The organism is Kitasatospora sp. SolWspMP-SS2h (assembly GCF_003259315.1).
Taxonomy (GTDB): Bacteria; Actinomycetota; Actinomycetes; order Streptomycetales; family Streptomycetaceae; genus Kitasatospora; species Kitasatospora fiedleri.
Map to the genome: position 1 here is coordinate 171,153 of NZ_QLLT01000002.1, position 230,686 is coordinate 401,838.

Genomic DNA, 230,686 nt, shown 5'->3' on the forward strand with positions numbered 1-230,686 from the left:
GACACCCTGCGCCGCTTCCGGGCCGCCGAGGGCAGCGACCGCTGGCTGGACCGGCTGCGGATCGTCGGCATCGACCTGCGCGACCCGCGCCAGGTGCTCGGCCTGTGCGAGCAACTGCGCGCGGAGGGTCGCCCGTTGGACATCCTGGTGAACAACGCCGCGCAGACCCTGCGCCGCCCGCCCGAGTCGTACGCCCTGCTGGCGGCCGGCGAGACCGCGGGGACCCGTCGGATCGGCGAGGCCGGTGCGACCGGCGCGGTCCCGGGCCGGATCGGGTACGCGCCCGGGTTCCGCCCGATGCCCGCGCTCACCGCCGCCTGGCCCGCCGCCGAACTCGCCGCCGACGAGACCTCGTTGGCGGCGAGCCGGGTCGACGCCGGGGCGGTGGACGAGGCCGGGCTGCTGCCCGACACCGCGCCGCGCAACTCCTGGTCGGCCACCCTCGGCGGGCTCGACCCGGCGGAGGTGCTGGAGACCCAGCTGGTCAACGCGCTCGCCCCGGCGCTGCTCTGCGACCGGCTGCTCCCGCTGCTGGAAGCCTCCCCGCACCCGTCCCGCTACATCGTCAACGTGACGGCGGTGGAGGGCCGGTTCGCGGTCCGCAACAAGACGGCCGGCCACCCGCACACCAACATGGCCAAGGCCGCCCTCAACATGCTCACCCGCACCAGCGCCGCCGAACTCGCCGAGCGCGGCGTCCACATGTGCGCCGTCGACACCGGCTGGATCACCGACGAGAACCCGGCGCCCAAGAAGTCCCGCCTGGCCGGTGCGGGCTTCCGCACCCCGCTGGACGTCGTGGACGGCGCGGCCCGGGTGTACGACCCGATCGTGCGCGGCGAGGCGGGGGAGCCGTTCGTGGGCGTCTTCCTGAAGGATTACCGGGTGGCGGAGTGGTGAGCGCGGCCCCTAGGATCACCGCGACGGGGCCGTAGCACAGCGGTCGATGCGCCGGTCTCCAGAACCGGAGGACGTCGGTTCGAATCCGACCGGCCCCGTCACCCGGACCCGCTACCTGCTGGGCAAGGGCGTCGCGCGCCGCGTCCGGCATCGCCTGAACGCGCTCAGCGCGGCCGTCCCGCCGTCCGTCCCGGCCGTGGGCGTGGCCGCAGTGCGCAGCGTGCACCGCACCGCGGCCGCGCCCGCCGAGCGGTGACTCAGCGGGCGGCCATCCGCAGCGCGCCGTCCATCCGGATGGTCTCGCCGTTCAGGTAGTCGTGCTCGGCGATCATCGCGACCAGGCGGGCGTACTCCTCGGGGCGGGCCAGCCGCTGCGGGAAGGTGACGGTGGCGGCGAGGCCGGAGCGCACCTCCTCGGAGAAGCCCGCCATCATCGGGGTGTCGACGATGCCGGGGGCGATGGTGACCACCCGGATGCCGTACTGGGCCAGGTCGCGGGCCGCGGTGATGGTCATCCCGGCCACGCCCGCCTTGGACGCGGCGTAGGCGATCTGCCCGACCTGGCCCTCGAAGGCGGCGATCGACGCGGTGTTGACCACCAGCCCGCGCTGCCCGGCCCCGTCCGGCTCCTGGGCGGACATCGCCTCCGCGGCCAGCCGCATCACGTTGAAGGTGCCGACCAGGTTGACGTTCAGCACGCCGCGGAACAGGTCCAGGTCGTGCGGGCCGCGGCGGCCGACCACCCGCGCGGACGGGGCGATGCCCGCGCAGCTGACAGCCAGCCGCAGCGGGCGGCCGTCGGCGGCGATCCGCGCCAGCGCGTCGCGCACCGGCTGCTCCTCGGTGACGTCCGCGCCGAGCAGGGTGACGCCCGCGGGCTGCGCGGGGGCGGACTCCACCGCCTTGGGCAGGTCGAGGCCGTAGACGGTGGCGCCGAGCGAGGCCAGGTGGGCGGCGGTGGCCGCGCCGAGGCCGGAGGCGGCGCCGGTGACCAGGGCGGCGGTGCCGGAGAGCTGCATGGTGGAACGTCCTTTCGGGGCAGGGTTTTCGGCGTCGGCCGGGGGAGGGCGGACGTCGGCGGGCGGGTGGGCGTCGGCGGGCGCCGGTCCGGCGTCAGCGGGTGGCGAGGTGGCGGCTGATCACCAGGCGCTGGATCTGGTTGGTGCCCTCGAAGATCTGCATGATCTTCGCCTCGCGCATGTACCGCTCGACCGGGAAGTCCCGGGTGTAGCCGTAGCCGCCGAACACCTGCACCGCGTCCGTGGTGACCTTCATCGCGGCGTCGGTGGCGACCAGCTTGGCCACGCTGGCCTGCCGGCTGAACGGGCGGCCCAGGTCGCGGCGGCGGGCCGCGTCCAGGTAGGTGGCGCGGGCGGAGTCGACGGCGGCGGCCATGTCGGCGAGCAGGAAGCCCAGGCCCTGGTGGTCGACGATCCGGCGGCCGAAGGTGGTGCGCTCGTTGGCGTACGCGACGGCGTGGTCCAGTGCGGCCTGGGCCAGGCCGGTGGCGCAGGCCGCGATGCCGAGCCGGCCCGAGTCGAGGGCGGAGAACGCGATCGGCAGGCCCTGGCCCTCCGCGCCGATCAGCCGGTCGCGCTCCAGCAGCGCGCCGTCCCAGTACGCGGCGGTGGTCGGCACCGCGTTCAGGCCCATCTTCTCCTCCGGCGGGCCGAAGGTCAGGCCCTCGACCTGTCCGGGTGCCAGGAAGCAGGACACCCCGTGCGGGCCGGGCGCGGTGCGGGCGAACAGGGCGTAGAAGTCGGCCTTGCCGCCGTGGGTGATCCACGCCTTGGTGCCGGTGATCCGGTACCCCTTCTCCACCGGCTCGGCCTTGCAGCTCAGCGCCCCCGCGTCCGAGCCGGCGTGCGGCTCGGAGAGGCTGTAGCCGCCGACCAGCTCGCCCGCGAGCATCCGGGGCAGCCAGCGCTCCTGCTGCTCGGGCGTGCCGTACGCGGTCAGCGGGTGGCAGGCCAGGGTGTGCACGCTGGTGGCCACCGCGACGGCCGCCCAGCGGGACGCCAGCTCCTCCAGCACCTGGAGGTACACCTCGTAGGGCTGGCCGCCGCCGCCGAACTCCTCCGGGTAGGGCAGGCCCAGCAGCCCGGCCTGCCCGAGCAGCGCGAACAGGCCCTCCGGGTAGCGCTCCTCCTTCTCGTGGGAGGCGACCTCGGTCGCGAGTTCCCTGTCGGCGAGATCGCGGGTCAGCGCGATCAGGTCCGCGGCTTCCTCGGTGGGCAGCAAGCGATCCACGGCCATGTTCCGGCTCCAAGCGGTACGCAAAGCGGTACGTCAGTACCGCTCAGCGTAGCGCAGGGTGCCCCGTCCCGGGCAGGCCGCCGTCACCGGGAACCGGAGCGGCCCGCGACTGACCGCCAAGGCCCGCCCGCGACGGCCCGCCCGGGTCGGGGCACCCGCGACGGCTGGGCGGAGCAGCCGCCCGGAGCGGCAGGACCGCCCGGCCCCGCCCGGACCGGGTGAGGTGCCGACCCCCGGTGACCGGCTGCCATACTGGCCGGGTGATCGACAGCGCAGCCGCAGCCCGGCCCACCGGACGGGGCGCCGCCCGCCGCAGTGAGCTCTTCGAGGAACTGGTGGCGCTGTTCGTGGCCGAGGGCTTCGCCCGGTTCACCCTGGACGACCTGGCCGCTCGCCTGCACTGCTCCAAGCGCACGCTGTACGGGCTGGCCGGCTCCAAGGAACAACTGGTGCGCGCCGCCGTGGTGCACTTCTTCCGCGAGGCCACCGCCCGGGTCGGCGCGGCCCTGGCTGCCGAGACCGACCCGGCCGCCCGGCTGGCCGCCTACCTGCGCGCCGTCTCCGCCGAACTCGCCCCCGGCTCGGCCCGCTTCTTCGACGACCTGGCCGCCTTCGAACCGGCCGCCGAGGTCTACGGCCGCAACACCCGGGCCGCCGCCCGCCAGATCCAGCAGCTGATCGAGGACGGCGTCGCGGCCGGCGCCTTCCGCGAGACCCACGTGGCCTTCGCCGCGGACGTGATCAGCTCGGTCATGGTGCGCATCCAGCAGCGCCAGGTCGCCGAGGCCACCGGCCTGGCCGACGCCGAGGCGTACGGACACCTGGCCGAACTCCTGCTGCACGGCCTGCTGCGCTGAACCCCGCCCCTCCCCGGGCCCGTCGTCCCTCCCCGGGCCCGTCGTCCCTCCCGGCGGCGTCAGCCCTCCCGGTCGGCGGGGGAGTCGGCCCGCTCCGATGCCGCCGCCGTAGCAGCGTCGCAGAGCGGGCAGCGGCCGTTCTCGCGGACCTTGCCGCACTCCTCGCAGACCAGGTGCAGGAAGCAGGCGGGCTCGCCGCCCGCGGGCTCGGTGGGTTCCATGCCCCCAGTGTGCCGCGCGGGCCGGTCGGCCGGGGGCGGCGGCCCGCGGCCGGGTGCCCCGGTCCGCGTCCGACGCCGAGCCCGAGTCCGCCCGTAGATCAGCCTTTCGGATGGTCCGACCTTTGTCCGCCGCGCGGGTTCTCGCGCTCCGGCGGCGGTGCGTCGGGCCGCCACCGCCCGCCCGCGCGGTCGATCCTTCCGGGAGTCGACGAGGTCGACGAGGTCGACGAGGTCGACGAGGTCGGCGACGAGAGCGGGAGGTGGCTGGACGGTGAGCATCGGTCGGCGCGGTTGGTGGCGGCTCGGCATCGCGGCCGCGTTGTGCATGACCGGGACCGCCACGGCGGCGGTGGCGTCCGGGGTGGCGCCGCAGCAGGGCCGCGCGGCGGTGAGCGCGGACGGACAGCGGGCCCCCGACAGCGAGGACGGCCTCCAGGTGGTGAACGTCTCGGTGGACCGCACCCCGGTGCGCGGCCTCACCGTGGTGCGCGCCCTGGTGGCCAACCTCGGCCCGAACCCGGTCACCGACCGGTTCACCACCACGGTGCGCCTGCCCAAGGGCGTCACGGTGGAGGGCCGGGTCTTCCCGGACGACTGCCGACCGGACGACCGGGGACGGGAGTTGACCTGCCGGTTCCGCAAGGGTCTGGGGCTGCGCCGCAGCGCCACGCTGCTCGTCCCGCTGCGGGTCGCGGACGACGTGCGCTCCGGCGAGCGGCTCTCCGGCGGCGCGGTCTCCCTCCAGGACCCGGACCGTCCGGACCGGCCCGTCCCGAGCCGGGCGTTCACCATCGACGTCCAGTAGCCCCGACCGCCACCGCGCCCGCGCGGCCCCTCCACCCGTCCCCCGACGACCCCCGCCCGCCGATCGGAGCTCCGTGTCCCTGCCCCGCCGCGTAGCACTGCTGTCGCTGCTGCTCGTCGTCCCGCTGCTGCCTGCCGCCCCGGCCTCCGCCGCGCCGCGGATCCAGCAGCGCAGCCTCGCCCCCACCAGCGCCCTGCCCGACACGCCGGTCGCGGCGACGCTCTCGGTCGGCTCGCTCTCCACCTGCGTCACCGTGGACGAACTCGGTGTCGGCGTCCGGGACGCCAACCAGCAGAACCTGGACTTCCCCGGCTCCACCGGCCGGACCCGGATCTGCCCCGGCGGCTACACCCTGACCACCGCCGCCCGCGGCTTCCCGGCCGGGACGTACACCGAGTTCGGCTTCTACCGGATCGGCTCGACGTACTACGACCTGCCCAGCCAGACCCTGACCGTCGCCGCGCCCACCGTCCGCCAGCTCGCCCTGGTGCCCGCCCGGGCCGTCGCCGACACCCCCGTCACCGCCACCCTGGCCCTCAACTCCACCGCCTGCCTGACGGCCGACGAGGTCGGTGTCGGCGTCCGGGACGCGAACCAGCAGAACCTGGACTTCCCCGGCACCGCCACCGACGTGCGGATCTGCCCGCAGGGCTACACGCTGACCACCGCCGCCCGCAGCTTCCCGGCCGGGACGTACACCGAGTTCGGCTTCTACCGGATCGGGGGCGAGTACCACGACCTGCCCGGCCGGACGTTCACCGTCACCGGCTCGGTGGTCCCGCCCCACCCGCCGACGCCGCCGTTCCCCGCCGGGCAGCTGGTGTTCGACGAGGAGTTCAGCAGCCCGCCCGCCCTGGGCACCGTCTGGAACTCCTCCACCACCAGCGCCTACCGCTACGGCAACCACAACCCGGACGACGACAAACTGGACTGGCTCCAGCCCGGCGCGCTGAGCAGCAGGAGCGGGGCGAACACCTTCACCGCCACTCCCGGCACCAACCTGCTGGAGAACGGCGACCGGTCCTGGGACACCGGCCTGCTCACCACCGAGGGCACCCAGCAGGGCTTCCAGGTCCGGCCCGGTGACTACGCGGAGGTCCGGATCCAACTGCCCGGCGGCAACGGCGCCTGGCCGGCGCTGTGGACCTGGAAGGACGGCGGCAACGAGATCGACTCCTTCGAGTACCACCCGGACAACCCCAACCTGCTGGAACTCTCCAACCGGATCAACAGCGCCGGCACCTACTACACCGACGCCGACGCGATCCGCCCCGGCGCCTGGGTCAGCATCGGCGTCCACTACGGGGCCTCCAACAACGACTGGTACGTCAACCACGAGCTGGTCTTCTCCGACCACACCGGCACCGGCCCCAACTGGAGCGCTTACCTCATCTTCAACCTGTCGATCTGCGCGGGCTCCTGGCACCCCGCCCCGTCCGACACCGACCCGATCTCCACCGCCGCCGACTACCTGCGGGTCTGGCGGCCCCGCGCCTGACGACCCGGCAGCCCCGGCGGGGCGGTACCGGCTCTCCGGCCGATGCCGCCCCGCCGTGCTGACGGCCCGGACCGTCGGGGACGGGGTGGGGTCGGTCTCCTCGCGCGGCCAGCGCTCGCGGGCGGCCGGCCGGTCCACCCGCTCGGCGGCGGACCGGCGTTCGGCCTCGGCGGCGGCCAGCGCCCGCAGCGGTCCGCCGCCGCCCGTCCGCCGCCGCCCGTCCGCCGCCGCCCGTCCGCCGCGCGGAGAACCCAGCGGCCGGACGTCCTGGCATCCGTCAGACCGCCCCGCCGGTGGCCAGGCGGTCGGCGATCAGGGTGGTGACGGCCTGCTGGTGCTCGGCCAGGAAGAAGTGCCCGCCCGGGTAGGTGCGCACCTCCACCGGCCCGGTGGTGTGCACGGCCCAGGCCACCGCCTCGTCCGGGGTGACCTGCTCGTCCGACTCGCCGGTGAGCACCGTCACCGGGCACTCCAGCGGCGGACCGGGCCGGTACCGGTAGGTCTCCACCGCCCGGTAGTCGGCGCGCAGCGGCGGCAGGAACAGCTCGACCAGCTCCGGGTCCTCCAGGGCGGCGGTCGCCGTCCCGCCCAGGGCGGCGAGGTGGGAGAGCAGTTCGGCGTCGGAGGCGTCGCGCAGTTCCGGGTCGGCCCGCAGGCAGTGCGGCGCGCGGCGTCCGGAGACCACCAGCAGCCGCGGCCCCCGCCCGGTGGCCGCGGCCAGCCGCCGGGCCGTCTCGTGGGCGAGCATCGCGCCCATGCTGTGCCCGAACAGGGCGGGCGGCTCGGGCAGCCAGGACGGCAGCAGCACCTCGGCGATCCGGTCGGCGAGCTCGTGCAGGTCCTCCAGCGGCTTCTCGTTCCACCGGTCCTGCCGGCCCGGGTACTGCACGGCCGTCACCGCGGCCCGGTCCCGCAGCGCCGCGGACAGCGGGTGCCAGTAGCTGGCCGTCCCGCCGGCGTGCGGGAAGCACACCAGCCGGGGCGCCCCGGCCGGACCGGGGTGGTAGCGGCGCAGCCAGTCGTCCGCGCTCATGCGGTGGGGTTCCCTTCGTCGTGGTCGGCAGGTCGCTCCCATGGTGCACCACCCCGGACCGCGCCCGGGACCGAACGCCTGCGCCCGGCAATGGACTTGGCCGCCCCCGGACCGTCCCTCACGCCACTCCCGGCCCGCCCCCGGCGCCGTCGGACCGGCCGACCGCCGCCACCGGACCCGACACCCCGCCGCGCCCTTCCCGATCATCGTTATGCAGTCTTGACCTTCGAGGCGCGACGGGCCGCCCCGCCCGAGGCGTGACTCCAGGACGTCGACGGAACACTTTCCAACCGGGGGACCACATGACCGAGGGGCTCGACTTCGACGAGTTCGCGGCCGGCCGGGCACGCCGCCTGTTCCACCTGGCGTACCTGATGTGCGGGGACTGGCACCAGGCGCAGGACCTGGTGCAGACCGCGCTGTCCAAGCTCTACCCGGTCTGGGGACGGTTGCAGCGCGGCGACGGCGCGGCCGGCATCGACGCCTACGCCCGCAAGGTGCTGCTGCGCTGCTACCTCTCCCACCGGCGGCTGCGCCGCTCCAGCGAACTCGCGGTCGACGAGTTCCCCGAGGAGCCGTCGATCGGCGCCCGGGAGGGCAGCTCGGCCGCCCTGCGGATCACCCTGGTCGCCGCGCTGCGCCAACTGCCGCCCCGCAACCGGGCCGTCGTGGTGCTCCGCTACCTGGAGGACTACAGCCTGGAGGAGACGGCCGAGGCCATGGGCATCACCGTCAGCGCGGTCAAGAGCCTCAACTCCCGCTCGATGGCCCGCCTGCGCACCATCCTGGGCCCCGACCGCGCCCTGCTGCTCCAGGACTGACCCCCACCGCACCAGCCCCTGACCCGCTCGTCACGGAAGGCATCGGACCTTGGACCCGGACCGCGCTCTCGACCCCGACCCCGACCTCGAACTGGACCTGGAGCTCTCCGCCCTGATGGGGACGAGCGTCCGGGACATCAGCGTGCCCGTCGCGGTGATCGTCGCCGAGAGCGGCCGCCTCGGCCGCCGCCGGAAGGCGGCCCGGCGGCTGCGGACCGCCGGGGCGGCGCTGGCCGTCGCCGCCGTCGCCTTCGCGGGCGCGAACGCCGGACTCCCGCTGCTCGGCACCGCCCCGACCGTCCGGGCCGGCGCCGCCCCGGCCCGGCAGCCGGAACCGGACCCGGGCGTTCCCGCCGCCTCCGCCGGGGAACGCTGGCGGCCGCTCCCGCTGCCGGTCGTCTCCCCAATGCAGAACGGCCCCGACCAGCCGGTCACCGCGGACCGGGCCGTCCTGGCCTTCGACGCGTACGGGGTGCTCCAGAATCTACGGACGGCGCTGCCCGTCCACCGGAACAACCTCAGCCCGGGCACCCCGTTCGAGGCCGATCGCCAAGGCGGCTCCACTGTCCACCTGACCTATACCGACGCCGCCGGAGCGGCTGCCCTCGAACTGGCCCTGCGCCGCACCGAACTGCCCTTCCCCGCCGACGGCGCCACCCCCGCCGACGACCAGCTCCCGTTCCGGTGCGGCCACGACAGCGGCACCTCCGGCAACCACGAGGACACCTGCCTCTCCGGCTACCGTCCCGACGGCAGCTGGGAGCTGGTCGCCGCGAACGACGCGCAGGTCCCCGGCCTGTTCGGCTACCGGGTGGCGATCTGGCGCCCGGACGGCACCGTCCTCGACTTCACCGAGTACGCCGGCACCGTCACCCCCGAGGGCGAACCCGTCCGTTCCGGCCGCACCCGCCCCCCGTTCGCGCTCACCGCCTGGCGCTCCATCGCCGAGAGCCCGCTCTGGACCTACTACATCTCCTGACCGCCCGTCCGTCCCCCCGGCCCGACACGGCCCGTCCCCCCGGCCCGGCACGGCCCGACCCCCGGCCCGGCACGGCCCGACCCCCGGCCCGACTCGGCCCGACCGCCGGTCAGCGCCCCGCCGAACGCGTAGGGTTGGTCGGGTGAGCGAGCAGACGCACAACGTGGTCGGCGGCCGGGCCAGGGTGGAGAGCCTGGTGCAGGCCAACCGCATCGACGCCGTCCACGTCCACCCGGCGAGGGTGCTGGTCCACCACCCCTCCTTCGAACTGCCGCCGGAGAAGGCGTACTTCGTCGACCGGGCGGCGGAGCAGCAGCGGATCGCCGCCACCGCCGCCGGACCGGACGCCGACGGCACCCGCCCCCGGGTCCTCGCCGTCAGCGGCCTCGGCGGCATCGGCAAGACCGCCCTGTGCGTCCGGGCCGGCCACCGGCTCGCCGACCGCCACCCGGACGGCGCCCACTACCTCGACCTGGACGAGTACCGGCGCGACGGCGTCACCGACCTCGCCGCCGTCCTGACCGACCTGTTGCGCTCGCTCGGCGTCGAGCAGGAGTGGCTGCGCCGCGACTTCCGCGGCCTGGTCCGCCAGTTCTGGGACCGCACCCGCGGCAAGCGCCTGCTCCTGGTCGTCGACAACGCCCGCACCGCCGCCGAGGCCGAACCGCTGCTGCCCGCCTCCGCCCGCAGCCTGGTCCTGGTCACCAGCCACGGCCCGCTGTACGACCTCGGCCCCGCCGCCGAGGAACTCGTCCTCGCCCCGCTCGGCGCGGAGCACACCGCCGAACTGCTGCGCGCGTTCCTCGGCGAGCAGCGCTGGGCCGACGCCGACCCCGCCGCCGTCCGGGCGCTCGCCGCCGTCTGCGAGGGACTGCCGAAGGCCGCCGAGGTGGCCGGCGACCTCGCCCGCAAGTACCCGCACCGCGGCCTGGCCGCACTCGCCGAACGGCTCACCGCCGACCTGCACGAGCGAGGGAGCGCCCCCGTGGAAGCCGTCTGGGACGCCGCCTGCGCCGAACTCGGCCCCGAAGCCGCCCGGTTGTACCGCCTCCTGCCCGAGTGCCCCGGCCCGTTCGTGGTCCTGCCGACCGCCGCTGCGCTGCTCGGCCGCGACCTGTTCGACACCGAGGACGCCCTCGCCGAACTCCTCGCCGCCGGACTGCTCGACCACCGCTCCGGCGGCTACCGCCAGCACGCCCTGGTCCGCGGCCACGCCCGCCGCGCCGCCCGCGCCGCCGACCCCGAGGGCACCGAACGCGCCGCCGCCCGCGCCCGCCTGCTGCACTGGCTGCGCCGCCAGACCGCCCGCGCCGACCTGCTGACGGCCGGCCCCCGCGCCACCGTCCAGACCGAACTCCCGCCGCTGCCCGGCGTCCCCGACGCCGACCTCGGCACCGCCAAGGCCGACGCGCTGCGCTGGATCGAGGCCAACCGGCACGCCCTGTACGGCGCGGTCGCCCTCGCCTACGACAGCGGCCACGACGAGGACGCCGTCGCACTCGCCGAATCGCTCTGGACGCACTTCCTCGACCACCCCCGGCACGCCGACGCCGTCGACGCCTTCCGCACCGCCGTCGTCGCCGCCGACCGCGCCGAACACCTGCTCGCCCGGGTCCGCACCCGCGACATGCTGGCCCGACCGCTCTGGGAGCAGGGCGAGTTCGAGGAGGCAGCCGCCGCCGTCGAGCAGGCGTGCGCGCTGGCCGCCCTGCTCGACGACTCCCACCCGCACCGCCGGATGGCCGGCTCCGCGATCGACTTCCGCGGCCAACTCGCCCTCGCCCGGGGCGAATCCGCCGCCGCCCGGGGCGACCGGACGGCCGCGCTCGCCGACTTCGCCGCCGCCCGCGCCGACTTCACCGCAGCCCGGGAGATCCAGCGGGCGATCGGCAACGCGTACGGCGCCGCCCTACAGACCTACCAGCTCGCCAAGACCGCCACCGCCGCCGCCGACCACCCGGCCGCCGCCGAACTCTTCGCCGCGGCCCGCGCCGAGTTCGCCGCCCTGCCGGGCCGCCGCCGGATGGCCGCCCGCACCGCCTTCGGCCTGGCCCGGGCGTTGCGCCTGCTCGGCCGCCCCGCCGAGGCCGGGGCCCCGCTCGCCGAGGCCCTGGCGGACGCCGTCGAGCGCGGCTCCAGCTACGACGAGGCCCGGATCACCACCGAACTCGCCGAACTCGCCGACAGCACCGGCCACCCCGCCGACGCCGCCCGCCACCGCGCCCACGCCGCCGCCCTGCGCGCCGCCCACGGCGGGGCACGGACGGAACCCGGCACGGACTGAGCCGGGACCGGCCCCGGCACTCAGACATCAGGGCTCGACAGGGCTCGGCAAGGCTCAGAGTTCGTCAGGGCTCAGCAGGGCTCGTCAGGGACCGGCAGGGACCGGCAGGGCTCAGAGCTCGGCGTCCAGCTCCTCCGGCCCGGCGGCCCGCAGCTCCAGGCGGACCGTCACCGCGCCCACCGTGCAGTCGAGTTCCACCGGCAGCCCCCCGACGGCGGCCGACCCCCGGTGCGCGACCAGCCAGGCGTACACCGCGGAGACCGCCGCGGCCGGGTCGATCCGGTGGACCCGGCCGTCCGCGCGGTGCGGCGGCACCCGCAGGGCGAACGGGCCGTGCTCGCGGTGCACCAGCAGGCAGCGCTCGCGGGAGAGCAGCGCGGCGGCGACCCGGCAGCCCGGCAGCTCGTCCAGGACGTGCGCGGCCCAGCCGGCGGCCGACCAGCGGCCGGTGCCGGGGCGCCGCCACAGCACCGCCGCGCTGCGCTGCTCGGCGAGGCCCGCCGCGCCGTGCTGGGCGGACCGGTGGTGCACCGGCAGCTCGGTGGCGACCGGGAAGCGCTCCACGCGCACCCGCCGCCCGTCCACCTCGGCCCGCACCGCCAGCGCCGGGGCGGGGGGCCGGGCCGCCACCGGGTCGGGCAGCAGCTCGGGCGCCAGCGGGGTCCGCGGCGGCGTCAGGCCGATCAGCCGGTACAGCTCGGCGCGCAGCAGCGGCAGCGCCAGGTCGGGGCGGCCGAAGGCGTCGGCGGCGAACCGCGCCGGGTCCGGGACGCGGGCCTCGCGCAACAGTTCGGGCAGGCCGGCGGTGTCGGTGAAGCGCGGCGCGACGGCGAGCAGCCGGGCCATCGGCGTGCCGGGGATCAGCTCCGTCCCGCCGTCGTAGCCGTCCAGGACGAGGGTGCGGCCGAGCGCGGCGGCGTACAGCGCGGTCGAGCCGTGGTCGGTGAGCACCGCGTCGGCGGCGACCAGGACGGAGGCCCACTCCTGGTGCGAGGAGGGCAGCAGCAGCCCGGCCTGGAGGGCGGGGCGGAGCTGCTCGGCCAGGTTGTGGCTGCCGCGTTCGCCGATCTCGTTGGGGTGCACCACCAGGGCCACCCGGTAGTCGTCCACGGGCAGGTGGAGCGCCAGTTCCAGCGGGAGGTCGGGGCGGCGGGCCAGCAGGCTCTCCGCGCCGTGGGTGGTCAGCACCGCCAGCAGGGTCCGCTCGCCGACGCCGAGCCGGTCCCGGTAGGTCTCCCGGCGGCCGACCGACTGCCGCATCCGGTCCAGGGTGGGGTCGCCGACCACGACGGCGCGGGCGGCGGCCGACGGGCACAACTCGGTGAGCCGGGCCAGCTGCTCGTGGTGCCCGAGGCCGTGCAGGTCGGCCCACGGCTCGCCGTCGGAGAGCAGGAACGCGGGGTCCAGGCCGGACGGCAGGCCCGGCGAACCCTCGGTGCCGAACGACTTGTTGAACCCGGCGCCGTGCGGCAGCAGCGCCCTGGCCCGGCCGGACAGGCTGGTCAGCGCGCCCTTGGGGCCGGCGGAGAGGATCAGGTCGAAGCGCTCGCGCCGGGCCTGCTCGAAGTCCATCACCCGGGCGCCCGAGCGGTCCAGGGCGGCCAGCGCGTCCAGCCCGAACCGGGAGCCGGGCACCACGGTGAACCAGCGGTCGATCCGCGGGTCGCCCCCGAACACCGGCAGCACGTCCAGCAGCCGGTTCAGCGCCACCGCCGAGCGGAACGCCAGCAGCACGGAGGGCCGCTGGTCCCGGTCGGCGTCAGACATGTGCCGATGCTATCGGCGTTCCCCCGGTCCCGCCCGGCAGGCCGGGCCCTGACCTGCCGTCACCCCGCCGCCACCCACCCCTCCCGGGCGACGCGCACCGGGCGGGCTGAGCGCTCCTGACACCCCGTCCGGCCGACAGCCGACCGCCAGTCAGCCGTCAGCCGTCCGTCAGCCGGCCGTGAGCTGGACGGCCGCCTCCACGCCGGAGGCGATCGCGCCGGCGATCCAGGCGTGGTAGCGCGGCTGGCACGTCCTCGGATGCCCCGCCCAACGCAGCACCCGCCCCCCGTCATTCCGCATGAGAACGAGTCTCCCGACCCCACGTCACATCCCGGCCGCACCCACACCTCGCTTCCCCCACCGGGCCCCGCCTCGGGCACCGGTGATCTTTCCTGTTCCGGAAAGCCGAGATTCTTGACCTTGCGCCGCGCGGGTCGGGAGCATCGGGCTGGACAGGAGCCGCATGTGACAGGGGGGCACGATGCTGCGCTGGTTGTCCGGGGAAGGGTCCTGCAACAACGGAACGTGCCCGACACCGTGGGGCGCCGAGAACGGGAACTACGTGGTGCAGGGGTACGTGATCACTGATCCTGAACGTCTGGCGGAACTCGATCTGCCGGAGGGTGAGACGGCGGTCATGGTCCCGGCATCGGTCCTGGACGAGTACCTGCGCTACCGGGACATCGCCCTGGCGCACGCCATGCCGTTCGGGGAGTACACGGCTGCTTGAGCGACGAACACCCCGATGATCCGGGCAAGGCCCTGCGGGCCCTGCGGATCGCGGCGGACCGGACGGCCGAGACCGTGGCCCGCAGGGCCGCCATGTCCCCGGCCAAGCTCTCGAAGATCGAGAACGGCAGGGTGCTGCCGACGGTGCAGGACGTGGACCTGATCCTGACCGCCCTCGGCGTGTCCGAGGCAGTGAAGGCCGCGTTCCCGGAGGCTGCGCGAGGAGCGGCCACCGAGGCCACGGCCTGGCGTCAGCTGCGCCGGACGGGCCATTGGAAGCACCAGCAGTCCATCAAGGCGGTCGAGACGCGGACGACCGTTCTCCGGCTGTTTCAGGGACAGTCGGTCCCCGGTCTGCTCCAGAGCGCCGAGTGCGTCGACGTGTTCGCCCTGCACCCCGAGCTTCCGGAAGAGGCGAAGGCCAGGACCGTCGCCGCTCGGCTGGAACGCCAGGCGGTCCTGTACGACCCGGGCCGGGCCTTCCACGTCGTGATCTGCGAACACGTCCTGCGCTGGCTGATCTGTCCGGCCCCCGTGATGGTCACCCGGCTCGACCGGCTGGTCTCCCTGTCCCGGTTGCCGAACGTCACCGTCGGGGTCCTGTCGCTCGGCCGACCGATGCCGGACTTCCCGATGACGTGCTTCAGCGCCCACGACGACCGCCTGGTGATCGTCGAGACCTTCCACTCGGAGATCACCACCCGGGACCCGAAGGACGTGCGGCTCTACCTGTCCACCTTCGCCCGGTTCGACGCCGCCGCTCTGCACGGGAGCGAGATGCGCACGCTGGTCGAGGGCATCAGGGACGAGTTCTTGAGGTAACGGGAAAGACCTCGGACCCGGGCTCCCGGCGGCTCTGGCTTGGTCTCCCAGCCAACGGAGCAGAGAGCCGCGGGAAGTCATTCGCGTCGGTCGGAGCGGAGAACGTGTGTCCGGAGCTGGGCCGTGTGCTCGGCGAGGATGAGGAGGAGCAGCGGTCCGTGCTGTTCCTGCGCGCGGACGAGCTCGCGCGGTTGCGGGACGCGCTGGTGAGCGGCGAGTTCGACCACCTGATGTCCGGAGGCCGGGCGGGCCTGCGCAGGCCGGTGGTGGAGCGGCGCTGGGAGTCTCCGTCGAAGCGTTCCTGGCTGCGGTGGCACCGCAGGCTGTGGCGTGCCGTCACCAGCCGCTGAGCGTCCGCCGGGCCTCGGTGCGGACGGGCGACCTCCTGGGCCTCCCGGCGGGAAAAGCAAGAAGGCCCCTGGTGAACAGGGGCCTTCGCTGGTGTCCGAGGGGGGACTTGAACCCCCACGCCCGATAAAGGGCACTAGCACCTCAAGCTAGCGCGTCTGCCATTCCGCCACCCGGACCGGGTGTCGTCCTCGCGGGGTGTTCCCCGCGCTGACATGGACAACAGTAGCAAAGATCGACTGGTAGGCCCAAAACCGGGGGCGGCGGGACGGGCGGGGCTTCGAATGCGGGGCGCGGGGGGCGGTCGGCGGGAGCGTGAGGGGATATGCCCTTGGGGCCGGACGGGTGCTGGGGGAGGATGGCGGGACGGCGCCCGCGGTCCCCGGCCGGGGTCGGGGCGGCGCGGGCCGCAGCCGCGCCGGGGCGGGCAGACACGAGGTGGGAGCGATGAGCGTGGGCAGCGAGCGCGCGGTGACGGCGGAGTCGGAGGTCGCCGAGATTTGCCGGGACCTGATCCGGATCGACACCAGCAACTACGGGGACGGCTCCGGGCCGGGGGAGCGGAAGGCCGCCGAGTACGTGGCCGAGCAGCTCGCCGAGTTCGGGCTGGAGCCGCAGATCTTCGAGTCGGCCAAGGGCCGGGCCTCCACGGTGGTGCGGATCGAGGGCGAGGACCGGTCCCGGCCGGGCCTGCTGATCCACGGGCACACCGACGTCGTCCCGGCCAACGCCGACGACTGGACGGTGCACCCGTTCTCCGGGGAGATCACCGACGGCTGCGTGTGGGGCCGCGGCGCCGTCGACATGAAGGACATGGACGCGATGACGCTCGCGGTGGTCCGCGACCGGCTGCGCACCGGCCGCAAGCCCCCGCGCGACCTGGTGCTGGCGTTCCTGGCCGACGAGGAGGCCGGCGGCACCTACGGCGCCCGCTTCCTGGTGGACCGGCACCCCGAGCTGTTCGAGGGCGTCACCGAGGCGATCGGCGAGGTCGGCGGCTTCTCCTTCACCGTCAACGACCAGGCCCGGCTGTACCTGATCGAGACGGCGGAGAAGGGCATGCACTGGATGCGCCTGACCGTCGAGGGCCGGGCCGGGCACGGCTCGATGGAGAACGACGATAACGCGATCACCGAGCTGTGCGAGGCGGTGGCCCGGCTCGGCCGGCACCAGTTCCCGCTGCGGATCACCAAGACCGTCCGGGCCTTCCTGGACGAGCTCTCGGACGCGCTCGGCGTGCCGCTCGACCCGGAGGACATGGACGAGACGCTCCGGGTGCTCGGCGGCATCGCCAAGATGATCGGCACCACCCTGCGCAATACCGCCCAGCCGACCATGCTCGGCGCCGGCTACAAGGTGAACGTCATCCCCGGCCAGGCCACCGCGCACGTGGACGGCCGCTTCCTGCCCGGCTACGAGGAGGAGTTCCTGGCCGAGCTGGACAGCGTCCTCGGCCCGCGGGTCAAGCGGGAGAGCCTGCACCACGACAAGGCGATCGAGACCAGCTTCGACGGCGCCCTGGTCGAGGCCATGCAGACCGCGCTGCGCGCCGAGGACCCGATCGCCCGGGCCGTCCCGTACTGCCTGTCCGGCGGCACCGACGCCAAGTCCTTCCAGGACCTGGGCATCCGCTGCTTCGGCTTCGCGCCGCTCCAGCTCCCGCCGGAGCTGGACTTCGCCGGGATGTTCCACGGCGTGGACGAGCGGGTGCCGGTGGACGGCCTGAAGTTCGGCGTCCGGGTGCTGGACCGGTTCATCGACCTGGCCTGACGCCTGACGCCTGACGCCTGACGCCTGACGCCCGGCGGTCGGCGGTCGGCGGTCGGCACCCGGCGGTCGGCGGTCGAGGGACGCGGGGACACGGGAACGCGGGACACGGAGACGTGGGGTCGCGGGGCGGGAAGTCGGACTAGTCCGTCCAGCATCAGAGCTGTCGAGCATCCGAAATGGCGATCGTCTGTTCGCTTGATCGCTTCAACGGGTGAATGCGGTTCCGGCCCCGTGTCCCGGCCGTGGAGGCTTCGTTCTTCCGGGTGCAGCCCGGGGGAACGGGCTGGAAACGACCAGGAGGAGCAGTTCAGATGAAGGCCAAGAAGATCGCCGCCGTTGTCGCCGCCACCGGTGGCCTGGTGCTCGCGGGCGCCGGTGTCGCCTCGGCGCACGGCGGCGCGGGCGCGGACGGTGCCGCGGTCGGCTCCCCGGGTGTGCTCTCCGGCAACCTGATCCAGATCCCGGTGCACGTCCCGGTGAACGTCTGCGGCAACACCATCAGCGTGATCGGCCTGCTCAACCCCGCGTTCGGCAACGCCTGCCAGAACGTCTGAGCCGGTCCCGCCGACGACCGGCGGGCCGCCCGACCCCGTGTTTCCCGCCCCCGTGCGACCTCCGTGTCGTGCGGGGGCGGTCCCGTTTCCGGACGGCGGGCCCGCCCCGACCGGGTGAACGGTGCGGTTCCCGGCGAAAGCCGCATCTCACCCGATCGGATGAACTGACTGCAGATGGCTCAACCTTCACCGTTAAGGGTCGTTGGAGTAGTACCGCCGCCGTCTCGGCAGGCAATTCCGACTATCGGACCGATCGGACTTCCGGCGAATCCCGGGGAAATCCCCCGCGACCCGCCCGAGAACCGTCCCGGCCCGTCGAACGAGAAACCAAAAGGGGAGTCAATGCGACAGGTCGCCAGGAAAGGCCTCCTCACGGCCATGGCCACCGGCAGCGTGCTGGCCTCGACCGCGGGCTACGCCCACGCGGCCGCCGACGCGCACGGCGTGGCGGCCAATTCGCCCGGCGTGGCCTCCGGGAACGCGGTGCAGGTGCCCGTGGAGCTCCCCGTGAACGCCTGCGGCAACACGATCGACGTGATCGGCCTGCTGAACCCGGCGTACGGCAACGACTGCTCCAACGTCAGCCACAACCGCAGCGGCGGCGGCACCAGCGGCGGCGGCCACGACAGCGGCGGCGGCCGGCAGGGCGGCGGCAGCACCGCCGGGTCGGGCTCCGCCGCGAGCGGGACGAGCAGCAACTCGCCGGGGGTCGGCTCGGGCAACAACGTGCAGGTGCCGGTCACCGCGCCGGTCAACGCCTGCGGCAACTCGGTCAACGTGGTGGGCCTCGGCAATCCGGCGTTCGGCAACGACTGCTCCCACACGACCGTCGAGCACCAGCACCCGGTCACTCCGCCGCCGGTCACCCCGCCCGGCCACGACTGCCCGCCCGAGCAGCCCGGCGGCGGGCACAGCACCCCGCCGAGCCCGCCGGTCACCGACCGCACCGGCGGCCCCGGCGGCGACCTGCCCTCCACCCCCGCCACGCCGGTGACCGCCCCCTCCACCCCCGCCCCCGCGGTCCAGGCCCGGGCCGCCGCCGTCACCGAGCAGGCGCAGCTGGCCTCCACCGGCGCGTCCGGCCTGGAGATCATCGCCCCGGCTGGCATCGCGCTGCTGCTCGGCGGCGGCGTGCTCTACCGCCGCTCGCGCTCCCTCGCCCGCCGCTGAGGAGGGCCGCCGGAGCGCGCCCGGTAACGCCTGAGCAGCACTGACGCCCGCGCCCGGGCACCCCGCCGCACGGAGCAGGACCGCGGGGTGCCCGGGCGCGGGCGCGCAGTGGCGGGCGCGCAGTGAACGCGAGCGTGAGCGGAGCGTGCAACGAGGCGGGAGACGGGGCGGGGCGGGACTCGGCGCCCGCTACCAGCTGGAACGGACCTGCCGGATGATCCGTCGCTTCAACCGGACCGTGCGGCTGCCGTCGGGGAACAGCCGGAGCCGGTCGAGCTCCCAGTTCCCGTACTCGGCGTGCTCGGTCAGGAGCTGGCGGGCGGCGTTCCTGGTGGTGCCGCGCGGCAGGCGGAGCGACTGGTACTCGTACTCCGGAAGCCGGACCGTTTTGGTAGGGATCAAGGCGTCTCCTCCACTGCTGTGCCGCCTGCAAGCCTACGGCGCATCGCCGACATGTCGACGGTTCGGGCGCGGCCCGCCCGGTCGGACGGTCCGAGCCTCGCCCCGGCCGGAGCTGATCGTCAATCAGTTTTCCGGTACCGGAAGCAATACCCGCGCCGGAGCGCGCCGATGCGCGGCCGGAAGCCGCCGTCGGACGGCGCGCAGGAGGCCGGAAGCACCCGGGGAACTGCGGGAGGGGCGCGGGAGGGACGCAGGAAGAACGCGGGAAACCGCCCGCGCCGGAGGTCGCAGAAGCACGCGGAACGGACATCGGGGGTGAACTTGCCCAGTTTTAGCGGCTGTAGGTGACAACCGCTGTGCGTGTCGTCGCCGGGTGGGGATAGCGTCTGCACCATGTCTGATGCCGCGCAGCTGACCATCACCGAGGTACGGGCCGCCGCAGAGGCGGTCAAGGCCGCCATCGACCGCCACCTGCAGGCCGTCTCCAACTCCACCGAGCCCGGCGATCCGGTCGTCGTCCACGCGTACGAGGAGCTCGCGGCGGCGGCCGTCGCCTACGACCAGATCCTGTACGAGGTCTACGACGAGGTCACCCCCTTCGAGATCCCCGGCGACGACGCCGGGTCCGGTTACCAGGGGCCGGACCACCCCGAGGCGATCAGCGTGCTGATCCGCCGCGACTACCTGATCACCGACCCGAAGCGGCTGCGGGCCCAGGCCGAGCGGGTCGACGAGTCGCTCGAACCGGGTGCGGGCACCGAGGGCGAGGTGACGGCGGCGATCGGCGTGCTGTTCGGCGAGTACGAACCGGACGAGATCGCGGCCCGGGCCGAGGAGTTCGGCCTGGAGGAGGGCGACTCCACGCTGTGGGTGTCGGCCGCCGAGCCGTCCGACCCCGGCGAGTGGCTGCCCGAGCCGTTCGACGGGGCCGACCCGGAGCTGCTGATCTGCCGCTTCGACGTCAGCGAGGTCTACGACGACGAGCTCGACGAGCTCTGAGCCGCCCGTCGGCCGGTCGCCGTCCTGCCCGCCGTGACCCGCCGCGACCCGCCGCCGCCCGGCCCCGGGTGGCGGCGGGCCCGCAGGCCCGGCAGCCGGCATCAAGGCCCGGGAGCGGGGAGGCGGCCGGCCGGAGCCCGTCCGGTCGGCGATCGGCGAACGGTGACGCGTCCGGGAGGCCGGAGCGCGGTCGCAGCGATGGCGCACCTCGCGGTTCCGGCTTCCCGGGACGTCGGCGACCGCCCGGGCGACCGGCGACGACGCGCTGCCGCACCAGTCGTTGCAGAACCTCGCCCCGGTCCGCAACGAGCAGGGCCGCCACGCCGACGCCCGCGACCTGACGGCCGAGACGCGCGCCGTCCGCGAGCGGATCGGCGCCGGGGCCGCCGTCGCGGACACCCGGCTGAGACTCGCCCGGGTGCTGCCACGCCTCGGCGAGCACCAGCAGTCGTTCGAACCCGGCGCGGACCCGCTCGCCGTTGCCCGCCGTTTCGGCGACCTGCCGATGGTCGGCTGGGCGATCGACCGGATGGGCACGGCCCGGATCTCCCGAGGGCGGGCGGCGGAGGTCGGGGAATACCGGGAGAAGGCGGTCCGGGGGCTTCACCGGAATCGGCAGCGTAGGGGCCGAAACGGTGCGCCGACGGCTGGCCGAGCACTTCTCCCGCCCCTTTTCCCCGCCCGCTCCCCGCCCGTCCGGTGCCCGCTCCCCGGCCACCCCGTGCCCGGCCGCCGACCGCCCGGTCCCGGTGCGTTTCGGAATCGTCCTGGGGCGGCCCGCCACTCGTCCGCCGCCCGGCCGCAGAATTCCGGCACGGTGCGGATCACCCGGCGAAATAACGGTTCCACCGGTGGAATTTCGGTTACCGTTCGAGCGGCAACGGAACGGCATTCCGGCGGTTCCGTGCCGGGGGAACGGACCACCCGGAGCACGGTCGCCGGTGCCTCGGTGCCTCCGTGCGTCGTACGGGCGATTGCTGCCGGTCCACGGCGGGCGAAGGACGGAGAGCGCCTCGACGCTGAGGCGCCAGGGGGGATTGCGGCGGCTCTCCCCCCACCAGGGCCTCGGCGAAGTCCTTTGGTGTGCGGTTTGTGCGGTTTGTGCGTGAGGGACGCAGGCGTGGGCGCAGGCGCCGCCGGGGTTCGGCGGTGCCTGCGCGTGCGTTGTTCAGGTGTTGACGGGGCTGCCGAGTTCGGCGGCCAGGGCGTCGAGCTGGGTACGGGTGCCGCTCTCGCGCCATTCGGGGTTGTCGTGTCCGTCGAGGTAGGTGCCCTGGTCGGTCAGGATGAGACGGGTTCCCTCGCCCTCCGGCAGGAACTGCACGGTCACGAGGTTGACGGAGATGCGGGTGCCGTCGGCGTGCATCTGGTTGGTCGACACGATCCGCTCGCCGCTGACGATGTCCTGGAAACGGGCCTCGTAGGTGAACACCGGGCCGCCCTCCTTGCCTCCACTGGTGCGCTCGACGCCGCCCTCGGTGAAGTCGAGGTCCATCAGGGTGCCGGCGGTGCCGTTGAACCACCGGGTCTTGGCGACCGGGTCGGCCCAGGCCGCGAAGACCCGGACGGGTGCCGCGTCGTAGAGGCGCTCGATGACGAAGGTGCCGTGGGTCACGCTGCGCTGGGTCATGTGCTGCTCCGTTCGGTGGGAGTGGTCGATGTGTCGGTGAGGCGGTCGCCCAGTCTGTCCAGACGGCTCTCCCAGGAGGTGCGGCGTGCGGCGATCCACTGTTCGGCCTCCCGAAGGACGGCCGACTCAATGTGGCAGGTCCGCACGCGGCCGACCTTCTCGGAACGTACGAGTCCGCTCGCTTCCAGCACCTGGACGTGCTGGAGGACCGCTGCCAGGGACATGGGCAGGGGGTGGGCCAGTTCGCTCACCGTGGCGGGTCCGCGGATGAGCCGGTCGACCAGCACTCGGCGGGTGGGGTCCGCCAGGGCTTGGAAGACCCGGTCCAGCGAGACTTCATGGTTAAGCATGTGCTTGAGTTTATTGGACTGCGCCCTTTGGTCAAGGACTTGCTTGACTATCAAGCAGTGCGAGTCGCCCTGGCCTGGTCGATCCGCCTGGCGTGGCATCGCCTGCCCTGCCCACGGCGACTTCGAGATCAGGCGAGGCCGAGCAGGGCGAGTACCCGTTGCGGTTCGCGGGCATTGCGGCGCAGGCCGGCGGCGATGGCGGCGCATCCGCGATCCATTCGCCCACCGCCAGCAGGGACGTCGCGCCAGCCGGGACCGCGCACGCAGTCAGGGCCAGGACAGCGGCCAGTGCGTGTCGTACGCCGCGCGGATCGCGCGGGTCCGGGACCCGGGCAAGCCGCTCCAGCAGACCAGGCACCTCCACCGGACCGACACCGGGCTGTAATCGGAGCTGGTCGAAGGCGGACGGGATCGGCCCCGACACATCGGCAAGCACGGTCTTCCCCGCAGGTCACGGGACGTAGAGGACTCCATGATCCTGGGAGTCCGCGCCCACCCTGTTTCCACCCCGACCACCTGACAAACCGTCACCAACCTGACAGCAGTCGACCACGCCGAAGCCCTGCTCCCCCCACCGGAGCCGGTCGAACGGCTGGCCCGGCAGCGGCACGTACGTCGTTCCACGGGTGGGGCGGTGGGGGAGCACCGTGCCCCCCACCGCCCCACCCGTGGTCTCACTGGTCGGTGAGGACCGTCCGCAGCCGCGTGGTGCGGTCCCGCGCGGGCCGCTCGGCGACGGCCTGGGCCAGCGCCGGGCCCGCCGCGTGCACCACCGACAGGTGCCGCTCCGCGCGGCCGAACGCCGAGTACACCCACTGCCTGGTCAGCTGCCCGGACGCCTCCGGCGGCAGCACCACGACCACTGCGGGCCAGCGCCGCCCGACCGCCTGGTGGGCCGTCACCGCCCAGCCGTGCCGCAGCTTCCCGGCCTGCGCCGGGGTCAGCGTGATCCGGCCGCCGTCGGCCAGCTCCACGTGCAGGCCGCTCGCGTCGCCGTCCAGCACCCGTCCGGGCAGGTTGACGCCCAGCGCGGGGGAGTGCACCACCCGGTCGCCCGGGTCGAAGCCGCCGAACCGGCCGGGGCCGGGGTTCAGCCGGGCCTTGGCGGCCGCGTTCAGCGCCCGGGTGCCGGCCGGGCCGCCGTGCCCCGGGGTCAGCAGCACGGTCTGCTCGGACGGGACGGACAGCGCCCGCGGGATCGAGTCGGTGAGCAGCTGGACGGCCCGGTGCACGGCCTCCCCGCCGTCCTGCGCGGTGAGGATCACCACCTCCTTGTCCGGGGCGTCCACCGGCTGCAGCTCGCCGACGCCGACCCCGGACACCAGCTCGCCGATCGGACCGAAGTCCGGCGTGCGGGACGCGACCACCGGGCACGCCCGGGCGGCCAGCAGGTCGCCGAAGAACCGGCCCGGACCGGCCGACCACAGACCGCCCGGGTCCCCGGAGAGCACCAGCCGGGCGCCGTCCGCCAGCGCCTCCAGCAGCGTCGCCGCGGTCTCCACGTCCAGCAGCGGGGCGTCCAGCACCACCAGCACGTCCAGCGCGAGGGTGCCGTCCACCGCGCGCGGCACGTCCGCGCCGTACAGCAGGTCGTTCAGGGTGCCGATCCGCCCGGCGGCGGGGGAGCCCTCGGGCAGCAGCGCCGCCAGCGCGTCCCGCCCCTGGCCGGTCCAGGTCACCGCCCGGACCCGCAGGCCCAGCCCGGCGGCGGCGTGCAGCAGCGCGACCGGCTCGGCCCGGGCCGCCTCCCCGCCGGTGTGCAGCACCAGCCCGGAACCGGCCACGGCCCCGACCAGCTCCTGCGCGGACCGCGGGGCCGCCGCCGCGGCGGCCTCCCAGGCGGCCGGGCCGGGCTGCGCGGGGACGCCGCCCGCAGCGCCGCCCGCGCCCTCGGGCTCTCCCCCTTCGCGCCCCTCCCCGTCCTCTTCCCCGTCCTCGCCGGGCGCGAAGGTGGACAGCAGCCGGACCAGGCCTTCGCCCAGGCTCTCCTCCGCCAGCGCCAGGCGCTCCAGGGCGAGCATGGTGCGGACGGGCGGCTCCTCGTCCTCGTCGTGGCTGCCGGGCGGCAGCGGCAGCTCCTCCTGGAACGGCATCACCCGCCCGTCCTCCAGCGCCGCCTGCAACGCGCCCTCCGGGTCCGGGACGTGCCGGGCGCGCAGGCCCTCGGCGACCTCGCCGATCTCCTGCGCCGAGTGCCCGTGCAGCGCGGCCTGCTCCAACAGCCAGGCCACCAGCGCCCCGGAGCGGCGCGGGTCGTCCGGCCGGGCCCCGGGGCCGAGCAGCGTCTTGGCGAAGCCGTCGGCGTGCTCGGGCCGCACGCCGGGCAGCGAGAGCACCGCCCACGGATCCTCGCGGAGCTGCCCGGCCGCGCCCTCGCCGAACTCGGCCAGCGCCGCCGGGGCCAGCTCGGCGGGCGCGCCACCGACCGCCAGCACCTCACCGACGGCGGCCAGCGCGGCCTTGCGCTGCGCGTCGTCGAGCGGGACGTCGGACCGGGCGGCGGGAGCGCTCGGACGGCGGACCGGGCGCTCGGACGGGGCGTCAGCCGGCCCGCCGGGGACGTCGGACGGCCGCTCGGGCGTCTCGTCAGCGGCGGGCGCGTCAGCGGACGACCCGTCAGTGGACGACCCGTCAGCGGGAGCCGCGCCGCCGGTGGACTCGCCCGTAGCGGACTCATCCGTGGCGGTCCCGCCCGTGGCGGTCTCGTCAGCGGCCGACAGGTCGGTGTCACGCGGACGGGGCGGGGCGACGATGTCGTTCGCGTTGATCGCGCCGATCGCCTTGGCCAGCGCGGCCACCGCGGCGGCGCGCTCCTCGCCGGTGAGCGGCGTGCCGGCCGGCCGCGCGGCGCCGTCGTCCGTGGCGCTGTCGTCCGCGGCGCCGTCGTGCGGGGTGCCGTCGTCCGGGACGCCAGGGCCCGCCGGGGGCTCCGGGGTGCCCGTCGGCTCCGCCGGGCTCTCCGCCTGGCTCTCCGCCCGGCGCTCGGCCGGGCTCTCCTCGGGGGTGGTCATCGCGGGAAGGCTCCTTCGACGGGCGGGGCGGCTACAGCTCCGTCCAGCCCTGGTCCGGGTAGCGGTGCACCGGGGCGGACACGTCGTCCAGCGCAGCGCGGATCTCACCCGGAAGCGTAAGGGCCTCGACCGACAGCGAGGACTGCAGCTGGGCGGCGGTGCGGGCGCCCAGCAAGGTGGCCGAGACGCCCGGGCGGTCGCGGACCCAGGCGAGCGCCACCTTGAGCGGGGTGGAGGCGAGCCCGTCGGCGGCGGTGGCCAGCGCGTCCACGATCCGCCGGGAGGTCTCGCCCAGGTAGGGCTGGACCGGCCCGGTGGGGTGCGGGGAGGCACCGCGCGACTCGGGGGGCACGCCGTGCCGGTACTTGCCGGTCAGCACGCCCCGGCCGAGCGGCGAGCAGGCCAGCAGGCCGACCCCGGCGTCCTGCGCGGCGGGCAGCGCCTCGCGCTCGATGCCGCGCTGGAGCAGCGAGTACTCCAGCTGGACGGAGGCCAGCGGGGTGGAGCCGGGCAGCGCGTGCTGGCGGGCCGCGGACTTGGCGAGCTGCCAGCCGCTGTACTGGCAGACCCCGACGTACCGGGCCCGGCCGGAGGAGACCGCGAGGTCGAGCGCGTGCAGGGTCTCCTCGGTGGGGGTGGCCGGGTCGTGCGCGTGCACCTGCCACAGGTCGACGTGGTCGGTGTTCAGGCGGCGCAGCGAGCCGTCCAGGGCGTTCAGCAGGTGGCCGCGGGAGGTGTCGTGGCGGCGGGTGCCGGGCAGCGCGCCCGCCTTGGTGGCGATCACCAGCTCGGAGCGCGGGACGAGCCCGTCGGTCAGCCGGGACAGCAGGTACTCGGCGCCGCCGTCCGCGTACACGTCGGCGGTGTCGACCAGGGTGCCGCCCGCGTCCACGAACGCCTTCAACTGCTCGGCGGCCTCGTGCTCGTCGGTGTCCCGGCCCCAGGTGAGGGTGCCCAGGCCGAGCCGGGAGACCCGCAGGCCGGTCCGGCCGAGCTGTCGCTGTTCCATCGCGCCCTCCGTCATGCCTGCTGTGCCGACGGTGTCGGCGCAGGTCGGGGGCGGTGCCCCCCACGTGCTGTGAGGGTAGCGGCGAAACCCCCCGGGGCCCGGGACGACCCGCACGGACGACGTGTCCGCGCGCCGCGCCGCCGTCCGTCCGCCGGTGTGGCCCGCACCGCCACTACCGGTCAGTAGCATGGCCTCCGGCAGGACGGCTACGCTCACCGCACCACCCGACTGGAAGGCTTGGGCACATGCGACTCGGGATCAACCTCGGTTACTGGGGACTCGGCCTGGACGCCGACAACATCGCGGTCGCCCAGGAGGCCGACCGCCTCGGCTACTCCGTCTGCTGGGCGGCCGAGGCGTACGGCTCGGACGCCGCGACCGTGCTGTCCTACGTCGCCGCGAAGACCGAGCGGATCGACGTCGGCTCGGCGATCTTCCAGATCCCGGCCCGCACCCCGGCGATGACCGCGATGACCGCCGCCACCCTCGACACCCTCTCCGGCGGCCGGTTCCGGCTCGGCCTCGGCGTCTCCGGCCCGCAGGTCTCCGAGGGCTGGTACGGCGTCAGGTTCGACAAGCCGCTGGCCCGCACCCGCGAGTACGTGGAGATCATCCGCAAGGCGATGTCCCGCGAGCGCCTGGTGCACGACGGCGCCAACTGGACGCTCCCGCTGCCCGGCGGCCCGGGCAAGCCGCTCAAGCTCACCGTCCACCCGGTCCGCGAGCACATCCCGCTCTACATCGCCTCGATGGGCCCGAAGAACCTCGAACTCACCGGCGAGATCGCCGACGGCTGGCTCGGCCTGTTCTTCTCCCCCGAGCACGCCGCCCTCTCCGTCGACGCCCTCGCCGCCGGCCGCGCCAAGGCCGGCCGCACCCTGGACGGCTTCGACCTCTGCCCCACCGTCAACATCGCCGTCGGCGACGACGTCCGCGCCGCCGCCGACACGCTGCGCGACTACACCGCCCTCTACCTGGGCGGCATGGGCAGCAAGGAGAAGAACTTCTACAGCCACCTCGCCCGCCGGATGGGCTTCGAGCAGGCCGCCGACGAGGTCCAGACCCACTACCTGGCCCGCGACAAGGCCGCCGCCGCGGCCGCCGTCCCGCACGACTTCATCGACGCCACCGCCCTCCTCGGCGACACCGCCCGCATCGCCGACCGCATGCAGTCCTACGCCGCCGCCGGCGTCACCACCCTCACCCTCGCCCCGGCCGGCTGGACCCTGGACGAGCGGATCGCCGCCCTCCGCACCGGCGTCGACGCCCTGGAACGCGCCGGGCTCGCCTAGGCCCGGTCGACGGTCGGCGGTCGACGGTCGGCGGTCGGCTCTGTTCAGGGCCGGTGCCGGCCGCCCGTCGCGGCGGGGGCGGAGCCTGTAATTCCGCAGTAACGGCCGCTGCCTACCTTCGGGGAATCCCGCTCCCTCCCTGGAGGATTCCCCCGATGCACCTGCCCCGACAGAACCGGCGCAGAACGGCTCTCTGGGCCACTGCCGCACTGACCGTGACGGCCGGTCTGGTCAGTTCGCCGCTGCCCGCGGCGGTGGCCGCCGCCCCCGCCCCGTCCGCCTCCGCCACCGTCCAGGTGGACCCGGCCCTGACCGGGGCGGTGGCGGGGGGTCAGGACGCCACCTTCTTCGTGGTGCTCAAGGACCGCGCCGACCTGGGCGGGGCGAAGGGCAAGGGCTCGCACGCCGAGAAGGCGAAGGCCGCCTACCAGGAGCTGCGGGACACCGCCGCGCGCAGCCAGGACGCGCTGAAGAAGTACCTCGACCGGGAGAAGGTCGGCCACCAGGACTACTGGATCGCCAACGCCGTCCAGGTCACCGGCGACGCGGGGCTGGTCGCGAAGCTGGCGAAGCGCTCCGACGTGCGGAGGATCGTCAAGGCGCAGGCGTACCGCATAGACGACACCCCGCTCGCGGCCGCCCCCTCCGCCGACGCGGGCGACGGCACGCCGGAGTGGGGCGTGAAGGACATCGGGGCCGACCAGGTGTGGTCGCGGTACGGCGCGCGCGGCGAGGGCGTCGTGATCGCCAACGTCGACTCCGGCGTGCAGTACGACCACCCGGACCTGGTCGCCGACTACCGCGGCAACAACGGCGACGGCACCTTCACCGACGACTACAACTTCTACGACCCGACCGGGACCTGCGCCACCCCCAGCACCCCGTGCGACAACAACGGCCACGGCACCCACACGATGGGCACCATGGTCGCCAAGAACGGCATCGGCGTCGCCCCCGACGCGAAGTGGATCGCGGCGAAGGGCTGCGAGTCCTCGCAGTGCTCGGACGAGTACCTGCTGAAGGCCGGGCAGTGGCTGCTCGCGCCGACCGACCACAACGGGAACAACCCGCGGCCCGACCTGGCGCCGAACATCGTCAACAACTCCTGGGGCGGCGGCGACACCACCTTCTACCAGGACATCGTGGAGGCCTGGAACTCGGCGGGCATCTTCGAGGCGTTCGCGGCCGGCAACGACGGCGACGGCACCACCTGCTCCACCTCGCACGCCCCCGGCTCGCAGGCCCCGTCCTACGGCGTCGGCGCGTACGACGTGAACGGCAGGATCGCGAGCTTCTCCGGCTTCGGCCCGTCCCTGGTGGACGGCTCGGCCAAGCCGAACATCTCCGCCCCGGGCGTCAACGTCCGTTCCACCTGGCCGGGTTCGGCGTACATGGCGGAGTCCGGCACCTCGATGGCCACCCCGCACGTGGCGGGCGCCGTCGCGCTGCTCTGGTCGGCCGCGCCCAGCCTGATCGGCGACATCGACGGCACCCGCGCGCTGCTCGACCAGGGTGCCCGGGACGTCGACGACACCCACTGCGGCGGCACCGCCGGCGCGAACAACGTCTGGGGCGAGGGCAGGCTCGACATCCTCAAGTCCGTCGACCTGGCCCCGCACACCGCCGTGGACATCACCGGCAGGGCCACCGACCGGAAGACCGGTGCCGCGCTGCCCGGCATCACCGTCAAGGTGAGCTCGCAGGCCACCGGCACCCGCACCGTCACCACCGCCCCCGACGGCACCTACCGCCTCGCGCTGGCCCCCGGCAGCTACGACGTCGCCGCCTCCGGGTACGGCTACGCGAACTTCGAGCTCAAGGGTCTGACGGTCACCACCGGGCAGCCGCAGAGCGTCCCGCTGGCGATGACCGCCGTTGCCTCCCACGCCGTCACCGGCACCGTGCTGGACGTCACCGGCAAGCCGCTGGCGGGCGCCGTCGTCGAGCTCACCGGCACCCCGGTGAAGCCGGTGGTTTCCGGCCAGGACGGCTCGTACACCCTGGGCAAGGTCGCCGAGGGCGACTACACGCTGACCGTCAAGCCCGCCCAGCCCGTGCTCTGCAACGGCGTGTGGACCGGCCCGCTGGCCGTCGCCGCCGACGTGGCCGAGACCGTGCGGACCCCGGCCCGCACCGACGGCTCCGGCACCAGCTGCGCCCCGGCCGCGTACGGCTGGGTCAAGGGCAGCAGCAAGGTCGCGCTCAGCGGTGACGAGGACGCCAAGACCGTCGGCCTGCCGTTCCCGGTGACGTACTACGGCGTGCAGTACACCAGCGCCTCCGTCACCACCGACGGCCTGATCGACTTCCTGGAGCCGCGGATCGGCGACTACGCCAACACCGAGCTGCCGACGGCCTACCGGCCCAACGGCGTCGTCGCCCCGTTCTGGGACGACCTGACGCTCGACAAGAAGGCCACCGTCGCCACCGCCACCACCGGCAGGGCGGGCAGGCGCACCTTCGCCGTGGTCTGGGACGACGTCCCGCTGGTCGCCGACCGTTCGAAGCGGGTCAGCTTCGAGGTGCTGTTCGACGAGGCCACCGGTGACATCACCTTCCAGTACGAGTCCGTGCCGGGCAACGGCTCCGGCGCGACCGTCGGCATCGAGAACCAGGCGGGCACCGACGCCCTCCAGTACTCCTTCGACCAGGCCGTCCTGACCGACGGCTCGGCGATCCGCTTCACCCAGGGAGCCAAGTGATGACCACCCACCGCAGAGCCCTCCGGCTCGCCTCCGGCCTGGTCGCCGCGGGCCTGGCCCTGACCGCCGCCCCGCACGCGCTGGCCGCCGACGCCACCGCCGGGACCGACGGCGTGGTCAAGCTGACCGACCGCCAGGCCCAGGACCTCAGCACCCGGCTGAGCGCCGACGCCTACCCGCAGGCCACCGCCACCGACGGCGCCGACACCGTCGGTACCGCCCCCGCCGACTCCACCGGCACCGGCACCGGCGGCACCGGCACCGCCCCCGGCGGCAGCGGCGGCGGCAGCCACCTGGACGACCACGCGCCGGTCACCTTCACCGCCGGCTCCACCCTGGAGGGCGTGCGCGGCCTGGCCGCCACCGTCCCGGCCGGGAAGGACGGCAGCTACTTCACCGTGCACAGCCTCGGCAACGTGCAACTGCACCGGGCCGACGGCTCCACCTCCTGGGCCCGCACCAACGCCTCGCTGTACGCCGACTGGCAGGTCAAGCCGCTGCGGCCGTGGGACACCGAGCCGTACCCGGCGCGCATCCCGCTCGCCTACGACTTCGTCAGCCCGTTCAACGGCGACGCGGCCAGGGGCTACGACACCGCCGACCTGACCGGCGACGGCGTCCCCGACCTGGTGGTCTCCGCCTCCGTCGGCGACCTGCCCTACCGGCCGTTCAGCTCGCCCGGCTCCCCGCTCAGCTCCGGCTCCTTCGTGACCGTGCTGGACGGCTCCACCGGCAGGACCCTCTGGTCGAAGCTGTACGCCTCCAGCACCATCGTCCGCGTCGTCGACGGCACCCTGCTGGTCTCCGACGCCCCCAGCGAGAACAGCAGCGCCCCCGCCACCGCCACCGCCACCCTGACCGGCATCCGGTTCGGCTACGCGGACGGCAAGCTCACCCCGGCCGAGACCTGGACGTACGACACCGGCGAGAGCGGCGAGTCCGCCTGGGGCGACCTGCTCGACCTCGGCGGCGGCAAGGTCGCCGTCTCCTTCGACCGGCGCGGCACCACCGGCGCCGCCGGGCGCGGCACCACCTTCGTGCTGGACACCGCCGACGGCACCCCCGGCTGGCGGGCCGACAGCGACCAGTTCGGCCGCCAGCTGCGCCTGGACGCCTCCCGGGGCCGCCTCGTCGCCATCGAACAGCCGGACTACGTGCAGCAGTTGTCGTACTCCGTGGTCGCCTACGACCTGCGGACCGGCGCCCGCACGGTGCTCGACACCCGGCTCAACGTCGCCGCCACCGCGCTCACCGTCGGCGACCTCGGCGGCGCCAAGGGGGAGGAGTACGCGGTCGCCGAGGACTCCTTCTCGCCCGACCTGTACGTCAACGCCAGCACCCTGCGGGTCCTGGGCGACGGCGGCTCCACCGTCGCCTGGACCAGCACCACCAAGCGCACCGGCGCCGGCGACGGCCCCAGCACCTGGCAGCTCGACGTCGCCGACGGCGCGCTGCTCGCCAGCTCCCAGGACGGGCGCCACACCGACGACGCCGAGAACGTCTCCGGCCTGCGCTACGGCGTGCTCACCTCGTACAAGGGCGACAACGGCAAGGTCCGCTGGCAGGCCGACGGCACCACCGCCTCGCCGCGCCTGCACCAGATCGACGGCGGCGTCGTGCGCACCGTCGACCAGCAGCAGAACATCCGCACCTACAAGCTCGGCAACGGCAAGCAGCAGAGCCTCACCCCGCTGCAGGGCGACCTCGACCACGCCGCCGCCGCCGACCTCGACGGCGACGGCCGGCAGGACGTCATCGCCGGCGGCAGCTCCGACGGCGTCTGGGCCTTCTCCGGCCCCTCGCTGCTCACCGGCACCCCGGAGCAGCTGTGGCGGGCCACCGTCCCCGGCGAGGTGCACGCCGTCGCCACCGGCGACGTCGACGGCGACGGCAGGCCCGAGGTGGTGGTCGCCGCCGACACCGCCACCGTCGTCCTGGACGGCCGCACCGGCAAGGTACTCACCACCATCGACGGCGGCGGCACGTTCGTCCGCTCGGTGACGCTCGCCGACCTGGACGGCGACGGCAAGCAGGAGGTCCTCGTCCCGACCGACGCGCTGCGCGCCTACCGGGGCAACGGCAAGCCGCTGTGGACGTACGACGCCCCGAAGGGCTCCGGCGAGGTCGTCTTCTCCGACGCCGTGGTCTCCGAAGGCCAGGTGTACGTCCAGTACTCGGGCATCGGCGCCATGAACCGGGCCGACTCGGTGCAGAACGGCGTCGCCCTGGACGCCGCCAAGGGCGGGTTGCGCTGGCAGGCCGACCCGAAGGCGCCCGCCGAGGCCGTCGACGGCAAGCTGCACGGCACGCTGCTCGACCACGCGGTCTTCGCCTCGCCGAAGATCCCGTACGCCGACGGCCACGCCGTGGTCTACACCTGGCTCATCTCGGCCGTTCCCGGCGGCATCGACGACGGCGGCACCGACCTGGCCAGCCCGATGTCGGTCACCGAGATCCGCGACGGCCGCACCGGCGAGGTGCTGCACCGGAAGGTCGCCGGCGGCCCCTGGTCGCACGGCGACTTCTTCACCGGCGAGGACGGCGACGGCCTGCTGGAGATGGGTTTCGGCGTACTGCGCCAGTACCTGGGAGGCGGCGACGACCGGTGGACCTCCACCACCGCGCCGCTGCGCACCGCCCAGTTCATCACCGGCCCCGACGGGCGGAAGCTGCTGGTCGGCGGCGTCGAGGGCGGCCTGGCCGCCTACGACCCGGCGATCGTCGGCGACGGGAACGCCTTCCACTCCTCGAACGGCTCCGCCACCCTGCGCGGCGGCCGCGACTACCTCGCCGCCGACCTCGACGGCGACGGCAAGGAGGAGATGGTCTCGCTCAACTCCGACGCCCTCGGCGCCAACCGGGCCGCCGAACTCCTCGGCGGCGGCGTGCTGTCGATCGACAACGGCATCCACCAGATGACGACGTACAAGCTCTCCTGAGGTCCTTCACCGGACCCCCGCGAGACCGTCCGGACGGGTAAAGAGCCGGTACCCCGCAGGCTCCCGCCTGCGGGGTGCTCGGCTCGTTCGTGTACCGTTACCGGCCTCATGGGCGCACGAGAGACCAACCGGACGGACACCGCACCACCCGTGCTGCGCCTCTACCTCTTCAACGGGTTCCGGGCCGAGCGCGACTCCGGGCCGCCGCTCGCCGAACGCTGGCCCCGCCCCGGCGCCCGCGCCCTGGTCAAGCTGCTCGCCGTCACCCCCGGCCACCGCCTGCACCGCGAACAGGCCATGGAGACCTGCTGGCCCGACGCCGACCCGTCCGCCGCCGCCGGCAGCCTGCGCGTCGCCCTGCACGCCGCCCGGCACGCCCTCGAACCCGAACTCGCCCCCCGCGCCTCCTCCTCCTACCTCAGGGCCGACGGCGGGCTGCTGCTGCTCGACCCCGCCGCCGTCTGGATCGACGCCGACCACGCCGAACAGGCCGCCGAGGACGCCCTCGCCGACGGCAGGATCGACCGACTCGCCCACGCGACCGGCCAGTTCACCGGCGAACTGCTCCCCGAGGACCGCTACGCGCACTGGGCGGCAGCCCGCCGCACCCGGATCGAACAGCTCCGCGAACAGCTCCTGCTGCGGCTCGCCGCCGCCCACCTCGACCAGGGCCGCCCCGAGGAGGCCGCAGCCTGCGCCGAACAGGTCCTCGCCACCAGCCCCGCCGAGGAACTCGCCCACCGCCTGCTCATCGACGCCTGCCTGCGCCGAGGACAGCGCCGCCGCGCCCTGCGCCAGTACCACCGGTGCCGCGAAGCCCTCGACACCGAACTCGGCATCCGCCCCGGCCCCGAGACCGAACGCCTGCACCGCGCCGCCCTCGCCGCCACCCCCGCCCCCGCACCCGCCGCCACCGTCCTCCCGGCCCGGCTGCGCAGCGCCGCCCCCGCCCGACTGCACGGCCGCGAAACGGAGTTGGACCGCCTGCTGGCCCCCGCCGGGCCGCCCGTGCGGCTGCTCACCGGCGAAGCGGGTATCGGCAAGACCCGGCTGGCCGTCGAAGCCGCCCGCCGCGCCGCCGCCGACGGCACCGCCGTGCTCTGGGGCAGCGGCCAGGACGCCGAGGACCACACCCCCTACGGCGTCTTCGCCGGCGCGCTCGACGGCTGGCTGGCCGAACACGACCCCGCCGGACGGGCCAGGGTCGGCGCCGAGTACCCCGAACTCGCCGCCGTCCTGCCCGCGCTGGGCCAAGTCCCGGCCGGCGCCGCGCGCAGCCCCGAGGAGGAGCGCGACCGGCTGTTCCGGGCCGGCGCCGCCCTGCTCGGCGACCTCGCCGCCACCCGGCCCGTGCTGGTCGTCCTCGACGACCTGCACGCCGCCGACCCCGGCTCCTACCAGCTCCTCGGCCACCTCGCCCGGCGGGCCCGCGACCGCCGCACCCCGCTGCGCTTCCTCGCCACCTACCGGGAGGAGGAACTCCCCGACGGCGACGCCCGCCGACGTGCCGTCGCCGCGCTGGTCCGCCAACAGCTCGCCGTGAAGCAGGAGTTGGCGCGCCTCGGCGAGGCCGCCGTGCTGGCCGCCGTCCGCGACGCCACCGGCCGGGCGCCCCGGCCCGAGGTGTGGGAACTCTCGCTCGGCAACCCGCTGTTCGCCCTCGAACTCGCCCGCGGCGCGGACCCCGGGGACGGCCCCGCGCAGCCGCCCGACGGCGTCCGCGACCTGGTCGGCGAACGGCTGGTCCGGCTCGACCCGCACGCCCGCCGCCTCGTCGAAGCGCTCTCGGTGGCCGGCGGCGAGGCCGCCCTCGCCGAACTCCTCGACGTCGCCGAACACGGACTGCACCCGCCCGTCACCGGCGCCGCCGCCGCCGACGCCGTCGAACACGCCATCGCCGCCGCCCTCGTCGAGGAACGCCAAATCGTCGTCGCGGGCCGCGCCGAAGCCGGACTCGCCTTCCGCCACCCCCTCGTCCGGCTCACCTGCTACGACGGCCTCTCCGCCGTCCGCCGCCGCCAACTGCACGCCGCCTACGCCCAGGCCGTCCAGCGCCGCCGCCCCGACGCCGTCGACGCCCTCGCCTCCCACTTCACCCGCGCCGACGACCCGCGCGCCGCCGCGTACCTGCGCCGCGCCGCCGAACGCGCCGCCGCGCTCTACGCCAACGACACCGCCGACCGCTACTACCGCGACCTGGTCGCCCGCCTCGACGTCGACGCCGCCCGGGCCCGCCTCGCCCACAGCCAGGTGCTGCACCGGATGGGCGAACCCGGCCGCGCCGCCGAAGTGCTGCGCGCCGCGCTCGCCGAGTTCGCGGCCCGGGGCGACCACGACGACACCGTGCTGGCCGCCGCCCACCTCGCCGAAGCGCTCTTCCGGATCGGCGAGGCCGACCAGGCCACGGCCGTCCTGGACGCCCACCCGCTCCGGCCCGGCACCGGCCCCGTGGCCTGCGCCCAGCACCACTTCGCCCGCTCCGCCATCCACAAGATCCGCGGCCGCTACCAGGACGCCTACCGGGCCGCCTGCTGCGCCCTGGAGCACGCCGAACACGTCCCCGGCCCCACCGGACAACTGCTCCAGGCCCGCGCGTACGCCGGCCAGGCCGTCAGCCTCGGCCTGGCCGGCCGCTTCGGCGAGGCCCGCGAGGCCGGCGACCGCGCCCTCGCCCCCGCCCAGGCGTACGGCGAACCCACCCTGCTCGGCTCGGTGCTCTCCACCCTGCGCGAGAACGCCCGCCGCCACGGCCGCCTGCACGACGCCGTCCGCTTCGGCCGCCAGGCCCTCGACCACGCCCGGCGCTCCGGCGACCCGATGGCCACCGCCTTCGAACAGCTCAACCTCGCCGAACTCCACCTGCTGCTGGAGGAGACCGACACCGCCGCCCAGTACGCCGAAGCGGCCGTCGCCGCCGCCGACTGGGACGACGCCTGGTCCCTGCCCTACGCCCTCGCCGTCCTGGCCCGCGTCCTGCTGCGCACCGGCGACCGGGACCGCGCCGCCGCCCTCCTCGACCGGGCCGGCACCCCCGACGACCAGCAGGCCCACCACGAAGTGCGCCGCGCCCGCGCCCTGTTCGCGCTGCGCGGCGACGACCCCGCCGCCGCCCTCGCCGCCCTCGGCCCCGGCGCCGCCGAGCAGGCCCCCGAACTCGCCGCCCACGCCCACCTCGCCGCCGGCCGCCCCGCCGAAGCCGCCCGGATCGCCGCGGCCGAAGCCGCCCGCGCCCGTACCACCGGCGAACGCCTCGCCGAGACCGAGGCCCTCCTCGCCCAGGCCACCGCCGCCGCCCGCCTCGCCGACCCGGCCACCGCCCGCCCCGCCCTCACCCGGGCCGAACACCTCGCCCGCACCCTCCCGTACCCCTCCGCCCTCACCCGGGTGCTCGGCCTCCGCGCGGAACTCGGCGACTGACCGCGGGCCGCTCCGCGGGCGGCGGGAGAGCCGCGGGCAGCGCGAGGCCCCCGCGCCGGGTGGGCGCGGGGGCCGTCGTGGGGCCGCCCGGTGGCGGCGTCAGGTCATCGGCCGCTCCGGTGGCGGCGGGCGGTGGTGAGCAGGACGCCGGCCGCGAGGGCGAGGGCGGCGGCCATGCCCGCGTACCAGACCAGGGTGCTGCTGCCGGTGTCGGGCAGCGGGCCGGGGCCCGGGCTGGGGCTGGGGCTGGGGGCCGGGCGGGGGACGGTCTTGTGGCGGGTGGTGCAGGCCGGGTCGGTGGAGCCGGCCGGGCAGTTGGAGGCGTCCGGGCCGGTGACGGTGTTGGCGAGTTCGCGGTCGCCGGTGTCGAGGTTGTTCACGGTGACGGAGTAGGTGATCGTGACGGTCTGTCCGGCCGCCACGTCGCCGCTCCAGGCGAGGGCCGGTGCCGCGTAGGAGACCGTGCCGGAGGTGGCCTTCGCGTCGCCGTTGTAGGCGGCGTCGTCGAGGTCGCCGGTCAGGTCGTCGCTGAGCGCGGCGGCCGGGTAGGCGGCGGTGCCGGTGTTGGTGACGGTGACCGTGTAGCCGACCTGGTCGCCGTCCTGGACCGGGTCCTTGGCGTCCGAGGTCTTGGTGATCTTCAGCTCGGCGACGCCGTTGTCGGTGGCGCACTCGGGGGTGCTGCGCAGCGGCGGGCAGGTGGAGCTGTTCGGGCCGACGACGGTGTTGGCCAGGTGGTGGTCGCCGGTGTCGGGGTTGTTCACGGTCACCGAGTAGGTGATCGTGACGCTCTGTCCGGCGGGGACGGTACCGGTCCAGGCGAGGACGGGCTCCCGGTACGCGACGGTGCCGGAGGTGGCGGTGGCATCGCCGTTGTAGGCGGCGTCGTCCAGGGTGCCGCTGAGGTTGTCGGTGGCGAAGGCGTTCGGGTAGTCGGCGGTGCCGTCGTTGGTGACGGCGACGGTGTAGGTGACGGTGTCGCCGGGCTTGACCGGGGTCTTGGCGTCGGAGGACTTGGTGATCGTCAGGTCGGCGATGTCGTCGCTGGTGGAGCAGGCCGGGTCGGTGGAGGCGGCCGGGCAGTTGGAGCCGTCGGGGCCGACGACGGTGTTGGCGAGCTGCTTGTCGCCGGTGTCGGGCTTGTCGACCCGCACCGAGTAGGTGATCGTCACGCTCTGGCCGGGGGCGACGTCGCCGTTCCAGCTCAGCACCGGGGCCGTGTAGGAGACGGTGCCGGAGGTGGCCTTCGCGTCGCCGTTGTAGGCGGCGTCGTCCAGGTCGCGGCTGAGGTCGTCGGTGAGCTGCGCGGCCGGGTAGGCGGCCTTGCCGGGGTTGGTGACGGTCACGGTGTAGGTGACCTTGGCGCCGGGCCGGACGGGGGAGCGGCGGCTGTCGGAGGTCTTGGCGACCTGGAGCGCGGCGATCCGGTCACGGGTGCCGCAGCGCGGCTCCCTCCCGCCGGGCGGGCAGGTGGAGTCGGCCGGGCCGACCACGGTGTTGGCCAGCTCGTAGTCGCCGGTGTCCGGGTTGTTGACCTTGACCGAGTAGGTGATCGTCACGGTCTGGCCCGCCGCCACGTCGCCGTTCCAGCTCAGCACGGGGGCGGCGTAAGTGACCGTGCCGGAGGTGGCCTTCGCGTCGCCGTTGTAGGTCGCGTCGTCCAGGTCCCGGGTCAGGTCGTCGGTCAGCTGCGCGGCCGGGTAGGGGGCGGTGCCGGTGTTCTGCACGGTGACCGTGTAGGTGACGGTGTCACCGGCCTTGACCGGGTTCTTGGCGTCCGAGGTCTTGGCGATGGTCAGCTGGGCGATGTTCCCGGCGGTGGAGCAGGCCGGGTCGGTGGAGCCGGGGCCGCAGTTGGAGTCGGGCGGGCCGACCACTGCGTTGGTGACCTGCTTGTCGCCCTTGGCGGGCTTGTCGACAGTCACCGAGTAGGTGATGGTCACCGAGCCGCCCGCGGGCACGTCGCCGTTCCAGGACAGGACGGGAGCGGCGTAGGAGACGGTGCCCGCGCTGGCCTTGGCGTCGTTGTCGTAGGTGGCGTCGTCCAGGTCCTTGGACAGGTCGTCGGTGATCGAGGCGCCGGGGTAGGGGGCGGTGCCGGGGTTGCTCAGCACGACGGTGTAGGTGATCTTGTCACCGGGTTTGACCGGGTTCTTGGCGTCCGAGGACTTGGCGATCTTCAGCTCGGCGACCGGCACGACGGCGGAGCAGGCCGGGTCGGTGGAGCCGCTCGCGCAGTTGGAGTCGGCGGGGCCGACGACCGCGTTGGCGAGCTGGTGGTCCCCGGTGTCGGGCTGGTTGACGGTGACCGAGTAGGTGATGGTCACGCTCTGGCTCGGTGCCAGGTCGCCGTTCCAGGTGAGGGTCGGCGCCGCGTAGGAGACCGTTCCGGCGCTGGCCTTGGCGTCGTTGTCGTACGCCGCGTCGTCCAGCACCTTGCTCAGGTCGTCGCTGACGCTCACCCCGGTGCGGGGGGCGCCGACCAGGTTGGTGACGGTCACGGTGTAGGTGACCTTCTGGCCGGGCTTGGCGGTGGCGGTGTCGGCGGTCTTGGTGACCTTGAGGCCGCTCACGTCCTCGTGGGTGGTGCAGCCGGCTTCGAGGCCGGTGGTGCAGTTCGAGGAGCCGTTGCCGGTGACGGCGTTGTCGAGTTTCCCGTCACCGGCGTCGGGGTTGTTGACGGTCACCGAGTAGGTGATGGTCGCCGACTTCCCGGCGTCGAGCGTCCCGGACCAGTTCAGCTTCGGCGCCGTGTAGGAGACGGCTCCCGTGCTCGCCTTGGCGTCGCCGTCGTAGGTGGCGTCGTCGAGGACGCGGGTGAGGTCGTCGGCGGCGGTGGCGTCCACCGGCACGCGGCCGGTGTTGTCGACCTGCACGGTGTAGGTGACCTTGTCGCCCGGGTGCACGGTGCTGCCGGAGGCGGGGGAGGCGGTCTTGGTGATCCGGTACTGCGGGACGGCGAACTCCACCGTGGCGCACGGCGGCGGCAGCAGGCCGACGAGGTCGGCGGTGTTGGCCGCGCAGTTCTGGTAGGTGCCGGCGGTGGCGGAGGTGACGTCCACGCTCAGGGTGCAGGAGGTCTGGCCGGCCGTCAGGTCGCCGGACAGCTTGACCGCGATGTTCCCGGCGTCGGCGGTGACCTTGCCGTTGGTGCAGGTGGTGGCGGTGTTCGGGGTGCCCGCCACGCTCAGCCCGGCGGGGAGGTTGTCGGTGAACGACCAGCCGTCCTTCTCCAGCAGGTCCGAGGTGTTGGTGATGGTGAAGGTCAGCGTGGAGGTACCGCCGACCGGCGCCGGGGAGGGGCTGAACGACTTGTCGATCTGCGGGGTGACGTCCAGCACCCGCATGTTGTCGAACGCCGCGTCGTTGCCCTGGCCGGTGTTGGCGCTGTTGCGCAGGATGACGCCGAACTGGCTGCCGGTGAACAGGTACGGCCTGTTCGCCGTCGCCTGCACCACGTCGATCGGCGCCTTGGCGTCCGGGTAGGTGTACTCCTTGGCGCCCGGGTCGGTGCACGGGTTGAGCGGCACGGTGTTCAGCGCGATCTCGGTGCCGCCGGTGGTGAGGAAGAAGTTCTGCTGCGGGTCGGCGTACGCGCCGTCGTAGCAGACCGCGCCGGAGGAGACGGAGGCCGTCAGGTAGTGGTTGGCGCCCGCGACGGGGATGTCCTTGTCGGTCTGCAGCTGGATGTCGGTGGGCGTATAGGTGCCGTCCTCGGTCCACGCCGTCACGCTGTGGTTCTTCCTCGGCGCCGCGTCCCCGCTGTACTCGCCGATCGCGGTGGCGACGTCCGCCAGGGTGTCCCAGAACAGGTCGGTCTTGCACTCCGGCGGCGTCGGCCCCCGCTCGTCGTAGTCCATGACCCAGCCGTTGCAGAACGCCAGCCAGGACGGCGAGGCGGTGTACGTCATCCCCGAGGCGCCGGTGTAGTCGGGCAGCCGGATCGGGGCCTTGCCCGCCATGCCGTTCTCGAAGTCCTCGTCGTAGACCACCACCGGATCGGCTGGCACCCCCGCCACCCGGTGCGCGCCGGACCCGGCCGCCCCGGCCTTCGCCGCGCGCCCGCCGTGGTCCGCCGCCGCGACGGGGGTCACGCCCAGGGTGCTCAGCGCCAGGCCGAGCGTCACCGCCACCGCGGACTCCCACCAGGTCCGTTCCCGGCTCCCGGCTGGTCTCAAGCGGAGCATCCGACACCTCTCTTCATGACTGACGGGCTGTCAGAAGAGAGTTTTGTGGTGATTTTCACCGTTTTCTCAGCTACCGGCCGTGACACGCGGTAACCTGCCCTGAACGGTCGCCCCGCCCCCGGACGGCGTCTGGCTCAGCGGCCGACCCGGCCCGCCTCGATCCGCCGCCCCTCGGTGGTGGTGACCACCACCGGTACCCCGTCCGGTACCTGCCCGCGCAGGGCGTCCAGCAGGGCCTCCACGGGCGGGAGTTCGGCGGGCGTGCGGACGACGACGGAGAGCGTGCGCGCGTGCGCCCGGACGTCGACGACCTGCGCGCCGGGGGTGGCGGAGAGCCAGGCGGTCGCGGCGTCCGTGGTGCGGGCGGTCCACAGGTGGACCAGGACGGTGCCGGTAGTGCTGGCGGCGAGCAGCACCCCGACGGCCGCGAACAGCACCCCGACGGTCGCGTACGCCCGGCGCGGGCCGCCGCCCCCGGTGCCCGTGCCGATCGCGGCGAACACCACCATCCCGGCGAAGACCAGGGCCAGCAGGTTGGAGACGAACAGCACCAGCGCGCCGAGCGCCAGCCACCAGGAGCCCTGCCCGGCGCACACCCCGACCACCACCAGCGGCGGGACCAGCGAGATGGCGATCGCCACGCCGGGCAGCACGGCCGCCACGTCGCGCCGGGCCAGCGCGACGGCCCCGGCGAAGCCGGTGGCGAGGGCCGCGACCAGGTCGAGCAGCCCGGGCGAGGTGCGGCCGGCGATCTGGCCGTCGCTCAGCAGGTCGTAGTCGGCCGGGACGGCCAGCGAGGCCAGCGCCCCGACCGCCACCACCAGCGCGACGCCCGCCAGCACGAACCGTCCGGCGCCGCTGCGGCGGCGCTGCACCGCGCCGAGCGCGATCCCCATGATGGGGGTCGACAGCGGCGCGATGATCATCGCGCCGATCACGGTGGCGGTGGAGTCGGTCAGCACCCCGCACGCGGCGATCACGGCCGAGAGCAGCAGCATCGTCCAGAACGCCGACCGCTTGGAACGGACGTCACCCGACGACAGGTCGAGGTCCTCGCGCAACTCCCGCGCCGTCCGCCGCTGGTGCTCCGGCAGCACCAGCTCCCGCACTGAACCGATCATCAGGGCAGTCTGGACGGCCGACCTCCCCCCGCCCCGCACCGCCGCGCCGGACTCACCCGGGCGGCGGCCCCCCTCAGCCGGTTCCCGGCTCAGCCGGCCGCGGCCTCCAGGAGTTCGGGTTCGGCCGGGGCCGGGGGGTCGGTCCGCCGGGTGACGGCCTTGATGACGGGGGCGGCGAGGGCGGTGGTGATCAGCGCCATCAGCACCATCGTGGAGTAGAGCGGGACGGTGAGCAGCCCGAGGCCCAGGCCGACGTTGAGCAGGACGAGTTCGGTCACGCCCCGGGTGTTCATCAGCGCGCCGATCACGGTGGCGTCGCGCCAGTCCATGCCGGTGGCCCGGGCGGACAGCGCGACCGCGCCGAGCTTGCCGACGCAGGCCACCAGCATGATCAGGCCGGCCTGGAGGACGCCGCCGGGCGAGAGGGTGGTGAGGTCGACGGAGAGGCCGGTGACCACGAAGAAGACCGGCATCAGCAGGCGGCTGACCGACTCGAACGGGACGTGCACGGCGCGCTGGAGCGGGCCCGGTTCGGGGCGGGGCATCGCGGTGCCGAACATGAACGCGCCGAAGATCGCGTCGATGCCGATCCGCGCCGTGCTGTAGGCGGAGAGGAAGACGCCGACGGCGACCAGCGGTGCGGCGTACGGCAGGTGGCGGGAGCGCACCCGGGTCGCGGCGGCGGCCAGCAGCGGGCGGACCAGGCCGAACAGGACGGCGAGGTAGAGCGCCGACCAGCCCATCACGCCGAGGAAGTCGCCGGCGCCGCCGGTGTTGGTGAGGGCGACGACGACGGCCAGCATGCACCAGGCGAGCAGGTCGTCGGCGGCGGCCAGGCCGAGCGAGAGGTTGCCGAGGCGGGTGCCGCGCAGGCCCCGGTCCTCGACGATGCGGGCGAGCACCGGCAGCGCGGTGACGGACATCGCGAGGCCGAAGTAGAGCGCGAAGCCGGTGTCGGAGACGGGCCGGCCGCCGGTGCTGAGGGCCGGGTGCTCCAGGGTGCGGGCCAGCAGGACGCCCAGCAGCAGGGGGACGACCAGCGAGGTCGCCCAGATCGTCCCGGCGGAGGCGAGCCGGCCCCGGACGGAGCGGGCGTCGAACTCCCAGCCGATGGCGAACATGAAGAGCAGCAGGCCGACCTGGGCGACCGTGCTCAGGTAGGGGCGGACCTCGGGCGGGAAGAGGTGGGCGGGCAGGTCGCCGGGGAGCAGCCCGAGCAGGCTGGGGCCGAGGCAGATGCCCGCGGCCATCTCGCCGACCACGGCGGGCTGGCCGAGGCGGCGGCAGAGCAGGGTGAAGACCACGCCGACGGCGAGGGCGAGCGAGAGGCCGCCGAGGGCGGTGACGGGGATCGACTGGGCGGCGGACACGGGGTTCTCCAACCTGCCGTGGGCGTGGGGAGCGGGGCATGGGAGGGGGGAACGCGGGGCGGGGCATGCTGCGGCGGCCCCCGGCGGTGGGCCGGGGGCCGCCGTTCTCGCGGGTGCGGCGGGCGGTGGGTCAGCCGCCGAGCAGCTTGTCGAGCAGCGCCCGGCCCTCGGGCCAGTCGCCGAGGCCCGACTCGGCGTTGATGTGGCCCTTGTGGCCGACGTCGACCAGCTCGGCGCCGAAGAGCTCGGCGTCGGCGGCGGCGTGCTCCGGGGAGCCGTACGGGTCGTCCTGGCTGCTGACCACGAGCGAGCGGAACGGCAGCCGGCCGTGCCGGGCGGAGTCGAAGCCGGTGGCCTGGGTGGGGAAGGCGGGGCCGTCGGCGTCGGGGACGGCGACCAGGAGCGCGGCGGTGATGTCCTCGTCCCGGTGCTCGGCGGCCCACTCGGCGACCAGCGTGCAGCCGAGGCTGTGCGCGACCAGGACCTTCGGGCCCGGGACGGCGCGCAGGGCGGCGTCGAGTTCCGCGACCCAGGTGTCCCGGTCGGGCTCGTCCCAGGAGGTGTGCTCGACCCAGACGGCGCCGTCGGTCCGGTCGCGCCAGAGCGACTGCCAGTGGTCGGGGCCGGAGTTGCCGATCCCGGCGACGAAGACGTGGGTGGGACGGTTCATGATCAGACCTCGTACTCGACGCCGACGCCGTCGAAGCGCAGGCGGTCCTGGACGACGACCCGCTCGCCGTTCTTGTCGTAGCCGGTCAGCAGGCCGGCCTCCATCAGCCGGATCACGATCTGCGAGCTGATCTCCTGCTTGCCGGTGTCGTTGAGCTGCTTGATCAGGCTCTTGTAGCCTACGGTCTCCTTGGTGACCAGCTGGAAGATCTCCCGGTGCACCTCCTCCACCGGGAACTTGATCATGTCGAGGCCGTCCTCGTTGGCGAGGACCTGCTTCTGCTCCAGCCGGAAGGAGTGCGGCTCGACCTTGTAGTAGGGCTTGAGCAGCACCTCCTCGCCGGTCCAGGCGAGCCGGGTGATCCGGTTGAGCTGCTTGGTGAGCGCGCCGATCCACTGCACCCGGGCCGGGTTCAGCTCCTCGTCGGAGAACTCCGAGCTGAGCTCGGTGCGCTGGTGCCGGCCGATGGCGATCATCGTGGCGGCGCGGTCGCGGAAGTCGGCCACCGACCCGGTGGGGTTGGCGGCGCCGCCCTCGACCAGGCGCTCGAACCACTTCTTGCGGCTGAGCCGCTCGTCGTCGGACTCGGTGATCCGGCGCTTGCGCCAGAACTCGGACTCCGGCTCGGTGTAGGAGGCGAAGGTGTAGAACGAGGCCAGGAACTCGTGGTACTGCTCGTAGGTCTCGCGGTAGCTGCGGTTGTACCAGGCGTGGACGGCCTCGGCCTCCTCCGGGTCGCCGGTGATCCGGTCGATCGCGGAGGCGGCGCTGACCGCGGACTGGGTGGCCAGGTGCACGCCCTGGGAGAACAGCGGGTCGGTGAAGCAGGCGGCGTCGCCGACCAGGAAGTAGCGGCCGGCCGAGACGTGCTCGGAGTCGTACGACCAGTCGTGGACGATCCGGGTCTCGTCGATCGGCTCGGCGTCGCCGAGCAGCGCGACCGCGCGGGTGGCCTTGGCCAGCGTCCGGCGGTAGAAGGCGTCCGGGCCGAGCTCCTTGACCTCGGCGGCCTTGGAGCGGTCGACCACGATGCCGACGCTCAGCACGTCGTCCTTGAGCGGGATGACCCAGACCCAGCCGTCCTCGAAGGTGATCGAGTAGGTGGTGCCCTTGAGGCCGCCCTCGAACGGGTCCTTGCGCTGGAAGTAGTTCCAGACCGCGAAGTTCTTGTAGAACTCGTCGTAGCGGCGCACGCCGAGCTGGCGGGCCAGCGGGCTGCCCGCGCCGCCCGCGTCGATCACGAAGTCGTACTCCGCGGTGCGGGTGCCCTCGCCCTCGCGGATGGTCAGGGTGACCCGGTCGGCGGCGGAGACGTCCACCTTGGCGACGGCGGTGCCCTCGTGGACGGCGACGCCGCGCTCGCGGACCTCGTCCAGCAGCAGCTGGTCGAACTCCTCGCGCTTGACCTGGATGGCGTGGTCGAAGATCCACGGGGCGGTGCGGGCGGTGGCGAAGGAGAAGGTCCAGGGGGCCTGGTCCTGGCCCCACAGGAAGGTCGCGGAGGGCTTCTTGACGAACTCCCGCTCGTCGATCTTCTCCTGGAGGCCGAGCCGGTTGAGGATCGACAGGGTGCCCGGCAGGAAGGACTCGCCGACCCGGTAGCGCGGGAAGCGGCCCTTCTCGAACACCTCGACCTCGTGGCCCAGCTTCTGGAGGCTCAGGGCCGCCACACAGCCGCCGGGGCCTGCTCCGATGACGGCGACCTTCGCTCGGTTCATGGTGGGGTGGTGCCTTTCTGTGGGGTGGTTCGGTCGGGGTTCCTGGCCCGGGGCGGTGGCCGCTCAGGGCAGGGGGAGCGCCTTGACGCGGCTCGCCGCGAGGTAGCTGTGCCGGCTCGGCGCGTCCTCGAACAGCACCAGGCCGGCCTGGAACCGGCTCGCGCTGCCGACGGCCACCCCGGGGGCGACCGTGCAGCTCAGGCCGAAGAAGTTGTCGTCGCCGACGGTGACGCTGTTGCCGCAGTGGAAGTTGGGCGCGAGGAAGTTGTTGGCGCCGATGGTCGAGTGGTTGCCGATGCTGGCGTGGTTGTGGACGACCGTGTGCGCGCCGACGACGGCGCCCGCGCCGACGTGGCAGAACGGGCCCACCACCGTGCCGGGCCCGGTCAGCGCGGCCGGGTCGACCACCGAGGTCGGGTGCACGAGGGTCTCGGCGACCAGGGCGTGCGCGTCCACGAAGCAGTCGATCAGCTCGCGCCGCCGCACCGGGTCGGCGGTGGCCAGCAGCACCCGGGTGCCGGGCTCCGGCCGGTACCCGTCGAACGGGACGCGCAGTTCGGCGGGGGCGTGCGCCTCCTCGCCCGGCAGGTCGAGGTAGCGCTCGACCGGCCCGAGGCCCGCGTCCCGCGCGTACCGGGCCAGCTCGACGGCGAACTTCCCGGCGCCGATCGCCAGCAGGCCGCTCACGGCAGGATCCGCTTCTTCTTGAACCGCTCGGAGACGGTGACGGCCTCGACCAGGTTGACCTTGGTCGGGATCTTGAACGGGTCGACCCTGCCGGTGAGGAACGCGACCACGTGCTTGCGCAGTTCGGCCCGGGTCGGCGTGCCCACCGGGATGACGTCCACGCAGACCGACTGGCCGGTGATCGCGTTGGGGCGGCCGTACACCGTGCAGTCGGCGACCATCGGACTGGCCAGCAGCAGCGACTCCAGCTCCAACGGGAGGACCTTCTCGCCGCCGACGTTGATCACCTCCTTGGCCCGGCCCTTGATCTTCAGGTAGCCGTCCGCGTTCTCCTCCACCAGGTCGCCGGTGCGGAACCAGCCGTCCTCGGTGAGCGAGTCGCTCGGGTAGTTGAGGTAGCCCAGGAACTGCGTGCTGCTGCGCAGTTGGAGCTCCCCGTCGACGATCCGGTGCTCGACGCCCGGGTCCTCGATCCGGAAGAAGGTGCTGCGGGAGGACTCGCTGGTGGTGGTGGAGATGCCGGTCTCGCTGGTGCCGAAGGTCTGCAGCAGCCGGGCGGCCGGGAAGGCCGCGCCGACCCGGGCCAGCAGCTCCTCCGGCATCGGCTCGGTGCCGTAGCTGATCATCCGCAGGCTGCTCAGGTCGTACTTCTGGTGGAAGCCGGCGATCAGGATCAGGTTGAGGAAGGTCGGGCTGGTCGGCAGCAGCCGGATGCGGTGCTCCTGGATCAGCGCGCAGATCTCCTCCGGCGTGCGCTGCCGGGGCAGGATCGCGGTGCCGCCCAGGCGCAGCACGCCGAGCAGCGAGTTGATGCCGCCGATGTGGTCGAACAGCAGGAACATCAGGATCGGGGCGGGCCGGCCGGCCGTCCGGGGCCGCTTGCCGAGCTTCTCCAGCACCAGCGCGTCCAGGTCGTGCAGGATCGCCTTCGGCGCCCCGGTGCTGCCGCTGCTGAGCAGCACCAGGCCGGACGCGCCGCGCTCCACCAGGCCGGCGTAGCCCGCGGCCGGGGCGTCGGGCACGCCGGCCACCGGCTCGATCGTGACGCCGTCCGCGCCGACCCGCAGCAGGTGGCGCGGGGAGCAGGACTCGGTGACGGTGGCCAGGGTCGCCTCGGTGAGGGTGACCACCGGGACGGCGACGGCGCGGTGCAGGTGCAGCGCGAGCAGCGCGGCGATCGAGCGGAACGAGAAGTCGCCGTTCAGGATCACGGCCTGGTGCGGCCGCACCCCGGCGGCGTCCAGCTCCTTGAGCCGCAGCCGCACCTCGTCGGCGAGTTCGGCGTAGCCGTACCGCTCGTCGCCGTGCACGACGGCGGGGCGGTCGCCCAACTCGTCGAGCCGGTCCAGGAGTTCGGTCCGGCCGGGACCGCCGGGACCGCCGGGACCGCCGGTGCCGTCGGGGAGGTCGTGCGGGTCGTGGGGTTCGGCTGTTTCGTACGTCACGTCAGTGCACTCCGCCAAGGAATAGTGTCTCGCCGGTGACGAACCGGGACTGCGGTGAGAGGAGGAACTCGACGGGTCCGACGACGTCGTCGGTGTCGCACATCCGCTTGATGGCCTGGCGCTGGACCAGGGCGTCGATCTTCTCGGCCGGCACCGTCCGGGTCAGGACGGTGCGCACCGGCGGCAGCCCGAGCCCGTTGACCCGGATGCCGAACTCGGCCAGCTCCTTGCTCATCACCCGGGTGAGCTGCTCGACGGCCGCCTTGCTGGCGGAGTAGAGCAGCTGGCCCTCCAGCGCCCACGGCACGGCGACCGTGGAGACGTTGAGGATCGCGGGGGACGGCTCGGTGCTCCGGCGGAGGAGTTTGACGGCCTCCCGGGAGCAGCTGAGGACGGCGAAGAAGTTGACGTCGAACAGGTGCCGGGCGGTCTCGTCGGGGGTGAGCATGAAGTGGTTCATGGTCGCCACCCCCGCGTTGTTGACCACCGCGTCGAGCGAGCCGTGGCTGGCCCGCAGCGAGCGGAACAGCGCCTTGACCTGCCGGGGGTCGGTGAGGTCCGCCTCGTGGTGGGTGTACTCCGGATGCTCGATGGTCGACGGCCGGCGGCTGCACCCGACGACCCGGTGGCCGAGGTCGAGGAAGTGCCGGGCGAGGGCCTTGCCGATGCCGGTGCGGGTGCCCGTGATCAGGATGATCATGTCTGCGCTGTCGTCGGCCGCGGGGCCGTCCGCCCTAGGCCCCCTGCCCGGCGAGCTCGCCCTCGCCGCGGGCCAGCGCCAGCTCCTCCTCGATGAAGGCGATCAGGCGGCGGCCGCTGCTGAACGGGCTGACCCGGCGGGAGACGGCCTTCGCCGAGGTGAGCGAGATCTCGACGTCGAACTCGTCCTCCAGCGCCTCCTCGACCAGCACCAGGAAGTTCACCAGGTGCATCGAGTCGAAGACCCCGGCGTCGCCGTACAGGCAGACCTCCCGCAGGTCGTCGGTCGGGATCTTCTCCTCGCGGCGTTCGTTCAACTCGTCGACGACGCCGGCGAGCAGTTCGAGGAGCTGGTCCTCCATGGCGGTTCCTCTCAGGTCGGTCAGGGGTCTGCGCCCGGCGGGCGGCAGGGGTGGGGGAGTGGTTCAGTGCTGGGCGGCGGGCTCGGACGCCGGTTCGTCCGCGGGGCCGGCCGCGGGGCCGTCCGCAGTCGCGTCCTGCGGCGGGAGTTCGGCCCGGGCGAGCCGGCCGCCGAGCACGCTCACCGCGGCGGCGGTGCCCAGGAACAGCACGGCGAGGACGAGCAGCCCGGCGGTCTCCCGGGCGAGCAGCAGGCCGAGCAGGGCGGGGCCGACGATGCCCGCGGCCGAGGTGCCCAGGTTGAACACCGACAGGTACTCGGTGCGCCGCTCCTCGGGCGCGTGCCGGTACGACAGCTCCCAGCCGCCGGCGCCCTGGAGCAGCTCGCCGCAGGTGAGGACGGCGGTCGCGGCCACCAGCAGGCCGATGGTCAGCCAGCGGTCGGTGTGCATGGTGGCGATCAGCAGCAGGCTGAAGGCGGCCAGCGCGAGCCCGGCGTTGCGCAGCGCGCGGGTGCCGTCCCGGGTGCTCTTGACGTTCTTGGCGAACGGCACCTGAAGGACGATCGCCAGGCCGGTGTTGACCGCGAACAGCGCGCTCAGCATGCCGACCGGGGCGTTGGTGGACTGCACGATCCACAGCGGCAGGCCGATGCCCAGCAGCACGGTGTGCAGGAACATCACCCCGTTGGCGGCCGTCAGGCCCAGGTAGCGGCGGTCCCGGCCGACCACGAGCAGCCCGGCGTGCCAGCGGGCCGGGGCCTTCTCGGCGAGCGCCTTCTCGACGGTGGCGGCGGCGGGTTCGGTCCGGAGCAGGCCGAACACGCCCGCCGCGGACAGGCACAGCACGGCGCCGATCAGCAGGACGGCGCGCAGCATCCCGGTGCCGCCGACGGCGAGGAACGGCGCGGCGGCCAGCGCGCCCGCCGACATGCCGACGTTGATGACCGAGCTGATCACGCCCAGGGTGCGGGTCCGGTCGGCCTCCCCGGCGACGCCGTTCACCAGCAGCTGCACCATCGGGAAGACCGGGCCCTGCGAGATCGCGAACAGCGAGGCGAACAGGGTGAAGGTGTACACGTCGTGGGTGAAGGCCAGCGCCGCGAACCAGGTCGCCCGCCACACCTGGAGGACGCGCAGCAGCCGCAGCGGCCCCCAGCGGTTGGCCAGCAGGCTGACCGGCACGGTGGTCAGGAAGCCCACCAGTCCGGCGATGGTCAGCCCGGTGCCGATCTGGGCGGCGCTCAGGCCGGCGCCCTTGAGGAAGTAGACGGTGCCGCCGGCCAGGTAGAGGCCGCTGCTGCTGGCGTACACGACCACGCCGGAGGCGATGATCCGGCCGCCCCGGCTGGGCAGCGTGTAGGTGCTCAGCAGCCTGCGCAGGACGCCGGTCACCGGCCCTCCTCCTGGTCGTTCGGGGTGGCGGACAGCGGCTCGACCTCGGCGCGGACCAGGGCCGCGGCGCGGTCCAGGACCTCCCCGCACTCCTCGGGGGTCTCCCCGGTGGCGATCACGGCGGCCAGCCGCGGCACGATGCCGCGCGGCGGCAGCAGCAGCCGCGTCCCGGGCCCGGCCAGCGGCACGATCCGCTCGACGCCGGGCACGGCCGCGGCGGCGGCGGTGTCCAGCGCGCGGACGGTGCCGTCGTGCGCGGGGTAGAGGAAGCGCACCTCGGCGCAGCGGTCGTACGGCTGGACGAGGTCGGGTTCCGCGCCGAGGGCGAGGTCCAGGGCGGCGGCGGTCAGGTCGACGCCGTTGGCGAGCCGGCCCAGCAGCGGGATGAAGTCGCCGCCGAGGCGGCCGTTCAGCTCGACCAGCCGGGGGCCGGCCGCGGTGAGCCGCACCTCGGCGTGGGTGACGCCGGTGGTGACGCCCAGCGCGCGGTGGGCGGCGGTGACCAGCTCGACCAGCTCCTCGGCCCACGGCTCGTGCCGCCAGGGCGCGGCGAGGTGGCCGACCTCCTCGAAGAACGGGTCGTAGCCGAGGCGCTTGCGCACCACGTTCACCGGGCGGACCCCGCCGTCGCGGACCACCGAGTCCACGCTGACCTCGGGGCCGTCGAGGTACTCCTCCAGGACCAGGCCGTCCAGCGCGTCCAGGCCGGGGTAGGCGGCGTCGGAGGCGTGGTGGTAGAGCGCCCGCAGCCGGTCGGCGTCGGGGGCGACCACCACGCCGACGCTGCCGGCCAGCGAGCGCGGCTTGACCACGACGGGGTAGCCGATCGCCCCGGCGGCGGCCAGCGCCTCCTGCGGGCCGTGCACGTGGGCGTGGCCGACCCCGGCGACGCCCTGCTCGGCCAGCAGCCGGCGGGTGGCGAGCTTGTCGCGGCAGTTGCGGGCCGCCTCGGGCGACATGTGCGGCAGGCCCAGGCGGTGGGCGGCCTCGGCGGTGGCCTCCAGCAGCACCTCGTCCCAGGTGAACACGCCGACCCGACCGGTCCGCCCGGCGGCGGCCGCGCCGATCGCCCGGACCAGTTCCTCGGGGGTGGCGGCCTCCACCTGCCGGTGGCCGGTCAGGTAGCGCTCCTGCCAGTCGGCGCCGGTGGCGGTGACCAGGGCCAGCTCGGCGCGGGCGGCGGCGGCCTCGAAGGCGTACTCGCGGTAGGCCCGGCCGCCGCTGCCGACCAGCACCACCAGGTCGGGCGCGGACGGGTCGACCGGCGCGCACCGGAAGTCGAAGTCGGCGACGGTGTGCTCCACCGCGGCCCGCACCTCGGCGCTGCTCGCGCCGCGGAAGCGGAACCGGGCACCGGAGTGCTCGTAGCCGGGCAGGTCGGCGAGCAACTGGCCGACCACGGGCACGCGTGCGGCGTACGGGCCGGCCGCCGTTCCGGCCCGGCTCCCGGCGGCGGTGACCCGGCAGGGGCGGACGGCCGGGGTGGGCACCAGCAGCCAGCCGCCGCGCTCCCCGGCCGTCGGGCCGCCGGTGCGGGCCGCCTCCGGCAGCGGCGCGTCCAGCTGGACGGCGAAGGCGGCCGCCATCAGGTCGACGCCGTGCACCTCCCGCCACAGGAACGGGATCTCCGCTCCGCCCGGGCGGGCGCCGACCTCCAGCACCTGCAGTTCGGGGGCGTCCGGCGGCCCGGACCGGAACAGCTCCAGGTGGAACACCCAGGCGCCGTCCGACAGGGCGCGCGTCACCCGGTCGGTGAACTGGCCGATCGCGGCCAGCAGTTCGGGGTCGTCCAGCTCCACCGAGCCGAGCGCCGCGCCCTCGGTGAAGCCCAGGCAGGTGTTCAGGTAGGCCGAGGCCCGCCAGGCCCCCAGCCCCGTCCCGGTGGCCACGCCGTCCACGTGCAGCACCTCGTGCGGCAGGTACGGCTGGACCAGCACCGGCACGTCCGGCGGGAAGGCGTAGGCGGCCAGTTCGGCCTCGCCGTCGAGCCGGGTGACGCCCGCGCTCGCCGTCCCGCGCACCGGCTTCACCAGCACCGGCCAGCCGTGCACGGCGGCGAAGGCGCGCACCGCGGCGTGGTCCGGCGCGGGCTCGGTCGCCGGGACGGGCACCCCGGCGGCGGCCAGCCGACGGGCCATCACCAGCTTGTCCCGGAACGGCGCGAGCCCCTCCGAGCGCTCGCCCGGGACGCCCAGCTCCTCGCGCAGCTCGGCCGCCATGTCCAGGTCGACCTCGTGCAGCGCCACCACCCGGGCGGGCGTGCCGAACTCCTCGACCAGCGCGGCCACGGCCTCCCGCACCGCCTTGCCGTCCTCGGTGCTGTCGACGACCCGCACCGCGGCCGCCCCCTCGGGCAGCGCGGGCGCGGCCCGGCGGGTCGTCACGTAGCTGACCCGGTGGGTGCGGTGGTCCAGGTAGGAACCGTAGTCCGCGTAACTGTCACTCCAGCGGTGGAGGACGACGACGTGTTCTGACACTTCCCCTCCCGGGGGAACGGCGGAGCTGGGGCAGGGAAAAGGCGGCGGCGCCGGAAAAGGAGGTGCCGGAGAGCGGGACGGCCGGAGGCGGGGTTCCTGGAATTCGGGTGCCGGGGGCGCACGCCGGAAAGGCGGCGCGGTGGGCGGGAATCCGGTGGAAATCGGGCGCGGTGGGGCGGAGGCGCTATTCGACCGATTCGGCCGGTTCAGCCGGTTCGGCCGGTTCGGCAGGTTTCGCGGCGGCCGAGACCAGGACGTCCTCCAGCGCGAGCAGGATCTCCGTCACCGCCTTGAAGTCCGCCGAGGAGGAATTCTCCCGCAGGGTGCTGGTGAGGGCGTCGCCGTCCTGCACCTGGAGGTAGAGCGGCGCCCCGATGTTGCGCCCGCCGGTGCCGGTCTCCATCGCGGAGTTCACCGGCGTCTGATCCCGCTGGTACTCGCCGAGGTAGTTGAAGAAGTAGCGGAAGAAGCCGCTGACCGACCCGGCGAAGGAGCCGTTGACGGTGCCCGTGTAGCCGTGCTCCGCACCCGCCAGCAGCGCGTCGTCGACGTTGTAGGCGGCGTGCTTGTACGAGCGGATCAGCTCCCAGTGGACGCGGGTGGCGAACGCGCCGAACCCCTCGTCCGGGACGGTCTGCACCAGCAGCGGGATGATCTGGTTCTGGGCGGCCACCAGGCCCTCCCAGCGCGGGTCGCTGCGGTTGTTCGCGTAGACCGCGACCAGCACCCGCTCCTCGCCGGTGTGCCGCGCCAGCGCCGCGCAGAAGGCCGCCAGCAGCACCGAGGGCGCCGAGACGCCCAGGCGCTCGGCGAGCGTGCGCACCGCCTCGCCGGCCGGCACCGAACCGTGCCGGGCCCACCGGCTGGTGACCGCCTCGGGGGCCGCGTCCCGGGCCATCGGCGGGGCGTCGGCGAGCACCTGCCGCCAGTGCCGCAGCGCCGCCCGGCGGCGGTTGCCGCGGGCCTCGGACCACTGCTCGGCGGCCAGCTCGCGGCAGCTGGGGGCCGCGCCGGGCAGCTCCCCGCCCGCCACCAGGACGCCGAACTCCTCGTGCAGCTGGTTGATCGCCCAGGCGTCCACCGCGATGTGGTGGAAGCAGATCGCCAGCGCGGCCGGCACCCCCCGCTCGGTGACCAGCGCGGCCCGCCAGGGCCGGTCCGCCGCCGGGTCGAACGGGACCGCCGCCAGCTCCGCGGACACCTCCGCGGGCACCCCCTCGACCAGGTCGAGACCGGTGGGCGCGGCCGGCCCGACCAGCTGGACGAGACCGCCGTCCGCCGTCTCCGCGTACCGCGTGCGCAGCGACTCGTGGCGCGCCTCCAGGCGCTCCAGGGCCCGTTCGACCGCGTCCGGGCCGGTGCCCGGGGGGAGGGCCCAGGTCTGGGGGAGGTTGCAGGCGGTGGGCGGGATGTTCGCGATGGAACGCCAGAGCGAGAGCTGCCCGAAAGTGGCTGGTCCACTGACAACGGAAGAATTTTGCATGACAACGCACCTTGCAGTGAATAATTCTGCGCATTGGTGGAGCGAAGGAATGGGGCGCTTCGGGGAGAAGATGCCAAGCACGCTTCGTTGCGTGAATCAGCCCGTGTCGGTCGTCAACGGATCGAGCGGCCGGACATCCGATCGGGATCGGCCGCGCCGGTAACCGGCGGACGCCCATTTATAGCAACGTCGGGCAGCGCCGGACAAGACTTTCGGTCACACTCGGTGCACCACTGATCCCCCCCGGCGCTCACCCGTGGAACCCGGGTACACGGAGCACCCTTCCCCCACCTGGCCCTCCGTCGGAGAACCGCACCCCGGCCGGGCCCGCCGGGACGGTTCACCTTATGTGGCGCACCCTGGACCGTTCCGGCACTCCACACTTCCCGGAAACCTCTCATTAACACGCGGGCGGTCCGGCGATCCGTTCCCTCCGCGCGGCCGTGGTCCGGCGATGCCCGGACCGGCGGCACCCTCCCGCCGCCGGGCCGCCGACCAGCGCGAACGAGGTTCCCCGCCCTGCGGGTTCGCCCCCGCGCCACCCGGCGAACCCCGGAACGCCGCCCCCGCGGAGCCGGGCACGTTCCGCCCCACACCGGCCCAGCCCGCGACACCCCGCCCATACGGCAGAAATGCCCCGATCCACGTTTTGCGGAACAACTCCTGAACGCGCGGGTCCGCCTCCGGCGGCCGTCACTCCTATCGGGTGCCCGGCAGGAGGCCGGGACCATTAACGTATTGTCATGGCCGAGGCAAAAAATGGCGCGGACGGGTGGGCGCGCCGCGGCTGCGGATCTGCGCGTCCGGGTGGGGGCCGCACACCGCCGGGAACGCGTTCCAGGCGGAGCGGCCGTCGAACAGCCGTGGCACCACCCGCCGTTCCGGTACCGGCGCGCGGGCCGTCGACACGTCCGTCTCCCGCGCCCGCTCCCACGGTATGGGCCCGGCCGGCCCGCAGGCCGGTCGGCGCAGCCCGCCCGCGGCCCGGAACCTGCCCGGTACCTCTCCCCCCGCGCCCGTGGGCGGACTCCCGCCGGTCCACCCGAGGCCGCCCCCCGTCGCCGTGGGCGGTAGGCGGTAAAGGGTCGGAAAAGAATCTGTTATGACCAAGAGGAAGGTTCCGATACGATCCCCGGGTTCGCTGCCGTGTGATCATCCGCCACGGCCGCGCCCGTCACGCGCACCACCTTCCCAGGGAGAACCTTGAGCATCCGTCGGTCGATTGCCGCTGCCGTCTTCGTCGCGGCCGTCTCCGCGCCCACCGCCCTCGGCGCCGCCCAGGCGATGGCCGAGACCGCACCGACCGGTCAGTCCCAGCCGGACGCTGCTGCCCCGGACATTGCTGCCCCGGACGCCGCCGCCTCGGACGCCGCGCCCACCGCGCCCACCGCGCCCACCGCGCCGGGCGAGTCGGCTGATCCGGTCCAGCCGTCCCGACCGTCCGCACCCGTCGAGAAGGCCGACCCGGAGCTGGACGAGGCCGCACTGCGGGCCCGGCTGGCGGAACTGCTCGCCGAGCCGGGCCACTACGCCTACTACTACCAGTCGGTCAAGAATGCCCAGGCCGGTACCGCCGAGCAGATCCGACACTTTCTCGACGCCGAGCTGATCGTGGCCATCCACGACGACAACGCCATCAGGACCACCCAGATCATGCATGAGGCCGGGGCAGGCACCCCGATCTGGAAGGCGGCCCAGGCGGTGCTCACCGACGGCCGCCCGGAGGCGTTCGAACACTTCCTGCACGTCACCGTCCCGGCGCTGACTGCCTCCGACAACCGGGTCAAGCTCTCGCAGTTCATCGCGGACCCGGTCATCAGCGCCGGACTGCGCGCGCAGGCGCTCGCGGTGCTGGAGGAGGGCGACTCCGGGGCGATCGCCGACTTCCTGGAGCGGGCGCCCGGACTCCGGCACACCGACTACCGGGCCCAGGTCGTCCAGGCGATGTCGGTCGGCGGCCCGGAGGTCCGGAAGGCCGCGAACGCTGTGCTGAGCGCCGACACCCCGGAGGCGCTGCGCGACTTCCTGACCAAGGGGCTCAAGGAGGCCCAGGAGCGCGACGAGGCGGCCGGGCGGCAGGGCGGCCGGCCGCCGGGCAACGGCGACAGCGGCGCCGTCCGGGCCGGGCTGACCACCGGGACCACCGGCACCACCACGACCACCGGCACCGGTACCGGCGGCGGCACGGAGCTGGCCTCCACCGGCCCCGGCACCCCGCTCGGCGCCGTCGCGGCCACCGGCGCGGCGGCGATCGTCCTGGGCGCGGGCACCCTGGTGGCCACCCGCCGCCGTCGCCGGGAGTCCTGACACCCGGGCGACACCGGCCCGCCCCCCGGCGCCGGCGCACCCGCGGTGTCCGGGCGGCGGCCCGCTACAGCCAGCCCGCGCGCTTGAAGAGCCGGTGCAGGCCGACGCAGACGGCCGCCATCAGGGCCAGGGCGGCGGGGTAGCCCCAGGGCTGGCGCAGTTCCGGCATGTGCTCGAAGTTCATCCCGTAGACGCCGGCGATCATGGTCGGTACGGCGGCCAGCGCGGCCCACGCCGAGATCTTCCGCATGTCGTCGTTCTGCTGCACGCTGACCTGCGCCAGGTTGGCGGCCAGGATGTCCGACAGCAGCCGGTCCAGGCCCTCCACCACCTCGTTGACCTTGGCCAGGTGGTCCGCCACGTCCCGGAAGTACGGACGCAACTCGGCGGCGACGAACGGGACCTGCAGCTCGCCCTCGCCCCGGGTCAGCCGCAGCGCGGGCTCCATCAGCGGGACGGTGGCCTTGCGGAAGCCCACCACCTGCCGCTTGAAGCCGTAGATCCGCTCGGCCGCGCCGCGCGAGCGCCCGGGGGAGAAGATCTGCTCCTCCAACTCGTCCAGGTCGGTCTGTAGTTCGGTGGCCACGTCGAGGTACTGGTCGACCACCAGGTCGCAGACCGCGTACAGCACCGAGGCGGGCCCGTGCGCGAGCAGTTCGGGCTGCCCCTCCAGCCGGGAGCGCAGGTCCTTGAGCGGGCTCTCCGGGCCGTGCCGGACGGTCATCACGTACGAGTCGCCCAGGAAGATCATCAGTTCGCCTATCGAGACCGTCTCGTTCCGCTGGTGGTAGGCGGCGGTCTTCAGGACGGTGAACACCGAGTCCCGGTAGATCTCGACCTTCGGGCGCTGGTGCGCCTTCACCGCGTCCTCCACCGCCAGCGGGTGCAGGCCGAACTCCTCGGCGACGTGGTCGAACTCCTCCGTGGTGGGGTCCGCCAGGCCGATCCACACGAAGCCGTCGCCGGCCGTGCGGACCTCCGCCAGGGCGTCCGAGAAGTCCTCGGGGCCCCGGACGCGCTTTCCGTCCCGGTAGGTGCCGCAATCCACGATCATGCCCGCCATTGTGACCGAAGGGGGCCGCCCGCGGGGAGGTCCGGACCCCGTACCCTTTCAGGTATGCCCACCCTGCTGCTCGTCCGCCACGGCCGGTCCACCGCCAACTCCGCCGGGATCCTCGCCGGCTGGACGCCCGGAGTCGACCTGGACGACACCGGACGGGCCCAGGCCGCCGCGCTGCCCGAGCGGCTCGCCGGGCTGCCGATCGCCCGCCTGGTCAGCAGCCCGCTGGAGCGCTGCCGGCAGACCCTGGAGCCGCTGTCGGCCGACCGCCCCGAGCTGGCCGCCCCCGCGCTCGACGAGCGGCTCGGCGAGTGCCACTACGGCGAGTGGACCGGCCGCCCGCTCGCGGAGCTGGCCGGCGAGCCGCTCTGGCGCACCGTCCAGGACCACGCCTCGGCCGCCGCCTTCCCCGGCGGCGAGTCTCTGCGCGCGCTCAGCCACCGCACCGTCGACGCGGTGCGCGAGTGGAACGACAAGATCGCCGTCGAGCACGGGCCGGACGCGCTCTGGGCCGCCGCCACCCACGGCGACGTGATCAAGGCGATCGTCGCCGACGCGCTCGGCCTGCACCTCGACCACTTCCAGCGGATCTCGGTCGAGCCCTGCTCGGTCACCGCGATCCGCTACACCCCGAACCGCCCCTACCTGCTGCGCCTGGGCGAGACCGGCTCGCTCGCCGCGCTGGCCCCGCGCCCGCACGGCCACTCGGCCGGCGACGACGCGGTGGTCGGCGGCGAGACCGGCACGGCCTGAGCCCCGCCGGGCCGCCGACCCCGCCGCACGGCCGGGCCGCCGCCCGCCGCACAACTGCCCGAGCGCACGCGGGAACCGCCCGCCCCGCGTGCCGTCCCCGGCCCGTTTGGCCGTAGGGTGAGATCGAGAAGACCGCAACCCCTTCCGGAGCGAGCAGCGTGTCCCGTCAGGTCCACTTCTTCGACCAGCCCGAGCGGTTCGTGGCCGGCACCGTCGGCCAGCCCGGTGCCCGCGCGTTCTACCTGCAGGCTTCCTCGCGCGGCCGGATCACCAGCGTCCTGCTGGAGAAGGCCCAGGTCGCGGCGCTCGCCGAGCGCATCGAGGAGGTCCTCGACGAGGCGCTGCGGCGCAGCGGCGGCGAGGCCCCGATCCCGGCCGTCGCCCCCGTCGAGCTGCTCGACACCGCCCCGTTGGACCTGCCGCTGGAGCAGGAGTTCCGGGTCGGCACGATGGCCCTGGCCTGGGACGCCCGGGACGACTGCCTGGTGGTCGAGGCGCAGGCGTACGTCGAGGAGTCCGAGGACGAGGACGAGAGCGAGGCCGAGGTCTTCGACGACGAGAACGGCCCCGACCTGCTGCGGGTCCGGCTCAGCGGCGCGATGGCCCGGGTGTTCGCCAAGCGCGCCCTGGACCTGGTCGCGGCCGGCCGCAAGCCCTGCCCGTTCTGCAACCTCCCGCTCGACCCGGAGGGCCACCTGTGCCCGCGCGCGAACGGCTACCGGCGCTGAACGAGGACCGGGAGCCCGCCGAGCGGCCCGAGCCCGCGGAACCGCACGCCGGGCCGGAGGTCGAGGCCCCCGCCACCGACCCGGCCACCAGCGCCGCGCTGGCCGCCGACACCGCCGCCGCGCTCACCCTGCTGCGCGAGGGCGCGCTCGCCGTGCACGGCCGGGTCACCGACGCCTCCAACGCCGTCCTGTACTGCACGGTCACCCTGGACGGCCTGACCGCGCCCTGCGTGTACAAGCCGGTCGCGGGGGAGCGCCCGCTGTGGGACTTCCCCGACGGCACCCTGGCCGGCCGGGAGACCGCCGCGTACGAGGTCTCCGCCGCCACCGGCTGGGGGCTGGTCCCGCCCACCGTGCTGCGCGGGGGCCCGGCCGGGCCCGGCATGGTGCAGCTCTGGATCGAACCCGACCCGGAGGCGGCCGAGCTGCTCGACCTCCAGCCGCTGGACGACCCGCGCGCGGGCTGGCTGCCCATCGTCCGGGCCCAGCTGGACGGCGGCCGCCTGGCCTGGCTGGTGCACCGCGACGACGAACGCCTGCGCCGCCTCGCCGTGCTGGACGCCGTCCTCAACAACGCCGACCGCAAGGGCGGCCACTGGCTGCCCGCCGCCGACGGCCGGATCTACGGCATCGACCACGGCGTCACCTTCCACACCGACCCGAAGCTGCGCACCCTGCTCTGGGGCTGGGCCGAGGAGCCGCTCACCGCCGAGGCGCTCGACGTCCTGGGCCGGCTCGCCGCCGACCTGGACGGGCCGCTGGGGGAGCGGCTGCGCCCGCACCTGACGTCCGGTGAACTCGACGCGCTGAAGGCCCGGACGGCCGCGCTGCGGTCCGCCGGACGCCATCCGCTGCCGTCGGCGGAGTGGCCTTCTATTCCCTGGCCGCCGGTCTGATACCGATCCGAAACCGAGGAAGAACGGATTCAGGCCGATCGCGTCCATAGGTTGGTCTTTCAAATGATCGCGAGGTTAGAGTCGGTCCCATGCATGCCTGGCCCGCCTCCGAGGTTCCCGCCCTGCCCGGTCAGGGGCTTCCCCTGCGCATTTACGACACCGCCACGAGCAGTGTCCGAGAGGTCGTGCCCACCGGCCCGACCGCCCGGCTCTACGTCTGCGGCATCACCCCCTACGACGCGACCCACCTGGGCCACGCAGCCACCTACAACGCCTTCGACCTGGTCCAGCGGGTCTGGAAGGACGCCGGCCACGACGTCCTCTACGTCCAGAACGTCACCGACGTCGACGACCCGCTGCTGGAGCGGGCCGAGGCCACCGGCCAGGACTGGACCGAACTCGCGGAGCGCGAGACCGCGCTGTTCCGCGAGGACATGACCGCGCTGCGGATGCTCCCGCCCGCGCACTACGTCGGCGCCGTCGAGTCCATCCCGTGGATCGTCCCGCTGGTGCAGCGCCTGCTCGCCTCCGGCGCGGCCTACGAGGTCGACGGCGACGTCTACTTCTCGGTCGACTCCGACCCGCGCTTCGGCGAGGTCTCCGGCCTCGGCCGCGAGCAGATGCTCCCGGTCTTCGCCGAGCGCGGCGGGGACCCCGAGCGGCCCGGCAAGAAGGACCCGCTGGACGCCCTGCTCTGGCTCGCCGCCCGCCCGGGCGAACCCGCCTGGGACACCGAACTCGGCCGGGGCCGCCCCGGCTGGCACATCGAGTGCGTGGCCATCGCGCTGCAGTTCCTCGGCATGGACTTCGACATCCAGGGCGGCGGCAGCGACCTCTCCTTCCCGCACCACGAGATGGGCGCCGCCCACGCCCAGGTCGCCCTCGCCGAGCACCCCTACGCCCGCGCGTACGTGCACGCCGGCATGGTCGGCCTGGACGGCCACAAGATGTCCAAGTCCCGCGGCAACCTGGTCTTCGTCTCGGCGCTGCGCCGCGACGGCGTCGACCCGGCCGCGATCCGGCTGGCCCTGCTCGCCCACCACTACCGCAGCGACTGGGAGTGGACGGCGGCCGACCTGGACACCGCCCTCACCCGCCTCGCCACCTGGCGCGCCGCGGTCTCCCGCCCGGACGGCCCCTCCGCGACCGCGCTGCTCGCCGAGGTCCGCGCGGCCCTGGCGAACGACCTGGACACCCCGGCCGCCCTCGCCGCCGTCGACCGCTGGGCCGCCTCGGCCCGGGCCGAGGGCGGCGAGGACACCGGCGCCCCGGGCCTGGTCTCCCGCACCGTCGACGCCCTGCTGGGCGTGGCGCTGTAGCACCCCGCCCGACCCCCGCGCCCCCGTCGGGGACGCGGGGAACCGCGCGGGCGGCCAGGCACTCGCACCGCAGCCGCACAGCACGGCGCGGCACCCGCACAGCACGACCGGCCCCGGGGGAGCACCGCCCTCCCGGGGCCGGTCCGCGCGGCGGGCCCGCCTACTCCTCGTCCTCGTCCTTCGGCCGCTCCGTCGCGTGCCCGGTGATCGGCTTCTCGCCCGTCGGCCCCTGGTTGTCGCGCCGCCGCAGGTAGCGCTCGAACTCCCGGGCGATCGCGTCGCCGGACGCCTCCGGCAGCTCCGCGGTGTCCTGTGCCTCCTCCAACTGCTGGACGTACTCGGCGACTTCGGAGTCCTCCGCGGCGAGCTGGTCGACCCCCAGCTGCCAGGCCCGGGCGTCCTCGGCGAGCTCGCCCGGCGGGATGCGCAGGTCGAGCAGGTCCTCGACCTTGTTGAGCAGGGCGAGGGTGGCCTTGGGGTTGGGCGGCTGGGAGACGTAGTGCGGGACGGCGGCCCAGAAGGTCACGGCCGGGACGCCGGCGTGCGCGCAGGCCTCCTGGAGGACGCCGACGATGCCCGTGGGGCCCTCGTAGCGGCTCTCCTCCAGGTCGAGCGAGCGGGCCAGCGTGGCGTCCGAGGTGACGCCGGAGACCGGCACGGGCCGGGTGTGCGGGGCGTCGCCCAGCAGCGCGCCCAGGACGACGACCAGTTCGACGCCCAGCTCGTGGGCGAAGCCGAGCAGTTCGTTGCAGTACGAGCGCCAGCGCATGCTGGGCTCGATGCCGCGGACGAGCACCAGGTCCCGCGGCTTGGGCTCGGTCACCCGGACCACCGAGAGCCTGGTGGTGGGCCAGGTGATCCGGCGGACCCCGCCGTCGAGCCAGATGGTGGGGCGGTTGACCTGGAAGTCGTAGTAGTCCTCGGCGTCGAGCGCGGCGAACACCTTGCCGCCCCAGGTCTCGTCGAGGTGCCCGAGTGCGGCGGAGGCCGCGTCGCCGGCGTCGTTCCAGCCCTCGAAGGCGCAGATCATCACCGGGTCGATCAACTCGGGAAGGTCTTCCAGCTCGATCACCCGGCGTTTCCCTCCGTCAGTGGCGGGGGCTCTGCCGCCCCCGTGGTCCCTTACTGCCCAGCCTACGGGCATTGAATGCCGCCGTGGGCCGGGTGGCGGGTGCCAAGCGTAGTGGTGTCCGCCGACCGGCCCGGGCGGTGCCCGGGGCGGCGCGTCCGTTCGCGGTTCGAACGGGGAACCAGCAGGCTGGGACGGGGGAGCGCGACCCGCCGAAACCGTTCGGCACCACTCGGAACCGCTCGGCGGCGCTCGGCACCACCGGGCGCCACCGGGCGCCGTTCAGCACCGCGAGGAGAGAAGGACATGAAGGCAGCCGTCGTCCGGGACTTCACCGAGCCGCTGGAGATCGAGGAGCGCGAGGTGCCCGCCCCGGCACCGCACCAGGTGCTGGTGCGGATCGAGTGCTCCGGCCTGTGCCACACCGACATCCACGCCGCGCACGGCGACTGGCCGGTCAAGCCGTCCCCGCCGTTCGTGCCCGGCCACGAGGGCGTCGGCATCGTGGAGGCGGCCGGCGCGAAGGTCCGGCATGTCGAGGTCGGCGAGCGGGTGGCGATCCCGTGGCTGGCCGACGCCTGCGGCCGGTGCGACTACTGCGTGAGCGGCTGGGAGACGCTCTGCCCCAGCCAGCACAACTCGGGCTACTCGGTGGACGGCGCCTACGCCCAGTACGCGCTGGCGCACGGCGACTACGTGGTCCCGGTGCCGGACGGGGTGGACCCGATGGACGCCGCCCCGCTGTCCTGCGCGGGCGTCACCACGTACAAGGCGGTGAAGCTCTCCGGCGCCCGCCCCGGAACCCGGGTGCTGGTCTCCGGGATCGGCGGCCTCGGGCACCTGGCGCTGCAGTACGCCCGGATCTTCGGCGCCGAGACGGTCGCCGTCGACATCACCGACGAGAAGCTGAGGCTGGCGGAGCGGCTCGGCGCCGACCACGTCCTCGACGCCCGCACCCAGGACGTCGCGCACGAGGTGCGGAAGCTCGGCGGCGCGGACGCGGCGATCTCGCTGGCCGTCTCCAACTCCTCGTTCCGGGCCGCCTACGACTCGCTGCGCCGCGGCGGCACCCTGGTCCTGGTCGCCCTGCCCGCCGAGGGCGAGCTGACCCTGCCGGTGTTCGACACGGTGCTGAACGGGACGAAGGTGGTCGGCTCGATCGTCGGCACCCGGCAGGACCTGGCGGAGGTGTTCCGGCTGCACCAGTTGGGCAGGACGGAGGTGATCCGGGAGACCCGGAGGCTGGAGGACGTCAACTCCTGCTTCGCGGAGGTGCTCGCGGGCAAGGTCTCGGCCCGGCTGGTGTTCGACCTGCGCTGACCCGGCGGCGGGCTCCGGCCCGGGGAGGACGGAACCGATCGGTTCCGTCCTCTTCTGCAAATCCACGCAAGCCGCTTGCGTTTTCTGTCGTACACTCGGCACATGACACGACGACTTGCCGAGGTGGCGAAGAAGGTCGGGGTCAGCGAGGCGACCGTCAGCCGGGTGCTGAACGAGAAGCCCGGTGTCTCCGAAGCGACCAGGGCGGCCGTTCTCACCGCCCTCGACGTGCTCGGTTACGAGCGGCCCACCCAGCTGCGCGGGGAGCGGGCCCGGCTGATCGGGCTGGTCCTGCCGGAGTTGGGCAACCCGATCTTCCCGGCGTTCGCCGAGGCGGTGGGCGGCGCGCTGGCCGGCCAGGGGTTCACGCCGGTGCTGTGCACCCAGACCGCGGGCGGGGTCTCCGAGGCCGACTACGTCGACCTGCTGCTGGAGCAGCACGTCTCCGGCGTGGTGTTCTTCGGCGGCCTCTACGCCCAGGGCGACGCCCCGCACGACCACTACCAGCGGCTGGCCGAGCGCAGCCTGCCCACCGTGCTGCTGAACGCGGCGATCGACCACCTGGACTTCCCCCGGGTCTCCTGCGACGACGCGGTGGCGATCGAGCAGGCCTTCGGCCACCTGCGCCAGTTGGGGCACACCAAGGTCGGCCTGGTGCTCGGCCCGCTGGACCACATGCCCTCGCAGCGCAAGCTCGCCGCGGCCCGGGCGGTGGTGGCCAAGCTGGGCCTGGAGCTGCCGGAGCAGCACGTCGAGCGGGCGCTGTTCAGCCTGGAGGGCGGCCAGGCGGCCACCACCCGGCTGCTGCGCCAGGGCGTCACCGGCGTGGTCTGCGCGAGCGACCCGCTGGCCCTGGGCGCGGTCCGCGCGGTGCGCCGGGCCGGGCTCGCGGTGCCGGACGACGTGTCGGTGGTCGGGTACGACGACTCCTCGTTCATGATGTGCACCGACCCGCCGCTGACCACCGTCCGGCAGCCGATCGAGGCGATGGGCCGGGCCGTGGTGGACCTGCTGGTCGGCGAGATCGCCGGGGTCCGGGTCACCCACGACGAGCTGCTGTTCGAGCCCGAGCTGGTGGTGCGCGGTTCGACCGCGCCGGCCCGCGAGCGGAGCTGATCAGCAGCAGGTAGCAGGCCCCTGACGCGGGGTCACGACGGGACCGCCGAGCGGGCGGGCACTTCGGTGCCCGCCCGCTTTTCGTGTGCGCGGACTTGGACCGATCCGTTGACATGCTCGTAGCGCCGCTGTAACTCTTGGCTGCCATCACGCAAAAGATGGACAGAAGATTGTCATCTTCTCGACCTTATGAAGGGACGTCATGAGATCGAAGCGCATAACCGCGCGGCTGACGGCGTCGTCGGCCACGCTGGGAATGCTCCTGCTCGCCGGGCCCCTCCTCCCGGCGGCACAGGCGGCGGGAGGGCCGAACCTGGCCCTCGGCAAGACCGTCACCGCCTCCAGCACCAACGGCACGTTCGGCGCCGGCAACGTCAACGACGGCAGCCAGGACAGCTACTGGGAGTCCAACGGCCTCTCCTCCGCGCAGTGGGTCCAGGTCGACCTGGGCTCGGCGGCCTCCATCGACACGGTGGTGCTCAAGGTCCCCGGCTCCTGGGGCGCCCGGACCGAGACGCTCAGCGTGCTCGGCTCCACCGACGGCAGCAACTTCTCCACCATCACCGCCTCGGCGAACTACACCTTCGACCCGGCCTCCGGCGACAAGGCGACGATCTCCTTCGGGGCCACCACCGCCCGGTACGTGCGGGTCAACATCACCGCCAACACCGGCTGGCAGGCCGCCCAGGTCTCCGAACTCGAGGTCTACGGCGCCACCTCCGCCTCCGCGAACCTGCTGGCCGGCCGCACCTTCACCGCCAGCGGCTACTCGCAGACCTACGTGGCCGGCAACGTCGGCGACAGCAACCAGGCCACCTACTGGGAGAGCGCCAACAACGCCTTCCCGCAGTGGGTCCAGGGCGACCTCGGCTCGGCCGTCCCGGTCAACAAGCTGGTGCTCAAGCTGCCGGCCGGCTGGGAGAAGCGCACCGAGACGCTCAAGGTCCAGGGCTCCACCGACGGCAGCAACTTCACCGACCTGGTGGCCTCGGCCGGCTACGTGTTCGACCCGGCCGCCGGCAACGCGGTGACCGTCAACCTGTCGACCACCACCACCCGGTACCTGCGGCTGACCTTCACCGGCAACACCGCCTGGCCGGCCGGCCAGCTCTCCGAGTTCGAGGCGTACGGCCCGACCTCCGGCGACACCCAGGCCCCCAGCGCCCCGTCCAACCTGGCCTACACCTCGCCCGCCTCCGGCCAGATCAAGCTGACCTGGAACGCGGCCAGCGACAACACGGGCGTCACCGGCTACGACGTCTACGCCGACGGCGCGCTGCTCACCTCGGTGTCGGGCACCACCCTGACCTACACCGACAGCCGCCCGGACAGCGCCACGGTGTCGTACTACGTGAAGGCGAAGGACGCGGCGGGCAACCAGTCCGCGGCCTCCAACACCGTCACCCGCACCGGCCAGGGCGGCGACACCCAGGCCCCCAGCGCCCCGTCCAACCTGGCCTACACCTCGCCCGCCTCCGGCCAGGTCAAGCTGACCTGGGGCGCGTCCGCCGACAACACGGGCGTCACCGGCTACGACGTGTACGCCAACGGCGCGCTGCGCGGCAGCGTCAACGGCACCACCCTGACGTACACCGACAGCCAGCCGGACACCGCGACCGTCTCGTACTACGTGAAGGCGAAGGACGCGGCGGGCAACCAGTCCGCGGCCTCCAACACCGTGGTGCGCACCGGCACCGGCACCGGGACGGGCACCAACCTGGCGGCGGGCAAGCCGATCACGGCCTCCTCCTCCACCTTCACCTTCGTGGCGACCAACGCCAACGACAACGACACCTCCACCTACTGGGAGAGCGCGGCGGGCAGCTATCCGAGCACCCTCGCGGTGAAGCTGGGCGCGAACGCGACCACCAGCGCGGTCGTGGTCAAGCTCAACCCGGGCTCGGCGTGGGGCGCCCGCACCCAGACCATCGAGGTGGACGGCCGCGAGCAGAGCGCGAGCGGCTTCAGCACGCTGGTCGCGGCCAAGAGCTACAGCTTCGACCCGGCGAGCGGCAACACCGTCACCATCCCGGTGAGCGCGACCGTCGCCGACGTGCAGCTGAAGTTCACCACCAACTCCGGCTCCAGCGGCGCCCAGGCCGCCGAGTTCCAGGTGATCGGCGTCCCGGCCCCCAACCCGGACCTGACCGTCACCTCGGTGAGCAGCAACCCGGCCACCCCCGTGGAGACCGACACCCCGACCCTGTCGGCGGTGGTGAAGAACACCGGCACCAACGCCTCCGGCGCCACCTCGGTGAACTTCTACCTCGGTGCCACCAAGGTCGGCTCGGCCAACGTCGGCGCCCTCGCGGCCGGCGCCTCCGCCACCGTCTCCGCGCAGATCCCGGCGCAGAACGCGGGCAGCTACCAGCTGACCGCGAAGGTCGACGAGGACAACAAGGTCATCGAGCAGGACGAGACCAACAACTCGTTCACCGCCGCGAGCGCCCTGACGGTCAACCAGGTCGCCTCCTCCGACCTGGTCGCCGCCCCCTCGACCTGGTCGCCCTCCAACCCGGCGAACGGCAGCGCGGTGAACTTCACCGTCGCGGTCAAGAACCAGGGCACGGTGGCCAGCGCCTCCGGCAGCCACGGCATCACGGTGACCGTCGCGGACGCCACCACCGGCACCGTGCTGAAGACCCTGACCGGCGCGTACAGCGGCACGCTCGCCCCCGGCGCCACCAGCAGCCCGGTCTCGCTCGGCAGCTGGACCGCCGCCAACGGCCGCTACACCGTCAAGACGGTGATCGCCAACGACGGCAACGAGCTGCCGGTCAAGCAGGCCAACAACACCTCCACCCAGTCCCTGTACGTCGGCCGCGGCGCCAACCTGCCGTTCGACAACTACGAGGCCGAGGACGGCGTGCTGGCCGGCGGCGCCCAGGTGGTCGGCCCCAACCGCACCATCGGCGACGTGGCGGGCGAGGCGTCCGGCCGCAAGGCCGTCACGCTGAACACCACCGGCTCCTCGGTGGAGTTCACCACCAAGGCCGCGACCAACACCCTGGTCACCCGGTTCTCCATCCCGGACGCGGCCGGCGGCGACGGCACCAACGCCACCCTGAACGTCTACGTCGACGGCACCTTCCTCAAGGCGATCGACCTGACCTCCAAGTACGCCTGGCTGTACGGCTCCGAGACCGCCCCGGGCAACGGCCCGAGCGCCGGCAGCCCGCGGCACATCTACGACGAGGCCAACGTCCTGCTGGGCACCACCGTCCCGGCCGGTCACAAGATCAAGCTGCAGAAGGACTCGGCGAACACCTCGCAGTACGCGATCGACTTCGTCAGCCTGGAGCAGGCCACCCAGGTCGCCAACCCGGACCCGGCCAAGTACGTGGTCCCGACCGGCTTCGCGCAGGGCGACGTGCAGGCGGCCCTGGACAAGGTCCGGATGGACACCACCGGCACCCTGGTCGGCGTCTACCTCCCGGCCGGCGACTACCAGACCGCGAACAAGTTCCAGGTCTACGGCAAGCCGGTGAAGGTCGTCGGCGCGGGCCCGTGGTTCACCCGCTTCTACGCCCCGACCAGCCAGTCCAACACCGACGTCGGCTTCCGGGCCGAGTCCACCGCCAACGGCTCGACCTTCAGCGGGTTCGCCTACTTCGGCAACTACACCTCGCGGATCGACGGCCCCGGCAAGGTGTTCGACTTCTCCAACGTCGCGAACATCACGATCGACAACATCTGGACCGAGCACATGGTCTGCATGTACTGGGGTGCCAACACGGACTTCACGACGATCACCAACTCGCGGATCCGGGACACCTTCGCCGACGGCATCAACATGACCAACGGCTCGACCGACAACCTGGTCTCCAACAACGAGGCCCGGGCCACCGGTGACGACTCCTTCGCGCTGTTCTCCGCGATCGACGCGGGCGGTGCGGACGAGAAGAACAACGTGTTCCAGAACCTGACCTCGATCCTGACCTGGCGCGCGGCGGGCATCGCGGTGTACGGCGGCTATGCCAACACCTTCCGCAACATCTACATCGCGGACACCCTCTGCTACTCGGGCGTGACGATCTCCTCGCTGGACTTCGGCTACGCCATGAACGGCTTCGGGACGGACCCGACCAACCTGCAGAACATCTCGATCGTGCGGGCCGGCGGCCACTTCTGGGGCTCGCAGGTCTTCCCGGCGATCTGGGTGTTCTCCGCCTCCAAGGTGTTCCAGGGCATCCGGGTGAGCGACGTGGACATCGTCGACCCCACCTACAGCGGCATCATGTTCCAGACCAACTACGTGGGCGGTCAGCCGCAGAACCCGATCAAGGACACCGTCTTCACCAACGTCTCGATCACCGGGGCGCAGAAGAGCGGCGACGCCTTCGACGCCAAGTCCGGCTACGGCCTGTGGGCCAACGAGATGCCGGAGGCGGGCCAGGGCCCGGCGGTCGGTGACGTCACCTTCAACCACCTGACCCTGAGCAACAACTACAAGGACATCCAGAACACCACCTCGACGATGCACATCACCGTCAACCCGTAACCCCTCCGACCCCGGGCAGGACGGGCGCCTCTGACAGCGCCCGTCCTGTTCGGCATCCCCGGGAACGGGTGCGGAGGCGAGGGGGAGTCAGGCCCGGCCCGGGGCCAGGCCGGTGGAGCCCCGCACGACCAGCTCGGGCTCGAACAGCAGCTCGCCGGGGGAGACCGTGCCGCCCTCGATCTGGCCGACCAGCAGCTCCACGGCGGTCCGGCCGAGCGCCTCGATCGGCTGCCGGACGGTGGTCAGCGGCGGCCGGGTGCAGTTGATGAACACCGAGTCGTCGAAGCCGATCACCGACAGGTCGCCGGGGACGTCCAGCCCGGCCCGCCGGGCGGCCCGGACGGCCCCCAGGGCGAGCGGGTCGCTGGCGCAGATCACGCCGGTCACCCCCGCCTCCAGCAGCCGCCCCACGGCGGCGTGGCCGCCCTCCAGGCCGAACAGCGCGTGCGCGACCCACTCCGGCCGCGGCTCGCCGCCCCGGAGCGCGTACTGGCACCGGAAGGCCGCCAGCTTGCGGCGGGACGGGATGTGGTCCTCCGGACCCACCATCAGCCCGATCCGCTCGTGCCCCAGCGTGGCCAGGTGGCCGAACGCCTGGGCCACCGCGACCGCGTCGTCGGTCGACACCTGCGGGAAGCCGAGCCGCTCCACCGAGGCGTTCAGCAGCACCACGGGCACGCCGCGCTCGCGCAGCTGCGCGAAGTGCGCGTGCGAGCCGTCCGCCTGCGCGCACTGCCCGCCGGCGAAGACGACGCCGGAGACCTGCTGGTCGAGCAGCATGCTGACGTGCCCGGCCTCCCCGACGCCCGCCGTGCGGGTGCACAGCAGCGGCGTGAAGCCGCGCTGCGCGAGCGCGCCGCCGACCACCTCCGCCAGCGCCGGGAAGATCGGGTTCTGCAGCTCCGGCAGCACCAGTCCGATCAGCCGGGCGCGTTCCCCGCGCAGCTGGGTGGGCCGTTCGTAGCCGAGGACATCGAGTGCGGTGAGCACCGCGCTGCGGGTGGCGGCGCCGACCCCGGGCCGGCCGTTGAGCACCCGGCTGACCGTGGCCTCGCTGACTCCGACCTTCTGCGCGACCAGCGAGAGCTTGCTTTTCATGCGCAAAAGTAGAACAGGATCGAGCAAGAAACTGCAAGGATGCCTTGCAGGGGTGACCGACCGGCGCCTGTGGCGGGGGCGGGCCGGTCCGGCCGAGACGATCCGGGTGATGCAGAGTCGTAACTTTTCAATTTCTCGTCGCACTCTTGCGTTAACTCTGCGAAACACCTACGTTCCTCACACGTCAGGCTTTCGCCCGGCCTCACCCGAAACCTCTTCCCACCCATGGGGTACGCATGAAGCTGAACAGATCGAGCAAGATGGCCGCCGTCGCGCTCGCCACAGGTCTGCTCCTGAGCACCGCCGCGTGCAGCAGCTCCTCCTCCACCGGCAGCGGCGACGCCGCGGCCGGCACGGCGGACGGCAAGCCGCTCGACCCGAACGCGACCGTCACCATCTCGATCGACTGCGCCCCGGGTGCGGACCAGGCCGCGGGCAAGGCCAACTACGCGGACGACCTCGCGCTCTTCAAGACCAAGTACCCGAACGTCACCATCAACGCGAAGCCGTACGTCGGCCAGTGCGAGGTGCCGGCCCAGCAGACCGCGCAGTACAAGGCGCACGACGAGACCGGCGCGTTCCACGCCTACTTCACCGACCGCGACGCCACCCTGAACTCCGGCGACGCGCAGGACATCACGAAGTACGTCAACGACGAAACGCTGCCCGGCTTCTCCTCGATGCTGCCGTCCGTCAAGGACAACATGACGGTCGACGGCAAGGTCTACGCGCTGCCGATCAACTACTACACCACCGGCCTGGTCTACAACCGCGACCTGTTCAAGCAGGCCGGCCTCGACCCCGACAAGCCGCCGACCACCTGGGACGAGGTGCAGGCCGCGGCCAAGAAGATCGCCGCGCTCGGCAACGGCATCTCCGGCTACGAGGACTACAGCGGCGGCAACACCGGCGGCTGGCATTTCACCTCGGAGCTGTACAGCCTCGGCGGCAAGATGGTCTCGGACGACGGCAAGAAGGCCGCGTTCAACTCGGCCGAGGGCAAGCAGGTCCTCAAGCGCCTGCACGACATGCGCTTCACCGACCAGAGCATCGGCGCCACCCCGGTCACCCAGTGGGCCGACGCCTTCCCGCCGCTGGCCACCGGCAAGGTCGGCATGTTCCTCGGCGCCCCCGACGTCGTCAAGCACCTGATCGAGGTGCTCGGCGCCGACGCCAAGGCCTGGGGCCTCGGCCCGATGCCCGGCGCCACCGGCCCCGGCAACAGCCTCGGCGGCGGCGACCTCTACTACATCAAGAAAGGCCAGACCCCGAACCAGATCAAGGCCGAGATCGCCTGGATCAACTTCCAGTACCAGACCCCGGACGTCGGCCAGTTCAACTTCCCCCGCGCCAAGACCCTGGCCGGCAGCAGCAAGGACCCGGTCGCGATCGCCGTCCCGCAGCCGTACTTCTGGTCCGCCGACTCGCCGCAGATCAAGGCGATCACCGAGTCGCTGAAGACCAACGGCAACCTGCCGCTGTCCAACTACGACCCCTACATCAAGAACCCCACCAAGTCGATCACCGAGCCGCCGGCCGCCCAGCAGCTCTACAAGATCCTCGACACCGCGATGTCGGCCGCGATGACCGACCCGAACGCCAACCTCGACAGCGTGCTCGCCACCGCCGAGACCCAGGCCAACCAGATCCTGGCCAACCAGTGACCGGTGCCGCCGGCCGGACCGCCCCCTCCCGGCGGCCCGGCCGGCGGCCGGCACCCTGACGAGGAGCCATCCCCATGACCACCACGCTGAGCCGCGGACCGGCCCGCGCCGGGGCGGCCCGCACCGGGGCCAAGCCGTCGGGCGGCGCCCTGCGCCGCGCCGTCGCGCGCAACCTGCGCGCCCACGCCTTCCTGATCGGCGCCCTGCTCTGCTTCGCGCTGTTCACCTGGTACCCGATGGTCCGCGAGATCATCATGTCGTTCCAGAAGGTCCGCTACGGCGAGACCCACTGGGTCGGGTTCGACAACTTCCGGCAGATCTTCGCCGACCCGGAGTTCTGGCCCGCGTGGGGCCACACCCTCGAATTCACCGGCATCGCCCTGTTCTTCGGCTTCGTCGCCCCGTTCGTCACCGCCATCGTGATCAACGAGTTCCGGCACGCCCAGAGCTACCTGCGCATCCTGGTCTACCTGCCCGTGATGCTGCCCCCGGTCGCGGGCATCCTGCTGTTCAAGTACTTCATGGACCCCGGCTACGGCCTCTTCAACCAGATCCTGGAGTTCCTGCACCTGCCGACCTCGTCCTGGCTGGCCTCGCCGGACACCGCGATGTTCTCCCTGGTCATCGTCTCGACCTGGGCCAACATGGGCAGCGCCACCCTGGTCTACCTGGCCGCCCTGCAGAGCATCCCCGGCGAGCTCTACGAGGCCGCCGAACTGGACGGCGCCGGCGTGCTGCGCCGCATCTGGCACGTCACCGTGCCGCAGACCCGGCTGATCCTCTCGCTGATGCTGATGCTGCAGGTGGTCGCCACCATGCAGATGTTCACCGAGTCCTTCGTGCTCACCGGCGGCGGACCGCAGGGATCGACCACCACCGTGGTCTACATGCTCTACAACTACGCGTTCAACTTCGACAAGTTCAACACCGCAGCCGCGCTGGGCGTCGTCCTGCTGCTGGTACTCGGCGCGTTCTCCGCCCTCTACCTGTGGCTGGAGCGCCGGGGCGGGGAGGAGTGACGATGAGCAAGCCCGTCCACAGCGGCACCCGCACCCTGATCTCGCCGGTCCGGCTCAACCAGCCCGGCGGCCGGCGGATCTACCGGCTGGTGCTGGCGCTCACCCTGGCCGTCGCCACGGTCGTCTTCATCGGCCCGCTCTACTGGATGGCCACCGGCGGCTTCAAGTCCTCGCAGGAACTGGTCCGCACCCCGCCGACGCTCTTCCCGGAGAACCCCGGCACCCACGCCTTCACCGAGGCCTGGGACCGGCTCGGGATGGGACAGCTGCTGCTGAACACCGTCGTCTACGCCGGCGGCGCGCTCCTGCTCCAGCTGGTCTTCTGCGTCGCCGCCGCCTACTCGCTGTCCAAACTGCGGCCGATCTTCGGCAACGTGATCCTCGGCATGATGCTGGCCTCGATGATGATCCCGGCCGCCGCCCTGGTCATCCCGCAGTACCTGACGGTGCTCGACCTGCCGCTGATCCACGTGAACCTGCTGAACACCCCGTGGGTGATCTGGCTGCCCACCGTGGCCAACGCGTTCAACGTCTTCCTGCTCAAGCGGTTCTTCGACTCGATCCCCAACGAACTGCTCGACGCGGCGTCCATCGACGGGGCCGGGCCGCTGCGGGTGCTGTGGTCGGTCATCCTGCCGCTGTCCCGGCCGATCCTCGGCGTCGTCTCGATCTTCGGCCTGGTCGCGGTCTGGAAGGACTTCCTCTGGCCGCTGATCACCGTCCCCGCCCATGAGACGCTCAACGTGGGCGTCAACACCGCGGCCACCTCGATGCCGCAGAACACCCTGATCGCCGGACTCTTCCTCGCCTCCCTCCCGACCATCGCCCTGTTCCTGGTCTTCCAGCGCAACATCATGGCCGGCCTCACCGCGGGCAGCCTCAAGGGCTGAGCCCCGGTCCGACGACCTCGGTCCAACAACGTCTGAAAGGAAACCCTGACCGTGTCAGAGCAGTGGTGGCGGAACGCGGCGATCTACCAGGTGTACCCGCGCAGTTTCGTCGACGGCAACGGCGACGGGATCGGGGACCTCGCCGGAGTGCGCGCGAAGCTTCCGTACCTCGCCGAACTCGGTGTCGACGCCATCTGGTTCAACCCCTGGTACCCCTCCCCGATGGCCGACGGCGGCTACGACGTCGCCGACTACCGCGGCGTCGAACCGGTCTTCGGCACCCTGGAGGAGGCCGAACTGCTCGTCGACGAGGCCCAGCAGCTCGGCCTGCGCACCATCGTCGACATCGTCCCCAACCACGTCTCCGACCAGCACCCCTGGTTCCGGGCCGCCCTCGCCGCCGCCCCCGGCAGCCCCGAGCGCGACCTGTTCCACTTCCGCGAGGGCCGCGGCGCCGACGGCGAACTCCCGCCCAACGACTGGAAGTCCGAGTTCGGCGGCTGCCCCTGGACCCGGCTCCCCGACGGCCAGTGGTACCTGCACCTGTTCGCCGCCGCCCAACCCGACCTCAACTGGGACCACCCCGCCGTCCGCGAGGAACACCTGGAGATCCTCCGGTTCTGGTTCGACCGCGGCGCCGCCGGCGTCCGGATCGACTCGGCCGGCCTGCTCACCAAGGACCCCGACCTCGCCGACGTCGAACCCGGCCGCCCGCACCCCTACGTCGACCGCGACGACCTGCACGACATCTACCGCAGCTGGCGCGCCGTCGCCGACTCCTACAGCCCGCCACGCGTCCTGATCGGCGAGATCTGGGTCCCCGACGCCGAGCGTTTCGCCCGCTACCTGCGCCCGGACGAAATGCACACCGCGTTCAACTTCGACTTCCTGGCCCGCCCCTGGGACGCCGCCGCGCTGCGTGAGTCCATCGACACCACCCTCGCCGCGCACGCCCCCGTCGGCGCCCCCGCGACCTGGGTGCTCGCCAACCACGACATCACCCGCACCGTCACCCGCTACGGCCGCGAGGACACCCGCTTCCAGTTCGCCACCAAGTCCTTCGGCACCCCCACCGACCTCGACCTCGGCCGCCGCCGCGCCCGCGCCGCCGCCCTGCTCAGCATGGCGCTGCCCGGCGCGCTCTACCTCTACCAGGGCGAGGAACTCGGCCTGCCCGAGGTCGAGGACCTCCCGCTGGACACCCTCCAGGACCCGATGCACTTCCGCTCCGGCGGCACCGACCCGGGCCGCGACGGCTGCCGCGTCCCGATCCCCTGGAGCGGCACCCACCCGCCCTACGGCTTCACCCGCGACGGCAAGGACCCCTGGCTCCCGCAGCCCCTCGACTGGGCCCCGCTCACCGTCGAGGCCCAGCACGGCGACCCGTCCTCCATGCTCACCCTCTACCGCGAGGGCATCCGGCTCCGCCGCGAACTGCGCGGCGAGTTCGCCTGGGCCGAGGACGCCCCCGAAGGCGTCCTCTCCTTCCGCCGCGGCGACGTCCGCTGCCTGGTCAACCTCTCCACCTCGCCGCTCCCGCTCGACGGCGAGATCCTGCTGGCCTCCGGCGAACTCACCGACGGCCACCTCCCCACCGACACGGCGGTCTGGCTCCGGTAGGGGAAACCGAAGCACAACCAGGGGCGCGGGGAACCGCGCGGCCAAGCGAGCACGCACCGCCGGATCGCGACGCAGGCCAATGGCTTGCACTGTCCCGCGACCTCGCCGACGCGCGACTCCCGCCGCGCGCAGTTCCCCGCGCCCCTGTCTCCGCTCTCCCGCGCAGCTAGTTGCACCAGCCGTCCCGGTACGCCTCCCAGTGGTCCGGCGTGGCCGCGAAGTCCACGTACAGGGCGAGGCCGAAGTTCCGCCGGCCGTTCGGGCCGAGGGCCAGTCGTGCGCCGCGGACCGCCGCGCGGACGGTCTCCGCGGCGCCGCGGTGGGTGGGCGTGTCGGCCCAGTAGGCCGGCAGGCCCATGAGCAGGTCGACGCCCGGCGGGGTGTGGGCCAGGGCCAGCGCGGTCTGCCGGGCGACGTAGCCGCCGTACAGCGACTCGACCGGCATCGAGGTGTCGTACGACATCACCGCGACCTGGTCGACCCTCCGCGCCGCCGCCGCGAAGTACGCCGCGGACCAGTACTTGCCGTGCCCGCTGAGCGCGAGGGCGACCCGCCCCAGCCCCGGGACGGGATCGATCTGCGGGGCCGCGACGGACAGCGGCACCGACCGGGCGGCGGTGAGCGCGTGCACCTGGTCGAGCAGGGCGAGGAACCCGGCCGAGCCCGAGTGCACGGGCTCCAGGTCGAGGTGGACGCCGTCGAAGCCCAGGTCGAGGACCTGCCGCGCGGCGCCGGTGATCCGGTCCCGGACGTCGGGGCGGTCCAGGTGCAGCCCCTCCTTCTCGGGCGCCACCACGTCGCCCAGCCAGGACTGGACCCGCACCCCCGGCATCGCCGCGTGCGCCCGGGCCAGGAAGTCCGCCGCGCCGGGCGCCAGCGCCGGGTCGAGCGAGCCGTCGTGCGCCAGCGGCCCGGTGTGCACGTACAGGTCGTGGATGCCGGTGCTGCGCACCTTCGCGGCCAGCGCGGTCAGCTCCTCGGGCGTGCGCCGCCCGTCGACCCAGGCGTGGCCGAGCCAGATCGCGTCCTTGCCGCGGGTGCGGGCGTCCGCCGCCGGGTCGCCGGCGTACTCCCAGCGCAGCGCGGCGGCCCCGCCGAGCACCGGCAGCAGGAGCAGGGCGAGGACGGTGCCGAGCGCGGTGAGGACGCGGCGCGGCCGGCTCCACCGGGTGCGCCCGCGCCAGCGGCGGCGCGCCCGGGCCGGCAGTGTCCGCCATTCGGATGCACGCGGGGTGCGCGCGGCGCGCTTCCACCGGCTCTGTTCCCCCCAAGCGGGCATGATCGTGCTCCCTTCCGGTGGACAAGGACGCCCAGGATTCGAAACGGGTTCCGTCCGGCCGGGGTGGGACCGATACCCTGGCGGGGTGCGTCCCCGGTCCAGCGGGAGCGCATAGCCGACAGCCGTCGCACTCAGGGAGCAGCCACATGGCCACCGTTGTACCCACCTCCGCCCAGCAGGACCGCGCCGACGCCCTGCGCGAGGCACTCGCCACCCGGGTGGTGGTGGCCGACGGTGCGATGGGCACCATGCTCCAGGCGCAGGAGCCGACGATGGAGGACTTCCAGCAGCTGGAGGGCTGCAACGAGGTCCTGAACGTCACCCGTCCCGACATCGTGCGCTCGGTGCACGAGGCGTACTTCGCGGTCGGCGTGGACTGCGTGGAGACCAACACCTTCGGCGCCAACCACTGGGCGCTGAGCGAGTACGACATCCCCGAGCGGATCTTCGAGCTGTCCGAGGCCGGTGCCCGGATCGCCCGGGAGACGGCCGACGCCTTCACCGCGGAGGACGGCCGCACCCGCTGGGTGCTCGGCTCGATGGGCCCGGGCACCAAGCTGCCGACCCTCGGCCACACCACCTTCGAGGTGGTCCGCGAGGGCTTCCGGCAGAACGCGGCGGGCCTGATCGCGGGCGGCGTGGACGCGCTGCTGATCGAGACCAGCCAGGACCTGCTCCAGACCAAGGCGTCGGTGCTGGGCTGCCAGGTTGCCCTGGCGGAGGCCGGGGTGAGCCTGCCGATCCTCGCCCAGGTCACCGTCGAGACCACCGGCACCATGCTGCTGGGCTCGGAGATCGGCGCGGCGCTGACCGCGCTGGAGCCGCTGGGCATCGACTTCATCGGGATGAACTGCGCCACCGGCCCGGCCGAGATGAGCGAGCACCTGCGCTACCTGGCGAAGAACGCCAAGGTCGGCCTCTCCTGCATGCCGAACGCCGGCCTGCCGGTGCTCACCAAGGACGGCGCGCACTACCCGCTCAGCCCCGAGGAGCTGGCCGACGCGCACGAGGGCTTCGTCCGCGACTACGGCCTGGCCCTGGTCGGCGGCTGCTGCGGCACCACCCCCGAGCACCTGCGCCGGGTGGTCGAGCGGGTCCAGGGCCTGCCGGTCACCGCCCGCGACCCGCGCCCCGAGGCGGCCGCCGCCTCGCTCTACCAGGCGGTGCCGTTCCGGCAGGACACCTCCTACCTGGCGATCGGCGAGCGCACCAACGCCAACGGCTCGAAGAAGTTCCGCGAGTCGATGATCGCGGGGGACTGGCAGAGCTGCGTGGAGATCGCCCGCGAGCAGATCCGCGAGGGCGCCCACCTGCTCGACCTGTGCGTGGACTACGTCGGCCGCGACGGCGTCGCCGACATGCGCGAGATCGCCGGCCGGCTGGCCACCGCCTCCACCCTGCCGATCGTGCTGGACTCCACCGAGCCGCCGGTGCTCGAGGCCGGCCTGGAGATGCTGGGCGGCCGGGCGGTCCTCAACTCGGTCAACTACGAGGACGGCGACGGCCCCGACACCCGGTTCGGCCGGATCGCCGCGCTGGCCCGCGAGCACGGCGCCGGCCTGATCGCGCTGACCATCGACGAGCAGGGCCAGGCCCGCACCGCCGAGACCAAGGTCGCCATCGCCGAGCGGCTGATCGAGCAGCTGGGCCGCGAGTACGGCATCCACGAGTCCTCGATCCTGGTCGACTGCCTGGCCTTCACCCTGGCCACCGGCCAGGAGGAGTCCCGGCGCGACGGCATCGAGACCATCGAGGCGATCCGCGAGCTCAAGCGCCGCCACCCGGACGTGCAGACCACCCTGGGCCTGTCGAACATCTCCTTCGGCCTCAACCCGGCCGCCCGCCAGGTGGTCAACTCGGTCTTCCTGCACGAGTGCGTCGAGGCTGGCCTGGACTCGGCGATCGTGCACGCCGCCAAGATCCTGCCGATGAACCGCATCCCGGAGGACCGCCGGCAGACCGCCCTGGACTTGGTCTATGACCGGCGCAGCGAGGGCTACGACCCGCTGCAGAAGCTGCTCCAGCTGTTCGAGGGCGTCTCCGCCGCCTCCAGCGCCGCGTCCAAGGCCGAGGAACTGGCCGCCCTCCCGCTGGAGGAGCGCCTCCAGCGCCGGATCATCGACGGCGAGCGCAACGGCCTGGAGGCCGACCTGGACGCCGCGCTGGCCGAACGCCCGGCGCTGGAGATCATCAACGACACGTTGCTGTCCGGCATGAAGGTGGTCGGCGAGCTGTTCGGCTCCGGCGAGATGCAGCTGCCGTTCGTACTCCAGTCCGCCGAGGTGATGAAGGCCGCCGTCGCGCACCTCGAACCGCACATGGAGAAGTCCGACAGCGAGGGCAAGGGCACCATCGTGCTGGCCACCGTCAAGGGCGACGTGCACGACATCGGCAAGAACCTGGTCGACATCATCCTGTCCAACAACGGCTACAACGTCGTCAACCTGGGCATCAAGCAGCCGGTGTCGGCGATCGTCGAGGCCGCCCAGGAGCACAAGGCCGACGTGATCGGCATGTCCGGCCTGCTGGTCAAGTCCACGGTGATCATGAAGGAGAACCTGGAGGAGCTCAACCAGCGCGCGCTGGCCGCCGACTTCCCGGTGATCCTCGGCGGCGCCGCCCTCACCCGCGCCTACGTCGAGCAGGACCTGCACGAGATCTACGACGGCGAGGTCCGCTACGCCCGGGACGCCTTCGAGGGCCTGCGGCTGATGGACGCCCTGATCGGCATCAAGCGCGGCGTGCCCGGCGCGACCCTGCCCGAGCTGCGCAAGCGCCGGCACGCCCGGGTCGAGGTGGAGGAGCCGGACGAGGCCGACCTCGGCCAGATCCGCTCCGACGTGGCCGTCGACAACCCGGTCCCCGTCCCGCCGTTCTGGGGCGACCGGATCATCAAGGGCATCCCGTTCCAGGACTACGCCTCCTGGCTGGACGAGGACGCCCTGTTCAAGGGGCAGTGGGGCCTCAAGGGCGGCCGCAGCGGAGGCCCGTCCTACGAGGAGCTGGTGGAGACCGAGGGCCGCCCGCGGCTGCGCGGCTGGCTGGACCGGCTGCAGACCGAGGGCTGGCTGGAGCCCGCCGTGGTCTACGGCTACTTCCCGGCCAACTCCAAGGGCGACGACCTGATCCTGTACCGCGAGGACGGCTCCGAGCTGACCAGGTTCACCTTCCCCCGCCAGCGCCGCGGCCGCCGGCTCTGCCTGGCCGACTTCTTCCGCCCCGAGGAGTCCGGCGAGCGCGACGTGGTCGGCCTCCAGGTGGTCACCATGGGCAACCGGATCTCCGAGGCCGCCAACGAGCTGTTCGCCGGCAACTCCTACCGCGACTACCTCGAACTGCACGGCCTGTCCGTCCAGTTGGCGGAGGCGCTGGCCGAGTTCTGGCACGCCCGGGTCCGCTACGAGCTGGGCTTCGGCGACGAGGACCCGCAGGACGTGCGCGACATGTTCGCGCTCAAGTACCGCGGCGCCCGCTTCTCGCTCGGCTACGGCGCCTGCCCCGAGCTGGAGGACCGGGCCAAGATCGCCGAGCTGCTGCGCCCCGAGCGGGTCGGCGTGATCCTCTCCGAGGAGTACCAGCTGCACCCCGAGCAGTCCACCGACGCCATCGTGCTCCACCACCCCGAGGCCAAGTACTTCAACGCGCGCTAGACCTTCCACCGGAGATCATCCGTTCGCCCCGCCGCCGCCCGGTGCAATCCGACCGGGCGGGCGTATTCTTGATGATCCTGAACGGGCCGGTCCGCAGACCAGCGGGCCGGCCCGCGCCATCCCCGGACGCGCCGCGACCGCACCGCGCCGGGCCACCCACCAGGAAGGACGGCGCGCATGACGACGGTCTCGACCCCGGTCCGCATCGGCGGAGACGGCGAGGACGGCGGCCTGCACGCCGTCCTGCTCGACATGGACGGCACCCTGGTCGACACCGAGGACCTCTGGTGGCAGGCCGAGGCCGACCTGTTCGCCGAACTCGGCCACCTCCTCACCGCCGAGGACCGCACCCACGTGGTCGGCGGGCCGATGACCCGGGTGATCGACTACCTGATCACCCGCACCGGGGTCACCCTCAGCCCCGCCGAACTGACCGTCCTGATCAACCAGCGCTTCGTCGACCTGCTGGCCGGCGGCGTCCCGCTGATGCCCGGCGCCGAGCGGCTGCTCAACACCCTGGCCGCGCACGGCGTCCCGGCCGCCCTGGTGTCCGCCTCGCACCGGCACATCATCGACATCGTGCTGCGCAGCCTGGGCGCCCGGCACTTCGCCTTCACCGTGGCCGGCGACGAGGTCGCCCGCACCAAGCCGCACCCCGACCCCTACCTGGCCGCCGCCGCCCGGCTCGGCGCGCACCCGGCCCGCTGCGTGGTCATCGAGGACACCCCCACCGGCGTCGCCGCCGCCGAGGCGGCCGGCTGCCCGGTCATCGCGATCCCCTCGATCGCCCCGATCGGGCCCGCCCCCGGCCGCCTGGTGCTGCCCTCGCTGGAGCACGTCGACCTCGGCCTGCTGCGCACCCTGGCCGGCGCCCGGGTGTGACGCGGAGTGCGGGGCGGGGTGTGAGGTTCGTCTCCCTCACCCCCTTTGTCGGTTTCGTTCCGCGTTCGGTGGTACGCGGAACGTATCCGGCCGCGCGGACGAAAACGGGCATTGGCTGACAACTCGTCGGCTGAGCGGACAAGGCCCTGCGAACCGCGCGCCCGCGCCCGCCGCACGCCCGGTGACCCTCCGGGACCGATGTGGCACGCTAAGGCCGCACCAGTCCCCGCGCCGCCCCACCCGAAAAACCGGGTACCGGGCGCGCACGCGGGCCGTACCAGACCCGCCACCGCCGCCACACCCAGGCGCCGGACGGCGGGCCACCGGCGACAGCCGGCCGCACGCAGTGAGGAAGACCACCCCGCATGACGACGCCCAACCGCCTGGCCGTGCTCAGCTGCGCCGCCCTCGTCGCCACCACGGCGGCGGGCTGCGCCTCCGTCGAGAAGGTCGCCGGCGGCGGTGGCAACGAGACGATCACCATGGGCACCACCAGCGTGACCAGCGTGCTGGACCCGGCCGGCGCGTACGACGCGGGCTCCTGGCTGATCCTCAACAACACCTTCCAGTCGCTGCTGAGCTTCCCCTCCGGCGCGACCGAGCCGCAGCCCGACGCCGCCGAGTCCTGCCAGTTCACCAGCGCCGACGCGCTCACCTACACCTGCAAGCTGCGCGGCGGCCTGAAGTTCTCCAACGGGCACCCGCTGACCGCCCAGGACGTCAAGTTCTCGATCGACCGGGTCAAGAAGATCGACGACCCGTCCGGCCCCGCCTCGCTGCTGTCCACCATCGCCTCGGTGGAGACCTCCGGCGACCGCGACATCACCTTCCACCTGGACAGCCCCGACGCGGTGCTCCCGGCCAAGCTGGCCTCCGCGGCCGGCTCGATCGTCGACCACCAGGTCTTCCCGGCCGACAAGCTGCTCGGCAACGGCTCCCTGGTCGGCTCCGGCCCGTACCGGATCGACTCGGTCGAGATGGACGGCAAGGCCCCCAGCAAGGTCCTGCTCAGCGCCAACTCCGGCTACCAGGGCACCGCCAAGCTCCAGAACGGCAAGTTCGCGGTGCGCTACTTCGACAAGCCCGAGGAGCTGAAGTCCGCCCTCGACAGCGGCGCGGTCGACCTCACCGACAACAGCCTCGACCCCGGCGCGGCCGCCCAGATCAAGAGCGACGACCTGGCCGGCACCGGCAAGCTCCGGGTCGCCGAGGGCGCCTCGGGCGAGACCCGTTACCTGGTCTTCAACACCAAGGACGAGACCGGCGGCAACCAGGCCGTCCGGCAGGCCGCCGCCCAGCTGGTCGACCGCAAGGCGATCTCCCACGACGTCTACGCGGGCACCGTGCAGCCGCTCTACTCGATCGTCCCGGCGGGCGTGGCCGGCCACACCACCGCGTTCTTCGACAAGTACGGCGAGCCCGACCCGGCCAAGGCCAAGCGCATCCTCACCAACGCGCACGTCGCCACCCCGGTCAAGCTCACCCTGACCTGGTCCCGGGCCCGGGCCGGCGCCGCCGAGCTGGAGTCCGTCAAGCAGCAGCTGGAGAACGGCGGCCTGTTCCAGGTCACCGTCCAGCAGGAGCCCGACTGGACGGCCTTCCAGGCCGGCTGGAAGAACGGCGGCTACCAGGCGTACACCGTCGGCTGGACCCCCGACTACTCCGACGCCGACGACTACATCAGCCCGCTGGTGGTCGGCGGCGGCGCCTTCCACAACGGCTGGGACAACCCGCAGATCAGCGGCAAGCTGGTGCCGGACTCGATCAAGCTCACCGACCGCTCCGGCGGCGGCGCCTACGACCAGATCCAGAAGATCCTGGCCGACGCCGTCCCGATGGTCCCCCTGTTCCAGAACAAGTCCTTCTACGTGTACCAGCCCGCCATCACCGGCGTGGACTCCACCGTGGACAGCAGCGGCGTGTTCCGGTTCTGGGAGATCGGCCGCACCGCGAAGTAACGATCCGCCGGCACGCCGAACGGCCCGCCACCCCCTCGGGGGCGACGGGCCGTTCGGCGCTCCCGCCCGCGGCTACAGCGCGCCCGGGCGCACCAGGCCGCTCTCGTACGCGTACACCGCCGCCTGTACCCGGTCGCGCAGCTGGAGCTTGGTCAGCACGTGGCCCACGTGCGTCTTCACCGTGGTCTCCGAGACGAACAGCTCGGCGGCGATCTCCGCGTTCGACAGCCCGCGCGCCACCAGCCGCAGCACCTCCACCTCGCGCTCGGTCAGCACCGTCAGCGCCTGCGGCGGCGCCTCGTCGCCCGAGGGCAGCTTGGTGGCGTACATGTCCAGCAGCCGGCGGGTCACCGACGGGGCCAGCATCGCCGCGCCGTCCGCCACCACCCGGATCGCCTGCACCAGCTCCTCGGCCGGCACGTCCTTGAGCAGGAAGCCGCTGGCCCCCGCCCGCAGCGCCTCCACCACGTACTCGTCCAGGTCGAAGGTGGTCAGCACCAGCACCTTCGCCGGGCCGTCCCGGTCCGGGCCGGCGATCCGCCGGGTCGCCTCCACGCCGTCCATCCGCGGCATCCGGATGTCCATCAGCACCACGTCCGGCTGCAGGGCGCGGACCTGGTCCAGCGCCTGCTGCCCGTCGCCCGCCTCGCCGACCACCACCAGGTCGGACTCCGCCTCCAGGATCATCCGGAAACCGGTACGCAGCAGCGGCTGGTCGTCCACCAGCAGCACACGGATCGTCACCTACGACTCCTTGCCAGGAATGGTCACAGTTACCGGCAGCGGGTACGGCGGGGGAGTGCCGCCGAACTCCGGGCAGGACGCCTTGTGGTCGCACCAGTCGCACAGCCGGTTGCGCGTCGCCGGGAAGTCGCCGGTGGCCACCGCCGCCGAGATCGCCTCCCACAGCGCCTCCAGCTTGCGCTCCACCGCGAGCAGGTCGGCCTCGTCCGGGTCGTACGTCACCACGTCCCCGCCGCCGCCCAGGTAGACCAGCTGCAGGCGCTTGGGGACCACGCCCCGCCAGCGCCACACCACCAGCGCGTAGAACTTCATCTGGAACATCGCCCGGCCCTCGAAGTCCCGCGAGGGCGCCCGGCCGGTCTTGTAGTCCACCAGCCGCACCTCGCCGGAGGGCGCGACGTCCACCCGGTCGATGTACCCGCGCAGCAGCAGGCCGGAGGCCAGCGAGGTCTCCACGTACAGCTCCCGCTCCACCGGGTGCAGCCGGGTCGGGTCCTCCAGCCGGAACCAGCGGCGCACCAGCTTCTCGGCGTCCGCCAGCCAGTGGGCCAGCTCCTCCGGCGCGCCCGGGAACAGTTCCGCCAGCTCCGGCCGTTCCCCCAGCAACCGCTCCCACTGCGGGCCCAGCAGCCCGAGCGCCCGCTCCGGCGTGCGCTCGGCCGGCGGGTGGTCGAACAGCCGCTCCAGCACCGCGTGCACCAGCGTCCCCCGGGTGGCGGCGGCGCTCGGCGGCTCCGGCAGCCGGTCGATCACCCGCAGCCGGTACAGCAGCGGGCAGGTCATGAAGTCACCCGCCCGGGACGGCGACAGCCCGGTCGGCCGGGCGGCCGGACGCGGGGCGGGCGAGGGGTCGGTCTGCTGCATGCCACGACCCTATTGCACCGGACCGACCGCACGGGCGGACGGGCCGCGCACGGGTCGGGGCGCGGGATCGGGGAAAAGGGGAGGGCGGGGGCACCGCCGTTCCCGCCGGGAGATCACGTAGCGTACGAGGCACCAGCGGACGGCGAGAGAGGAGCACGGTGAACGACACCGAGGGGCGGGCACCGGAGAGGCCGAAGCCGGAGCCCGACGACCAGCCGCGCGGCGGCATCCTGATGGGCCGCCCGTTCGGCGTGCCCGTCTACGTCACCCCGTCCTGGTTCCTGGTCGCCGCGCTGATCACCTGGATCTTCGGCAGCCGCCTCGCCGACGTCCTGCCCGACCTCGGCGCCGCCCGCTACCTGCTCGCCTTCTCCTTCGCCGTCGCCTTCTACGGCTCCGTCCTGGTCCACGAGCTAGCCCACACCCTGGTCGGCCTGCGCTACAAGCTCGGGGTGCGCCGCATCCAGCTCCAGTTCCTCGGCGGCGTCTCCGAGATCGAGAAGGAGGCCGACCGCCCCTGGCGCGAGTTCTGGCTCGCCTTCGTCGGCCCGCTGCTCTCGCTCGTCCTCGGCGGCGCCTTCTGGCTCGGCCTGCGCGCCGTCGAACCCGCCACCGTCCCCGGCGTGCTGCTCGCCGGGCTGATGGTCTCCAACCTGGTGGTCGCCGCCTTCAACCTGCTCCCCGGCCTCCCGCTGGACGGCGGCCGGATGCTGCGGGCCGTGGTCTGGGCCTGCACCGGCAAGCCGATGAAGGGCACCCTGGCGGCGGTCTGGGTCGGCCGCGCGCTGGCCGTCGCCGTCGTCCTCGGCCTGCCGGTCTTCAGCTCCTCCCAGGACGTCGAGCGCTCCGCCACCGAGGCCATGGTCGACGGCGTGCTCGCCGCGATCCTCGGCTTCATCATCTGGCAGGGCGCCGGGAACTCGCTGCGCAACGCCCGCCTCAAGGAGGTGCTGCCCCGGCTCAGGATCCGCGAGCTGGCCCGCCGCAGCATCGACGTCCCCGCCGACACCCCCCTCGGCGAGGCCATGCGCCGGGCCCGCGAGGCGCACGCCGGGGCGATCGTGGTGGTCGACGGCCGGGGCGAGCCGACCGCCGTGGTCAAGGAGTCCGCGGTCAGCGCCGTCCCCGAGCACCGCCGCCCCTGGGTCGCCGTCACCGCCGTCTCCCGCGACCTCGAACCCGGCCTCACCGTCCCCGTCGACCTGGCCGGCGAGCAGATCCTCGACGTGCTGCGCCGCGCCCCCGCCACCGAGTACCTGGTGGTCCGGCCGGACGGCTCGGTCTACGGCGTGCTCTCGCTCAGCGACCTCGAACGCAGGCTCACCGCCGCGCTGCTCGGCCGGGCCGCCGGAGCGGACTGATCATGTGGTCGGGGGCAGCCCCCCGGCTCCCGTAGGATGGCCCCCATGTCCGAACCGACCGGTGCCGCCCGCCGACGCGGGCCCTTCCAGGTCGGGGACCAGGTCCAGCTGACCGACCCCAAGGGCCGCCACTACACGTTCACGCTCCAGGCCGGGAACCAGTTCCACACCCACAAGGGTGCGTTCCCGCACGACGAGCTGATCGGCGCTCCCGAGGGCACGGTCGTCCGCACGACGGGCAACGTCCCGTACCTCGCGCTGCGCCCCCTGCTCCCCGACTACGTCCTGTCCATGCCGCGCGGCGCGGCCGTGATCTACCCCAAGGACGCGGGGCAGATCCTGGCCATGGCCGACATCTTCGCCGGCGCCAGGGTGGTCGAGGCGGGCGTCGGCTCCGGCGCCCTCTCCACCTACCTGCTGCGCGCCGTCGGCGACACCGGCATGCTCGCCTCCTACGAGCGCCGGCAGGACTTCGCCGACATCGCCCAGGGCAACGTCGAGCGCTACTTCGGCGGCCCGCACCCGGCCTGGAAGCTCACCGTCGGCGACCTCCAGGACAACCTGGTCGAGGCCGACGTCGACCGGGTCATCCTCGACATGCTCGCCCCCTGGGAGTGCCTGGACGTCGCCTCCAAGGCGCTCGTCCCCGGCGGCCTGATCTGCTGCTACGTGGCCACCACCACGCAGATGTCGCGCACCGTCGAGGCGCTGCGCGAGCACGGCACCTTCACCGAGCCGCAGGCCTGGGAGACCATGGTCCGCACCTGGCACCTGGAGGGCCTCGCCGTCCGCCCGGACCACCGGATGATCGGCCACACCGGCTTCCTGCTCACCGCCCGCCGCCTCGCCGACGGCGTCGAGCCCCCGCTGCGCCGCCGCCGCCCCGCGAAGGGCTCCTACGGCGAGGACTACGAGACCGGCCCGGAGAGCGAGCTGACGCTCGCCGAGCGCGCGGCCGTCCGCAAGGCCCAGCGCGAGGCCGCCTCGCACGACGCGCGGGACCTCCCGCAGTAACGGCGCACCGACAGCCAGGTCGCACGGGAACGGCGGGTCACCGCCCGCCCCGCGACCTGGCTGTCGGCGTTCCCCGGCCCGCCCGGACGCCCCCGCGCCCCGGCCGGGCGACGGCCCGCGCCGGTGTGCGAGGATGCGCGCACCGGAAAGGGGAGTCTCGTGGTGACGGAGCGTCGGATACCCGGGCACGCGCGCTCGGGGTTGAAGCACTGGGTGCTGGTCGCGGCGGGGTGCGCGGCCGTGGTGGGCGGGGCGCTGGGGGCGACCTCGGCGACCGGGGCCGTGACGGCCGGTCAACCGGCCGCGGAACCGGCGGCCGACTCGACGGCGGGCACGGCGGGGTCGGCGGCCCCGACCGAGGCGGACCTGTCGAAGGTGCGCTTCCCCCTCGACTGCGGGCCCTTCCCGGTCGCGGTGAGCCTGCGGACGGCCGCGGTGCTGGGCGGCGCCCCGGTGACCGTCGCCGCCGCGCACTGCCAGGCCGACATGGGCACTCCGCCGGACGGGGTGTTCCTGGTCGGACCGGACGGCCCGCCCGCCGTGCTGCTGCCCGACACCGAGGGCCTGACCGTCACCGAGCTGGCGATCCGCAGTGACGGCTCGATCCGCGGCAGGGCCCGCGGCTACTCCTCGCCGGACGTGCCGCGCTTCGCGCCCGACCTGGAGGTCGAGCTGACCTGGAAGCGGGCCGGCGGCGGGGCGTGGACGAAGACCGAGACCGCCACGCCGGTCCGCGGCAGCTGAGGACCGGTCAGCCCGGCCGCCCGGGCCGGCCCGGTCCGCCGGGTCAGTCCGCGTCCGGCCCGTAGACCTCGACGCCGTCCGCCGCGCGGCGGACGTGGATGCAGTCGCCCGGGCAGTCCTTGGCCGAGTCCACCACGTCCTGAAGGAGCGTCAGCGGCACGGGCACCGTCTCGCCCGGCTGCTGGCGCAGTTCGTCGTCCGCGCCCTTCACGTAGGCCAGCCCGTCGATGTCGAGCTCGAAGACCTCGGGCGCGTACTGCGCGCAGATGCCGTCGCCGGTGCACAGATCCTGGTCGATCCAGACTTCGAGTGCCTCGCCAGTCCCCGCCATTGCCCCTGCCGTTTCTGCTCTGGTCGCCCCGCATTCGGGGACATTCCTGTCACGATACATCCGCGCTGCTTTGAACCGTTGAGCGGTGGGCATCTCCTCTACCAGAGGGGAAGCGAGCGGGGCGGACATCGGACACGCCCGATCCATCTTTCTGATCTAGGGGTTTACATGACCCTGGTGCCAGGTAGGTTTGGGTCGTCCAGCTCCCCCAGGAGGAGGTGAGGACCGTGGCAGCCCACGATGACGACTACGACCGCAGCGCCGGCAGGCCCGCACGGGGGTCCGACGAGGCCGCACAGGTCTCGTACCTCGAGCAGGAGATCGCCGTCCTGCGGCGCAGGCTCGCCGATTCTCCGCGCAGCTCAAGAGTTCTTGAGGAGCGGATCGTCGAGCTCCAGAACAGCTTGGCCGGCGTGACCGCCCAGAACGAGCGGCTCGTCGCCACCCTGCGCGAGGCCCGCGACCAGATCGTGGCTCTCAAGGAGGAGGTCGACCGGCTCGCACAGCCGCCGGCCGGGTTCGGCACCTTCCTCGAGAAGAACGAGGACGGCACCGCCGACATCTTCACCGGTGGCCGCAAGCTCCGGGTCAACGTCAGCCCCGGCGTCGAGCTGGACGAGCTGCGCCGCGGCCAGGAGGTGATGCTCAACGAGGCGCTGAACGTCGTCGAGGCGATGGCGTTCGAGCGGATCGGCGAGATCGTCACGCTCAAGGAGGTGCTGGAGGGCGGCGACCGCGCGCTGGTCGTCGGCCACACCGACGAGGAGCGGGTGGTCCGGCTCGCCGAGCCGCTGCACGGCGTCACGATCAGGGCGGGCGACGCCCTGCTGCTGGAGCCGCGCTCCGGCTACGTGTACGAGGTGGTGCCGAAGTCCGAGGTCGAGGAGCTGGTCCTCGAGGAGGTCCCGGACATCGACTACCGGCAGATCGGCGGCCTCGCCGGCCAGATCGAGCAGATCAGGGACGCGGTCGAGCTGCCCTACCTGCACGCCGACCTGTTCAAGGAGTACGAGCTCCGGCCGCCCAAGGGCGTCCTGCTCTACGGCCCGCCCGGCTGCGGCAAGACGCTGATCGCCAAGGCGGTGGCCAACTCACTGGCCAAGAAGGTCGCCGAGGTGACCGGCCGGCCGCAGGGCAAGAGCTACTTCCTGAACATCAAGGGCCCCGAGCTGCTCAACAAGTACGTCGGCGAGACCGAGCGGCAGATCCGCCTGGTCTTCCAGCGGGCCCGGGAGAAGGCCAGCGAGGGCACACCCGTCATCGTCTTCTTCGACGAGATGGAGTCGCTCTTCCGCACCCGCGGCTCCGGCGTCAGCTCGGACGTGGAGAACACCATCGTCCCGCAGCTGCTGGCGGAGATCGACGGCGTGGAGGGCCTGGAGAACGTCATCGTCATCGGCGCCTCCAACCGCGAGGACATGATCGACCCGGCGATCCTGCGGCCCGGCCGCCTGGACGTCAAGATCAAGATCGAGCGGCCGGACGCCGAGGCGGCCAAGGACATCTTCTCCAAGTACCTGCGGGACACCCTCCCCTTCCACCCGGACGACCTCAAGGAGCACGACGGCTCGGTGTCGGTCACCGTCGCCGCCATGATCCAGTCGGTGGTCGAGCGGATGTACTCGGAGACCGAGGAGAACCGCTTCCTGGAGGTCACCTACGCCAACGGTGACAAGGAAGTGCTGTTCTTCAAGGACTTCAACTCCGGCGCGATGATCCAGAACATCGTCGACCGGGCGAAGAAGATGGCCATCAAGGACTACCTCGACCACGGCCAGCGCGGTCTGCGCGTCTCCCACCTGCTCGCCGCCTGCGTGGACGAGTTCAAGGAGAACGAGGACCTGCCGAACACCACCAACCCGGACGACTGGGCCCGCATCTCCGGCAAGAAGGGCGAGCGGATCGTCTTCATCCGCACCCTCGTCACCGGTAAGCAGGGCGCCGAGTCCGGCCGCTCCATCGACACCGTCGCCAACACCGGGCAGTACCTGTAGCACGCGCACCACCCCGTCCGGCTGCGGCGCTCGGCAGGGCTCCGCGGCCGGACGGTGCGTCTGCACCGGCACCGCCCAGCAGTACCCAGCAGGACCCACAGGTCAGGAGGGCCGCATGACCGTACGGCGCGTGATGGGGATCGAGACCGAGTACGGCATCTCCGTGCCCGGCCACCCCAACGCCAACGCCATGCTCACCTCGTCCCAGATCGTCAACGCGTACGCGGCGGCGATGCACCGGGCGCGCCGCGCCCGCTGGGACTTCGAGGAGGAGAATCCGCTGCGCGACGCCCGGGGCTTCGACCTGGCCCGGGAGGTGGCCGACTCCAGCCAGCTCACCGACGAGGACATCGGCCTGGCCAACGTCATCCTCACCAACGGCGCCCGGTTCTACGTCGACCACGCCCACCCCGAGTACTCCTCGCCCGAGGTCACCAACCCGCTCGACGCGGTGCTCTGGGACAAGGCGGGCGAGCGGATCATGGCGGAGGCCGCCGAGCGCGCCCTGGAGCTGCCCAACGGGCAGCGGATCCTGCTCTACAAGAACAACACCGACAACAAGGGCGCCTCCTACGGCACCCACGAGAACTACCTGATGCAGCGGGCCACCCCGTTCGCCGACATCGTCCGCCACTTGACCCCGTTCTTCGTCTCCCGCCAGGTGGTGTGCGGGGCCGGCCGGGTCGGCATCGGGCAGGAGGGCGGCGGGCACGGCTTCCAGATCAGCCAGCGCGCCGACTACTTCGAGGTCGAGGTCGGCCTGGAGACCACCCTCAAGCGCCCGATCATCAACACCCGCGACGAACCGCACGCCGACGCCGAGAAGTACCGCCGGCTGCACGTCATCATCGGCGACGCCAACCTCTCCGAGGTCTCCACCTACCTCAAGCTCGGCACCACCGCGCTGGTCCTGTCGATGATCGAGGACGGCTTCATCGCCGTCGACCTCGCCGTCGACCAGCCGGTGCGCACCCTGCACCGGGTCTCCCACGACCCGGAACTCAAGCAGCTGGTCCAGCTGCGCAGCGGCCGCAAGCTGACCGCCGTGCAGCTCCAGATGGAGTACTGCGAGCTCGCCCGCAAGTACGTCGAGGACCGCTACGGGCAGGACGCCGACGACCAGACCGTGGACGTGCTGGCCCGCTGGGAGGACGTGCTGGGCCGCCTGGAGCGGGACCCGATGAGCCTGTCCCGGCAGCTCGACTGGATCGCCAAGAAGGAGATCCTGGAGGGCTACCGGCAGCGCGACGCCCTGGAGTGGGACAGCCCCCGGCTCCAGCTGGTCGACCTCCAGTACAGCGACGTGCGGCCCGACAAGGGCCTCTACAACCGGCTGGAGGCGCGCGGCCGGTTCGACCGGCTGTTTGACGAGGACGAGGTCCGCCGAGCCGTCACCCAGCCCCCCGAGGACACCCGGGCCTACTTCCGCGGCCGCTGCCTGGAGCAGTACGCCGACCACGTGGCCGCCGCCTCCTGGGACTCCGTCATCTTCGACCTGCCCGGCCACGACAGCCTCCAGCGCGTCCCGACCATGGAGCCGCTGCGCGGCACCCGGGAGCACGTCAAGGAGCTGCTCGACCGGTGCCGCACCGCCGAGGACCTGGTGCGCGTCCTCTCCGGCGGGTAACTTTTCGATCACCGAGGGTGAACGTTTCCCGGACGGGGAATCATTCCGGTGAGCAGCCAGCGTTGAACGAGAACACCGAACGAGCGGGGTGAGGAAAATGGCGGAGAAGGACACCGGCGGCGGTCAGCAGCGGGCCAACCGCTCCTCCGAGGAGGTCGAGGAGCAGGCCGCGGAAACGCAGGGCTCCGACGAGCTCAAGGAGCGCCAGGAAAAGCTCAGCGACGACGTCGACTCGGTACTCGACGAAATCGACGAGGTACTGGAATCCAACGCCGAGGATTTCGTGCGCGGATTCGTCCAGAAGGGCGGCGAGTGAGAGGGGGAAACCCCTCCGTCCACCGAAAAGAGCAGCACGAGCGCCGCAGGTGTGCCCTGAGCGCGCCTGCGGCCTCGTGCTGCCGGAAGCTCCTCGGAGCACCTCCCCCGGAGAGCGTGGAACCGGCCCCGGAAGCGGGTAGGGTCCGGGGCACCAAGCAACTTTCGATCTTCGATCCGGAAGGACACGTGTGGAAGCCAACCTCAGTGGCACCGGGCGTCTGCCGGCCGCCTTCCTCACCCCCGGCTCCTCCTCGTTCCTGGACTTCCTCGACAGCCACGCGCCCCAGCTGCTCCCCGGGCGGCGCGCCCTCCCCGAGGGAATGGCCGTCGAGGCGCCGCACGGCACCACCATCGTCGCCGCGGTCTTCGACGGCGGCGTGGTGCTGGCCGGCGACCGCCGCGCCACGATGGGCAACGTCATCGCCCAGCGGGACATCGAGAAGGTCTTCCCGGCGGACGAGTACAGCGCCGTGGGCATCGCCGGCACGGCCGGCCTGGCGGTCGAGATGGTCCGGCTGTTCCAGCTGGAGCTGGAGCACTACGAGAAGATCGAGGGCGCCGTGCTCTCGTTCGAGGGCAAGGCCAACCGGCTCACCACGATGATCCGCTCCAACCTGGCGATGGCCATGCAGGGCCTCGCGGTCGTCCCGGTCTTCGCCGGCTACGACCTCGACCTCGGCCGGGGCCGGATCTTCACCTACGACGTCACCGGCGGCCGCTCCGAGGAGCGGGCCGGCTTCGCCGCCACCGGCTCCGGCTCGGTCTTCGCCCGCGGCTCGATGAAGAAGCTCTACCGGGACGGCCTGACCGGCGACGAGGCCGCCACCCTCGCCGTCCAGGCGCTGTACGACGCCGCCGACGACGACTCCGCGACCGGCGGGCCCGACCTGGCCCGCCGGATCTTCCCGATCGTCACGCTGATCACCGAGGACGGCTTCCGCCGGCTCACCGAGGCGGAGGTCTCCGCGATCGCGGTCTCGATCACCGACCGGCGCCGCGAGCAGCCCAACGGCCCGCAGGCCCCGCTCCTCTGAGTCCGCCTCAACCACCCGAAGGGAGACCGGCGGTGTCCACGCCGTTCTACGTCTCGCCCCAGCAGGCCATGGCGGACCGCGCGGAGTACGCCCGCAAGGGCATCGCCCGCGGCCGCAGCGTGGTCGTGCTCACCTACGCCGACGGCATCGTCTTCGTCGCGGAGAACACCTCACGGGCCCTGCACAAGGTCTCCGAGATCTACGACAAGATCGCCTTCGCCGCGGTCGGCCGCTACAACGAGTTCGAGAACCTCCGGATCGGCGGTGTCCGCTACGCCGACCTGCGCGGCTACTCCTACGACCGGGCCGACGTCACCGCCCGCGGCCTGGCCAACGTCTACGCCCAGACCCTGGGCACCATCTTCTCCTCGGTCGGGGAGAAGCCCTACGAGGTCGAGCTGATCGTCGCCGAGGTGGGCCGCACCCCCGCCGACGACCAGATCTACCGGCTCACCCCCGACGGCTCGGTGGTGGACGAGAAGAACGCCGTGGTGGTCGGCGGCAACGCCGACTCCATCGGCAACTACCTCGGCCAGCGCCACCGGGCCGGACTCACCCTCGCCGAGGCGCTCAAGCTGGCGGTCGACGGCCTGGCCCGCGACCCCAACGGCGGCAGCCCCCGCGCCATGACGCCGGAGCAGCTGGAGGTCGCCGTCCTGGACCGCCAGCGCTTCCAGCAGCGGAAGTTCAAGCGCATCCTGGGCGGCCAGCTGGCCCGGCTGCTCAGCGGCGACGAGTCGGCCGCCGACGAGGACGCCGACGCCGCCGACGGCGCGGGCGACGCGAGCACCGACACCGAATGACCGCCCGGGCGGCCCGCCGCGCAGCGCGGGCCGCCCGCCGGTCCACCGACCGCCACCGAGGGGTTCCACCGAGCTTCGAACAGAGAAGAGTCGCACATGGACCGCCGAATTTTCGGGCTGGAGAACGAGTACGGAGTCACCTGCACCTTCCGGGGCCAGCGCCGGCTGTCGCCGGACGAGGTGGCCCGCTACCTCTTCCGCCGGGTCGTCTCCTGGGGCCGCAGCAGCAACGTCTTCCTGAAGAACGGCGCCCGGCTCTACCTCGACGTCGGCTCCCACCCCGAGTACGCGACCCCCGAGTGCGACGACGTCACCGAGCTGGTCACCCACGACAAGTCCGGCGAGCGGATCCTCGAGGGCCTGCTGGTGGACGCCGAGCGGCGGCTGCACGAGGAGGGCATCGCCGGCGACGTCTACCTGTTCAAGAACAACACCGACTCGGCCGGTAACTCCTACGGCTGCCACGAGAACTACCTGGTGGCCCGGCACGGCGAGTTCTCCCGGCTGGCCGACGTGCTGATCCCGTTCCTGGTCACCCGGCAGCTGATCTGCGGCGCCGGCAAGGTGCTGCAGACCCCGCGCGGCGCGGTCTACTGCGTCAGCCAGCGCGCCGAGCACATCTGGGAGGGCGTCAGCTCCGCCACCACCCGCTCCCGCCCGATCATCAACACCCGCGACGAGCCGCACGCCGACGCCGAGCGCTACCGGCGGCTGCACGTCATCGTCGGCGACTCCAACATGTCGGAGACCACCACGCTGCTCAAGGTCGGCGCCACCGACCTGGTGCTGCGGCTGATCGAGGCCGGCGTGGTGATGCGCGACCTGACGCTGGAGAACCCGATCCGGGCGATCCGCGAGGTCAGCCACGACCTGACCGGCACCCACCAGGTCCGCCTCGCCAACGGCCGGGAGGCCTCCGCCCTGGAGATCCAGGAGGAGTACTACACCAAGGCGCTGGAGTTCGCCGACCGCAAGGGCCTCAACGAGGGCACCGTGGCCCGCGTCCTGGACCTGTGGGGCCGCACCCTGGAGGCGGTGCGCGGCGAGGACCTGGCCAAGGTCGGCACCGAGATCGACTGGATCATGAAGTACCAGCTGATCGAGAAGTACCGGGCCAAGCACCAGATGACCATGTCCAACCCGCGGGTCGCCCAGATCGACCTCGCCTACCACGACATCCACCGCCGCCGCGGCCTGTTCTACCTGCTGCAGAAGAACGGCCAGGCCGAGCGGGTCACCACCGACCTGCTGACCTTCCAGGGCAAGTCGGTGCCCCCGCAGACCACCCGGGCCCGGCTGCGCGGCGACTTCATCCGGCGCGCCCAGGAGCAGCGCCGCGACTTCACCGTCGACTGGGTGCACCTCAAGCTGAACGACCAGGCGCAGCGCACCGTGCTGTGCAAGGACCCGTTCCGCTCGGTGGACGAGCGGGTGGAGAAGCTGATCGCCGGGATGTGATCCGCCGGCCCGGTCCGGTCCGCCGGGGGCGCGCCGCGCCTCCGACGGACCGGACGAATCGGGTCATAGGCTGACGTCATGCGTCGAACCGCCTACCTGCTCACCGTTCCCCTGACCGTCGCGTTGCTCGCCGGGTGCAGCAGCTCGGGCGGTTCCGGGAAGTCCACCGCGACGACGCCGGCGGCCTCCTCGGCCTCCGCCGCCGAGGTACCGAGCCCGGTGGCGTCCGCCTCGCCGATGCCCACCGTCTCGGGGGACTTCGGCTCGAAGGCGACCATCACGCTGCCCGCCGAGCCGCCGTCCGGGCAGTTCGTGGTGAGCACCGTGAGCGAGGGCTCCGGGGCGGTGGTCAACAAGAACGACTGGGTGACCGTCAACTACACCGTCAAGGACTGGACCAGCGGCAAGGACCTGTCCAGCTCCTACGACTCCGGCGCCAAGCCGCAGCTGTACCAGCCGGGCAGCGGGCAGCTGGTGCCCGCCTTCGACCAGAGCGTGGTGGGGAAGAAGGCCGGCAGCCGGGTGCTGGTGGTGGCCCCGCCGGCCGCCGGGTTCGGCAGCCAGGGCTCCAGCGCGCTGGGCGTCGGCAAGGACGACACCGTGGTGTTCGTGCTGGACGTGGTGAGCGCGCTGCCGCAGGACACCACCGTCCCCGGGGACCTCACCCAGCCGCCCGCGAACGCCCCGCAGGTGAAGGACAACGGCAAGGCCGCCCCGACCATCACCGTCCCGGCCGGGCAGCAGCCGCCCGCCGACCTCCAGCAGTACGTGCTGGTCCAGGGCACCGGCCCGCAGGTGCAGAGCGGGCAGACGCTGGTGGTCCAGTACACCGGCGTGACCTGGACGGACGGCAAGCAGTTCGACTCCTCGTGGAACCACGGCGGCGCGCAGGCCCTCCAGGTCGGCACCGGCAGCCTGATCAAGGGCTGGGACCAGGGGCTGGTCGGCAAGAACGTCGGCAGCCGGGTGCTGCTGGTGGTCCCGCCGTCGCTGGGCTACGGCGACCAGGCCAGCGGCTCGATCCCGGCGAACTCCACCCTGGTGTTCGTGATCGACATCCTGCAAGCCGTCTGAGAACCGCCTGACAGCCGGGCGAGGGCCGGGCCGACCCGCTCTCATGCCGACCTGACATACTGCTGCCCCGCACCAGTGGTACACGCGTCGTCGGGCGAGTCGAATGGGGAGTCATGTCTGAGAAAGCGTCGAGCCCGGGCGAGGCCGACACCAACGGGAACAAGCCCTCGGTGGACCGCGAGTCGATCGTCGTCCCCGCCGAGATGCTGACCCAGGCGGGGTGGGCGCCGCCCACCGCCCCGGTGGCCCCCGGGGAGAAGGCCGAGGAGGCCCCGAAGGTCTTCGCGTCCAACCAGCGCAAGGTGCCGCTCTCCGAAGCGGGCTACGACGAGGACCCGGGCGGGGTGGGCCGGCTCGGCGTGATCCTGGGCTCGGTGCTGGCCGTGCTGCTGGTCGCGTCCGGCGTGACGATGTACTACGTCAACAAGGACGACGGCAAGCCCTCCGCGCAGGCGGACTCGGCCGCCGCCAGCCCCGCCCCCTCGGACACCCCGACCCAGGAGCCGGTGCCGCCGATCAAGGACAGCGCCAAGGTGCTGCCGACCGTCGCCGGCGACTTCGGCTCCAAGGCGGCCATCACGCTGCCCAAGGACGCCCCGGACGGGACGTTCGTGGTCAAGGAGCTCTCCGCGGGCAACGGCCCGAAGGTGGAGAAGGGCAACTGGGTCACCGTCGACTACACGGCGATGGACTGGCAGACCGGCAAGGACATCCCCGGCTCGTACGGGGAGCAGAACGGCAAGCCTCAGCTGTATCAGGCCGGCGGCGGGTCGCTGATCCCGGCGCTGGACAACGCCGTCGAGGGCCACAAGGCCGGCAGCCGCCTGCTGGTGGTCGCCCCGCCCGGGGCCGCGTTCGGCGCGCAGGGCAACAGCCAGCTGGGCATCGGGGCCGCCGACAGCCTGGTCTTCGTGCTGGACGTCCGGCAGGCCACCGCGCCGGGCGCGGTGCTCTCCGGTGACGTGACCCCGCCGCCCGCGGACTTCCCGCAGGTCAAGGACAACGGCACCAAGCCCGCCGACATCACCCCGCCCAAGGGCGTCGCCGACCCGACCGACCTGAAGAGCCACGTGCTGATCCAGGGCAAGGGCCGCAAGATCGAGTCCGGCGAGAAGGTGCTAGTCCAGTACACCGGCGCGCTGTACAAGGACGGCAAGAAGTTCGACTCCTCGCTCGACCGCGGACAGGCGTTCACCTTCACCACCGGCGCCGGCAGCGTCATCGAGGGCTGGGACAAGGGCATCGTCGGCCAGAACATCGGCAGCCGGGTCGAGCTGGTCATCCCCGCCTCGCTGGGCTACAAGGACCAGGCCAGCGAGAGCATCCCGGCCAACTCCACCCTGGTGTTCGTGGTCGACATCCTGGACGCCGGTGTCGGCGGCGGCGACAGCTGACGGCCCGTCGGTGCGCCTAGGATGAGTCCCGTTCACGCAACCGAACGAGAAGAGCAATCGTGAGCCTGACCAAGCCGGAGATCGACTTCCCGGGCGGCGACGCCCCGACCGAGCTCCAGATCCGCGACATCGTGGTCGGCGACGGCGCCGAGGCCAAGGCCGGCGCGGTCGTCGAGGTCCACTACGTCGGTGTCACCTTCGCCTCCGGCGAGGAGTTCGACGCCTCCTGGAACCGCGGCCAGACCTTCCGCTTCCCGCTGGGCGGCGGCCGGGTCATCAAGGGCTGGGACCAGGGCGTCGAGGGCATGCGGGTCGGCGGCCGGCGCGAGCTGGTCATCCCGCCGCACCTGGCGTACGGGAACCAGTCCCCGAGCCCGCTCATCCCGGCCGGCTCCACCCTGATCTTCGTGGTGGACCTGCTGGGCGTCTGACCTCGGACGCACCACCGAACCCCCGGTTCCGCCAGGAGCCGGGGGTTCGGCTTTCTCTGGACGTGCTCGTACCGGTACGGTCAGGCGGGTCACCCCCGATCGGAGGAAGGGTCACCGATGGCGATCGCCAAGGCAGAGCGGCTGATGAACCTCGCCCTGTGCCTGATGAACACCCGCCGTCCGCTCTCCAAGAAAGAGCTGCGCGAGTCCGTCGAGGCGTACCGGGAGGCCTGGCAACAGGGCTCCGAGGACGCCTTCAACCGGATGTTCGAGCGCGACAAGGACGACCTGCGCGAACTCGGCCTGATCATCGACGTGGACGAGAACGCGCTCGACGGCGAGATCGGCTACCTCGCCCGCCGCGACCGCAACCGGCTCCCCGAGATCGCGCTGGACGCCGAGGAGGCCGCCGCGCTGGCACTGGCCGCCCGGGTCTGGCAGCAGGCCAAGATGTCCGGCGCCGCCAGCGGCGCCCTGCAGAAGCTGCGCGCGGCCGGCGTCCCGTTCGCCGAGGACCGCGAGCACGGCGCGCTGGAGCCGCGCATCCCCGGCCGGGAGGCCGCGTTCGAGCCGCTGCTCACCGCCGCCCGCGACCGCCGCCCGGTCACCTTCGACTACCGCAAGGCCGGCGCCGCCACCGCCGAGCCGCGCTCGGTGGAGCCCTGGGCGCTGGAGTGCTGGCGCGGCCACTGGTACCTGGCCGGCTACGACCGCGACCGCGGCTCGGCCCGGGTCTTCCGGCTCTCCCGGATCACCGGCAAGGTCCGCTCCCGGGCCGGCGCGTTCACCGGCGAGGTGCCCGAGCACGTGGACGTCCGGGCCGTGGTGGCCCGGTTCGCCGGCGAGGGCGCCACCGCGGTGGCCCGGGTCAGGGTGCGCTCCGGTGCCGCCTACCCGCTGCGCCAGCGCGCCCTGGGGACCCGGCCGGCCGGTGCCGGTTGGGACGAGCTGGACGTCCCGTACGGCAACGGCCTGGGCGCCGACCTGGCCGAGTACGGTCCCGACGTCATCGTGATCGGCCCGGAGGACCTGCGGGCCGACGTCATCGACCGGCTGCGCGCCGTCGCCGGTCTCGCGGAGGTTGTTTCCCAGTGAGTAACGCGATCGACCAGACGCGCCGGATGCTGTCGCTGGTCACCTACCTGCGCGAGCGGCCCGGGGCCGAGGTCGCCGAGGTGGCACGGGCGTTCGGGATCACCGAGCGGGAGCTGATCGGCGACCTGAACGTGCTGCCGATGTGCGGCACCTCCTTCCGCGGCGGCGACCTGCTCGACATCGACACCGACGGCGAGCGGATCTGGTGGCACAACGTGGACGACGTCGCCCAGCCGCTGCGGCTGGCCGCCGACGAGGCCACCGCGCTGCTGGTCGCCGCCCGGGCCGTCGCCGGGCTGCCCGGCCTGCGCGAGCGGGACCGGCAGGCGCTCACCCGGGCGGTCGCCAAGATCGAGGACGCGGCGGGCGAGAACGCCGAGTCCGCGGCCCGGGTCGGCGTCACCTTCGAGGCCGAGGGCACCGTCTTCGCCGACATCGACCGCGCCCTCAGCGAGGGCCGGCTGATCTGGCTGCGCTACTGGTCGCACGGCCGCGGCGAGCTGACCGAGCGCGAGGTCGACCCGATCCGGCTGGTCACCGAGGGCCACACCTACCTGGAGGGCTGGTGCCGCACCTCCGAGGACCGGCGCACCTTCCGGCTCGACCGGATCGCCGAGATCAAGGTGCTCGACGAGCCCGCCAACCCGCCCCGGCTCCAGCCCCGCGACCTGTCCGCCGGGCTGGTCGCCCCCACCGCCGAGGACCCGCAGGTGGTGGTCGAGGTCGGCCCCGGCGGCCGCTGGGTCGCCGAGTACTACACCCACGACAGCGCCGAGGAACTCCCCGACGGCGGCCTGCGGATCACCCTGCGCTCCGCCGAGCCGTCCGGCCTGCGCCCGCTCGCCTTGCGGCTGGGCCGGGACGGCCGGATCACCGCCCCCGCCCAGCTCGCCGAACAGGCCCGCACCGCCGCGCTGGCCGCGCTGGAGCACTACCGGGACGGACGGGTCGGAACCACGTGACCGACGGCACCAGATTCAAGGTGTACTGCTCGCAGTGCCGGGAGAAGGTCGAGCTCCCGGCCCGCGAGTTCCGGCTGGCGCTCGGCGCCAGCAAGGAGCGCACCTTCTACAGCTTCACCTGCCCGGCCTGCGGAGCGGTCGTCCGCAAGATCGCCGGGGAGAAGATCGTCGCCGCGCTCACCGAGGCCGGCGTGCGCACCATGCGGCTGCTGCCGGTGGACGGATAGGGAGGACCGCACGTGAACTGGACCCTGGTCGGAGCCGTCCTGCTGTCCACGGCCGGACTGCTGGTGCTCGGCGCGCTCGCACTGCGGCTGTGGCTGGACGTGCGGGCGCTGGCCCGCGAGGTGGACGGCGCGGTCGGCGCGCTGCAGCGGGCCGCCGCGGGCGACTGACCACGGCCGGACGGCCGGTGACCGGTACCCGATCGTTGGGTACCGGGTTCCCGCGCGGACACCCCGAGCGGCTACCATCGCCCGCAGAGAGGGGGCCCTGCCTCCCGGACGAGGAAGGCGGTGCACTGCGGATGCGACTCCTTTCACCCGGCTCGCTGCTGCTGGTCACGGCGCTCGCGGTGCTGCTGTTCGGCGGCAAGCGGCTGCCGGACGCGGCGCGGGCGCTGGGCCGCTCGCTGCGGATCCTCAAGAGCGAGGGCAGGGCACTGCGCCGGGAGTTCGACTCCGGCCGACAGGTGCCCGCCGCCCCCGCCCCGGCCCCGCGGCCCGCCGCCGAACCGGAACGGGTGGTCAAGGCCGCCCCGGGCGGTCCCCGCCCCGACCGGGCCGCCTGAACGCCCGCGTCGGGCCCCGCACCACACCGACTACGACGAGCGCACGATTCGAGGACCGGGTTGAGCAAGACGAGCAAAGCGGCCAAGGACCCTGAGGGGCGGATGGCGCTCGCCGACCATCTCCGCGAACTGCGCAACCGGCTGGTCAAGTCGCTGCTGGCGATCATCCTCTTCACGATCGTCGCGGTGTTCTACCACAAGGCGCTGCTGGACTTCCTGATCGAGCCGCTGCCCGCGTGCAACCCGGACGGCACCCTGCCGGCCGGCCTGAAGCACTGCGCGGAGATCTCCAACATCGGCCTGACCACCCCGTTCACGGTCATGCTGAAGGTCAGCCTCACGGCCGGTGCGGTGGCCGCCACCCCGGTCTGGCTGTACCAGCTGTGGAAATTCGTGGCGCCCGGCCTGCACCAGCACGAGAAGCGCTACTCGGTGGCGTTCCTGGTGATCGGCACCCCGCTGTTCCTGGCCGGCGCGGTGCTCGCGTACGTGGTGATGCCGCTGACCGCGGAGATGCTGATCAGCTTCGCCGGCGACGGCGTCAAGTCGATCGTGCCGGTGGAGACCTACCTGGACCTGATCACCCGCATGGTGCTGGTGTTCGGCGCGGGCTTCGAACTGCCGCTGTTCCTGGTGATGCTCAACCTGGTCGGGGTGCTCACCGGCCGGCGGCTGCTCGGCTGGTGGCGCGCGATGGTCATGGGCATCACGGTGTTCGCGGCCTTCGCCACCCCGTCCACCGACCCGGTCTCGATGCTGGCGCTGGCCGCGCCGATCTGGGCGCTGTACTTCCTGGCCGTCGGGTTCGCGCTGCTCAACGACAAGCGCAAGGCCGCCCGCAACCCCGACGCCGGGCTGAGCGACGAGGAGGCCTCCCGGGTCGACCTGACGGTCGAGGGCGTGGCGGACGCCGAGTCGGTCGGCGGGGTCGAGGCGGTCGAGGCGCCCGCGCCGGTCCCGGCCTCGCGCCGCGACCAGATCGACGACATCACCTGACCGGGCGCGCGGGCGGCGAGCCCCGCGCGGCGGTGAACGGCCCCGGACCTGTCGGTTCGGGGCCGTTCGGCGTTCCGGGCGCGGCGGCGGCCGACTCGCACGGGCCGGACGCCCGACGGGTGGACCGGGCGGTCGCGCTGCGCGAGGCCGACCGTCCGTTCTCCGCAACGTGACATTGTACAATGAGGGCCTGTTGAACCTCCGGAGGAACACCATGGCCGACCTCAAGCCCCGCAACCTCATCTCCGTCCAGGAGCGGCTGCGCGACCAGGTCGCCCACGCCCTGCGCGCGGCACTCATCTCCGGTGAGCTGCGCCCCGGGGTGGTCTACTCCGCCCCGACCCTGGCCGCCGACTTCGGGGTCTCCGCCACCCCCGTCCGCGAGGCGATGCTCGACCTGGCCCGGGAGGGGCTGGTCGAGGCGGTCCGCAACAAGGGCTTCCGGGTCACCGAGCTCTCCGACCGGGACCTCGACGAGTACACCGAGATCCGCGCCCTGATCGAGGTCCCCACCGTCGGCCGGGTCGCCCGGACCGCCACCGCCGAACAGCTGGAGGCGCTGCGCCCGCAGGCCGTGGCGATCGTCGAGGCCGCCCGCGAGCACGACCTGATCGGCTACCTGGAGGCCGACCGCCGGTTCCACCTCGACCTGCTCGCGCTGGCCGGCAACGCCCGCCTGGTCGAGACCGTGGGCGACCTGCGCAAGCGCTCCCGGCTGTACGGCCTCAACCGGCTCGACCGGCAGGGCGAGCTGGTCAGCTCCGCCGAGGAGCACCTGGAACTGCTGGACGTGCTGCTGACCGGCGACGCGGACGCCGCCGAGGCGTGCATGACCCGGCACCTCGGCCACGTCCGCCACCTGCGGGCGGCCGGCGGCCGGACCGAGCCGGCCGAGCCGGAGAGCGCGCTGCGGCTGCCCGCCCGCTGACGGACCGTCAGGTCGTCGGGGTGCGCGGGGTGCGGCTGCGGGCGGAGTGGCCCAGTTCCGGGCCCAGCCCGAAGTAGTGCCGGAAGTTGTACACCAGCGGGCTCCACGCGGCGGGATCCACGTAGTCGGTGCCGGGCACCATGACCGCCTCCGTCGCGTGCGTCCGCCGGACCCGCGCCTCCACCAGCCGGAACTCCCCGGTGGCGTCCGGCCGCAGGTCCACCACCTCGGCCTCCAGGTGCAGCGGGCACTCGGCGACCCGCGGCGCGGCGACGGTCTGCCCGGGCAGCGCGGTCAGGCCCGCGCGGGCGAACTTGTCCCGGACGAACACCGGGCCGCCCGGCGTCTCCGGTGTCCCGGCTCCGTCCGGCCCGGCCGGTGCGTCCGGTCCGCCGGGGGCGTCCGGGCGTCCCGTGGTGCCGCCGAGCCGCTCCACCCGCCGCCACAGCTCCGGCCCCGGCACGTTCACCACCAGCTCCGGGCGGGCCGCCAGGTTGCGCGCCGTCCAGCCGTTGCGGCCGAGGCCCAGCACCACCGTGTGGTGCAGCGCCCAGACCGAGGAGATCGGCGCGAGGTTCGCCGAACCGTCCGGGTTGACGCTGCTCAGCAGCACCACCGGGGTGCCGAAGTACAGGACGTGCGGCTCGATGACGCGGTGGGACGGGGCCGGGGGAAGGTCGTTTCGCATGCCGCCGACCGTAGGACCCGGACGCTTCGGCCCGCGCCGAAGCGTCCGCCCGGCAGGATGGACGGATGGACACCCCGACCGGCACCCGCTCCCTCGCCGCGACGGCGGCCCTGCTCGCCGACCCGACCAGGGCCGCGTTCTGCCTCGCCCTGCTGGACGGCCGGGCCTGGACGGCCGGCGAACTCGCCCGCCGCGCCGGGGTCGCGGCCCCCACCGCCACCGGCCACCTCAACCGGCTGGTCGGCGCCGGACTGCTCGCCGAGGAGCGCCAGGGCCGCCACCGCTACCTGCGGCTGGCCGGCCCGGCCGCCGCCGAACTGGTCGAGGCACTCGCCCAGTTCGGCGACCGGGACGCCCCCGCCCCGCCCGCCCGCTCGCTGCGCACCGCCCGGCAACAGGGCGAACTCGCCCGCGCCCGCACCTGCTACGACCACCTCGCGGGGGCGCTCGGCGTCGCCGTCACCGACGCGATGACCGCCCGCGGCCTGCTCGACGACCGCAACGGGCTCTCCCTCACCGCCGCCGGGGCCGACTGGCTCGCCGCGACCGGCATCACCGTCCGCCCCGGCCGCCGCCCCGCCGTCCGGCCCTGCCTGGACTTCACCGAACGCCGCCCGCACCTGGCGGGCGCCGTCGGCGCGGCGCTCTGCCGGCACGCGGTGGACGCCGGCTGGGTGCTGCGGCGCCCGGACAGCCGGGCGCTGCGGGTCACGGCGGGCGGGCGGACGGCGCTGCGCGGGCTGCTGGGGGTGGAGTGCTGACCGGGCGGCGCTCCGGGTGGTTGCCCGGACGGCGCTCCGGGTGGTTCCCCGGCGGCCGGGGCGGGACCGGGTGCTCAGCCGGTCAGGCGGCCGTCGTGCAGCTCAAGGACCCGGTCGGCCCGGCCCAGCAGGTCGCGGTCGTGGGTGACCATCACGGTGGCGGTGCGGTGGGCGCGGGTCACCTCCGCGAGCAGGTCGACCACCCGGGCGCCGCGTTCGTGGTCCAGCGCCGAGGTCGGCTCGTCCACCAGCAGCACCGAGGGGCTGCCGAACAGCGCGCGGGCGATGTTCACCCGCTGGCGCTCGCCGCCCGACAGCTGGTGCGGGCGGCGGCGCTGCTTGCCGCCCGCCAGGCCGACCGACTCCAGCAGCTCCTCCGCCCGGCGGCGGGCCCGCTCCGGACGGCGACCGCGCACCGACTCCAGGACCAGCAACTGCTCGACGGCGGTCAGCGAGGCCAGCAGGTTGGACTGCTGGAAGACGATGCCCAGCCGCTCGCGGCGCAGCGCGGCGCGGGCGCGCTCGCCCAGCGCGCCCGCGTCCACGCCGTCCACCAGCACCCGGCCGCGGTCCGGGCGCAGCAGCGTCGCGGCGACCGCCAGCAGGCTGGACTTGCCGGAGCCGGAGGGCCCCGCGACGGCGGTGAACTCGCCCGGGGCGACGGCCAGTTCGACGTCGTCCAGGGCGGTCAGCCGACCCTCGCCGTCCGGGTAGCCGAGCGTCACGCCGTGCAGCGCGAGGCCGGTGCGGGCGGCGGCGGCGGGGGTGGCGGGGGTGGCGGGGACGGTCACGGGGGGCTCCTGCGGGACGGGGGCGGGACGGGGGGTCATCGGTGGGCGCCCAGCGCGGCCAGCGGGTCGACGGCGGTGATCCGGCGCACCGCGAGGGCCGCGCCCAGCAGGCCCAGCAGCACCATCGCGCCGACCGGGACGGCGACCGTCCACACGCCCGCGTCGAACGGCACCGCCGGGGAGGCGAACGCCCCGCCGGTCGCGCCCAGCGCCCCGCCGAGCAGCGCGCCCGCCAGCAGGACGGCCGCCGCCTGGGCCAGTGCGTCGCGCACCAGGTAGCCGCTGGAGGCGCCGACGGCCTTGAGCACCGCGATGTCCGGGCGGCGCTGCACCGTCCACACCGTGAAGAACGCGCCGACCACCAGGGCGCTCACCGCGAACAGGAAGCCCTGGATCAGCCGCAGGCTGTCCTGTTCGGCCGCGTACCCGTCGATCCCGGACAGCGCGTCGCCCAGCGGGACGGCCAGCAGGTCGGCGGGCAGGCCGTGCGGGGTGCCGCGCACCGCCAGCGCCGTGGGCTGCTGCCGGCCGGAGACCTGCTGCCAGGTCTCCGGGGTGGTCCACACGCTCGGCGCGTGCGACAGGGAGCGCTGCGCGGTGACCGCCGAGACGGTCAACTGCCGCGCGCCCACGGTGACCTCGCTGCCCGGGGCCAGGTGGTGGGCGGCGGCGGTGTCGGCGCCGACCGCGACTTCACCGTCCGCCGGGGCGGTGCCCGCGACCAGGGGCGGCAGCAGCGCCGGATCGGTGCCCAGCACGCTCACCGCGGCCGCCCCGCCGTCCGCCGTCAGCCGGCTCATCGCCACGCCCAGCGGGTGCACCGCGCCCGCCCCCGCCGCCGCCACCGCGTCCCGCTGGGCCGGCGAGACCGTGCTGGCCGCGAACGACGCCTCCGCCGGGGCGCCCGCCGGGGCGCCGAACACCACGCCGTCCGCCGGGAGTCCGGCGATTGCGGAGGACGCCGCCGAGGCCAGGCCGCCGGTCAGGCCGTACAGGAACACCACCAGGGTGGTGATCAGGGTGACCACCGCGCCCATCAGGGCGAACCGCCCACGGGCGAAACGGATGTCACGCAGAGCGACGAACACGGGAGACCTTCCGGAGGGACGGCGGAGCGGGGCGTTCTGGCCGCGCTCCGGGAGCGGGCCGCTCCAGACTGCTCCGCGGCGGCCCCGCGGCCATCGGGGAGACGGACGGAGCTGCCACCCGCCGAGGGGTGCACCCGGAAATCCATCGAACGGTTGATGCCGGGGCGCGGTCCGGGGCCGCCACCGCCCCGTACCCTCGGAAGGCGTGCCCCGTACCGAACCGCCCCCGCCGCCGTCCCCGTCGCCGGCCGGGCCGCACGCCGCGCCGGCCGGCCCGACGCCCGCGCTGCGGCTGGCCAACCTCGCCGTGCACGGCCTGTTCCTCGCCCTGCTCGCCGTGCTGCTGGCCCGGGCCGCCGCCGACGGCGCGCTCGGCGCGGGCGGCTGGGCCACCGCCGGCACGCTGGCGGCGCTGTACGCGGCGGGCGGTGCGGTGCGGCCGGTCCGCGCCTCGCGCGCCCTGGGCGGCGCCTGGCTGCTGGCCGTCGCCCTGCTGTGGATCGGACTGACCCTGCGGCACCCCGAGTTCAGCTACCTCGCCTTCCCGCTGTACTTCGGCTGCCTGCACGTGCTGCCGCCGCGCCTCGCCCTGCCCGCCGTGGCCGCGCTCACCGCCGCCGTCCTCGCCGCCCAGGCCACCACCCCCGGCGGGCTCACCACCGCCAAGGTGCTCGGCCCGCTGGCCGGCGCCGCCGTCGCGCTGCTCACCGCGTACGGCTACGCCGCCCTCTACCGGGAGAGCCGGGCCCGCCAGCGGCTGATCGAGGACCTGGTCCGCACCCGCGACGAACTCGCCGCCAGCCAGCGCGAGGCCGGCCGCCTCGCCGAACGCCAGCGGCTGGCCCGGGAGATCCACGACACCCTGGCCCAGGGCCTGGCCGGCATCGTGCTGCTGGCCCGCGAGGCCCGGGGCGCCGCCGACCTCCCGGCCGCCGCCCCGCTGCTCGACGAGATCGGACGCACCGCCTCCGCCAACCTGGCCGAGGCCCGCCGCTTCGTCCACGCCCTCACCCCGCCCGCGCTCGACGGCACCACCCTCCCCGACGCGCTGCGCCGCCTCGCCGACGGCGCCGGAGCCGCCTTCCACCGCGACGGCGACCCGTACCCGCTGCCGGTCGAGGCCCAGGTCGCCCTGCTGCGCCTCACCCAGGAGGCCCTGGCCAACGCCGTCCGGCACGCCGCCGCCGCGCACGTCGCCGTCACCCTCGGCTACCTCGACGACGCCGTCACCCTCGACGTCTACGACGACGGCACCGGCTTCGACCCCGCCACCGCGCCCGCCCCCGACTCCTTCGGCCTGCACGGCATGCACGAGCGGATCGCCGCCCTCGGCGGCACCCTCACCGTCGAGTCCGCCCCCGGCGAGGGCACCGCCGTCGCCGCGGCGCTCCCGCTGCGCGCCGTCGACCAGCCCGCGGCGCCCCCGCCCGGCCCCGGCGGGCCCGGCGGCCCCGCCGCCGAACGCCCGCTGGACACGGCCCGGCAGTTCCTGCCCGCGGGGGTGCGGCGGTGATCCGGGTACTGGTGGTGGACGACCACCCGGTGGTCCGGCGCGGACTGCGCGCCGTGGTCGAGGACCTGCCGGAGGCCACCGCCGTGGGCGAGGCCGCGGACGGCGCCGCCGCGCTCGCCCTGCTCGCCGAACTGCCCGCCGGGCAGCGCCCCGACGTCGTCCTGATGGACCTCCAGATGGGCTCCGGCATGCACGGCGTCGAGGCCACCCGCCGGATCACCGCGCTGCCCGACCCGCCCGCCGTCCTGGTCCTCACCACCTACTCCACCGACGCCGACATCCTCGCCGCCGTCGAGGCCGGGGCCACCGGCTACCTGCTCAAGGACGCCCCGCCCGAGGACCTGGCCGCCGCCATCCGGGCCACCGCCCGGGGCGAGACCGTCCTCGCTCCGCCCGTCGCCGCCCGGCTGCTCGGCCGCGTCCGGGCCGGCCGGCCCTCGCTCTCCCCGCGCGAGACGGAGATCCTCCGGCTCCTCGCCGAGGGCCTGCCGAACCGGCGGATCTCCCGGCGCCTCTTCATCAGCGAAGCCACCGTCAAGACCCACCTGGTGCACATCTACGACAAACTCGGCGTCGACTCCCGCACCTCCGCCGTCGCGGCCGGCCTCGCGGCCGGGCTGATCCGCGCCGCGGAACGCTGAGCGGGCGCCGATCCGGACACCGATCCCCACGCCGATCCGGCCGGGGACCTTTGCGGAGACCCGGGCGGGGACCCGACCGGAGCGGGCCGGGAATGTCGGGTGCGGGGGTGCGGGCCCCGCCTAGGGTCGGTGGCAAGGAAAAGGGAAGGGGAGCGGGGTTGCTGGAGCGGTTGAACCAGGCGATGGACCACGTCGAGGAGCACCTCGACCGGCGGCTGGAGGTGGCCGAGCTGGCCCGGATCACCGCCACCTCGGAGTACCACTTCCGGCGGCTGTTCTCCTCGCTGGCGGGGATGCCGCTGTCGGAGTACGTGCGGCGCCGGCGGCTGACCGTCGCGGCGGCCGAGGTGCTGGCCGGGGAGCCGTCGCTGCTGGACGTCGCGGTGCGCTACGGCTACGGCTCCGGGGAGTCCTTCGCCCGGGCGTTCCGGGCCCTGCACGGGGTCGGCCCCGGGGAGGCCCGGCGCTCCGGGGCGGTGCTGAACGCGCAGCCCCGGCTCTCCTTCCGCCTCGTCGTCGAAGGGAGTGCCACCATGCGGTACCGCATCGTGGAGAAGGAAGCGTTCCGGGTGGTGGGCCGCAGGGCCCGGGTCCCATTGGTCCACGAAGGCGTCAACCCGCACATCGCCGAGCACGTCCGGGGCATCCCGGCGGAGACCGTGCGGCGGATCACCGCCCTGTCCGACCAGGACCCGCAGGGCCTGGTCGCGGCGACCGTGCGGCTGCCGGAGGAGGGCCCGGACGGGCTGGACGGCTTCGCGGAGGGCAGCCTGCTCGACTACTACCACGCGGTGGTCAGCGGCGCGGACGCGGACGACCTGCCCGCGGACCTCGACGTGCTGGACTGCCCCGCCGGCAGCTGGGCGGTGTTCGAGAACACCGGGCCGTTTCCGCAGGCGCTCCAGCAGCTGTGGGCCGAGGTCGCGGCCCGGTGGATGCCGTCCAACCCGTACGAGTACCGGCCCGGCCCGGAGATCCTGCGGGTCCGGCCGGTGCCGGACGATCCGGGGGAGTCCTCCGCACAGCTGTGGATCCCGGTGGCGCGGACCTCCGGCTGATCCGCTCCCGCCGGGGCCGGGGCCGGGGCCGGGGTCGAGGTCGGCCCGGCCGCCGTCCGGCCCGGTCGCCCCTGCCCCGGCAGGGGGGCGGGGGCGACCGGTGCGGGGGCGGGGCGGGGGCGGGTCAGGCGAACTGGCCGGGCACGTAGTCGCCGGCGGGCTGCTGGATGATCACGTTGATCCGGTTGTAGGTGTTGATCAGGGCGATCAGACCGACCAGCGCGGCCAGCTGCTCCTCGTCGTAGTGCTTGGCGGCCTCCGCCCAGGCGTCGTCGCTGACCCCGCCCGCGGCGTCCGCGATCCGGGTGCCCTGCTCGGCGAGTTCCAGCGCGGCGCGCTCGGCCTCGGTGAAGACCCCGGCCTCGCGCCAGGCGGCGACCAGGTTGAGCCGCTGCTGGGTCTCCCCGGCGTGCGCGGCGTCCTTGGTGTGCATGTCGGTGCAGAAACCGCAGCCGTTGATCTGGCTGGCGCGGATCTTCACCAGCTCCTGGGTCGACATCGGGAGCGCCGACAGGCCCAGGGCGTGGCCGGCCGAGTTGATGTGCTTCAGGAACTTCGCGCCGAGCGGGTTGGCGAAGTAGTCGAGGCGGGCGTCCATGGTGATGGCTCCTTGTTCTTCGTTCTTCGAACGGTCGTCGCGTGCTTTCGAAGGTCTGACCCCGCGGCCGTCCCCGATGTGACAGCCCTCGGATGTGACGCCCGTCACGCTATCGGCGGGCCCGCGTTCCACCGCGCAGGCGGCTCGGATGCGCAGAAGACGCACACGAAGAACCCTTCCCGCGCCAGGGAGAACCCCCCGCACGTCGGGCAGCGCGGGAACGCCGCCGCATCCGTGGACCCGCCCGGGTGCCGCACCCCGGCCCGCTCCGGCGCCACCGCGACGGCCGCGCGCGCCACGTGCTCGCCGCGTGCTCGTCGCGCCGGTCCGCCGGCCGCAGCACCCCGGCCGCCCCGGCCGTGTGGGTGAACGGCCCGCCTCGGTCGGTGTCCATCACGCGCCTCCCGCCGGTCGGCACGTTCGCGCCACGGTGACAGGCCAGGGGGGTGGGTGCGGGGCGGCGTAGGGTGGCGGGCGGGGGGTCGGTGGAGGGAGCGCGGGATGGGTGCGGAGTGGGCGGTGCCGGTGGTCATGGCGCCGATGGCGGGTGGGGCGGGGACCCCCGAGCTGGTGGCCGCCGTGAACGGGGCCGGGGGGCTCGGGTTCCTCGCGGCGGGGTACCGCAGTGTCGAGGGGTTGCGCCAACAGGTGCAGAGGGCGCGGGAGTTGACGGACCGGCCGATCGGCGTGAACCTGTTCGTCCCCGGACCGCCCGCCCCGCCCGGGGCGGTGGACGCCTACCGGGAACGGCTGCGGCCCGAGGCGCTGCGGTGGGGCGTCGAACTGCCCGCCGAGATCCCGCCCGACCGCGACGACTGGGACGCCAAGGTCCGACTGCTGCTGCGCGACCCCGTCGACTGGGTGTCGTACACCTTCGGGCTGCCCGAACCGGCCGAGGCCGCCGCCGTCCGGGCCGCCGGCATCCGGCAGGCCGGCACCGTGACCAGCCCCGCGGAGGCCCGGGCCGCGACCGCGCTCGGCCTCGACGCGCTCGTCGTCCAGGGCCCGGAGGCCGGCGGGCACCGCGGTACGCACCGCGCCGAGGACCCGCCCGGGACGCTTCCGCTGCTCGAACTCCTGGCCGCCGTACGGGAGGTGACCGCGCTGCCGCTGATCGCCGCGGGCGGGCTGGGGGACGGGGCGGCGATCGCCGCGGCGCTCGGGGCCGGTGCGGTGGCCGCGCAGCTCGGCACCGCGTACCTGCGCACCGCGGAGTCCGGGGCGTCCCCCGCGCACCGCAGGGCCCTGGTCGAACTGGACGCCACCACCGTCACCCGGGCCTTCACCGGCCGACCGGCGCGCGGGCTGCGCAACGCGTTCACCGACCGCCACGAGGGGCACGCCCCGGCGGCCTACCCGGAGGTGCACCACCTCACCCAGCCGCTCAGGGCGGCCGCGGGCCGCCGCGGCGACCTGGCGGCGATGCACCTGTGGGCGGGCACCGCCCACCGCCGGGCCCGCACGGGCGGCGCGGCGGACGTCACCCGCGACCTGTGGCGGGACGCGCTGCGCGCGGGGTGAGAGCGCGGGCTCCGGGGCACCGGCGGCTCAGTCGAACCGGATGTGCCGGGCCCCCGTCCAGGCCCGGCGCAGGCGCCCGCGCAGCGCGCCGTCGGTGTTCGGCGCGAGCGCCAGCCCGCAGGCGGCGGCGATCCGGTCGGCGACCTGCGGGACGCCGAGGCGGTCGGTCCACAGGTGCGCGGCGAACTCGTCCCCGCGCAGGCGCTCCAGGCACAGGTCGAGCTTCGCCACGGCGAAGCTCTCCCGGCGGGGAGGGACGTCCTTCCCGGCGAGGAGGCCCACGGCGCGCCCGAAGCCGCGCTCGCGCAGTCGGCGGAGCACCGTCCCGCGCTCGGCCAGCAGCGCGAAGTGCCGGACGTCGTGGCCGCGTTCGCGCAGCCGGCCGACGGTCTCGCGGAAGTACGCGGGCTCCACGACCGTCATCGGCACGATCACCGTCCCGTCGTGCCCGGTGAGGGCGCGGTCCAGCACCTCGTACACGCCCTGCCGCCAGGCGGGGAGGTCCTGGAAGTCACCGCGCAGGGCGGGGGGCGTCATCCGGTGCAGGCCGAAGCCCACGTGCTCGGGGTCGCAGACGACGCTGCCGGCCAGCCGCCGCCGGAGCTCGTGCGCGGTCTGCGTCTTGCCGCCGCCGAAGGGCCCGTTGATCCACAGGAGCATGCCCCGGACTCTACTGCGGGCCCCGGGGAGGCGGCTCGGCCGAGGAGGTCGCCCCTCCGGGATCCGACGGCGCCGGGTGCGAGGGGGAGTGCGCGGGACACCGGGCGGGCCCCGGTCGGCGGGACGGAGCCGTCCGTCCGCGTTCCCACCGGGGGCCTGCTCGCCCCTGTGCGGGTCACACCTCCAGGTCGGCCTCGATCCGCTTCAACTGGTGCCGGGCCATCGCCAGGTTGGCCCGGTTGCGGTCCAGCGCCAGGTACAGGAACAGGCCCTTGCCGGTGCGCGAGGTCAGCGGCCGGATCAGGTGGTACTGGGTGGAGAGGCTGATCAGGATGTCCTCGATCGCCTCGTTCAGGTTGAGCAGCTCCATCGCGCGCAGCTTGGCCCGCACCACGTCGGTGTTGCCCGCGGCGGCGACGTTCAGGTCCAGCTCCGCGCTGCCGCCGATGGTGCCCAGCGCCATACCGCTGTTGTAGTCGACCAGGGCGACGCCGATGGTGCCCTCGATCGCGCTCATGATGTCCTTGAGGGCGGTTTCCACAGCAGCCATTTTTTCCAAGTACCTCTTCCGTGAAAGGAATTGACGACTCGTCAACTCTTTGGAGCGACGGGTGTACCGCAGGGTGGGAGGGACGTCCGGGGTCAGAAGGTCGTCCGGTCGAGGTCGGTGTCGGCCAGGGCCGCTATCCGCGCCCCGGCCCGACGGGCCTCCAGGTGCAGCCGGCCCACGTTGGCCTGCGGGCCGGCCAGCAGGGTCAGCACCGTGTACGCGCCGGCCGCGTACGTCGCGGTGTAGCCGCGCTCGCCGCGGGTGATCAGCTCCCGGAAGGCGCCCTGCCCGGTCGCCTCGGTCAGCCGGGAGCCGACGCCCAGCGCGGCCGCGGTCAGCGCGGCCACGCCCTCCGGCTCCAGCGCGGGCGCGTCGTGCGCCACCACCAGGCCGTCGATGGTGGCCACCAGCGACCCGGTCAGGTGCGGGATCCTCGCCCGCAGGCCCCGCAGTTCGGCCTGCACCTCGGCCTCCGGCAGCACGGGGGTCCTCCTCGCGGTCAGTTGTCGAAAGGTCCGCTTCATGACGGGGTCGGCGGGACGGGGCGGGCGGGCGGGGCGGTCACAGGGCCTCCAGAGCGGCGCGTAGTCGGAGCAGCAGGCCCACCTCCGGGTCCGAGGAGTCGTGGGAGCGCGGACCGGGCGGCAGCAGCACGTCCGGTGGCGCGGCTTGCGGCACGGCGGCCGGGGGCGGGTCGGGGACGGCGGCCGGCCGCGGGGCCGCGAGCAGCCCCGCCGCGGCCAACTGCCGGACGTCCAGCAGCGTGCCGTAGGTGGAGCGCCCCAGCAGCCGGGCCAGCTCGGGCGCGGTGCGGGTGCCGTCGGCCGCGGCCAGCAGCGCCTGCCGCCGGCGGCGCGGCACCGCGGTGCGGCAGGTCGGGGCGGCGCCGGTGGCCCGCAGCGGCACCCGGTCCAGCTCGGCGGACGGCCAGCAGCCGTCCAGCAGCGAGCGGCGGCGGCCGATCGCACCGCGCAGCTCCAGCACCGAGAGCGGGCGGGCCAGTCGGAACGCCGGGCGGGCGGCCGGGTCGAAGCGCAGCTCGCCGTCGTGCTGGGCGAGCGCGTCCTGCGCGCCGTCCAAGGTGGCGGCCAGCCGGGCGAGTTCGAGTTCGCCCGGGCCGATCAGGCCGCTGCCCACCAGGTACTCGGCGTGCCGTCCGGCCCCCGGCAGCAGGCTGTCCTCCCACGCGCGCAGGGTGATCCGCCCGGCCCCGGTCAGCAGGTGGCCGACGGTGGCCGCGCCCGGCGCCTCGGCGTGCACCACCAGGCCGCCGGACAGGTGCACCGCGCCGTCCGGGCCGTGCAGGGCGCCGGTGGAGCCGTCGGCGGCGAGGTCGGTCAGCGCGGCCTCGAAGGTGGTGGCGGGCGCGCAGCTGGACCGCCGGCGGCGCGGCAGCGGCGCCGCGTGGGCCCGCGGCCGGACGGCCGGTGGGTCGGCGGCCTCCGGTCCGGCGTCCCGCGGTTCGGGGCCCTGCACTCCGGGGCCCTGCGGTTCGGGGCCCTGCGGTTCGGTGCCCTGCGGTTCGGCGGGCCGGTCGGCGGTCAGGTACGGGCCGGGGACCTCGGCGGCGTGGCCGAACGGCCCGGCGGCGGGGGCGAGTCGGTGCACCGAGACCGGTGAGGCCACCAGCAGTGGCGGCACGGACGGCATCGGCGGGACGACCGGCGCGACCGGGACCGACGGGAGCGAGGGCGCGGACGGGAGCGAGGGCACGGGCGGTTGCGGTGCCGGGGTGAGGGTGTCGGTGGGCCACATCAGGAGAGCACCAGCCGGTCGGCGACGGCGGCCAGCCGCAGTCGGGCCATCGCCAGGTTGGCGTGTTCCCGGTCCAGCCGCAGGTAGAGGAAGACGTTGGCGTCGAAGGACGCGGGGACGAAGCGCAGCAGGTGGTAGTGGGCCCCGGAGGTGACGATGACGTCCTCGGCGGGCGGCGCGCCGGTGTCCGGGTCGGCGAACGAGGGGGTCTGGGTGACCGCCCGGGCGAGTTCGGTGGCGTCCGCCGCACCGACCTCGTGGTCGCCGTCGGGGCCGAGACCGGCGGTGCCTATGGCCAGGCCGTTGGTCCAGTCGACCAGGCTGACCCCCAGGGCGCCGGTGATCCCCATGGCTTCCGCAAGGCACTCCTCGATCCCGGACACGAACCGCGTTCCCTCCCCACCGTGCGGGCACGGTGCGTCGCCGTCACCGCCTTCACCTGCGGTAGTCTGACCAGGACGCAACGCTACCGTCGTCGCCACGGGAGAGCGAGACTTTCGGTCATATCCCTCGGGCATATGCGCGAATGCGCTAAGGTGCGCCGCCGGTTGAGCCACCGCCGCCGGGGCCGGCCGGTCCGCCGAGGGACGCGAACAGCGACGTGAACGGTGCCGCAGACGTGATGCGGACGGCGATGCGGGCAACGAAACGGATGGCCGACCGGACGGCGAAACGGATGGCGGACCGGACGGTGGCGCGAACGCCGACGGCCGTACACCGCGGCGGGGTTGCCGGGGTACGGCCGTCGGGGGAGCGCCGGTCGGCGCGTGGAGGTCAGTGCGTGGAGGTCAGCGCGCGGCGGTTGGCTCCTGGGCCGGCGTCCGGGACGCGTCCTCGGCGGGCTCCGGCCGGACGGGCAGTTCGCGCATCCGCGGGATGGGGGAGGCCAGCACCCACAGGGCGGAGCAGACCGCGCCGACGGCGGCGATCCACAGCGCGGGGCGCAGGCCCAGGGTGCTGCCGAGGAGGCCGCCGAGCAGCGAGCCGAGCGGGCGCACGCCGTAGTTGACGGCCTGGTAGGCGCCGAAGACGCGGGAGCGCAGGGCGTCGGGGATGCAGGCGGCGAAGATGGTGCCGGCCGAGATGTCGAGGATCATCACGCCGACGCCGGAGAGGAACTCGGCGCCGAACAGCAGGGCCGCGGCGGCGCCGACCGAGCCGCCCGCGAGCGGGATCAGCAGCAGCGGGGCGGGGAAGAGCACCAGGCCGAGCAGGAAGGCGGGGCCGATGCCGATCCGGGCGGCGAGCCGTCCGGTGAGGGCCGCGCCGAGCAGGGTGCCGACCGCGGCGGCGGCCATCACCGCGCCCAGCAGGCCGGCGCTGAAGCGCAGTTCGCGGGTGGCGTAGAGGACGAACAGGGCGCCGATGACGAAGGTGAACAGGTTGACGGTGGCGGTGCCGAGCAGCGAGGCCCGGATCACCGGGTCGCGCCGGATCCAGCGCAGGCCCTCCGCGGCGCCGCTGTGCTCCTTCTCGGCGGGCGGCGGTTCGGCCGGGTCGATCTTCCGCAGGAACAGCGCGGAGACCAGGAAGGAGGCCGCGTCCACCACCAGCGCCAGCGGGGCGGCCAGGAGTTGGACCAGCAGGCCGCCGAGGCCGGGGCCGGCCACGTAGGTGGCGGCCCGGCTGCCGTTGATCAGCGCGTTGCCGCTGAGGTACCGCTCGGCGGGCACCAGGGCGACGAACAGCGGCGGGTTGCAGACGTTGAAGAACACCGACAGCACGCCGACGGCGAGCACCACCGCGTACAGCTGGGTCAGGGTCAGCACCCCGGCCGCGTGGGCGATCGGGACGGTCAGCAGGGCGGCGGCCCGGCCCAGGTCGGTGGCGATCATCATCCGGCGGCGGCGCCCGTAGCGGTCGGCCCAGCCGCCCGCGTGCAGCGAGAACAGCAGGTAGGGGAGGTAGCCGGCGGCGCTCAGGTAGCCCATCTGGGCGGCGTCCGCGTGCAGGGTGGCGACCGCGATCAGCGGGATCACCAGCAGGGTGATCTGGTCGCCGAGCGAGGAGACGGTCTGGCCGGTCCAGTAGCGGCGGAAGGCCGGTTCGTGCAGCAGCTCGGGTATCCGGCGGCGGACGGCGGCGGCCGGGCGGGTGGCGAGGAGGGTCACGGTGCTTCCCCCTCCGGGGCGGGGTCGGTGGGGTCGGTGGGGACGGCGAGCCGGATCAGCTGGACGGCCCGGGCGCCTGCGGGGGGCGGGCCGGGGCGGCCCAGCCGCTCCGCGTAGGGGCGGATCAACTCCTCGACGCGGGCTTCGAGTTCGGTGAGTTCCGCGGCGGTGACCAGGACGGCGCTGTCGCCGAAGGAGGCGGCCTCGCGCCACTCGGGGCTGCTCTCGCCGCGGTGCAGCAGCCAGCTGGTGGCGCGGGCGAAGTAGCCGTCCAGCACGGCGCGTTGCAGCGCCTCGGTGGCGGCGGCCCGCTCCGGGTCGGCGGGGGCGGCGTCCCAGCTGGTGAAGGCGGCGGTCGCGCGCCAGGGCTTCTCCCGGCCGCGCCCGCCGCCCGCCTCCTCCACCAGGCCGTACTTGGCGAGCTGGCGCAGGTGGAAGGAGCAGCTCGCCACCGACTCGCTGCCGAGCAGCTCCGCGGCCCGGGTCGCGGTCAGCGGCCCGTGCAGGCGGAGCAGGCCCACCAGTGCCATCCGGGTGGGATGGGCGTAGGCGCGCAGGGCGCGCGGGTCGGTGAGCCGGATGGCCGGCGGCGGTTCGCTCATGTTCTAAAGCTAGCTTTGGAAAGAGTTCTTTACAAGCCGCCGACCACCGGGTTCAGTAGATCACGGCCCGTTCGGGCCGCCGGAAGGGGGAGGGTCAGCCGATGGTCCAGCGCTGGAGGGCGGAGCCGGTGTCGGTCTGCTGGGTGACGGCCGCGCCGTTGGCGGTGGAGGCGGTGGTCAGGGACAGGCCGCTGCTGCGGGAGGTGATCCGGTAGCCGTTGGTGGTGGGGGTGACCGTCCAGCGCTGGTTGGCGCCGCCGGTGCAGGCCCACTGGATGATCTGCGCGCCGGCCGTGCCGGAGCCGCCGCTGACGTCCACGCACAGGTGGGAGAGGACGTTGGTGATCTGGTAGCTGCCGTCCGACTGCCGGGTGAAGGTCCAGCTCTGGTTGCTGCCGCCGTTGGCGCCCCAGGTGATGAGCCGGGTGCCCTGGTCGAGGGAGTGGTCGGGGTCGTCCAGGGCCTTGCCGCCGGTGACCAGGGTGTGGGCGCCGCTGAGGACCGGGGCGACGGTCCAGCCGAAGGAGACCGTGCCGGTGGCGGTGCCGGAGGAGGCGGTGACGGTGACGGTGGAGGCCCCGGCCGCCGTCGGGGTGCCGGAGACCAGGCCGGCGGGGCTGATGGTCAGCCCGGCGGGCAGGCCGGTGGCGGTGAAGGTGAGGGGCTTGCCGGCGCTGTCGTGGGCGGTGAGCCGGAGCGAGACGGCCGTGCCGAGGCTGCCGGACTGGTCGCCGGGGGAGGAGACCGAGACGCTCTCGGGCGCCGAGCCGGTCCGGGTGAGGGTGAGGGTCTGCTCGCCCGCGGTGCGGGTGCCGCCGACGGGGTTGCCGGTGGTGTTGGTCCAGCTGCGGGCGGGGGTGGTCTCGGCGGGGCGGCCGGCGTCCGCGGAGAGGCCGATCACCAGGCCGCTGTAGCGGTTGACCAGGCGGACGGTGCCGGTGGGGGTGTTGTCGGCGGCGGTGCCGGGGACGACCCACCACTGCTGGCCGACGGCGGGCCCGCCGGAGCCGGCGGCGGTGACGGTGGGCCGGGCGCCCCAGGCGCGGCCCGCGGTGGTGGTGGAGTCCACCCCGAGCAGCCCGCCGGTGGCGGCGTTGGCGATCCGGTAGGAGCCGTCGCCGTTGCCGGTGAAGGTCCAGGACTCCAGGGCGGAGCCGGTGGCGGTGCCCGTGGAGGTGGTGGCGGAGCCGCCGGAGACCTGGGCCAGCACCCGCCCGGCCCCGCCGGCGATCCGGTACGACCCGGTCTCGTCGACCGGGCCGGGGGCGGTGGCGGAGGCGTCCAGGGTGACGTCGACGTACTCGCCGGAGGAGGTGCTGCCGTCGGGCTTCTTCGCACAGCCGAACGCGCAGTAGGAGCGGAAGCTCCGGCCGACGATCCCGCCGCCCGTCCGGCTCGCGCCGTCGAGGAACCAGCGGTACCAGGAGGCGGTGCGGTAGCTGCCGGTGTCGCCGAGCAGGAACCACTTCTGGGTGGAGAGGTCGGCGGTGGCGTAGAGCTGCTGGGGCGCCGATCCGCTCTGGTCGACGGCCTGCGGCTCGCCGACGTACAGCTTCAGGTGGGCGTCGTAGGTGATGTTCATGACGAACAGCGGTGAGGTCGGGGGCATCGTGCCGGCCGCGATCTGCTGGGCCGCGGTGCCGGTGTTCGCCGGGTCGTACTCGCCGGAGACGGGGGTGTACCCGGTGGTGCTGCCGGAGCCGACCGGGACGATGTTGCTCTCCCGGCCGCCCGTGCCGGGCTGGGTCCAGGCGCCGTCGTACCACTTGCGCCAGGAGCCGGGTGCCATCTTGGCGGAGATCGGGGCGCGGGCCGCGTGCTCGTAGAACGCCTTCCAGCCGCCGTTCTTGTCGACGATCCGCGAGCCGTAGAAGACGTAGAAGTACCCGGAGGCGGTGTCCACGTACAGCCGCTGGTCGCCGTCGCCGTAGGAGTACGTCTGGTTCGGGAACGCGGCGGTGTCGCCCCTGGTGGTGCTGTAGGGGGAGGTGATCACGTGGTCCGCGATGGTCCAGGTCCGGCCCTGGTCCTTGGAGACGGCGTAGTCGATCGCGTCGAAGTGCAGCCCGTCCCCGAAGGGTTGGGGCGTGAACTCGTTGTGCACCAGCCCGTACCAGTCGCCGGTGTCCGGGTCGACCCAGACCCCCGCCAGGTCGCAGTAGTTCTTCTGCGCGTAGCCGGAGCCGCTCGGCGCGGCGGTGGCCTCGCGGCCGGTGGGGCTGTTGTTGCAGCGCCAGGTGGTGTCGTCGTTCCGGTCGCTGCCGTTGGCCGGGTTGACGGCGCCGCTGATCGCGCCGGAGCGGGTCGCGGTGTCGAAGTCGGGGCCGGTGAAGAAGTCCCAGTACCTGGGGTCGTTCGCGCCGTAGAGGGCGGCGGACTGCTGGAAGTAGAAGGTGCCGTCCTTGTCGAGGTACGGGCTCGCCTGGGTGTCGGTCGGGTGCGCGTACGGCACGGGCGATCCGACGCCGACGGTGTACGTGGCGGCGGGCGGAGCCGGGGCCGCCGAGGCCGGGGCCGCGGCGACCCCGGCGGACAGCGGCAGGACGGCGGCGGCGAACACGGCCGCGAGGGCTCTGCGGGGGGATGGCACGGATGCTCCTTCGGTGACGAGGTGCTTCGCGGTGGGGGGCGCCGGTCCCCGGCCGGTGGGCGCGCGGTGCCCGCCGTCCGGGACCGCAGGGGGGGACGGCGGTGCGGGCGCGCGGATGTGCGGCGTGCCGGTGCGGAGGCGAGCCGGTACGGGAGGCCGGTACAGGGGAGGGGCCGGTACGGAGGGGGCCGGGACGTGCCGGAGCGGTCGGTGCGAGCGCCCGCGGGCCGCCGCGGGGCTCCAGGGGGCCGCCCCGCGGACGGCCGGGGGGACGATCTGTTCGAAGTTGCGTTTTCCTGTGGGTCTTTGAGCAACTTCACGCACACCGTGGCAGTGCCCGGGGGTGAAGTCAAGAGCTGCCGCCGCCCGGGCCGCCGTTCAAGTCGTGGCGCGGGGCACGGCGTCGGCCGCTCCGGGCCCGGCCGGGCTAGGCGGTGCGGACCCCGTCCTCGACCGGCTCCGGCCGGACCGGCACGTCGGAGGGGTCCTGGAAGATCCCCTCCAGCGCCAGGTGCGCGCCGCCGCGGGCCGCGTTGGAGAGGCCGAGCGCGGAGGCGGTGACGACGACCTGCTGGGAGCCGGGCGAGATCCGCCGGCGGTCCAGGAACTCCTGGGCCGGGCCGACCAGGTACCGGTCGAAGACCGCGAAGTAGCCGCCCAGGACGATCCGGGGCGGGTTCAGCACGTCCACCAGGACGCTGAGCCCGAGGGCCAGGTCCTCGGCTACGGCGGCCAGTGCGGCGAGGGTGCGCGGTTCCCCGGCGTCGGCCCGGTCGAGCAGCGCGCCGAGCCGTTCGGCCAGGTCGACCGAGCGGTCGTGGACCGGGTCGTCCGGGTCGGCGGCGGCGTCCAGCAGGGCCTGGAGTCCGACGGCGACCTCCCAGCAGCCGGTGCGCCCGCAGCCGCAGGGCCGGTCGAGCCGGTCGAGCTTCATGTGGCCGATCTCGGAGCCGCGCAGCAGCCGGCCGCCGGAGATGCCGGCCCCGCCGGCGCCGATCCCGCCGGTGACGTAGACGAGTTCACGGGTGTCGGGGCCGGGGGCGGCGAGGTACTCGGCGAGCGCGCCGGACTCGGCGTCGTTCTCCAGCAGGACGGGCGGCGCGTGCCGGCCCAGCCGGGCGCGCAGCTCGTGGACGGCCCGGACGTCGCGCCAGCCGAAGTTGGTGGCCACGGTGACCGTCCCGGTGGCGCTGTCGATCGAGCCCTGGGTGATCAGGGTGATCCCGATGGTGTGCAGGCCGCGCTCGGCCACCGCGCTGAGGCAGTCCGCGACCAGGTCGGCGACCTCGCGCAGGGCGGCCTGCGGGGTGAGGGCGGGGACGTCGAGGGCGCGGCGGTCCTGGTGGACCACGGTGCCGCGCAGGTCGAGGGCGAGGACGGTGATGTGGTCGGGCCCGACCTCCGCGCCGACGCCGCAGATCCAGCGGCCGTTGAGCTCGACCATCCGGTGCGGGCGGCCGACCGCACCGGCCCGGTCGAGTTCGCCCTCGCGGACCAGGCCGCGCTGGATCAGCTCGGCGACCAGGACGGAGACGGTGGCCTTGGGCAGGCCGCTCGCGGTGGCCAGGTGGGTGCGCGACTGGGCGCCGTTCTCCCGCAGTTGGCGCAGCATCACGCCCAGGTTGGTGCGGCGCAGGGAGGCCTTGTCGGCGACCTCGGGGTGGCCCGCCAGGACGGCGCTCGCGAGGCCGCCCGTGCCGGTGGTGCCGCGCTGCGTCTGTCGCACGTGCTCTCCTCGTTCCGAGACCTGGGACCGGCCGGTGTCGACCTGCCCATATTAGTTGATGCACCACATGAAATAACCGCGGCCACCACCACCCGCCGCCGTCCGCCACCGTCCGTCGCCGGGTGCCGATCCGGTCGCGATCCCGCCCCCGCGGCACCTGCGGCATGCGGTGGAGCGGGTCAATTCCCCGTGCTGTCAGGCATTTTGCCCGACCGGGTCGGCGAGTGCGGCCGTTCGTCGCGTTTGTGCAACGGCCCGCCGCACCCCTTGACAGCCCCGAGCCTTAATTAACACACTAGCCGAATTAACGGCCCGGGGTGTTCAGCGGGCCCCCACCGCCGCGCCGGGGCCGAGTCCGCTCGCGGCAGGCAGCAGAACAGGACCTCCTCATGAAGAACCGCGCGCTCAGAACGCTCACCCTCGCCGTGGCGCTCGCCTCCCTGGCCGGCACGGCCGCCTGCGGGTCGGACGGATCGGCGGGCCGCTCCGCCGGGCCGGTCACCATCGAGTTCTGGGGCTGGGCCCCCGGCTACGAGAAGTCCGTCGAGCTCTTCAACTCCACCCACCCGGACGTCAAGGTCGTCTACAGCAAGATCTCGCCCGGCTCCAAGGGCGGCTACACCAAGCTGCTCAGCGCCGTGAAGGCCGGCAACGCCCCCTGCGTGGCCATGGTCGGCTTCGAGACGCTGCCCACCTTCGCCGCCGCCGGCGCCCTCCAGGACGTCACCCCCGCCGCCGCGCCGTACGCGAAGGAGTACGCGTCCTGGGCGTTCGCGCAGTCCGGGGTGGCCGGGCACACCTACGGCCTGCCGGTGGACACCGCCCCGATGGCGTTCATCTACCGCAAGGACCTGTTCGCCAAGTACGGCATCCAGCAGCCCCCGAAGACCTGGGACGAGTACGCCGCCGACGCCGCGGCCATCCACGCCGCCGACCCGAACGCCTACATCGGCTACTTCGGCAACGACGCCTACAACTTCGCCGGCCTCGCCTGGCAGGCCGGCGCCAAGTGGTTCGGCACCAGCGGCGACAAGTGGACCGTGAACCTGGCCGACCCGGCCACGAAGAAGGTCGCCGCGTTCTGGCAGGACCTGATCGACCGGAAGCTGGTCAAGGTCGTGCCGAGCTTCGACACCGCCCTCTACCAGGGCATGGGCGAGGGCAGCATCCTCTCCGACGTCAACGCGGTCTGGGACACCCCGATCCTGGCCGACAGCGTCAAGCAGACCGCCGGCAACTGGGCCGTCGCCCCGATGCCGGTCTGGGACGCGGCCACCCCCGCCGCGGGCAACGCCGGCGGCACCCCCAATGCCGTCCTGAAGGGCTGCAAGAACCCCGCCCAGGCCGTCGAGTTCGCCCACTGGTTCGGCACCGACCCGGCCGGCGTCGGCAACCTGATCAAGGAGACCGGCATCTACCCCGCCGCCCTCTCCGGCCTGGACAACCCGGCGCTGGCCGAGCCCAACCCGTTCTACGGCGGCCAGCGGGTCTTCGACGTCTTCAAGGACGCCGCCACCCACGTCGACCCCGGCTTCCAGTGGGGCCCGGTGATGACCAGGACCTCCGGCGCGCTCGGCGACGGCCTCGGCAAGGCGGGCACCGGCACCACCACCCTGGACGCCGCGCTGGCCGACACCCAGGCCCAGACCCTGGCCGAGATGAAGACCCAGGGCATGGAAGCCGGCTGACCATGCACCCGTCCCCCACCGCCCCGGCCCCGGCACCCCCGCGCGAGCGCACCGGGCCCACCCCGCCGGACGCCCCGCGGCCCCGCGCCGTCGACTGGCGCCGCTGGACGCCGCTGGGCTTCCTGCTCCCGTTCGGCACCCTGTTCGTCCTCACCTTCGTCGCGCCGATCTGCTACGCCGTCCACCAGAGCCTGTTCAAGCTGCACCGCTCCGGCCTCGGGCTCACGCCCCCGACCACCGCCTTCGCCGGCCTGGCCAACTACACCGAGGCGCTGGCGGACCGCGCGTTCACCTCCTCCGTCCTCCGGGTGCTGCTGATCGGCCTCGTCCAGGTGCCGCTGATGCTGGGCCTGGCGCTGCTGCTGGCCCTGCTGCTCGACGCCCGCCGCACCCCCGGCAAGCGCTTCTTCCGGCTCGCCTTCTTCCTGCCGTACGCGATCCCCGGCGTGATCGGCGGCCTGATGTGGTCCTTCCTCTACCAGCCGGACGTCAGCCCGGTCACCCGGGCGCTCTCCGGCCTCGGCCTGCACGTCGACTTCACCTCCGCGGGCATGCTGCCCTGGTCGGTGGGCAACATGCTGACCTGGGGCTGGACTGGCTACAACACGATCGTCATCCACTCCGCGCTCAAGGCGCTCCCCGGCGAGTACGCCGAGGCCGCCGAGCTCGACGGCTGCACCGGCTGGCGACTCGCCTGGCACATCAAGATCCCGATGGTGCGGCCCGCCCTGGTGATGACCACGGTGTTCTCGATTATCGGCACCGCGCAGCTCTACAACGAGCCGGTCGTCATGCGGGCCGTCGCCCCCGCGCTGTCCGGCGACTGGACCCCGATCATGGCCGCGCAGAACGAGGTCGCGGCCAACAACTACCAGGCCGCCGCCGCCCGTTCGGTACTCCTCGCGCTGGTGATCTTCGTCCTCTCGTTCGGGTTCATGCGGTTCGTCAACAAGCGCGGAGCGGCCCTGTGAAGGACACGTCGAGGGGCCCGGCCCGGGCCGCCGACCCCGCCGGGCGCCTGGGGACGCTCGCCGTCCTGGTGCTCGCGGCGCTCTACTCCCTGCTGCCCGTGTGGTGGCTGGTGGTCTCCGCCACCAAGGGCAGCGGCGACCTCTTCTCCAGCAACGGCTTCTGGTTCGCCGGACGGATCGAGCTGGTGCGCAACGTCTCCGAGCTGCTGGGCGTCCAGCACGGCATCTACGGCCGCTGGCTGCTCAACAGCCTGCTCTACGCCGTCGGCGGCGCGGCCGTCGCCACCCTGCTGTCCGCGATGGCGGGCTACGCGCTGGCGAAGTACGCCTTCCGCGGCCGGGAGGCGGTCTTCAACACCGTCCTGGGCGCCGTCCTGCTGCCCGCCCCGCTGTTCGCCCTGCCGCTGTACCTGATGTTCTCCGCGACCCACCTGGTGAACACCTTCTGGGCGGTGTTCATCCCTAGCGTGGTCAGCCCGTTCGGGGTGTACCTGTCCCGGATCTACGCCGCCGCCGCGGTGCCCGACGAACTGCTGGAGGCCGGACGGATCGACGGCGCGGGCGAGTTCAGGATCTTCCGGTCCATCGCCCTGAAGGTCCTGCGGCCCTCGCTGGTCACCGTCGGCCTGTTCCAGTTCGTGACGATCTGGACGAACTACCTGCTGCCCTCGCTGATGCTCGCCGACGACCGCCTCCAGCCGGTCACCGTCGGCCTGGTCGCCTGGAAGGAGCAGCGCGGCCAGACCGTCCCCTACAACCTGATCATCACCGGCGCGCTGCTCTCGGTCGTCCCGATCGTGGTGATGTTCCTGCTGCTCCAGCGGCACTGGAAGGCCGGACTCACCTCCGGCAGCGTCAAGTAGCCGGCCAGTCGGCCAGCCGGCCAGTCGGTCCGCTTCGGCCGCCGGCCCCCTCGCCGGGGCCGGCCCGCGGCCCGGCCCGCCGACTCCGCCGGGCCGGCGGACCCCGCAGACCTCACCGGCCCCGTAGACCTCACCGACCCCGCAGACCCCGCAGACTCCGCAGACTCCGAAGAGGCAGACCCGCAGATGAGTGAGCTCCGGCTTGCCACCCTGACGCTGCCGACCGCGCCGGTCGGCCCCGTCAACCCCCTTCCCCCGCTGTTCACCGGTGTGGACGCGCACCAGGTCGAGGACGCCGACGAGGCCGACGAGGAGATGCGCCGCAACATCGGCTACGGCCGGGTGCCCTCCGTCCTGCCCTACCTGGTGCAGGACGGCTACACCCGGGAGCGGGCGCCCGCCGACCACCCCGTGGCGGTGCTGGAGAACGACACCCTGCGCGCGGTCTTCCTGCTCGCCGCGGGCGGCCGGCTCCAGTCGCTGGTCCACAAGCCGACCGGCCGCGAACTGCTGTTCCGCAACCCGGTGTTCCAGCCCGCCAACCTCGCCCTGCGGGGCGCCTGGCCGGCCGGCGGCGTCGAGTGGAACATCGGCACCATCGGCCACACCCCCACCACCTGCGAGCCGCTGCACGCCGCCCGCCTCACCCGCCCGGATGGCACCCCGGTGCTGCGGATGTGGGAGTACGAGCGCATCCGCGGCGCGGTCTTCCAGATCGACGCCTGCCTCCCGGACGACTCCCCGGTGCTGCTGGTGCACGTCCGGATCACCAACCCGCGCGAGCACACCGTCCCGATGTACTGGTGGTCCAACATCGCCGTCACCGAGGCCCCCGACGTCCGGGTGCTGGCCCCGGCCGACGCCGCCTGGCAGTTCTCCTACGACCGCCGGGTCCGCCGGGTCGCCCTCCCCGCCCCCGACGGCACCGACCTCAGCCGCACCACCCTCGCCCGGGACGCCGCCGACTACTTCTTCGACCTCCCGGCCGGCCGGCGGCGCTGGATCACCGCCCTGGACGGGAGTGGCCGGGGCCTGGTCCAGGCCTCCACCGAACGGCTCCGCGGCCGCAAGCTCTTCCTCTGGGGCCAGGGCGAGGGCGGCCGGCACTGGCAGGAGTGGCTCGCCGGACCCGGCCTGGCCTACCTGGAGATCCAGGCCGGCCTCGCCCGCACCCAGCTCGAACACCTCCCGATGCCGGCCGGCGCCCGCTGGACCTGGACCGAGGCCTACGGACTGCTGGAGGCCGACCCCGCCGCCGTCCACGGCGAGGACTGGACGGCGGCCCACGACGCGGCCGAGCACGCCCTGGACGCCCTCCTCCCGCAGCACGTCCTGGACGCCGAACTCGAAGCCGCCGCCGACTGGGCCGACCGCGCACCCGAGGAGATCCTGCAGGCCGGCTCCGGCTGGGGCGCCCTGGAGCAGCACCGCCGCGCCCGGGCCGGCCAGGGCCCGCTGCCCACCCCCGGCACGCCCTTCCCCGACCGCACCCTCGGCCCCGAGCAGCAGCCCTGGCTCGAACTCCTCACCCACGGCACGCTCACCCCCGGCGACCCCGACCGCCCGCCGGTCTCCTACCAGAGCGACCCGGCCTGGGCGCCGCCGCTGGCCGCCGCCGACAACTGGCTCGCCCACCTCCACCTCGGCACCCTGCACGCCCGCGCCGGCGACCACGACGCCGCCCGCGCGGCCTGGCGGCGCTCGCTCGAACACCGCCCCACCGCCTGGGCCTGGCGCAGCCTCGCCGCCCTCGCCGCGCACACCGACCGGCTCGACGACGCCGTCCACGCCTACCGCCGGGCGCTCGACCTCGCCCCCGCCCTGCTGCCGCTCGTCCTGGAGAGCGCCGCCGTCCTGCTCCGCGCCGGACACCCCGGAGAGGTGCTGGACCGCCTCGACGCGCTGGCCCCGGCCGACCGCGCCGCGGGTCGGGTCCGCTGGACGGAGGCCCGGGCCGCGCTGGACAGCGGCGACCCGGAGCGCTGCGGGCGGCTGCTGCGCGAGGGCATCGAACTCGCCGACCTCCGCGAGGGCGAGGGCTCCCTGCACGAACTCTGGTTCGCCCACCGGCGCGCCGCCGCCCCGGCCGGTGATGACGCGGCCGGTGGCGACGCGGCCGGTGGCGGTGCGGCCGGTGGCGGTGCGGAGCTTCCGCGGGCCTACGACTTCCGGATGCTGGCCGCGGAGGGCGCCGGCTGATGCGGCCGGCGGGTGCTCCCGGCGTCAAGACTTCACGCCGGAACTGACGCAACCTCACCATCCGTGCCCTGAACCGGCGTTGTGCGTTCAAGAGGCGAAGGCGAGAACCCTTGACGTGTCTGGTTCAGACCTTTAGGTTCCCGGCTCAGAGAAGCGGGGCGCGGCGCGCCCCTCGGCGCTCCCACCGCCGGGCCCCGCCCCCCACGCCGAGGAGCACCCGTGTTCGTTCGCGAACCGTCCTTGAAACGACTCGCACCCGCCGTCCTCGCCCTGCTCGCCCTGCTGTTCGGCCTGGCCGCCCCGGGCACCCGCGCCGCCGCGGCCGTCCCCGACTTCAAGGTGATCGCCTTCTACAGCGGCACCTGGGACGCGGCCCACATCGACTTCGACAAGGAAGCCAACGACTGGTTCCCGAAGACGGCCGCGGCCAACAACTTCAGCTACACCGCCACCACCGACTGGAACCTGCTCGCCAACGGCGGCGTCGACGCCTACGACGTGGTCCTGTTCCTCGACGACGCCCCGCAGAGCACCGCCCAGCGGGCCGGGTTCGAGCGCTACATGCGGGGCGGCGGCGCCTGGCTGGGCTTCCACGTCTCCGCGTTCACCACCGACGCGGCGAGCTGGGACTGGTACTACAACCAGTTCCTCGGCAGCGGCAACTTCCGCTCCAACACCTGGGGACCCACCACCGCCGTGCTGCGCACCGAGAACGGCACCCACCCCGCCGCGGCCTCGCTCCCGGCGACCTGGACCTCCTCGGTCAGCGAGTGGTACAGCTGGTCGAACAACCTGCGGGCCAACCCCGCGATCAAGGTGCTCGCCTCGGTGGACCCGTCGAGCTTCCCGCTCGGCACCGACCCCAACCAGTCCTGGTACGGCGGTGACTACCCCGTGCTGTGGACCAACACCCAGTACCGGATGCTCTACGCCAACTTCGGCCACAACGCGATGAACTACAGCACCAACACCCGGACGTCCTCGACCTTCGCCTCCGCCACCCAGAACCGGATGCTGGTCGACGCCCTCAAGTGGTTGGGCGGGGCGCCCGCCCCCGCCGACTCCTGGTACACCCTGACCTCCCAGGCCAACGGCCGGTGCGCGGACGCCCGCGCCGCCGCGACCGCCAACGGCACCGCCGTCCAGCAGTACGCCTGCAACGGCACCGCCGCCCAGCAGTTCCGGCTCACCCCCACCGACGGCGCCTACGTCCGCCTCGCCGCCCGCAACAACCCCGACCAGGTCGTCGACGTCACCGACCGGTCGACCGCCGACGGCGCCCCGCTCCAGCTCTGGGCCTACGCCGGCGGCACCAACCAGCAGTGGCGCGCCGTCGCCGAACCCGCCGGCACCCAGCACTTCGTGGCGCGCCACAGCGGCAAGTGCCTCGCGGTCGCCACCACCGCGGCGACCGACTCCGTCCAACTCGTCCAGCGCACCTGCGACAACGGCGCCGCGCAGAGCTTCCGCCTCACCGCACAGCCCTAGCCGCCTCGGCCGCCCCGGCCGTCCGGAGGCCCCGGCCGTCCGGCGGCCCGCCGTACCGGGCCGCTGCCCGTGCGGCGGGCCGCTCCCGGCTAGTGCGCGGCGCGCAGTTCCTCCAGCAGCATGCCCTGGTCGGCGAGCAGTTCGGTCAGGATGCGCCGGGCCGTCCGGAGCAGCTCGGCGACGTCCGCGCCGGCCAGGGCGTAGACCACCGTCGAGCCCTCGCGGGTCGCGGTGACCAGGCCGGAGCGGCGCAGGATGGCGAGCTGCTGGGAGAGGCTGGACGGTTCTACGTCCAGCTCGGGCAGCAGGTCGCGCACCGGCGTCGGGCCGGCCTGGAGCAGTTCGAGGACCCGGATTCGCACCGGGTGGCCGAGCATCCGGAAGAACTCGGCCTTGGCCTGGTACAGCGGTACGGGCATGCTTCCTCCCCTCTCCGACGGCACGCAGGCCGCCGTCCCGCGCTCAGACCTCCAGCGTCGACTCGATCCGCTTCAGCTGGTGCCGGGCCATGGCGAGGTTGGACCGGCCGCGGTTCAGCGCGAGGTACAGGAACAGGCCGCGTCCGCTGGACGTGGTGAGCGGCCGGATCAGGTGGTACTGGTTGGTCAGGGTGACCAGGATGTCCTCGATGCCGTCGTCGTGGAGGTTGAGCATTTCCATCGCCCGCATCTTGGCACGGACGAGGTCCGTGTTGGCGGCCGCGGCGACGTTCAGGTCGATGTCTCCGCCGTCCCCCAGGGTGCCGAGCGCCATGCCGCTGCCGTAGTCCACCAGGGCCACCCCGATGGCACCTTCAATGGTCATGGCTTCCTTGAGCGAGGTTTCGAGATTCGCCATCGTCCGTCTTCCTGTCGTGGCCGGGTCGGTCGGCACGACTGTAGGAACGGGATCGCACCCCGGCCGACTGTTGACCGTAATCTTTCGTTTCTGGTCCGACTGTGATCGATGAGCGTCGATTCAATGACCACATGAAGACATTTGCAACTACGGATGTGAGCAGTTCACGCGTACGCGATTCCGGCAACCCTTCCCGGGGAACCGGCCCGGAACGTGACGGGGCCCGGGAGCGGTATCCGGCTCCCGGGCCCCTGTGTGCCACCCAATTGCTGCGCACCGGCACGTTTAAGGACGGTGATCATGCTCAAAGCGTTTGCTTTACCGTTGAAGCTACCGCGCCACGGAGAGGCGCAGGGGGGAGTCGAACCCCCATCCGACGCTATTGGCCCCGCCCGGTCGATCCGGCGCTCGGCGGCGAATGCTGAGACGTGAGCGAGAGTCTGAGTTTCAAGGGGTGCCTCTACCGTTTGGGCCACCCCGGCACGTGGTGCCGGGGGAGGGACTCGAACCCCCACCGTTCCCCGGGTTCAGCTTCAACCTCAGTGTCAGCTTGCGCTCTTCGCGCCACCCCCGGTCTCACCCGGGGGCGATCATGGGGCTACCCGAACAGGTAGCCGAAGACGGCGTCGCCGACCCGCCGGTCGGTGACCTCCGCCCCGTTCGCCTCCTCGCGGGCGAACTGCACCGCCTGCTGGAGCTTCTCCACCCGCTCCAGCAGCTCGTTCACCCGCCGGGCCGGCAGCGCGCCGGAGAACTTCACCGTCGTCCAGTACCCGATCGGCACGTCCTCGTAGTAGACCTCGACCTGCGCCGGGTGCTTCTCCGTCGCCTCCGCCTTCACGTGGTTGCGCGGCACCTTCCTGGTGCGGATCGTCCGCACCGCCTCGGTCTTCCACGCGTCCGTCGACGGGTCGAGCGACCACGCCTCCGCGGCGTCCAGCACCGGGAGCTTGCGGACGAACGTCCGCAGGTCGGTGAGCTGCTTCTCCAGGAAGAGCAGGTACGTCACGGGCGCGCCCGCCACCAGCGTCCGCCCGTCCACCACCACGTCGGCCCGGGCCTCGGTGTTCGCCCAGTCCTTGGTGGCCGTCACGTCGAACAGCCGGGTCAGCGTCGCCGCCGTCGCCCGCAGCACGTCCTCCGCCTTCACCTGCACCCGGGTCGACTCGGGGGGCAGCTGCTCGCCCTCCTCGTCCTTGGGCTGGTACGTCCGGGACAGGCCGGCCAGCAGCGCGGGCTTCTGCAAGTCCTGGTGGGACTGCGTCAGCTCCTGGAACGACTTCGACTTGACGCCTTTTTCCACGGCGATGATCTGGTTCAACTTGGCCACCCGAGGACGGTAGCGGCACACCCGTTCGACGGTCACCCGGTTTTCCGCACCCTGCTCGACCGGCGGCGGCAGCCGCCCTGACATGGGCACGCAGCCGGAGAAGTGCCGGAAAAGTCTGATGTTGATGTCACTCCGGACGGGTAATCTCAGGCTGAGATGCTCGATCACCACATCCCAAGCACCCGCTGCGCCCCGTCGCCCGCCCGGGCCACGGCCCCGCAGCCGCAGGCGTCGCCGTCTGCGTTCTCGTCCAGCCACACCCACGGGAAGAAAAGGTGACGCCAGTGCCCGGCAGCCCCATGCCCGAAGAGCAGCTCGACCCCGCGGCCGAGGAGCGGCTCAGCCCCGCCGAGCGGTACGCCGCCTCCCGCGAGCGCGCCAAGGAGCAGGCCACCGCCCTCCACGGCTTCCAGCAGCTGTACGACTTCCCGCTCGACGACTTCCAGCTCCGCGCCTGCCGGACGCTGGAGGGCGGCCAGGGCGTCCTGGTCGCCGCGCCGACCGGCTCCGGCAAGACCATCGTCGGCGAGTTCGCCGTCCACCTGGCGCTGGCCGGCGGCCGCAAGTGCTTCTACACCACGCCGATCAAGGCGCTGTCGAACCAGAAGTACGGAGACCTGGTCAAGCGCTACGGCCAGGCCAAGGTCGGCCTGCTCACCGGCGACAACTCCGTCAACGGCGACGCGCCGGTCGTCGTGATGACCACCGAGGTCCTGCGGAACATGCTGTACGCGGGCTCCAGCGCCCTCGACGGCCTCGGCTACGTGGTGATGGACGAGGTGCACTACCTCGCCGACCGGTTCCGCGGCGCGGTCTGGGAGGAGGTCATCATCCACCTCCCCGAGTCGGTGACCCTGGTGTCGCTCTCCGCGACCGTCTCCAACGCCGAGGAGTTCGGCGACTGGCTGGACACCGTGCGCGGCGGCACCGAGGTGATCGTCTCCGAGCACCGCCCCGTCCCGCTCTGGCAGCACGTGATGGCCGGCAACCGGGTGTACGACCTGTTCGCCAGCCCCGACCGGGACGGCCGCCCCAAGGGCAGCCTGAAGAACCCCGCCAAGGCGGTCAACCCCGAGCTGGTCCGGCTGGCCCGCTCCGAGGCCGACCGCGGCCGGGACAGGTTCGCCCGCGGCCGCGGGCGCTCGATGCCCACCGGCCGCCCCGGCCGGGTCTGGACGCCGAGCCGGGTCGACGTGATCGACCGGCTCGACGCCGAGGGCCTGCTCCCCGCGATCACCTTCATCTTCAGCCGGGCCGGCTGCGAGGCCGCCGTCCAGCAGTGCCTCAACTCCGGGCTGCGCCTGAACCGGGACGCCGACCGCGCCAGGGTCCGCCAGTTCGTCCAGGAGCGCTGCCGCGACATCCCCGACGAGGACCTGCACGTCCTCGGCTACTACGAGTGGCTGGACGGCCTGGAGCGCGGCATCGCCGCCCACCACGCCGGCATGCTGCCCCGGTTCAAGGAGGTCGTCGAGGAGCTGTTCGTCCAGGGCCTGGTCAAGGCGGTCTTCGCCACCGAGACGCTCGCCCTCGGCATCAACATGCCCGCCCGCTCGGTGGTCATGGAGAAGCTGGTCAAGTGGAACGGCGAGACCCACGCCGACATCACCCCCGGCGAGTACACCCAGCTCACCGGCCGGGCCGGCCGCCGCGGCATCGACATCGAGGGCCACGCCGTCGTCCTGTGGCAGCGCGGCCTCGACCCGGAGGCGCTGGCCGGCCTGGCCGGCACCCGCACCTACCCGCTCAAGTCCTCCTTCCGCCCCTCGTACAACATGGCCGTCAACCTGGTCGGCCAGTTCGGACGGCACCGCTCCCGCGAACTGCTGGAGACCTCCTTCGCACAGTTCCAGGCCGACCGCTCGGTGGTCGGCATCGCCCGGCAGGTGCAGCGCAACGAGGAGGGGCTGGACGGCTACCGCGAGTCGATGACCTGCCACCTCGGCGACTTCGACGAGTACATGCGGCTGCGCCGCGAACTCAAGGACCGCGAGAACGAACTCGCCCGCGAGGGCTCCACCCAGCGCCGCAACGCCGCCGTCGAGGCCATCGAGCAGCTCAAGCCCGGCGACATCATCCACGTCCCGACCGGCAAGTTCGCCGGCCTCGCCCTCGTCCTCGACCCCGGCCTGCCCCCGGCCGGCCGCAACGGGCACGGCCGCGGCGGCCCCCGCCACCCCGACTTCCAGGACGGGCCGCGCCCGGTCGTGCTCACCGCCGAACGCCAGGTCAAGCGCCTCGCGATGATCGACTTCCCGCACCCCGTCGCCGCGGTGGACCGGATGCGCATCCCCAAGTCCTTCAACCCGCGCAGCCCGCAGTCCCGCCGCGACCTCGCCTCCGCCCTGCGCACCAAGGCCGGCCACCTCGAACCCGAGCGCTTCCGCAAGGGCCGCGCCGCCGCCGCCGACGACCCCGAGATCAGCCGGCTCCGTGCCGCCCTGCGCCGGCACCCCTGCCACGGCTGCGACGAACGCGAGGACCACGCCCGCTGGGCCGAGCGCTACCACCGCCTGCACCGCGACACCGAACTCCTCGAACGCCGGATGCGCTCGCGCACCCACACCATCGCCCGCACCTTCGACCGGGTCTGCGGCCTGCTCACCGACCTCGGCTACCTCCGCGGCGACACCGTCACCGACGACGGCAAGCGCCTGGCCCGGCTCTACGGCGAACTCGACCTGCTCGCCGCCGAGTGCATCCGCGAGGGCGTCTGGGACGGCCTGGCCGCCGCCGAACTCGCCGCCTGCGCCTCCGCCCTGGTCTACGAGGCCCGCCAGTCCGACGACGCGCTCGCCCCGCGCGTCCCCGAGGGCGGCGCCAAGGAGGCCCTCGGCCGGATGGTCCGCATCTGGGGCCGGCTCGACGCCCTCGAGGAACAGCACAAGATCTCCACCGCCGAAGGCGTCGGCCAGCGCGAACCCGACGTCGGCTTCGCCTGGACCGCCTACCGGTGGGCCCTCGGCCACGACCTCGACGCCGTCCTGCGCGACGCCGACATGCCCGCCGGCGACTTCGTCCGCTGGACCAAGCAACTCATCGACGTCCTCGGCCAGATCCAGGACGCGGCGGGCGAGAACGCGGAACTCCGCAAGACCGCCCGCAAGGCGGTCGACGGCATGCGGCGCGGCATCATCGCGTACTCCTCGGTCGGCTGACCTGCCCCCGGCGAGGGGCCCGACCGCTTCGCGCGGTCGGGCCCCTAGACTGCGGCGGTGAACGCCGACGGCGTCCGGCCGTCCGGCCCTGCGGGAGGACATCGCATGCACGACCCTGCGGACCCGACCGGAACCGTCGAGCCCGGGGGGAGTGCCGGCGCCGACGCGGCACAGGACGCGGTACCCGCCTCGACGGTGCTGGCCGAGGTGCTGCCGGGCATCGCCGTGGTCTTCGGCGAGGTCCCGGCGGAACTCGCGCCCGGCCTGGTCGACTTCGGGCTGGTGTCGACCGCCGACCGGACGCTGCTGTCCACCGCCCTCGCCTCGGTGGGCACCGTGGCCAAGGCGGCCGGCACGCTCGGGAAGGCGCTGCCCGCCGCGCAGGGGCTCTACCGGCTGAGCGACGCGACGCAGGCCCTGCTGAAGGCCGGCGGGACGCTCGCCGTCAAGGACGGGGCGCACCTCGGCGCGGTGTTCAACGGCGGCAGGATCGTCGGGCAGGCCCGGCTCGTTCCCGTGGGCGAAGTGGGCCTGGCGGGTGCGGCGGGCATGACGGGTGCGGCGGGTGCGGCGCAGGTCGCGGTGACCCTCGGGCCGGCGCTGGCCTCGATCGCCCTGCAGATGCAGCTGAACGAGATCACCGGCCTGGTCAGGACCAACATCGCGTTGACGACCCAGGTGCTCACCGCGATCCGCAACGAGCAGTGGGCCGAACTGACCGGCCTGGTCGCCACCGTCGAGCGGGCGATCGAACAGGCCCGGGAGGTCGGGGCGGTCCCAGCGTCCCTGTGGGACGGTCTCGCGGGCAGCGAGGCGCTGCTGCGCAAGCAGGTCGACCTGTACCGGGGCAACGTCCGCGGTCACGTCGAGGAGCTCGACCGGCCGGGCGCGCAGCGCCGCGAGTACCTGCGGACGAACGCCGAGGCGATCGTCTTCGACGCCAACGCCCTGCTGTCCTCCCTGAAGGCGTGGACCGGCTACCAGGCGCTGCGGGCCGGCCGGGCGAGCGCGGCGGGGCACGCGGACGCCGACGAGGCGCGGTACGCCGAGGTCGTCGTCCGCGGCACCCGGGCCGAGCTCGACTCGGCGCTCGCCGGGGCGACGGGCCTGCTCGACGCGCTGACCAGGGAGTTGCGCACCCTGGCCGAACTCCCCGGGCCGGACGGGCTGTCGCTGCCGGGCCGCCGCAAGGACGCCAAGGCGGTGCGGCAGACCTCCGCCCGGCTCCTGGAGGCGGTCGAGCCGCTCGCGGACGCCCTGCGCCCGGCACCGCCGGTGCTGGCGGCCCCGCAGGTGCTCTGCGCGCCCGGGTCGCTGGAGCTCGACCCGTACCTGCGCCTGCTGCGGTGGGTCCTGGAGGGCGGCGAGACGCTGCGGGCGCTGGCCTTCCCCGACCAGTTGGACGCCCTGGGCCCGATCTCGGCGATCCTCGGCGGCGCGAAGGAGATGCTGGCGGCGGCGCGGGACCGGAGCACCACCCGGACGCTGGTCGCCGTCACGGACCGCCGCATCGTCACCGCCCGGGCGGGTGCGTTCCTCGAACAGGGCGAGATCCGCCAGGTCGTCCCGCTGGACCTGGTGCGCTACGTCCGGTCGGCGCCCGCGCGGGACGGGGACGCGCGGCCGGTGATCGACCTGATCACCCGGGACGAGAGCATCCGGTGGGTCTTCCGTCCCGACGGCGACGGCACCCGGGTGGACGCGCTGGCCGCCGTCCTCGCCGAGTCGATGGCGATCCCGGAGGCCGAGCGCGAGGCGCTGCTGCGCAGGCCCCGCGCCGCCCTGGCGGCTGACGCCGAGGTTGCCGCGGAGACCGCTCCCGTCGAGTGACCCGGCCCCGGCGGGCCCGGGTGTCCGGCCCCGATGGCCGTACCGGCGGCGGCGTGCCCGTCGGAGGGCCGTCCGTCCGGCGGCCGGCTCAGAGTGCCGCGCCCGGGACCGGGCCGGTGGAGTCGCGGATGATGAGTTCGGTGGCGAGTTCGACGTGCAGGGCCTCCAGGGCGGTGCCTTCGATGAGGCGGAGGAGGAGGCTGACGGCGAGGCCGCCGAGTTCTTCGAGGGGTTGGCGGACGGTGGTGAGGGTGGGGATGGAGGTGCGGCTGAGGTAGTCGTCGTCGAAGCCGGCGATGGAGAGGTCCTCGGGGACGCGCAGGCCGCGTTCGTGGGCGGCGCGGAGGGCGCCGATGGCGGCCTTGTCGTTGAAGGCGACCAGGGCGGTGGGGGGCCGGGGGAGGTCGAGGAGGCGGGCGGCGGCGGTGTGGCCCCAGTCGCTAGTGGGTTCGATGCTGGTGACGAGTTCCGGGGGGATCAGGACGCCGGCCTCGGCGAGGGCGGCGGTGTGGCCGGCGAAGCGGGAGGTGGAGGCGAGCCAGTCGACGGGGCCGTTGATGAAGCCGATCCGCCGGTGGCCGAGCGTGACCAGGTGGGCGGTGAGGTTGCGGGCGCCGGTGAAGTGGGACGCGGAGACGGCGGCGATGTCCCGGGGGACGGGCGTGCGCGGGTCGATGACCACGAACGGGACGTCCTGGCGGCGCAGTCGCTCCAGTTCGGCGCTCTCCTCGACCGGGAGGATCAGCAGCGCCCCGGCGAGGTCGCGGCGGCGCGGCAGCCCGGCGAGCGCCCCGTTGCGCTGGGCGGAGCCGCCCGCGCTGAGGATCAGTTCCCGCCCGTGCCGGTCGAGCGCCTCGGCGACGGCGGTGACGATGGTGCCGAAGTAGTCGGTGAGCAGGTACGGGCAGCGGACGAAGACCGCGCCCGGCGGGGTGGCGGCCCGTCGGGCGGCGGCCGCCGCGCTCGCGGTCGCGCTCGCGGACTCGGGCGTGCCGAGCTGGTGCATCGCGTCCCGGACGGCGGCCCTGGTCGGCTCGGAGACGGCGGCCCGACCGGTGAGGACGCGGGAGACCGTCGCGGGGGAGACCCCGGCGGCGGCCGCGATGTCCCGCACCGTGACCCGGGTGGATTTCGGTCTACCCATGTGTTTCATCGTTTCGTTTCATGGAAGCGATCTTACCTCTCCCAACTCTCAAGGCGTGCAGGAATCTTGACACACGGAAACCCAGTGCCGTTTCCTGAACGCACCACCCGGATGACGGAAATGTTTCATTTCGTTTCATGAAGGAAGCGGAAGGACCACCGATGTACCGACGCGTGCTCGGCACCGCCACGGCCGCCGCCCTGGCACTCGGCCTGCTGGGAGCCGCCCCCGCGCCCTCGCACCGGCCCGGCGGGGTCGAGGTCTGGGTCACCACCCCGGACGGCACCGAACTGCTGCACCAGCGGCCGTCGGTGGCATTCCACCGGGGCGCCTCCACCCGCACCACCATCACCGTCGACCCCGGGCAGGCCTTCCAGCGGATGGACGGCTTCGGCGCCTCGATCACCGACTCCTCCGCCGCCGTCCTGAGCTCCCTGCCCCCGGCCGACCGGGACGCCGCGCTGCGTCGACTCTTCGACCCCGCACGGGGGATCGGCATCAGCATGGTCCGCCAGCCGATCGGCTCCTCCGACTTCACGGCCGCCGCCGCGCACTACACCTACGACGACGTCCCGGCCGGGCAGAGCGACTTCGCGCTGAGCCGCTTCTCGATCGCCCACGACGAGCGGCAGATCCTCCCCCTGCTGCGCCAGGCCCGGCGGCTCAACCCGGAGTTGAAGGTGGTCGCCACGCCGTGGAGCCCGCCCGCCTGGATGAAGACCGGCGACTCGCTGGTCGGGGGCCGGCTCAAGGACGACCCGGCGGTCTACGACGCGTACGCCCGCTACCTGGTGAAGTTCGTCCAGGCGTACGCCGCGGCCGGCGTCCCGGTGGACTACCTGACGGTGCAGAACGAGCCGCAGAACCGCAAGCCCAACGCGTACCCGGGCACCGACCTGACCGCCGAGCAGGAGGAGAAGGTGGTCGAGGCGCTCGGCCCGCTGCTGAAGAGGGCCAGCCCGCGCACCCGGATCCTCGGCTACGACCACAACTGGACCACCCACCCGGACGACGTCGCCAACACCCCGCCCGGCGAGGACCCGGAGACCGACTACCCGTACCGGCTGCTGGACAGCGACGCCGCCAGGTGGCTGGCCGGGACGGCCTACCACTGCTACGCGGGCGACCCGTCCGCGCAGAGCGCGCTGCACGACGCGCACCCCGACAAGGGCATCTGGTTCACCGAGTGCTCCGGCTCGCACGGCCCGGACGACACCGCGGCCCAGACCTTCCGGTCCACCCTCACCTGGCACGCCCGCAACCTGACCATCGGCGCGACCCGCAACTGGGCCCGCTCCGTGCTCAATTGGAACATCGCGCTGGACGAGCGCGACGGCCCGCACAACGGCGGCTGCGCCACCTGCACCGCCCTGCTGACCGTGCACGACGACCGCACCGTCAGCACCGGCGCCGAGTACTACACCGTCGGCCACCTGTCGAAGTTCGTCCGCCCGGGCGCCGTCCGGATCGCCAGCACCAGCTTCGGCACGCCGGGTTGGAACGGCCAGCTGGCCGACGTCGCGTTCACCGACCCGGACGGGTCGACCGTGCTGGTGGTGCACAACGAGAACGACGCGCCGCGCGACTTCGCCGTCGCGGTCGGCGGCCGGAGCTTCGAGTACACGCTGCCCGGCGGCGCGCTCGCCACCTTCCGCTGGCCCGGGTCCGGTGCGCCGCAGCCCGATCGGCGCGAAGTCCCGCTCACCGGGGCCACCGCCACCGCCCAGCCCGCCGACGCCGACGCGCACCTGGCGATCGACGCCGACGCCGCCACCCGGTGGTCCAGCGGCGCGGCCCAGACCCCCGGCCAGTACCTGCGGATCGACCTCGGACGGCGCACCGCCTTCGACCGGGTCGCCCTCGACAGCGGCGACAACCTCGGCGACTACGCCCGCAGTTGGCGGATCGAGGCGAGCGACGACGGCACCCGCTGGCACCCCCTCGCCGACGGCGCCGGCACCGGCCAGCTGACCACCGTCGACCTGCCGCCCGGCACCCGCGCCCGGTACCTGCGGATCACCAACACCGGTACCGCGCCCGCTTGGTGGAGCCTCGTGGACGTCCGCCTCTACCGCTGAACCACCCCGCCACCCCGCGCCCCCACCGCGCCGCCGCGCCACTCCTCCACCCCACCACCCCGTCACCCCGCGCCCGCAACTCCCCACCCCCACAAGGAGCCGCCCCATGCACGGACCGCACCGCTCCGTCCGCACCGCCGTGGCCCTCGCCCTGGCCGCCGCTGGCCTGGCCACCGTCGGCGGGACGTCCGCCCAGGCCGCCGACACCACCGCCCAGGTCTGGATCACCACCGCCGACGGCGGCAGCCGCCTGGCCCAGGCCGCCTCCGTCGCGTTCTCCGCCACCAGCCCGCAGGCGCAGGACATCGCGGTCAACGCGGCCGACGCGCAGCAGCCGCTGGTCGGCTTCGGCGCCGCGTTCACCGAGTCCTCCGCCCACCTGGTGGCCGGGCTGTCCGCCACCACCCGGGCCGCCCTGATGAACGACCTGTTCTCCACCGCGGGCGGCGGCATCGGCCTCAACTACCTGCGCCAGCCGCTCGGCGCCTCCGACTTCGTCTCGCACCTGCCGTTCTACTCGTACGAGGACACCCGGGGCTCGTTCTCCATCGCCCGCGACCAGCAGGAGATCCTGCCCGCGATCAACCAGGCCCGCGCGGTCAACCCGAACATCCGGATCATGGGCACCCCGTGGTCCCCGCCCGCCTGGATGAAGACCTCGAACTCCCTCAACGGCGGCAGCCTGAAGCCGGAGAACTACGGGGACTTCGCCGACTACCTGGTCAAGGCGGTCCAGGCGTACGGCGCGGCCGGCGCCCCGATCAGCGACCTGACCGTCGCCAACGAGCCCAAGTTCCAGACCACGTACCCTTCCACCGGGATGACGGCCGCCCAACAGGCGGACTTCATCAAGGTGCTGGACACCAAGCTGACCGCCGCCGGGCTGTCCACCGACCTCTACGCCTACGACCACAACTGGGACGACACCTCCTTCCCGCTGAGCGTGCTCTCCCAGGACGCCTCGGTGGCCCGGCTCAAGGGCGCGGCGTTCCACTGCTATGGCGGCCAGCCCGAGGCCGAGCAGCAGGTGGCGAACACCGGGAAGGCGGTGTTCTTCACCGAGTGCACCGGCACCGACTCCGCCACCCCCGCGCAGACCTTCAGCAGCACCCTGAAGTGGCAGACCGAGAACCTGATCATCCGCAACCTGCGCAGCGGCGGCCGCACCGCCGTCCTCTGGAACGTCGCCCTGGACGCCAACGGCGGCCCGCAGTACGGAAACTGCTCCACCACCTGCAACGGCGTGCTGGAGGTCTCGGGCGGCGGCTACAGCAAGAACGCCGAGTACTACGTGCTCGGCCACGTCTCCAAGTTCGTCAAGCCGGGCGCCCGCCGGATCGGTTCCACCAGCCAGGGCAGCGGCGGCCTCCAGGACGTCGCCTTCCTGAACCCGGACGGCTCGCGCGGCGCCGTGGTGCTCAACGCCACCGGCGGCTCGCAGCACTTCTCGATCAGCGACAGCGGCCGCTCCCTGGTCTACGACCTCCCGGCCGGCGCGGTCGCCACCTTCACCTGGCCCGGCGCCCCCACCGGCGGCGGCACCACCCCGCCGAGCGGACCGGTCAACACCGCGGCCTGGTACACCCTGACCAACGCCAACTCCGGCAAGTGCGTGGACGCCACCGGCTGGGGCACCGCCAACGGCACCGCCGTCCAGCAGTGGGCCTGCGGCAACGGCGCCAACCAGCAGTGGCAGTTCACCCCCACCGACAGCGGCTACTACCGCGTCACCAACCGCAACGCCGCGGCCGGCGCCCAGGTCCTGGACGTCACCGGGGCCGCCACCGCCGACGGGGCCAAGATCCAGACCTGGCAGTGGTCCTCCGGCGCGAATCAGCAGTTCAAGCCGGTCCAGCAGTCCGACGGCAGTTGGACGCTGGTCAACCGCAACAGCGGCAAGTGCCTGGACGTCACCGACGTCTCCACCGCCGACGGCGCCCGCCTCCAGCAGTGGGCCTGCACCGGAGGCTCCGCCCAGTCCTTCCGCCTCACCGCGGTCGGCTGACCCCGGGCCGACGTCCCGCCCGGGCCGACGACAGGCTCGGGCGTCCGGCCTGACGTCCCGCCCGGGCGTCCGGCCCGACGCCCGGGCCGTCGCCCCCCTGAGCCGGGGTGGCCGGTTGGTGGACCGACCGCCCCAGGAGTGCCCGTCGCGCGCGTGCCTGAGCGCCCGCGGCGGGCACTCCGTCTCCGTTCCCCCGCAGGGGTGCTGATCCGGTGTCAGTGCGCGCCGCGCCGACTCGACGTGTTCCGTTCAAGCCCCGATTACCTCACCATGGGACCGTTCCGGTGCGCCTACGCGCGTAGCGCGCACCGGTGACGCCCCCACTCACGGCAGAGGAGATCAACAGATGATCAGGGCTTCCAAGGCCGTCCGCCCGACCGCCCTCGCCGCGACCGGCCTGCTGCTCGCCGCCGCCGCGACCGTCCAGCCGCACCCCGCCGCGGCAGCCACCACCCTCCGGCCGCAGACCGCCGCCGCGCCCGCCGCTGCCACCCCCAAGCGGGTGCTGTTCGACAACACCAAGGGCGAGACCGCGGGCAACGCCGACTGGATCATCTCCACCAGCCAGCCCGACCCGCTCGCCCAGAACGCCAACCCCGCCACCGAGACCTCCTGGACCGGCGCCCTCTCCGCCTGGGGCGTCGCCCTGCAGAAGGCCGGCGGCTACAGCCTGAAGACCCTCCCGGCCGGCAACACCATCAGCTACGGCACCGGCGGCGCGCTCGACCTCGCCAACTTCGACGCGTTCGTGCTGCCCGAGCCCAACGTCCGGCTCAGTGACGCCGAGAAGACCGCCGTGATGAAGTTCGTGCAGAACGGCGGCGGCCTGTTCCTGATCTCCGACCACACCCAGAGCGACCGCAACAACGACGGCTGGGACTCCCCGAAGGTCATCAACGACCTGCTGACCACCAACAGCGTCGACAGCACCGACCCGTTCGGCTTCTCCGTCGACCTGCTCAACCTCACCACCGACAACCCGCGCGCGATCACCGACACCACCGACCCGGTGCTGAACGGCCCGTTCGGCAAGGTCACCGGCTCGATCATCCGCAACGGCACCACCTTCACCCTCAAGCCCGCCGACAACCCCAACGTCAAGGGCCTGCTCTACCGCACCGGCTACAGCGGCAGCACCGGCGCCGCCTTCGCCACCTCCACCTTCGGCAGCGGCCGGGTCGCCATCTGGGGCGACTCCTCCCCGATCGACGACGGCACCGGCCAGTCCGGCAACACCCTCTACGACGGCTGGAACGACCCGGCCGGCACCGACGCCGCCCTCGCCCTGAACACCACCGCCTGGCTCGCCAAGAGCGCCGGCACCGGCACCGGTGGCGGCGGCACCGGCTGCCCCGCCGCCCAGCTGATCACCAACCCCGGCTTCGAGACCGGCTCCACCGCCGGCTGGACCGAGACCAACAGCGACGGCACCAGCACCGTCAACTCCGCCGCCGGCGAGCCCGCCCGCACCGGCGGCTACGACGCCTGGCTCGACGGCAACGGCGCCACCACCACCGACACGCTGTCCCAGACCGTCACCCTGCCGACCGGCTGCGCCGGCTACCGGCTGAGCTTCTGGCTGCACATCGACAGCGCCGCCTCCACCACCACCGCCTTCGACACCCTCACCGTCACCGCCAACGGCACCACCCTGGCCGGCTACGACAACACCAAGGCCGCCGCCGGCTACCAGCAGCGCACCTTCGACCTCGCCGCCTACGCGGGCCGGAGCGTGACGTTGAAGTTCACCGGCGCCGAGGACTACACCAAGCAGACCTCGTTCGTCCTCGACGACATCACCGTCGACGTCTCCTGACCCCCGACACCCCCGACACCCCGACCGCCGTCGTGGGCACCGCCGTACGGTGCCCACGACGGCTGCGACGGCTGCGACGGCCGGGGTGTCCGGGTCGGCCGGGTCATCCGGGTCGGCCGTGACAGTGGTGACGATTGTGGCGGAAACCCCGTTCCCGGGAGCCGCGATCGGATGCATGATGACCGGATGAACGGCACCGACCAGCGCTTCCACGTCATCGTGCTGTCGAACTTCGCCCGGGGCTTCGACAAGTACGCGCTCGCCTACGGCAAGGCGGGAATCCCGGAGAGCACCTACCCGGACCGCTTCCACCTGCTGACCCGCGCGGAACTGGGCATCGGCACCGCCAAGGCGGGCCGCCTGCTGGCGCGGCTGGCCGTCCCCGGCGACCGACTGCTGGTGCTGGAGACCGCGGTCGACCCCGGCGAACTGCGCCCCAACCAGGTCACCGGCCTCGGCGCCGAGCTGCACCGGGACCGCATCCGGCTGTCGGCCGTCCACGAACTCGACCCGGCGCCGGGCGGGAACCCGCCGTCCGGCGAGCCGTTCGTCCTGCGCCCGACCACCGTCGAGGACGCGATGGCCGCCTCGCTGCGCCTCAACCCGGACCTGGCCGACTACGCCGACCTGCGGCCGCGCTCGGTCTCGGTGCTGCCGGTCGCCGCCGCCTGCCAGGCCAAGTGCGCGTTCTGCTTCTCCGCCGCCTCGATCTCCAGCGACCAGCCCCCGGCCCGCGTCCCGTGGGACACCGTCGCCTCCTGGCTGGAGCGCGGTCGCGCGGCGGGCGCCGAACGGGCGGTGATCACCGGCGGCGGGGAGCCCACGCTGCTGCCGTTCGACCAGCAGCTGCGGCTGGTGTCCGCCTGCGCCGCCGCCTTCCCCAAGACCGTCCTGATCACCAACGCGCACACCCTGGCCGGGCTCGACCCCGCCACCCGGGCCGACCGGCTGGCCGCCCTGGCCGCCGCGGGCCTGAGCGTGCTGGCCGTCTCCCGGCACCACCAGGACGACGCCACCAGCGAACGCCTGATGGCGCTGCGCACGCCGGTGGGCGAGGTGGCCGACACCTGGCACGCCGGACGCGACCGCTGGCCCGGGCTGCGGATGCGGCTGATCTGCGTGCTCCAGCACGGCGGCGTCGCCGACCCGGCGGGCGTCGCCGCCTACCTCTCCTGGGCCGCCGCCCACGGCGTCGAGGAAGTCTGCTTCAAGGAGCTCTACGTCTCCACCAGCACCGAGTCGCTCTACCACGACCACGCCGCCAACCGCTGGAGCCGCGACCACCAGGTGTCGCTGTCCGTCGTCACCCGGTTCGCCGAGCAGCACGGCTTCACCGAGACCGGCCGACTGCCCTGGGGAGCGCCGGTCCTCGACGGCAGCTGGGACGGCCGCCCGATGCGGATCGCCGCCTACACCGAGCCCAGCCTGCTCTGGGAACGCACCCACGGCACCGTCCGCAGCTGGAACGTCCTGGCCGACGGACGCTGCTACGCCTCCCTGGAGGACCGGGCCAGCGAGATCCACCCGGCACCCGAGGAGGCGGCGGCATGAGGCCCGACGGCACGAGGCCCGACGGCACCAGGTCCGACGGCACGAGGTTCGGCGACTCCCAGCAGCTCCGGGCGTTCCAAACGTTCCAGCAGTTCCAGGAGTTCCGGCAGGAGCGGCTCGCCGCCGACCCGTCCCTGCTGGACGCCGCCGAGACCAACGTCTACCGGGCGCTCGCCCCGCTGTGCCCCGCGCCGCCCGAGGACGCCGGCACCCGGACGGTGTACCGCTGCGACCTCGCCCGCACCTGGCTGCGCCGGTACGACCTGCCGGCGGAGTGGTCCCGCCGCGCCATGGTCGGCCGCGGCGTCCGGCACGGGCTCGACCTGCTCTTCCCCCGGCTGCGCGCCCGGCGGGCCCGGCTCTGGCTGCCCGCCGACGTCTACCCGGTCTACTTCGACCTGGCCCGCGCCGCCGGTCTCGCCCCCGACTCCTACCCGACCCTGCCCGCCCCCGTCCTGCCGCGGTCCGCACCGGACGGCGACCGCCCCGAGTACCTGCTGCTCGCCAACCCCAGCAAGCCGCTCGGCCGCCACCTCACCGACCCCGAGTGCGCCGAACTGACCGCCTGGCTGGAGCGGTCGCCGCACCGCCGCCTGCTGATCGACGCCGTCTACGACCTGGGCACCCCGTTCGCCCCCGGGACCCGGCGCCTGCTGGAGACCGGCCGGGCGGTCCTGCTGCACTCCGTCACCAAGGGCTGGCTCCGGCCCCGCACCTTCGGCATCGTCCTGCTCGGCCCGGACGAGCCCGAACTCGCCGACGCCTTCCGGGCCGACCCGCCCAGCCCCGCCCAACTGGCCCTCGCCGAAAGCCTGTTGACCGACCACGCCGACACCCCCCGACAGGTCGCCGCCGCCCTGGACGCCCGCGCCGAACGGCTCCTCGCCCGGCTCCCGGACGCGGTCCGCGCCGCGATCCCCACCGCCAGCCGCACCAGCCCGGGCAACTACTTCTTCCCCGTCGACACCCCGGCCGAGACCCTCCGCCGCGACCACGGCCTGCTCGCCCTCCCGGCCACCGCCTTCGGCGAGACCTCCTGGCCCGGTTCCGTCCTGACCAGCCTGGCCGACGCGTTCGGCCCCACCCCGGAGGCCACCCGATGAAGCCGCTGCAGGACCTCGCCGTCTACGACGACGCCGACTTCTACGACCGGGAGTTCGCCGACCGCACCCACGACGTCCCGTTCTTCCTCGACCGGGCCGTCCGGGCCGGCGGCCCGGTCCTCGAAGTGGCCTGCGGCACCGGCCGCCTCACCCTCCCGATCGCCCGCGCGGGCGTCGACATCACCGGTCTCGACGTCATGCCCTCGATGCTCGCCCGGGCCCGCCGCCGCTCCGCCGCCGAACACCTGCCCGTCACCTGGCTCGAACAGGACTGCCGCGACATCCGCACCGACCGCCGCTTCGCCCTGGTCTTCTCGGCCACCAACGCGATGCAGCACCTGCACGACCTGGACTCCGTCCTCGCCTTCCTCACCTCGGCCCGCGACGTCCTGCGCCCGGACGGCACCCTGCTCCTGGACGTCTTCAACCCCGCCCCGGCCAAGCTCTCCCGGCTCCCCGACGCCCCCTACCACCACAAGTCCGTCACGGACCCGGACGGCACCGCACTCGACGTCCGCGCCGCCACCGGCTACGACGCCGCCACCCAGGTCCTGCACTTCACCCTCGACTACCTGCGCGAGGGCGAGCGCGTCCGCACCAAGAAGGTCAGCATGCGCTGCTTCTTCCCCGAGGAACTGCTCGCCCTCTGCCGCCTGGCCGGCCTCGACGTCACCGACCGCCACGGCGACTACGACGCGTCCCCGTTCACCAGCACCTCGCCCAAGCAGATCCTGCTCTGCCGCCCGGCCCTCCGCCGCTGAACCGCCGCCCGGCACCTCACCGCCCGGCCAGCACCTCCAGCAGCCTGGTCAGCGACGTCCCCAACCCCCAGCGCCCGGCCAGCCACTCCAACCCCTCCGGATCGCGCGCCACCCGCGGCAGCTCCGGCTCGAACGCGGGCAGCGGCACGTCCCTGGCCACCCGCACCACCGTCGGCGCCACGTCCAGGTAGGGGGCGGCCTCCAGGATGTTCCGGCGGCGGGCCGGGGTGAGCCCGGAGGCCGGGTCGGCGGCGGCCGCGCGGACGCCCGCCAGGTCGCCGTACTCCTGGACCAGCTGCGTCGCGGTCTTCTCGCCGATGCCCTTCACGCCCGGCAGCCCGTCGCTGGCGTCCCCGCGCAGGGCGGCGAGATCGGCGTACGAGGAGCCCGGGACGCCGTACTTCTCGCGCAGCGCCGCGTCGTCCATCGTCAGTGCCGAGCCGATGCCCTTCGCCGGGTAGAGCACCGTCACCGCGCGGGCGTCGTCGACCAGTTGGAACAGGTCCCGATCGCCGGTGACGATCTGGACCGGGCCGGTGGCGCGGGTCGCCAGGGTGCCGATCACGTCGTCGGCCTCGTAGTCGGGCACGCCGACGCGGGCGATGCCGAGGGCGTCCAGCACCTGTTCGATCACCGGGACCTGGGGGGCCAGCGTGTCCGGGACCTCCTCCGCGCCGTCCCGGGCGGCCTCGGCGACGCGGTGGGTCTTGTAGGTCGGGATCAGGTCGACCCGCCACTGCGGGCGCCAGTCGGCGTCCATGCAGGCGACCAGCTGGTCCGGGCCGTGGTCGTGGACCAGGCGGGAGATGAAGTCGAGCAGGCCGCGCACCGCGTTCACCGGCTCGCCCTGCGGGGAGCGGAGCGAATCCGGGACGCCGAAGTAGGCGCGGAAGTAGAGGCTCGCGGTGTCCAGCAGCATCAGCCGGGGCGCGGTCGGGACACTCGGTGCGGTCGGTGCGGTCACCCCCCGATCATGCCGCATGCCCCCGACAGCCCGGGGCTGATCCGCCGTCAGTGCGGGTGCGGGCCCGCCCGGTGCACCGGGCCGTGCGCGTCCGCGCAGTGCTCGCGGGCCTCCTCCTCGGCCGCCGCGGCCGCGCTGTTCGGGGCGATCTGGAGCAGCCCGTCCCGCTCGTCCTCGCCGAGGTGGTCGACCTGGAGGGTGGCGTGGGTGATCCGGTACTCCTCGCGCAGCCGGCGCTGGAGCCCGCGCCGCACCGCGTGGCAGTCGCCGCCCGGGGCGACCAGGATGTGCGCCGACAGCGCGGGCTGGTTGGAGGTGATCTCCCAGATGTGCAGGTCGTGGACCTCCTCCACCTGCGGCGCGGCCACCAGCCGGTCCGCCACCTCGTCCGGGTCGATCCCGGCCGGCGCGGCCTCCAGGAAGATCCGCGCCGAGTCCCGCACCAGCCCGGTCCCGGCCCGCAGCATCAGCGCCACCACCACCAGCGAGGCGATCGCGTCCGCCCGGACGAACCCGGTGAACAGCACCACCGCGCCCGCCACCGCCGTCGCGACGAACGCGTACAGGTCGGTCAGCACGTGCTGGAAGGCGCCCTCCACGTTCAGCGAGGACCGGTTCGCCTTCGACAGGCACCAGGTCGCCGCGACGTTCACCACCACGCCCACCAGCGCCGTCACCAGCACCAGCGACCCCTGCACCTCCGGCGGCGAGACCAGCCGGGTCACCGCCTCGTAGCCCAGCCAGGCCGACAGCACCAGCAGCGTCACCCCGTTCGCCTGCGCGGAGAGGATCTCGGCCCGCTTCAGCCCGTACGTGTAGCCGCCGCGCGCCGGACGCGCCGCCAGCCGCATCGCCACCAGGGCCAGCCCGATCGAGGCGGCGTCGGTCAGCATGTGCGCCGCGTCCGAGATCAGCGCCAGCGAACGGGCGGCGAAGCCGACCACCACCTCGCCCGCCATGAACGCCACCAGCAGGACCAGCGCGCTCCACAGCCACCTGCGGTCCGCGTCCGCCGCCACCGCGTGGCTGTGCCCGGCGTGCGATCCGTGCCCGTGGCCGTGCTGGTGGTCACTGCCGTGGTCGTGCTCGTGCTCGGCCATCGGGGTCCCTCCGCTCTGGTGTCCGCACCGGAAGTGAACCCCAGATCGGAGGAAGATCCAAAGGCTGCACTGGTGACCGTTGTCGTTCTCCGGTACGCCATCCGGGCCGGGTAGGGTGCGCGGCGCATCCGCGCCGTTCGCGCGGTGGCCGGGCGATCGGACGGCCGGACGGTCGGGCAGGCGGGGGAGTGGACGTGGTGGCAGGGGACGTAGTGGCGGGGGAGACGGTGGAGCGGGTGCCGCTCGCGGTGATCGCCCGCGAGTGGGGCCGGATCGGCGTCCTGGGCTTCGGCGGCCCGCCCGCGCACGTCCTGCTGCTGCGCCGCCTCTGCGTGGAGCGGCGCGGCTGGATCGCCGCGAGCGAGTTCGAGGACGGCGTCGCCGCCACCAACCTGCTGCCCGGACCGGCCTCCACCCAGCTGGCGGTCCTCACCGCCTGGCGGCTGCGCGGCACCGCCGGGGCGCTGGTCGGCGGCGCGGCGTTCATCCTGCCCGGGCTGGCGCTGATCCTGCTGCTGTCCGGGCTGTTCCTGGCGGGCGACCCGCCGCACTGGGTGCTCGGTGCCGCCGCGGGCGCGGGCGGGGCGGTCGCCGCCGTCGCCGCCCAGGCCGCCGCCACCCTCGTCCCGGCCAGCCTGGCGCGCTCCGGCCCCGGCCCGGCCCGCGTCCGCTGGACCGCCTACCTGCTGCTCGGCGCCGCCGCCGCGATCCGCACCGGGCCGTGGCTGGTCCTGGTCCTGCTGGCCACCGGCGCCGCCGAGATCGCCTTCCGCCGACGCGGGCGCGCGGACAGAGGGGGAACCAGCCCAACGGGGGACGCCGCGCTGGGCCGACCGGACGCGGACCCGCCGCGCGCACCCGGGGCCCCGCGACCGCCGCGACCGGCGCGACCGGCGCGACCCCGGCGGTCCCCACGCGCCGCGCTGCCGCTGCTGGCGCCCGGCCTCGCCGCGGCCGGCGGCCCGGGCGCGCTGGCCTGGGTCGCGCTCAAGGTCGGGGCGCTGTCCTACGGCGGCGGCTTCGTGATCGTCCCGCTGATGCAGCAGGACGCCGTCGAGCGCTACCACTGGATGACCGACGGCCAGTTCCTGAACGCCGTCGCGCTCGGCCAGCTCACCCCCGGCCCGGTGGTGCAGACCGTCTCGGTGGTCGGCTACGCCGCCGCGGGCGTCCCGGGCGGGCTGCTCGCCGCGGCGGTGGCCTTCGCGCCGTCCTTCCTGTTCGTGCTGTCCGGCGCGGCGCACTTCGACCGGCTGCGCGCCGACACCGCCGCCCAGGACTTCCTCACCGGTGCCGGGCCCGCCGTCATCGGCGCGATCGCCGGCTCCGCCCTCCCGCTCGCCCTGGCCCTCGGCCGCCCCTGGCAGTACGCGGTGCTGGTCCTCGCCGCGCTCTGGCTGCTGGTGCTGCGCCGGGGCGTGGTGCCCTGCCTGCTCGGCGCGGCCGGCCTCGGTGTGCTCGCCGCCGTGACCGGGGTCGCGCTGCCCTGAGCCGGGACCGACCCCCGGTCCGGGGGGGCGGGCGTCTCAGCGGCTGGAGGTGAGCGTCTCAGCGGCCGGGGGAGGCGGCGCTCCCCGGGCCGACCGGGCCGATCGGGACGGCGGCCGGCACGACCGGGCCGATCGGGACGGTGACCGGCACGACCGGGCCGATCGGGACGGTGACCGGTTCGACCGGGGCGGTGAGCGGGGCCAGCCGGGTCGCGTGCACCAGGGCGCGGGCCACCCGCAGGTCCTCGCCCTGCTCGGGGTGCCACTGGACGCCGACGGTGAAGCCCGCGCCCTCGACCGCCTCGACGGTGCCGTCCTCGGCGTACGCGCTGACGGTCAGACCCTCGCCGAGCCTGGCCACCGCCTGGTGGTGGAAGGTCGGGACGGAGAGCGACTCCTCCGGCAGCAGGTCCGCGAGCAGCGTGCCGGGGACCGGCCGGACCGGGTGCCGCCCGTACTCGCCGGGCGCGCCGACGTGGCTCAGTTCCTCGCCGACCACGTCCGGCAGGTGCTGGATCAGCGAGCCGCCGCACACCACGTTCAGCAGCTGCATGCCCCGGCAGATGCCCAGCAGCGGGGTGCCGGCGGCGAGCGCGGCGCGGATCAGCGCGGCCTCCCACAGGTCGCGCTCGGGGGCGCAGGCCACCGTCAGCGGGTGGGGGCGCTCGCCGTACAGGGCCGGGTCGACGTCCTCGCCGCCCGCGATCACCAGGCCGTCCAGCCGGGCGACCACGGCCGCGGCGTGCTCCGGGGCGTCCGGCGGCAGCATCAGGGCGATCCCGCCGGCCTCGCGCACCAGCTCGGGGTAGCGCGCGGGGAGCAGCGCGGAGCGGATGGTGTCCCACCGCCCCCAGGCGGCGTCGGTGAGGAAGGTGCTGATGCCGATCACGGGGCGAGGAGTCATGGCGCGCATTCTGCCGCCCGTGCACGCCCCCCGCCGGGTGACCCACCACCCGCACGCGCCCCTTCAGGCGCGTGGAGCAAAGTTCGCGCCCCCTGCGGCCGCCCCGGCCTGCTGCCGCCGTGCCCGGCCCCCCCCCCGGAACCGCCCCGGGAGGGCCCGGGGAGGGTTCCACGGGCGCGAGCGGACGATTCTCACCGGAATCTCATCGCCGGACACCCGTTTGCGGCCCCGCGCTGATTTCCCGCTTATCCGCAGCCGCCTAGGGTCTCTACCGTGAGCGAGCAGCAGATTCCGGCCGGGTGGTACCCGGACCCCGTCGACACCGACAGCGACCCCCGCCCCCAGCGCTGGTGGGACGGCAAGGGCTGGACCGCCGAGACCCGCCCGGCCCCCGCCGACGCCGCGCCCGCCCCGGGCCCGGACGCCGGGGCCGGTGCGGCCGGCCCCGAGGACACCGCCGTCCTGGAGGGCACTGTGCTGAACGCCTCCGGGCAGACCGTGCACTACCCCCCGCTGCCCCCGTACGCCGGGCAGTTCGCGGCGGCCGGGCCGTCCCGCCGCAAGCCGTCCAAGCCGGTCCTGGTGGCCGCCTCGGTCGCCGCCGTGCTCGGCCTCGCGATCGGCTCCGGCGTCACCTACCTGGTGATGGACGGCCACCGGGACGGCACCAGGTCCACGGCCGCCTCCAGCTCGGACGGGCACCGCTACGGCGGAAACGGCGGCACCGGCGGGAACGGCAACGGCAACGGCAACGGGAAGACCAATCCCAGCGACCCGTTCGGCTTCGGTTTCGGCGGCGGCAACGGCCAGGGCGGCAACGGGAACGGCGGCACCGGCGGCACCGGTGGAGACGGCCAGGGCAACGGTCAGGGCAACGGCAACGGGAGCGGGACGAACGCCAAGGCCGCCATCGACATGGTCAACGGGATCTCGCTGCCGATCCCGAGCGGCTGGACCGGCGGCACCAGCACGGAGGGCTACGCCGGCATCTCCACCGGCAGCTACACCTGCGTCGACGGCTCGGACAAATGCTCGCTGGGCGGGGTGTCCACCGGCAAGATCAGCGGCACCGACGCCAAGCAGGCCGCCCAGCAGGACATCGCCGCCGCCGCGAAGGATGCCTACGGCGACCTGAACGGTCACAAGGAGCTGAAGAACGAGGCGGTCACGGTGGCCGGCCGCTCCGGCTACCTGGTGCGCTGGCAGGTCGACGCGGCGAAGGGCAACCCGGGCTACGTGGAGACGGTGGTCTTCCCGACCGCCGACGGCAAGGCCCTGACCGCCGTCCACTTCGGCTTCGACATCGCCGACAAGGCGCCGGGCCTGGACCAGATGGACAGCATCCTGCAGGGCATCACCAAGGTCGACCCCGGCTCCCTCCAGGGCGGCGGTGGAGGCACCACCACCTGACCGCCGCACCCTCCGCCGGCCGCGGCCCTACCGTAGGGCGGCTCAACTCCCGTCGCGCAGAAGGGTGTTGAGCCGGGCGGCCTGCCGTATCAGGTGGTCCCGCTCGGCCTGCGTGCCGGCCGCGCGGGCGGCCCGGGCGTACAGCTCGGCGGCGGTCGGCAGGTCGCCGGCCCGCTCGTGCAGGTACGCGCGGGCGGCGGTGTGCCGGGGCAGCGCGTCGTCCAGCGCGGCGAGCGCGGCCAGGCCCGCGCGGGGGCCGTCCGCCTCGCCGACCGCGACGGCCCGGTTCAGCCGCACCACGGGGCTGTCCGTCAGCGCGGCCAGCTCGTCGTACCACTCGACGATCTGCACCCAGTCCGTCTCGGCGGCGGTCGGCGCGTCCGCGTGCAGGGCGGCGATCGCCGCCTGGGCCTGGAACTCGCCGAGCCGGTCGCGGGCCAGCGCCGCTTGGAGGACGGCGACGCCCTCGGCGATCGCGGCGGTGTCCCAGCGGGTGCGGTCCTGCTCGGCCAGCGGCACCAGGCTGCCGTCCGGCGCGGTCCGCCCGGCCCGGCGGGCGTGGTGCAGCAGCATCAGCGCCAGCAGGCCGGACACCTCCGGGTGGTCGATCCGGGCCGCCAGCTGCCTGGTCAGCCGGATCGCCTCCGCGGCCAGGTCGACGTCCCCCGAGTAGCCCTCGTTGAAGACCAGGTAGAGCACCCGCAGCACCGTCGCCACGTCCCCCGGCCGGTCCAGCCGCACGCCCGCGACGGTGCGCTTGGCCCGGGAGATCCGCTGCGCCATGGTGGCCTCCGGCACCAGGTACGCGGCGGCGATCTGCCGGGTGGTGAGGCCGCCGACCGCGCGCAGCGTCAGCGCCACCGCCGAGGACGCGCTCAGCGACGGGTGCGCGCACAGGAAGTACAGCCGCAGCGAGTCGTCGGTGTCCGGGACCGGGCCGGGCCCGGGCTGCTCGTCCATCAGGTCCTCGCGGCGGCGGCGCGCGGTGTCGGCCCGGGCCGCGTCCAGGAAGCGCCGCCACGCGACGGTGACCAGCCAGCCCTTCGGGTCCCGCGGGGGCTCGTCCGGCCAGCGCCGGACGGCCTCCACCAGGGACTCCTGGACGGCGTCCTCGGCCGCCGCGAAGTCGGCCCCGCGGCGGACCAGCACGGCCAGCACCTCGGGGGTGAGGACGCGCAGCAGCGCCTCGTCCATCGGCGGGGCCGGCCGGTCCCACCGGTCCCACCGGTTCGGCCGGTCCGGCGGGTCCGGCGGCGAGGACACCGGGGTCACTCCGTGACGGTCGGCGGCTCGGACATGAACGGGCGCAGCTCCAGCCACTCGTGGATGGGCTCGCCGCCCGCACCCGGCGCCGCCGACAGCTCCGCGGCCAGCTCCAGCGCCCGCTCGTAGCTGTCCACGTCGATCACCATCCACCCGGCGATCAGGTCCTTGGTCTCGGCGAACGGCCCGTCGGTGACCGGCGGCCGGCCCTCGCCGCCGTACTGCACCCACGTCCCCTCGGGCGCGAGCGCCTGGGCGTCCACGAACTCGCCGCTCTGCTCCAGCTTCGCCGCGAAGTCGCGCATGTACTGGATGTGGGCGGTGACCTCCTCGGGCGTCCACCGGTCCATCGGGACGAAGCCCTCGGGGGTCGGCGCGCCGCGGTAGTGCTTCAGCATCAGGTACTTGGCCATCGGTCTCACTCCTAGGTACTGGTGCGGCCCATTGTGGCCGCCTTCACCCCTGGGACGGAGCCGCCGACGGGTTCTCGACACGACCGGCGGAAAAATCTCCGGACGTTTCTCCGGGTGGTCGCCGGGTGGTCGTCCGTCGGCCCGGAACAGCGGGAACGGACGTTTGACCTCAACCGCGCTTGAAGTCCTACCGTCTCCGTACGACTCGTGCGACCACCGCTATGACCACCCGTGCGATCCTGGTGGAACGCGGTCGGCTGAGCCGCGACGCCGAGGACCGGCTGTGGCTCACCCCGGTGGGCGAGCGGGCCCGCGTCGACCTGGCCCGCAACGCGCCCGCGATCCGCGCCGCCCTCCACGCGGGCATCGACGACGCGGACTACGTCACCACGGTGAAGGTGCTCCAGCGGCTGATCCGCAACGCGGGCGGGACGGTCGCCTGACCGGCCGCTGACCGAGCCGCGCGGCGGTTGGCCGCGCGGCGGGGGCCGTCGGAGGTCACAGGAAGGTGTGGCCCTCGCCCCGGTAGGTCGGCACGGTGTCGGTGATCGTGTCACCCTCGATCAGGTGCAACTGCGGGAAGCGCTCGCACAGTTCGCCCGCCTTCGCGTGCCGGAACCAGACCCGGTCGCCGATCAGCAGGTCGTCCGCGGCCGAGCCCAGCAGCGGCGTCTGCACTTCGCCCGCGCCCTCCTGCGGGTCGTAGCGCAGACCGGCCGGCAGGTACGGGACGGGGGAGCGGTCCGCGCCCGCCGGGCCGGACGCCGGGTAGCCGCCGCCCAGCACCGTCACCACGCCCACCCCGGGGCGCCGCACCACCGGCTGCGCGAACAGCGCCGCCGGACGCCCGTGGAAGGCGCGGTAGTTGTCGAACAGCCGGGGCACGAACAGCCCCGAACCGGCCGCCACCTCGGTCACCGCGCGCTCCGCGACCGTCGACTCCACGCTGCCCGTGCCGCCGCCGTTCACGAACTCCAGCTCGGCGACCTCGCGCACCCGTCGGACCACCTCGGCGCGCCGCACCGCCAGCTCCGACCGGGCCTTCGCCTGCATCAGCCGCACCGCCGCCGACCGCAGCGGACGCCCCGGCACCGCGTCCCCGACGCCCGCCACGTGGCCCTCGTACGCCATCAGCCCGACCACCTCGAACCCCCGGCGGCGGCCGACCAGTTCGGCGAACCGGCCGAGCTGCTCGGGCGTCCGCAGCGGCGAGCGCCGCGCGCCCACCCGGAGCCGGCCGCCCAGCAGTTGCAGCGAGGTGTCCAGCTCCAGGCAGACCCGCACCGTCGCCGAGCCCTCCCGGGCCGCGTCGATCAGGTCCAACTGCGCCTCGTCGTCCACCACCACGCTGACCTGCCGCGCCAGCTCCGGGTCCGCGGTCAGCCGTCCGAACCCGGCCCGGTCCGCCGACGGGTACGCCAGCAGCACGTCGGTGAACCCGGACTCCACCAGCCACAGCGTCTCCGCCAGGGTGAAGCTCATCACCCCCGCGAAGCCGTCCGTCCCGAGCACCCGCTCCAGCAGTGCCCGGCACCGCACCGACTTCGACGCCACCCGGATCGGCTTCCCGCCGGCCCGCCGCACCAGGTCCGCCGCGTTCGCGTCGAACGCCGCCAGGTCGACGACGGCCAGTGGCGCGTCGAGGTGCGCCGTCGCCCGGTCGTAGCGGGCCCGGTCGGAGACGGTGCCGCTGGTCGCGGCGGTTTCAACGAGTGCCATGGGCGCAGACTGCCACATCCCCCTACTGGACGGTAGATCCACCGGACCCTCAATCCCCGGTGCCGCGTCCGCCCGGCCCCCGCCCGGCCGTTGCCGCTACCGCCGATGCCGCCACCGCCGTTGCCGATGCCGATGCCTCAGCCTCCAGCGCCGCCGGGGTCACCGAGGTCACCGCCCAGCGCGCCGCCGCCTCCACCGCCGCCACGCCCTCCGCCAGCTCCCGCCAGCCGTCGGAGAGCACCGCCACCAGCGTCCCGGCCCCCACCGCGCCGGTGCTGTTGACCACCCACCGCCCGGTGGCGCTGCGCGGCAGCCAACCGTTCTTCAACCGGACCCCGTCCCCGTGCCCGCCCGCCGCCGACACGCCCCACGCCTGCTCGGCCACCACCCGCCCCATCAGCGCGGCCAGCCACTCCCGCCCGGGCAGCGCCCCCGCTGCCGCCCCCGGCCCCGCCACCCCCGGACCCGCCGCCGCCCCGAAGACCTGCCGCAGCAGCCGCACCCGGTCGCCGGCGCTCGTCCGGGTCAGCCCCCAGTACCCGTCCCGCCCGGCGACGGTCTCCACCAGGCCGAGCGCCCGGTACGCCGCGTCCAGCCCGTCGGCCCCGCCCACCAGCAGGTACAGCTCGCTCGCCGCCGCGTTGTCGCTGCGGACGATCGACAGCTCCGCCAACTCCCGCTGCCCGTCGGTCAGGCGGCCCTCCCCGCCGTGCCGCAGCAGCAGCGCCGCGACCAGGTCGACCTTCACCGTGCTCGCCGTCACGAACAGCCCGCCGCCGCGCACCGCCGCCGCGCCCGTCCCGGGCACCACGGCCGCCACCGCCAACCGCCCACGCCGCTCCACCGGCCACCTCCTCCGCCCGTACCGCCCGCCTGCACTGCCTGCACTGCCTGTACCGCCTGTACCGCCTGCACCAGCCCGGACCGCCCACCTGCCCGCGCGCCCGCCCGCACCGCCGCCGGAGCCGTCTCCGCGATCCGCCCCGAGGTAAACGTGGCATACCCTCACGGGGTGGAGCGCAAGAACATCCCCAACCCCGGGTTCGCCGAGGACGACGGCACCGCCGACCCCGCCCTCGCCGCGGCCCTCGCCGCCTGGCAGCAGGACCCGGCCACCGAGCCCGACCTGCTCGCCGCCCTCACCCCGAGCCGGTTGATGGTGCCCATCGTGGCACTGCTCGGCGAGGTCGAGGTGGGCGCCGACGGGCACCGGCACGAGAAGACCAGCGACATGGCCGTCCCCGTCGTGGAGGCCCCCGACGGCCGCCGCGCCCTGCCCGCCTTCACCTCGCTGGCCACCATGGCCGCCTGGCGCCCGGACGCCCGCCCGGCCCCGACGGTCGCCCCGCAGGCCGCGATGGTGGCCTTCGCCGAGCGCGCCGACACCCTGCTGATCGACCCGGCGGGCCCGGTCACCTACCAGCTGTCCGGCGCCCGCCTGCGCGCCGTCGCGGAGAACCGCCGCCACCTCCCGCCGCACCGCGACCCCGAGGTGCAGCAGGCCCTGCGCACCCTGCTCGCGGCCGAACCCGCCGTCACCGCCGCCCACCTCGCCCCGGCCGCCGACGCCGACGCCACCCTGGCGCTGGTCCTGGCCGACCCGGCCGCCGACCCCGCCGCCGTCCAGGCCCTCGCCGCCCGCCTCGGCCCGGCGCTGGCCGCCGACCCGGCCCTCCGCCTCCGCCTCGACCGGGGCCTCCAGCTGGCCTTCCTGGCCCGCCGCCCGGACCGGCCGCCGTTCTACGTTGCGAACACGAACGAGTGAAGTGGGACAACCGAAGTTCGTGTCCGGAGTGGTGCGTCCGGGGGCATGCCGCCGCTCGGTACGTTGAGGTCTCCCGGGCCCGCTGACGACCCGTCAGCGGGCCCCGTACCGGAGGAGACCCCGTGTTCTCTAGGACCAAGCGGACCGCCTTCTCGGCGGCCCTGGCGTTCGCCGCCGCCACCGCCCTCACCGTCGTCGTACCGAGCGGCGAGGCCTACGCCATCAACCACATCGAGTGCAAGGGCGGCGAGAACTACCTCAAGATCTGGTCCCACCTCGACGGCAAGCAGAGCGTCGACTGCTACGCCAACGCCGGCCGGACGGACTTCGGCAACTGGTGGGTCGACCGGATCTCCACCGGCAACAACGACCTCATCTACTACGACGCCAACGGCGACTCGGTGAAGATCACGCGCTGGCACGACATCACCTTCCCCAACCACCCGCCCCGGGTGAAGTCCATCCAGATCCTCTGACCCCGCCCGCCCCGCCCCGTCCCGCCCCGCCCCGCCCCGCCCCGCCGCCCATCGTGGCGGCGGGGCGGGACGGCGTCCGGGGGGCGGGACGGCGTCCGACGGCGTCAGCCGGTGATCGGGCGGACGTCCAGGCGGACGTGGTCCACCGCCCAGTACCAGTTGTTGCCCGCGTCGTACATCCGGAACCTCAGGGTGACCGTCCGGGCCCCGGCGGGGACGGCGAACCGGCGGGTGACGGAGGCGTTCTCGGCGTCCTGGCCGGCATTGTCGTTGCCGGTGGCGTCGCTGCTGTAGAAGAGCAGCCGGGCCTCCTCGCCGGTGTCGAACACCGCCGTCACGGACGCCTTCTGCGGGGCCTCCTGGCGGTAGTGCGAGTCGAAGGCGAGGTATAGCGAGTCGGTGCCGGCCGGGACGGGGACGGCGGGGGAGACCAGGGTGGAGTCGAACCTGCCCCGGGCCGAGGGGGAGCCGTTGTCGTCCCAGTCGTCGGGGTCGGCGACGGCGAGCACGCCCAGGCCGCGGGTGAAGTTGCCGCGGTCCTGCCCGGCGGGGGCGGACCACGCGCGCTTGGTGTGGAAGGTCCAGCCCTGGAGGCGGACGGTGCCCTGCGGCATGCCGGGCGCGTTGACCACCGACCAGCCGGCGGGGGCCTGGGCCGTCCAGCCGAGCACGCCGGAGACCGGGACGAGGGCGGGGGCCAGCGACTCGAAGTCCTCGCCGAGCAGGTACCCGGCCATCGACGGGGCGGTGCGGGCCGCCACCTCGCCGTCGGCGACGGCGTACCGGTCGGCGGCCGTGCCGCGCGCGGTGACCAGCAGCCGGGAGGCGGCGGCGGGCGCCGCGGGCACCCGGACCTCCCACTCGGCGTCGGCGCTCGCGCCCGCGGCCAGTGCGGCGGGCGGCGCGGTGACCACGGTCGGGGCCGGCCACCCGGCGGGCAGCAGCGGGGCGAGTTCCAGGGCGGTCAGGTCGGCGGTCGCGGTGAGCCGGGCCTTGAGCCGGGCGGGTCGGCCCGGCAGCAGGACCGCCTCGTCGACGGTCGCGGACGCGGAGCCCAGCGCGACGTCGAGCAGCAGCGGGTCGGCCAGGCCCATCGCCGGGTCGGTGGACCCGACGGCCTGGTGCGGCAGCCGTCCGGCGCGCCGGAACCGGTAGCGGGCGTCGTCCCGGGCGGTGACCACGACGTCGTACCAACCCTCCTTGCCCACCGGCAGGTTGACCACCGCGGACTCGCCCGAGCCGAGCCGCACCTCGCGCTGCCCGCCGCCGTACGCCAGGTCGCCGATGGTCATCACCCGGCTCACCGGCGTCCGGTTGGCGACCTCCACGGCCAGCTGCCACCCGCCGCCGCCGTCCTCGGAGACCGAGGTCTCGTACGAGCCCGCCGCGTCGCCGCGCAGGTGCCACAGCGCGCCGTTCGGGCCGTGCAGGCGCAGGTCGTAGCCGTCGGGGCCGAGCTGCCAGGTGTCGGAGAGCTTGCCCTTGACGCCCACCGTGTAGTGCCGCGGCGCGCTGCCGGGCTCGGGGTAGGCGGCGATCACGGCGCCCTGCCGGCCGGGGTTGGCCAGGTCCAGGGTGAGCACGCCCTTGCGGACCCGGGCCTTGACCTGGAGGTGGTACGGGACGGGCCGGGCGGTGCGGGTGCCGCGCTGCTGCTGCGGGGCGCGCTGCGGCGCGGGGACGGTCGGGGCGGGCAGCTTGCCGGTGTCGGTGACCTTCTGCCGGTTGCCGGAGGTGTCGGGCAGCTCGGGCCAGGCCGGGTCCTGCCCGGAGAAGTCGAAGACGTCGGTGAGGTCGCCGGTGACGGCCCGCCGCCAGGGCGAGATGTTCGGCTCGGCGACGCCGAAGCGCCGCTCCAGCAGCCGGATCACCGAGGTGTGGTCGTACACCGTGGAGTCGACCGCGCCGCCGCGGGTCCACGGCGAGACCACCACCATCGGCACCCGCACGCCCAGGCCCATCGGGTACGGCCCGGACACCAGGGTCTCCCCGGCGGGCAGCGTCGCCGACCAGCCCGGTGAGCCGTCCGCGTTCCGCACCCGGTAGCGGCCGTCCTGCCCGACCACCCGGTGGTACGTCGAGCCGCCCTTGCCGACCCGCACCACCACCTCGCCGTCCACCGGGACGGTCGACGCGCCGCGCCCGGCGGCCAGCGGCGGGACGGGCGGCAGCTGGTGGTCGAAGAAGCCGCCGTGCTCGTCGTAGTTGAGGATGAACACGGTCTTCGCCCACACCTCCGGGTGGGCGGCCAGCGCCGCCAGCAGCCGGGCGGTGAGGTGCTCGCCGTTCGGCGGCGCGTAGTTGGCGTGCTCGGACAGCGCGGCGGGCGCGACCAGCCAGGACACCTGCGGCAGCCGGTCGTCCCGCACGTCGTTCGCGAACGCCTCGACCAGCGCGTCGCCCATCGCGAACGGGTCGCCCTTCTTCGCCGGGTCGCCGACCGCTCGCAGCCCGCGCTCGTACAGCGCCGAGCCCGGCTCGGCCCGGATGAAGCTGGTGAACCAGGCGAGCGCGTTGTCGTCGAAGTTGTCCAGCGCCTGGTAGGTGCGCCAGCTGACCCCGGCCCGCTCCAGCCGCTCCGCGTAGGTAGTCCACTCGAAGCCCGCGGCGGGCTCGGAGTTGTCGGTCACCGGCGTGTCGCGGACGGTGCCGCCGCTGGTGCCGGTCATCAGGTGCTCGCGGTTGGTGTTGGTGTTGCACTGCACCGAGGCGTAGTACGCGTCGCAGGTGGTGAACACCGAGGCCAGCGCGTGGTAGAAGGGCATGTCGGCCGACTCGTAGTAGCCCTGGCCGAGCCAGCCCGAGGAGCGCCGGGTGACCGAGCCGTCGGCCAGCCCGTCGTTCCAGGCGTTCATCGAGTCGACGTAGCCGAAGGCCGGCGCGCCCTGCTGGTAGGCGCTGGTGTGGGCGGCGTTCATCGGGTACGGCAGCAGGTAGCCCTCGGGCCGGGACGGGTCGGGCTGGTGGAACACCGAGCGGCCGTTGACGCCGCGCACCGCGGCGCGGTCCCCGAAGCCGCGCACGCCGGGCAGGGTGCCGAAGTAGTGGTCGAACGCCCGGTTCTCCTGCATCAGGACGACCACGTGCTGGATGTCCTCCAGCCTGCCGGGTCGGGCGGGGGCGGCCAGCGCCTGACGGACGCTCGGCGGCAGCGCGGACAGCACGGCCGCCGCAGCGGCGCCGCCCAGCAGGGTGCGGCGCGACAGCGCGGGGCTCGGACGCGACGGTTCGGGACTCATCGGGGGCTCCTCGTACACGGTGCCGGGCTCCGTTGCTCCCCGGCCGTGACCATTGGTAGGCGGCCCAGGTGGACCGGACCGGTGCGGCGGATGACGCGCGGATGACACCCGGGGCACAACCTGTACAGACATCTTGGCGAGGGTGCCGCGGATGACCGGATGACCGGCCCGCCCCGTCCGGTGTAAGCTTCGCAGGCCGATATCAACCCTTACCGAATCTGGAGTGCAGCATGTCCGAGGACGCCACCCTCCCCGAACTCGTCCGGGCCTGGGTCAGCGGCTGGACGGTCTCCCGCGGCGCCGCCGACCCCGCCCCCGAGCCCTGGGGCTGGAGCATCGACGTCGGCCAGGCCCGCCACGTGCGGCGCCACGTGCTGCCCGCCCCCGCCGAGGCGGACGTCCGCAAGCTCGGCGAGGCCGCCGCCCCCTGGACGTGGCTCAAGCTGTTCGCCGAGGAGGAGCGGGTCCTGCCCTGGATCGGCCCCGGCTGGCACCAGGACGCCCCCGGCCACCTGATGACCGTTCACCTGCGCCCCGAGCGGCCCGCCGTCCCGGCCGGCTACCGGATCACCACCTGGAGCCGCGGCGGCACCGTCCGCGCCCTGGTCCGCACCGCCGACGGCGCCTTCGCCGCCCGCGGCCAGGTCGGCCTGGCCCCCGCCACCCCGCTCGGCGGCCGGGTCGACGCCCCGCTGCTCGCCGTCGCCGACCAGATCGAGACCGCCCCCGAGCACCGCCGCCGCGGCCTCGGCTCGCTCCTGATGCGCACCCTGCAGAACGAGGCGCACGCGGCCGGCGCGCGCACCGCCGTGCTGGTCGGCACCACTGAGGGCCGCGCCCTCTACACCAGCCTCGGCTGGACGTCGCGCTCCCCGATGACCGGCTTCTGGTACGACCCCGCGACGCCCGCCGACCGCCCGCACGGCGGCTCCTGACGCAACGGTGCCCGTCCGGAGGGGTGCGGACTCCGGACGGGCACCGGGCGGGATTCGCGCGAGAGGGGAGAGCGCGGGGCGGGGAAGCGCGGGGGAGCGGGAGGTTCAGGCGGCGATCAGCAGGCTCCGGCGCGGGGCGATCACCCGGCCGTCCGGCAGCAGCTCGCCGGTGTCGTCGAACAGCAGCACCCCGTTGCAGAGCAGGCTCCAGCCCTGCTCGGGGTGGCGGGCGACCGGAACGGCCGCCTCCCGGTCCGCCGAGTCGGCGGGCGGACACTCGGTTCGGTGCTGGCACATCCTTGTACCTCGCTTCGCTGAAAATCTGGGCCGGTTCAGGTGTGAACCGGCGTCAGCCGGGTAGGACGATGGGTCCGCGACCCGACCGACACCAGTGTCCGGCTCCGCGGGCGCTCGCGCAGCCATTTGGTGACATGCGCCACAGAAGAACCCGCGAGATCACCCGAGCGGGTGGCGGCCGACCCGGTCCACGCACGGACGGGCCATGCCGGCCCGATCCGATCGGATCAGTGCGGCATGGCCCGTCCGGGTGGTGCGGGTCCATTTCCGGGAGTTGTCAACCGGCCGCCGGGCCCGCCGACCCCGGCGGCGCGGTCCACCCGATCAACGCAATCGATGCGATCGGTGCGATCGGTGCGATCAACCGATCAGCGCGGTCGGCCGGGCCGCGGGTGAGCGCTCCAGCCGGGCCAGCAGCTCGGCGGCGGGCAGCGCCTGGTGCGCGGCCACCCCGAGCGGGGCCGGGGCCAGCGGGATCAGCAGGTCCTCCCCGGGCTGGCCGCCGTGCAGCCACAGCGCCGAGGCGTAGTGCTCGGGCAGCGACAGCAGCCGGGGCTCGTACCGCGCGGGCGTGCCGTGGGTGAGCTGCCAGGCCTGGCTCAGCGCCCGCACGGTGGAGTCGAGGAACGGGCCGGCGCTCAGGTGGGAGAAGACCGGGCCGTCGGCGCCGTCGACCACCTCGGCGGCGGCCACCACCTCCTCCAGCCCGTCCCCGGTGAACTCCCCGACGGCCAGCGGCCCGCGCTCCGTGCGCCGGTCGCCACCGCCGGTGGCTACGGCCGTGCAGCCGCCGTGTCCGCAGGGTGCGGGCGCCGCGTCGTCGGCGGTGCTCGCGCTCAGCAGGAAGCGCCAGCCCGTGCGGTCGGCCCCGGCCAGCCGGGGCGCGGGCCCGTGCAGGGCGTGGACGGGCAGGGCGAGCAGGGGGCGGAGGCGGCCGGCGCCGTGCGGTGGCACGGCGGCCGAGGGTGGCACCGCCGCCTCCGCGGGGGCGAGGGCGGAGAGCGCGGCGCGCAGTGCGCCGACCGGGGGCTGGGGCAGGTGCAGGGTCATGGCTGAGTCGCCTCTCCGTGCGAGATCGGCGTGCCGTTGCGGCATACCGGCACGGCACCGACGTGAGGGAGGTCTGGCCGTGTCCGGTTGTGCGCGGGGCGCCGAGTGGGTGGGCGGGTCGTCGACGAGATCCCTCGGCATCGGGGGTGACTCGGACGGCCTGGACCGGGCCTGAGCGGCGTGCGAATTCCATTCGAACAGGCGCGCAGGGTGACCTTCATATCACGTTCAGTTGCCCGGTTCAAGTCGGGAAATCACTGACGGAACGTCAGGATCACTGTCTCGCGCGGGTGTTCGCATCGTGGGCTATCGATCTTCGACCGGGGCATGATGCTCAGGCACTGTCGACCGAGAGGAGGGAAGGCACCCGTGGGTGAGAAGGTCGTGGCGACCCGGGCGGAGCTGGCCGACCGGCAGCTGTACCGCCGCAAGCTCCAGTCCTGCCTGGACGTGCTGGGGCGGATGCTCAGGGAGGAGCGGTTCGACCGGCCGAAGGCGATGATGGGCCTGGAGATCGAGCTGAACCTGGCCGACGAACGGGGGCTCCCGGTGCTCGGCAACGAGCGGGTGCTGGAGGCGATCTCCTCCCCCGACTTCCAGACCGAGCTGGGCCGGTTCAACATCGAGGTCAACGTGGCCGCGCGCCGCCTGGGCGGCCACGTGTTCGAGGACCTGCGCGAGGAGCTCGACACCGGCCTGCGCTACGCCGACCGCCGGGCCGCCGACGCGGGCGCCCGGATCGTGATGGTCGGCATCCTGCCGACCCTCGGCCTCGAACACGCCGGGCTGGACGCGATGAGCCGCAACAACCGCTACAGCCTGCTCAGCGACCAGATCATGGCCGCCCGCGGCGAGGACATCGCGCTCGACATCGACGGGGTGGAGCGCCTGGCCGTCGACTCGGTGTCGATGGTCGCCGAGGCCGCCGCCACCTCGCTGCAGCTCCACCTCCAGGTCACCCCCGCCCGGTTCGCCTCGGTGTGGAACGCGGCCCAGGCGATCTGCGGCGCGCAGCTCGCGCTCGGCGCCAACTCCCCGTTCCTGTTCGGCCGCGAGCTGTGGCGCGAGACCCGCCCGGTGCTGTTCCAGCAGGCGTGCGACACCCGCTCGGCCGAGCTCAAGGCGCAGGGCGTGCGCCCCATCACCTGGTTCGGGGAGCGCTGGATCGACTCCGCGCTCGACCTGTTCGCCGAGAACCTCCGGTACTTCCCGGCCCTGCTGCCGATCTGCGACGACGAGGACCCGGTCAAGGTGCTGGCCTCCGGCGGCGTCCCCCGGCTCGGCGAGATGCGGCTGCACAACGGCACCGTCTACCGCTGGAACCGCCCCGTGTACGACGTCTCCGACGGCGTCGCCCACCTGCGGGTGGAGAACCGCTGCCTCCCCGCCGGCCCGACCGTCGTCGACACCCTGGCCAACGCCGCCTTCTACTACGGCCTGGTCCGGGCGCTGGCCGAACAGCCCCGCCCGATCTGGACCAGGCTCCCCTTCGAGCGGGCCGACCAGAATTTCCAGAACGGCGCCCGGCACGGCATCGACGCCGTCCAGTGGTGGCCCCGCAGCGGCCGCGGCGCCCGGGGCGGGGTCGAACTCCCGGCCACCGACCTGGTGCTGAACGAACTGCTGCCGCTCGCCCACCAGGGCCTGGACGAGTGGGGCATCGAGCCCCGCGACCGGGACCGCTACCTCGGCATCATCGAGCAGCGCTGCCTGCGCCGCACCAACGGCGCCGCCTGGCAGGCCGCCACCGTCCACCGGCTGCGCGAGCACCACGGCCTCGGCCCGAACGAGGCGATCGCCGCGATGACCCGCCGCTACATCGAGTGCATGCGCACCGGCGAACCGGTGCACACCTGGCCGGTCGCCTGACCCGGGCCCCGGCGGCCCGGCCCCGGCGGCCCGGCCCCGGCCCGGCCGGCCCGCGCGGCGGTGTTTCACGGGAGCCTCATCTTCCTGTGAAAGGATGATCGGCCCGGGGCGGCAGCACGCCCCGGGCCGATCGTCCGCCCCCGGGAGAACCGTGACCACCACCTCGGCCGAGCCCGCCACCACGCCCCAGACCCCCTCGCGCCGGCTGCTCGCCGTCGAACTGCTGATCGTCCTCGGCCTCTCCCTCGGCGCCAGCGGCATCAGCTCGCTGATCAGCTTCGCCGGCTCGCTCACCGAACCCGCCGCGCTCGGCAGCCAGGTCGCCACCCTCAACGCCTCCCGCGCCCCCGGCCGCCCCTGGCTCGACCTGGCCTGGCAGCTCTACTACGTCGCCCGCGGCCTGATGCCCGTCGTCCTGGTCGGCTACCTGCTGGTCCGCGAGGGCGCCGCGCTGCGCGTCCTCGGCTTCGACCTGACCCGCAAGCTCTCCGACCTCGGCCGCGGCGCGGTGGTCGCGGCCTGCATCGGCGGTTCCGGCCTGGCCCTCTACCTCGGCGCCCAGGCCGCCGGGTTCAACCTCACCGTCGCCCCCTCCGGCCTGCCCGACGTCTGGTGGCGGATCCCGGTCCTGGTCGCCTCCGCCTGGCAGAACGCCGTCCTGGAGGAGGTCGTGGTGGTCGGCTACCTGCTGCGCCGGCTGCACCAACTCGGCTGGGGCCTGCCCGCGGCGATCGCCGCCAGCTCGGTGCTGCGCGGTTCCTACCACCTCTACCAGGGCGTCGGCGGCCTGGTCGGCAACATGGTGATGGGCGTGGTCTTCTGCCTGCTCTACCGCCGCTGGCAGCGGGTCGGCCCGCTGGTCGCCGCGCACGCCCTGATCGACACCACCGCCTTCGTCGGCTACGCCCTGCTGGCCGGCCACGTCAGCTGGCTGCCCTGACCCGACCGCCCCCCGCCCCCCGCCGCTACGCTCCCTGACCCGATACCTGACGCACCGTCACCGCGCGGCGGTAGGGTGGTGCCGACGAGCACGGCTACGCGGAACGGGGGAGCGGCAGATGGACGGACAATCGAGCCGGCACGGCGATCGGGTGAGCCGGGTGGCGGACGCCCTGCACAAGCTCACCGGCCGCCCGCCGGTGGTCGACCGCACCCGCACCGGCGCCACCCGGCTCTCCGTCGGGGTCGGCGAGCACCCCGACCGCACCCAGACCCTGGCCGTGCTGCGCGTCCTCAGCCTCGGCGACCGCTTCGGCCACAGCGACAACGCCCGCTGGGAGCGGGTCTGGGTCGAGATCGCCGATGACACCCCGGCCCCCGACGCCAAGGCCGTCGACGCCAAAGCCGTCGACCGTCCGGCCGCCGACCGTCCGGAACCGCCCCGGGGCTGAACCACGCCGACGTTCTCCGGTGCTCCGGCGTCCGGGTGCTCCGGCGTCCGGGCCTCAGCAGGCCCACGGGTTCGGCCAGGCCCGCGAGGGCGGGCGCCGCAGCAGCCGCTCCACGTGCTCGCGCTGCAAGCCCTGCGCCGGATCGACCGGCAGCAGCAGCCGGTCCGCCCGCAGCACGCTGCGCCGCACCAGCCGCGGCGGGATGCAGTCGTCCACCCAGGCGAACGGGCGGCCCTGCGCGTGCCGCAGGATCGGCGCCCACTTGGCGGCCGAGAACAGCTCCATCAGCGGCACCCGGGGGTCGCCGGGCCGCGGCACGTACCCGCTGAACACCACCACCGGCAGCTCGGGCAGCCCGAGCAGCGGGGCGATGTGCTCGTTGGCCCGCTCCTCCCAGGTGGTGGCCCAGACGAGCTCGTACCGGTCGGCCAGTTCGCGCAGCCAGTCGCCGTGGCGAGGTGACAGCAGGACGGAGTAGCCCAGCAGGGTGTGGGCGTCGAAGTCGTCGTCGGGGGACGGGAACACCGGGTTCAGCACCCCGTCGACGTCCAGGTACAGCAGTGGCTTGCCCATGCGGCGGTCTCCCCGGGGGTCGCGGCCAGTTACCTGGTCGGACGAAGCGCGGCCCCGGGAGGTTGCAAGCTGTCAGCGGCTGTCACCCGGAAGTGACCGGTTCCGGTTCCGGTACGCGGGACGCCGGCCCGGCGACCGCCCGCTCCAACCGCCGCACCTCCGGCACCAGCAGCACCAGCCCGGCCAGCGCCGCGCAGACCAGCGCGCACCCCCACAGCGCCCCGGACAGGCCGAACGCCGCCGCGGCCGGACCGGCCAGCGCACTGCCCAGCGGCAGCAGCGCGAACGAGCCGAACGCGTCGTACGCCGACATCCGGGACAGCAGCTCCTCCGGCACCTCCTGCTGCAACGTCACCATCCAGCCCACGATGAACACCGTGGTGCCCGCCCCCGCCAGGAACATCGCCACCGCCACCGGCACCAGCGGCCACCCCAGCGCCAGCGCCAGCGGCGGCAGCCCGAACAGGAACACCCCGCCGTTGCCCACCAGCAGCAGCCGGCGCGGCTGCCAACGCGTCATCAGCGGGCCCGCCGCCAGCATGCCGACGCTCAGCGCCGCCATCGCCGCGCCCCACGCCCCGGCGCCGCCCATCCGGTCCTCGGCCACCACCGGCCCGTACACCGCCTCCACCGCGAGCACGCAGGCGTTCGTCACCCCGAACTGCACCACGACCGCCCACAGCCACCGCCGGGCGCGGAACTCCCGCCAGCCGACCCGCAGTTCGTGCACCAGCCCGGGACCGGCAGGCCCCCGGTCGGCGGCCACCTGCTCCAGGCCGGCCCGCAGCGCCGCCGCGACGGCGAAGCACGCCGCGTCGCCCGCCAGCACCCAGCCGGGGCCGACCGCCGCGACCAGCACGCCGCCGAACGCCGCACCGGCGATCGACGCGCCGTTCACCGCCATCTTGAACACCGAGAATGCCTTCGCGGCGTGCTCCGCCGGCACCGCCCGCAGGATCACGCCCTCCGCGGCCGGCGCGTAGAACGCCTGCCCGGCCCCGCCCGCCGCCGAGAGCGCCATCAGCGCCCACAGACCCGGCTGCCCCAGCAGCACCAGCGCTGCCAGCACCGCCTGCGAACCGGCGTTGAACACATTCGCCCCGACCATCACCAGATGCCGCGGCAACCGGTCCGCGACCGCCCCGCCCACCAGCAGCAGCACCACCAGCGGCACCGTCCGGGCCGCCGTCACGTACCCCACCTCGGCACTGCCCCACCCGGCCCCGGAGTGCAGCACGGCGAACGCGGTGGCGATCGGCGCCGCGGCGTTGCCGAGCCCGCTCACCACCGCCGCAACGGTCTGAACACGGTAATTGCGGCCCGCCCAGGCCGGATCGAGGAATCCCACCGCCCGAAGATGCCCCCGCCGCACCCCCGCTGTCCAGCACTTTTCCCACCGGCGAAACCCACCCGCGCAACCCCCCGCCCAACCGGAGCCGCACGCCGCGGCCCCGGCCCCGCTGTCCCCGGACGAGGCTGGTCGGTGCGAGGCGGTCGGTGAGCTCGGCGACGTGCCGGGTGAGGCCCCACCACTCCTGGACGACCAGGACGCCGGGGCGGGTGGCGGCGGCCGTCCCCGCCACCCGCCACCCGCCGTCGGTCGTCCGGTCGTCCGGTCGTCCGGTCGGCAGGCCGACCGGTTCCGTTCAGCCCATCTCCTCCAGGGCCTTGCCCTTGGTCTCCTTGATGAAGAAGGCCACGAACGGGATGGAGAGCAGCGCGAAGCAGGCGTAGATGACGTACGTCGCCGACAGGTTCCAGTCGGAGAGGTTGGGGAAGGTGACGGTGATCGCCCAGTTGGCGATCCACTGCGCGGAGGCGGCCACCGACAGGGCCAGCGCCCGGATCCGGTTGGGGAACATCTCGCCGAGCAGCACCCAGACCACCACGCCCCAGGAGAAGGCGAAGCAGAACACGAAGACGTGCGCGGCGACCAGCGCGGTGGTGGCGTACGCGTCGTCCAGGGTCGCGCTGTCGCCGGTGCCGTGCCGGAAGGAGAACGCCCAGGCGGCGACCGCGAGGGCGACGGCCATGCCCGCGGAGCCGGCCAGCGCCAGCGGCTTGCGGCCGATCCGGTCGACCAGCAGCATCGCGACCACGGTGCCGACCACGTTGACGATCGAGGTGGAGAGCGAGATCAGCAGCGAGTTGGACTCGTCGATGCCGACCGACTGCCACAGGAACGACGAGTAGTAGAAGATCACGTTGATGCCGACGAACTGCTGGAACACCGAGGCGCCGATGCCGATCCAGACGATCGGCAGCAGTCCGAACCGCCCGCCCAGCAGGTCCTTCAGGCGGGGCTTGTGCTCGGTGTTGAGCACCCGGCTGATCTCCGCCATCCGGGCGTCCAGGTCGACGCCGGAGCCCTCGACCTCGGCCAGCACCTTGCGGGCCTGCGCCTCCCGGTTGTTGGCGATCAGGTAGCGCGGCGACTCGGGGATGGACAGCGCCATCAGCCCGTAGACGATCGCGGGCACGGCCTCCACGCCGAGCATCCACTGCCAGGCCTGGACGCCCGCCAGGTGGTTGGTGGACTCGCCGTCGGCGGCCTGGTTGAGCCCCCAGTTGGCGAGCTGCGAGACGGTGATGCCGAGCACGATGGCCATCTGCTGGAAGGAGGCCAGCCGGCCCCGGTAGGCGGTCGGCGCGACCTCGGCGATGTAGGTGGGGGCGATCACCGAGGCGATGCCGATGGCGATGCCGCCGAGCACGCGCCACACGCCGAGCACCTCGATGCTGGGCGGGAACATCGAGCCGACGCCGCTGATCGCGAACAGGACGGCGGCCAGCAGCATGGTGCGCACCCGGCCGTAGTGGTCGGCCAGCCAGCCGGCGACCACCGCGCCGACCGCCGAGCCGAGCAGGGCGATGGCGACCACGAACGCGGTCTCGCCGTTGCCGACGCCGAAGTGCTTCTGGATGCCGGTGACCGCACCGTTGATCACCGCGCTGTCGTAGCCGAACAGGAAGCCGCCCATCGCGGCGGCTGCGGAGATGAACACCACATGGCCGAGGTGTTCGTCCCTGGCGGCGGAGTGGGTAGCCAGTGTTCTCTCCCTACATCCCGTTCCGCCCGTTTCAGGCGGAAATATCCGGAGGTAATTCGATCAGCGGCTACCCCGCGGTACGCGTTCGACACGCCCGGAACGGACGATCCGTCAGTCCGACGAACGGTCGGGACCGGCCGTCCGTACCGCCATCCGCCGCAGCAACTGCGCCCGCGCCCCGGCGTCCTGCGGGTTGCCGGTGGCCGCGTGGCGCTCGGCCAGCCGCTCGGCGACCTCGGCCTGGAGCTCGACCGGCTTCTTGTCGTCGTACTTGAACTTCGCCCGCACCCGGCGCACCGTCAGCCGCAGCCCCCGCACGCCGGTCAGCAGCGCCCACTGCGCGCCGCCGGGCCCGACCCGGTCGCCGGGCCGCTCGGGCTGGAAGTGCGCCAGCTGCCGGTTGAGGATCGCGGCCTTGCCCGCCGCGTCCTCCACCAGCTCGGCGGTGCAGGAGAACTGGACGGACGCGTAGTAGCTGGTCGGCGTGTACGGCGCGCCGCGCCAGCGGCCGGGGGCGAAGGCGTAGTCATCGGTGACGGCCAGCGTGACGCGCGGGTCGGCGCGCACCGCGGCGAGCAGCGGGTTGGCGGCGGCCAGGTGCAGCAGCACCTCGCCCGCGTCCGCGTCCAGTAGGCGGGCCCCTCCTGCCCGGCGGCGGGCAAGGAGGGCGTGTCGGGACGAGGACCGGGCCGTCGGGGCCGTTGGCCGCCAGGGTGCCGAAGTCGCGCCCGGCGGCCAGCCACCGGCGCCACTCCCGCTCCGAGCCCCGGTCCCAGCCCCGGATCAGCACGCCGGCTCCCGGAGATACGGCGGGAGTTCGACGTCCGTGTGCGGGGCGGGCAGCGGCGCGCCGTGGACGGGGGCGACCGGCACCACGCCCGCCCAGTACGGCAGGGCGAGGTCCTCGGGCTCGTCGTTGACGCCGCCGGTGCGGGTCTTGGCCGAGACCCGGTCCAGCTCCAGCCGGATCACCGCGGTGGCGGCCAGCTCCTTGGCGTTGGCCGGCCGGCAGTCGGCCGCGCGGCCCGCCACCACCTGCTCGACGATCGCGTCCAGCGCCAGCCGCAGCTCGGCGGGGTCGGTGACCTGGTGGGCGGTGCCGTGCGCGACCACCGAGCGGTAGTTGACGGAGTGGTGGAAGGCCGACTTGGCCAGCACCAGCCCGTCCAGGTGCGTCACCGTCACGCACACCGGCAGGCCCTCCTCGCCCTTGGCCCCGCGCAGCGGGCGGCTGCCGGTCGAGCCGTGCACGTACAGCCGGCGGCCGACCCGGGCGTAGAGCGTGGGCAGCACCACGGGCGCGCCGTCCCGGACGAAGCCGAGGTGGCACAGGTACCCGGCGTCCAGGACCGCGTGCACCGCCTGCTCGTCCCAGGCGGCGCGCTCCTTGGAGCGGGTCGGGGTGGTGAGGCCGTCGCGGGTGTACGACCCGCCGGGGCTGTCCGACATGACAACTCCTCTGCACTAGTGCATAATCTTCTTTGTGCTAGGAGAGTATCGGATCACCGGTCGGCGGGCCAGCGAGATTGCCGCCGACGTCGAACGCGCGGTCGCGGCGGGGGAGTTGGCCCCGGGCGCCGCCCTGCCCCCGCTGCGCGACCTGGCCGTCGAGCTCGGCGTGAACCCCAACACGGTGGCCGCCGCCTACCGCCTGCTGCGCGAGCGCGGCGTCATCGAGACCGCAGGGCGGCGCGGCAGCCGGGTCCGCCCCCGCCCGGTCACCGCCCCCCGGGACCAGGCCCGGCTGCCCGTCCCGCCCGGCGCCCGCGACCTGTCGGCCGGCAACCCCGACCCGGCCCTGCTGCCCCCGCTCGGCCCCGCGCTGGCCGCCGCGGCCGCCGGGCCCGCCGTCCTGTACGGGCAGCCGGTCGCCGAGCCCGGGCTGCTCGCCGGGTTCCGCGCCGAGTTCCGCGCCGACGGCGTCCCCGACGGCGAACTCGCGGTCTGCTCCGGCGCGTTGGACACCATCTCGCGGGTCCTCGCGGCCCACCTGCGCCCCGGCGACACCGTCGCCGTCGAGGATCCGGGCTGGGGCAGCCTGCTCGACCTGCTGCCCGCGCTCGGCCTGCGCCCGGTCCCCGTCCCGGTCGACGACGAGGGCCCGCTGCCCGGCCCCGCCGCCGCCGCCCTCGACCACGGCGCCCGCGCCCTGATCGTCACCAGCCGGGCCCAGAACCCCACCGGCGCCGCCCTCACCCCGGCCCGCGCCGCCGCGCTGCGCGCCGTCCTGGCCGCCCGCCCCGCGACCGTCCTGATCGAGGACGACCACGGCCACGGCATGGTCGACCAGCCCTTCCGGTCCCTGGCCGCCGGGACGGTCGCGCACTGGACGCTGGTGCGCTCCGCCGCCAAGGCGCTCGCCCCCGACCTGCGGGTCGCGGTCTGCACCGGCGACGCCGACACCATCGCCCGGGTCCTGGGCCGCCAGCGCCTGGACGCGGGCTGGGTCAGCCACCTGCTCCAGCGCGCCGTCCTCGCACTGCGCCGCGACCCGCCCGCCCCCGCCCCGGTCTACCGCGCCCGCCGCGACGCCCTGCTCACCGCGCTCGCCGCCCACGGCATCCACGCCCACGGCGCCAGCGGACTCAACGTCTGGGTCCCCGTCCCCGACGAGACCGCCGCCACCGCCGCCCTGCTCCACCGCGGCTGGGTCACCGCCCCCGGCTCCCGCTTCCGCCTCGCCTCCCCGCCCGGCCTCCGGATCACCGTCTCCACCCTCACCCCCGCCGAATCCACCGCCCTCGCCGCCGACCTCGCCGCCGTCCTGGCCGCCCCCGCGGCCGGCTCCCGGCTCACCTGAGCGGACTCGCCCCCGTGCCGGTCCACCTTGAGCGCCTGCGCCCCGCGGACCCCGGCCCCCGCTCGCCGAGGTCCGCACCCCGTACGGCCCGGCCTTCGCGCGCCGGCGCGGCGACCCGGCAGTCCCGCCCGGCCGGATCGAGGCCGCCGTCCCGCGCGGCCGCGCCGAGCCGTACCCGCACCGCCTCCGGTGGCTGTCATGTCCGCGAGGAATAGCGGGCGTCCCGTCCCGGTTGTGCACGACGCACCGACCAGACGACCGGGAAGGACCCCGCCATGCGCGTCCGAAACTCGCTCCGCTCCCTGAAGGCCAAGCCCGGCGCGCAGGTGGTCCGCCGCCGCGGGCGCACCTTCGTGATCAACCGGAGGGATCCGCGCTTCAAGGCCCGCCAGGGCTGAGCACCGCGAAGGCCCCGACCCGGAGGAACCGGGCGGGGCCTTCCGCCGTGCGGCGGGCGCTCAACACTCAGCGCCCGGGGCTCAGCCCTTGGCCAGCAGCGACTGCGCGTGCTCGCGGACCTCGTCGCGGGACAGGTACGCGTCGGTGTACTCGAAGTCGCGCAGCCGGGCGGGCTGGCGGGCCAGGAAGCCGGTGCGGACGAAGTCGTCGCCCGCGGTGGCGTTCAGCAGCCAGTTGGCCGCCGTGCGGTACTTCGCCGCGTTGGTGCGCATCGCCATCACGTGGTAGCCGCGGGCCACCGCCTGCGCGGGCGCGCCGTGCAGCTCGATCCCCAGCGGCTTGGACACCGCGTCCTTGCCGCCCAGGTCGACCACCAGGCCCAGGTCCTTGTGGAAGTACGGCTGCAGCGGCTGGTTGCGCAGCGCCGCCACCAGGTTGTCGGCGACCTTCTTGCCCTGCCGGGCCGAGTGCTGCGCGGTCGGCGGGCACACCGCCCCGTCGCCCTTGGCCAGGTCCGGCACCGCCGCCGCGTCGCCTAGCGCGAAGACGCCCTCGAACTGCGGCACCCGCATCTCCGCCGTCACCGCCAGCCGTCCGCGCACCGTCTCCGCGCCCAGCGTGCCCACCAGCGGGGAGGCGGCCACGCCGGCCGTCCAGATCAGGGTCCGGCACGGCAGGGTCCGCCCGTCGGTGAACTTCACCGTCTCCGGGCCGACCTCGGCGATCGACACGCCCAGCGACACGTCCACGCCCCGCGCGCGCAGGATCTCCATCGCGGTGACGCCCAGCTTGTCGCCCAGCTCGGGCATCAGCCGCGGCGCGATGTCGATCAGGTGCCACTTGATCAGCTGCGGGTCCAGCCGCGGGTAGCGCTTGGCCGCCGCGGTGGTCAGCCGCTGCAGGCAGGCCGCCGTCTCGGTGCCCGCGTACCCGCCGCCGACCACCACGAACTGGAGCCGGGAGGCCCGCTCGTTCTCGTCCATCGACGCGGACGCCAGGTCGAGCTGGGCGATCACGTGGTCGCGGATGTAGGTGGCCTCGGCGAGCGTCTTCATGCCGCGCGCGTAGTCCGGCAGGCCGGGGATGTCGAAGGTCCGGGTGACGCTGCCCGGCGCGAGCACCAGGTAGTCGTACTTCTCCGCGACCACCTCGTCGGTGATCTTGCGGACCACGGCGACCTTCGAGCGCGGATCGATGCCGATCGCCCCGCCCGGCACGATGTGGGTGCGCCGCAGCGAGCGCCGCAGCGAGACCGCCACCGACTGCGGGGTCAGCACCCCGGCCGCGACGTGCGGCAGCAGCGGCAGGTACAGCTGGTACGAGAACGGCGTGACCAGGGAGATCTCCGCCTCGGAGGGGGCGAGCTTGCGCTCCAGGCGGCGCGCGCACTCGAGTCCGGCGAAGCCGCCGCCGACGATCAGGATCCGAGGTCGTTCCATCTTCATCCCCTACTGTGTGCAGGTCCGTGAGTGGCAAGGACGACTGTTGGCCACACTCGCACGGGGTAACGGCGGGTGCATCTCCAACGCCCGCCCGACGCCTGCCCGGCCGCCGCCGAGCCATGCCACCGCCCCGGGCCGCTAGGCTGTCCGGATGCTCTCCGAGGTGACGGCCGTCCGCTACGCGACGCCGCTGCGCGAAGGCGGTTCGATGCCCGGCCTGGTCGAGGCCGACGACCGCCGCCTGTACGTCCTGAAGTGGGTCGGCGCGGCCCAGGGCCGCAAGGCGCTGGTGGCCGAGGTGCTGGCCGGCGAGCTGGGCCGCCGGCTCGGCCTGCCGGTGCCCGAACTGGCCCTGGTGGACCTGGACCCGGTACTGGCCCGCAGCGAGCCCGAGGTGCAGATCCAGGACCAGATGCGGGCCAGCGGCGGCACCAACCTCGGCATGGCGTACGTCCCGGGGGCGCTGAACTTCGACCCGCTCTGCTTCGAGGTGGACGAGGACACCGCCGCCCGGGTGCTCTGGTTCGACGCCCTGATCGGCAACGTCGACCGCTCCTGGCGCAACCCCAACCTGCTGGTCGCGGCCGGCGGGCTGCGGCTGATCGACCACGGCGCCAGCCTGGTCTTCCACCACAGCTGGCCGGGCGCCGAGAAGTGGCGCCGCAGGCCCTACGACGCCTCCGACCACGCGCTGCGGCACGCCGTCGGCCGCCTGCCGCTGGTCGACGCCGACCTCGCCGACCTCGCCGCCGGGGCGCTGCCCGCCGCGGTCGCCGCCGTCCCGGACGTCTGGCTGGCCGACGAGCCCGGCTTCACCGGTCCCGCGGAGGTCCGCGCCGCGTACACCGCACAGCTCACCGCCCGCCTGGCCGGGCCCCGCGACTGGCTCCCGGAGGTGGCGGCCCGATGACCGACCTGCCCGTGCCCGGACACCCGGCCCACGACTACGAGTACGCCCTGATCCGGGCCGTGCCCCGGGTCGAGCGCGGCGAGTGCGTCAACATCGGCGTGCTGCTGTACTGCCGCCACGCCGAGTACCTGGGCGCCCGCACCCACCTCGACCAGGGCCGCCTGCTCGCCCTGGACGCGCTGGCCGACGCGGCCGGCGTGCGGCGCGCGCTGCGCGGCATCGAGGCGGTCTGCGCGGGCGGCGAGGCGGCCGGCCCGGCCGCCCGGGACAGCGCCGGGCAGCGCTTCCGCTGGCTGACCGCCCCGCGCAGCGCCGTGGTCCAGCCCGGCCCGGTGCACACCGGGCTGACCACCGACCCGGACGCGGAACTGCACCACCTGTTCGACCGGCTGGTGCTCTGAGCGGACCCGCCGCGACGGACGTCCACCCGCCGCCCGCCTGCCGCGAACCACTTGCCGGACTCAATACTGGAGCCGCTGAAACGAATGGGCGTACCCTGACCGCCATGGGCAGCACCACAGGCACCGGCACCGCACCCTCCACCACCGAGCTGATGGAACAGATCGCGGCCGTCGGCACCGCCTACTTCCAGGACTACGCCGCCGCCGCGGCCCGCCACGGCCTCAACTCCTCCCAGGCCAAGGCGCTCAAGGCGGTCCTCGAACCCGTCCCGATGCGCGCCCTGGCCGGCCGCCTCGGCTGCGACGCCTCCAACGTCACCGGCATCGTCGACCGCCTCGAAACGCTCGGCTACGCCCGCCGCGAGGCCGCCGCCGCCGACCGCCGGGTCAAGATCGTCACCATCACCGACCAGGGCCGCGAGGTCCTCGACCGGATCCGCGACGACATGACCCGAGCCCGCGCCGCCTTCGACAGCCTCGACCCCGACCAGCGCACCGCCCTCGCCGGGCTCTGCGACCAGGTCCTGCCGCTGCTGCTGCGCCCCTGCACCCCGCCGCCGCAGTGACCGTCGGTGGCGTGCCGTACGCTCACCGCATGCACCAGGCGAACGGATGGACCGCCACCGGGCTGCGCTGGCAGGACGGCGCGCCCCTCCTCACCGCCAGCGAGGGCCGGCAGCGCCACGACCGCCCGCTCACCGACGGCCTGGCCGTCGCCTGGCGGATCTCCGGCCCCCGCCGCTGCACCGGCGCGCACACCGAGCGCGGCCACCGGCCCTGCCCGCACCACGCCACCGTCCAGCCCGAGGGCACCACCAGCCAGTGCCCGAGCTGCCAGAACGCCGACCGCGGCCTCCAGCTCGCCCGGGACCGCATCCTCGACGACGGCCGCGACTACCGCCTCTACCTCGCCTGGTTCGCCCCCGGCCTGCTCAAGGTCGGCCTCACCGCCGAGGAGCGCGGCACCGTCCGCCTGCTCGAACAGGCCGCCCTCGCCTGGACGTTCATCGCCCGCGGCCCGCTGCCCGCCGTCCGCCGGGCCGAACTCGCCCTCGCCCACGCCCGGTTGGCCCGCGAGCGGATTCCCGCCGCCGCCAAGTACCCGGCCTGGTGGCAGCTGCCCGCCCCCGCCGAGCGGCGGGCCGCGCTCACCGCCGCCCGCACCCGCGCCCACCGGCTGCTGGCCGAGCAGGGGCACGAACAGCTGGAACCGCTGCCCGACCACCCCGTCACCGACCAGGTCGAGCTCTTCGGCCTCACCGGCGGCGCCCCCGACCGCTACCAGCAGGTCACCTCGCTCGCCGACGGCGCCCGGCTGGCCGGCCGGCTGCGCCGCCCGATCGGCGGCCACCTCTTTCTCGACCGCCCCGACGGCCTCCCGCTGCTGCTCGACACCCGCCTGCTCACCGGCTGGACGCTGCACGCCGAACCCGACGGCCCCGGCTGCGCGGGGCTGACCCTGCTCACCAGGGCCCGGCCCGAGGCCGAACAGGACGCCCTGTTCTGAGCCCCGGGCCCGAGCGACGGCCGGGGGTTCAGCCCCGCTTCCGGGCCTCCTGCTTCTGCCGCGCGCCCAGCGCCGCCAGCGCCATGTCCTGCGCCTGCGACTTCAGGTTCTTGTAGCCGTACCCGCGGTCGGTCAGCCACAGCTCCGCCGCCGTCTCGGCCCGCACCGCCGCCGCCACCACGTCCTCCTCCGCCTCCCCGTGCTCCAGGAACCGGAAGGTGAAGAACGGCCGCGCCGACAGGTCGTACGTCAGGTGCCCCTCCTCGGTGAACTCCGCGCGGAGCACGTCGTGCTCCGCCGCCCGGGCCTGCAACCCGGCCCGCTGCTCGTCGGTCAGGGCGTCGAAGGAGCCGCGGACCGTGATCCGGAAGGTGCGCTTGGTCATGCCCGGACCCTAACCCGCCGACCCCGCCGCGCTCATCCCGGTTTCCGGACGCGCCGCGTGCTCGCCTGACCTCGACTGTTAGGCTTGCGAAACGTGAGCGCGAAGCCCAAGATCCCCAATGTCCTGGCCTCCCGGTACGCCTCGGCGACCCTGGCCCAGCTGTGGTCCCCCGAGCACAAGGTGGTCCTGGAACGCCACCTGTGGCTGGCCGTCCTCAAGGCGCAGCAGGACCTCGGCATCGAGGTGCCGGCCACCGCGATCGCCGACTACGAGCGGGTGGTGGACCAGGTCGACCTGGCGTCCATCGCCGCCCGCGAGAAGGTCACCCGGCACGACGTGAAGGCCCGGATCGAGGAGTTCTCCGAGCTCGCCGGGCACGAGCAGATCCACAAGGGCATGACCTCGCGCGACCTCACCGAGAACGTCGAGCAGCTGCAGATCCGCCAGTCGCTGGAGCACGTCCGCGACCGCACGGTGGCCGTGCTGGTCCGTCTGGGCCGCCTCGCCGCCCAGTACGGCGAGCTGGTCATGGCCGGCCGCTCGCACAACGTCGCCGCCCAGGCCACCACCCTCGGCAAGCGCTTCGCGACCGCCGCCGACGAGGTCCTGGTCGCCTTCGTCCGGCTCGAGGAGCTGATCGCCCGCTACCCGCTGCGCGGCATCAAGGGCCCGGTCGGCACCGCCCAGGACATGCTCGACCTGCTCGGCGGCGACGCCGAAAAGCTCGCCGAGCTGGAACGCCGGGTCGCCGGGCACCTCGGCTTCGAGAACGTGTTCACCTCGGTCGGCCAGGTCTACCCGCGCTCGCTCGACTACGACGTGGTCTCCGCGCTCGTCCAGCTCGCCGCCGGCCCCTCCAGCCTGGCCAAGACCATCCGCCTGATGGCCGGCCACGAGCTGGTCACCGAGGGCTTCAAGGCCGGCCAGGTCGGCTCCTCGGCGATGCCGCACAAGATGAACACCCGCTCCTGCGAGCGCGTCAACGGCCTGGCCGTCATCCTGCGCGGCTACGCCTCGATGACCGCCGAGCTCGGCGGCGACCAGTGGAACGAGGGCGACGTCTCCTGCTCCGTGGTGCGCCGGGTCGCGCTGCCGGACGCGTTCTTCGCCTTCGACGGCCTGCTGGAGACCTTCCTGACCGTCCTCGACGAGTTCGGCGCCTTCCCCGCCGTGATCGAGGCCGAACTGGACCGCTACCTGCCGTTCCTGGCCACCACCAAGGTCCTGATGGGCGCGGTGCGGGCCGGCGTCGGCCGGGAGGCCGCGCACGAGGTCATCAAGGAGCACGCGGTGGCCGCCGCGCTCGCCATGCGCGAGGGCGCCCGCGAGAACACCCTGGTGCCCGGCCTGGCCGCCGACCCGCGCATCCCGCTGGACCACGCCGCGCTGGACGCCCTACTGGCCGACCGGCTCTCCTTCACCGGCGCCGCCGCCGCCCAGGTCGGCGAGCTGGTCCGGCGCATCGAGAAGGTGGCCGCCGCCCACCCGGAGGCCGCCAAGTACGCGCCCGGCGACATCCTCTGACGCACCGTCAGCCACCGCGCGGCCCGTCCCGGAACAGCTCCGGGGCGGGCCGCGCCCGGTTCCCGGGGACCGCCGCGCCGCCCGGGGGAGGGAATCGGCCCGAAGCCGGGATCGGACGACGGCCGGGCGGGGTACACCGCAGGTGTCCGTCACTGCGGGGACGGTGAGGACGCCGACGGCGGCGGTGCCCAGCACACCCGGAGAGCCAGCCATGCGAGCCACCAAACGGTCGGCCGGCGCCCCCACCGGCGGCGCCGCCCCCAGGGCCGGGATCAGCGTCGCCTACGTCGGCCTGTGCGGCGCGGCCGACCTGCTGCTCTCCGGCGCCCTGGCCCGGCTGCTGGCCGGCACCGCCACCGGGGTCCTCCCGCTGCTGCTCTTCCTGGCCTTCTTCCTCCCGCTCGGCGCCCTCGCCCTGCTGGGCACCGAACCGGCCGACCGCGCCGCCACCCGCCTGCTCACCCGGCCCGCCCGCCCCGTCCCGGACCGGCCGCCGAACGCTACGCCGACCGGCCCACCCGCCGGACAGCCCCGCGACTAGGGCCCGTCTTCACACCCCCGTCTGCCCCACGACCGTCTGCCCCACGGCGCCTGGCACGCCCTCTCGCCGCACCGGGCGAAAGGCCGAGTGCATCCCGTACGCGACCTTCCACCCGGCACGCCGAGAGCACGCACCAGACGCCGCGGGGCTGCGACGGGGGTGTGAAGACGGGCCCTAGGCCCGGTCCGCCCGCCGTCCGTCGCCGTCCGGGTGGATCGGGGGCGTGGTCGGGGCGCAGTACCAGTCGCAGTCGGGCTCGGCGACCGGGTGCGGCGGGGCCAGCGCGTCGGAGCGGACGGTGGCGAAGGCCAGGGCGGCGCCCGCGGTCAGCAGGCCGGCGCAGATCAGCATGGCGGTGCGGAAGGCGTCGTCCACCTCGGCCGGGACGCGGTAGGCGTCGCCGCTCAGGCCCGCCAGCGGGGGGATCGCGGCGACCGCGAACAGGCCCGCCGCGCGGGCGGCGGCGTTGTTGACGCCGGAGGCGATGCCGGCCCGGCGCACGTCCACGGCCGCCAGGACGGTCGCGGTCAGCGGCGCGACCAGCAGCGTCATCCCGGCGCCCTGCACGGTGACCGCGGGCAGCACGTCCAGCCAGTAGCTCGCGCCGGGCCCGATCCGCAGCATCAGCAGCACCCCCGCGGCCACCACCAGCGGCCCCGCCGTCAGCGGCAGCCGCGGCCCCACCGCCCGGCCGAGCTTCCCCGCCCGGCCGGAGAACAGCAGCATCAGCACGGTGATCGGCACCAGCGCCACCCCCGACAGCAGCGGCGTGAATCCGGCGACGATCTGCAACTGCACCGTCAGCAGCAGGAACACCCCGCTGAACGCCCCGTACACGCACAGGGTGACCAGGTTGACCGAGGTGAACAGCCGCGAGCGGAACAGCGACAGCGGCAGCATCGGGTTCGGCGAGCGGTGCTCGACCAGCACGAACGCCGCCGCCAGCGCCAGCCCCGCCAGCCCCGCGGCCAGCGCGGCCGGGGTCGGCCCCGCGCCGGCCTCGGTCAGCGCGTACGTGATCCCGGCCAGCGCGAGCGCCGCGAGCAGCGCGCCCGGCACGTCGAAGCGCCCGCTCGCGTCCGGGTCCCGGCTCTCCGGGACGTGCCGGGCCGTCACCGCGACCACCACCGCCGCCAGCGGCAGGTTCAGCAGGAAGATCCACCGCCAGCCCGGACCGTCCACCAGCCAGCCGCCCAGGAACGGCCCGACCGCCGCCGCGACCCCGCCCAGGCCGGACCAGGCCCCCACCGCGCCCGCCCGGTCCTCCTCGGCGAACACCGCCTGCAGCATCGCCAGCGAACCGGGCGTCAGCAGCGCCCCGCCCACGCCCTGCAACGCCCTTGCCAGCACCAGTAGTTCGACGTTCGGCGCGGCCGCGCACCCGGCCGAGGCGAGCGCGAACCAGCACACCCCCAGCAGGAACACCCGCCGCCGCCCGTACCGGTCGCCCAGCGAGCCGCCGAGCAGGATCAGCGCCGCCAGCGTCAGCATGTACGCGTTGACCGTCCACTGGAGCGCGGACAGGCCCGCCCCCAGCTCCTCGCCGATCCGCGGCAGCGCGACGTTCACCACCGTGCCGTCCAGCATCGCCATGCCGGAGCCCAGCGCCGTCGCCGCCACCACCCATCGGCCGCGGCCCGTGCCGAGGCGGATTCCGTTGTCGCTCAGGGTGTCGTCGCTCACGGTCCGAGTCTCCGGCAGGAGGGGCGGCGGCCGGGGGAGCGGCGCGCAGGCGGTCGGGGACGGCGGGGCGCGGAGAGGGGATCAGGGCAGCAGTGCGCCGCGCTGCCAGGGACGGGCGGTGGCCGGGGTGACGATGCCCAGGTCGGTGAAGAACTCCATCGCCTTGCGCGCCCAGTCGATCCGGGCCTGCCGCCAGTGCGGGTTGGCCGCGGCGGCCCGGCGGGCCTCGACCGGGTCGAGCCCGGCCAGCGCGTACACCCGCGGGTGGACCAGCTCGGCCACCGCCTGCCGGGCCAGCAGTGCCAGCGCCCGCCGGAACACCGCCCGCCGGGCCGGGGTCATCGCCGCCCAGCGGCGCTCCAGCTCCGGCTTGGCGTAGCCGATGTGCCGGGCCTCCTCCACCACGTGGATCCGGGCCACCGACCGGGCCAGCGGCTGCAGCGACTCGTCGCGGATCATCTCGCGCTGCATCGCGTCCGTGAACTCCTCGACGAAGATCGCCCCGGCGAAGGTCATGGTGGTGTCGTTGAGCAGGAAGTGCAGCTTCCCCAGCCGGTCCGCGCGCCGGGTCGGCCGGGCCGACGGGTAGCCGGTCGCGGTGATGTAGCGGGCGAACATGGTCGAGTGCCGGCACTCGTCGGCGACCTCGGTCAGCGCGTACTGGGCGTGCCGGGTGGTCAGGTCGCCCGCGTAGACGTGCCGGATCAGGCCCTCCATCAGCACCAGCTCGAACCAGATCCCGGCGGCCGTGGTGGACGCGAACTGGTGCACGCTCAGCTGCGCCCGCCGCCGCTCGTCCAGCCGTTCCCACAGCGGGGTGCCGTGGAGCGCGACGCGGTGCGCGGGCAGGGCGTAGTGGTCCGGGTCGACGGGGGCGCTCCAGTCGATCTCGGTGAGCGGGTCGTAGGAGTGCTTGGCGGAGGCGCGCAGCAGGCGGGCGGCGTTGAGTTCGCGGTCGGCGTTGCGCTGCCGGGCGGGGGTCTGGGGCGGGGCGGTGGTGTCGGACACGGGCGGGCTCCGGAGGGTCGGGGCGGTGAGGGCTCCAGGAGGAGTAAACCAATGAGACAGACTGTCAACAAGGGGTCGGGGCAGATCAGCGGCGACCCGCCCGCCCGTTCCCCGCCCGTTCCCCGCCCGTCCCCTGCCCGTCTCCCGCCCGGGTGCGGCCCCGTCCGGCCCCGCGCAGACTGGCCGCATGGACCCGGTCACCGCCCTGGAACGCATCGCCTTCCTGCTGGAGCGCGAACTCCCCTCCCCGCACCGGGCCGCGGCGTTCCGCTCCGCCGTCGGGGCCGCTGCCGCGCTGCCCCCCGAACCGATCTCCGCCGCCGACGCCGAACGCCTCCCGGGCGTCGACCCCGTCGCCGCCCGGGTGATCGCCGACGCCACGGCCGGCCGCACCCCCCGGTACCTGCTGGAGACCGAGGCCCGCGCCGCCGCCGGACCCGCCCCGTCCCCCGCCGCGCTCCGGCTGCGCGAGAAGCTCCAGGGCGACTGCCACCTGCACTCCGACTGGTCCGACGGCACCGTCCCGATCGAGCTGATGGCCCGCACCGCCGGCGCCCTCGGCCACCACTGGGCCGTCCTCACCGACCACTCGCCCCACCTGACCGTCGCCCACGGCCTCAGCGCGGAGCGCCTGCGCGAACAGCTCGACCTGATCGAGGATCTCAACGGCCGGCTCGCCCCGTTCCGGCTGCTCACCGGCATCGAGTGCGACATCCTCGCCGACGGCTCGCTCGACCAGGACGAGGAACTGCTCGGCCGGCTCGACGTGGTGGTCGCCTCCGTCCACTCCGAACCGCGGATGGAACGCGACGCGATGACGCACCGGATGCTCGCCGCCGTCCGCAGCCCGCTGGTCGACGTCCTGGGCCACTGCACCGGGCAGCGGCTCGGCGAACGGCCCCGTCCGCCGTCCGAGTTCGACGCCGAGGCCGTCTTCACCGCCTGCCGCGAACACGACACCGCCGTCGAGATCAACTGCCGCCCCGACCGCCGGGACCCGCCCGACGACCTGCTCACCCTTGCCGCCGACCTCGGCTGCCTGTTCGCCATCGACACCGACGCCCACGCGCCCGGTCAGCTCGACCACCAGATCGGCGGCTGTGAGCGGGCGGTGGCGCTGGGGTTGGGTGCGGAGCGGGTGGTCACGGCGTGGTCGGTGGAGCACCTGCTGGCGTGGGCGGGGGCGCGGTAGGGGAGGGCGCCGGCGGCGGGCGGGGGGGGGGGGCGGGCTCGACCGCCAGGTCGACGGCTGTGAGCGGGCGGTGGCGCTGGGGTTGGGTGCGGAGCGGGTGGTCACGGCGTGGTCGGTGGAGCACCTGCTGGCGTGGGCGGGGGCGCGGTAGGGGGAGTGCCTGGGGGCCGGGGGTGCTGAGGGGGTGTCAGTGCGGGTCGGTACGCTGCGCGGATGACTGACGTGCACGATGTGGTGAGGATCAGACCGGCGGCGTTCCACGCGGCGGGCGGGACCGAGGACTGGCGGGTGCTGGGGGAGGGGGCGTGCGCGTTCTTCCGGACGGGGTCGTTCGGGGCGGGGGCGCGGCTGGTCGGGGCGATCGGGGAGGCGCTGGCGGGGGTCGGCGAGGCGGACGTGGACCTGCGGCCGGAGGGCGTGACGGTCCGGCTGATCGAGGCGGGCGCGGAGTACTACGGCTTGACCGGGCGGCACGTCGAGCTGGCCCGGCTGGTGTCCCGGGTCGCCCGGGAGCTCGGCGCGGTCGCCGAACCGGGCGGGGTGCAGACCGTGCAGGTCACGGTCGACGCGCTGGACGTGCCCGCCGTTGTCGCGTTCTGGCGGGCGCTGCTCGGCTACCGGGACCGCTCCGGCAGCCCGGAGGACCTGCTCGACCCGGCCCGTCGCGGCGCGCCGTTCTACTTCCAGCAGATGGACGCGCCCCGCCCGCAGCGCAACCGGGTGCACGTGGACGTCTGGGTGCCGCACGACCGCGCCGAGGAGCGGATCGCCGCGGCGATCGCGGCCGGCGGCCGGCTGGTGACCGACGAGCACGCGCCCGGCCACTGGGTGCTGGCCGACCCGGAGGGCAACGAGGCGTGCGTCGGCGCGGCCGGCGCCGCGGGCTGACCCCGGGCTGACCCGAGCCGGCCCGGACGGGGTTCAGGCGGTTTCGATCAGCCGCTCGCGCAGGCCGTCCAGGGTGTCGTCCTTGAGCCCGAGCCCGGCCCGGGCGTAGCTCTCGGCGTCGCCCCAGTGCTCGGTGAGGGTGTCGAGCGCGGCGGCCAGGTACTCGGCGCGGACCGAGAACACCGCGTCCGCGACCTCGGGGTCGCCGCCCGCCGCGAGGAAGCGCTCCACCAGCGGGGCGTAGTGCGCGCGCACCGCCGGGTCGACGGACAGGTACTCGGTGCGGACGGTCTGCTCGTCCGCGCCGAGCAGCAGCAGGACGAGGGTGGCGCCCCAGCCGGTGCGGTCCTTGCCCGCGGTGCAGTGGAAGAGCACCGGGCCGCCGCCCCGGTGGGCGAGCGCGGTGATCAGCTGCTTGTACGCCTGCCGGGCGGAGGCCGAGGTGACGAACGCCCGGTAGTCCGCGCGCAGCGCGCTCGCGGCCCGGCCGCCGCCGAGCGCCCGGTTCGCACCGGCCGGGTCGACGAGCGCCGCCGCGAGCGTGGCCGCGAGCGCCGACACCGCGCCGCCGCCCCCCTGGTCGGCGAGCACGTCCGCGACCAGCAGGTGCGCCCCGCCGGGCACCCGGTCGGGGAAGGCGGCGCGTTCGGCGGCGGTGCGCAGGTCGATGACGGTGCGCACGCCCAGCGCGTCGACCATCGGGTCGCCCGCCGGATCGAGCCGGTCCAGCTGGCCGGAGCGCAGCGCCAGCCCGGGCCGGACCCGGGCCCCGCCGGGCAGGTCGATGCCGCCGAGGTCGCGCAGGTTGGCGACGGTGGCGGAGTCCACGAGGTGCGAGTGCTGCATGACGGCCTCCCTGTCGACGGATCCCGGGAAACGGGCGGACCTTGCCAGCACGCTAGGCGCGCCCCGGGCGGGTCGCCCCCGGAGTACCCCCGGCCGGGCGGCCCGCTGCGGCGCCCGGGGGAGCGCACGCCCGGGCGCCGCGCCGCGCCGCGTGCGCCCCTTGCTTGACGTCGCGTCAGCGGGCAGGGTGGGCACCGCCCGGTCCCGCCGGGGCCGGGCGGTGCCAGGTGCGAAGAAGGGACGGAATCCCCGGATGGCAGCGAAGATCCTGATCATCACCGGTGACGCGGCGGAGTCGCTGGAGGTGTTCTACCCGTACCAGCGGCTGCTGGAGGAGGGCTATGAGGTCGACATCGCCGCGCCGACCAAGAAGACCCTGCAGTTCGTGGTGCACGACTTCGTCCCGGGCTACGACACGTACACCGAGAAGGCCGGCTACGCCTGGCCCGCCGACCTGGCCCTCGCGGACGTCGACCCCGCGCAGTACGTGGCGCTGGTGCTGCCCGGCGGCCGGGCGCCCGAGTACCTGCGCAACGACCCGGAGGTGCAGCGGATCGTCGCCGCGTTCTTCGAGGAGGACAAGCCGCTGGCGCAGGTCTGCCACGGCCCGCTGATCCCGCTGCGGACCGGCGCGCTGGCCGGGCGCCGCACCGCCGCGTACCCGGCGCTGGAGCCGGACGTGGCCGCGGGCGGCGCGGACTTCGTGGACGGCGACGCGGTGGTGGACGGCAACGTGGTCTCCGCCCGGGCCTGGCCGGACCACCCGGCCTGGATGCGGGCGTTCGTCAAGCTGCTGCGCGAGAAGGCCCCGGTCGAGTAACCGGTCGCCCGGGGTGTCGGCTTGCCCGTCCGGGGCCGGGCGGGCGAGCGTGTACCCATGGCAGCCCACCTCGAAGGACCGGACCTGCTCGCGCTGCACGCCCGGGCGCTGGAGCACTTCGGCGCCCTGGTCCGCGCCGTCCCCGCCGACGCCTGGCGGGCGCCCACCCCGTGCACCGACTGGACGGTGCGGCAGCTGGTGAACCACCTGGCCTCCGAGCAGCTCTGGGCGCCCGAGCTGCTGGCCGGGGCCACCGTCGCCGAGGTCGGCGACCGCTTCGACGGCGACGTGCTCGGCGACGACCCGGTCGCCGCCTGGACGGCCGCCGCCGACGCGGCCCGGGCCGCGTTCGCCGCGCCGGGCGCGCTGGAGCGCACCGTGCACCTCTCGTACGGCGAGCGCCGGGCCGCCGGGTACGCCCGGGAGATGACGGTGGACGCGATCGTGCACGCCTGGGACCTCGCCCAGGGCATCGGCGCCGACGCCACCGTCGACCCGGCCGCCGCCGAGTTCGCGCTCGCCGAACTCTCCCGGCAGGCCGACTCGTTGGCCGCCTCCGGGCTGTTCGCCGACCCGGTGCCCGTGCCGCCGGACGCGGACGCCGCGACCCGGCTGCTGGGCCTGGTCGGCCGCGACCCGGCGCACCCGCTGGGCCGCCGCTGAGCTGGCCCGCCGCTGAGCCGGGGCGCCGCTGAGCCGGGGCGTCAGCGGCGGGCGCGCACCCCGTCCAGCGCGACGGCGAGGACGTGGTCGCGCCGGCCCTCCTCCGGGAACGCCACCGAGGTGATGCCGGAGACCATCCGCAGCAGGTCCTCGATGCCCAGGTCGGTGCGGGCCTCGCCGGCCCGCTGGGCGCGCTCCAGCAGCGGGGTGCCCCCGGCGTACATGGACTGCAGGCAGGCCTGGAAGATGTCCGACTCCTCGCCCGCCAGCGCCTCGCGGATCGCCCGCTTGGTGGTCGCGTAGTCGACGAACCGGCGCAGCCAGGCGTTCAGCGCCTCCCACGGCGGCAGGTCGGCGACCTGGCCGGCGACCCGGCCGAGGTCCTCGATCTCGGCGGCGTACACCGCCTCGAACAGGTGCCGGCGGGTGGGGAAGTTGCGGTAGAGGGTGCCGATGCCGACGCCGGCCCGCCGGGCGATGTCCTCCAGCGAGGCTTCGGCGCCGTGCTCGGCGAAGGCTTCGCGGGCGGCGACCAGGAGGGCGTCGAAGTTGCGGGCGGCGTCCGCGCGGCGCGGGCGCTGGGCGGCGAGGAACTCGCTCACCACGATCTGATCCGGCACGGGGACCTCGTTCTCGACACATCCGGACGGGCGGGGGACGGGAGTGCGGGCGGCCGGATGACCGGGGGCTGTTCGGGAGTCGTTCGGGGGGCGTTCGGGGAAATCACGGAACCGGATTGAACCGGAGGCGTGCCTCCGCTAATCTGGAGGCATGCCTCGACTTTAGCACCGGGGCCCGAACTTCGGCCCGCCGCGCACCGGCGGACCGGCCCTTTCGCCGTATCCGCCACCCGCCCGACGACGCGGGGTGCGCGGACGGCCACCGTCCGCACCGCCCGGTCCGATCCACGCCCGGCCGCCGCGGTCCGACGGCGCCCGCGCGCCGTTCGAACCGCGTCCGCCCGGCGCCCGCTGCCCCGCCGTGGCGCGCACCCCGCTCCCCGCGCGCCCGCCCCGAGTCCCGAGAGGGTTCGATGAACCGCCAATCCCCCCGCCTGACCTTCGGCGTGCTCGCCGTCGGCGCCGGCGTGTACGCGCTGCTCCAGTCGCTGATCACGCCCGCCCTCCCGATCGTCCAGGAGGAGATGCACACCACGCAGTCCACCGTCACCTGGATCATGACGGCCTACCTGCTCTCCGCCTCCGTCTTCACCCCGATCCTCGGCCGGGTGGGCGACCTGGTCGGCAAGAAGCGCACCCTGGTCGCCGCGCTGGTCGCGCTGCTGCTCGGCTGCCTGGTCGCCGCCCTCGCGCCCAACATCACCGTGCTGATCGTCGCCCGGGTGATCCAGGGCATCGCCGGCGCGCTGTTCCCGCTCTCCTTCGGCATCATCCGCGACGAGTTCCCGCCCGGCCGGGTCTCCGGCGGCATCAGCAACATGTCCGCGGTGATCGCCGTCGGCAGCGGCCTGGGCATGGTCCTGGCCGGGCCGATCGTCGGCGCCCTCGACTACCGCTGGCTGTTCTGGCTGCCCGTCATCGTGGTGGCCGGCACCATCGTGCTCGCGCACCGCTACGTCCCCGAGTCGCCGCACCGCAGCGAGGGCAGCGTCGACTGGTTCTCCTCGGTGCTGCTCTCCGGCTGGCTGGTCGCCCTGCTGCTGCCGGTCAGCCAGGCCTCCCAGTGGGGCTGGGGATCGGCCAAGGTGCTCGGCCTGCTCGCCGTCGCCGTCGTGCTGTTCGCGGCCTGGGCGTTCAACGAGTCCCGCTCCCGCAACCCGCTGATCGACCTGCGGGTGATGCGGCTGCCCGCCGTGTGGACCACCAACACCGCGGCCCTGCTGTTCGGCGGCGGCATGTACGCGGTCTGGGCCTTCCTGCCCGGCTTCGTCCAGATGCCCACCAGCGCGGGCTACGGCTTCGGCGCCAGCGTCACCGGCGCCGGACTGCTCATGCTGCCGATGGTCGCCGCCATGTTCGTGGCCGGCGTGCTCGGCGGGCGGCTGGCCGGACGCTTCCCGGCCAAGGCCCAGCTGGTCACCGGCGCCGTGCTCGGCGCGGTCGCCTGCGCGCTGCTCGCCGCCCGGCACGGCAACCCCGCCGACGTCGCGATCGCCGCGGGCGTCTTCGGCCTCGGCATCGGACTCGCCTTCGCCTCGATGAGCAACCTCATCGTGCAGGCCGTCCCCGCCGCCCAGACCGGCGCCGCCACCGGCATGAACGCCAACATCCGCACCATCGGCGGCTCGATGGGCGCCGCCCTGATGACCGGCCTGGTCACCGGCCACCTCCAGGCCGACGGCCGTCCCGCCGAGAGCGGCTACACCCACGGCTTCGCGCTGCTCGCGGCGTTCTGCCTGGCCGCCGCCCTGGCCGCGCTGCTCGTCCCGGCCCGCCGGGCCGCCGCCGCGAACGCGCCGGCGCCGGTGGAGGCCCCGGCGGCGCAGCGCCTGGAGCCGGAACTCGCGGGGGCGCAGTTGGCGGGCGCGCAGCTCGCGGACGTGGAACTCGCGGACGCGCAGCTCTCCGTGGTCAAGCGGGAGGCGGTCGGCGGGTGAGCGCCGACGGGTAGGGGCGAGGGATTCGGTCCGCGGGCCGGGTCGGGCGGGTGCGACACCATGTCGCGCCCGGCCGGCCCGGCCGCTCGCCGTTCCGCCGGCCCTACCCGCCGGCCGTCGGCGGCTGGCGGGTACGGGCTCAGCAGTCGCGCAGCTCCGGCGACTGGTTCAGCAGCTGGGCCCGGGGCGAGGTGAACTCCCGGTAGGCGTCGGTGTGTTCGGCGTGCGGGTGGAAGGCCGCGAGGCGGTGGCAGTTCTGGAAGGCCAGCTTCACCGCGAAGTGCCGCTCCAGCGCGCCGCGGATCGAGTCGCTGGCCAGCGCGCGCAGCAGCTGGGCCCGCTCGGCCTCGCTCGGGGCCACCGTGTTGTCGGCGAACTCGGCCCCACTGGTGGCGAGTTCGGCCGTCAGGTCGTTGACCAGCCGGTAGGCGTAGGGCAGCGAGGTGCGGACGGTGGCGAGGAAGTCGGCGTCGGCGACCTCGTCGCGCTCGGCCAGGGCGAGGAGGGAGGGGGAGACGTCCAGCGACATGGCGGATCGGACCTTCCGGTCTGGTGGTAGTGGAAGTCGTTTTCAACAAGTGATCCTGTCGCCCGCCTGACGCCGTGTCAATTGCGCTCCCTCGATCGGGGCAACACGCCCGCGCCGCCCGGCTCGCGGCAGCCCCCGCCCCTTCCTAGAGTGGGTGGCAGACGACCGCGAGGAGGCCCACCGATGGACCAGCAGCGCACCGAAGGCGGCACCGACCGCCGCATCCTGGAGCGGATCAGCGAGATGGTCGAGGCCGAGCGCGGCCTGCGCGCGGCCCTCGCCGCGGGCCGGATCGACCAGTCCACCGAGCACCGCGAGCTCAAGGACATCGAGGAACAGCTCGACCAGTGCTGGGACCTGCTCCGCCAGCGCCGTGCCCGGGTCGACGTAGGCGAGGACCCCGACGGGGCGAGCGTGCGCAGCGCCGACGAGGTCGAGCGCTACGAGTCGTAGCGGCGCGCGGACCCCGGGGGCGTGAGCGGCGTCAGTCCTGGGCGGCGTCCAGGTTGGCGGTGACGCGGGTGAGCAGTTCGCGCAGGCTGCGCAGCTCGTCGAGGGGGAGTCCGGCGGCGGCCAGGATGCGGCGCGGCACGGCCAGCGCGCCCTCGCGCAGGGCGAGCCCGGCCGGGGTGGGCGTGACGATCACCGAGCGCTCGTCCTCGGGGCTGCGCTCGCGGGCCACCAGGCCGGCCGCCTCCAGGCGCTTGAGCAGCGGGGAGAGGGTGCCGGAGTCCAGGCGCAGACGCTCGCCGAGCTGCTTGACCGGCAGCGACCCGTGCTCCCAGAGCACCAGCATCACAAGGTACTGCGGGTAGGTGAGCCCGAGGTCCTTGAGCGCGGTGCGGTAGACGCCGCCGAACGCGCGGGAGGCGGCGTTCAGCGAGAAGCAGATCTGCTGGTCGAGCAGGAGCAGGTCCGTCTCCTCGCCGCGGGGGAGGGGGGAGGTCTCGCCGTGCCTGGTCATGGCTCCAGGGTAGCAAGCGGTCGATTCAGTTGTGCGCAATTGAATTGTGTGCTGTAGTTGTGGACAGCAGGACGGGCCGGAAGACGGAACGGCAGCACGAACCAGCAATACGCAGCAGTACGCAGCAGCAGGACGAAGACGAAGGGGACAGTCGCCATGAACGCGCTCTACACCGCAGCCGCCACCGCGAACGGCCGTGAGGGCCGCGCCGTCAGCTCGGACGGCCGGCTCGACCTCAAGCTCTCCCCGCCGCCCGCGCTCGGCGGTGACGGCGAGGGCACCAACCCCGAGCAGCTGTTCGCCGCGGGCTACGCGGCCTGCTTCGCCAGCGCGCTCGGCGTGGTCTCGCGGCAGCAGAAGGTGGACGTCTCGGACGTGTCGGTGACCGCCGAGGTCACCATCGGCAAGGACGACGCCGGCTTCGGCCTCTCCGTCGTCCTGCGGGTCGAGCTGCCGGAGTCGCTGGCCGGCGAGACCGGCGAGCTGCTGGTCAAGCAGGCCCACCAGGTCTGCCCGTACTCCAGGGCCACCGCGGGGAACATTCCGGTGGAGCTGGTCGTCGAATAAGGCGGGGCAGGGGTCTCACCCGGGGTCTGCGGGCCGCGTCCACATGGGGGTGGAGGCGGCCCGCAGTGCCGTCCCGGCGCTGTCCCGGCCAGGGTGCGGCGCGGCCCCGGCCGACCGGGCCGCGGGCGGGCTCAGAGCGGGAGCAGCTCCGGGCGCTTGGCCTCCACGTGGTCGCCGGAGGACTCGCCGCGCAGGCGGCGGCCCACCCACGGCAGCAGGAAGGTGCGGGCCCACTGCAGGTTCTCCCGGCGCTGGTCGGCGGCCGTGAGGGCGGGCGCGGGCGGCCAGGCGGCCTCCGGGTCCGCGTCCACCGGCAGGCCGAGCGCCCGCGCCGCCAGCAGGGCCACCCGCTGGTGGCCCTCCGGCGAGAGGTGCAGCCGGTCCTCGGACCAGGCCCGCCGGTCGTGCACCGCCCGCAGCGACCACAGGTCGGCGACCGCGAGGCCGTTGCGGTCGGCGATCGCCCGCAGGTGCGCGTTGTAGGTAGCGATCTTGCCGCGCAGGTGGCGCAGCACCGGGACGTTGCGGGTGTCGAAGCCGGTGCAGATCAGGACGGTTCCGGCGTTCTCGCGCAGCTCCAGGACGGCCGCCTCGAAGTGCTCGGCGATCAGGTCCGGGTCGCTGCCCGGGCGCAGGATGTCGTTGCCGCCCGCGCACAGGGTCACCAGGTCGGGCCGGAGCAGGCGGACCTTCGGGACCTGTTCGGCGACGACCTGGTCCAGCAGCCGGCCCCGGACGGCCAAGTTGGCGTACCGGAAGCCGGGTTCGGTCCGGCGGGCGGCCAGCATCCCGGCCAGGCGGTCGGCCCAGCCGGCGAACTGGCCGTCGGGGCCGGGATCGTTGAGGCCCTCGGTGAAGCTGTCACCGAGGGCCGCGTAGGAACTGAGGTCAAGGATCTCCTGGTAGTCGGCCATGCAGGAGATGCTTCACCTTGTGAAGTGACCTACGCCACCGTAGGTGCCCCGTGGCGGAGCGTGATCTCCGCCACGGGGCCCAGGCCGGTACCCTGCAAGGGGTCCGGGCGGTCGAAGCCGGGCCGGACGGCGCGGACAGGAGGACGGTCGTGGGCGGCGACCCCGTGGGCGGGAAGGCGGCGGCGGGCGGTGCCGCGGTGCGCGAGGAGACCTCGCGACGCCGGCAGATGCTGGTCCGGGCGCTGATCTACATCGCCGGCACCCACCTGTTCGCCGGATTCGTGATCCTGCTGTTCGCGGTCGGCGGCCGGCACTGAACCCCGGCACTGAACCCGGGGCCCGCCCGCTGCGGGGCCGGCCGCGGGGTCACCGGCCGGGCGGCTCCGGGAGCTCCGGCAGGACCCGGCGGGCGACCTTGGCGAGGTGCGCCTCGAACGCGGCGGGCGGGTCCGGGTGGACCCGGACCAGGGCGACCATGGCGGTGATCATCACGTCGCACAGCTCGTCCGCGACGTCGTCCCAGGTGTGCGAGAAGCCCTTGCGCGGGTTCTGGCCGAGGGCGCCGATCACCGCCTCGGCCACCTCACCGGCCTCCTCGCCGAGCTTGAGGCACTGCAACACCCGCTGCATCTCCGGGGGTTGGGTGCTGCCCTCGGCCAGCCAGTCGGCCAGCCGCCGCACCGTCTCCCACTGAGCCCCCGGCTCGCCCCGGGCCGCCGTCCCCCGCGGCGCCACCGTCTCCCGTCGCGTCCCCTGCTGCCGCTCGTCCACGCTCCACCGCCCCGATCGCTCCGCTGCCGACCGCGCGGCCGGCCGGGGCCGTCCGCGCGCCGTTCGGCAACGACCGTACCGGGTGGGGCGGCCGGGCGGCGGGGGTCAGCGCAGGCGCTGCTGCCAGTCGATCGGGACGCGGCCGGCCGGGCCGGGGGCGGGCTGGGTGACCGGGTGGGCGGAGGGGCCGGCCAGGGGCGGGCCCTCGTAGAACTGCTCGGTCTCGGTGTTCCAGAACCAGTCCTCGCCGGGCTCGAAACTGGTGAGGAACGGGTGGTCGGCCGACCTGGCGTGCGCGCTGGCGTGCTGGGACGGGGAGGAGTCGCAGCACCCGATGTGCCCGCAGGCGGCGCACCTGCGCAGGTGGAACCACCAGCCCTGGCCGTTGCCGGCCAGGCACTCCGCGCAGCCGTCGCCGCTCGGCAGAGCGCTGGGGTCGATGCCGGGGATCGTCGTGTCGTCGCTCATCGTGGAACCTCCTCGGCCAGGGTATGCCCGGTGCGCCGGACGCGCGGCGGAAGCGGGCCCGGCGCGCCGGGGTGAAGCGGCCGCCCCGGGGGAAGGGGAACGGGCGGGGGCGTCGGGCGGAGGCGGATTCCGTACCGATCTACAGTGCTGTAGATTCAACTCGGGCCCGGGCCCGATCGAGGGGCCCGGCGACGGCCGCCGCGCCGAACCGGCCGAACTGCCGGGCCCGGTACGGGGAAACCACAGGAGGGCACACATGGGAGTCTCGCTCGCCAAGGGCGGAAACGTCTCGCTGACGAAGGAGGCCCCGGGGCTCACCAACGTCATCGTCGGCCTGGGCTGGGACGTCCGGGCCACCACGGGCGCCGACTTCGACCTGGACGCCAGCGCGCTGCTGTGCAACGAGGCCGGCCGGGTGCTCAGCGACCAGCACTTCGTCTTCTACAACAACCTGCGCAGCCCCGAGGGCTCGGTCGAGCACAGCGGCGACAACCTGACCGGCGGCGGCGACGGCGACGACGAGCAGGTCAAGGTCGACCTGGCGGCCGTCCCGCCGCAGGTCGCCAAGGTGGTCTTCCCGGTGTCGATCTACGACGCGGAGAACCGGCACCAGAGCTTCGGCCAGGTCCGCAACGCGTTCATCCGGATCGTCAACGAGGCCGACGGCAGTGAGGTCGCCCGCTACGACCTGTCCGAGGACGCGTCCACCGAGACCGCGATGGTCTTCGGCGAGCTCTACCGCTACGGCAGCGAGTGGAAGTTCCGCGCGATCGGCCAGGGTTACGCCTCCGGCCTGCGCGGCATCGCGCTCGACTACGGCGTCAACGTCTGACCTCCCCCTCGCCGCGGGCGGGCCGCTCCGACGCCTCCGGGCAGCGGGGCGGCCCGCGTCGTTCGGGCCGGTCCCGTCGCCGTTGCCGTTGCCGTCGCCGTCGTCGTTGCGGGGAGTGTCGGCGTTCCGGTGGTGCGCGGGGTTGTGGCAGGCTCGGCGCATGGAACAGCGTGTACTCGGCAGGACCGGCCGTCCGGTCTCGGTGATCGGTCTCGGAACGTGGCAACTCGGCGCGGACTGGGGCGTGGTGCTGGAGGACGACGCGCTCGCGGTGCTGAGCGCCGCGGCGGACGCCGGGGTGACGTTCTTCGACACCGCGGACGTCTACGGCGACGGCCGCAGCGAGCAGCTGATCGGCCGTTTCCTGAAGAGCCGCCGGAGCGGGGACGGCGGCGACGGCCTGACCGTCGCCACCAAGCTCGGCCGCCGGCTGCCGCAGCTCCCGGAGAACTACAACCTCGCCAACTTCCGCGAATGGACCGACCGTTCGCGCCGCAACCTGGGCGTCGAGCGGCTCGACCTGGTGCAGCTGCACTGCCCGCCCAGCGCCGTCTACTCCAGCGACGAGGTGTTCGACGCGCTCGACACCCTGGTCGAGGAGGGCCGCACCGCCGCGTACGGCGTCAGCGTGGAGACCTGCCGGGAGGCGCTGACCGCGATCGCCCGGCCCGGTGTCGCCAGCGTGCAGATCATCCTCAACCCGTTCCGGCTCAAGCCGCTGGACGAGGTGCTGCCCGCCGCCGAGGAGGCGGGCGTCGGCATCATCGCCCGGGTGCCGCTGGCCTCCGGCCTGCTGTCCGGCAAGTACACCAAGGACACCGTGTTCGGCGCGGACGACCACCGCACCTACAACCGGGACGGCTCGGCGTTCGACCAGGGCGAGACCTTCTCCGGCATCGACTTCGAGACCGGGGTGGAGGCCGCCGACGAGTTCGCCCGGCTCGCCCCGCCCGGCGCCGGCGCCGCGCAGACCGCGCTGCGCTGGATCGTCCAGCAGCCCGGCGTCACCACCGTCATCCCCGGTGCCCGCAACCCCGAGCAGGCCCGGTCCAACGCGGAGGCGATGGCACTGCCGCCGCTGCCGCCGCGGACCCTGGAGGCCGTCCGCGACCTGTACGACCGGCGGCTGCGGGCCCAGGTGCACTCGCGCTGGTAGCCGGGGCCGGGCGGGGCGGGCGGGTCCGGGCCAGGGCGGTCGGACTTAGGGCAGGGGCTCGGCGTGGAGGGGGGTGCGCGGGTCCTGGTGGCCGCCGGTGGCCAGCATGCGGACCTCGCCCTGGTCGCTGATCTCGGCCTGCACGATGCCGGAGGGGTCCGCGTACACCGGGTGGCCGCCCGGGCCGCGGCCGCCCGTCGCCTCGACCACCACCACGTCCTGTTCGGCGTGGCCGCCGGTCTCCCCGGGGAACGTGAGTGCGAATCGCTGGGTCATGGCCTGGCCTTCTTCCATCGGCATCGTTCCATCCTAGGCGGGTGCCGGGCGGACGGTCGCGGGCCGGCGGGTGCGGACGGACGGTAGCGGGCCGGTCGCGCGGCGGTACGCGGGCGCGGGAGGCGGACACGGGAGGCGGCGGGGGCGGTCAGACGAGCAGGTGGAGGCGTTGCTCGGCCGGGCCGACCCGGACGGTCTGGCCCCAGGTGAGGTGCAGGGCGTCCGACTCGATGCCGTCGCCGAACGCGACCAGGAGTTCCGACTCGACGGTCAGGGCGAGCTGCTGGTCGGCGTCCAGCAGGCCCTCGACGCGGGAGGTGCCGGTCACCGGGGACGGCCACGCCTCGCGGACGAACCAGGACAGCCGCGGCGCGGTCGGCCCGGGCAGGTCCAGGCGGCTGGAGCGCTCCAGCCAGGCCGAGCGGCACCAGCCGGTGGCGCCGGTGCCGGTGCCGACCAGCACCCCCGAGGACGCCTGCGACTCGGCTTCGCCGCCCGGCGCCGCCAGCCGGTAGCGGGCGGTCTGGTGGCCCGGCTGCCCGAGGTAGACCTCGTTCAGCGCGAGCAGCCGCTGGGTGTCGTCCGCGACCGCCTGCACCATCGTGCGCCGCTCCAGCCGCCGCTCCGCGCCCGGCAGGACGGCCGCCCGCAGCAGGGCCCCGGCCCGGTCGGCGCGGTGCCGGACCAGGACGCCCGGGTTGCGGCCCGGCTCGGCGTCGATGCCGATCACCGGCTGGCCGGCCAGGTACTTGGCGGTGTTCGCCACCAGCCCGTCCTGGCCGACCACCACGACCACGTCCTCCGGGCCGAACAGGAAGCGGTCCAGGTCGGCGCGCTCCACCCGGGCCTGCCGCCAGTCCAGCGGCACCGCCGCCGACACCTCGGCGAGCGCACCCCGGGAGCGGTGGTGCCGCTGCTCGGCCTCGGCCAGCGAGCGGCCGCGCCGGGCGAGGAAGAACTCGGCCTGGCCGCGGGTGCCGTGCCGGGCGATCAGCTCCTCGTACTCGGTGCGCCGGTGGACCAGCACCACGCGCGGGGAGAGGCTCACCGCTCCGTTCCCTCCGGGGCGGCGCCGCCGCCCGGCACCGACAGGCGGGTGAGCAGGCCGGTCAGCAGGTCCGGGGTCAGGGTGATGCTGTCGATCCGCGGCAGGTGCTCGGCCAGCCGGATCAGCGCGAGCGCCTGGAGGACCTCGGGGCCGGCCTGCTGGTGCGCGGCCAGCCAGGCGGCCTCGGCGGCGGCCTTCGCCTCGCCCAGCGTCCGCGCCGCCTCGGCCTGCTGCGCGGCCAGGGTGCCGGCCGCCTCGGCCTCCGCGACCGCCATCCTGGTCCGGCGGGCCGCGTCCGCGCTCGTCCGGACCGCGTCCGCGGCGGCCTTCTGCTCCGCCTCGCGCCGCGCGTTGGCGCCCTGCTGCTCGACCAACTCCTCCTCGCGGCGGGCCAGTTCGATCCGGCTGGCGAGTTCGTTCTCGGCGATGGTGCGCTCCCGCTCGACCGCGACGGCGCGCCGCTCGTACGTCGCCCGGTCGGCCTCCTGCTGGACCTGCTCGCGGGCCGGGGTGCGCAGCGCCCGCTCCATCTCGGCCTCCGGCCGGACGGCGGTGACGCGCACCGCGAGCACCGTCACCCCGATCTCGGCCAGCCGGGGTTCGGCGGCCAGGCCGGCGGAGATCCGCTCCCGGACGGCCGTCACGCCGTCGACCAGGGTGTCGGCGAGCGGGGTCCGGGCGATCAGCTGGAGGGCGTGCTGCTGGGCGGTCTCGGTCAGCAGGGCGCCGAGCTGGGCGAGCGGTTCGGCCCGCCAGCTGCCGGTGTCCGGGTCGATGCCGAAGTCGAGGCGGGTGGCGGCGGTGGTCGGGTCGCTGATCCGGTAGGTGACGGTGGCCTGCACCGCGAGGTCCTGGAAGTCCGAGGTGCGGGCGTGGAACATCATCGCCAACTCGCGGTCGTCGGCCGGGACTTCGGATATCGCGGCGGTCAGCGGCCGGAACCAGAAGGCCAGCCCGGTGCCCTCGTGGGCGAGTTGGCCGCCGCGCAGGTGGCGGATGTGGCTGGTGGGGGTGGAGCGCAGGTGGCGGAAGCCGAAGCGGCGCGTGATGTCGGCCATGGGAGTCGCGGTCCTTTCTTCTCGTCCAGATGACGATAACTGGGACCGCCCCTTGTCGTCAATACGACGAAAAGGGGGTGGCGGGGCGGGGCTCGGCTGTCTGGCGGTGGAGGGGGTGGGCGGCCGGGAGGTCTTCCCGGCCGCCGGGCGGTCAGATTCCGGCGCGGGTGCGGGAGGTGGTGGAGAGTGCGGCGAGATCCTGTCCGCCGTGGCCGTGGGCGACCGCCTGGAGCAGTGAGTCGCGCAGCAGCGAGGCCAGTGGGAGCGGGACTTCGGAGGCGGCTCCGGCGTCCAGGGCGAGGTTCACGTCCTTGAGGCCGAGGGCCAGGCGGAACCCGGCCGGCTCGAAGGTCTGCTGGGTGATCATCGACCCGTAGCCGGCGTACACCGGGCCGGGGAAGAGGGAGTTGGTGAGCACGTCGAGCAGCGCCGCCGGGTCGAGCCCGTTGGCCTCGGCGAGCGCGGCGGCCTCCGAGAACGCCTCGATCGCCGACACCAGCAGGAAGTTGGCGCCGATCTTCGCGACGTTGGCCGCCGCAGGGTCCTCCCCGAGCGGCCAGGTGCGGCGTCCCATCGCCTCGAACAGCGGTGCCAGCCGGTCGAGTTCGGCGGACGGGCCGGCCGCGAGGATGTTCAGGTTCCCGGCCGCCGCGACGTCCGTCCGCCCCAGCACCGGCGCCGCGACGTACCCGAGGCCGTGCCGGGCGTGCAGTTCGGCGGCCCGGCGGGCCAGCGCGGGCGAGACGGTGGCCATGTTGGCGTGCGTGACGGCCCGGGCGCCGGACAGCAATTCCTGGTCCAGCAACAGGCTTTCGACCACCCGGTCGTCCGCGAGCATGGACACCACCACCTGCGCCTCGAACGCCTCGGCGAGCGACCCGGCGGCTGAGGCCCCGTCCGCGACCAGCTCGGCCACCGGCTCCGGCGAGCGGTTCCACACCCGCACCGCGTGCCCGTCCGCCAGCAGCCGACGGGCCATCGCCCGCCCCATTCCCCCCAGACCGACGAAACCGACGTCCATGCGCAGTGCCTCCCAGTTCTCGGCGGACCCCCGGCGGGCCCCTCCGGCGACCCCGCCCGGTCGATCCCGGCCGGTGGTTCCCGGCCTTAGCTCCCGGCCGGTGGATCTTGGCGGATGTTCCGAGGCGATGCTACGGCGCGGACGGGTGAACGGCCCGGACGGGCGGGGCCGGAGCGCGGGTGGTGTCGCCCGCCGGCCGCGCCCGGTCTGCCAGGATGCCACCATGGCGGCGGACACGGTGACGGTGCGGACGGTGCACACGGCGGACCTCGACCCGGAGACCCAGCGGGCGGCCAGGGCCCTGCTGTTCGAGGTCTTCGGCGCGGACGACATGACCGAGGAGGACTGGACGCACTGCCTCGGCGGCCTGCACGTACTCGCCTGGGAGGACGGCGAGTTGATCGGGCACGCGGCCGTGGTGCAGCGCCGCCTGATGAACGGCGACCGCATCCTGCGGACCGGCTACCTGGAAGGCGTGGCCGTCCGCCGGAGCCGCCAACGGCGCGGCGTCGGAGGAAAGTTGATGGACGAGGCAGAACGCGTCGTCCGGGCCGCCCACGAGATCGGCGCCCTCGGCGCCAGCGAGGAGGGCGTCCCGTTCTACCTCGCCCGCGGCTGGCGCCCCTGGCCCGGCCCCACCTGGGCCCTCGGCCCGCACGGGCGGCAGCGCACCGCCGAGGAGGACGGCTGGATCTACCTCCTGGGCGGCGAAGGGGAGTTGGACCTCGACGCCGACCTGGTCTGCGACTGGCGCGAGGGCGAGCTGTGGTGACCCGCGGCGGCCGGTGACGCCCCGCGCCGGGGCGGGAGGTGGCGGGGCGGGAGGTGGCGGGTCGGTGGGTTCCGGGCCGCCCCGGCGGAGGTGGTCCGTCCGGGGCGGCCCGTGCTCGGCCGGGCGTCACCAGTCGGCGTTGGTCGCTCCCAGGCTCAGCAGGACCTGGTCGAAGTCGTTGCCGTCGTTGTCGTCGGTGTACGACACCGCGAGCGCGCCGAACGGGGAGGAGGCCACCGCGGCCTGCTCCTGCCGACCGGTCGTGACCTTGCTGACGGACTGGGAGGGCAGTCGGCCGGTGAAGGTGCCGTCGGGGTTGAGGCCCCGGGCCCGGACCGCCGGGTCGGCGCCGGCGACGCTCCAGCCGACCACGGCGTGGCGCTGGTCGTCGATGCCGACGCTGGGGTTGCCGGCCCCGGTGCCGCCGGAGATCTCGACCTCGGCCGGGCCGGCGGTGCCGGTCGCGGTGAACGACCGGGCCCAGACGCCGCGGGTGCCGGTGTGGTCGGACTCCCAGGCCACGACGAAGTCGCCGTTGAAGTCGGCGGCCACGGCCGGGCGTTGCTGCTGCCCGTCGGCGACGCTGTTGGCGCTGCGGCGGCTGAGCGTGACGGCCCCGTTGGCCTTGGCCAGCTTCACCAGGCCGATCTGGTAGTAGCCGTTGCCGTCGGTGTCCTCGTCCCAGACGACGACGGCGTCGCCCGAGGCGGAGGTCGCCACGTCGGGGTTGTGGTGCGCGCCGCCGGTCGCGTTGACCGTCACCTCGTACGCCTTGGTGGTGGTCCCGGTGAACCCGGCCGCCTTCACGGTCGCCGCCGCGCTGCCCTGGACGTCCTCCCAGACCACCGAGAACGCGACCGCGGTGGTGCTGCCCGGTGCGCCGTCCGGGTCGACCGCGACGCGCGGGTGGAGCTGCTGGCCGTCGGCGTTCGCGTTGACCCGGCCGGAGCCGAGGACCGCGCCGGTCGGGGAGAGCACCCGGTAGACGATGTTGTAGAGCCCGTTGCCGTCCGGGTCCTCCGCCCACACGACGACGGCGTCGCCCCGGTCGTCGAGGCCCACGTCGGGCTGGAGGTGCCGCCAGGCGGTGCCCGCCGTGCCGCCGGTCGAGAGCTTCGTCTCGTAGGCGGAGGCGCCGTCGCGGTACATCCGCACCCACACGTCGCTGTGCGCGTCGTCGCCCGGGTCGGTCGTGTCGCGGTCGTCCTCCCAGACCACCGCGACGTCGCCGAGGCGGTCGGCCGCGATCGAGGAGGAGTCCTGGTCGCCGGTGGCGTCGCTGTTGACGGTCACCCAGGACGTGGGCCCGGCCGCCGAGGCCGGGGCGACCAGGGCGAGGACCGCGGCGAGACCGGCGGCGGCCGCACCGAGTACGGAGAGCTTACGCATCGGCCAACCCCGGCTGTCCGTCGTGGATGATGAAGGTCTTGGCGGTGGTCGCCGCCGCGCCGTGCTCGGTCACCGCCGCCACCGACCGGAAGTCGGCGGTGATCTGCGCGGGCTCGATGCGGGTGCGGACGTAGCCGCGCCGGTTGGAGTAGAAGCGCAGGTGCGGGTTGAGCGACCCGTTGGGGACCGCCGTGGTGGCGCTGCCGTCGCCGCCGCTGGTGATGGAGGTGCAGACCAGCTCGGAGCCGATCGTCGCCGACGACGGGTTCGCGTAGTCGGCCTTGAGGTCGTTGCCCCAGGACGCGTGCACGTCGCCGGTGAGGACGACCGGGTTGCGCACGGCCCGGTCGACGATGCCCTGCTGGATGCGGGCCCGGCTGGCCCGGTACCCGTCCCAGGCGTCCATGTTCATCGCGCCGGACGCGTTCACGTTGCGGGCGAAGAAGACCTGCTGGCCGATCAGGTCCCAGGTGCTCAGGCGCTGGCCGAGCCCGTCGAGCAGCCACGCCTCCTGGGCCGAGCCGGTGATCGAACGGCCGGCCAGGTCGGCGTCGGCGCAGACCTTCGTCCCGTCGCCGCAGGCCTGGTCGTCGCGGAACTGGCGGGTGTCGAGCATGTGGAACGTGGCGAGGGTGCCCCAGCGGACCCGGCGGTAGAGCTGGATGCTGTTGCCGGAGGGCGTCGCGGCGGCCCGCAGCGGCATGTTCTCGAAGTACGCCTGGTACGCGGCGGTGCGCCGCGCGGTCCACTGGGCGGCCGTCAGGACGGGGCTGCTGTCGGCGCGGACCATGTTGGCGTAGTTGTTCTCCACCTCGTGGTCGTCCGGGACCACCAGCCACGGCGCGATCGCGTGCGCGGCCTGCAGGTCCGGGTCGGTGCGGTAGAGCGCGTAGCGGCGGCGGTAGTCCGCGAGCGAGACGATCTCGCTGCCGAGGTGCTGGCGGACGCCGGTGGTGGTGGCGCCGCCCTCGTAGATGTAGTCGCCGAGGTGCAGGATCAGGTCGGGGCGGTCGTCGGCCATCCGCCGGTAGGCGGTGTAGTAGCCGCTCTCGTAGTGGGCGCACGAGGCGAAGGCCATCGTGAAGGGCCGCCCGAGCGTGCCCGGCGCGGGCGCGGTGCGGGTCCGGCCCACCGGGGAGATGAACCCCTGGGCCCGGAACCGGTAGTAGTACTCCGAGTCCGGGGCGAGCCCGCCGGCCAGCACGTGCACCGCGTGGGCCTGGGCGTAGCGGGCGGTGACCGTGCCGGAGCCGATCAGGCTGGTGAAGTTCTGGTCGGCCGACACCTGCCAGTCGACGGCGACGTCGGCGTTGGGCATGCCGCCCTGGCCGTCCGCGTTGGTCGGCGCGGGAGCCAGCCGGGTCCAGAGCACCACGCTGCTGTCGTCCGGTTCTCCGGAGGCGACGCCGAGCGTGAAGGGGAAGGGAGTGGAGGCGGCGGCCGACGACTGGGCCGTCGCGCCGAGTTGGAGTGCGGCGGCACCCGCGGTGGTGAGCCCGCCTAGCAGGAAGATGCGGCGACTGAGGTTGCTCATGACAAGCCATGTTCGTGGGTCCAGATGAACTCCCGACCCTACCGGAAGGGCCGTCAAGTGACGGGGTGAAGGCGCGAGTTGGTGGAGCGCCGGGGGCGTACGGCCTCCTTCGAACGGCTGGTGCGAGGGGGTGGTGGGCGGCCTAGCCGTTGGCGGGGGTGCCGGTCGGCGTGTGGGAGCGGGAGGGGGAGGGGGAAGGTGCGGGTACGGACGCGGGTCCGGGGGTCGGGGAGGCGGTCAGGCGGGCGGTGATCGCGGTGGCGGTGCGGGCCGCGGTGTGGTCGAGGTGGCGGGCCGAGCCGCGCAGGAGGTGGCGGGTCTCCATGGCGGCCAGGGTGAGCAGCCCCGGGAGGAGGTCGGTCGAGCGGGCCGCCACCCAGCGGGTGCCCCGGGTGGCCATCCACCACAGGTCGGCCCCGGGGCCGGGGGCCGTCACCGGCAGGTGGGCGGGCGCCGTGCCGACCGGGTGGCCGGCGGCGGCGAGCAGGGCGTGGAACTCCCGGGCGATCAGCTGGTGCCCGGCGGCGCTCGGGTGCAGCCGGTCCACGCTCAGCAGCTCCCGCTGCCGCGTCCAGGGCAGGTCCGCGAGGTGCAGGTGCGCGGCCCCGTAGTGTGCGGACAGCGCGTGCACCACCGTGTTGACGCCCCGCATCCGCCGGGCCAGCGGCCGGGCCAGCGGGGCGGGCAGCCCCAGCAGCCGCCCCGGGTCGGGCAGGCAGGCGGTCAGCGGGAGCGCCCCGACCGCGGTCAGCGAGGAGAGGGCGGAGGCGAACCGGCGGGCCGTCGACTCCAGGTCGAAGGAGGACCGCAGGGTGTCGTTGCCGCCGACCAGCACCGCCGCGTACCGGGGGCGCAGGGCGAGCGCCGCGGGCAGTTGGGAGACCAGCAGGTCGCGGCTGAGCGCGCCGCTGTCGGCCAGGTTGCGGAACTCGACGGGGTCCGGCGACAGGGCGGGCGCGAGCAGGGCCGCCCAGCCCCGCCACCCGCCCGGTACCGGATCGCCGACCCCCTCGGTCAGGGAGTCGCCGAGCGCAGCGAATCGAACCGTCATCACGTCCCTCCGGGGGGTTGGGAAGGTGGCTGAACCCTGGTGCGGGTGAAGGTGGTGGGGGACGGGCCGTGTCACCCTGCCGTACTGGCGGAAGGGGACGGGGCCGGTGGCGGGCCGGGGCACCGGGCGGTGGCGGGTGCCCGGTGGGCGGCGAGGAAGGCGGCGGTGGCGGCTCCCCAGCTGAACTCCTCCGCCCGGGCCCGGGCGGCGGCCCGCCGTTCCGCCTCCGGACGCTCCAGCAACTCCCTTAGCGCGAGGGCGAATCCGGCCCCCGTGTCGGCCGCCGCGAGTCCGGCCCGGCCGACCACCCGGGGCAGGGCGGAGGACCGGCTGACCGCGACGGGGGTACCGCAGGCCAGCGCCTCCAGGGCGGCCAGGCCGAAGGTCTCCACCGGGCCGGGCGCGATCACCGCGTCCGCCGTGGCCAGCAGGGCCGCCACCTCGGAGCGGGCCGTGAGGTGGCCCAGGAACCTGACTGGCAGCCGCAGTTCGGCCGCCCGGCGTTCCAGCCGGCCGCGCAGCGGTCCCGTTCCCGCGACCGCGAGCACGGCCGGAACGCGGTGCCGGCGGCGCAACTCGGCCAGCGCCTCCAGCGCCCGCTCGGGCCGCTTCTCGCCCGACAGCCGTGAGCACATCACCAGCAGCATCTGCTGCGGATCGGCCAACTCCGCCCGCAGCGAAGGGTCGTGGCACTCGGGCCGCATCACCTCCAGGTCCACCCCCAGTGGCGCCCGCTCGACGTTCCCGGCGCCGATCCGCTCGAACTCCTCGGCCGCCCACGCCGTGGTGCACAGCACCGTGTCATAGCCGTGCGCGGTACGGGAGTTGAGCCGGTCCGCGAGCCGCCGCGCGGTGCCGGGCGGCACCCCCCACGCACCGAGCACCCCGCCGGCGCTCTCGTGCGAGACCATCATCGAGCGCACCCCGTGCGCCCGCGCCCACCCGCCCGTCCAGCGCAGCGTGGTGCGGTCCGAGACCTCCAGTCGGTCCGGCGCCAACTCCTCCAGCAGCGCGGACAGTTGCTTCCTACCGGAGAGCACCCGGTAGCCGCCGGTACCCGGGACGCGCGGACCGGGCAGGGTGATCACCCGTCCCTGCGCGGTCCACTCGTCGGTGCGGACCGGCCCCGGCACCACCAGCACGGGCCGGTGGCCCGCCGCCAGGTACCCGGCCCCGAGGTGGCGCAGCGCGGTCCGCAGTCCGCCCGAGACCGGGGTGACGAAGTTCGCCACCCGGACGATGCACAACCCGCCGTCCGGACGGGCCGGTTCACGGTTCACGCGGGCTGCTCCTCGACCGAGAGCGGGGTGGCGGAGGCGGAGGCGGAGGCGGGGGAGGTGGGGAGGGGGAGGGAACCGCCGGGGCGGCGGGGTGCCGGGACGCCGCCCAGGAGCGGCTGCGCGGCCGGCTCGGCCACGGGGACGGCGGCCACCGGGGAGGGAGCGGGAACGGGGGAGGGAGCGTGAACGGGAGCGAGGACGGCGGCGGGTGCGGCGTTCCGGTCGCGGTCGCGGTGCGCGGCGAGCACCTCCTCGTAGTGCCGGATCAGCTGGTCGCCGACCGCCTCCCAGGTCCGGTCGGTGACCTCGGCCCGCCCCGCCGCGCCGTACCGGGCGCGCAGTTCGGCCGAGGCGGCGAGGTCGGCGACGGCGCGGGCGACGGCACCCGCGTCGCGCGGGGCGACCAGCAGCCCGGTGCGCCGGTGGCCGACCAGGTCGAGCGGGCCGCCGACCGCCGGGGCGACCACCGGTACGCCGCTGGCCATCGCCTCCTGGATGGTCTGGCAGAAGGTCTCCAGCGGGCCGGTGTGCACGAACAGGTCCAGCGAGGCGAAGCAGCGGGCGAGTTCGGCCCCCGTACGGCGTCCCAGGAACACCGCGCCGGGCATCGCGGCCCGCAACGCCGGTGCGCTCGGGCCGTCCCCGATCACCACCACCCGCACGCCGGGCAGCCGGGCCGTCTCCGCCAGCAGGTCGACCCGCTTCTCCGGGGCGAGCCGCCCGACGTACCCCACCAGCACCTCGCCGCCGGGGGCCAGCGCCCGGTGCAGCGCCTCGTCGCGGTGCTCCGGGTGGAAGCGCGCCGAGTCCACGCCGCGCGCCCAGATCCGGACCTGGCGCACCCCGTGCGCCGTCAGGTCCTGCGCGGCCGGGGTCGACGGCGCCAGCGTGCGGGCGGCGGCCCGGTGCACGGAGCGGATCCGCGCCCAGGCGATCGCCGAGCCGACGCCCCGGCCCATCCGGTACGCCTGCGCGTACCCCGCCAGGTCGGTCTGGTACACCGCCACGGTCGGCAGGTCCAGCCGCTCGGTGAGCCGGGCGGCCCGGGCACCGAGGATGAACGGGCTGGCCAGGTGCACCACGTCCGGCCGGTGGGCGGTCAGCGCGGCGGCCAGCCTGCGGCTGGGCAGGGCGATGCGCACCTGCGGGTAGCGGGGCAGCGGCACGGACGGGACGCGCACCACCGGCAGCGGCTCCCGGTCCGGGCCGAAGGACTGCGGCGGGCAGTGCGCGCCCCGGGCCGGGGCGGGGGTGATCACCAGGGGCTGGTGGCCCCGCCGGACGAGGTGCTCGGCAGCCCTCAGCACGCTGTGGGCCACGCCGTTGACCTCGGGCGGGAAGGACTCGGTGACGATGGCGACTCGCATGCCAACGTTGTTGCCAACCCGGGCGTGCGGGCAGCCAAAGGGATCTTTCGCGCAGACGAACGTCTGCCGCCATTTCCGCACGGGTGTGTGAATGCCGGGGCCGGGCGGCCCCCGGCCCCGGCCCGCGCGGCCGGTGGGGCGGAGGGGTGGACCCGAGGTCAGGACTGGAGGTGGGCCAGCAGGCGTTCCAGGTCGGCCGTGGTGACCGCACCGCCGGCGAAGCTGACCAGGCGGCGGACGGGGACGGAGGCCATCATCCGGGCCAGGTCGACGCCCAGGCCGTCGCCGCCGCCGTGGCCGCCGGTCCCGCTGCCGGTCCCGTCGCCGCCGGCGCCCTGGGGGAGCGGCAGCAGGGCGCCGAGCGTCTCGGCCGCGCCGGGCAGGGCTAGCACCTCGCCGAGCGTGGAGTCCAGCGTCAGCGGCAACTCCAGCTCGTCCCCGGCGAGTTCGACGCGGGCGGTGGCTCGCGGGTCGCGGCTGGACGCGGCGGCCAGCACCTCGTACTCGCCGCCCTCGACGATCCAGCGCCCGGCCCGGGTGTCCCAGTACGCCAGGTCGGCGCGCGGCAGCAGGACCTCGACGCGCCCGCTCGCGCCGGGCTCCAGGGTGATGGTGGCGTGGCCCTTGAGCTCGCGCGGCGGGCGGACCACGGCCGAGCCGGGCTTGGCGACGTAGAACTGGACGACCTCGCGCCCGGCCCGCCCGCCGGTGTTGGTGACCGTGACGGACGCCCGGATGCCCTCCGCGTCGGCGGCCAACTCCAGCCCGTGGTAGCCGAATTCGGTGTAGGACAGGCCGTGCCCGAACGGGAAGGTCACCGCGATGTCCCGGGCGTCGTACCAGCGGTAGCCGACGAACAGGCCCTCGCCGTACGCGACATGGCCGTGCTCGCCGGGGAAGTCCAGGTAGGCGGGGGTGTCCTGGAGCCGGACGGGGACGGTCTCGGTGAGCCGGCCGGACGGGTTGACCCGGCCGAACAGCACGTCGGCGAGGGCGCCGCCGGCCGCCTGGCCGAGCAGCGCGCCGTCCAGCAGGGCGGGGGCGGCGGTGACGGGGGCCAGCCGCAGCACGCCGCCGTGGCTGAGGACCACCGCCGTGCGCGGCTGGACGCGGACCACCTCGGCCAGCAACTCCAGCTGCTCGGGCGGGAGTTCGATGTGCTCGCGGTCGAAGCCCTCGGACTCCTGGTGGGCGGCCAGCCCGAGGAAGAGCACCGCGGTGTCGGCGGCGGCGGCCACCGCGACCGCCTCGGCCCGCAGCGCGGCGGCGTCGCCGGTGCCGTCGGTGGTGAAGCCCGGCGCGTGGACCACCTCGGCCGCCCCGGCCAGGGCGCGGATCTCCGCCAGCGGGACGTCCAGCCGGGTCGGGTTCACGTGCGAGCTGCCGCCGCCCTGGTAGCGCGGCTCGGTGGCGAACGCGCCGAGCACGGCGAGCGGACGCCCGGCGGTGAGCGGCAGCACGGGCGTACCGTCGACGGGGTCGTTCTTGAGCAGCACGACGCAGTGCGCGGCGACCCGGCGGGCCAGCGCGTGGTGCGCGTCCGGGTCGGACGGGCCGACCGGCAGGGCGCGTCCGGCCCGGGCCCGGGCGGCCAGCGAGACCGTCCGGGCGGCGGCCGAGGCGACCGCGTCGGCGTCCAGTGCGCCGGCCTCGACGGCCGCCACCACCTGCGCGTCGGTGGTGCCGCCGGTGCCGGGCATCTCCAGGTCGAGCCCGGCGGCCACCGAGGCGACCCGGTCCTGGACGGCGCCCCAGTCGCTGACCACCGCCCCGTCGAAGCCCCACTCGCCGCGCAGCACCTCGGTGAGCAGCCAGCGGTTCTCGGCCGCGTAGGTGCCGTTGATCCGGTTGTACGCGCACATCACCGTCCACGGCTGCGCCTGCTGGACGACCTGCTGGAACGCCCGCAGGTAGACCTCGCGCAGCGGGCGGGCGGCGACGTCGGAGCTGGAGCGCATCCGGTCGTGCTCGGTGTTGTTGGCGGCGAAGTGCTTGAGCGAGGCGCCGACACCGGTGCCCTGCAGGCCGCGCACCCAGGCGGTGGCGAGGGTGCCGGTGAGTCGCGGGTCCTCCGAGTAGTACTCGAAGTTGCGGCCGCAGCGCGGGTCCCGCTTGATGTTCACGCCCGGGCCCAGCAGCACGTCCACGCCCAGCGCCCGGCCCTCCGTGCCCAGCGCCCGGCCGACCTCGGCGACCAGCTCGGCGTCCCAGCTCTGGCCGAGGCCGACGGCGGGCGGGAAGCAGGTCGCCGGGCGGCTGGCCGCGAGGCCCAGGTGGTCGCTCTTCCCGGCCCGGTCGTCCTGGAGCCGTACGCCGTGCGGTCCGTCGGTCAGGGTGAGGGCCGGGACGGGGCCGACGGCCTTGGTGGTCCAGAAGCCCGCCCCGCTGCCGAGCGCGGCGCGCTCCGCGAGCGAGAGGTCCGCCGACGCGGCGGCGAGGTCGCTGGAGCCGTTGGAGTCGGCGGGGTCGGTGGGGCCGAGAGCGGTCACGGGGGTCTCCTCGGGGAGTGCGGGGCGCACCGGTGCGGGGCGGCGGCCCGGGCACTGCCGGGGACGGTCGGCCACCCTGCCGAACACAAAAACAGTACGACATTCGGTTTTCGTGTCACAAGCACCGCGACCAGGTCACTTCCCGTGGCGGACGGTGGCGTAGAGTCGTCCGCATGGCTCGACCACGTGGCTCCTACGCGAAGGGCATCGCCAAGCGCGAGGAGATCCTCGACACCGCGCTGGAGATCGTCGCCCGGGTCGGCTACAGCCGCGCCACCGTGCGCGAACTGGCCCGGGCCGTCGGCCTCAGCCAGACCGGTCTGCTGCACTACTTCGGCAGCAAGGAACAGCTCTTCGTCGAGATCCTGCGCCGCCGCGACCTGGTCGACCTGCGGACGGCCACCGGGGCGGGCGGCGGGGCCGACGGGGACGGTGAGGACGGCCGGGCCGACGGGAGCGGCGCGGGCGGTGGAAACGGCGAGGGCGGCGAGGGCGGCGAGGACGACGGGAGCGGCCCGGAGGGCGCCGGATTCCCGCCCGACCTGGTAGGGGCGCTCGCCGCGCTCCAGCGGCACAACGCCGAAGTCCCGGGCCTGGTCCAGCTGTTCTCACGGCTCTCCGCCGAAGCCGTCGAACCCGGCCACCCCGCCCACGCCTACTTCCGCGACCGCTACCGGGACGTCCGGGCGGGCGGCGCCGAAGCGATCCGGGCGAGCCAGTCCGCCGGGGAACTGCCCGCGGGCATCGACGCGGACCGCCTCGCGGTGCTGGTCTTCGCGCTCATCGACGGGTTGCAGATGCAGTGGCAGTACGATCCCGAGATCGACATGGCCGAGCAACTCTCGTACTTCTGGCGCCTGTTGGGACGGTGACGCCCGCCCCCGGTCAGGACGGCCGGTGGCGGACCCGGGCCGCCAGCAGGGCGATGTCGTCCTCGGCGGCGTCCGGGGCCAGGGCGGCGAGGGTGCCGTCGAGCAGGGCGTCGAGGGGGCCGTCGGCGGGGAGGCGGAGCGCGGAGAGGCGGGCGAGCGAGACGTCGATGTCCTCGCCGCGCCGTTCGACCAGGCCGTCGGTGTAGAGCAGCAGGGCGTGGTCGGCGCGCAGCTCGACGACGGTCTGCTCGTAGCCGCCGACCCCGGTGCCCAGCGGTGGGCCGGTCGGCACCTCGACCAGCTCGGTGGCGTGCGGGGTGAGCAGGGCGGGCGGCAGGTGCCCGGCGCCGGCGAGCGTCCAGCGGGCGCGGGCCGGGTCGGCGAGGGCCAGCACGCAGGTCGCGGGGCGGGCGTTCTCCTGCTCGGCGATCAGCGCGTCGAGCTGGCGCAGGATGCGGTGCGGCGGCAGGTCCATCGCGGCGACGTAGCGCAGCGTGGAACGGTAGTTGCTCATGTCGACGGCGGCCTCCACACCGTGCCCCATCACGTCGCCCATGGCCAGCAGCGTCCGCCCGAACGGCAGCCGCACCGTCTCGTACCAGTCGCCGCCGACCACGGAGGCGATCCCGGACGGCAGGTAGCGGGAGGCGAGTTCGAGGTTGGGGTGCGGGCTGCCGGGTTCGGCGAGCAGCGCCCGCTGGAGTTCCAGGGCGGTGTTCTGCGAGCGGGCGTAGCGCCGGGCGTGGTCGAGGGTGAGCGCGGCGCGCCCGGCGATCGCGGCGAGCAGCTCGGTGTCCTCGTTGGTGAACCCGAGCGAACTGCCGTACGCCCGCGCCAGGGTGAGCACGCCGATCGGACGGCCGCGGGCGATCAGCGGGACGGCGAGCAGGCAGTCCACCCCGGCACTCCGGCAGGCGGACAGGGCGGCCTCGTCCGGGACCAGCGCCGCCAGCTCCTCGGCGGACAGCAGGTTGGCGGCCACCGGACGGCCCTCGGCGAGCGCCCGGGCGGCCACCGAGCCGGGCCGGTGCCGCACCGCCCCGCCGACCGGGGCGGACGGCGGCGCGCCGGGCCGGGCCAGCCCGCCGGCGGTGGCGGCCCGTCGCAGCCGCAGCCGCAGCCGCGACCGGTCCCGCTCCCGTTCCTGGCCCCGTTCTCGTCCTTGGTCCTGCTCTCGTCCCTGGTCCTGCTTCGGGTCGACGTCCGGGCGTGGCGCGGCGGTGCCGGGTGCGGCGCTGTCGGGCGTGTCGAGCGGCAGGACGTCGACCAGGGCGAGGGCGGCGAAGCCGGGGACGGCGAACGCGGCGAGTTCCGCGCAGGTGGTGTCCGGGTCGAGGGTGGTGCCGATCCGCTCCGAACCGGCCTCCAGCAGGGCGAACCGGGCCCGGACGCGTTCGAGCTCGGCCCGGTGGGCGTCGGCGCCGCCCGGCAGGACGACCAGCACTCCGGTCGGCGCGCCGCCGACCTCCAGCCGGCGGAAGTCGGCGGGCCGCCCGGCGAAGGTGCCCGAACGCGGTCGTCCGTCGGCCAGGACGCGCGGGAGGGCAGGGTCCGGCCGGTCGGCGGCCCGGCCCAGGACGGCCGTCGGCGACACGCCGGTGACCTGCTGGAACGGCGTGTTCAAGTAGCGCCAGCGCAGCTCCGTGTCGAGTACCGCCACCGCCACGGGCAGCTGCCCGAGCAGGGCGCCGGTCAGCGCGTCGCGGTCCACCCGCAGGGCCGCGGAGGCGGTCGTGAGCAGCGGATCCGTCGAGCTGTCGCCCGCCGACTCGGGCCGCACCCGTGATCCCTCCCTCACCACGTCCCCGTGGAGCCGTCGGCGGGCCGGGCGCGCCGTCGTACCGCGCGGCCCGGTGTCCCGCCTCCCGGATGATCCGCACCCGGGGACCGCACCCTACTCGGCGAACCCGCCCCGGTCCGCACCCGACACGGCGCGGGCGTCCGGCGGGGCGGGGTTTTCGTCGGGCTCGACCGTTCTCCTGACCGTTCTGTCGACGGATTCGGCCTCCGCAGACGCTCGGCGGCGTCCGGACCGCGGCGTGTCCCGGTGACCGTGGTGCCCGTGGCGGTGGTGCCCGTGGCGGTGGACGGTCGGCCGGGCGGGGAGAATGGACCGTTCGATCCCCTGCCGCAGGAGAACCCGTACCGTGACCGACCAGCAGCACCCCGCCCCGACCGGCCGTCGACTCGACCTGCTCGCCGACTGCTCCGCCTGCTTCGGCCTGTGCTGCGTCGCCCTGCCTTTCGCCAAGTCCGCGGACTTCGCGGCGAACAAGAACGCGGGCACGCCCTGCCGCAACCTCCAGGCCGACTACCGCTGCGGCATCCACACCGAGCTGCGCGGGCGCGGCTACCAGGGCTGCACGGTGTTCGACTGCTTCGGCGCCGGGCAGAAGCTCTCCCGGCACACCTTCGGCGGACGCAGCTGGCGCGAGGACCCGGACACCGCCCGGCAGGTGTTCGAGACCTTCCCGGTGATGCGTCAACTCCACGAGCTGCTCTGGTACTTGACGGAGGCGCTGGAGTTGCCGAAAGCCCGGCCGGTGCACCCCGAACTGCGTCGGGCGCTCGACGGGATCGAGCAGCTGACCGGGCGGGACGCCGCCGCACTGCTCGCCGCCGACGTACCCGCGATCCGGGCCGAGACCAGCGAACTCCTGCTGAAGGCGAGCGAGTTGACCCGGAACGCGCTGCCCGGCAGGAAGCGCAACCACCGTGGCGCCGACCTGATCGGGGCCCGTCTGCGCGGCGCGGACCTGCGCGGGGCCAACCTGCGCGGCGCCTACCTGATCGCGGCCGACCTGTCCGGCGCGGACCTGCGCGACGCCGACCTGATCGGCGCGGACCTGCGCGACGCCGACCTGCGGGGTGCCGACCTGACCGGGGCGCTGTTCCTCACCCAGTCCCAACTCAACGCCGCCAAGGGCGACTCCACCACCCGCGTCGGCGCCGCGCTGGTCCGTCCCGCGCACTGGTGAGCCCCGCCGGGAGGACGGGAGGAGTGACGGTGCGGGGGCGGAAGAGCGCGGAAGGGGGGCGCGCGGGGGCGCACGTGGACCCCTGAATCGGGATTAATTGCCTGCGGTCCGGGCGGAACCGGGCGTATGGTCATGAACTCCCCGACGCGAGAGGAGGATCATCCGCGATGGGAATGTTCAAGGACGTACCACCCAGCGAGCATCCGGACTTCACCCACCTGCGGTTCATGGCTGCCGGCACGCCCTCGTGGTGGAAGCGCAACCGCCACAAGACGCTCGGTGCGGCGGGCCTGCTGGCCGGCTTCTGGCTGGCCAGCCACTACAACACCGCAGCCCCCGCCGCCTCCTGCACCCCGACCGCCACCACCGCCACCACCGCCACGTCCAGCCCCCAGGGCGCGGCCGTCGCCGAACGCTGAACGGGCGTTCGGCGGAGGCCGCGCCGACGGGCGGGGCGGGGCCCGGCGGACCGTCGGTCCGGACGCGTCACCTGCCGCCGTCGCGCAGCGCGGCGAGCGTCGCGTCCAGCTCGGCACCGGAGCCGCGCGGGCGGTTGTAGGGGAGCCTGCCCAGCAGCGAGCCCATCGCGCAGGTGTTGCTGACGGCCGAGAACAGCAGGCCGCCGCCGACCGCCGCCGACACCCAGCGCACCCCCGGGACGGCGACGTCGACGACGAGGCCCGCCAGCACCAGCGAACCGGCCACCAGCCGGACCTGCCGGTCCATCGCCCAGCGGACCGGCCGGCCCGGCACCCGGTTCAGCGCCCCGCCGTTGGCCGCCCAGGCGGCCGTGCCGCCGTCGACGAGCAGTGCCGGCACGCCGGCCGCCGCCAGCTGCTCGCAGGCGTCCAGCGCGCGGGCGCCGGAAGCGCAGGTGACGGCCAGCTCGCCGCGCCCGGCGGCGACCCGCAGCGCGGGCACGGCCTCCGCCAGCCGGTCGAGCGGCACGTTGTGGGTGCCGGGGATGTGGCCGCCGGCGAACTCGCCGGGCGAACGGACGTCGATCACGGTCAGCCGGTGCAGGCGGGGCCGGAGCTGGTCGACGGTCAGGGGCGTGGTCATCGGAACGGGTGAACCCTTCGGGAGGAGACGACCCGGCGCGTACGGACGGCCGGGAGACAAGGGGGAGGGGGAGGCACGGGCGGGGCGGGAGACGCGTGGCCGTACGGGGACGGTGGGCGCGGGGTGCCGGAACGCGGCGTCAGAGCACGGCGTCAGAGCACGGCGTCCACCAGCATCAGGGCGGCGACGGCGAGCAGCGCACCTGCGAACAGCCGTTGCAGCGTGCGGCCGGACAGTTTCGCGGCGAGCCGCTTGCCGTCCCAGGCACCGAGGACCGCTGCGGCGGCGAACGGCCCGACCGTCGACCACGGCACCTCGGCGTTCCCGCCGATCCGGGGCAGCAGCGCGGCCAGCGAGTTGAGGGTGATCACCAGCAGGCTGGTGCCGGCCGCCTCGGCCATCGGGAAGCCCAGGAAGGACACCAGCGCGGGCACCGCCAGGAACCCGCCCCCGACCCCCAGCACCCCGGTCGCCGTCCCCAACCCGGCCCCCGCCCACGCAGCCCGCCGCGCCGAGCCCGCGACCCGCGCCGCCGGCCCGGAGCCCGCCGGGCGCGGACACCGCGCGGGGTCGCCCCCGGTGGGGGCTGCCGCTGTTGTGGTGACGGTCTCTGCTCCGGCGTTGCCGGGTGCGCGCGTGGTGCCCGGGGTCCGAGCTGCCGGTTCGGAGACCAGCGGGAGCGGGAAGGACCCGGGGCGCATCCCCGTGGGGGCTGTGGCCGTTATGGTGGCAGTCCCTGCTTCCGTGCCGTCGGGTGCCCGAGTGGTGTGCGGGGACCAGGCGGCCGGTTCGGAGACCAGCGGGAGCCGGAACGGCTCGGGGTGCACCCCCGCGAGGACCGGCGCCGTTGCGGTGGCAGCCTCCGCCGCTGCGCCGTCGGGCACGCGCGTGGTGCCCGGGGCCCGGGCTGCCGGTTCGGAGAGCGTCGAGGGCGGGGAGGGCTCGGGGTGCGCCCCCGTGGGGGCTGCGGCCGTTGTGGTGGCGGACGCCGGCTCCGCGACCGCCGCCGATCGGCGGGCGGTGGGCAGCGTCCGTGCAGGCTCCGGGAGGGGCCCGCCGTCGGGGCCGTCGCCGTCGGGTGTCCGTCGTCCGCCCGCCAGCATCCGCCAGGCGGCCAGGCCGGCCAGCAGGGCGAACGCGGTGGTCAGGGCCGGGGCGGGGAGGTGGCGGGAGAGGGTGCCGCCGAGGGTGGCGAGCGGGAGGCCGGCCGCGCCGAACAGCAGTCCCTCGCGCCAGCGGACGCGTCCGGCCCGGGCGTGGGCGACCAGGGCGGTGAGCGAGGTCATGGCGACGATCAGCAGGCTGGCGGTGGTCGCGGTGCCGGGGGTCAGCCCGATCAGGTAGATCAGCGCGGGGACGGCCAGCATGCTGCCGCCGCCGCCGAGGCCGCCGAGTGCCAGGCCGACCACCGCTCCGGCGGCCAGCGCCAGCAGGACGGTGTTCATGCCGTGCCGCCGCAGCGACATCCGTCCCGGTGCGTGGGCAGTCCGGCCTCCTGCCAGGCGCGCATCCCGCCGACCACGTTCACCGTCGGCACCCCGCGCGCGTTCAGCAGTTCGGCGGCCCGCTGCGAACGGTTGCCGGAGCGGCACACCGCCAGCACCGGCCGTCCACCACCCGCGGCCCGGACCGCCTCGACGCCACTTTCGTCGTCGCCACCACCGCCACCGCCACCGCCGAGATCGCCGTCGAAGTCGCCGAAGTCGCCGAGCGGGACGAGGAGCGCGCCGGGCGCGTGCACCTCGGCGTGCTCCGCGGGTTCGCGGACATCGAGCAGCAGCGCCGCGCCCGCAGCGGCCAGGCGGTGCGCCTCGGCGGGGTCGATCTGCTCGGGCGCGGGCGGCTGGGGGGACCGGGCCACGGTGTCCTCCTGGGGTGGCGGGGCGGTGCGCGAGGGTGTTCCGGCGGGTTCCCGGACGGCGGGCCATCCTCGGGAAGATACCGGCGGGGGTATATCGTTGAACCCGATCATATACCCCCACCCGTATCACTCGGTCAGGCCACCGGCGGGAAGCTGCCTGCAATAATACCCCTAGGGGTATCGAAGTCCGCAGGCCCGGGCGCGGCGTCCGCCGGGCCCAGGAGACCCGCCCCGCGCAGAGAAGAGGACTCCGTGTTCTTCGCCCAGTACTACCTCGACTGCCTCTCCCAGGCTTCCTACCTGATCGCGGACGAGACCACCGGCCGCGCCGTGGTGGTCGACCCGCGCCGGGACGTGGACGAGTACCTCGCGGAGGCCGAGGCCCGCGGCTTCACCGTCGAGGGCGTCATCAACACCCACTTCCACGCCGACTTCCTCTCCGGCCACCTCGAACTCGCCCACCGCACCGGCGCCTGGATCGGCTACGGGCGGCGCGCCGAGACCGAGTACCCGATCCGCGGGCTCGTCGACGGCGAACGGATCGGCCTCGGCGAGGTCGTCCTGGAGATCCTCGAAACGCCCGGCCACACCCCCGAGTCGATCAGCGTCCTGGTCCGCGAGCGCGCCACCGACGCCGTCCCGTACGGGGTGCTCACCGGCGACGCGCTGTTCGTCGGCGACGTCGGCCGCCCCGACCTGTCGGCCTCCGCCGGTGTCACCGCCGACCGGCTCGGCCGGATGCTGTACGACAGCGTCCAGCGCAAGCTGATGTCCCTGCCGGACGAGGTCCGGGTCTTCCCCGCGCACGGCGCGGGTTCGGCCTGCGGCAAGAACCTCTCCACCGAGCGGCAGTCCACCATCGGGCGGCAGCGCGCCACCAACTACGCCTGCGCGCCGATGACCGAGGACGCGTTCGTGGCCATCGTCACCGCCGGACAGCCCACCGCTCCCGGCTACTTCGGCTACGACGCCGACCTCAACCGCCGCGACCGCGAGCTGTTCGACGCCGCCGCGCTCGCCGGCCCGCTGGACGCGGGGGAGTTCCTCGGCCGCCGGGCCGACGGCGCCGTCGTGGTCGACGCCCGCGACCCGCAGGCGTTCGCCGCCGGACACCTCGCCGGGTCCGTCAACGTCCCCGCCGACGGGCGCTTCGCCGAGCAGTCCGGCACCGTTCTCGACCCGGCCTGGCCGCTGCTGGTGATCGCCCCCGAGGGCCGCGAGCGGGAGACCGTCACCCGGCTCGCCCGGATCGGCTTCGACCGCGTCGCCGGCTACCTCGCCGACCCCGGACGGGCCTTCCGCGCCGCCCCCGACCTGACCCGCCGGGCCCCGCGCCGCACCGTCGCCGACCTGCGCGCCGAACTCGCCGGTGCCGAACCGCCGTTGGTCGTCGACGTCCGTGACGAGGGCGAGCGCGCGCAGGGGCACGTCCCCGGCTCCGTCCACCTCCCGCTCACCGAACTCCCGCACCGCCTGGCCGAGATACCGCAGGACCGCGCCGTCGTCGTGCACTGTGCCGGAGGCCACCGCTCCTCGATCGCGGCCAGCCTGCTGCGCCACCACGGCCACCCGCGGACCTCCGACCTGCTCGGCGGCTACGCGGCCTGGGCCGCCGCCCGGAACGACGCCGGCTGACGTTCCCCGGGCGCGGCCGGGCGAGGTCCGTTCACCGGCGGGCCGGAAGGGGAACCGGAAGAGGAATGCGCCGTCCACCGGTGAGGTTGATACGGGAGGGGGTATGAGCAGGGCGTCCCGGCGCGGGTCCCGGTGCACCGGCACCGCCCGATCCGCGACACGGAACCCGGCGCGGGCGGCGGACGGCCGCCCGTCGAGGACGAGGAGGAGTCCCGATGCAGGTGGACGACGAGGCCGTCGGCGCGGTGCTGAACCGGCTGCGCCGGGCGCAGGGCCAACTGGCGGGCGTGATCGCGATGATCGAGGCCGGGCGCGACTGCAAGGACGTGGTCACCCAACTCGCCGCCGTGTCCAGGGCCCTGGACCGCGCCGGGTTCAAGATCGTGGCCAGCGGCATGCGCCAGTGCCTGGCCGAGGCGGAGGAGGGCACCGCCCCGATGAGCGAGGCCGAGTTGGAGAAGCTCTTCCTCGCCCTCGCCTGAGCCCGGTCGGTCGATCGGACGGGCGGGCAGGGGTGCGAGGACGGAGGCCGGCCGACGGGCGTACGACGGAAGTACGACGGGCACACGACGACGCACCGCGCTCCGGCGCGGTGCGTGGCGGTCGGCGCCCGGCCGGTCGGGCCGGGGTCAGGCCAACGTCAGGAACATCTTCTCGAGTTCCGCCTCGCTCATCGGCGCCGCGCCCTCCTCGGCCTCGGCCAGGCACTGGCGCATGCCGCTGGCCAGGATCTTGAACCCGGCCCGGTCCAACGCGCGCGAGACGGCGGCGAGTTGGGTGACCACGTCCTTGCAGTCGCGCCCGGCCTCGATCATCGCGATCACACCGGTCAACTGACCCTGCGCCCGGCGCAGCCGGTTCAGCACCGCGCCGACGGCCTCGTCGTCCACCTGCATCGAGCACCTCCTCGCCTTCTCTGAACTCGCCCGATCATACGGGAGACACCCCGCCGTCCCGTCCCGGCCACCGCCCGGGCACCGCGGGTGCACGAACCGCCGGACCGGCCCCGACCTGCCCGGTTACCGCCCGGTCGCCACCGCGACCCCCGACTCCGCCGCCACGGCGACCACCCCCGCCGCCCCCGCCTCCGCCCCCGCCCCGGTGGTGCCCGGGACGCCGACCGGCCGCTCGACGGAGCCGGAGCCGGAGCCGGAGACCGGGACAGAGCCGGAGCGGACGCAGGCCGCGCAGCCGGGCGCGTCGGCCGGGGCCCCGTCCGGGCGGCGGTGCAGGTCGACCACCCGCTGGGCCGCCGCCGCGAGCTGCCGACGGCCCGGGAACAGCGCGGGCGGCAGCAGCGGCAGCAACTCGATCTCCGCGGTCAGGCCCCGCACCGACACCACCCGCCACAGCGAGGCCAGCAGCCCGTCCTCGCCGACGAACGCCGGCGCGGTGCTCGGCCGCCCGTCCGCGCCCCGGTAGCGCAGCGTCAGCGGCTGCACCGGCACGTCCGCGCGCACCGCCGCCTCGAACAGCGCCGGGCGGAACCGTCCGCCGTCGCGCCCGCACCAGGTGCTGCCCTCCGGGAAGACCACCACGCGCTCGCCGCGGCGCAGCGCCGCGGCGATCTCTTCGACGGTGCCGGGCAGCGCCCGCAGCCGGTCCCGGTCGATGAAGATGGTGCCGCCCCAGGAGGTCAGCGGGCCGAGCACCGGCCAGCGGCCGACCTCGGTCTTGGCCAGCATCCGGCCCGGCCGGACGGCCGCCACCAGCAGGACGTCCAGCCACGAGACGTGGTTGGAGACCAGCAGCGAACCGCCGGCCGACCGCCCCGGCGCGGAGATCGGCCGCACCCGCACGCCCAGCGCGGCCAGCAGCAGCCGCGACCACCAGCGCACCAGCCGCTCGGCCGGCAGCCAGGCCAGCGCCCGCACCGGCCCGGCCGCCAGCACCCCCGCGACCAGCACCGCCAGGCACCCGGCCAGCCGCAGCACCCGGCGCACCACCCCCGCCCGGGGCCCGGTGACCGCCACGCAGTCGCCGGGCGTGCACGGCGCGGTCGGCAGCCAGGCGCTCACGCCGCCGTCGCCGTTCCGCGCGCGACGCCGCTCCCCGCTCCGTCCCCTGCTCCGTTCCCCGCCCCGCGCCCGGTTCCCTCGCCGGCGGGTGAGCCGTCGGCGGGGGCGTCGTCGGCGGCGGCCCCCGCCGGGCCGCCGGTGATCGCGGACAGCGGCAGGTCCGCCGCCGCGGCCAGGAAGTGCCGCAGGTAGCGCGGGTCGGTGCGCTCCAGCGACAGCAGCACGTACAGGTCCGCCACGTCGAAGTCCGGGTCGTACGCGGGCTCGCCGCACACCCAGGCCCCCAGCCGCAGGTAGCCGCGCAGCAGCGCCGGGACCGGGGTGCGGTCGGCCCGGGCCACGCCCCGCGCCGACCACGGGCGCAGCGGAGTGACCCGGTACTGCTGCGGGGCCAGGTACTTGGCCGAGACGGTGTCCCACACCGCGGCGGCGGTCGCGCCCCCGTCGGCCAGCGGGATCGAGCAGCAGCCGGCCAGCCAGGCGTTGCCGGTGGCGGTCATGTAGCGGGCGATGCCGCCCCACATCAGGTTGATCACCGCGCCGTTGCCGCGGTGCACCGCGGCGATGCAGGACCGCCCGACCTCGACCATGCCCTCGCGCAGCCCGCCGAGCCGGGCCAGGTCGAACTCGGTGTCGGAGTACAACCGGCCCGCCCGGCGCGCCTGTTCGGGCCGCAGCAGCCGGTACGTGCCGACCACCTCGCCGGTGGGCTGCTCGCGCACCAGCAGGTGGTCGCAGAACTCGTCGAACGGGTCGACGTCCAGGCCGGGCAGCGGCGAGTCGAGCACCGCGCCCAGCTCGTCCGCGAAGACCCGGTGGCGCAGCCGCTGCGCGGCCGCCACGTCCTCCGCGGTCCGGGCGAACACCAGCTGGTACGAGGGCGGTTGGGGCTCCGACGGACGGCCGGACGACAGCCGGGCGGAGGACTGGACGGGGACGTGGACCTGTCCGGTGCGGACGGGGGCGGTGGTCATGGCGGGACTCTCCGGGATCTCGGGGCGCGATAGGGTGGCGACGGACGGCACGGGACGACACGCAACGACACGAGCGCTCGCACCCGGACCGCCGGTCGGGCGGTACCGGCCGCGGGCGGCCTCCGTATGTCTCCCCGACCCGCCCGGCACTGAGGTGGCCGTTCGAGGGAGGCCAGATGTGCACCTGCTGAATGGCAGGTTCGACCCCTCCGGCACCGCCGCGCCCCCGCACCCGCCCCGGCCTGCGGACGGCATCGGCCGGACGCCCCCCGGCCACCCGGCGGACGCCGACTCTTCCCGCCGGGGCCACGCCGCTCTGCCAGCGTTCCCGGCATGCCGAACACGGGCGCGAACGCCTCCCCGAGCCGGTACCGGTGGCTCGGCCTCCTGGGCTCGCTCGTCCTCGCCGCCGGCGCCCTCACCTCCGGCGCCCTGCCCGCCGCCGCCACCGGCCCCGCCCTGCGGGCCTCCGGCGGCGCCGGCACCACCCTGGTCTTCGCGGGCCTGACCGTCCTCACCGCGGCCTGGCTCCTGCTCGGCCGCGCCGTCGACGCCCCGCCCGCCGACGTCCCGCCCACCGACATCCATGCCGCCCGCCGTGCCGCCCGCCCGTCCGGGACCCGCTGGCTGGCGGTCACCCTGGGCTGGTGGGCCGCCCCGCTGCTGCTCCTGCCGCCGCTGTTCAGCCGGGACGTCTACAGCTACCTCGCCCAGGGCGCCATGGTGGCGGGCGGGTTCGACGTCTACGCGGACGGGCCCGCCGTGCTCGGCGGCTCCGTCGCCCAACAGGTGCCCCAGGTCTGGCAGCACACCCCCGCGCCGTACGGCCCCGGCTTCCTGCTGCTGGCGCGGGCCGCCGCCCCGCTCGCCGACCACCCGTACGCCGGGACCCTACTGCTGCGGCTGTCCGCCGTCCTGGCCGTCGTCGCGCTGGCCGCCCTGCTGCCGGCCCTGGCCAGGGCCCTCGGGACCGACCCGGCGGGCGCGCTGCGGCTGGGGGCGCTCAACCCGCTGGTCCTGCTGCACCTGGTCGCCGGGGCGCACAACGACGCCGTCCCGCTCGCCCTGATGCTCGCCGGACTGCTCGCCGCCACCCGCCGCCGCCCACTCCTCGCCGCCGTCCTGATCACCCTCGCGGCCCTGGTCAAGGCCCCCGCCGCGCTGGCCCTCCCGGTCGCCTGGTGGATCGCCGGCCGCTCGGACGACACCCCCGGGCGGGGGCGCCGACCGCGCTGCGCCGTGGCGGTCCTGGTGGCCGCCGCCGCGACCACGGCCGCCGTCACCGCCGCAGCCGGTACCGGCTACGGCTGGGTCGGCGCCCTCACCACCCCGGCCACCGCGGGCAGTTGGTCGCCGAGCACCGCGCTGGGCCGGCTGGCCGCCGACCTGCTGGGGGTCGCGCCGGAGGGGCCGGTGGGGGCGGCCCGGCTGCTCGGGGCGGTCGGGGCGGCGGTGGCGCTGGGCCTGCTGGCGGCACGGGTCGTGCGGCGGGGGAGCGAACCGGCGGCGGCCCTGGCGCTCGCGTTCGGGGCCCTGGTCGCGCTCGGACCGGCCTTCCGGCCCTGGTACGCGCTGTGGTGCGTCGTCCCGGCCGCGTTCGCCGCGCGCGCCGCCGGGGCCCGCCGGGCAGCCGAACTCGCCTGCGCGGCACTGGCGTTCGCCGTCATGCCGGACGGTTTCGGCCCGGACCGGGCCGAGTTGGTGCTGGCCGCCGGCGGGCTGGGCATCGGGGTGTTCGCCATTCTGCTGATGGAGCGTCAGATCACCTTCCAGGAAAGGCAGCCGGTGTGCTGACCCGCGGCACCACCACCGCCAGGATCGCGGTCCTCGCCGTCGCGGTCCTGGCCACCGGCCTGGTCCTGGCGGTCATCCCGGGCCACCGCGGCTGGTTCGACGCCGGCGTGTACTACGGCGCCGTGCGCCACTGGGCCGCCACCGGGCAGCTCTACGACTACGTCCGGCCCGGTACCCCCTACGGCTTCACCTACCCGCCGTTCGCCGCCGTCTGCATGCTGCCGATGCGCCTGCTCGGCTGGCATCCGGCGATCGCCGTCGGCGTCGCGCTGTCCGCCGCCGCCACCGCCCTGCTGCTGTACTGGCTCGTCGACCCGGTCGCCCGCCGCCGGGGCTGGTGCCGCTGGTACGCGTTCGGCCTCGCGGCCTGCCTGTGCGCGCTCACCAACCCCGTCCGCGACACCTTCAGCTTCGGCCAGGTGAACCTGCTGCTGGTCGCCCTGGTCTTCGCCGACCGGCAATTGACGAGCCGTCAATTCATGTGCAGCCGTTGGAGGTTGCTCGCCGGGGTCGGCACCGGACTGGCCGCCGCGATCAAACTGACCCCGGCGCTGTTCATCGTCCACCTGCTGCTCACCCGGCAGTGGCGGGCCGCCGCGACCGCCGCCGCCACCGCGCTCGGCGCCACCGGCGCAGGCTTCCTGATCGCCCCGGAGGTCTCCCGCCGGTTCTGGACCGCCGCGCTCTGGGACACCGACCGGGTCGGCGGCTTCGCCAACATGTCCAACCAGTCCCTACAGGGGCTGATCGCCCGCCTCGGCCCCCACCTGCCCAGCCGCGCCCTGTGGGCGGCCGCCGCACTGGCCGTCCTCGCACTCTGGGCCCACCGCCTGCACCGCGCCGCCGCGGCCCGCGACACCCTCGCCGCGTACAGCCTCACCGGCCTCGCCTGCTGCCTGGTCAGCCCGATCACCTGGGTGCACCACCTGGTCTGGATGCTGCCCGCCCTGGTCGTCCTCGCCGACCCCGATCCCGATCCTGACCCCGCCCCGGCCCCCGCCGCCGACGCCGGTACGGGTGCCGCCCCGCGCCGACCAGGCCGCCGCCGCGCCCGGACCGCCCTCTGCTGGCTGCTCCACCTCGTGCTCTCCAGCGGCATGGTCTGGCTCTGGCACCCCGACGGCCGCAGCCTCGGCACCCTCCTCGGCGGCAGCGCGTACGCCCTGACCTCCCTCGGCCTGCTGCTCGCCCTGCCGATCCGCCGCCACCCCGAGCAGCCGGACGGCCCCGCCGCCCCGGCGCCCCCGGAGCGGACCGCCGCGCCCGCCCCCGCTCCCCGCGCACGCCCGGCCCCCGTCGGGCGATAAGCGCTGGACCCGCCCGTCCCCCGCCGCCACAGTGGGCCGCATGACCGCACCCACCCCACCGGACCCGCCCTTCGTCCCCGGCCTCGACCTCGCCCGGGCCCTGTACGAGGAGGTGGTCCGCCCGATCCTGGCGCAGACCCGTCCGGGCCTGTGCCACGCGGCGGCCCTGATCGGCGCCGGCTCCGAGGTGCTCGGCCTCGACACCGCGCGCTCCGCCGATCACGACTGGGGCCCGCGCCTGCAACTCTTCCTCGCCCCGGACGACGCCCGCCGCCACGGCCCCGACCTGCACCGGCTGTTCGCCGAGCGCCTCCCCGCGCAGGTCCGCGGCTGGTCCACCCACTACCGCCGCACCGGCGACCCGCACGACCCGGTCAGCCACCTGGCGCCCGCGGACGGGCCGGTCGACCACCGCGTCACCGTCCACGACCTGCCCGGCTGGCTCGCCGACCGCCTCGGCCCGCCCGCCGCGGCCTGGGCCGACGCCGCGCCGTCCGCCGCCGGACCGTCCGCCACCGACTGGCTGGCCCTCCCGCAGCAGCGGCTCGCCGAGGTCACCGGCGGGGCCGTCCTGCACGACGGCCCCGGCACCCTGACCGCCGCCCGCGCGCGCCTGCGCTGGTACCCCGACCAGGTGTGGCGGTACCTGCTGGCCTGCCAGTGGCAGCGCCTCGCCCAGGAGGAGGCGTTCGTCGGCCGCTGCGCCGAGACCGGCGACGAGCTCGGCGCGGCCGTGACCACCGCCCGCCTGGTCCGCGACCTGATGCGGCTCACCTTCCTGATGAGCCGCCGCTACGCCCCGTACGGCAAGTGGCTCGGCAGCGCCTTCGCCCGCCTCGACGCCGCCCCCGCCCTCGCACCCGCCCTGCGGGCCGCCCTCGCCGCCCCCGACCCGGCCGCCCGCGAACACCACCTGTGCGACGCGTACGAGGCCGCGGCCCGCCTGCACGACGCGCTCGCCCTGACCGAGCCGCTCGACCCGTCCCGCCGCCGCTACCACGGCCGCCCCTACCTGGTCCTGCACGCCGACCGCTTCGCCCGGGCCCTCCAGCGGACCGTCACCGAACCGGAGTTGCGCCACCGCCCGCTCACCGGCTCGGTGGACCAGTGGGCCGACAGCACCGACCTGCTCGCCCACCCGGACGCCGTCCGCGCCACCGTCACCGCCCTCGGCCCGAGCGACTGACGCCCCGGCCCCTCGCGGTCCGCCCCCCCGCAGCTCGCCACCCGTCGCCCGCCCACCCCGCCCACCCCGCTCACCCGTCCGGCGCAGCGACGCGCCGTTGGCGGTGCGGTCGACGGGCCCCGGGCGGGGCTGATCGCTAGCGTCCGGCGGAGAGCAGGCCAGACCGAGTGGGCCGTCGAACGCTGAGGAGAGTGCGCGTGGCCGGAACAGCGCCGCCCGCGGAGGGCAGACCGACCGGGGGAGGTCCGGGCGGGAGCGGTCTCGGTCCGGGCGGCGTCGAGCCGGTCGCGCCGTCGCCCGGCTCGACGACGGTGGTGCGCGCCTCGGTGATCGCCGCCGCGGCCGGCGTGCTGCTGGTGGTGGCGATCGTGCTGGGCAGCCGGGGCCTGCGGGACTTCGACTCGGCGCTGGTGCCGTACGCGGTGGCGTCGGTGTTCCTGACCTTCGGCGTCGTGTACCGCTACGTGGTGTGGGTCTCCGCGCCGGCCGCCCGCCGGCTCTTCGTGCAGGGCTGGAAGGCCGCGCTGTCCTGGGAGAACCTCAAGCGCTCGCCCGCTGCGCTGCCGCGGATGATCGCCACCTACCTGGGCTTCCAGAAGTTCCTCGGCGCCCGCTCGCACGCCCGCTGGGCCGCGCACCAACTGATCTTCTGGGGCTGCCTGCTGGCCGCGGCGATCACCTTCCCGCTGACCTGGGGCTGGTTCACCTTCACCTCCGCCAGCGCGGCCGGCCCGGGCTACGAGATGCGGCTGTGGGGCGTGAAGCTGTTCGGCTTCGACTCCGGCAGCTTCCTCGGCTGGGCGCTCTACCACGGCCTGGACCTGGCCGCCGTGATGGTGATCGGCGGCGCCGGCTACTTCCTGTGGCGGCGGATGCGCGACCGGGCCGCGACCACCGGCCAGCGCTTCGGCTACGACTTCCTGCCGCTGCTCGCGCTGATCACCATCTCGGTCACCGGCCTGCTGCTGACCTTCTCGGAGATGTTCCTGCACGGCGGCGGCTACGAGTTCCTGGCGATCCTGCACATGGCCTCGGTCGTGCTGACCCTGGTCTACCTGCCGTTCGGCAAGTTCTTCCACATCGTGCAGCGCCCGGCCGCGGTCGGCATGCAGCTGTTCAAGTACACGGCGCGGCGCAAGGGTCCGGACGCCCAGGAGTTGCAGGCGTGCCGGCGCTGCGGGCAGCCGATCGACACCGTCGCGGCGGTGGACAACCTGCGCGCCACGATGCGCGACCTGCGCCTGGGCTTCGACGAGTGGGCCGAGTACTGCCCCCGTTGCAAGCGGGTGCTGCGCGGCAACGCCTACCTGTCGAACGTCAAGCGGGGGTTCAAGTGAGCACCGAGCACGTCCCGTTGGACCCGAGCGTCGCCCCGCTGGGGACGCGCGCCTTCCGCGACGCGGGCGGCCTGCCCGCCGCCGCCTGGCGGGCCGACCAGACCGAGCAGACCCTCGTCCCCACGCACTGCTGCTTCTGCGGCATCCAGTGCGGCATGTACCTGCGGGTGGACGGCCACGGCAAGGTGTTCGGGGTGGAGCCGCGCAACCACGACATCAACCGGATGCGCCTGTGCCCCAAGGGGATCAACGCCTACCAGCAGGTCAACCACCCGGACCGGCTGACCGCGCCGCTGGTGCGCCGCAGCCGCGACGAGGAGTTCCGGGAGGCGAGCTGGGAGGAGGCGCTGGACTTCACCGTCGCCGAGATCCGCCGCCTCCAGGCCGCGCACGGCCGGGACGCGTTCGGGATGCTCGGCGGGGCCAGCCTGTTCTCCGAGAAGACCTACCTGGTGGGCAAGTTCGCCCGGGTCGCGCTCAAGACCCGGCACGTGGACTACAACGGCCGGCTGTGCATGGTGAGCGCGGCGGGCGCCAACAAGCTGGCCTTCGGCATCGACCGGGCGGGCAACCCGTTCTCCGACATGCTGCAGACCGACTGCCTGCTGATCGCCGGGGCGAACGTCGGCGAGTGCTTCCCGGTGCTGACCCAGTACGTCTGGGGGGCCCGCGACCGGGGCGCCACCCTGATCGTGGTCGACCCCCGGGAGACGGCGGTCGCCCGCACCGCGGACGTCCACGTCGCGCTCAAGTCCGGTACGGACGCGGCGTTCTTCAACGCCGTGCTGCACGTGATCGTCGCGGAGGGCCTGACCGACGAGGCGTTCCTGGCCGAGCACGCCACCGGCTGGGAGGAGGTCAAGGCCACCGTCGCGGCGTACCCGCCCGACCGGGCGGCCGAGATCTGCGGCGTCCCCGCGGAGCAGATCGTCCAGGTGGCGCGGATGTTCGGGCGCGCGGAGCGGGCGATGGCCTGCCACGCGCGCGGCATCGAGCACCACACCCAGGGCGTGGAGAACTGCCTGACCGTCATCAACCTGTGCACCGCGACCGGCAACCTGGGCCGCCCGGGCGCCGGTTACGGCACCCTCACCGGCCAGGGCAACGGCCAGGGCGGCCGCGAGCACGGCCAGAAGTCCGACCTGCTGCCCGGCGGCCGCTCCATCAACGACCCGGTGCACCGCCGGCAGATCGCCGCGATCTGGGGCATCGAGGAGTCCGAACTCCCGCAGGCCGGCACCTCGATGATGGAGATGGTCTGGCAGATGCAGCGCGGCGAGATCCGCGGCCTGATCGGCGTCTGCAACAACCCCTTCGTCTCGCTGCCCAACTACGCGGTGGTGAAGGACGGGTTCGACCGGCTGGAGTTCCACGCCCAGTTCGACTTCTTCCTCTCCGAGACCGCCGCCAACGCGCACGTGGTCTTCCCGGTCACCACCTGGGCCGAGGACGAGGGCGTGATGGCCAACGCCGAGGCCCGGGTGGTCAAGCACAACAAGGCGCAGGAGCCGCCCCCGGGCGTGCGCACCGACACCTGGGTGCTGTGCGAGATCGCCCGACGGCTCGGCGAGGGAAGCAAGTTCGCCTTCGAGGGCTCCCGGGACGTCTTCGACGAGCTGCGCCGCGCCTCGGCCGGCACGGTGATCGACTACTACGGCATCACGTACGAGCGCCTGGAGGCCACCGGCGGCATCGCCTGGCCCTGCCCGAGCCTCGAACACCCGGGCACGCCACGGCTGTTCGAGGACGGCCGGACGTACCACCCGGACGGCAAGGTGCACCTCCAGGCGGTGGAGTGGCACCCGCCGGCCGACCCGTTCAGCGACGAGTTCCCGATGCGGCTGACCACCGGGCGCACCGTGGCGCACTTCCTGTCCGGCAACCAGACCCGGCGCCTGGGCGGCCTGGTCGAGCAGACGCCCCGGCCGTGGGTGGAGGTCCACCCCTCGCACGGGTTCCGCAACGGGGAGCCGGTGCGGGTGGTGACCCGGCGCGGCAGCGAGGTGCTGCCCGCGCTGGTGACCGAGGCGATCCGCCCCGACCACGTCTTCGTGCCCTACCACTGGCCCTATCCGACGGCGGCGAACGTGCTGACCGTCGACGCGCTGGACCCGCGCTCGAAGATCCCCGAGTACAAGGTGTGCGCGGTGCGGATCGAACGGGCCGAGCGGATCGACCCGGTGCCCGCGCCGCCGGTGCCGCCGGGCCGCGAACCGTACCCCGAGACCCAGGTCTCCCGCACCGACCCGCTGCCGCCGACCGCGCCGCAGGGCCGCGGCACCGCCGAGAGGGGCTGACCGAGATGCTCGGACGCACCATCTTCATCGACCCGGGCCGCTGCATCGGCTGCCAGGCGTGCGTGTCGGCCTGCCGCGAGTGCGACTCGCACCGCGGCAAGTCGATGATCCACCTGGACTACCCGGACGAGGGCCACACCGTCGCCGCGCTGCCGACCGTGTGCATGCACTGCGAGGACCCGGTCGCGCCGTGCGCCGAGGTCTGCCCGGCCGAGGCGATCCTGATCACCGCCGACGGCGTGGTGCAGGAGGCCGACCCGACCCGCTGCATCGGCTGCGCGAACTGCGTCAACGCCTGCCCGTTCGGCGTGCCCAAGATCGACCTGGAGGCCAAGCTCCAGATGAAGTGCAACCTCTGCTACGACCGCACCTCCTACGGCCTGGCGCCGATGTGCGCCACGGTCTGCCCCACCGGCGCCCTGTTCTACGGCACCGTCGAGGAGTTGCAGGCCGAGCGGCCCGGCGTGGACGTCTCCACGATGTTCGCGTTCGGCGACACCGTGGTCTCCACCGGCGTGGCCATGGTGGTGCCGGGGGAGCGGCGGGCCCCCGTCCCCGGCGGCATGCTCAACCTGATCGAGGTCAACGGGCGCCCCACGCCCGGGAACGGAGCGAGGGCGTGACCGGCCCCGGCAACTCCCCCGAGCCGTACGGCTCCGGCAACTCCCCCGAGCCGCACGGCTCCGGGGGCTCCACGGACCCCTACGGCGCCGCCGACCCCGACGGCCTCCGGGCCGAACGGGCCGCGCTCAAGGACCGGATCAGCGCCGACTCGCTGACCACCCGGCGCGACTACCTGCGGATCGTCGCCACCGTCTCCGGCGGCCTGGCGGTCGGCTCCACCGTCGTCTCGGCCGGCGTGCTGCACCGCCACGGGGACGGCGCCGCCGCCCCGCTGAAGGTCGCCGACCGGCTGGAGCGCGGCGAGGCGGTGAGCTTCGACTACCCCGGCGAGGACGACCGGGCGATGGCGATCCGGCTGCCCGACGGCACCCTGGTCGGCTACTCCACGGTCTGCACCCACCTGGCCTGCGGGGTGCTCTGGCGGCGCGACCACGGCAGTGACGGAGACCTCTACTGCCCGTGCCACGAAGGGCAGTTCGACTCCCGCACCGGCGAGGTCACCGGCGGCCCGCCGCCCCGCCCGCTGCCCAAGGTGGTGGTGGTCGAGGACGCCCAGGGCGCGGTGTGGGCGATCGGCACCGCCCGCTCCGGCGAGGACGAGGAGGCCGGCCTGTGCCGCGGCCTGACCGAGCGCAACCCGGCCCTCACCGAGGCGGCCGGCTGCGCGAACCGCAAGAGCGGCCGATGACCGCCGCCCGGAGTAATCTGACGGACCGTCAACCAGCCTGTGGAGGTGCGGGATGAGCGTCCCCGAAGGCCACTACCCGGAGGGCTACCACCCCGGCAGCGACGAGCCGCGGCTCAACCGGCCCGTCCGCGAACGGTACCCGCAGATCCGGTCCACCTCCGGCTACGCCGACCCCCGGGTCTCCGCGACCGGCCCCGGCCCCGGCGCGGGCACCGACCAGCAGCCCGAGCGCTCGGCGATCCTGTCCGCCCGGCTGGCGCTGGCCGTCACCATCGTGGTCGGCCAGCTGTGGGCGTTGAGCACCGCCACCAACGCCTGGATGCGCGGCGAGACGGCCACCGCCTGGTGGTG

197 protein-coding genes, 2 tRNA genes and 5 pseudogenes (2 of these 204 only partly in view) are annotated in these 230,686 nt (G+C 74.3%); 111 read left to right on the forward strand and 93 right to left on the reverse strand.

Annotation, left to right across the window (positions count from 1 at the left end; all coding sequences use genetic code 11):
* Positions 1–900, forward strand: the 3' portion of a protein-coding gene (locus tag K353_RS03025; protein ID WP_111551991.1) for an SDR family oxidoreductase. Its footprint begins 531 nt before the window's first position; 900 of the gene's 1,431 nt are visible here — the last part of the coding sequence; its start codon lies off the left edge, out of view; its stop codon occupies positions 898–900.
* 25 nt (positions 901–925) lie between these two features.
* A tRNA-Trp gene (locus K353_RS03030) sits at positions 926–998 on the forward strand.
* Positions 999–1,157: 159 nt separating this feature from the next.
* Here K353_RS03030 and K353_RS03040 read toward each other — a convergent pair.
* On the reverse strand, positions 1,158–1,919 hold the full coding sequence (locus K353_RS03040; protein ID WP_111551992.1) for an SDR family NAD(P)-dependent oxidoreductase: 762 nt from the start codon (positions 1,917–1,919) through the stop codon (positions 1,158–1,160).
* Between the two features lie 94 nt (positions 1,920–2,013).
* Positions 2,014–3,156 (reverse strand): acyl-CoA dehydrogenase family protein, encoded by a 1,143-nt coding sequence (locus tag K353_RS03045; RefSeq protein ID WP_111551993.1) that lies wholly within the window; start codon positions 3,154–3,156, stop codon positions 2,014–2,016.
* A 260-nt stretch (positions 3,157–3,416) separates the two neighbouring features.
* Here K353_RS03045 and K353_RS03050 point away from each other — a divergent pair, with 260 nt between their 5' ends.
* On the forward strand, positions 3,417–4,013 hold the full coding sequence (locus tag K353_RS03050) for a TetR/AcrR family transcriptional regulator (protein WP_100839357.1): 597 nt from the start codon (positions 3,417–3,419) through the stop codon (positions 4,011–4,013).
* Between the two features lie 59 nt (positions 4,014–4,072).
* On the opposite strand, the gene K353_RS34170 is transcribed toward K353_RS03050, so the two are convergent.
* On the reverse strand, positions 4,073–4,234 hold the full coding sequence (locus K353_RS34170; RefSeq protein ID WP_158585318.1) for a hypothetical protein: 162 nt from the start codon (positions 4,232–4,234) through the stop codon (positions 4,073–4,075).
* A gap of 271 nt (positions 4,235–4,505) precedes the next feature.
* Here K353_RS34170 and K353_RS03055 point away from each other — a divergent pair, with 271 nt between their 5' ends.
* Together K353_RS03055 and K353_RS03060 are read left to right on the forward strand one after the other, a co-directional pair.
* Complete coding sequence (locus K353_RS03055) at positions 4,506–5,039, forward strand: hypothetical protein (RefSeq protein ID WP_146616385.1); 534 nt, start codon at positions 4,506–4,508, stop codon at positions 5,037–5,039.
* 73 nt (positions 5,040–5,112) lie between these two features.
* Positions 5,113–6,537: a hypothetical protein gene (locus tag K353_RS03060; RefSeq protein ID WP_111551995.1), complete on the forward strand. Its 1,425-nt coding sequence runs from the start codon at positions 5,113–5,115 to the stop codon at positions 6,535–6,537.
* Between the two features lie 277 nt (positions 6,538–6,814).
* Here the strand turns inward: K353_RS03060 and K353_RS03065 are convergent, their stop codons facing one another.
* Entirely contained in the window at positions 6,815–7,570 is a 756-nt protein-coding gene (locus tag K353_RS03065) for a thioesterase II family protein (protein WP_111551996.1), read from the reverse strand.
* A 302-nt stretch (positions 7,571–7,872) separates the two neighbouring features.
* Here K353_RS03065 and K353_RS03070 point away from each other — a divergent pair, with 302 nt between their 5' ends.
* From K353_RS03070 to K353_RS03080, 3 genes are all read left to right on the forward strand, one after another.
* On the forward strand, positions 7,873–8,391 hold the full coding sequence (locus tag K353_RS03070) for a SigE family RNA polymerase sigma factor (protein WP_111551997.1): 519 nt from the start codon (positions 7,873–7,875) through the stop codon (positions 8,389–8,391).
* Between the two features lie 49 nt (positions 8,392–8,440).
* Positions 8,441–9,370 (forward strand): hypothetical protein, encoded by a 930-nt coding sequence (locus K353_RS03075; RefSeq protein ID WP_111551998.1) that lies wholly within the window; start codon positions 8,441–8,443, stop codon positions 9,368–9,370.
* Between the two features lie 142 nt (positions 9,371–9,512).
* Positions 9,513–11,654 carry an ATP-binding protein gene (locus K353_RS03080; protein WP_111551999.1) on the forward strand — a complete coding sequence of 714 codons (2,142 nt, stop codon included), beginning with the start codon at positions 9,513–9,515 and terminating at the stop codon, positions 11,652–11,654.
* Positions 11,655–11,765: 111 nt separating this feature from the next.
* Here the strand turns inward: K353_RS03080 and K353_RS03085 are convergent, their stop codons facing one another.
* Positions 11,766–13,421 (reverse strand): translation initiation factor 2, encoded by a 1,656-nt coding sequence (locus tag K353_RS03085; RefSeq protein ID WP_111552000.1) that lies wholly within the window; start codon positions 13,419–13,421, stop codon positions 11,766–11,768.
* Positions 13,422–13,589: 168 nt separating this feature from the next.
* On the reverse strand, positions 13,590–13,721 hold the full coding sequence (locus tag K353_RS36465; protein WP_255410656.1) for a hypothetical protein: 132 nt from the start codon (positions 13,719–13,721) through the stop codon (positions 13,590–13,592).
* 426 nt (positions 13,722–14,147) lie between these two features.
* Here K353_RS36465 and K353_RS03095 point away from each other — a divergent pair, with 426 nt between their 5' ends.
* Both K353_RS03095 and K353_RS03100 read left to right on the forward strand, forming a co-directional pair.
* A complete protein-coding gene (locus tag K353_RS03095) occupies positions 14,148–14,972 on the forward strand; it encodes a helix-turn-helix transcriptional regulator (protein WP_111552002.1) in 825 nt (274 codons plus the stop codon).
* Between the two features lie 125 nt (positions 14,973–15,097).
* Positions 15,098–15,322 carry a hypothetical protein gene (locus tag K353_RS03100; protein ID WP_233533328.1) on the forward strand — a complete coding sequence of 75 codons (225 nt, stop codon included), beginning with the start codon at positions 15,098–15,100 and terminating at the stop codon, positions 15,320–15,322.
* Positions 15,323–15,411: 89 nt separating this feature from the next.
* Here K353_RS03100 and K353_RS03105 read toward each other — a convergent pair.
* A tRNA-Leu gene (locus K353_RS03105) sits at positions 15,412–15,499 on the reverse strand.
* A 268-nt stretch (positions 15,500–15,767) separates the two neighbouring features.
* Between K353_RS03105 and K353_RS03110 the strand changes: the two genes are divergently transcribed.
* From K353_RS03110 to K353_RS03120, 3 genes are all read left to right on the forward strand, one after another.
* Entirely contained in the window at positions 15,768–17,090 is a 1,323-nt protein-coding gene (locus K353_RS03110; protein WP_111552003.1) for a M20/M25/M40 family metallo-hydrolase, read from the forward strand.
* Between the two features lie 311 nt (positions 17,091–17,401).
* Entirely contained in the window at positions 17,402–17,644 is a 243-nt protein-coding gene (locus K353_RS03115) for a chaplin (RefSeq protein ID WP_100839341.1), read from the forward strand.
* Positions 17,645–18,022: 378 nt separating this feature from the next.
* On the forward strand, positions 18,023–18,814 hold the full coding sequence (locus K353_RS03120; protein WP_370447549.1) for a chaplin family protein: 792 nt from the start codon (positions 18,023–18,025) through the stop codon (positions 18,812–18,814).
* A 189-nt stretch (positions 18,815–19,003) separates the two neighbouring features.
* On the opposite strand, the gene K353_RS03125 is transcribed toward K353_RS03120, so the two are convergent.
* Positions 19,004–19,213, reverse strand: a complete 210-nt coding sequence (locus K353_RS03125) for a DUF5703 family protein (protein ID WP_035954087.1) — start codon at positions 19,211–19,213, stop codon at positions 19,004–19,006.
* A gap of 396 nt (positions 19,214–19,609) precedes the next feature.
* Here K353_RS03125 and K353_RS03130 point away from each other — a divergent pair, with 396 nt between their 5' ends.
* Positions 19,610–20,215, forward strand: coding sequence for a hypothetical protein (locus K353_RS03130; RefSeq protein WP_100839339.1), 606 nt, complete (start codon positions 19,610–19,612; stop codon positions 20,213–20,215).
* Positions 20,216–21,383: 1,168 nt separating this feature from the next.
* On the opposite strand, the gene K353_RS03135 is transcribed toward K353_RS03130, so the two are convergent.
* The 5 genes and pseudogenes from K353_RS03135 to K353_RS03155 all read right to left on the reverse strand — a co-directional run bounded on the left by K353_RS03135 (position 21,384) and on the right by K353_RS03155 (position 26,215).
* Positions 21,384–21,845, reverse strand: a complete 462-nt coding sequence (locus K353_RS03135) for an SRPBCC family protein (protein WP_111552005.1) — start codon at positions 21,843–21,845, stop codon at positions 21,384–21,386.
* Positions 21,842–22,195: a helix-turn-helix transcriptional regulator gene (locus tag K353_RS03140; RefSeq protein WP_111552169.1), complete on the reverse strand. Its 354-nt coding sequence runs from the start codon at positions 22,193–22,195 to the stop codon at positions 21,842–21,844. The genes K353_RS03135 and K353_RS03140 overlap by 4 nt, the downstream gene beginning before the upstream one ends.
* A gap of 259 nt (positions 22,196–22,454) precedes the next feature.
* Positions 22,455–22,631, reverse strand: a pseudogene (locus K353_RS37110) (ISAs1 family transposase); the annotation flags it as partial.
* 238 nt (positions 22,632–22,869) lie between these two features.
* Positions 22,870–25,206, reverse strand: a complete 2,337-nt coding sequence (locus K353_RS03150) for a helix-hairpin-helix domain-containing protein (protein ID WP_111552006.1) — start codon at positions 25,204–25,206, stop codon at positions 22,870–22,872.
* Positions 25,207–25,237: 31 nt separating this feature from the next.
* A complete protein-coding gene (locus K353_RS03155; protein WP_111552007.1) occupies positions 25,238–26,215 on the reverse strand; it encodes an aldo/keto reductase in 978 nt (325 codons plus the stop codon).
* Between the two features lie 245 nt (positions 26,216–26,460).
* Between K353_RS03155 and K353_RS03160 the strand changes: the two genes are divergently transcribed.
* From K353_RS03160 to K353_RS03175, 4 genes are all read left to right on the forward strand, one after another.
* Positions 26,461–27,507: an LLM class F420-dependent oxidoreductase gene (locus K353_RS03160; protein WP_111552008.1), complete on the forward strand. Its 1,047-nt coding sequence runs from the start codon at positions 26,461–26,463 to the stop codon at positions 27,505–27,507.
* Positions 27,508–27,662: 155 nt separating this feature from the next.
* On the forward strand, positions 27,663–30,209 hold the full coding sequence (locus K353_RS03165; protein WP_111552009.1) for a S8 family serine peptidase: 2,547 nt from the start codon (positions 27,663–27,665) through the stop codon (positions 30,207–30,209).
* Positions 30,209–33,148 (forward strand): VCBS repeat-containing protein, encoded by a 2,940-nt coding sequence (locus K353_RS03170; RefSeq protein ID WP_111552010.1) that lies wholly within the window; start codon positions 30,209–30,211, stop codon positions 33,146–33,148. Before K353_RS03165 ends, K353_RS03170 begins: the two co-directional genes overlap by 1 nt.
* Before the next feature lie 108 nt (positions 33,149–33,256).
* Positions 33,257–36,565 (forward strand): AAA family ATPase, encoded by a 3,309-nt coding sequence (locus K353_RS03175; protein ID WP_111552011.1) that lies wholly within the window; start codon positions 33,257–33,259, stop codon positions 36,563–36,565.
* Between the two features lie 104 nt (positions 36,566–36,669).
* Here K353_RS03175 and K353_RS03180 read toward each other — a convergent pair whose 3' ends face one another.
* From K353_RS03180 to K353_RS03240, 12 genes are all read right to left on the reverse strand, one after another.
* Positions 36,670–40,743, reverse strand: coding sequence for an Ig-like domain-containing protein (locus K353_RS03180; protein WP_146616386.1), 4,074 nt, complete (start codon positions 40,741–40,743; stop codon positions 36,670–36,672).
* A gap of 143 nt (positions 40,744–40,886) precedes the next feature.
* A complete protein-coding gene (locus K353_RS03185; RefSeq protein WP_111552013.1) occupies positions 40,887–41,873 on the reverse strand; it encodes a DUF389 domain-containing protein in 987 nt (328 codons plus the stop codon).
* 89 nt (positions 41,874–41,962) lie between these two features.
* Positions 41,963–43,243 carry a cation:proton antiporter gene (locus K353_RS03190; protein WP_158585319.1) on the reverse strand — a complete coding sequence of 427 codons (1,281 nt, stop codon included), beginning with the start codon at positions 43,241–43,243 and terminating at the stop codon, positions 41,963–41,965.
* 130 nt (positions 43,244–43,373) lie between these two features.
* Positions 43,374–43,913: an alpha/beta hydrolase gene (locus tag K353_RS03195; protein ID WP_111552015.1), complete on the reverse strand. Its 540-nt coding sequence runs from the start codon at positions 43,911–43,913 to the stop codon at positions 43,374–43,376.
* A gap of 2 nt (positions 43,914–43,915) precedes the next feature.
* The gene (cmlS, locus tag K353_RS03200) at positions 43,916–45,631 is read right to left on the reverse strand and encodes a chloramphenicol-biosynthetic FADH2-dependent halogenase CmlS (protein WP_111552016.1); all 1,716 of its coding nucleotides are present in this window, start codon (positions 45,629–45,631) and stop codon (positions 43,916–43,918) included.
* A 63-nt stretch (positions 45,632–45,694) separates the two neighbouring features.
* Positions 45,695–46,318, reverse strand: a complete 624-nt coding sequence (locus K353_RS03205; RefSeq protein ID WP_111552017.1) for a DapH/DapD/GlmU-related protein — start codon at positions 46,316–46,318, stop codon at positions 45,695–45,697.
* A complete protein-coding gene (locus K353_RS03210) occupies positions 46,315–47,763 on the reverse strand; it encodes a long-chain fatty acid--CoA ligase (RefSeq protein ID WP_233533329.1) in 1,449 nt (482 codons plus the stop codon). The genes K353_RS03205 and K353_RS03210 overlap by 4 nt, the downstream gene beginning before the upstream one ends.
* 1 nt (position 47,764) lies before the next feature.
* The gene (locus K353_RS03215) at positions 47,765–48,463 is read right to left on the reverse strand and encodes an SDR family NAD(P)-dependent oxidoreductase (RefSeq protein WP_111552018.1); all 699 of its coding nucleotides are present in this window, start codon (positions 48,461–48,463) and stop codon (positions 47,765–47,767) included.
* A gap of 34 nt (positions 48,464–48,497) precedes the next feature.
* A complete protein-coding gene (locus tag K353_RS03220; protein WP_100839329.1) occupies positions 48,498–48,824 on the reverse strand; it encodes a hypothetical protein in 327 nt (108 codons plus the stop codon).
* A gap of 63 nt (positions 48,825–48,887) precedes the next feature.
* On the reverse strand, positions 48,888–50,216 hold the full coding sequence (locus K353_RS03225; RefSeq protein WP_158585320.1) for an MFS transporter: 1,329 nt from the start codon (positions 50,214–50,216) through the stop codon (positions 48,888–48,890).
* A complete protein-coding gene (locus K353_RS35160; protein WP_233533330.1) occupies positions 50,213–52,693 on the reverse strand; it encodes an ATP-grasp domain-containing protein in 2,481 nt (826 codons plus the stop codon). The genes K353_RS03225 and K353_RS35160 overlap by 4 nt, the downstream gene beginning before the upstream one ends.
* 184 nt (positions 52,694–52,877) lie before the next feature.
* Positions 52,878–54,176, reverse strand: coding sequence for a condensation domain-containing protein (locus K353_RS03240; RefSeq protein ID WP_111552020.1), 1,299 nt, complete (start codon positions 54,174–54,176; stop codon positions 52,878–52,880).
* Positions 54,177–55,379: 1,203 nt separating this feature from the next.
* On the opposite strand from K353_RS03240, the gene K353_RS03245 reads away from it, so the two are divergent.
* The gene (locus tag K353_RS03245) at positions 55,380–56,483 is read left to right on the forward strand and encodes an ALF repeat-containing protein (RefSeq protein WP_111552021.1); all 1,104 of its coding nucleotides are present in this window, start codon (positions 55,380–55,382) and stop codon (positions 56,481–56,483) included.
* Between the two features lie 64 nt (positions 56,484–56,547).
* On the opposite strand, the gene corA is transcribed toward K353_RS03245, so the two are convergent.
* Entirely contained in the window at positions 56,548–57,537 is a 990-nt protein-coding gene (gene corA / locus K353_RS03250) for a magnesium/cobalt transporter CorA (RefSeq protein WP_111552172.1), read from the reverse strand.
* Positions 57,538–57,600: 63 nt separating this feature from the next.
* Here corA and K353_RS03255 point away from each other — a divergent pair, with 63 nt between their 5' ends.
* The 4 genes from K353_RS03255 (at position 57,601) to mshC (ending at position 61,239) form a co-directional block, all read left to right on the forward strand.
* On the forward strand, positions 57,601–58,296 hold the full coding sequence (locus tag K353_RS03255; protein ID WP_111552022.1) for a histidine phosphatase family protein: 696 nt from the start codon (positions 57,601–57,603) through the stop codon (positions 58,294–58,296).
* A gap of 158 nt (positions 58,297–58,454) precedes the next feature.
* Positions 58,455–59,024, forward strand: a complete 570-nt coding sequence (locus K353_RS03260; protein WP_111552023.1) for a DUF3090 domain-containing protein — start codon at positions 58,455–58,457, stop codon at positions 59,022–59,024.
* The gene (locus K353_RS03265) at positions 58,994–59,920 is read left to right on the forward strand and encodes an SCO1664 family protein (RefSeq protein WP_199527969.1); all 927 of its coding nucleotides are present in this window, start codon (positions 58,994–58,996) and stop codon (positions 59,918–59,920) included. Before K353_RS03260 ends, K353_RS03265 begins: the two co-directional genes overlap by 31 nt.
* Positions 59,921–60,009: 89 nt before the next feature.
* Entirely contained in the window at positions 60,010–61,239 is a 1,230-nt protein-coding gene (gene mshC, locus K353_RS03270; protein ID WP_111552024.1) for a cysteine--1-D-myo-inosityl 2-amino-2-deoxy-alpha-D-glucopyranoside ligase, read from the forward strand.
* A 160-nt stretch (positions 61,240–61,399) separates the two neighbouring features.
* Here the strand turns inward: mshC and K353_RS03275 are convergent, their stop codons facing one another.
* A complete protein-coding gene (locus K353_RS03275; RefSeq protein ID WP_111552025.1) occupies positions 61,400–62,311 on the reverse strand; it encodes a PAC2 family protein in 912 nt (303 codons plus the stop codon).
* 303 nt (positions 62,312–62,614) lie between these two features.
* Here K353_RS03275 and adhP point away from each other — a divergent pair, with 303 nt between their 5' ends.
* The 3 genes from adhP (at position 62,615) to K353_RS03290 (ending at position 69,245) form a co-directional block, all read left to right on the forward strand.
* Complete coding sequence (adhP, locus tag K353_RS03280) at positions 62,615–63,628, forward strand: alcohol dehydrogenase AdhP (RefSeq protein ID WP_111552026.1); 1,014 nt, start codon at positions 62,615–62,617, stop codon at positions 63,626–63,628.
* Positions 63,629–63,730: 102 nt separating this feature from the next.
* Positions 63,731–64,744 carry a LacI family DNA-binding transcriptional regulator gene (locus tag K353_RS03285; protein ID WP_111552027.1) on the forward strand — a complete coding sequence of 338 codons (1,014 nt, stop codon included), beginning with the start codon at positions 63,731–63,733 and terminating at the stop codon, positions 64,742–64,744.
* 202 nt (positions 64,745–64,946) lie between these two features.
* The gene (locus K353_RS03290; RefSeq protein ID WP_111552028.1) at positions 64,947–69,245 is read left to right on the forward strand and encodes a discoidin domain-containing protein; all 4,299 of its coding nucleotides are present in this window, start codon (positions 64,947–64,949) and stop codon (positions 69,243–69,245) included.
* Between the two features lie 87 nt (positions 69,246–69,332).
* On the opposite strand, the gene K353_RS03295 is transcribed toward K353_RS03290, so the two are convergent.
* Entirely contained in the window at positions 69,333–70,343 is a 1,011-nt protein-coding gene (locus tag K353_RS03295; protein WP_111552029.1) for a LacI family DNA-binding transcriptional regulator, read from the reverse strand.
* A gap of 236 nt (positions 70,344–70,579) precedes the next feature.
* Here K353_RS03295 and K353_RS03300 point away from each other — a divergent pair, with 236 nt between their 5' ends.
* The 4 genes from K353_RS03300 to K353_RS03315 all read left to right on the forward strand — a co-directional run bounded on the left by K353_RS03300 (position 70,580) and on the right by K353_RS03315 (position 75,536).
* Positions 70,580–72,007 carry an ABC transporter substrate-binding protein gene (locus K353_RS03300; protein ID WP_111552030.1) on the forward strand — a complete coding sequence of 476 codons (1,428 nt, stop codon included), beginning with the start codon at positions 70,580–70,582 and terminating at the stop codon, positions 72,005–72,007.
* 74 nt (positions 72,008–72,081) lie between these two features.
* Entirely contained in the window at positions 72,082–73,026 is a 945-nt protein-coding gene (locus K353_RS03305) for a carbohydrate ABC transporter permease (protein ID WP_111552031.1), read from the forward strand.
* Between the two features lie 2 nt (positions 73,027–73,028).
* Positions 73,029–73,916, forward strand: coding sequence for a carbohydrate ABC transporter permease (locus K353_RS03310; protein ID WP_199527970.1), 888 nt, complete (start codon positions 73,029–73,031; stop codon positions 73,914–73,916).
* A 51-nt stretch (positions 73,917–73,967) separates the two neighbouring features.
* Entirely contained in the window at positions 73,968–75,536 is a 1,569-nt protein-coding gene (locus K353_RS03315) for a glycoside hydrolase family 13 protein (protein ID WP_111552033.1), read from the forward strand.
* A 166-nt stretch (positions 75,537–75,702) separates the two neighbouring features.
* On the opposite strand, the gene K353_RS03320 is transcribed toward K353_RS03315, so the two are convergent.
* Positions 75,703–76,815 carry a hypothetical protein gene (locus tag K353_RS03320; protein ID WP_111552034.1) on the reverse strand — a complete coding sequence of 371 codons (1,113 nt, stop codon included), beginning with the start codon at positions 76,813–76,815 and terminating at the stop codon, positions 75,703–75,705.
* Positions 76,816–76,961: 146 nt separating this feature from the next.
* Between K353_RS03320 and metH the strand changes: the two genes are divergently transcribed.
* From metH to K353_RS03335, 3 genes are all read left to right on the forward strand, one after another.
* The gene (gene metH, locus K353_RS03325) at positions 76,962–80,465 is read left to right on the forward strand and encodes a methionine synthase (protein ID WP_111552035.1); all 3,504 of its coding nucleotides are present in this window, start codon (positions 76,962–76,964) and stop codon (positions 80,463–80,465) included.
* A 177-nt stretch (positions 80,466–80,642) separates the two neighbouring features.
* On the forward strand, positions 80,643–81,347 hold the full coding sequence (locus K353_RS03330) for an HAD family phosphatase (protein WP_111552036.1): 705 nt from the start codon (positions 80,643–80,645) through the stop codon (positions 81,345–81,347).
* A gap of 365 nt (positions 81,348–81,712) precedes the next feature.
* Positions 81,713–83,305, forward strand: coding sequence for an ABC transporter substrate-binding protein (locus tag K353_RS03335; protein ID WP_111552037.1), 1,593 nt, complete (start codon positions 81,713–81,715; stop codon positions 83,303–83,305).
* A 72-nt stretch (positions 83,306–83,377) separates the two neighbouring features.
* Here K353_RS03335 and K353_RS03340 read toward each other — a convergent pair whose 3' ends face one another.
* A complete protein-coding gene (locus tag K353_RS03340) occupies positions 83,378–84,049 on the reverse strand; it encodes a response regulator transcription factor (protein WP_014139709.1) in 672 nt (223 codons plus the stop codon).
* Entirely contained in the window at positions 84,050–84,913 is an 864-nt protein-coding gene (locus K353_RS03345; RefSeq protein ID WP_111552038.1) for a RecB family exonuclease, read from the reverse strand.
* Positions 84,914–85,071: 158 nt separating this feature from the next.
* Here K353_RS03345 and K353_RS03350 point away from each other — a divergent pair, with 158 nt between their 5' ends.
* The 3 genes from K353_RS03350 to K353_RS03360 all read left to right on the forward strand — a co-directional run bounded on the left by K353_RS03350 (position 85,072) and on the right by K353_RS03360 (position 88,032).
* On the forward strand, positions 85,072–86,274 hold the full coding sequence (locus K353_RS03350) for a site-2 protease family protein (RefSeq protein WP_111552039.1): 1,203 nt from the start codon (positions 85,072–85,074) through the stop codon (positions 86,272–86,274).
* A gap of 45 nt (positions 86,275–86,319) precedes the next feature.
* Positions 86,320–87,288: a tRNA (adenine-N1)-methyltransferase gene (locus K353_RS03355; RefSeq protein WP_111552040.1), complete on the forward strand. Its 969-nt coding sequence runs from the start codon at positions 86,320–86,322 to the stop codon at positions 87,286–87,288.
* 162 nt (positions 87,289–87,450) lie between these two features.
* Positions 87,451–88,032, forward strand: coding sequence for a hypothetical protein (locus K353_RS03360; protein WP_146616387.1), 582 nt, complete (start codon positions 87,451–87,453; stop codon positions 88,030–88,032).
* Positions 88,033–88,075: 43 nt separating this feature from the next.
* Here K353_RS03360 and K353_RS03365 read toward each other — a convergent pair whose 3' ends face one another.
* Positions 88,076–88,363, reverse strand: coding sequence for a ferredoxin (locus K353_RS03365; protein ID WP_111552042.1), 288 nt, complete (start codon positions 88,361–88,363; stop codon positions 88,076–88,078).
* Positions 88,364–88,590: 227 nt separating this feature from the next.
* On the opposite strand from K353_RS03365, the gene arc reads away from it, so the two are divergent.
* From arc to K353_RS03440, 16 genes are all read left to right on the forward strand, one after another.
* Positions 88,591–90,357: a proteasome ATPase gene (arc, locus tag K353_RS03370; protein ID WP_111552043.1), complete on the forward strand. Its 1,767-nt coding sequence runs from the start codon at positions 88,591–88,593 to the stop codon at positions 90,355–90,357.
* A gap of 115 nt (positions 90,358–90,472) precedes the next feature.
* On the forward strand, positions 90,473–91,984 hold the full coding sequence (gene dop, locus K353_RS03375) for a depupylase/deamidase Dop (RefSeq protein ID WP_111552044.1): 1,512 nt from the start codon (positions 90,473–90,475) through the stop codon (positions 91,982–91,984).
* 97 nt (positions 91,985–92,081) lie between these two features.
* Complete coding sequence (locus K353_RS03380; protein WP_111552045.1) at positions 92,082–92,300, forward strand: ubiquitin-like protein Pup; 219 nt, start codon at positions 92,082–92,084, stop codon at positions 92,298–92,300.
* Positions 92,301–92,490: 190 nt separating this feature from the next.
* Positions 92,491–93,336 carry a proteasome subunit beta gene (gene prcB / locus K353_RS03385; protein ID WP_111552046.1) on the forward strand — a complete coding sequence of 282 codons (846 nt, stop codon included), beginning with the start codon at positions 92,491–92,493 and terminating at the stop codon, positions 93,334–93,336.
* 32 nt (positions 93,337–93,368) lie between these two features.
* A complete protein-coding gene (prcA, locus tag K353_RS03390) occupies positions 93,369–94,139 on the forward strand; it encodes a proteasome subunit alpha (RefSeq protein WP_111552047.1) in 771 nt (256 codons plus the stop codon).
* 96 nt (positions 94,140–94,235) lie between these two features.
* Positions 94,236–95,597: a Pup--protein ligase gene (gene pafA, locus K353_RS03395; RefSeq protein ID WP_111552048.1), complete on the forward strand. Its 1,362-nt coding sequence runs from the start codon at positions 94,236–94,238 to the stop codon at positions 95,595–95,597.
* A gap of 78 nt (positions 95,598–95,675) precedes the next feature.
* A complete protein-coding gene (locus K353_RS03400) occupies positions 95,676–96,671 on the forward strand; it encodes an FKBP-type peptidyl-prolyl cis-trans isomerase (protein WP_111552049.1) in 996 nt (331 codons plus the stop codon).
* Between the two features lie 113 nt (positions 96,672–96,784).
* Positions 96,785–98,065, forward strand: a complete 1,281-nt coding sequence (locus K353_RS03405) for an FKBP-type peptidyl-prolyl cis-trans isomerase (RefSeq protein WP_111552050.1) — start codon at positions 96,785–96,787, stop codon at positions 98,063–98,065.
* Between the two features lie 59 nt (positions 98,066–98,124).
* Complete coding sequence (locus K353_RS03410; protein WP_030913967.1) at positions 98,125–98,496, forward strand: FKBP-type peptidyl-prolyl cis-trans isomerase; 372 nt, start codon at positions 98,125–98,127, stop codon at positions 98,494–98,496.
* 117 nt (positions 98,497–98,613) lie between these two features.
* Positions 98,614–99,591 carry a YafY family protein gene (locus K353_RS03415; RefSeq protein WP_111552051.1) on the forward strand — a complete coding sequence of 326 codons (978 nt, stop codon included), beginning with the start codon at positions 98,614–98,616 and terminating at the stop codon, positions 99,589–99,591.
* 26 nt (positions 99,592–99,617) lie between these two features.
* Positions 99,618–100,553, forward strand: coding sequence for a YafY family protein (locus K353_RS03420; protein ID WP_199527978.1), 936 nt, complete (start codon positions 99,618–99,620; stop codon positions 100,551–100,553).
* Positions 100,550–100,780, forward strand: coding sequence for a zinc ribbon domain-containing protein (locus tag K353_RS03425; protein WP_100839298.1), 231 nt, complete (start codon positions 100,550–100,552; stop codon positions 100,778–100,780). Before K353_RS03420 ends, K353_RS03425 begins: the two co-directional genes overlap by 4 nt.
* Before the next feature lie 12 nt (positions 100,781–100,792).
* Positions 100,793–100,948, forward strand: coding sequence for a hypothetical protein (locus tag K353_RS34175; protein WP_158585321.1), 156 nt, complete (start codon positions 100,793–100,795; stop codon positions 100,946–100,948).
* 131 nt (positions 100,949–101,079) lie between these two features.
* Entirely contained in the window at positions 101,080–101,343 is a 264-nt protein-coding gene (locus K353_RS03430; RefSeq protein WP_111552052.1) for a twin-arginine translocase TatA/TatE family subunit, read from the forward strand.
* 102 nt (positions 101,344–101,445) lie between these two features.
* A complete protein-coding gene (gene tatC / locus K353_RS03435; protein WP_111552053.1) occupies positions 101,446–102,339 on the forward strand; it encodes a twin-arginine translocase subunit TatC in 894 nt (297 codons plus the stop codon).
* Positions 102,340–102,553: 214 nt separating this feature from the next.
* Positions 102,554–103,267: a GntR family transcriptional regulator gene (locus K353_RS03440; protein ID WP_111552054.1), complete on the forward strand. Its 714-nt coding sequence runs from the start codon at positions 102,554–102,556 to the stop codon at positions 103,265–103,267.
* A 7-nt stretch (positions 103,268–103,274) separates the two neighbouring features.
* On the opposite strand, the gene K353_RS03445 is transcribed toward K353_RS03440, so the two are convergent.
* On the reverse strand, positions 103,275–103,955 hold the full coding sequence (locus tag K353_RS03445; protein WP_111552055.1) for a flavin reductase family protein: 681 nt from the start codon (positions 103,953–103,955) through the stop codon (positions 103,275–103,277).
* Between the two features lie 65 nt (positions 103,956–104,020).
* Here K353_RS03445 and K353_RS03450 point away from each other — a divergent pair, with 65 nt between their 5' ends.
* Positions 104,021–104,716 carry a helix-turn-helix transcriptional regulator gene (locus K353_RS03450; RefSeq protein ID WP_111552056.1) on the forward strand — a complete coding sequence of 232 codons (696 nt, stop codon included), beginning with the start codon at positions 104,021–104,023 and terminating at the stop codon, positions 104,714–104,716.
* A 74-nt stretch (positions 104,717–104,790) separates the two neighbouring features.
* Here the strand turns inward: K353_RS03450 and K353_RS03455 are convergent, their stop codons facing one another.
* Positions 104,791–105,507, reverse strand: a complete 717-nt coding sequence (locus tag K353_RS03455; RefSeq protein ID WP_370447550.1) for an ABC transporter ATP-binding protein — start codon at positions 105,505–105,507, stop codon at positions 104,791–104,793.
* Between the two features lie 35 nt (positions 105,508–105,542).
* Positions 105,543–106,595: an FtsX-like permease family protein gene (locus tag K353_RS03465; RefSeq protein WP_111552057.1), complete on the reverse strand. Its 1,053-nt coding sequence runs from the start codon at positions 106,593–106,595 to the stop codon at positions 105,543–105,545.
* Between the two features lie 205 nt (positions 106,596–106,800).
* Here K353_RS03465 and K353_RS03470 point away from each other — a divergent pair, with 205 nt between their 5' ends.
* From K353_RS03470 to K353_RS03480, 3 genes are all read left to right on the forward strand, one after another.
* Positions 106,801–108,108 carry a sensor histidine kinase gene (locus K353_RS03470; protein WP_111552058.1) on the forward strand — a complete coding sequence of 436 codons (1,308 nt, stop codon included), beginning with the start codon at positions 106,801–106,803 and terminating at the stop codon, positions 108,106–108,108.
* Positions 108,105–108,749 (forward strand): response regulator transcription factor, encoded by a 645-nt coding sequence (locus tag K353_RS03475; RefSeq protein ID WP_111552059.1) that lies wholly within the window; start codon positions 108,105–108,107, stop codon positions 108,747–108,749. Before K353_RS03470 ends, K353_RS03475 begins: the two co-directional genes overlap by 4 nt.
* Positions 108,750–108,907: 158 nt before the next feature.
* Positions 108,908–109,807, forward strand: a complete 900-nt coding sequence (locus K353_RS03480; protein ID WP_111552060.1) for an AraC family transcriptional regulator — start codon at positions 108,908–108,910, stop codon at positions 109,805–109,807.
* Positions 109,808–109,931: 124 nt separating this feature from the next.
* On the opposite strand, the gene K353_RS03485 is transcribed toward K353_RS03480, so the two are convergent.
* Positions 109,932–110,405, reverse strand: coding sequence for a carboxymuconolactone decarboxylase family protein (locus K353_RS03485; protein ID WP_111552061.1), 474 nt, complete (start codon positions 110,403–110,405; stop codon positions 109,932–109,934).
* A 501-nt stretch (positions 110,406–110,906) separates the two neighbouring features.
* Here K353_RS03485 and K353_RS03495 point away from each other — a divergent pair.
* Entirely contained in the window at positions 110,907–111,926 is a 1,020-nt protein-coding gene (locus K353_RS03495; protein ID WP_111552063.1) for a nitronate monooxygenase, read from the forward strand.
* A gap of 27 nt (positions 111,927–111,953) precedes the next feature.
* Here K353_RS03495 and K353_RS03500 read toward each other — a convergent pair whose 3' ends face one another.
* The 9 genes from K353_RS03500 to K353_RS03540 form a co-directional block, all read right to left on the reverse strand.
* On the reverse strand, positions 111,954–112,586 hold the full coding sequence (locus tag K353_RS03500) for an AAA family ATPase (protein ID WP_111552064.1): 633 nt from the start codon (positions 112,584–112,586) through the stop codon (positions 111,954–111,956).
* A 175-nt stretch (positions 112,587–112,761) separates the two neighbouring features.
* Positions 112,762–113,136 carry a hypothetical protein gene (locus K353_RS03505; RefSeq protein ID WP_100839278.1) on the reverse strand — a complete coding sequence of 125 codons (375 nt, stop codon included), beginning with the start codon at positions 113,134–113,136 and terminating at the stop codon, positions 112,762–112,764.
* A 92-nt stretch (positions 113,137–113,228) separates the two neighbouring features.
* Positions 113,229–113,618 carry a roadblock/LC7 domain-containing protein gene (locus K353_RS03510; RefSeq protein WP_111552065.1) on the reverse strand — a complete coding sequence of 130 codons (390 nt, stop codon included), beginning with the start codon at positions 113,616–113,618 and terminating at the stop codon, positions 113,229–113,231.
* Between the two features lie 79 nt (positions 113,619–113,697).
* Positions 113,698–114,891: a hypothetical protein gene (locus K353_RS34180; protein ID WP_111552066.1), complete on the reverse strand. Its 1,194-nt coding sequence runs from the start codon at positions 114,889–114,891 to the stop codon at positions 113,698–113,700.
* Complete coding sequence (locus K353_RS03520; RefSeq protein WP_100839275.1) at positions 114,891–115,274, reverse strand: hypothetical protein; 384 nt, start codon at positions 115,272–115,274, stop codon at positions 114,891–114,893. Before K353_RS03520 ends, K353_RS34180 begins: the two co-directional genes overlap by 1 nt.
* Before the next feature lie 405 nt (positions 115,275–115,679).
* Positions 115,680–117,002 (reverse strand): MFS transporter, encoded by a 1,323-nt coding sequence (locus K353_RS03525; protein WP_111552067.1) that lies wholly within the window; start codon positions 117,000–117,002, stop codon positions 115,680–115,682.
* Complete coding sequence (locus K353_RS03530) at positions 116,999–117,604, reverse strand: helix-turn-helix domain-containing protein (protein WP_111552068.1); 606 nt, start codon at positions 117,602–117,604, stop codon at positions 116,999–117,001. The genes K353_RS03525 and K353_RS03530 overlap by 4 nt, the downstream gene beginning before the upstream one ends.
* 94 nt (positions 117,605–117,698) lie before the next feature.
* Complete coding sequence (locus K353_RS03535; protein ID WP_111552069.1) at positions 117,699–120,194, reverse strand: RICIN domain-containing protein; 2,496 nt, start codon at positions 120,192–120,194, stop codon at positions 117,699–117,701.
* Between the two features lie 427 nt (positions 120,195–120,621).
* Entirely contained in the window at positions 120,622–121,920 is a 1,299-nt protein-coding gene (locus K353_RS03540; protein WP_199527971.1) for an ROK family transcriptional regulator, read from the reverse strand.
* A 389-nt stretch (positions 121,921–122,309) separates the two neighbouring features.
* On the opposite strand from K353_RS03540, the gene K353_RS03545 reads away from it, so the two are divergent.
* The 5 genes from K353_RS03545 (at position 122,310) to K353_RS03565 (ending at position 129,129) form a co-directional block, all read left to right on the forward strand.
* Complete coding sequence (locus K353_RS03545; protein WP_111552070.1) at positions 122,310–123,608, forward strand: sugar ABC transporter substrate-binding protein; 1,299 nt, start codon at positions 122,310–122,312, stop codon at positions 123,606–123,608.
* A 2-nt stretch (positions 123,609–123,610) separates the two neighbouring features.
* Entirely contained in the window at positions 123,611–124,579 is a 969-nt protein-coding gene (locus tag K353_RS03550; protein WP_111552071.1) for a carbohydrate ABC transporter permease, read from the forward strand.
* Positions 124,576–125,442 (forward strand): carbohydrate ABC transporter permease, encoded by an 867-nt coding sequence (locus tag K353_RS03555; protein ID WP_111552072.1) that lies wholly within the window; start codon positions 124,576–124,578, stop codon positions 125,440–125,442. Before K353_RS03550 ends, K353_RS03555 begins: the two co-directional genes overlap by 4 nt.
* A 186-nt stretch (positions 125,443–125,628) precedes the next feature.
* Positions 125,629–127,641 carry a DUF5107 domain-containing protein gene (locus K353_RS03560; protein WP_111552073.1) on the forward strand — a complete coding sequence of 671 codons (2,013 nt, stop codon included), beginning with the start codon at positions 125,629–125,631 and terminating at the stop codon, positions 127,639–127,641.
* Positions 127,642–127,860: 219 nt separating this feature from the next.
* Positions 127,861–129,129 carry a ThuA domain-containing protein gene (locus tag K353_RS03565; protein WP_233533332.1) on the forward strand — a complete coding sequence of 423 codons (1,269 nt, stop codon included), beginning with the start codon at positions 127,861–127,863 and terminating at the stop codon, positions 129,127–129,129.
* Positions 129,130–129,218: 89 nt separating this feature from the next.
* Here the strand turns inward: K353_RS03565 and K353_RS03570 are convergent, their stop codons facing one another.
* The 3 genes from K353_RS03570 to K353_RS03580 form a co-directional block, all read right to left on the reverse strand.
* Complete coding sequence (locus tag K353_RS03570; protein ID WP_014139771.1) at positions 129,219–129,548, reverse strand: helix-turn-helix transcriptional regulator; 330 nt, start codon at positions 129,546–129,548, stop codon at positions 129,219–129,221.
* Positions 129,549–129,591: 43 nt separating this feature from the next.
* Entirely contained in the window at positions 129,592–129,966 is a 375-nt protein-coding gene (locus K353_RS03575) for a hypothetical protein (protein WP_111552074.1), read from the reverse strand.
* Positions 129,967–130,564: 598 nt separating this feature from the next.
* A complete protein-coding gene (locus K353_RS03580) occupies positions 130,565–131,296 on the reverse strand; it encodes a hypothetical protein (RefSeq protein ID WP_111552177.1) in 732 nt (243 codons plus the stop codon).
* A 299-nt stretch (positions 131,297–131,595) separates the two neighbouring features.
* Between K353_RS03580 and K353_RS03585 the strand changes: the two genes are divergently transcribed.
* A complete protein-coding gene (locus K353_RS03585; protein WP_111552178.1) occupies positions 131,596–134,454 on the forward strand; it encodes an RNA helicase in 2,859 nt (952 codons plus the stop codon).
* Between the two features lie 105 nt (positions 134,455–134,559).
* A complete protein-coding gene (locus tag K353_RS03590) occupies positions 134,560–136,284 on the forward strand; it encodes a hypothetical protein (protein ID WP_111552075.1) in 1,725 nt (574 codons plus the stop codon).
* An 88-nt stretch (positions 136,285–136,372) separates the two neighbouring features.
* Here K353_RS03590 and K353_RS03595 read toward each other — a convergent pair whose 3' ends face one another.
* A complete protein-coding gene (locus K353_RS03595; RefSeq protein ID WP_111552076.1) occupies positions 136,373–137,428 on the reverse strand; it encodes a LacI family DNA-binding transcriptional regulator in 1,056 nt (351 codons plus the stop codon).
* Positions 137,429–137,589: 161 nt separating this feature from the next.
* On the opposite strand from K353_RS03595, the gene K353_RS03600 reads away from it, so the two are divergent.
* The 6 genes from K353_RS03600 to K353_RS03625 all read left to right on the forward strand — a co-directional run bounded on the left by K353_RS03600 (position 137,590) and on the right by K353_RS03625 (position 146,742).
* Positions 137,590–139,506, forward strand: coding sequence for a discoidin domain-containing protein (locus K353_RS03600; protein WP_111552077.1), 1,917 nt, complete (start codon positions 137,590–137,592; stop codon positions 139,504–139,506).
* Positions 139,507–139,612: 106 nt separating this feature from the next.
* The gene (locus K353_RS03605; protein ID WP_111552078.1) at positions 139,613–141,511 is read left to right on the forward strand and encodes an RICIN domain-containing protein; all 1,899 of its coding nucleotides are present in this window, start codon (positions 139,613–139,615) and stop codon (positions 141,509–141,511) included.
* A 346-nt stretch (positions 141,512–141,857) separates the two neighbouring features.
* Positions 141,858–143,327, forward strand: a complete 1,470-nt coding sequence (locus tag K353_RS03610; RefSeq protein ID WP_111552079.1) for a hydrolase — start codon at positions 141,858–141,860, stop codon at positions 143,325–143,327.
* Between the two features lie 186 nt (positions 143,328–143,513).
* A complete protein-coding gene (locus K353_RS03615) occupies positions 143,514–144,878 on the forward strand; it encodes a radical SAM protein (protein WP_233533333.1) in 1,365 nt (454 codons plus the stop codon).
* Positions 144,875–145,981, forward strand: coding sequence for an aminotransferase class I/II-fold pyridoxal phosphate-dependent enzyme (locus K353_RS03620; protein WP_233533334.1), 1,107 nt, complete (start codon positions 144,875–144,877; stop codon positions 145,979–145,981). Before K353_RS03615 ends, K353_RS03620 begins: the two co-directional genes overlap by 4 nt.
* Positions 145,978–146,742, forward strand: coding sequence for a bifunctional 2-polyprenyl-6-hydroxyphenol methylase/3-demethylubiquinol 3-O-methyltransferase UbiG (locus K353_RS03625; protein ID WP_111552081.1), 765 nt, complete (start codon positions 145,978–145,980; stop codon positions 146,740–146,742). Before K353_RS03620 ends, K353_RS03625 begins: the two co-directional genes overlap by 4 nt.
* Positions 146,743–146,758: 16 nt before the next feature.
* Here the strand turns inward: K353_RS03625 and K353_RS03630 are convergent, their stop codons facing one another.
* Both K353_RS03630 and K353_RS03635 read right to left on the reverse strand, forming a co-directional pair.
* On the reverse strand, positions 146,759–147,661 hold the full coding sequence (locus K353_RS03630) for a 5'-3' exonuclease (RefSeq protein WP_111552180.1): 903 nt from the start codon (positions 147,659–147,661) through the stop codon (positions 146,759–146,761).
* A gap of 92 nt (positions 147,662–147,753) precedes the next feature.
* Entirely contained in the window at positions 147,754–148,806 is a 1,053-nt protein-coding gene (locus tag K353_RS03635; RefSeq protein WP_111552082.1) for a cation diffusion facilitator family transporter, read from the reverse strand.
* 197 nt (positions 148,807–149,003) lie between these two features.
* On the opposite strand from K353_RS03635, the gene K353_RS03640 reads away from it, so the two are divergent.
* Positions 149,004–150,296, forward strand: coding sequence for a chromate transporter (locus K353_RS03640; RefSeq protein ID WP_233533335.1), 1,293 nt, complete (start codon positions 149,004–149,006; stop codon positions 150,294–150,296).
* Between the two features lie 58 nt (positions 150,297–150,354).
* Here the strand turns inward: K353_RS03640 and K353_RS03645 are convergent, their stop codons facing one another.
* Positions 150,355–151,200, reverse strand: coding sequence for a gamma-glutamyl-gamma-aminobutyrate hydrolase family protein (locus K353_RS03645; RefSeq protein ID WP_370447551.1), 846 nt, complete (start codon positions 151,198–151,200; stop codon positions 150,355–150,357).
* Positions 151,201–151,473: 273 nt separating this feature from the next.
* Between K353_RS03645 and K353_RS03650 the strand changes: the two genes are divergently transcribed.
* Positions 151,474–152,610 carry a DUF2510 domain-containing protein gene (locus K353_RS03650; RefSeq protein ID WP_111552084.1) on the forward strand — a complete coding sequence of 379 codons (1,137 nt, stop codon included), beginning with the start codon at positions 151,474–151,476 and terminating at the stop codon, positions 152,608–152,610.
* A gap of 42 nt (positions 152,611–152,652) precedes the next feature.
* On the opposite strand, the gene K353_RS03655 is transcribed toward K353_RS03650, so the two are convergent.
* Together K353_RS03655 and K353_RS03660 are read right to left on the reverse strand one after the other, a co-directional pair.
* Entirely contained in the window at positions 152,653–153,804 is a 1,152-nt protein-coding gene (locus tag K353_RS03655; protein ID WP_111552181.1) for an RNA polymerase sigma factor, read from the reverse strand.
* A 74-nt stretch (positions 153,805–153,878) separates the two neighbouring features.
* Positions 153,879–154,286 carry a YciI family protein gene (locus K353_RS03660; RefSeq protein ID WP_111552085.1) on the reverse strand — a complete coding sequence of 136 codons (408 nt, stop codon included), beginning with the start codon at positions 154,284–154,286 and terminating at the stop codon, positions 153,879–153,881.
* Between the two features lie 239 nt (positions 154,287–154,525).
* Between K353_RS03660 and K353_RS03665 the strand changes: the two are divergent.
* Positions 154,526–154,729 (forward strand): annotated as a pseudogene (locus tag K353_RS03665) (MarR family transcriptional regulator); the annotation flags it as partial.
* 55 nt (positions 154,730–154,784) lie between these two features.
* Here the strand turns inward: K353_RS03665 and K353_RS03670 are convergent.
* Both K353_RS03670 and K353_RS03675 read right to left on the reverse strand, forming a co-directional pair.
* Positions 154,785–156,005: an alanine racemase gene (locus K353_RS03670; RefSeq protein WP_111552086.1), complete on the reverse strand. Its 1,221-nt coding sequence runs from the start codon at positions 156,003–156,005 to the stop codon at positions 154,785–154,787.
* Between the two features lie 49 nt (positions 156,006–156,054).
* On the reverse strand, positions 156,055–156,849 hold the full coding sequence (locus tag K353_RS03675; RefSeq protein ID WP_233533336.1) for a serine hydrolase: 795 nt from the start codon (positions 156,847–156,849) through the stop codon (positions 156,055–156,057).
* A gap of 168 nt (positions 156,850–157,017) precedes the next feature.
* On the opposite strand from K353_RS03675, the gene K353_RS03680 reads away from it, so the two are divergent.
* Together K353_RS03680 and K353_RS03685 are read left to right on the forward strand one after the other, a co-directional pair.
* Positions 157,018–157,770, forward strand: coding sequence for an SseB family protein (locus K353_RS03680; RefSeq protein WP_111552087.1), 753 nt, complete (start codon positions 157,018–157,020; stop codon positions 157,768–157,770).
* A 122-nt stretch (positions 157,771–157,892) separates the two neighbouring features.
* Positions 157,893–158,246: a beta/gamma crystallin domain-containing protein gene (locus K353_RS03685; RefSeq protein ID WP_111552088.1), complete on the forward strand. Its 354-nt coding sequence runs from the start codon at positions 157,893–157,895 to the stop codon at positions 158,244–158,246.
* A gap of 104 nt (positions 158,247–158,350) precedes the next feature.
* On the opposite strand, the gene K353_RS03690 is transcribed toward K353_RS03685, so the two are convergent.
* Positions 158,351–161,485, reverse strand: a complete 3,135-nt coding sequence (locus K353_RS03690; RefSeq protein WP_158585322.1) for a phosphocholine-specific phospholipase C — start codon at positions 161,483–161,485, stop codon at positions 158,351–158,353.
* 230 nt (positions 161,486–161,715) lie between these two features.
* On the opposite strand from K353_RS03690, the gene K353_RS03695 reads away from it, so the two are divergent.
* Positions 161,716–162,420, forward strand: coding sequence for a GNAT family N-acetyltransferase (locus K353_RS03695; RefSeq protein ID WP_111552090.1), 705 nt, complete (start codon positions 161,716–161,718; stop codon positions 162,418–162,420).
* Between the two features lie 105 nt (positions 162,421–162,525).
* Here the strand turns inward: K353_RS03695 and K353_RS03700 are convergent, their stop codons facing one another.
* Positions 162,526–162,717 (reverse strand): DUF5999 family protein, encoded by a 192-nt coding sequence (locus K353_RS03700; protein WP_100839244.1) that lies wholly within the window; start codon positions 162,715–162,717, stop codon positions 162,526–162,528.
* Positions 162,718–163,077: 360 nt separating this feature from the next.
* On the reverse strand, positions 163,078–163,767 hold the full coding sequence (locus tag K353_RS03705; RefSeq protein ID WP_111552091.1) for a hypothetical protein: 690 nt from the start codon (positions 163,765–163,767) through the stop codon (positions 163,078–163,080).
* 369 nt (positions 163,768–164,136) lie between these two features.
* Here K353_RS03705 and K353_RS03710 point away from each other — a divergent pair, with 369 nt between their 5' ends.
* From K353_RS03710 to K353_RS03720, 3 genes are all read left to right on the forward strand, one after another.
* Complete coding sequence (locus tag K353_RS03710; RefSeq protein ID WP_111552092.1) at positions 164,137–165,636, forward strand: glutamate--cysteine ligase; 1,500 nt, start codon at positions 164,137–164,139, stop codon at positions 165,634–165,636.
* Positions 165,637–165,787: 151 nt separating this feature from the next.
* Complete coding sequence (locus K353_RS03715) at positions 165,788–166,576, forward strand: CPBP family intramembrane glutamic endopeptidase (RefSeq protein ID WP_233533337.1); 789 nt, start codon at positions 165,788–165,790, stop codon at positions 166,574–166,576.
* Between the two features lie 118 nt (positions 166,577–166,694).
* Positions 166,695–167,027 carry a hypothetical protein gene (locus tag K353_RS03720; RefSeq protein WP_233533338.1) on the forward strand — a complete coding sequence of 111 codons (333 nt, stop codon included), beginning with the start codon at positions 166,695–166,697 and terminating at the stop codon, positions 167,025–167,027.
* A 54-nt stretch (positions 167,028–167,081) separates the two neighbouring features.
* Here the strand turns inward: K353_RS03720 and K353_RS03725 are convergent, their stop codons facing one another.
* From K353_RS03725 to K353_RS03745, 5 genes are all read right to left on the reverse strand, one after another.
* Positions 167,082–167,600, reverse strand: coding sequence for an HAD domain-containing protein (locus K353_RS03725; RefSeq protein ID WP_111552094.1), 519 nt, complete (start codon positions 167,598–167,600; stop codon positions 167,082–167,084).
* An 82-nt stretch (positions 167,601–167,682) separates the two neighbouring features.
* Positions 167,683–168,972 (reverse strand): MFS transporter, encoded by a 1,290-nt coding sequence (locus K353_RS03730; RefSeq protein WP_370447552.1) that lies wholly within the window; start codon positions 168,970–168,972, stop codon positions 167,683–167,685.
* A 274-nt stretch (positions 168,973–169,246) separates the two neighbouring features.
* Positions 169,247–170,608 (reverse strand): sugar porter family MFS transporter, encoded by a 1,362-nt coding sequence (locus K353_RS03735; RefSeq protein WP_233533340.1) that lies wholly within the window; start codon positions 170,606–170,608, stop codon positions 169,247–169,249.
* Positions 170,609–170,761: 153 nt separating this feature from the next.
* On the reverse strand, positions 170,762–171,259 hold the full coding sequence (locus K353_RS03740; protein ID WP_233533341.1) for an FMN-binding negative transcriptional regulator: 498 nt from the start codon (positions 171,257–171,259) through the stop codon (positions 170,762–170,764).
* A gap of 174 nt (positions 171,260–171,433) precedes the next feature.
* Positions 171,434–172,099 (reverse strand): pyridoxamine 5'-phosphate oxidase family protein, encoded by a 666-nt coding sequence (locus tag K353_RS03745; protein WP_111552097.1) that lies wholly within the window; start codon positions 172,097–172,099, stop codon positions 171,434–171,436.
* 34 nt (positions 172,100–172,133) lie between these two features.
* Here K353_RS03745 and K353_RS03750 point away from each other — a divergent pair, with 34 nt between their 5' ends.
* Both K353_RS03750 and ykgO read left to right on the forward strand, forming a co-directional pair.
* Positions 172,134–173,450 carry an aminotransferase class I/II-fold pyridoxal phosphate-dependent enzyme gene (locus K353_RS03750; RefSeq protein WP_111552098.1) on the forward strand — a complete coding sequence of 439 codons (1,317 nt, stop codon included), beginning with the start codon at positions 172,134–172,136 and terminating at the stop codon, positions 173,448–173,450.
* Between the two features lie 275 nt (positions 173,451–173,725).
* A complete protein-coding gene (ykgO, locus tag K353_RS03755; protein WP_111552099.1) occupies positions 173,726–173,848 on the forward strand; it encodes a type B 50S ribosomal protein L36 in 123 nt (40 codons plus the stop codon).
* Between the two features lie 81 nt (positions 173,849–173,929).
* On the opposite strand, the gene K353_RS03760 is transcribed toward ykgO, so the two are convergent.
* Positions 173,930–175,288 (reverse strand): NAD(P)/FAD-dependent oxidoreductase, encoded by a 1,359-nt coding sequence (locus K353_RS03760; protein ID WP_111552183.1) that lies wholly within the window; start codon positions 175,286–175,288, stop codon positions 173,930–173,932.
* A 154-nt stretch (positions 175,289–175,442) separates the two neighbouring features.
* Here K353_RS03760 and K353_RS03765 point away from each other — a divergent pair, with 154 nt between their 5' ends.
* The 4 genes from K353_RS03765 to K353_RS03780 all read left to right on the forward strand — a co-directional run bounded on the left by K353_RS03765 (position 175,443) and on the right by K353_RS03780 (position 178,109).
* On the forward strand, positions 175,443–176,201 hold the full coding sequence (locus K353_RS03765) for a HipA family kinase (protein ID WP_111552100.1): 759 nt from the start codon (positions 175,443–175,445) through the stop codon (positions 176,199–176,201).
* Positions 176,198–176,602 carry a DUF3037 domain-containing protein gene (locus K353_RS03770; protein WP_111552101.1) on the forward strand — a complete coding sequence of 135 codons (405 nt, stop codon included), beginning with the start codon at positions 176,198–176,200 and terminating at the stop codon, positions 176,600–176,602. Before K353_RS03765 ends, K353_RS03770 begins: the two co-directional genes overlap by 4 nt.
* A gap of 104 nt (positions 176,603–176,706) precedes the next feature.
* A complete protein-coding gene (locus K353_RS03775) occupies positions 176,707–177,168 on the forward strand; it encodes a MarR family winged helix-turn-helix transcriptional regulator (RefSeq protein ID WP_111552102.1) in 462 nt (153 codons plus the stop codon).
* 29 nt (positions 177,169–177,197) lie between these two features.
* The gene (locus K353_RS03780) at positions 177,198–178,109 is read left to right on the forward strand and encodes a DUF2797 domain-containing protein (RefSeq protein ID WP_111552103.1); all 912 of its coding nucleotides are present in this window, start codon (positions 177,198–177,200) and stop codon (positions 178,107–178,109) included.
* Between the two features lie 28 nt (positions 178,110–178,137).
* Here the strand turns inward: K353_RS03780 and K353_RS03785 are convergent, their stop codons facing one another.
* Positions 178,138–178,494 carry a DUF6204 family protein gene (locus K353_RS03785; protein ID WP_111552104.1) on the reverse strand — a complete coding sequence of 119 codons (357 nt, stop codon included), beginning with the start codon at positions 178,492–178,494 and terminating at the stop codon, positions 178,138–178,140.
* A 93-nt stretch (positions 178,495–178,587) separates the two neighbouring features.
* Here K353_RS03785 and purB point away from each other — a divergent pair, with 93 nt between their 5' ends.
* Together purB and K353_RS03795 are read left to right on the forward strand one after the other, a co-directional pair.
* On the forward strand, positions 178,588–180,018 hold the full coding sequence (gene purB, locus K353_RS03790) for an adenylosuccinate lyase (protein ID WP_111552105.1): 1,431 nt from the start codon (positions 178,588–178,590) through the stop codon (positions 180,016–180,018).
* A 211-nt stretch (positions 180,019–180,229) separates the two neighbouring features.
* A complete protein-coding gene (locus tag K353_RS03795; RefSeq protein WP_111552106.1) occupies positions 180,230–180,559 on the forward strand; it encodes a hypothetical protein in 330 nt (109 codons plus the stop codon).
* 174 nt (positions 180,560–180,733) lie between these two features.
* Here K353_RS03795 and K353_RS03800 read toward each other — a convergent pair whose 3' ends face one another.
* Both K353_RS03800 and K353_RS03805 read right to left on the reverse strand, forming a co-directional pair.
* Entirely contained in the window at positions 180,734–182,242 is a 1,509-nt protein-coding gene (locus tag K353_RS03800) for an MFS transporter (protein ID WP_233533342.1), read from the reverse strand.
* 81 nt (positions 182,243–182,323) lie between these two features.
* Positions 182,324–183,250, reverse strand: a complete 927-nt coding sequence (locus K353_RS03805) for a diiron oxygenase (protein ID WP_111552108.1) — start codon at positions 183,248–183,250, stop codon at positions 182,324–182,326.
* A 187-nt stretch (positions 183,251–183,437) separates the two neighbouring features.
* Here K353_RS03805 and K353_RS03810 point away from each other — a divergent pair, with 187 nt between their 5' ends.
* Together K353_RS03810 and K353_RS03815 are read left to right on the forward strand one after the other, a co-directional pair.
* The gene (locus tag K353_RS03810; protein ID WP_111552109.1) at positions 183,438–184,442 is read left to right on the forward strand and encodes a PHP domain-containing protein; all 1,005 of its coding nucleotides are present in this window, start codon (positions 183,438–183,440) and stop codon (positions 184,440–184,442) included.
* 213 nt (positions 184,443–184,655) lie between these two features.
* Positions 184,656–185,330, forward strand: a complete 675-nt coding sequence (locus K353_RS03815; protein ID WP_111552110.1) for a VOC family protein — start codon at positions 184,656–184,658, stop codon at positions 185,328–185,330.
* A gap of 33 nt (positions 185,331–185,363) precedes the next feature.
* Here K353_RS03815 and K353_RS03820 read toward each other — a convergent pair whose 3' ends face one another.
* Entirely contained in the window at positions 185,364–186,176 is an 813-nt protein-coding gene (locus K353_RS03820; RefSeq protein ID WP_111552111.1) for a tyrosine-protein phosphatase, read from the reverse strand.
* A 253-nt stretch (positions 186,177–186,429) separates the two neighbouring features.
* Here K353_RS03820 and K353_RS03825 point away from each other — a divergent pair, with 253 nt between their 5' ends.
* Both K353_RS03825 and K353_RS03830 read left to right on the forward strand, forming a co-directional pair.
* Positions 186,430–186,996 carry a DJ-1/PfpI family protein gene (locus K353_RS03825; RefSeq protein ID WP_111552112.1) on the forward strand — a complete coding sequence of 189 codons (567 nt, stop codon included), beginning with the start codon at positions 186,430–186,432 and terminating at the stop codon, positions 186,994–186,996.
* A 57-nt stretch (positions 186,997–187,053) separates the two neighbouring features.
* Complete coding sequence (locus K353_RS03830; protein ID WP_111552113.1) at positions 187,054–187,659, forward strand: TIGR03086 family metal-binding protein; 606 nt, start codon at positions 187,054–187,056, stop codon at positions 187,657–187,659.
* A gap of 41 nt (positions 187,660–187,700) precedes the next feature.
* Here K353_RS03830 and K353_RS03835 read toward each other — a convergent pair whose 3' ends face one another.
* A complete protein-coding gene (locus K353_RS03835; RefSeq protein ID WP_233533343.1) occupies positions 187,701–188,279 on the reverse strand; it encodes a TetR/AcrR family transcriptional regulator in 579 nt (192 codons plus the stop codon).
* Between the two features lie 413 nt (positions 188,280–188,692).
* Between K353_RS03835 and K353_RS03840 the strand changes: the two genes are divergently transcribed.
* Positions 188,693–190,216, forward strand: a complete 1,524-nt coding sequence (locus tag K353_RS03840) for an MFS transporter (protein WP_233533344.1) — start codon at positions 188,693–188,695, stop codon at positions 190,214–190,216.
* Positions 190,217–190,355: 139 nt separating this feature from the next.
* Here the strand turns inward: K353_RS03840 and K353_RS03845 are convergent, their stop codons facing one another.
* On the reverse strand, positions 190,356–190,745 hold the full coding sequence (locus tag K353_RS03845; RefSeq protein WP_111552114.1) for an SCO5389 family protein: 390 nt from the start codon (positions 190,743–190,745) through the stop codon (positions 190,356–190,358).
* Between the two features lie 183 nt (positions 190,746–190,928).
* On the opposite strand from K353_RS03845, the gene K353_RS03850 reads away from it, so the two are divergent.
* Positions 190,929–191,198 carry a DUF2630 family protein gene (locus K353_RS03850; RefSeq protein WP_111552115.1) on the forward strand — a complete coding sequence of 90 codons (270 nt, stop codon included), beginning with the start codon at positions 190,929–190,931 and terminating at the stop codon, positions 191,196–191,198.
* 31 nt (positions 191,199–191,229) lie between these two features.
* Here K353_RS03850 and K353_RS03855 read toward each other — a convergent pair whose 3' ends face one another.
* Complete coding sequence (locus K353_RS03855) at positions 191,230–191,709, reverse strand: MarR family winged helix-turn-helix transcriptional regulator (RefSeq protein ID WP_111552116.1); 480 nt, start codon at positions 191,707–191,709, stop codon at positions 191,230–191,232.
* 156 nt (positions 191,710–191,865) lie between these two features.
* Here K353_RS03855 and K353_RS03860 point away from each other — a divergent pair, with 156 nt between their 5' ends.
* Entirely contained in the window at positions 191,866–192,276 is a 411-nt protein-coding gene (locus tag K353_RS03860; RefSeq protein ID WP_111552117.1) for an organic hydroperoxide resistance protein, read from the forward strand.
* Positions 192,277–192,407: 131 nt separating this feature from the next.
* Here the strand turns inward: K353_RS03860 and K353_RS03865 are convergent, their stop codons facing one another.
* The gene (locus K353_RS03865; protein WP_111552118.1) at positions 192,408–193,190 is read right to left on the reverse strand and encodes an SGNH/GDSL hydrolase family protein; all 783 of its coding nucleotides are present in this window, start codon (positions 193,188–193,190) and stop codon (positions 192,408–192,410) included.
* Between the two features lie 149 nt (positions 193,191–193,339).
* Here K353_RS03865 and K353_RS34185 point away from each other — a divergent pair, with 149 nt between their 5' ends.
* The gene (locus K353_RS34185) at positions 193,340–193,507 is read left to right on the forward strand and encodes a DUF6126 family protein (protein WP_158585323.1); all 168 of its coding nucleotides are present in this window, start codon (positions 193,340–193,342) and stop codon (positions 193,505–193,507) included.
* Positions 193,508–193,556: 49 nt separating this feature from the next.
* Here the strand turns inward: K353_RS34185 and K353_RS03870 are convergent, their stop codons facing one another.
* Entirely contained in the window at positions 193,557–193,961 is a 405-nt protein-coding gene (locus tag K353_RS03870; RefSeq protein ID WP_370447553.1) for a MazG-like family protein, read from the reverse strand.
* A 105-nt stretch (positions 193,962–194,066) separates the two neighbouring features.
* Positions 194,067–194,429, reverse strand: coding sequence for a UBP-type zinc finger domain-containing protein (locus K353_RS03875; protein ID WP_111552120.1), 363 nt, complete (start codon positions 194,427–194,429; stop codon positions 194,067–194,069).
* A 256-nt stretch (positions 194,430–194,685) separates the two neighbouring features.
* On the opposite strand from K353_RS03875, the gene K353_RS03880 reads away from it, so the two are divergent.
* Together K353_RS03880 and K353_RS03885 are read left to right on the forward strand one after the other, a co-directional pair.
* Positions 194,686–195,261 carry a TerD family protein gene (locus K353_RS03880; RefSeq protein WP_100839212.1) on the forward strand — a complete coding sequence of 192 codons (576 nt, stop codon included), beginning with the start codon at positions 194,686–194,688 and terminating at the stop codon, positions 195,259–195,261.
* Between the two features lie 160 nt (positions 195,262–195,421).
* On the forward strand, positions 195,422–196,417 hold the full coding sequence (locus K353_RS03885) for an aldo/keto reductase (RefSeq protein ID WP_111552121.1): 996 nt from the start codon (positions 195,422–195,424) through the stop codon (positions 196,415–196,417).
* A 45-nt stretch (positions 196,418–196,462) separates the two neighbouring features.
* Here K353_RS03885 and K353_RS03890 read toward each other — a convergent pair whose 3' ends face one another.
* From K353_RS03890 to K353_RS03905, 4 genes are all read right to left on the reverse strand, one after another.
* Positions 196,463–196,693, reverse strand: a complete 231-nt coding sequence (locus K353_RS03890; RefSeq protein ID WP_100839210.1) for a DUF6296 family protein — start codon at positions 196,691–196,693, stop codon at positions 196,463–196,465.
* Between the two features lie 148 nt (positions 196,694–196,841).
* On the reverse strand, positions 196,842–197,741 hold the full coding sequence (locus K353_RS03895) for an NAD(+)/NADH kinase (RefSeq protein WP_111552122.1): 900 nt from the start codon (positions 197,739–197,741) through the stop codon (positions 196,842–196,844).
* On the reverse strand, positions 197,738–198,799 hold the full coding sequence (locus K353_RS03900; RefSeq protein WP_111552123.1) for an SPFH domain-containing protein: 1,062 nt from the start codon (positions 198,797–198,799) through the stop codon (positions 197,738–197,740). The genes K353_RS03895 and K353_RS03900 overlap by 4 nt, the downstream gene beginning before the upstream one ends.
* Before the next feature lie 151 nt (positions 198,800–198,950).
* A complete protein-coding gene (locus K353_RS03905) occupies positions 198,951–199,820 on the reverse strand; it encodes an NAD(P)-dependent oxidoreductase (protein WP_111552124.1) in 870 nt (289 codons plus the stop codon).
* Positions 199,821–200,043: 223 nt separating this feature from the next.
* Between K353_RS03905 and K353_RS03910 the strand changes: the two genes are divergently transcribed.
* Complete coding sequence (locus K353_RS03910) at positions 200,044–200,592, forward strand: GNAT family N-acetyltransferase (protein WP_111552125.1); 549 nt, start codon at positions 200,044–200,046, stop codon at positions 200,590–200,592.
* 126 nt (positions 200,593–200,718) lie between these two features.
* On the opposite strand, the gene K353_RS03915 is transcribed toward K353_RS03910, so the two are convergent.
* The 6 genes from K353_RS03915 to K353_RS03940 form a co-directional block, all read right to left on the reverse strand.
* Entirely contained in the window at positions 200,719–201,981 is a 1,263-nt protein-coding gene (locus K353_RS03915; protein WP_111552126.1) for a hypothetical protein, read from the reverse strand.
* A complete protein-coding gene (locus K353_RS03920) occupies positions 201,974–203,515 on the reverse strand; it encodes an alkaline phosphatase (protein WP_111552127.1) in 1,542 nt (513 codons plus the stop codon). Before K353_RS03920 ends, K353_RS03915 begins: the two co-directional genes overlap by 8 nt.
* A gap of 142 nt (positions 203,516–203,657) precedes the next feature.
* Positions 203,658–204,566 (reverse strand): SGNH/GDSL hydrolase family protein, encoded by a 909-nt coding sequence (locus K353_RS03925; protein WP_111552128.1) that lies wholly within the window; start codon positions 204,564–204,566, stop codon positions 203,658–203,660.
* Between the two features lie 71 nt (positions 204,567–204,637).
* The gene (locus tag K353_RS03930; RefSeq protein ID WP_233533345.1) at positions 204,638–205,846 is read right to left on the reverse strand and encodes a glycosyltransferase; all 1,209 of its coding nucleotides are present in this window, start codon (positions 205,844–205,846) and stop codon (positions 204,638–204,640) included.
* On the reverse strand, positions 205,843–207,213 hold the full coding sequence (locus K353_RS03935) for a glycosyltransferase family 1 protein (RefSeq protein ID WP_111552129.1): 1,371 nt from the start codon (positions 207,211–207,213) through the stop codon (positions 205,843–205,845). The genes K353_RS03930 and K353_RS03935 overlap by 4 nt, the downstream gene beginning before the upstream one ends.
* Before the next feature lie 158 nt (positions 207,214–207,371).
* On the reverse strand, positions 207,372–209,702 hold the full coding sequence (locus K353_RS03940; protein WP_111552130.1) for a glycoside hydrolase family 3 N-terminal domain-containing protein: 2,331 nt from the start codon (positions 209,700–209,702) through the stop codon (positions 207,372–207,374).
* A gap of 173 nt (positions 209,703–209,875) precedes the next feature.
* Here K353_RS03940 and K353_RS03945 point away from each other — a divergent pair, with 173 nt between their 5' ends.
* Positions 209,876–210,574, forward strand: coding sequence for a TetR/AcrR family transcriptional regulator (locus tag K353_RS03945; RefSeq protein ID WP_199527973.1), 699 nt, complete (start codon positions 209,876–209,878; stop codon positions 210,572–210,574).
* A 13-nt stretch (positions 210,575–210,587) separates the two neighbouring features.
* On the opposite strand, the gene K353_RS03950 is transcribed toward K353_RS03945, so the two are convergent.
* Complete coding sequence (locus K353_RS03950) at positions 210,588–212,354, reverse strand: SpoIIE family protein phosphatase (RefSeq protein ID WP_158585324.1); 1,767 nt, start codon at positions 212,352–212,354, stop codon at positions 210,588–210,590.
* Between the two features lie 367 nt (positions 212,355–212,721).
* On the opposite strand from K353_RS03950, the gene K353_RS03955 reads away from it, so the two are divergent.
* The gene (locus K353_RS03955) at positions 212,722–213,552 is read left to right on the forward strand and encodes a pentapeptide repeat-containing protein (protein WP_199527974.1); all 831 of its coding nucleotides are present in this window, start codon (positions 212,722–212,724) and stop codon (positions 213,550–213,552) included.
* A 167-nt stretch (positions 213,553–213,719) separates the two neighbouring features.
* A complete protein-coding gene (locus tag K353_RS34190) occupies positions 213,720–213,971 on the forward strand; it encodes a hypothetical protein (RefSeq protein WP_158585325.1) in 252 nt (83 codons plus the stop codon).
* A 67-nt stretch (positions 213,972–214,038) separates the two neighbouring features.
* Here K353_RS34190 and K353_RS03965 read toward each other — a convergent pair whose 3' ends face one another.
* The 4 genes and pseudogenes from K353_RS03965 to K353_RS03980 form a co-directional block, all read right to left on the reverse strand.
* The gene (locus K353_RS03965) at positions 214,039–214,614 is read right to left on the reverse strand and encodes a rhodanese-like domain-containing protein (RefSeq protein WP_111552134.1); all 576 of its coding nucleotides are present in this window, start codon (positions 214,612–214,614) and stop codon (positions 214,039–214,041) included.
* Positions 214,615–214,766: 152 nt separating this feature from the next.
* Positions 214,767–215,249: pseudogene (locus tag K353_RS35165) on the reverse strand (TSUP family transporter); the annotation flags it as partial.
* Between the two features lie 447 nt (positions 215,250–215,696).
* Positions 215,697–216,059, reverse strand: a pseudogene (locus K353_RS36470) (TSUP family transporter); the annotation flags it as partial.
* Positions 216,056–216,475 carry a rhodanese-like domain-containing protein gene (locus K353_RS03980; RefSeq protein ID WP_233533346.1) on the reverse strand — a complete coding sequence of 140 codons (420 nt, stop codon included), beginning with the start codon at positions 216,473–216,475 and terminating at the stop codon, positions 216,056–216,058. The gene K353_RS03980 and the pseudogene K353_RS36470, both read right to left, overlap by 4 nt.
* Before the next feature lie 252 nt (positions 216,476–216,727).
* Between K353_RS03980 and K353_RS03985 the strand changes: the two genes are divergently transcribed.
* Together K353_RS03985 and K353_RS03990 are read left to right on the forward strand one after the other, a co-directional pair.
* Entirely contained in the window at positions 216,728–218,110 is a 1,383-nt protein-coding gene (locus K353_RS03985) for an MBL fold metallo-hydrolase (RefSeq protein ID WP_111552136.1), read from the forward strand.
* Between the two features lie 215 nt (positions 218,111–218,325).
* A complete protein-coding gene (locus K353_RS03990; protein WP_111552137.1) occupies positions 218,326–218,592 on the forward strand; it encodes a metal-sensitive transcriptional regulator in 267 nt (88 codons plus the stop codon).
* A gap of 147 nt (positions 218,593–218,739) precedes the next feature.
* Here the strand turns inward: K353_RS03990 and K353_RS03995 are convergent, their stop codons facing one another.
* The 3 genes and pseudogenes from K353_RS03995 to K353_RS04005 all read right to left on the reverse strand — a co-directional run.
* Positions 218,740–219,006, reverse strand: coding sequence for a metal-sensitive transcriptional regulator (locus K353_RS03995; protein ID WP_100839192.1), 267 nt, complete (start codon positions 219,004–219,006; stop codon positions 218,740–218,742).
* Between the two features lie 123 nt (positions 219,007–219,129).
* Entirely contained in the window at positions 219,130–220,128 is a 999-nt protein-coding gene (locus K353_RS36755) for a 1-acyl-sn-glycerol-3-phosphate acyltransferase (protein WP_111552138.1), read from the reverse strand.
* Positions 220,129–220,292: 164 nt separating this feature from the next.
* A pseudogene (locus K353_RS04005) lies at positions 220,293–221,102 on the reverse strand (GNAT family N-acetyltransferase); the annotation flags it as partial.
* Positions 221,103–221,435: 333 nt separating this feature from the next.
* Here K353_RS04005 and mptB point away from each other — a divergent pair.
* The 8 genes from mptB to K353_RS04045 all read left to right on the forward strand — a co-directional run.
* Complete coding sequence (gene mptB, locus K353_RS04010) at positions 221,436–222,896, forward strand: polyprenol phosphomannose-dependent alpha 1,6 mannosyltransferase MptB (protein WP_111552140.1); 1,461 nt, start codon at positions 221,436–221,438, stop codon at positions 222,894–222,896.
* Positions 222,890–224,203, forward strand: a complete 1,314-nt coding sequence (locus K353_RS04015) for a glycosyltransferase 87 family protein (RefSeq protein ID WP_111552141.1) — start codon at positions 222,890–222,892, stop codon at positions 224,201–224,203. The genes mptB and K353_RS04015 overlap by 7 nt, the downstream gene beginning before the upstream one ends.
* 40 nt (positions 224,204–224,243) lie before the next feature.
* Complete coding sequence (locus K353_RS04020; RefSeq protein WP_111552142.1) at positions 224,244–225,389, forward strand: DUF4037 domain-containing protein; 1,146 nt, start codon at positions 224,244–224,246, stop codon at positions 225,387–225,389.
* Between the two features lie 311 nt (positions 225,390–225,700).
* Positions 225,701–226,726: an MFS transporter gene (locus tag K353_RS04025; protein WP_199527979.1), complete on the forward strand. Its 1,026-nt coding sequence runs from the start codon at positions 225,701–225,703 to the stop codon at positions 226,724–226,726.
* Complete coding sequence (locus tag K353_RS04030; protein ID WP_111552144.1) at positions 226,723–229,023, forward strand: molybdopterin oxidoreductase family protein; 2,301 nt, start codon at positions 226,723–226,725, stop codon at positions 229,021–229,023. The genes K353_RS04025 and K353_RS04030 overlap by 4 nt, the downstream gene beginning before the upstream one ends.
* A 5-nt stretch (positions 229,024–229,028) precedes the next feature.
* On the forward strand, positions 229,029–229,646 hold the full coding sequence (locus K353_RS04035; RefSeq protein ID WP_111552145.1) for a 4Fe-4S dicluster domain-containing protein: 618 nt from the start codon (positions 229,029–229,031) through the stop codon (positions 229,644–229,646).
* Positions 229,643–230,335: a ubiquinol-cytochrome c reductase iron-sulfur subunit gene (locus K353_RS04040; RefSeq protein WP_111552146.1), complete on the forward strand. Its 693-nt coding sequence runs from the start codon at positions 229,643–229,645 to the stop codon at positions 230,333–230,335. Before K353_RS04035 ends, K353_RS04040 begins: the two co-directional genes overlap by 4 nt.
* 52 nt (positions 230,336–230,387) lie before the next feature.
* Positions 230,388–230,686 carry the 5' portion of a hypothetical protein gene (locus K353_RS04045; RefSeq protein ID WP_111552147.1) on the forward strand. Its footprint extends 70 nt past the window's final position, so only the first 299 of its 369 coding nucleotides appear in the window; the start codon lies at positions 230,388–230,390; the stop codon falls past the right edge of the window.

Excerpts from the sequence above, each read along its gene's own strand:
- K353_RS03040 (WP_111551992.1), bottom strand. The coding sequence starts at position 1,919 with ATGCAGCTCTCCGGCACCGCCGCCCTGGTCACCGGCGCCGCCTCCGGC.
- K353_RS03045 (WP_111551993.1), bottom strand. The coding sequence starts at position 3,156 with ATGGCCGTGGATCGCTTGCTGCCCACCGAGGAAGCCGCGGACCTGATC.
- K353_RS34170 (WP_158585318.1), bottom strand. The coding sequence starts at position 4,234 with ATGGAACCCACCGAGCCCGCGGGCGGCGAGCCCGCCTGCTTCCTGCAC.
- K353_RS03065 (WP_111551996.1), bottom strand. The coding sequence starts at position 7,570 with ATGAGCGCGGACGACTGGCTGCGCCGCTACCACCCCGGTCCGGCCGGG.
- K353_RS03070 (WP_111551997.1), top strand. The coding sequence starts at position 7,873 with ATGACCGAGGGGCTCGACTTCGACGAGTTCGCGGCCGGCCGGGCACGC.
- K353_RS03085 (WP_111552000.1), bottom strand. The coding sequence starts at position 13,421 with ATGTCTGACGCCGACCGGGACCAGCGGCCCTCCGTGCTGCTGGCGTTC.
- K353_RS36465 (WP_255410656.1), bottom strand. The coding sequence starts at position 13,721 with ATGCGGAATGACGGGGGGCGGGTGCTGCGTTGGGCGGGGCATCCGAGG.
- K353_RS03110 (WP_111552003.1), top strand. The coding sequence starts at position 15,768 with ATGAGCGTGGGCAGCGAGCGCGCGGTGACGGCGGAGTCGGAGGTCGCC.
- K353_RS03115 (WP_100839341.1), top strand. The coding sequence starts at position 17,402 with ATGAAGGCCAAGAAGATCGCCGCCGTTGTCGCCGCCACCGGTGGCCTG.
- K353_RS03120 (WP_370447549.1), top strand. The coding sequence starts at position 18,023 with ATGGCCACCGGCAGCGTGCTGGCCTCGACCGCGGGCTACGCCCACGCG.
- K353_RS03130 (WP_100839339.1), top strand. The coding sequence starts at position 19,610 with ATGTCTGATGCCGCGCAGCTGACCATCACCGAGGTACGGGCCGCCGCA.
- K353_RS03135 (WP_111552005.1), bottom strand. The coding sequence starts at position 21,845 with ATGACCCAGCGCAGCGTGACCCACGGCACCTTCGTCATCGAGCGCCTC.
- K353_RS03140 (WP_111552169.1), bottom strand. The coding sequence starts at position 22,195 with ATGCTTAACCATGAAGTCTCGCTGGACCGGGTCTTCCAAGCCCTGGCG.
- K353_RS03150 (WP_111552006.1), bottom strand. The coding sequence starts at position 25,206 with ATGACCACCCCCGAGGAGAGCCCGGCCGAGCGCCGGGCGGAGAGCCAG.
- K353_RS03155 (WP_111552007.1), bottom strand. The coding sequence starts at position 26,215 with ATGGAACAGCGACAGCTCGGCCGGACCGGCCTGCGGGTCTCCCGGCTC.
- K353_RS03160 (WP_111552008.1), top strand. The coding sequence starts at position 26,461 with ATGCGACTCGGGATCAACCTCGGTTACTGGGGACTCGGCCTGGACGCC.
- K353_RS03165 (WP_111552009.1), top strand. The coding sequence starts at position 27,663 with ATGCACCTGCCCCGACAGAACCGGCGCAGAACGGCTCTCTGGGCCACT.
- K353_RS03170 (WP_111552010.1), top strand. The coding sequence starts at position 30,209 with ATGACCACCCACCGCAGAGCCCTCCGGCTCGCCTCCGGCCTGGTCGCC.
- K353_RS03175 (WP_111552011.1), top strand. The coding sequence starts at position 33,257 with ATGGGCGCACGAGAGACCAACCGGACGGACACCGCACCACCCGTGCTG.
- K353_RS03185 (WP_111552013.1), bottom strand. The coding sequence starts at position 41,873 with ATGATCGGTTCAGTGCGGGAGCTGGTGCTGCCGGAGCACCAGCGGCGG.
- K353_RS03195 (WP_111552015.1), bottom strand. The coding sequence starts at position 43,913 with ATGAACCGTCCCACCCACGTCTTCGTCGCCGGGATCGGCAACTCCGGC.
- cmlS (WP_111552016.1), bottom strand. The coding sequence starts at position 45,631 with ATGAACCGAGCGAAGGTCGCCGTCATCGGAGCAGGCCCCGGCGGCTGT.
- K353_RS03215 (WP_111552018.1), bottom strand. The coding sequence starts at position 48,463 with ATGATCATCCTGATCACGGGCACCCGCACCGGCATCGGCAAGGCCCTC.
- K353_RS03220 (WP_100839329.1), bottom strand. The coding sequence starts at position 48,824 with ATGGAGGACCAGCTCCTCGAACTGCTCGCCGGCGTCGTCGACGAGTTG.
- K353_RS03240 (WP_111552020.1), bottom strand. The coding sequence starts at position 54,176 with ATGCAAAATTCTTCCGTTGTCAGTGGACCAGCCACTTTCGGGCAGCTC.
- corA (WP_111552172.1), bottom strand. The coding sequence starts at position 57,537 with ATGATCGTGGATTGCGGCACCTACCGGGACGGAAAGCGCGTCCGGGGC.
- K353_RS03255 (WP_111552022.1), top strand. The coding sequence starts at position 57,601 with ATGCCCACCCTGCTGCTCGTCCGCCACGGCCGGTCCACCGCCAACTCC.
- mshC (WP_111552024.1), top strand. The coding sequence starts at position 60,010 with ATGCATGCCTGGCCCGCCTCCGAGGTTCCCGCCCTGCCCGGTCAGGGG.
- adhP (WP_111552026.1), top strand. The coding sequence starts at position 62,615 with ATGAAGGCAGCCGTCGTCCGGGACTTCACCGAGCCGCTGGAGATCGAG.
- K353_RS03285 (WP_111552027.1), top strand. The coding sequence starts at position 63,731 with ATGACACGACGACTTGCCGAGGTGGCGAAGAAGGTCGGGGTCAGCGAG.
- K353_RS03290 (WP_111552028.1), top strand. The coding sequence starts at position 64,947 with ATGAGATCGAAGCGCATAACCGCGCGGCTGACGGCGTCGTCGGCCACG.
- K353_RS03295 (WP_111552029.1), bottom strand. The coding sequence starts at position 70,343 with ATGAAAAGCAAGCTCTCGCTGGTCGCGCAGAAGGTCGGAGTCAGCGAG.
- K353_RS03300 (WP_111552030.1), top strand. The coding sequence starts at position 70,580 with ATGAAGCTGAACAGATCGAGCAAGATGGCCGCCGTCGCGCTCGCCACA.
- K353_RS03305 (WP_111552031.1), top strand. The coding sequence starts at position 72,082 with ATGACCACCACGCTGAGCCGCGGACCGGCCCGCGCCGGGGCGGCCCGC.
- K353_RS03310 (WP_199527970.1), top strand. The coding sequence starts at position 73,029 with ATGAGCAAGCCCGTCCACAGCGGCACCCGCACCCTGATCTCGCCGGTC.
- K353_RS03320 (WP_111552034.1), bottom strand. The coding sequence starts at position 76,815 with ATGCCCGCTTGGGGGGAACAGAGCCGGTGGAAGCGCGCCGCGCGCACC.
- metH (WP_111552035.1), top strand. The coding sequence starts at position 76,962 with ATGGCCACCGTTGTACCCACCTCCGCCCAGCAGGACCGCGCCGACGCC.
- K353_RS03330 (WP_111552036.1), top strand. The coding sequence starts at position 80,643 with ATGACGACGGTCTCGACCCCGGTCCGCATCGGCGGAGACGGCGAGGAC.
- K353_RS03335 (WP_111552037.1), top strand. The coding sequence starts at position 81,713 with ATGACGACGCCCAACCGCCTGGCCGTGCTCAGCTGCGCCGCCCTCGTC.
- K353_RS03345 (WP_111552038.1), bottom strand. The coding sequence starts at position 84,913 with ATGCAGCAGACCGACCCCTCGCCCGCCCCGCGTCCGGCCGCCCGGCCG.
- K353_RS03355 (WP_111552040.1), top strand. The coding sequence starts at position 86,320 with ATGTCCGAACCGACCGGTGCCGCCCGCCGACGCGGGCCCTTCCAGGTC.
- K353_RS03365 (WP_111552042.1), bottom strand. The coding sequence starts at position 88,363 with ATGGCGGGGACTGGCGAGGCACTCGAAGTCTGGATCGACCAGGATCTG.
- dop (WP_111552044.1), top strand. The coding sequence starts at position 90,473 with ATGACCGTACGGCGCGTGATGGGGATCGAGACCGAGTACGGCATCTCC.
- K353_RS03380 (WP_111552045.1), top strand. The coding sequence starts at position 92,082 with ATGGCGGAGAAGGACACCGGCGGCGGTCAGCAGCGGGCCAACCGCTCC.
- pafA (WP_111552048.1), top strand. The coding sequence starts at position 94,236 with ATGGACCGCCGAATTTTCGGGCTGGAGAACGAGTACGGAGTCACCTGC.
- K353_RS03400 (WP_111552049.1), top strand. The coding sequence starts at position 95,676 with ATGCGTCGAACCGCCTACCTGCTCACCGTTCCCCTGACCGTCGCGTTG.
- K353_RS03405 (WP_111552050.1), top strand. The coding sequence starts at position 96,785 with ATGTCTGAGAAAGCGTCGAGCCCGGGCGAGGCCGACACCAACGGGAAC.
- K353_RS03415 (WP_111552051.1), top strand. The coding sequence starts at position 98,614 with ATGGCGATCGCCAAGGCAGAGCGGCTGATGAACCTCGCCCTGTGCCTG.
- K353_RS03420 (WP_199527978.1), top strand. The coding sequence starts at position 99,618 with ATGCTGTCGCTGGTCACCTACCTGCGCGAGCGGCCCGGGGCCGAGGTC.
- K353_RS03430 (WP_111552052.1), top strand. The coding sequence starts at position 101,080 with ATGCGACTCCTTTCACCCGGCTCGCTGCTGCTGGTCACGGCGCTCGCG.
- tatC (WP_111552053.1), top strand. The coding sequence starts at position 101,446 with ATGGCGCTCGCCGACCATCTCCGCGAACTGCGCAACCGGCTGGTCAAG.
- K353_RS03440 (WP_111552054.1), top strand. The coding sequence starts at position 102,554 with ATGGCCGACCTCAAGCCCCGCAACCTCATCTCCGTCCAGGAGCGGCTG.
- K353_RS03445 (WP_111552055.1), bottom strand. The coding sequence starts at position 103,955 with ATGCGAAACGACCTTCCCCCGGCCCCGTCCCACCGCGTCATCGAGCCG.
- K353_RS03450 (WP_111552056.1), top strand. The coding sequence starts at position 104,021 with ATGGACACCCCGACCGGCACCCGCTCCCTCGCCGCGACGGCGGCCCTG.
- K353_RS03485 (WP_111552061.1), bottom strand. The coding sequence starts at position 110,405 with ATGGACGCCCGCCTCGACTACTTCGCCAACCCGCTCGGCGCGAAGTTC.
- K353_RS03495 (WP_111552063.1), top strand. The coding sequence starts at position 110,907 with ATGGGTGCGGAGTGGGCGGTGCCGGTGGTCATGGCGCCGATGGCGGGT.
- K353_RS03500 (WP_111552064.1), bottom strand. The coding sequence starts at position 112,586 with ATGCTCCTGTGGATCAACGGGCCCTTCGGCGGCGGCAAGACGCAGACC.
- K353_RS03505 (WP_100839278.1), bottom strand. The coding sequence starts at position 113,136 with ATGGCTGCTGTGGAAACCGCCCTCAAGGACATCATGAGCGCGATCGAG.
- K353_RS34180 (WP_111552066.1), bottom strand. The coding sequence starts at position 114,891 with ATGTGGCCCACCGACACCCTCACCCCGGCACCGCAACCGCCCGTGCCC.
- K353_RS03530 (WP_111552068.1), bottom strand. The coding sequence starts at position 117,604 with ATGAGCGAACCGCCGCCGGCCATCCGGCTCACCGACCCGCGCGCCCTG.
- K353_RS03545 (WP_111552070.1), top strand. The coding sequence starts at position 122,310 with ATGAAGAACCGCGCGCTCAGAACGCTCACCCTCGCCGTGGCGCTCGCC.
- K353_RS03550 (WP_111552071.1), top strand. The coding sequence starts at position 123,611 with ATGCACCCGTCCCCCACCGCCCCGGCCCCGGCACCCCCGCGCGAGCGC.
- K353_RS03560 (WP_111552073.1), top strand. The coding sequence starts at position 125,629 with ATGAGTGAGCTCCGGCTTGCCACCCTGACGCTGCCGACCGCGCCGGTC.
- K353_RS03570 (WP_014139771.1), bottom strand. The coding sequence starts at position 129,548 with ATGCCCGTACCGCTGTACCAGGCCAAGGCCGAGTTCTTCCGGATGCTC.
- K353_RS03575 (WP_111552074.1), bottom strand. The coding sequence starts at position 129,966 with ATGGCGAATCTCGAAACCTCGCTCAAGGAAGCCATGACCATTGAAGGT.
- K353_RS03585 (WP_111552178.1), top strand. The coding sequence starts at position 131,596 with ATGCCCGAAGAGCAGCTCGACCCCGCGGCCGAGGAGCGGCTCAGCCCC.
- K353_RS03590 (WP_111552075.1), top strand. The coding sequence starts at position 134,560 with ATGCACGACCCTGCGGACCCGACCGGAACCGTCGAGCCCGGGGGGAGT.
- K353_RS03595 (WP_111552076.1), bottom strand. The coding sequence starts at position 137,428 with ATGGGTAGACCGAAATCCACCCGGGTCACGGTGCGGGACATCGCGGCC.
- K353_RS03600 (WP_111552077.1), top strand. The coding sequence starts at position 137,590 with ATGTACCGACGCGTGCTCGGCACCGCCACGGCCGCCGCCCTGGCACTC.
- K353_RS03605 (WP_111552078.1), top strand. The coding sequence starts at position 139,613 with ATGCACGGACCGCACCGCTCCGTCCGCACCGCCGTGGCCCTCGCCCTG.
- K353_RS03610 (WP_111552079.1), top strand. The coding sequence starts at position 141,858 with ATGATCAGGGCTTCCAAGGCCGTCCGCCCGACCGCCCTCGCCGCGACC.
- K353_RS03615 (WP_233533333.1), top strand. The coding sequence starts at position 143,514 with ATGAACGGCACCGACCAGCGCTTCCACGTCATCGTGCTGTCGAACTTC.
- K353_RS03620 (WP_233533334.1), top strand. The coding sequence starts at position 144,875 with ATGAGGCCCGACGGCACGAGGCCCGACGGCACCAGGTCCGACGGCACG.
- K353_RS03625 (WP_111552081.1), top strand. The coding sequence starts at position 145,978 with ATGAAGCCGCTGCAGGACCTCGCCGTCTACGACGACGCCGACTTCTAC.
- K353_RS03630 (WP_111552180.1), bottom strand. The coding sequence starts at position 147,661 with ATGCTGCTGGACACCGCGAGCCTCTACTTCCGCGCCTACTTCGGCGTC.
- K353_RS03635 (WP_111552082.1), bottom strand. The coding sequence starts at position 148,806 with ATGGCCGAGCACGAGCACGACCACGGCAGTGACCACCAGCACGGCCAC.
- K353_RS03645 (WP_370447551.1), bottom strand. The coding sequence starts at position 151,200 with ATGACTCCTCGCCCCGTGATCGGCATCAGCACCTTCCTCACCGACGCC.
- K353_RS03655 (WP_111552181.1), bottom strand. The coding sequence starts at position 153,804 with ATGGACGAGGCGCTGCTGCGCGTCCTCACCCCCGAGGTGCTGGCCGTG.
- K353_RS03660 (WP_111552085.1), bottom strand. The coding sequence starts at position 154,286 with ATGGCCAAGTACCTGATGCTGAAGCACTACCGCGGCGCGCCGACCCCC.
- K353_RS03670 (WP_111552086.1), bottom strand. The coding sequence starts at position 156,005 with ATGGCACTCGTTGAAACCGCCGCGACCAGCGGCACCGTCTCCGACCGG.
- K353_RS03690 (WP_158585322.1), bottom strand. The coding sequence starts at position 161,485 with ATGAGTCCCGAACCGTCGCGTCCGAGCCCCGCGCTGTCGCGCCGCACC.
- K353_RS03695 (WP_111552090.1), top strand. The coding sequence starts at position 161,716 with ATGTCCGAGGACGCCACCCTCCCCGAACTCGTCCGGGCCTGGGTCAGC.
- K353_RS03700 (WP_100839244.1), bottom strand. The coding sequence starts at position 162,717 with ATGTGCCAGCACCGAACCGAGTGTCCGCCCGCCGACTCGGCGGACCGG.
- K353_RS03705 (WP_111552091.1), bottom strand. The coding sequence starts at position 163,767 with ATGACCCTGCACCTGCCCCAGCCCCCGGTCGGCGCACTGCGCGCCGCG.
- K353_RS03720 (WP_233533338.1), top strand. The coding sequence starts at position 166,695 with ATGGACGGACAATCGAGCCGGCACGGCGATCGGGTGAGCCGGGTGGCG.
- K353_RS03725 (WP_111552094.1), bottom strand. The coding sequence starts at position 167,600 with ATGGGCAAGCCACTGCTGTACCTGGACGTCGACGGGGTGCTGAACCCG.
- K353_RS03745 (WP_111552097.1), bottom strand. The coding sequence starts at position 172,099 with ATGTCGGACAGCCCCGGCGGGTCGTACACCCGCGACGGCCTCACCACC.
- ykgO (WP_111552099.1), top strand. The coding sequence starts at position 173,726 with ATGCGCGTCCGAAACTCGCTCCGCTCCCTGAAGGCCAAGCCCGGCGCG.
- K353_RS03760 (WP_111552183.1), bottom strand. The coding sequence starts at position 175,288 with ATGGAACGACCTCGGATCCTGATCGTCGGCGGCGGCTTCGCCGGACTC.
- K353_RS03765 (WP_111552100.1), top strand. The coding sequence starts at position 175,443 with ATGCTCTCCGAGGTGACGGCCGTCCGCTACGCGACGCCGCTGCGCGAA.
- K353_RS03770 (WP_111552101.1), top strand. The coding sequence starts at position 176,198 with ATGACCGACCTGCCCGTGCCCGGACACCCGGCCCACGACTACGAGTAC.
- K353_RS03775 (WP_111552102.1), top strand. The coding sequence starts at position 176,707 with ATGGGCAGCACCACAGGCACCGGCACCGCACCCTCCACCACCGAGCTG.
- K353_RS03780 (WP_111552103.1), top strand. The coding sequence starts at position 177,198 with ATGCACCAGGCGAACGGATGGACCGCCACCGGGCTGCGCTGGCAGGAC.
- K353_RS03785 (WP_111552104.1), bottom strand. The coding sequence starts at position 178,494 with ATGACCAAGCGCACCTTCCGGATCACGGTCCGCGGCTCCTTCGACGCC.
- K353_RS03795 (WP_111552106.1), top strand. The coding sequence starts at position 180,230 with ATGCGAGCCACCAAACGGTCGGCCGGCGCCCCCACCGGCGGCGCCGCC.
- K353_RS03810 (WP_111552109.1), top strand. The coding sequence starts at position 183,438 with ATGGACCCGGTCACCGCCCTGGAACGCATCGCCTTCCTGCTGGAGCGC.
- K353_RS03815 (WP_111552110.1), top strand. The coding sequence starts at position 184,656 with ATGACTGACGTGCACGATGTGGTGAGGATCAGACCGGCGGCGTTCCAC.
- K353_RS03820 (WP_111552111.1), bottom strand. The coding sequence starts at position 186,176 with ATGCAGCACTCGCACCTCGTGGACTCCGCCACCGTCGCCAACCTGCGC.
- K353_RS03825 (WP_111552112.1), top strand. The coding sequence starts at position 186,430 with ATGGCAGCGAAGATCCTGATCATCACCGGTGACGCGGCGGAGTCGCTG.
- K353_RS03830 (WP_111552113.1), top strand. The coding sequence starts at position 187,054 with ATGGCAGCCCACCTCGAAGGACCGGACCTGCTCGCGCTGCACGCCCGG.
- K353_RS03840 (WP_233533344.1), top strand. The coding sequence starts at position 188,693 with ATGAACCGCCAATCCCCCCGCCTGACCTTCGGCGTGCTCGCCGTCGGC.
- K353_RS03845 (WP_111552114.1), bottom strand. The coding sequence starts at position 190,745 with ATGTCGCTGGACGTCTCCCCCTCCCTCCTCGCCCTGGCCGAGCGCGAC.
- K353_RS03850 (WP_111552115.1), top strand. The coding sequence starts at position 190,929 with ATGGACCAGCAGCGCACCGAAGGCGGCACCGACCGCCGCATCCTGGAG.
- K353_RS03855 (WP_111552116.1), bottom strand. The coding sequence starts at position 191,709 with ATGACCAGGCACGGCGAGACCTCCCCCCTCCCCCGCGGCGAGGAGACG.
- K353_RS03860 (WP_111552117.1), top strand. The coding sequence starts at position 191,866 with ATGAACGCGCTCTACACCGCAGCCGCCACCGCGAACGGCCGTGAGGGC.
- K353_RS03865 (WP_111552118.1), bottom strand. The coding sequence starts at position 193,190 with ATGGCCGACTACCAGGAGATCCTTGACCTCAGTTCCTACGCGGCCCTC.
- K353_RS03875 (WP_111552120.1), bottom strand. The coding sequence starts at position 194,429 with ATGAGCGACGACACGACGATCCCCGGCATCGACCCCAGCGCTCTGCCG.
- K353_RS03880 (WP_100839212.1), top strand. The coding sequence starts at position 194,686 with ATGGGAGTCTCGCTCGCCAAGGGCGGAAACGTCTCGCTGACGAAGGAG.
- K353_RS03885 (WP_111552121.1), top strand. The coding sequence starts at position 195,422 with ATGGAACAGCGTGTACTCGGCAGGACCGGCCGTCCGGTCTCGGTGATC.
- K353_RS03890 (WP_100839210.1), bottom strand. The coding sequence starts at position 196,693 with ATGACCCAGCGATTCGCACTCACGTTCCCCGGGGAGACCGGCGGCCAC.
- K353_RS03900 (WP_111552123.1), bottom strand. The coding sequence starts at position 198,799 with ATGGCCGACATCACGCGCCGCTTCGGCTTCCGCCACCTGCGCTCCACC.
- K353_RS03905 (WP_111552124.1), bottom strand. The coding sequence starts at position 199,820 with ATGGACGTCGGTTTCGTCGGTCTGGGGGGAATGGGGCGGGCGATGGCC.
- K353_RS03910 (WP_111552125.1), top strand. The coding sequence starts at position 200,044 with ATGGCGGCGGACACGGTGACGGTGCGGACGGTGCACACGGCGGACCTC.
- K353_RS03915 (WP_111552126.1), bottom strand. The coding sequence starts at position 201,981 with ATGCGTAAGCTCTCCGTACTCGGTGCGGCCGCCGCCGGTCTCGCCGCG.
- K353_RS03920 (WP_111552127.1), bottom strand. The coding sequence starts at position 203,515 with ATGAGCAACCTCAGTCGCCGCATCTTCCTGCTAGGCGGGCTCACCACC.
- K353_RS03925 (WP_111552128.1), bottom strand. The coding sequence starts at position 204,566 with ATGACGGTTCGATTCGCTGCGCTCGGCGACTCCCTGACCGAGGGGGTC.
- K353_RS03935 (WP_111552129.1), bottom strand. The coding sequence starts at position 207,213 with ATGCGAGTCGCCATCGTCACCGAGTCCTTCCCGCCCGAGGTCAACGGC.
- K353_RS03945 (WP_199527973.1), top strand. The coding sequence starts at position 209,876 with ATGGCTCGACCACGTGGCTCCTACGCGAAGGGCATCGCCAAGCGCGAG.
- K353_RS34190 (WP_158585325.1), top strand. The coding sequence starts at position 213,720 with ATGGGAATGTTCAAGGACGTACCACCCAGCGAGCATCCGGACTTCACC.
- K353_RS03965 (WP_111552134.1), bottom strand. The coding sequence starts at position 214,614 with ATGACCACGCCCCTGACCGTCGACCAGCTCCGGCCCCGCCTGCACCGG.
- K353_RS03990 (WP_111552137.1), top strand. The coding sequence starts at position 218,326 with ATGCAGGTGGACGACGAGGCCGTCGGCGCGGTGCTGAACCGGCTGCGC.
- K353_RS03995 (WP_100839192.1), bottom strand. The coding sequence starts at position 219,006 with ATGCAGGTGGACGACGAGGCCGTCGGCGCGGTGCTGAACCGGCTGCGC.
- mptB (WP_111552140.1), top strand. The coding sequence starts at position 221,436 with ATGCCGAACACGGGCGCGAACGCCTCCCCGAGCCGGTACCGGTGGCTC.
- K353_RS04020 (WP_111552142.1), top strand. The coding sequence starts at position 224,244 with ATGACCGCACCCACCCCACCGGACCCGCCCTTCGTCCCCGGCCTCGAC.
- K353_RS04035 (WP_111552145.1), top strand. The coding sequence starts at position 229,029 with ATGCTCGGACGCACCATCTTCATCGACCCGGGCCGCTGCATCGGCTGC.